This is a genomic window from Brevibacterium sp. FME37, from assembly GCF_014897485.1.
GTDB lineage: Bacteria > Actinomycetota > Actinomycetes > Actinomycetales > Brevibacteriaceae > Brevibacterium.
Map to the genome: position 1 here is coordinate 173,014 of NZ_JABUYE010000001.1, position 230,686 is coordinate 403,699.

208 protein-coding genes, 6 tRNA genes and 1 pseudogene (2 of these 215 running past the window's edge) are annotated in these 230,686 nt (G+C 62.5%); 166 read left to right on the forward strand and 49 right to left on the reverse strand.

Annotated elements, in window-relative coordinates:
• Together INT29_RS00735 and INT29_RS00740 are read right to left on the reverse strand one after the other, a co-directional pair.
• A protein-coding gene (locus tag INT29_RS00735) for a glutathione S-transferase family protein (RefSeq protein WP_193070444.1) crosses the window boundary here: on the reverse strand, positions 1 to 582 show its 5' portion. 456 nt of this gene lie to the left of the window's left edge; only the first 582 of its 1,038 coding nucleotides appear in the window; the start codon lies at positions 580 to 582; its stop codon lies off the left edge, out of view.
• Between the two features lie 72 nt (positions 583 to 654).
• Positions 655 to 2,463, reverse strand: coding sequence for an AMP-dependent synthetase/ligase (locus INT29_RS00740; RefSeq protein WP_180958915.1), 1,809 nt, complete (start codon positions 2,461 to 2,463; stop codon positions 655 to 657).
• A gap of 190 nt (positions 2,464 to 2,653) precedes the next feature.
• Here INT29_RS00740 and leuS point away from each other — a divergent pair, with 190 nt between their 5' ends.
• Positions 2,654 to 5,578, forward strand: a complete 2,925-nt coding sequence (gene leuS, locus INT29_RS00745) for a leucine--tRNA ligase (RefSeq protein WP_101570374.1) — start codon at positions 2,654 to 2,656, stop codon at positions 5,576 to 5,578.
• Between the two features lie 39 nt (positions 5,579 to 5,617).
• The gene (nadE, locus tag INT29_RS00750) at positions 5,618 to 6,445 is read left to right on the forward strand and encodes an ammonia-dependent NAD(+) synthetase (protein ID WP_308298055.1); all 828 of its coding nucleotides are present in this window, start codon (positions 5,618 to 5,620) and stop codon (positions 6,443 to 6,445) included.
• Between the two features lie 114 nt (positions 6,446 to 6,559).
• Here nadE and INT29_RS00755 read toward each other — a convergent pair whose 3' ends face one another.
• Positions 6,560 to 7,255, reverse strand: a complete 696-nt coding sequence (locus INT29_RS00755; RefSeq protein ID WP_257930071.1) for a hypothetical protein — start codon at positions 7,253 to 7,255, stop codon at positions 6,560 to 6,562.
• 94 nt (positions 7,256 to 7,349) lie between these two features.
• On the opposite strand from INT29_RS00755, the gene INT29_RS00760 reads away from it, so the two are divergent.
• The 5 genes from INT29_RS00760 (at position 7,350) to holA (ending at position 13,900) form a co-directional block, all read left to right on the forward strand.
• Entirely contained in the window at positions 7,350 to 8,657 is a 1,308-nt protein-coding gene (locus tag INT29_RS00760) for a UDP-glucose dehydrogenase family protein (RefSeq protein WP_193070445.1), read from the forward strand.
• Positions 8,654 to 9,529 (forward strand): DegV family protein, encoded by an 876-nt coding sequence (locus INT29_RS00765; RefSeq protein ID WP_226830490.1) that lies wholly within the window; start codon positions 8,654 to 8,656, stop codon positions 9,527 to 9,529. The genes INT29_RS00760 and INT29_RS00765 overlap by 4 nt, the downstream gene beginning before the upstream one ends.
• A gap of 146 nt (positions 9,530 to 9,675) precedes the next feature.
• Positions 9,676 to 10,548, forward strand: coding sequence for a helix-hairpin-helix domain-containing protein (locus tag INT29_RS00770; RefSeq protein WP_193070447.1), 873 nt, complete (start codon positions 9,676 to 9,678; stop codon positions 10,546 to 10,548).
• Between the two features lie 73 nt (positions 10,549 to 10,621).
• Positions 10,622 to 12,865 (forward strand): ComEC/Rec2 family competence protein, encoded by a 2,244-nt coding sequence (locus INT29_RS00775; RefSeq protein WP_193070448.1) that lies wholly within the window; start codon positions 10,622 to 10,624, stop codon positions 12,863 to 12,865.
• A gap of 51 nt (positions 12,866 to 12,916) precedes the next feature.
• Positions 12,917 to 13,900 carry a DNA polymerase III subunit delta gene (holA, locus tag INT29_RS00780; RefSeq protein ID WP_101570368.1) on the forward strand — a complete coding sequence of 328 codons (984 nt, stop codon included), beginning with the start codon at positions 12,917 to 12,919 and terminating at the stop codon, positions 13,898 to 13,900.
• 129 nt (positions 13,901 to 14,029) lie between these two features.
• On the opposite strand, the gene rpsT is transcribed toward holA, so the two are convergent.
• The 3 genes from rpsT to INT29_RS00795 form a co-directional block, all read right to left on the reverse strand.
• On the reverse strand, positions 14,030 to 14,290 hold the full coding sequence (gene rpsT, locus INT29_RS00785; protein WP_101570367.1) for a 30S ribosomal protein S20: 261 nt from the start codon (positions 14,288 to 14,290) through the stop codon (positions 14,030 to 14,032).
• 232 nt (positions 14,291 to 14,522) lie between these two features.
• Positions 14,523 to 15,104, reverse strand: coding sequence for a type II toxin-antitoxin system PemK/MazF family toxin (locus tag INT29_RS00790; RefSeq protein WP_193070449.1), 582 nt, complete (start codon positions 15,102 to 15,104; stop codon positions 14,523 to 14,525).
• 11 nt (positions 15,105 to 15,115) lie between these two features.
• Positions 15,116 to 15,883 carry an endonuclease/exonuclease/phosphatase family protein gene (locus INT29_RS00795; RefSeq protein WP_193070450.1) on the reverse strand — a complete coding sequence of 256 codons (768 nt, stop codon included), beginning with the start codon at positions 15,881 to 15,883 and terminating at the stop codon, positions 15,116 to 15,118.
• 191 nt (positions 15,884 to 16,074) lie between these two features.
• Between INT29_RS00795 and lepA the strand changes: the two genes are divergently transcribed.
• Positions 16,075 to 17,946 carry a translation elongation factor 4 gene (lepA, locus tag INT29_RS00800; protein WP_226830491.1) on the forward strand — a complete coding sequence of 624 codons (1,872 nt, stop codon included), beginning with the start codon at positions 16,075 to 16,077 and terminating at the stop codon, positions 17,944 to 17,946.
• A complete protein-coding gene (gene hemW, locus INT29_RS00805; RefSeq protein WP_193070451.1) occupies positions 17,947 to 19,179 on the forward strand; it encodes a radical SAM family heme chaperone HemW in 1,233 nt (410 codons plus the stop codon).
• A 132-nt stretch (positions 19,180 to 19,311) separates the two neighbouring features.
• Here hemW and INT29_RS00810 read toward each other — a convergent pair whose 3' ends face one another.
• Positions 19,312 to 20,073 (reverse strand): DUF4870 domain-containing protein, encoded by a 762-nt coding sequence (locus tag INT29_RS00810; protein ID WP_101570363.1) that lies wholly within the window; start codon positions 20,071 to 20,073, stop codon positions 19,312 to 19,314.
• 107 nt (positions 20,074 to 20,180) lie between these two features.
• Positions 20,181 to 21,044, reverse strand: coding sequence for a DUF3097 domain-containing protein (locus tag INT29_RS00815; protein WP_193070452.1), 864 nt, complete (start codon positions 21,042 to 21,044; stop codon positions 20,181 to 20,183).
• 141 nt (positions 21,045 to 21,185) lie between these two features.
• Between INT29_RS00815 and hrcA the strand changes: the two genes are divergently transcribed.
• The 8 genes from hrcA to zapE all read left to right on the forward strand — a co-directional run bounded on the left by hrcA (position 21,186) and on the right by zapE (position 29,161).
• Entirely contained in the window at positions 21,186 to 22,256 is a 1,071-nt protein-coding gene (hrcA, locus tag INT29_RS00820) for a heat-inducible transcriptional repressor HrcA (protein ID WP_193070453.1), read from the forward strand.
• A gap of 139 nt (positions 22,257 to 22,395) precedes the next feature.
• On the forward strand, positions 22,396 to 23,514 hold the full coding sequence (gene dnaJ / locus INT29_RS00825) for a molecular chaperone DnaJ (RefSeq protein WP_101570360.1): 1,119 nt from the start codon (positions 22,396 to 22,398) through the stop codon (positions 23,512 to 23,514).
• Positions 23,511 to 24,299, forward strand: coding sequence for a 16S rRNA (uracil(1498)-N(3))-methyltransferase (locus tag INT29_RS00830; protein WP_193070454.1), 789 nt, complete (start codon positions 23,511 to 23,513; stop codon positions 24,297 to 24,299). The genes dnaJ and INT29_RS00830 overlap by 4 nt, the downstream gene beginning before the upstream one ends.
• 67 nt (positions 24,300 to 24,366) lie before the next feature.
• Complete coding sequence (locus tag INT29_RS00835) at positions 24,367 to 25,380, forward strand: PhoH family protein (RefSeq protein WP_413463151.1); 1,014 nt, start codon at positions 24,367 to 24,369, stop codon at positions 25,378 to 25,380.
• Positions 25,377 to 25,865, forward strand: coding sequence for an rRNA maturation RNase YbeY (gene ybeY, locus INT29_RS00840; protein WP_101570357.1), 489 nt, complete (start codon positions 25,377 to 25,379; stop codon positions 25,863 to 25,865). Before INT29_RS00835 ends, ybeY begins: the two co-directional genes overlap by 4 nt.
• Before the next feature lie 3 nt (positions 25,866 to 25,868).
• Positions 25,869 to 27,122: a hemolysin family protein gene (locus INT29_RS00845; RefSeq protein ID WP_101570356.1), complete on the forward strand. Its 1,254-nt coding sequence runs from the start codon at positions 25,869 to 25,871 to the stop codon at positions 27,120 to 27,122.
• A gap of 1 nt (position 27,123) precedes the next feature.
• Entirely contained in the window at positions 27,124 to 28,059 is a 936-nt protein-coding gene (gene era / locus INT29_RS00850; RefSeq protein ID WP_101570355.1) for a GTPase Era, read from the forward strand.
• A 91-nt stretch (positions 28,060 to 28,150) separates the two neighbouring features.
• On the forward strand, positions 28,151 to 29,161 hold the full coding sequence (gene zapE, locus INT29_RS00855) for a cell division protein ZapE (RefSeq protein WP_193070455.1): 1,011 nt from the start codon (positions 28,151 to 28,153) through the stop codon (positions 29,159 to 29,161).
• Between the two features lie 55 nt (positions 29,162 to 29,216).
• On the opposite strand, the gene INT29_RS00860 is transcribed toward zapE, so the two are convergent.
• Complete coding sequence (locus INT29_RS00860; RefSeq protein WP_319020809.1) at positions 29,217 to 29,693, reverse strand: PGPGW domain-containing protein; 477 nt, start codon at positions 29,691 to 29,693, stop codon at positions 29,217 to 29,219.
• A 136-nt stretch (positions 29,694 to 29,829) separates the two neighbouring features.
• On the opposite strand from INT29_RS00860, the gene INT29_RS00865 reads away from it, so the two are divergent.
• The 18 genes from INT29_RS00865 (at position 29,830) to INT29_RS00950 (ending at position 49,320) form a co-directional block, all read left to right on the forward strand.
• A tRNA-Gly gene (locus INT29_RS00865) sits at positions 29,830 to 29,902 on the forward strand.
• Between the two features lie 26 nt (positions 29,903 to 29,928).
• Positions 29,929 to 29,999 (forward strand) — tRNA-Cys (locus tag INT29_RS00870).
• A gap of 34 nt (positions 30,000 to 30,033) precedes the next feature.
• Positions 30,034 to 30,105, forward strand: a tRNA-Val gene (locus INT29_RS00875).
• 36 nt (positions 30,106 to 30,141) lie between these two features.
• A tRNA-Val gene (locus INT29_RS00880) sits at positions 30,142 to 30,213 on the forward strand.
• 184 nt (positions 30,214 to 30,397) lie between these two features.
• Positions 30,398 to 31,723 carry a DUF4190 domain-containing protein gene (locus tag INT29_RS00885; protein WP_226841495.1) on the forward strand — a complete coding sequence of 442 codons (1,326 nt, stop codon included), beginning with the start codon at positions 30,398 to 30,400 and terminating at the stop codon, positions 31,721 to 31,723.
• A gap of 185 nt (positions 31,724 to 31,908) precedes the next feature.
• Entirely contained in the window at positions 31,909 to 33,915 is a 2,007-nt protein-coding gene (gene thrS / locus INT29_RS00890) for a threonine--tRNA ligase (RefSeq protein WP_193070457.1), read from the forward strand.
• A complete protein-coding gene (locus INT29_RS00895; protein ID WP_193070458.1) occupies positions 33,912 to 34,511 on the forward strand; it encodes an HIT family protein in 600 nt (199 codons plus the stop codon). Before thrS ends, INT29_RS00895 begins: the two co-directional genes overlap by 4 nt.
• A complete protein-coding gene (locus INT29_RS00900) occupies positions 34,508 to 36,610 on the forward strand; it encodes an alpha/beta hydrolase family protein (RefSeq protein WP_101570351.1) in 2,103 nt (700 codons plus the stop codon). Before INT29_RS00895 ends, INT29_RS00900 begins: the two co-directional genes overlap by 4 nt.
• Before the next feature lie 223 nt (positions 36,611 to 36,833).
• Positions 36,834 to 37,313 carry an NUDIX hydrolase gene (locus INT29_RS00905; RefSeq protein WP_101570349.1) on the forward strand — a complete coding sequence of 160 codons (480 nt, stop codon included), beginning with the start codon at positions 36,834 to 36,836 and terminating at the stop codon, positions 37,311 to 37,313.
• A gap of 103 nt (positions 37,314 to 37,416) precedes the next feature.
• Positions 37,417 to 38,169: a YebC/PmpR family DNA-binding transcriptional regulator gene (locus INT29_RS00910; RefSeq protein WP_193070459.1), complete on the forward strand. Its 753-nt coding sequence runs from the start codon at positions 37,417 to 37,419 to the stop codon at positions 38,167 to 38,169.
• Positions 38,170 to 38,190: 21 nt separating this feature from the next.
• A complete protein-coding gene (gene ruvC, locus INT29_RS00915; protein ID WP_193070460.1) occupies positions 38,191 to 38,787 on the forward strand; it encodes a crossover junction endodeoxyribonuclease RuvC in 597 nt (198 codons plus the stop codon).
• A gap of 419 nt (positions 38,788 to 39,206) precedes the next feature.
• Entirely contained in the window at positions 39,207 to 41,210 is a 2,004-nt protein-coding gene (locus INT29_RS00920; RefSeq protein WP_193070461.1) for an HNH endonuclease signature motif containing protein, read from the forward strand.
• Between the two features lie 131 nt (positions 41,211 to 41,341).
• Complete coding sequence (gene ruvA / locus INT29_RS00925) at positions 41,342 to 41,938, forward strand: Holliday junction branch migration protein RuvA (RefSeq protein WP_257930066.1); 597 nt, start codon at positions 41,342 to 41,344, stop codon at positions 41,936 to 41,938.
• 35 nt (positions 41,939 to 41,973) lie between these two features.
• A complete protein-coding gene (ruvB, locus tag INT29_RS00930; protein ID WP_193070588.1) occupies positions 41,974 to 43,017 on the forward strand; it encodes a Holliday junction branch migration DNA helicase RuvB in 1,044 nt (347 codons plus the stop codon).
• 81 nt (positions 43,018 to 43,098) lie between these two features.
• The gene (locus tag INT29_RS00935) at positions 43,099 to 43,656 is read left to right on the forward strand and encodes a preprotein translocase subunit YajC (RefSeq protein WP_257930065.1); all 558 of its coding nucleotides are present in this window, start codon (positions 43,099 to 43,101) and stop codon (positions 43,654 to 43,656) included.
• Positions 43,657 to 43,689: 33 nt separating this feature from the next.
• Positions 43,690 to 45,993: a protein translocase subunit SecD gene (secD, locus tag INT29_RS00940; RefSeq protein ID WP_319020810.1), complete on the forward strand. Its 2,304-nt coding sequence runs from the start codon at positions 43,690 to 43,692 to the stop codon at positions 45,991 to 45,993.
• Positions 45,990 to 47,006 carry a protein translocase subunit SecF gene (gene secF, locus INT29_RS00945; RefSeq protein ID WP_193070462.1) on the forward strand — a complete coding sequence of 339 codons (1,017 nt, stop codon included), beginning with the start codon at positions 45,990 to 45,992 and terminating at the stop codon, positions 47,004 to 47,006. The genes secD and secF overlap by 4 nt, the downstream gene beginning before the upstream one ends.
• Before the next feature lie 16 nt (positions 47,007 to 47,022).
• Positions 47,023 to 49,320: a RelA/SpoT family protein gene (locus INT29_RS00950; protein ID WP_193070463.1), complete on the forward strand. Its 2,298-nt coding sequence runs from the start codon at positions 47,023 to 47,025 to the stop codon at positions 49,318 to 49,320.
• A gap of 28 nt (positions 49,321 to 49,348) precedes the next feature.
• Here INT29_RS00950 and INT29_RS00955 read toward each other — a convergent pair whose 3' ends face one another.
• Both INT29_RS00955 and INT29_RS00960 read right to left on the reverse strand, forming a co-directional pair.
• Positions 49,349 to 49,909: a hypothetical protein gene (locus INT29_RS00955; protein WP_226830493.1), complete on the reverse strand. Its 561-nt coding sequence runs from the start codon at positions 49,907 to 49,909 to the stop codon at positions 49,349 to 49,351.
• Between the two features lie 96 nt (positions 49,910 to 50,005).
• A complete protein-coding gene (locus tag INT29_RS00960) occupies positions 50,006 to 51,358 on the reverse strand; it encodes a DUF349 domain-containing protein (protein WP_193070464.1) in 1,353 nt (450 codons plus the stop codon).
• Between the two features lie 119 nt (positions 51,359 to 51,477).
• Here INT29_RS00960 and INT29_RS00965 point away from each other — a divergent pair, with 119 nt between their 5' ends.
• Both INT29_RS00965 and hisS read left to right on the forward strand, forming a co-directional pair.
• A complete protein-coding gene (locus tag INT29_RS00965) occupies positions 51,478 to 52,122 on the forward strand; it encodes an MBL fold metallo-hydrolase (protein ID WP_193070465.1) in 645 nt (214 codons plus the stop codon).
• A gap of 85 nt (positions 52,123 to 52,207) precedes the next feature.
• A complete protein-coding gene (gene hisS / locus INT29_RS00970; protein ID WP_193070466.1) occupies positions 52,208 to 53,542 on the forward strand; it encodes a histidine--tRNA ligase in 1,335 nt (444 codons plus the stop codon).
• A gap of 53 nt (positions 53,543 to 53,595) precedes the next feature.
• Here hisS and INT29_RS00975 read toward each other — a convergent pair whose 3' ends face one another.
• Positions 53,596 to 53,970, reverse strand: coding sequence for an ArsR/SmtB family transcription factor (locus INT29_RS00975; protein WP_193070467.1), 375 nt, complete (start codon positions 53,968 to 53,970; stop codon positions 53,596 to 53,598).
• Between the two features lie 119 nt (positions 53,971 to 54,089).
• Here INT29_RS00975 and aspS point away from each other — a divergent pair, with 119 nt between their 5' ends.
• The 3 genes from aspS (at position 54,090) to INT29_RS00990 (ending at position 59,141) form a co-directional block, all read left to right on the forward strand.
• A complete protein-coding gene (gene aspS / locus INT29_RS00980) occupies positions 54,090 to 55,874 on the forward strand; it encodes an aspartate--tRNA ligase (RefSeq protein ID WP_193070468.1) in 1,785 nt (594 codons plus the stop codon).
• Positions 55,874 to 57,409: a replication-associated recombination protein A gene (locus tag INT29_RS00985; protein ID WP_193070469.1), complete on the forward strand. Its 1,536-nt coding sequence runs from the start codon at positions 55,874 to 55,876 to the stop codon at positions 57,407 to 57,409. Before aspS ends, INT29_RS00985 begins: the two co-directional genes overlap by 1 nt.
• A gap of 118 nt (positions 57,410 to 57,527) precedes the next feature.
• Positions 57,528 to 59,141 carry a cation:proton antiporter gene (locus tag INT29_RS00990; RefSeq protein ID WP_193070470.1) on the forward strand — a complete coding sequence of 538 codons (1,614 nt, stop codon included), beginning with the start codon at positions 57,528 to 57,530 and terminating at the stop codon, positions 59,139 to 59,141.
• A gap of 3 nt (positions 59,142 to 59,144) precedes the next feature.
• On the opposite strand, the gene INT29_RS00995 is transcribed toward INT29_RS00990, so the two are convergent.
• On the reverse strand, positions 59,145 to 59,717 hold the full coding sequence (locus INT29_RS00995) for an NUDIX hydrolase (RefSeq protein ID WP_193070471.1): 573 nt from the start codon (positions 59,715 to 59,717) through the stop codon (positions 59,145 to 59,147).
• Between the two features lie 327 nt (positions 59,718 to 60,044).
• Here INT29_RS00995 and rpsD point away from each other — a divergent pair, with 327 nt between their 5' ends.
• The 18 genes from rpsD (at position 60,045) to pyrF (ending at position 79,829) form a co-directional block, all read left to right on the forward strand.
• A complete protein-coding gene (gene rpsD, locus INT29_RS01000; RefSeq protein ID WP_101570332.1) occupies positions 60,045 to 60,686 on the forward strand; it encodes a 30S ribosomal protein S4 in 642 nt (213 codons plus the stop codon).
• A gap of 234 nt (positions 60,687 to 60,920) precedes the next feature.
• Positions 60,921 to 63,575 carry an alanine--tRNA ligase gene (gene alaS / locus INT29_RS01005; RefSeq protein ID WP_193070472.1) on the forward strand — a complete coding sequence of 885 codons (2,655 nt, stop codon included), beginning with the start codon at positions 60,921 to 60,923 and terminating at the stop codon, positions 63,573 to 63,575.
• Complete coding sequence (gene ruvX, locus INT29_RS01010; RefSeq protein WP_101570330.1) at positions 63,572 to 64,048, forward strand: Holliday junction resolvase RuvX; 477 nt, start codon at positions 63,572 to 63,574, stop codon at positions 64,046 to 64,048. Before alaS ends, ruvX begins: the two co-directional genes overlap by 4 nt.
• Positions 64,045 to 65,187, forward strand: a complete 1,143-nt coding sequence (gene mltG, locus INT29_RS01015; protein ID WP_193070473.1) for an endolytic transglycosylase MltG — start codon at positions 64,045 to 64,047, stop codon at positions 65,185 to 65,187. The genes ruvX and mltG overlap by 4 nt, the downstream gene beginning before the upstream one ends.
• Complete coding sequence (locus INT29_RS01020; protein ID WP_193070474.1) at positions 65,184 to 66,209, forward strand: shikimate dehydrogenase; 1,026 nt, start codon at positions 65,184 to 65,186, stop codon at positions 66,207 to 66,209. Before mltG ends, INT29_RS01020 begins: the two co-directional genes overlap by 4 nt.
• Before the next feature lie 27 nt (positions 66,210 to 66,236).
• Positions 66,237 to 66,986 carry a prepilin peptidase gene (locus tag INT29_RS01025; protein ID WP_193070475.1) on the forward strand — a complete coding sequence of 250 codons (750 nt, stop codon included), beginning with the start codon at positions 66,237 to 66,239 and terminating at the stop codon, positions 66,984 to 66,986.
• A gap of 10 nt (positions 66,987 to 66,996) precedes the next feature.
• Positions 66,997 to 68,202: a chorismate synthase gene (gene aroC / locus INT29_RS01030; protein ID WP_101570326.1), complete on the forward strand. Its 1,206-nt coding sequence runs from the start codon at positions 66,997 to 66,999 to the stop codon at positions 68,200 to 68,202.
• A complete protein-coding gene (locus tag INT29_RS01035; protein ID WP_101570325.1) occupies positions 68,199 to 68,822 on the forward strand; it encodes a shikimate kinase in 624 nt (207 codons plus the stop codon). The genes aroC and INT29_RS01035 overlap by 4 nt, the downstream gene beginning before the upstream one ends.
• Before the next feature lie 80 nt (positions 68,823 to 68,902).
• Complete coding sequence (aroB, locus tag INT29_RS01040) at positions 68,903 to 70,018, forward strand: 3-dehydroquinate synthase (RefSeq protein WP_101570324.1); 1,116 nt, start codon at positions 68,903 to 68,905, stop codon at positions 70,016 to 70,018.
• Between the two features lie 123 nt (positions 70,019 to 70,141).
• The gene (efp, locus tag INT29_RS01045; protein ID WP_101570323.1) at positions 70,142 to 70,702 is read left to right on the forward strand and encodes an elongation factor P; all 561 of its coding nucleotides are present in this window, start codon (positions 70,142 to 70,144) and stop codon (positions 70,700 to 70,702) included.
• On the forward strand, positions 70,703 to 71,110 hold the full coding sequence (gene nusB / locus INT29_RS01050; protein WP_101570322.1) for a transcription antitermination factor NusB: 408 nt from the start codon (positions 70,703 to 70,705) through the stop codon (positions 71,108 to 71,110).
• A 110-nt stretch (positions 71,111 to 71,220) separates the two neighbouring features.
• Positions 71,221 to 71,772 (forward strand): bifunctional pyr operon transcriptional regulator/uracil phosphoribosyltransferase PyrR, encoded by a 552-nt coding sequence (pyrR, locus tag INT29_RS01055; protein ID WP_101570321.1) that lies wholly within the window; start codon positions 71,221 to 71,223, stop codon positions 71,770 to 71,772.
• Positions 71,769 to 72,749, forward strand: coding sequence for an aspartate carbamoyltransferase catalytic subunit (locus INT29_RS01060; protein WP_101570320.1), 981 nt, complete (start codon positions 71,769 to 71,771; stop codon positions 72,747 to 72,749). Before pyrR ends, INT29_RS01060 begins: the two co-directional genes overlap by 4 nt.
• Positions 72,742 to 74,061 (forward strand): dihydroorotase, encoded by a 1,320-nt coding sequence (locus INT29_RS01065; RefSeq protein WP_193070476.1) that lies wholly within the window; start codon positions 72,742 to 72,744, stop codon positions 74,059 to 74,061. Before INT29_RS01060 ends, INT29_RS01065 begins: the two co-directional genes overlap by 8 nt.
• Positions 74,046 to 74,540, forward strand: coding sequence for a hypothetical protein (locus tag INT29_RS01070; RefSeq protein WP_101570318.1), 495 nt, complete (start codon positions 74,046 to 74,048; stop codon positions 74,538 to 74,540). The genes INT29_RS01065 and INT29_RS01070 overlap by 16 nt, the downstream gene beginning before the upstream one ends.
• Positions 74,537 to 75,688 carry a glutamine-hydrolyzing carbamoyl-phosphate synthase small subunit gene (gene carA, locus INT29_RS01075; protein WP_193070477.1) on the forward strand — a complete coding sequence of 384 codons (1,152 nt, stop codon included), beginning with the start codon at positions 74,537 to 74,539 and terminating at the stop codon, positions 75,686 to 75,688. Before INT29_RS01070 ends, carA begins: the two co-directional genes overlap by 4 nt.
• Before the next feature lie 8 nt (positions 75,689 to 75,696).
• Positions 75,697 to 78,972: a carbamoyl-phosphate synthase large subunit gene (gene carB / locus INT29_RS01080; RefSeq protein ID WP_193070478.1), complete on the forward strand. Its 3,276-nt coding sequence runs from the start codon at positions 75,697 to 75,699 to the stop codon at positions 78,970 to 78,972.
• Positions 78,972 to 79,829 (forward strand): orotidine-5'-phosphate decarboxylase, encoded by an 858-nt coding sequence (gene pyrF, locus INT29_RS01085; protein ID WP_193070590.1) that lies wholly within the window; start codon positions 78,972 to 78,974, stop codon positions 79,827 to 79,829. Before carB ends, pyrF begins: the two co-directional genes overlap by 1 nt.
• 28 nt (positions 79,830 to 79,857) lie before the next feature.
• Here the strand turns inward: pyrF and INT29_RS20720 are convergent, their stop codons facing one another.
• The gene (locus INT29_RS20720; protein WP_193070479.1) at positions 79,858 to 80,388 is read right to left on the reverse strand and encodes a GNAT family N-acetyltransferase; all 531 of its coding nucleotides are present in this window, start codon (positions 80,386 to 80,388) and stop codon (positions 79,858 to 79,860) included.
• A gap of 166 nt (positions 80,389 to 80,554) precedes the next feature.
• On the opposite strand from INT29_RS20720, the gene mihF reads away from it, so the two are divergent.
• From mihF to INT29_RS01230, 28 genes are all read left to right on the forward strand, one after another.
• Positions 80,555 to 80,866 carry an integration host factor, actinobacterial type gene (gene mihF, locus INT29_RS01095; protein WP_101570313.1) on the forward strand — a complete coding sequence of 104 codons (312 nt, stop codon included), beginning with the start codon at positions 80,555 to 80,557 and terminating at the stop codon, positions 80,864 to 80,866.
• 19 nt (positions 80,867 to 80,885) lie between these two features.
• Entirely contained in the window at positions 80,886 to 81,449 is a 564-nt protein-coding gene (gene gmk, locus INT29_RS01100; RefSeq protein WP_101570312.1) for a guanylate kinase, read from the forward strand.
• Between the two features lie 12 nt (positions 81,450 to 81,461).
• Positions 81,462 to 81,794 (forward strand): DNA-directed RNA polymerase subunit omega, encoded by a 333-nt coding sequence (gene rpoZ / locus INT29_RS01105; protein ID WP_101570311.1) that lies wholly within the window; start codon positions 81,462 to 81,464, stop codon positions 81,792 to 81,794.
• Positions 81,791 to 83,050: a bifunctional phosphopantothenoylcysteine decarboxylase/phosphopantothenate--cysteine ligase CoaBC gene (gene coaBC / locus INT29_RS01110; RefSeq protein ID WP_193070480.1), complete on the forward strand. Its 1,260-nt coding sequence runs from the start codon at positions 81,791 to 81,793 to the stop codon at positions 83,048 to 83,050. Before rpoZ ends, coaBC begins: the two co-directional genes overlap by 4 nt.
• Positions 83,047 to 84,249 carry a methionine adenosyltransferase gene (gene metK / locus INT29_RS01115; RefSeq protein ID WP_319020811.1) on the forward strand — a complete coding sequence of 401 codons (1,203 nt, stop codon included), beginning with the start codon at positions 83,047 to 83,049 and terminating at the stop codon, positions 84,247 to 84,249. Before coaBC ends, metK begins: the two co-directional genes overlap by 4 nt.
• A complete protein-coding gene (locus tag INT29_RS01120) occupies positions 84,249 to 86,339 on the forward strand; it encodes a primosomal protein N' (RefSeq protein WP_193070482.1) in 2,091 nt (696 codons plus the stop codon). Before metK ends, INT29_RS01120 begins: the two co-directional genes overlap by 1 nt.
• 54 nt (positions 86,340 to 86,393) lie before the next feature.
• Complete coding sequence (locus tag INT29_RS20510; protein WP_193070483.1) at positions 86,394 to 87,353, forward strand: methionyl-tRNA formyltransferase; 960 nt, start codon at positions 86,394 to 86,396, stop codon at positions 87,351 to 87,353.
• A 5-nt stretch (positions 87,354 to 87,358) separates the two neighbouring features.
• The gene (locus INT29_RS01130; protein WP_193070484.1) at positions 87,359 to 88,813 is read left to right on the forward strand and encodes an RsmB/NOP family class I SAM-dependent RNA methyltransferase; all 1,455 of its coding nucleotides are present in this window, start codon (positions 87,359 to 87,361) and stop codon (positions 88,811 to 88,813) included.
• Between the two features lies 1 nt (position 88,814).
• Entirely contained in the window at positions 88,815 to 89,477 is a 663-nt protein-coding gene (rpe, locus tag INT29_RS01135; RefSeq protein ID WP_101570305.1) for a ribulose-phosphate 3-epimerase, read from the forward strand.
• Between the two features lie 11 nt (positions 89,478 to 89,488).
• On the forward strand, positions 89,489 to 90,154 hold the full coding sequence (locus tag INT29_RS01140; protein WP_101570304.1) for a nicotinamide mononucleotide transporter family protein: 666 nt from the start codon (positions 89,489 to 89,491) through the stop codon (positions 90,152 to 90,154).
• A gap of 115 nt (positions 90,155 to 90,269) precedes the next feature.
• On the forward strand, positions 90,270 to 90,533 hold the full coding sequence (locus INT29_RS01145) for a phosphoribosyl-ATP diphosphatase (RefSeq protein WP_193070485.1): 264 nt from the start codon (positions 90,270 to 90,272) through the stop codon (positions 90,531 to 90,533).
• 83 nt (positions 90,534 to 90,616) lie between these two features.
• The gene (hisG, locus tag INT29_RS01150) at positions 90,617 to 91,456 is read left to right on the forward strand and encodes an ATP phosphoribosyltransferase (protein ID WP_193070486.1); all 840 of its coding nucleotides are present in this window, start codon (positions 90,617 to 90,619) and stop codon (positions 91,454 to 91,456) included.
• Positions 91,437 to 91,898 (forward strand): PH domain-containing protein, encoded by a 462-nt coding sequence (locus INT29_RS01155; protein WP_101570301.1) that lies wholly within the window; start codon positions 91,437 to 91,439, stop codon positions 91,896 to 91,898. Before hisG ends, INT29_RS01155 begins: the two co-directional genes overlap by 20 nt.
• A gap of 2 nt (positions 91,899 to 91,900) precedes the next feature.
• A complete protein-coding gene (locus tag INT29_RS01160) occupies positions 91,901 to 93,106 on the forward strand; it encodes a CaiB/BaiF CoA transferase family protein (protein ID WP_193070487.1) in 1,206 nt (401 codons plus the stop codon).
• A gap of 93 nt (positions 93,107 to 93,199) precedes the next feature.
• Entirely contained in the window at positions 93,200 to 94,702 is a 1,503-nt protein-coding gene (locus INT29_RS01165; RefSeq protein ID WP_193070488.1) for a carboxyl transferase domain-containing protein, read from the forward strand.
• A 28-nt stretch (positions 94,703 to 94,730) separates the two neighbouring features.
• Positions 94,731 to 95,495 (forward strand): imidazole glycerol phosphate synthase subunit HisF, encoded by a 765-nt coding sequence (gene hisF / locus INT29_RS01170; RefSeq protein ID WP_101570298.1) that lies wholly within the window; start codon positions 94,731 to 94,733, stop codon positions 95,493 to 95,495.
• Entirely contained in the window at positions 95,492 to 95,863 is a 372-nt protein-coding gene (gene hisI / locus INT29_RS01175; RefSeq protein ID WP_193070489.1) for a phosphoribosyl-AMP cyclohydrolase, read from the forward strand. The genes hisF and hisI overlap by 4 nt, the downstream gene beginning before the upstream one ends.
• Positions 95,853 to 97,445, forward strand: a complete 1,593-nt coding sequence (trpE, locus tag INT29_RS01180) for an anthranilate synthase component I (protein ID WP_193070490.1) — start codon at positions 95,853 to 95,855, stop codon at positions 97,443 to 97,445. The genes hisI and trpE overlap by 11 nt, the downstream gene beginning before the upstream one ends.
• 1 nt (position 97,446) lies before the next feature.
• Positions 97,447 to 98,064, forward strand: a complete 618-nt coding sequence (locus tag INT29_RS01185; protein WP_226830494.1) for a Trp biosynthesis-associated membrane protein — start codon at positions 97,447 to 97,449, stop codon at positions 98,062 to 98,064.
• 98 nt (positions 98,065 to 98,162) lie between these two features.
• The gene (locus INT29_RS01190; RefSeq protein ID WP_101570295.1) at positions 98,163 to 98,432 is read left to right on the forward strand and encodes an HGxxPAAW family protein; all 270 of its coding nucleotides are present in this window, start codon (positions 98,163 to 98,165) and stop codon (positions 98,430 to 98,432) included.
• Positions 98,429 to 99,232 (forward strand): indole-3-glycerol phosphate synthase TrpC, encoded by an 804-nt coding sequence (trpC, locus tag INT29_RS01195; protein WP_101570294.1) that lies wholly within the window; start codon positions 98,429 to 98,431, stop codon positions 99,230 to 99,232. The genes INT29_RS01190 and trpC overlap by 4 nt, the downstream gene beginning before the upstream one ends.
• A gap of 37 nt (positions 99,233 to 99,269) precedes the next feature.
• Positions 99,270 to 100,484 (forward strand): tryptophan synthase subunit beta, encoded by a 1,215-nt coding sequence (trpB, locus tag INT29_RS01200; RefSeq protein ID WP_193070491.1) that lies wholly within the window; start codon positions 99,270 to 99,272, stop codon positions 100,482 to 100,484.
• On the forward strand, positions 100,481 to 101,272 hold the full coding sequence (trpA, locus tag INT29_RS01205) for a tryptophan synthase subunit alpha (protein WP_101570292.1): 792 nt from the start codon (positions 100,481 to 100,483) through the stop codon (positions 101,270 to 101,272). Before trpB ends, trpA begins: the two co-directional genes overlap by 4 nt.
• On the forward strand, positions 101,269 to 101,574 hold the full coding sequence (locus tag INT29_RS01210) for a hypothetical protein (RefSeq protein WP_193070492.1): 306 nt from the start codon (positions 101,269 to 101,271) through the stop codon (positions 101,572 to 101,574). Before trpA ends, INT29_RS01210 begins: the two co-directional genes overlap by 4 nt.
• Positions 101,575 to 101,761: 187 nt before the next feature.
• On the forward strand, positions 101,762 to 106,438 hold the full coding sequence (gltB, locus tag INT29_RS01215) for a glutamate synthase large subunit (RefSeq protein WP_193070591.1): 4,677 nt from the start codon (positions 101,762 to 101,764) through the stop codon (positions 106,436 to 106,438).
• Positions 106,431 to 107,915 carry a glutamate synthase subunit beta gene (locus INT29_RS01220; protein WP_101570289.1) on the forward strand — a complete coding sequence of 495 codons (1,485 nt, stop codon included), beginning with the start codon at positions 106,431 to 106,433 and terminating at the stop codon, positions 107,913 to 107,915. Before gltB ends, INT29_RS01220 begins: the two co-directional genes overlap by 8 nt.
• Before the next feature lie 116 nt (positions 107,916 to 108,031).
• A complete protein-coding gene (gene pyk, locus INT29_RS01225; RefSeq protein ID WP_193070493.1) occupies positions 108,032 to 109,579 on the forward strand; it encodes a pyruvate kinase in 1,548 nt (515 codons plus the stop codon).
• Between the two features lie 269 nt (positions 109,580 to 109,848).
• Positions 109,849 to 111,264: a dicarboxylate/amino acid:cation symporter gene (locus INT29_RS01230; RefSeq protein ID WP_101570287.1), complete on the forward strand. Its 1,416-nt coding sequence runs from the start codon at positions 109,849 to 109,851 to the stop codon at positions 111,262 to 111,264.
• Positions 111,265 to 111,406: 142 nt separating this feature from the next.
• Here the strand turns inward: INT29_RS01230 and INT29_RS01235 are convergent.
• Positions 111,407 to 111,488 (reverse strand) — tRNA-Leu (locus tag INT29_RS01235).
• 159 nt (positions 111,489 to 111,647) lie between these two features.
• Here INT29_RS01235 and INT29_RS01240 point away from each other — a divergent pair.
• Complete coding sequence (locus tag INT29_RS01240; RefSeq protein ID WP_374701013.1) at positions 111,648 to 112,268, forward strand: ANTAR domain-containing response regulator; 621 nt, start codon at positions 111,648 to 111,650, stop codon at positions 112,266 to 112,268.
• 129 nt (positions 112,269 to 112,397) lie between these two features.
• Here INT29_RS01240 and INT29_RS01245 read toward each other — a convergent pair whose 3' ends face one another.
• A complete protein-coding gene (locus INT29_RS01245; protein WP_101570285.1) occupies positions 112,398 to 112,856 on the reverse strand; it encodes a PaaI family thioesterase in 459 nt (152 codons plus the stop codon).
• Positions 112,857 to 112,897: 41 nt separating this feature from the next.
• Between INT29_RS01245 and polA the strand changes: the two genes are divergently transcribed.
• On the forward strand, positions 112,898 to 115,564 hold the full coding sequence (gene polA / locus INT29_RS01250) for a DNA polymerase I (RefSeq protein WP_193070494.1): 2,667 nt from the start codon (positions 112,898 to 112,900) through the stop codon (positions 115,562 to 115,564).
• Between the two features lie 36 nt (positions 115,565 to 115,600).
• Here polA and INT29_RS01255 read toward each other — a convergent pair whose 3' ends face one another.
• Positions 115,601 to 116,440 carry a class I SAM-dependent methyltransferase gene (locus tag INT29_RS01255; RefSeq protein ID WP_101570470.1) on the reverse strand — a complete coding sequence of 280 codons (840 nt, stop codon included), beginning with the start codon at positions 116,438 to 116,440 and terminating at the stop codon, positions 115,601 to 115,603.
• 204 nt (positions 116,441 to 116,644) lie between these two features.
• Here INT29_RS01255 and rpsA point away from each other — a divergent pair, with 204 nt between their 5' ends.
• From rpsA to INT29_RS01280, 5 genes are all read left to right on the forward strand, one after another.
• Positions 116,645 to 118,132: a 30S ribosomal protein S1 gene (gene rpsA, locus INT29_RS01260; RefSeq protein WP_101570283.1), complete on the forward strand. Its 1,488-nt coding sequence runs from the start codon at positions 116,645 to 116,647 to the stop codon at positions 118,130 to 118,132.
• 100 nt (positions 118,133 to 118,232) lie between these two features.
• Complete coding sequence (locus tag INT29_RS01265) at positions 118,233 to 119,993, forward strand: hypothetical protein (protein WP_226841499.1); 1,761 nt, start codon at positions 118,233 to 118,235, stop codon at positions 119,991 to 119,993.
• Positions 119,994 to 120,040: 47 nt separating this feature from the next.
• A complete protein-coding gene (gene coaE, locus INT29_RS01270; RefSeq protein WP_101570281.1) occupies positions 120,041 to 121,201 on the forward strand; it encodes a dephospho-CoA kinase in 1,161 nt (386 codons plus the stop codon).
• A 129-nt stretch (positions 121,202 to 121,330) separates the two neighbouring features.
• Positions 121,331 to 123,463 carry an excinuclease ABC subunit UvrB gene (uvrB, locus tag INT29_RS01275; RefSeq protein WP_226830497.1) on the forward strand — a complete coding sequence of 711 codons (2,133 nt, stop codon included), beginning with the start codon at positions 121,331 to 121,333 and terminating at the stop codon, positions 123,461 to 123,463.
• Between the two features lie 203 nt (positions 123,464 to 123,666).
• Positions 123,667 to 124,728, forward strand: a complete 1,062-nt coding sequence (locus INT29_RS01280; RefSeq protein WP_101570279.1) for a TerC family protein — start codon at positions 123,667 to 123,669, stop codon at positions 124,726 to 124,728.
• 103 nt (positions 124,729 to 124,831) lie between these two features.
• Here INT29_RS01280 and INT29_RS01285 read toward each other — a convergent pair whose 3' ends face one another.
• A complete protein-coding gene (locus INT29_RS01285; RefSeq protein WP_101570278.1) occupies positions 124,832 to 125,122 on the reverse strand; it encodes a YciI family protein in 291 nt (96 codons plus the stop codon).
• A 66-nt stretch (positions 125,123 to 125,188) separates the two neighbouring features.
• Between INT29_RS01285 and INT29_RS01290 the strand changes: the two genes are divergently transcribed.
• The 10 genes from INT29_RS01290 (at position 125,189) to secG (ending at position 138,761) form a co-directional block, all read left to right on the forward strand.
• Positions 125,189 to 127,714 (forward strand): DEAD/DEAH box helicase, encoded by a 2,526-nt coding sequence (locus tag INT29_RS01290; protein ID WP_101570277.1) that lies wholly within the window; start codon positions 125,189 to 125,191, stop codon positions 127,712 to 127,714.
• 15 nt (positions 127,715 to 127,729) lie between these two features.
• On the forward strand, positions 127,730 to 130,600 hold the full coding sequence (uvrA, locus tag INT29_RS01295) for an excinuclease ABC subunit UvrA (RefSeq protein WP_101570276.1): 2,871 nt from the start codon (positions 127,730 to 127,732) through the stop codon (positions 130,598 to 130,600).
• Positions 130,593 to 132,452 (forward strand): excinuclease ABC subunit UvrC, encoded by a 1,860-nt coding sequence (uvrC, locus tag INT29_RS01300; protein ID WP_193070496.1) that lies wholly within the window; start codon positions 130,593 to 130,595, stop codon positions 132,450 to 132,452. Before uvrA ends, uvrC begins: the two co-directional genes overlap by 8 nt.
• Before the next feature lie 91 nt (positions 132,453 to 132,543).
• A complete protein-coding gene (gene rapZ / locus INT29_RS01305; protein WP_193070497.1) occupies positions 132,544 to 133,440 on the forward strand; it encodes an RNase adapter RapZ in 897 nt (298 codons plus the stop codon).
• Between the two features lies 1 nt (position 133,441).
• On the forward strand, positions 133,442 to 134,437 hold the full coding sequence (locus INT29_RS01310) for a gluconeogenesis factor YvcK family protein (RefSeq protein ID WP_101570273.1): 996 nt from the start codon (positions 133,442 to 133,444) through the stop codon (positions 134,435 to 134,437).
• Positions 134,438 to 134,463: 26 nt separating this feature from the next.
• A complete protein-coding gene (gene whiA, locus INT29_RS01315) occupies positions 134,464 to 135,447 on the forward strand; it encodes a DNA-binding protein WhiA (RefSeq protein WP_009881375.1) in 984 nt (327 codons plus the stop codon).
• 9 nt (positions 135,448 to 135,456) lie between these two features.
• Positions 135,457 to 136,458 (forward strand): type I glyceraldehyde-3-phosphate dehydrogenase, encoded by a 1,002-nt coding sequence (gap, locus tag INT29_RS01320; RefSeq protein WP_193070498.1) that lies wholly within the window; start codon positions 135,457 to 135,459, stop codon positions 136,456 to 136,458.
• Positions 136,455 to 137,672, forward strand: coding sequence for a phosphoglycerate kinase (locus INT29_RS01325; protein WP_193070499.1), 1,218 nt, complete (start codon positions 136,455 to 136,457; stop codon positions 137,670 to 137,672). Before gap ends, INT29_RS01325 begins: the two co-directional genes overlap by 4 nt.
• Positions 137,673 to 137,686: 14 nt before the next feature.
• Complete coding sequence (gene tpiA / locus INT29_RS01330; protein ID WP_193070500.1) at positions 137,687 to 138,472, forward strand: triose-phosphate isomerase; 786 nt, start codon at positions 137,687 to 137,689, stop codon at positions 138,470 to 138,472.
• Between the two features lie 43 nt (positions 138,473 to 138,515).
• Positions 138,516 to 138,761, forward strand: coding sequence for a preprotein translocase subunit SecG (secG, locus tag INT29_RS01335; protein ID WP_101570269.1), 246 nt, complete (start codon positions 138,516 to 138,518; stop codon positions 138,759 to 138,761).
• A gap of 191 nt (positions 138,762 to 138,952) precedes the next feature.
• Here the strand turns inward: secG and INT29_RS01340 are convergent, their stop codons facing one another.
• The 3 genes from INT29_RS01340 to tkt are packed head-to-tail and all read right to left on the reverse strand — an operon-like array spanning position 138,953 to position 143,753.
• Positions 138,953 to 140,575, reverse strand: a complete 1,623-nt coding sequence (locus INT29_RS01340; protein ID WP_193070501.1) for a glucose-6-phosphate isomerase — start codon at positions 140,573 to 140,575, stop codon at positions 138,953 to 138,955.
• Entirely contained in the window at positions 140,572 to 141,675 is a 1,104-nt protein-coding gene (gene tal, locus INT29_RS01345) for a transaldolase (protein ID WP_101570267.1), read from the reverse strand. Before tal ends, INT29_RS01340 begins: the two co-directional genes overlap by 4 nt.
• Complete coding sequence (gene tkt, locus INT29_RS01350) at positions 141,672 to 143,753, reverse strand: transketolase (protein ID WP_193070502.1); 2,082 nt, start codon at positions 143,751 to 143,753, stop codon at positions 141,672 to 141,674. The genes tal and tkt overlap by 4 nt, the downstream gene beginning before the upstream one ends.
• Before the next feature lie 142 nt (positions 143,754 to 143,895).
• Between tkt and INT29_RS01355 the strand changes: the two genes are divergently transcribed.
• Genes INT29_RS01355 through INT29_RS01365 form a run of 3 tightly spaced genes read left to right on the forward strand, consistent with a single transcriptional unit; the run spans position 143,896 to position 145,242 of the window.
• Positions 143,896 to 144,072 carry a hypothetical protein gene (locus tag INT29_RS01355; protein ID WP_193070503.1) on the forward strand — a complete coding sequence of 59 codons (177 nt, stop codon included), beginning with the start codon at positions 143,896 to 143,898 and terminating at the stop codon, positions 144,070 to 144,072.
• Complete coding sequence (locus INT29_RS01360) at positions 144,033 to 144,254, forward strand: hypothetical protein (protein WP_193070504.1); 222 nt, start codon at positions 144,033 to 144,035, stop codon at positions 144,252 to 144,254. The genes INT29_RS01355 and INT29_RS01360 overlap by 40 nt, the downstream gene beginning before the upstream one ends.
• 10 nt (positions 144,255 to 144,264) lie before the next feature.
• Positions 144,265 to 145,242 carry a heme o synthase gene (locus tag INT29_RS01365; protein ID WP_193070505.1) on the forward strand — a complete coding sequence of 326 codons (978 nt, stop codon included), beginning with the start codon at positions 144,265 to 144,267 and terminating at the stop codon, positions 145,240 to 145,242.
• A 455-nt stretch (positions 145,243 to 145,697) separates the two neighbouring features.
• On the opposite strand, the pseudogene INT29_RS20725 reads toward INT29_RS01365, so the two are convergent.
• The 4 genes and pseudogenes from INT29_RS20725 to INT29_RS01385 all read right to left on the reverse strand — a co-directional run bounded on the left by INT29_RS20725 (position 145,698) and on the right by INT29_RS01385 (position 148,650).
• Positions 145,698 to 146,107, reverse strand: a pseudogene (locus INT29_RS20725) (VOC family protein).
• On the reverse strand, positions 146,070 to 146,969 hold the full coding sequence (locus tag INT29_RS01375) for a COX15/CtaA family protein (protein ID WP_193070506.1): 900 nt from the start codon (positions 146,967 to 146,969) through the stop codon (positions 146,070 to 146,072). Before INT29_RS01375 ends, INT29_RS20725 begins: the two are co-directional and overlap by 38 nt.
• Positions 146,970 to 146,977: 8 nt before the next feature.
• Entirely contained in the window at positions 146,978 to 147,709 is a 732-nt protein-coding gene (locus tag INT29_RS01380; RefSeq protein ID WP_226830499.1) for an ABC transporter permease, read from the reverse strand.
• Positions 147,710 to 147,723: 14 nt separating this feature from the next.
• Complete coding sequence (locus INT29_RS01385) at positions 147,724 to 148,650, reverse strand: ABC transporter ATP-binding protein (protein WP_193070507.1); 927 nt, start codon at positions 148,648 to 148,650, stop codon at positions 147,724 to 147,726.
• A gap of 103 nt (positions 148,651 to 148,753) precedes the next feature.
• Here INT29_RS01385 and INT29_RS01390 point away from each other — a divergent pair, with 103 nt between their 5' ends.
• The 10 genes from INT29_RS01390 to INT29_RS01435 all read left to right on the forward strand — a co-directional run bounded on the left by INT29_RS01390 (position 148,754) and on the right by INT29_RS01435 (position 157,860).
• A complete protein-coding gene (locus tag INT29_RS01390) occupies positions 148,754 to 149,473 on the forward strand; it encodes a helix-turn-helix transcriptional regulator (RefSeq protein WP_193070508.1) in 720 nt (239 codons plus the stop codon).
• Positions 149,470 to 150,900 (forward strand): Fe-S cluster assembly protein SufB, encoded by a 1,431-nt coding sequence (sufB, locus tag INT29_RS01395; protein ID WP_101570259.1) that lies wholly within the window; start codon positions 149,470 to 149,472, stop codon positions 150,898 to 150,900. The genes INT29_RS01390 and sufB overlap by 4 nt, the downstream gene beginning before the upstream one ends.
• Positions 150,901 to 150,936: 36 nt before the next feature.
• Positions 150,937 to 152,112 carry a Fe-S cluster assembly protein SufD gene (sufD, locus tag INT29_RS01400; RefSeq protein WP_101570258.1) on the forward strand — a complete coding sequence of 392 codons (1,176 nt, stop codon included), beginning with the start codon at positions 150,937 to 150,939 and terminating at the stop codon, positions 152,110 to 152,112.
• On the forward strand, positions 152,109 to 152,432 hold the full coding sequence (locus INT29_RS01405; protein ID WP_101570257.1) for a non-heme iron oxygenase ferredoxin subunit: 324 nt from the start codon (positions 152,109 to 152,111) through the stop codon (positions 152,430 to 152,432). The genes sufD and INT29_RS01405 overlap by 4 nt, the downstream gene beginning before the upstream one ends.
• A 51-nt stretch (positions 152,433 to 152,483) precedes the next feature.
• Positions 152,484 to 153,242 carry a Fe-S cluster assembly ATPase SufC gene (gene sufC / locus INT29_RS01410; protein WP_101570256.1) on the forward strand — a complete coding sequence of 253 codons (759 nt, stop codon included), beginning with the start codon at positions 152,484 to 152,486 and terminating at the stop codon, positions 153,240 to 153,242.
• A complete protein-coding gene (locus tag INT29_RS01415; protein ID WP_193070509.1) occupies positions 153,242 to 154,492 on the forward strand; it encodes a SufS family cysteine desulfurase in 1,251 nt (416 codons plus the stop codon). The genes sufC and INT29_RS01415 overlap by 1 nt, the downstream gene beginning before the upstream one ends.
• A gap of 10 nt (positions 154,493 to 154,502) precedes the next feature.
• Positions 154,503 to 154,970: a Fe-S cluster assembly sulfur transfer protein SufU gene (gene sufU / locus INT29_RS01420; RefSeq protein WP_101570254.1), complete on the forward strand. Its 468-nt coding sequence runs from the start codon at positions 154,503 to 154,505 to the stop codon at positions 154,968 to 154,970.
• Between the two features lie 2 nt (positions 154,971 to 154,972).
• A complete protein-coding gene (locus tag INT29_RS01425) occupies positions 154,973 to 155,308 on the forward strand; it encodes a metal-sulfur cluster assembly factor (protein ID WP_101570253.1) in 336 nt (111 codons plus the stop codon).
• A 210-nt stretch (positions 155,309 to 155,518) separates the two neighbouring features.
• A complete protein-coding gene (locus INT29_RS01430; RefSeq protein ID WP_193070510.1) occupies positions 155,519 to 156,265 on the forward strand; it encodes a ribonuclease H family protein in 747 nt (248 codons plus the stop codon).
• Positions 156,262 to 157,860: an ABC-F family ATP-binding cassette domain-containing protein gene (locus tag INT29_RS01435; protein ID WP_101570251.1), complete on the forward strand. Its 1,599-nt coding sequence runs from the start codon at positions 156,262 to 156,264 to the stop codon at positions 157,858 to 157,860. The genes INT29_RS01430 and INT29_RS01435 overlap by 4 nt, the downstream gene beginning before the upstream one ends.
• Before the next feature lie 82 nt (positions 157,861 to 157,942).
• Here the strand turns inward: INT29_RS01435 and INT29_RS01440 are convergent, their stop codons facing one another.
• Genes INT29_RS01440 through INT29_RS01450 form a run of 3 tightly spaced genes read right to left on the reverse strand, consistent with a single transcriptional unit; the run spans position 157,943 to position 159,494 of the window.
• The gene (locus tag INT29_RS01440; protein ID WP_193070511.1) at positions 157,943 to 158,845 is read right to left on the reverse strand and encodes an SURF1 family protein; all 903 of its coding nucleotides are present in this window, start codon (positions 158,843 to 158,845) and stop codon (positions 157,943 to 157,945) included.
• Positions 158,845 to 159,057: a hypothetical protein gene (locus tag INT29_RS01445; protein ID WP_193070512.1), complete on the reverse strand. Its 213-nt coding sequence runs from the start codon at positions 159,055 to 159,057 to the stop codon at positions 158,845 to 158,847. The genes INT29_RS01440 and INT29_RS01445 overlap by 1 nt, the downstream gene beginning before the upstream one ends.
• Positions 159,054 to 159,494 carry a DUF3099 domain-containing protein gene (locus INT29_RS01450; protein ID WP_101570248.1) on the reverse strand — a complete coding sequence of 147 codons (441 nt, stop codon included), beginning with the start codon at positions 159,492 to 159,494 and terminating at the stop codon, positions 159,054 to 159,056. Before INT29_RS01450 ends, INT29_RS01445 begins: the two co-directional genes overlap by 4 nt.
• Before the next feature lie 147 nt (positions 159,495 to 159,641).
• On the opposite strand from INT29_RS01450, the gene INT29_RS01455 reads away from it, so the two are divergent.
• The 3 genes from INT29_RS01455 (at position 159,642) to INT29_RS01465 (ending at position 161,740) form a co-directional block, all read left to right on the forward strand.
• Positions 159,642 to 160,352: a beta-ketoacyl-ACP reductase gene (locus INT29_RS01455; RefSeq protein ID WP_101570247.1), complete on the forward strand. Its 711-nt coding sequence runs from the start codon at positions 159,642 to 159,644 to the stop codon at positions 160,350 to 160,352.
• Between the two features lie 97 nt (positions 160,353 to 160,449).
• Positions 160,450 to 161,208, forward strand: coding sequence for an enoyl-ACP reductase FabI (gene fabI, locus INT29_RS01460; protein WP_101570246.1), 759 nt, complete (start codon positions 160,450 to 160,452; stop codon positions 161,206 to 161,208).
• A gap of 22 nt (positions 161,209 to 161,230) precedes the next feature.
• Complete coding sequence (locus INT29_RS01465) at positions 161,231 to 161,740, forward strand: SixA phosphatase family protein (protein ID WP_226830500.1); 510 nt, start codon at positions 161,231 to 161,233, stop codon at positions 161,738 to 161,740.
• 63 nt (positions 161,741 to 161,803) lie between these two features.
• On the opposite strand, the gene serB is transcribed toward INT29_RS01465, so the two are convergent.
• Complete coding sequence (gene serB, locus INT29_RS01470) at positions 161,804 to 162,484, reverse strand: phosphoserine phosphatase SerB (protein WP_319020812.1); 681 nt, start codon at positions 162,482 to 162,484, stop codon at positions 161,804 to 161,806.
• Positions 162,481 to 163,215, reverse strand: coding sequence for a hypothetical protein (locus INT29_RS01475; RefSeq protein WP_193070513.1), 735 nt, complete (start codon positions 163,213 to 163,215; stop codon positions 162,481 to 162,483). The genes serB and INT29_RS01475 overlap by 4 nt, the downstream gene beginning before the upstream one ends.
• Before the next feature lie 44 nt (positions 163,216 to 163,259).
• Here INT29_RS01475 and INT29_RS01480 point away from each other — a divergent pair, with 44 nt between their 5' ends.
• From INT29_RS01480 to INT29_RS01495, 4 genes are all read left to right on the forward strand, one after another.
• The gene (locus INT29_RS01480; RefSeq protein WP_101570243.1) at positions 163,260 to 164,045 is read left to right on the forward strand and encodes an ABC transporter ATP-binding protein; all 786 of its coding nucleotides are present in this window, start codon (positions 163,260 to 163,262) and stop codon (positions 164,043 to 164,045) included.
• 20 nt (positions 164,046 to 164,065) lie between these two features.
• Entirely contained in the window at positions 164,066 to 164,878 is an 813-nt protein-coding gene (locus tag INT29_RS01485) for a sulfite exporter TauE/SafE family protein (protein WP_193070595.1), read from the forward strand.
• 4 nt (positions 164,879 to 164,882) lie between these two features.
• On the forward strand, positions 164,883 to 165,797 hold the full coding sequence (locus INT29_RS01490; RefSeq protein ID WP_193070514.1) for a TrmH family RNA methyltransferase: 915 nt from the start codon (positions 164,883 to 164,885) through the stop codon (positions 165,795 to 165,797).
• 164 nt (positions 165,798 to 165,961) lie between these two features.
• On the forward strand, positions 165,962 to 166,732 hold the full coding sequence (locus INT29_RS01495; protein WP_193070515.1) for a phosphatase: 771 nt from the start codon (positions 165,962 to 165,964) through the stop codon (positions 166,730 to 166,732).
• A 9-nt stretch (positions 166,733 to 166,741) separates the two neighbouring features.
• Here INT29_RS01495 and INT29_RS01500 read toward each other — a convergent pair whose 3' ends face one another.
• Positions 166,742 to 167,293, reverse strand: coding sequence for a YbaK/EbsC family protein (locus INT29_RS01500; RefSeq protein ID WP_101570240.1), 552 nt, complete (start codon positions 167,291 to 167,293; stop codon positions 166,742 to 166,744).
• Positions 167,294 to 167,469: 176 nt separating this feature from the next.
• Here INT29_RS01500 and INT29_RS01505 point away from each other — a divergent pair, with 176 nt between their 5' ends.
• Complete coding sequence (locus INT29_RS01505) at positions 167,470 to 167,724, forward strand: type B 50S ribosomal protein L31 (RefSeq protein WP_101570239.1); 255 nt, start codon at positions 167,470 to 167,472, stop codon at positions 167,722 to 167,724.
• Between the two features lie 117 nt (positions 167,725 to 167,841).
• On the opposite strand, the gene INT29_RS01510 is transcribed toward INT29_RS01505, so the two are convergent.
• The 3 genes from INT29_RS01510 to INT29_RS01520 are packed head-to-tail and all read right to left on the reverse strand — an operon-like array spanning position 167,842 to position 169,946.
• Positions 167,842 to 168,666, reverse strand: a complete 825-nt coding sequence (locus INT29_RS01510; RefSeq protein WP_193070516.1) for a PfkB family carbohydrate kinase — start codon at positions 168,664 to 168,666, stop codon at positions 167,842 to 167,844.
• Between the two features lie 44 nt (positions 168,667 to 168,710).
• Positions 168,711 to 169,175, reverse strand: coding sequence for a tRNA (cytidine(34)-2'-O)-methyltransferase (locus INT29_RS01515; RefSeq protein ID WP_193070517.1), 465 nt, complete (start codon positions 169,173 to 169,175; stop codon positions 168,711 to 168,713).
• A gap of 15 nt (positions 169,176 to 169,190) precedes the next feature.
• Positions 169,191 to 169,946 (reverse strand): class I SAM-dependent methyltransferase, encoded by a 756-nt coding sequence (locus INT29_RS01520; protein WP_193070518.1) that lies wholly within the window; start codon positions 169,944 to 169,946, stop codon positions 169,191 to 169,193.
• A 284-nt stretch (positions 169,947 to 170,230) separates the two neighbouring features.
• Here INT29_RS01520 and INT29_RS01525 point away from each other — a divergent pair, with 284 nt between their 5' ends.
• The 6 genes from INT29_RS01525 (at position 170,231) to metX (ending at position 180,083) form a co-directional block, all read left to right on the forward strand.
• A complete protein-coding gene (locus INT29_RS01525) occupies positions 170,231 to 171,820 on the forward strand; it encodes an HNH endonuclease signature motif containing protein (RefSeq protein WP_193070519.1) in 1,590 nt (529 codons plus the stop codon).
• Between the two features lie 39 nt (positions 171,821 to 171,859).
• Positions 171,860 to 172,540, forward strand: a complete 681-nt coding sequence (locus INT29_RS01530) for a DNA recombination/repair protein RecA (RefSeq protein ID WP_226841501.1) — start codon at positions 171,860 to 171,862, stop codon at positions 172,538 to 172,540.
• Positions 172,530 to 174,215 (forward strand): Y-family DNA polymerase, encoded by a 1,686-nt coding sequence (locus INT29_RS01535; RefSeq protein ID WP_193070521.1) that lies wholly within the window; start codon positions 172,530 to 172,532, stop codon positions 174,213 to 174,215. Before INT29_RS01530 ends, INT29_RS01535 begins: the two co-directional genes overlap by 11 nt.
• A complete protein-coding gene (locus INT29_RS01540; protein WP_193070522.1) occupies positions 174,215 to 177,523 on the forward strand; it encodes an error-prone DNA polymerase in 3,309 nt (1,102 codons plus the stop codon). The genes INT29_RS01535 and INT29_RS01540 overlap by 1 nt, the downstream gene beginning before the upstream one ends.
• A gap of 201 nt (positions 177,524 to 177,724) precedes the next feature.
• On the forward strand, positions 177,725 to 179,047 hold the full coding sequence (locus tag INT29_RS01545) for an O-acetylhomoserine aminocarboxypropyltransferase/cysteine synthase family protein (RefSeq protein WP_193070523.1): 1,323 nt from the start codon (positions 177,725 to 177,727) through the stop codon (positions 179,045 to 179,047).
• Between the two features lies 1 nt (position 179,048).
• Positions 179,049 to 180,083: a homoserine O-acetyltransferase MetX gene (gene metX, locus INT29_RS01550; protein WP_193070524.1), complete on the forward strand. Its 1,035-nt coding sequence runs from the start codon at positions 179,049 to 179,051 to the stop codon at positions 180,081 to 180,083.
• A 209-nt stretch (positions 180,084 to 180,292) separates the two neighbouring features.
• On the opposite strand, the gene INT29_RS01555 is transcribed toward metX, so the two are convergent.
• Complete coding sequence (locus tag INT29_RS01555; protein ID WP_101574464.1) at positions 180,293 to 182,359, reverse strand: acyl-CoA dehydrogenase family protein; 2,067 nt, start codon at positions 182,357 to 182,359, stop codon at positions 180,293 to 180,295.
• Positions 182,356 to 182,943: a TetR/AcrR family transcriptional regulator gene (locus INT29_RS01560; protein ID WP_101574463.1), complete on the reverse strand. Its 588-nt coding sequence runs from the start codon at positions 182,941 to 182,943 to the stop codon at positions 182,356 to 182,358. Before INT29_RS01560 ends, INT29_RS01555 begins: the two co-directional genes overlap by 4 nt.
• Positions 182,944 to 183,001: 58 nt before the next feature.
• On the opposite strand from INT29_RS01560, the gene INT29_RS01565 reads away from it, so the two are divergent.
• The 5 genes from INT29_RS01565 (at position 183,002) to INT29_RS01585 (ending at position 188,146) form a co-directional block, all read left to right on the forward strand.
• Positions 183,002 to 184,291 carry an acetyl-CoA C-acetyltransferase gene (locus INT29_RS01565; RefSeq protein ID WP_101574462.1) on the forward strand — a complete coding sequence of 430 codons (1,290 nt, stop codon included), beginning with the start codon at positions 183,002 to 183,004 and terminating at the stop codon, positions 184,289 to 184,291.
• Positions 184,288 to 185,640, forward strand: a complete 1,353-nt coding sequence (locus tag INT29_RS01570; protein ID WP_193070525.1) for a 3-oxoacyl-ACP reductase — start codon at positions 184,288 to 184,290, stop codon at positions 185,638 to 185,640. Before INT29_RS01565 ends, INT29_RS01570 begins: the two co-directional genes overlap by 4 nt.
• The gene (locus tag INT29_RS01575) at positions 185,637 to 186,494 is read left to right on the forward strand and encodes a MaoC family dehydratase (protein ID WP_226841503.1); all 858 of its coding nucleotides are present in this window, start codon (positions 185,637 to 185,639) and stop codon (positions 186,492 to 186,494) included. Before INT29_RS01570 ends, INT29_RS01575 begins: the two co-directional genes overlap by 4 nt.
• A 115-nt stretch (positions 186,495 to 186,609) precedes the next feature.
• A tRNA-Leu gene (locus INT29_RS01580) sits at positions 186,610 to 186,697 on the forward strand.
• Between the two features lie 141 nt (positions 186,698 to 186,838).
• On the forward strand, positions 186,839 to 188,146 hold the full coding sequence (locus tag INT29_RS01585; RefSeq protein WP_193070526.1) for a M20/M25/M40 family metallo-hydrolase: 1,308 nt from the start codon (positions 186,839 to 186,841) through the stop codon (positions 188,144 to 188,146).
• Here the strand turns inward: INT29_RS01585 and INT29_RS01590 are convergent.
• Both INT29_RS01590 and INT29_RS01595 read right to left on the reverse strand, forming a co-directional pair.
• Positions 188,100 to 189,077, reverse strand: coding sequence for a DMT family transporter (locus INT29_RS01590; protein ID WP_193070527.1), 978 nt, complete (start codon positions 189,075 to 189,077; stop codon positions 188,100 to 188,102). The genes INT29_RS01585 and INT29_RS01590 overlap by 47 nt on opposite strands.
• Positions 189,078 to 189,087: 10 nt before the next feature.
• Positions 189,088 to 189,291 (reverse strand): DUF5703 family protein, encoded by a 204-nt coding sequence (locus INT29_RS01595; protein ID WP_226830503.1) that lies wholly within the window; start codon positions 189,289 to 189,291, stop codon positions 189,088 to 189,090.
• Between the two features lie 37 nt (positions 189,292 to 189,328).
• On the opposite strand from INT29_RS01595, the gene INT29_RS01600 reads away from it, so the two are divergent.
• Positions 189,329 to 190,030 carry a histidine phosphatase family protein gene (locus INT29_RS01600; RefSeq protein WP_193070528.1) on the forward strand — a complete coding sequence of 234 codons (702 nt, stop codon included), beginning with the start codon at positions 189,329 to 189,331 and terminating at the stop codon, positions 190,028 to 190,030.
• A gap of 67 nt (positions 190,031 to 190,097) precedes the next feature.
• Here the strand turns inward: INT29_RS01600 and INT29_RS01605 are convergent, their stop codons facing one another.
• Positions 190,098 to 190,931, reverse strand: coding sequence for an undecaprenyl-diphosphate phosphatase (locus INT29_RS01605; protein WP_101574456.1), 834 nt, complete (start codon positions 190,929 to 190,931; stop codon positions 190,098 to 190,100).
• 69 nt (positions 190,932 to 191,000) lie between these two features.
• On the opposite strand from INT29_RS01605, the gene INT29_RS01610 reads away from it, so the two are divergent.
• Entirely contained in the window at positions 191,001 to 191,903 is a 903-nt protein-coding gene (locus INT29_RS01610) for an aldo/keto reductase (protein WP_193070529.1), read from the forward strand.
• 38 nt (positions 191,904 to 191,941) lie between these two features.
• On the opposite strand, the gene INT29_RS01615 is transcribed toward INT29_RS01610, so the two are convergent.
• The gene (locus INT29_RS01615; protein ID WP_101574454.1) at positions 191,942 to 192,223 is read right to left on the reverse strand and encodes a hypothetical protein; all 282 of its coding nucleotides are present in this window, start codon (positions 192,221 to 192,223) and stop codon (positions 191,942 to 191,944) included.
• A 57-nt stretch (positions 192,224 to 192,280) separates the two neighbouring features.
• On the opposite strand from INT29_RS01615, the gene INT29_RS01620 reads away from it, so the two are divergent.
• From INT29_RS01620 to mshC, 3 genes are all read left to right on the forward strand, one after another.
• Positions 192,281 to 192,844, forward strand: a complete 564-nt coding sequence (locus tag INT29_RS01620; RefSeq protein WP_101574453.1) for a DUF3090 domain-containing protein — start codon at positions 192,281 to 192,283, stop codon at positions 192,842 to 192,844.
• Positions 192,844 to 193,656 (forward strand): SCO1664 family protein, encoded by an 813-nt coding sequence (locus INT29_RS01625; RefSeq protein WP_193070597.1) that lies wholly within the window; start codon positions 192,844 to 192,846, stop codon positions 193,654 to 193,656. Before INT29_RS01620 ends, INT29_RS01625 begins: the two co-directional genes overlap by 1 nt.
• An 81-nt stretch (positions 193,657 to 193,737) precedes the next feature.
• Entirely contained in the window at positions 193,738 to 194,997 is a 1,260-nt protein-coding gene (mshC, locus tag INT29_RS01630; protein WP_193070530.1) for a cysteine--1-D-myo-inosityl 2-amino-2-deoxy-alpha-D-glucopyranoside ligase, read from the forward strand.
• A gap of 44 nt (positions 194,998 to 195,041) precedes the next feature.
• On the opposite strand, the gene INT29_RS01635 is transcribed toward mshC, so the two are convergent.
• On the reverse strand, positions 195,042 to 195,872 hold the full coding sequence (locus INT29_RS01635) for a proteasome assembly chaperone family protein (RefSeq protein ID WP_101574450.1): 831 nt from the start codon (positions 195,870 to 195,872) through the stop codon (positions 195,042 to 195,044).
• A gap of 22 nt (positions 195,873 to 195,894) precedes the next feature.
• Here INT29_RS01635 and INT29_RS01640 point away from each other — a divergent pair, with 22 nt between their 5' ends.
• Positions 195,895 to 196,554 carry an HAD family hydrolase gene (locus tag INT29_RS01640; RefSeq protein ID WP_226841505.1) on the forward strand — a complete coding sequence of 220 codons (660 nt, stop codon included), beginning with the start codon at positions 195,895 to 195,897 and terminating at the stop codon, positions 196,552 to 196,554.
• Here the strand turns inward: INT29_RS01640 and INT29_RS01645 are convergent.
• Positions 196,532 to 197,341, reverse strand: a complete 810-nt coding sequence (locus tag INT29_RS01645) for a RecB family exonuclease (protein WP_101574448.1) — start codon at positions 197,339 to 197,341, stop codon at positions 196,532 to 196,534. The genes INT29_RS01640 and INT29_RS01645 overlap by 23 nt on opposite strands.
• A 106-nt stretch (positions 197,342 to 197,447) precedes the next feature.
• On the opposite strand from INT29_RS01645, the gene INT29_RS01650 reads away from it, so the two are divergent.
• Genes INT29_RS01650 through arc form a run of 3 tightly spaced genes read left to right on the forward strand, consistent with a single transcriptional unit; the run spans position 197,448 to position 201,386 of the window.
• Positions 197,448 to 198,608 carry a site-2 protease family protein gene (locus INT29_RS01650; RefSeq protein WP_193070532.1) on the forward strand — a complete coding sequence of 387 codons (1,161 nt, stop codon included), beginning with the start codon at positions 197,448 to 197,450 and terminating at the stop codon, positions 198,606 to 198,608.
• Between the two features lie 46 nt (positions 198,609 to 198,654).
• Entirely contained in the window at positions 198,655 to 199,737 is a 1,083-nt protein-coding gene (locus INT29_RS01655; protein ID WP_226841506.1) for a tRNA (adenine-N1)-methyltransferase, read from the forward strand.
• Positions 199,734 to 201,386 carry a proteasome ATPase gene (arc, locus tag INT29_RS01660; RefSeq protein ID WP_193070533.1) on the forward strand — a complete coding sequence of 551 codons (1,653 nt, stop codon included), beginning with the start codon at positions 199,734 to 199,736 and terminating at the stop codon, positions 201,384 to 201,386. Before INT29_RS01655 ends, arc begins: the two co-directional genes overlap by 4 nt.
• Before the next feature lie 78 nt (positions 201,387 to 201,464).
• Here the strand turns inward: arc and INT29_RS01665 are convergent, their stop codons facing one another.
• Positions 201,465 to 201,857, reverse strand: a complete 393-nt coding sequence (locus INT29_RS01665; protein ID WP_101574445.1) for a DUF3054 domain-containing protein — start codon at positions 201,855 to 201,857, stop codon at positions 201,465 to 201,467.
• Between the two features lie 32 nt (positions 201,858 to 201,889).
• Here INT29_RS01665 and dop point away from each other — a divergent pair, with 32 nt between their 5' ends.
• Genes dop through INT29_RS01700 form a run of 7 tightly spaced genes read left to right on the forward strand, consistent with a single transcriptional unit; the run spans position 201,890 to position 207,963 of the window.
• The gene (gene dop, locus INT29_RS01670) at positions 201,890 to 203,431 is read left to right on the forward strand and encodes a depupylase/deamidase Dop (protein WP_101574444.1); all 1,542 of its coding nucleotides are present in this window, start codon (positions 201,890 to 201,892) and stop codon (positions 203,429 to 203,431) included.
• Positions 203,428 to 203,619, forward strand: coding sequence for a ubiquitin-like protein Pup (locus INT29_RS01675; RefSeq protein ID WP_101574443.1), 192 nt, complete (start codon positions 203,428 to 203,430; stop codon positions 203,617 to 203,619). Before dop ends, INT29_RS01675 begins: the two co-directional genes overlap by 4 nt.
• 1 nt (position 203,620) lies before the next feature.
• Positions 203,621 to 204,421, forward strand: coding sequence for a proteasome subunit beta (gene prcB, locus INT29_RS01680; protein WP_101574442.1), 801 nt, complete (start codon positions 203,621 to 203,623; stop codon positions 204,419 to 204,421).
• A gap of 22 nt (positions 204,422 to 204,443) precedes the next feature.
• Positions 204,444 to 205,133, forward strand: a complete 690-nt coding sequence (gene prcA / locus INT29_RS01685; RefSeq protein WP_101574441.1) for a proteasome subunit alpha — start codon at positions 204,444 to 204,446, stop codon at positions 205,131 to 205,133.
• Positions 205,133 to 206,536 (forward strand): Pup--protein ligase, encoded by a 1,404-nt coding sequence (gene pafA / locus INT29_RS01690; RefSeq protein WP_226841508.1) that lies wholly within the window; start codon positions 205,133 to 205,135, stop codon positions 206,534 to 206,536. The genes prcA and pafA overlap by 1 nt, the downstream gene beginning before the upstream one ends.
• A 36-nt stretch (positions 206,537 to 206,572) precedes the next feature.
• Entirely contained in the window at positions 206,573 to 207,529 is a 957-nt protein-coding gene (locus INT29_RS01695) for an FKBP-type peptidyl-prolyl cis-trans isomerase (RefSeq protein ID WP_319020814.1), read from the forward strand.
• A 59-nt stretch (positions 207,530 to 207,588) separates the two neighbouring features.
• Entirely contained in the window at positions 207,589 to 207,963 is a 375-nt protein-coding gene (locus INT29_RS01700; RefSeq protein WP_101574439.1) for an FKBP-type peptidyl-prolyl cis-trans isomerase, read from the forward strand.
• A gap of 50 nt (positions 207,964 to 208,013) precedes the next feature.
• Here the strand turns inward: INT29_RS01700 and INT29_RS01705 are convergent, their stop codons facing one another.
• Positions 208,014 to 209,138, reverse strand: coding sequence for a DUF3866 family protein (locus INT29_RS01705; protein ID WP_101574438.1), 1,125 nt, complete (start codon positions 209,136 to 209,138; stop codon positions 208,014 to 208,016).
• A 40-nt stretch (positions 209,139 to 209,178) separates the two neighbouring features.
• On the opposite strand from INT29_RS01705, the gene INT29_RS01710 reads away from it, so the two are divergent.
• The 5 genes from INT29_RS01710 (at position 209,179) to INT29_RS01730 (ending at position 215,008) form a co-directional block, all read left to right on the forward strand.
• Positions 209,179 to 210,201 (forward strand): helix-turn-helix transcriptional regulator, encoded by a 1,023-nt coding sequence (locus INT29_RS01710; protein ID WP_257930253.1) that lies wholly within the window; start codon positions 209,179 to 209,181, stop codon positions 210,199 to 210,201.
• Positions 210,185 to 211,072, forward strand: a complete 888-nt coding sequence (locus tag INT29_RS01715) for a WYL domain-containing protein (RefSeq protein ID WP_101574436.1) — start codon at positions 210,185 to 210,187, stop codon at positions 211,070 to 211,072. The genes INT29_RS01710 and INT29_RS01715 overlap by 17 nt, the downstream gene beginning before the upstream one ends.
• 99 nt (positions 211,073 to 211,171) lie before the next feature.
• Positions 211,172 to 211,453, forward strand: coding sequence for a Sec-independent protein translocase subunit TatA (gene tatA / locus INT29_RS01720; RefSeq protein ID WP_101574435.1), 282 nt, complete (start codon positions 211,172 to 211,174; stop codon positions 211,451 to 211,453).
• Positions 211,450 to 212,277: a twin-arginine translocase subunit TatC gene (gene tatC, locus INT29_RS01725; RefSeq protein WP_413463150.1), complete on the forward strand. Its 828-nt coding sequence runs from the start codon at positions 211,450 to 211,452 to the stop codon at positions 212,275 to 212,277. Before tatA ends, tatC begins: the two co-directional genes overlap by 4 nt.
• Positions 212,278 to 212,284: 7 nt before the next feature.
• A complete protein-coding gene (locus INT29_RS01730; RefSeq protein WP_193070534.1) occupies positions 212,285 to 215,008 on the forward strand; it encodes a DEAD/DEAH box helicase in 2,724 nt (907 codons plus the stop codon).
• Between the two features lie 100 nt (positions 215,009 to 215,108).
• On the opposite strand, the gene secA2 is transcribed toward INT29_RS01730, so the two are convergent.
• Both secA2 and INT29_RS01740 read right to left on the reverse strand, forming a co-directional pair.
• On the reverse strand, positions 215,109 to 217,370 hold the full coding sequence (gene secA2 / locus INT29_RS01735; RefSeq protein WP_193070535.1) for an accessory Sec system translocase SecA2: 2,262 nt from the start codon (positions 217,368 to 217,370) through the stop codon (positions 215,109 to 215,111).
• 42 nt (positions 217,371 to 217,412) lie between these two features.
• Positions 217,413 to 219,101: a 5'-3' exonuclease H3TH domain-containing protein gene (locus tag INT29_RS01740; RefSeq protein WP_193070536.1), complete on the reverse strand. Its 1,689-nt coding sequence runs from the start codon at positions 219,099 to 219,101 to the stop codon at positions 217,413 to 217,415.
• An 86-nt stretch (positions 219,102 to 219,187) separates the two neighbouring features.
• On the opposite strand from INT29_RS01740, the gene INT29_RS01745 reads away from it, so the two are divergent.
• A complete protein-coding gene (locus INT29_RS01745; protein WP_193070601.1) occupies positions 219,188 to 220,141 on the forward strand; it encodes a metal-dependent hydrolase in 954 nt (317 codons plus the stop codon).
• A 283-nt stretch (positions 220,142 to 220,424) separates the two neighbouring features.
• Positions 220,425 to 221,198: a polyprenol monophosphomannose synthase gene (locus INT29_RS01750; protein ID WP_193070537.1), complete on the forward strand. Its 774-nt coding sequence runs from the start codon at positions 220,425 to 220,427 to the stop codon at positions 221,196 to 221,198.
• 160 nt (positions 221,199 to 221,358) lie between these two features.
• Here INT29_RS01750 and INT29_RS01755 read toward each other — a convergent pair whose 3' ends face one another.
• Entirely contained in the window at positions 221,359 to 221,700 is a 342-nt protein-coding gene (locus INT29_RS01755) for an RNA polymerase-binding protein RbpA (protein ID WP_101574428.1), read from the reverse strand.
• A 77-nt stretch (positions 221,701 to 221,777) separates the two neighbouring features.
• Positions 221,778 to 222,521, reverse strand: a complete 744-nt coding sequence (locus INT29_RS01760; RefSeq protein ID WP_193070538.1) for a glycerophosphodiester phosphodiesterase family protein — start codon at positions 222,519 to 222,521, stop codon at positions 221,778 to 221,780.
• A 55-nt stretch (positions 222,522 to 222,576) separates the two neighbouring features.
• On the opposite strand from INT29_RS01760, the gene INT29_RS01765 reads away from it, so the two are divergent.
• Together INT29_RS01765 and INT29_RS01770 are read left to right on the forward strand one after the other, a co-directional pair.
• Positions 222,577 to 222,900: a hypothetical protein gene (locus INT29_RS01765; RefSeq protein WP_226830508.1), complete on the forward strand. Its 324-nt coding sequence runs from the start codon at positions 222,577 to 222,579 to the stop codon at positions 222,898 to 222,900.
• A gap of 139 nt (positions 222,901 to 223,039) precedes the next feature.
• Positions 223,040 to 223,885: a septal ring lytic transglycosylase RlpA family protein gene (locus INT29_RS01770; RefSeq protein WP_226830509.1), complete on the forward strand. Its 846-nt coding sequence runs from the start codon at positions 223,040 to 223,042 to the stop codon at positions 223,883 to 223,885.
• 16 nt (positions 223,886 to 223,901) lie between these two features.
• Here INT29_RS01770 and INT29_RS01775 read toward each other — a convergent pair whose 3' ends face one another.
• Positions 223,902 to 224,858, reverse strand: coding sequence for a helix-turn-helix transcriptional regulator (locus tag INT29_RS01775; RefSeq protein ID WP_226841511.1), 957 nt, complete (start codon positions 224,856 to 224,858; stop codon positions 223,902 to 223,904).
• A gap of 64 nt (positions 224,859 to 224,922) precedes the next feature.
• On the opposite strand from INT29_RS01775, the gene INT29_RS01780 reads away from it, so the two are divergent.
• The 6 genes from INT29_RS01780 to INT29_RS01805 all read left to right on the forward strand — a co-directional run.
• Positions 224,923 to 225,882 carry an SDR family oxidoreductase gene (locus INT29_RS01780; RefSeq protein WP_193070540.1) on the forward strand — a complete coding sequence of 320 codons (960 nt, stop codon included), beginning with the start codon at positions 224,923 to 224,925 and terminating at the stop codon, positions 225,880 to 225,882.
• 102 nt (positions 225,883 to 225,984) lie between these two features.
• A complete protein-coding gene (locus INT29_RS01785; RefSeq protein WP_193070541.1) occupies positions 225,985 to 227,337 on the forward strand; it encodes a flavin monoamine oxidase family protein in 1,353 nt (450 codons plus the stop codon).
• A gap of 24 nt (positions 227,338 to 227,361) precedes the next feature.
• Positions 227,362 to 228,906: an APC family permease gene (locus INT29_RS01790; RefSeq protein ID WP_101574422.1), complete on the forward strand. Its 1,545-nt coding sequence runs from the start codon at positions 227,362 to 227,364 to the stop codon at positions 228,904 to 228,906.
• Positions 228,903 to 229,346 (forward strand): helix-turn-helix transcriptional regulator, encoded by a 444-nt coding sequence (locus INT29_RS01795; RefSeq protein WP_193070542.1) that lies wholly within the window; start codon positions 228,903 to 228,905, stop codon positions 229,344 to 229,346. Before INT29_RS01790 ends, INT29_RS01795 begins: the two co-directional genes overlap by 4 nt.
• 1 nt (position 229,347) lies before the next feature.
• Positions 229,348 to 229,767: a VOC family protein gene (locus tag INT29_RS01800; protein WP_219618917.1), complete on the forward strand. Its 420-nt coding sequence runs from the start codon at positions 229,348 to 229,350 to the stop codon at positions 229,765 to 229,767.
• A 5-nt stretch (positions 229,768 to 229,772) separates the two neighbouring features.
• Positions 229,773 to 230,686: the start of an ATP-binding cassette domain-containing protein gene (locus INT29_RS01805; protein ID WP_193070543.1), read on the forward strand. Its footprint extends 1,468 nt past the window's final position; only the first 914 of its 2,382 coding nucleotides appear in the window; it begins with the start codon at positions 229,773 to 229,775; its stop codon lies off the right edge, out of view.

Below are 230,686 nucleotides of genomic sequence, written 5' to 3' on the forward strand. Positions count from 1 at the left end.
GTAGGCTTCCTGCGAGCCGGCGAAGCCACAGCGATAGACGCCGTTGTTGATCTCGGTGTAGATCAGGCGCATGACCTTCTCCATCTCCTCCCGAGACTCCTCGGGCCAGAGATCAGGGGCACCATCTCTGTGATACTGCGTCCACTGAGTGGAGAAGTCCTCAGTGATCTGGGGGAAGTCGTTCGTCACGACCATTCCGCTGGCGATGTCGACAATGGCAGGGACGGTGATTCCACGCGGGTAGTCCGGGAACCGTGCGAAGAACGCCTGCTGCAAGCGTTCGATTCCCAGCACCGGGTCTACTCCGCCGGGGTCGAGGTCGAACGTCCAGGACCGTGCATCGTGCGTAGGTCCGGGCATTCCGATGGAGATGACGTCCTCGAGCCCCAGCAGCCGGCGGACGATGATGGTCCGGTTGGCCCATGGACAGGCGCGAGCAGCGATGAGCCTGTAGCGACCGGGCTCGACCGGCCAGTGCGAGTCAGGGTCGGCGAGGATCCGATCTTCGATGTAGTTCGTGTCCCGGTCGAAATCCTCGCCCTTGGCCACGTAGCTGTTCATCTGGCTGGTGTCATCGGACATGGTCTGCTCCTTCGTGAAAGTGCCTCAGTTGTCACGTTGGGCCCCAGCCTACGTCTCGTCGCCGCGCCGTGATCAGTCGGTGTAGAGCCCGTCGATGTCGGCTGCGAAGTCCTTGCTGACGAGGTGACGCTTGACCGATTGCTTGGCCGATAGGTAGCCGTTGTCTTCGGTGAGCTCAACGGGCAGGATGGTGAACTTCTTGATGCCCTCCGCCCGTGACACGGTTCTGTTGACGTTCTCGACGGCCTTTTCGATGGTGGCCCGCACGGTTTCGTCTGCCGATGCCTGGCGCAGGTCCATCTGCGGCAGGTCATGGTTCTTCAGCCATGTCGGCAACATTTCCGAATCGAGGAAGATGAGCGCGGAGATGAACTTCCGGTTGTCACCGACGACGACGGGCTGGCCGATGAGCGGGTGGCGACGCAGGGCATCTTCGAGTGGTGCAGGGGCGATGTTCTTGCCGCTCGAAGTCACGATGAGCTCCTTCTTGCGACCATTGATCGTCAAGTAGCCGTCCTCATCGAGAGAGCCGAGATCACCGGTGGCGAACCATTCGCCGTGGAACTCCTTGTCGGTGGCCTTCGGGTTGTTCCAGTATTCGCGGAAGACAGGGACGCCCTTGGCCAGGATCTCGCCATCGGGGGCGATGGCTACGCTGACACCGGGCAGTGGAACGCCGACGGTGCCGATTTTGGCCTTCTCCGGCACATTCACGGTGATCGGGGCGGTTGTCTCCGTCAGGCCGTAACCTTCGAGGACAACGAGGCCGATTCCCCGGAAGAAGTGGCCGAGATGAGCGCCGAGCGGGCCGCCACCGGAGACCGCGGCACGGACGTTGTTGCCCATGACCGTACGCAGCTTCGAGTACACGAGCTTGTCGAAGAGTGCATGCTGGAGTTTGAGTGAGGTTGGGATCTTCTCTGCATCCATGGCCCTGGAATAGGCGACAGCGACCTGCTCAGCGCGGCGGAAGATCTTCTCCTTGCCGCCGGATTGGGCCTGCGCCAGTGCAGAGTTGAAGACCTTCTCGAAGACGCGGGGGACTCCGAGGATGAACGATGGACGGAAGCTGCCGAGAGCGTCTGTGAGCTTCGTCAGGTCGGACTGGTGGGCCAGCACAGCGCCGGAGCTGATCGAAAGGACCTCGATGAAGCGAGCAAAGACATGTGCCTGTGGCAGGAACAGCAGCGCGCGCATGCCTCCGGTGAAGACCTCCGGGATCTGCTCCTGAGCAGCCTGGACGGTCTGGACGAAGTTCCCATGCGTAAGAACACAGCCCTTTGGCTTGCCTGTGGTGCCGGAGGTGTAGATGAGGGTGGCGGCTGTTTCGCTGGTGACCTGCGAGCGTGCGGCTTCGAGGGCGTCGTCGCTGATCTGTCGCCCGGTGGTTTCGAGTTCGGAGAACGCGCCCTGGTCCCAGACCCACAGCTGTGGTGTGGCGACTCCAGCGGCGGCCGCGGCGGCTTCGACCCGGTCGGCGTGCTCACGAGTGCTGACGAGGCCACGTTCGACGGCCGCGTCCTTGATCATCCAGGCGAGCTGATCTTCTGAGGATGTGTCGTAGAAGGGTACGGAGATTCCGCCCGCGAACCACACGGCGTAATCACTGAGAGTCCATTCGAAGGAGGTGGGTCCGAAGATTGCGATCCGGTCTCCGACCTCGACTCCGGATGCGATGAGCCCCTTGGCCGCTGTTCGGACCTGGGTGAGGAATTCACCGGCGGTGACTTCGTCCCAGCTGTTCTCAACTGGTTTGGCCACCAGCGGCAGATTCGGGTCCTCGGCGACCTTCGCAAGGAAGATATCGGTCGTAGATGATGCCGTGTCGACCTTGAAGTCGACAACCGGGGTTGTGGATTGAGGCATTGTCGCCTGGCTCATGAGCTCTCCTTCGTGGCATAAGTTACTGCCCGGTTATCTTACTGGTCCGGCGTTGTGAGGTGAAATCGCTCACGTTTGGAAGCTCAAACCCTCGTCACACCTCTGTCTCGCAGTCTAGCCAAGTCGAAGCAGGGAATGTTCAGAGTACGATGGTCAAAACCCGCTCACGCCCAGCCAGTGAAGGAAGGTAATGACGACGAATCCTGAGGAGACCGGTTTCCGCTACGATGCGGTGCTGGCCGAGAAAATCGAGAAGTCATGGCAGCACACATGGGAACAGGCGGGAACATTCCACGCCCCGAACCCAACCGGTGATCTGAGCCAGGCTGTTGGAGGTCTCGGTCAACAGGATTCGGACTCTGCATATGGTCCGCCAGAGGCCCTCGGCGAGCGTGAGTCCCTCTACATCATGGACATGTTCCCCTACCCGTCAGGGGCGGGGCTGCACGTCGGTCACCCTCTGGGCTACTTGGGCACGGACGTCTACGGCCGCTATCAGCGGATGCGCGGGCACAATGTCATGCACGCACTGTCCTATGACGCCTTCGGTCTGCCCGCCGACCTATACGCAGTCCAGACGGGCCAGCACCCACGCATCACGACGGATGCGAACATCAAGAACATGACACGACAGCTGCGTCGGCTGGGTCTGGCCCATGACGCTCGCCGCAGCTTCGCGACCACCGACGATGAGTTCGTGCGGTGGACCCAGTGGATCTTCCTGCAGATCTTCAACTCCTGGTATGACCCGGAGGCGAGCACCGAAGGCGAAGACTCTGTCGGCGCCGCTCGGCCGATCACCACGCTGATCGAGAAGTTCGAGCAGGGAGCCAAACAGACCCCTGACTCCCGTCCCTGGTCGGAGCTGAGTCCGTCCGAGCAGGAGGCCATCCTGCAGGACTACCGCTTGGCCTATGTCTCTGAGTCCCCGGTCAATTGGTGTCCGGGGCTGGGCACCGTGCTCGCCAACGAGGAAGTCACGGCCGAAGGCCTCTCCGAGCGGGGCAACTTCCCTGTCTACACCCGCCGCCTGCGGCAGTGGAACATGCGCATCACCGCCTATGCCGATCGCCTCATCGACGATCTGGACGGCCTTGACTGGCCCTCGGCAGTGCGCAGCATGCAGGTCAATTGGATCGGCCGCTCGAAGGGTGCCCTGCTGCGCCTGCCCGTGGCCGCCTCGGATGCGCAGCTCGAGGTCTACACGACTCGTCCCGACACCCTTTTCGGTGCCACCTACCTCGTGCTCAGCCCAGAGCATCCGCAGGTTGCCGCACTCACAGCCGCTGAGTGGGGCGAGCAGACTCCCGAGTCGTGGCGCGGCGGTCAGCCCACCCCCGTCGAGGCGATCGCCGCCTACCAGCGCGAAGCAGCGGCGAAGACCGATGCGGATCGTCAGCAGAGCAAAGACAAGACCGGAATCTTCACCGGGTCCTATGCGATCAATCCCGCGACCGGGAAGCAGATTCCTGTCTTCGTTGCCGACTATGTGCTGATGGGTTACGGAACCGGCGCGATCATGGCCGTTCCGGCCGAAGATACCCGCGACTGGGACTTCGCGAAATCATTCGGACTGCCGTATGTGCGCACCGTTACGCCCCCGGCCGATCACGATGAGGACAAGCCCTACACAGGGACCGGGGTGATGACCAACTCCGCCAACGACGAGATCGACATCAACGGTCTCGAAGTCGACGCGGCGAAGGCGACGATCACCGAATGGCTGGCCCAGAAGGGGCTGGCCACCGAGTCGACTCAGTACCGACTGCGCGACTGGCTGTTCTCCCGCCAGCGCTATTGGGGCGAACCGTTCCCAATCGTCTACAACGAGGCCGGAACGCCGATTGCCCTGCCCGACTCCATGTTGCCGGTAGGGCTGCCCGAGGTCGACGACTTCGCTCCGCGGACGTTTGCCGCCGATGATGCAGACAGCAATCCGGAGCCTGCTTTGGGGCGCAACCGCGACTGGGTCGAGGTCGAACTCGACCTGGGTGATGGTCCGCAGAAGTATTACCGCGAGACGAACACGATGCCCAACTGGGCCGGATCGTCCTGGTACCAGCTGCGCTACGCCGACCCGCACAACAGCGAACGTCTCGTGGACCCGGACAACGAGAAGTACTGGATGGGCCCACGCGAATCCAAGCCGCGCGGCGGTGCCGACCTCTACGTGGGCGGTGCCGAGCACTCGGTTCTGCACTTGCTCTACGCTCGCTTCTGGCACAAGATCCTGTTCGACCTCGGCCATGTCTCATCGTCGGAACCGTTCCACCGTCTGGTCAATCAGGGCTACATCCAGGCCTACGCCTACACCGACTCACGCGGCGTCTATGTCCCCGCCGCCGAGGTGGAGGAGAAGACAGATGGCAACGGTGAGTCGACCTTCTGGTACGAGGGTGCACAGGTCAACCGTGAATACGGCAAGATCGGCAAATCACTGAGGAACTCGGTCTCGCCCGATGAGATGTATGACGAGTACGGTGCTGACACGTTCCGTGTCTATGAGATGTCGATGGGACCGATCGAACAGGCTCGTCCCTGGGAGACGCGTGCCGTCGTCGGTGCGCAGCGGTTCCTGCAGCGTGTGTGGCGTCTGTTCGTGGACGAGACCACCGGCGAGTCGGCGATCAGGGACGGCATGGCCGAACCTGAGACGCTCAAGGTGCTCCACCAGGTCATCGACGGCGTCCGTGACGACATGGACCATCTGCGTTTCAACACCGCGATCTCGAAGCTGATCGTGCTCACGAACCACGCCACGAAGCAGGGCGGAGTCACGGCAGATGTGTTGGAGCCGCTGACCATCATGCTCTCGCCCTTCGCGCCGCACCTGGCCGAGGAGCTGTGGGCCAAACTGGGCCACACCTCAACTCTGACCTATGCGACGTTCCCGGCCGCCGACCCGCAGCATCTGGTCGCCGACCAGGTCACCTGTGTCGTCCAGGTCAAGGGCAAGGTGCGTGCACGACTCGAGGTCGACCCCGAGATCTCGGCCGAGGACCTGGAGGAGCTGGCACTGGAATCGCCGAATGCGCTCAAGGCACTCGACGGGGCCGGGGTGCGCAAGGTCATCGTGCGCGCGCCCAAACTGGTCAATATCGTCCCCGACGCCTGAGACACGGCGTCTGCCCGGAAGGGTTGAATACATATGTCAATGGAAGCCACACGGGACGAAATCCGGCACACCCTGGGTGTGAGGCCGACAATAGATCCGGCAACGGAAGTCGCTCGTCGTGTCGAATTCCTGGCCGAATACATCCTGACTACCGGAGTCAAGGGTCTGACCTTGGGCATCAGTGGTGGGCAGGACTCCACCTTGGCCGGACGACTGTGCCAGTTGGCGGTCGAGGAGCTGCGCAGGAGGGGAGCGAACGCCGAATTCTGGGCGATCCGCTTGCCTCATCATGTGCAGACCGATGAGGATGACGCTCAGAGTGCGCTGGAGTTCATCCGAGCCGACCATGAGGTCGTCATCAACATCGGTTCGGCCACCGACGCTGCGGCGGCCGAATATGCCAGCGCGACCGGAGACGCCATTACCGACTTCGGCAAGGGCAACGTCAAGGCACGGATGCGCATGATCGCGCAGTTCGAGCTGGCAGGGGAGAAGCGTCTCCTCGTCGCGGGCACCGATCATGCGGCAGAGGCCGTGACCGGCTTCTTCACCAAATTCGGTGACGGTGCCGCCGATGTTGTGCCGCTGGCAGGACTGAATAAGCGACAAGGACGAGCGCTGCTTGACCACCTCGGCGCTCCCGAGCACCTGGTTCGCAAAGTTCCCACAGCGGACCTGCTCGATGATGCACCGGGCCAGACCGACGAGTCGTCTTTGGGTCTCAGCTATGACCAGATCGATGACTTCCTCGAGGGCAAGGACATCGATAAGGCTGCTGCTTCGGCACTCGTTGAGAAATACCGTGCCTCCGAACACAAACGTCGCACACCGGTGACACCGACCGATTCGTGGTGGATTCGCCACTGACCCGGTAGCCGCCACTGACCCGGTAGCCGGCACTGACTCGGTAACGCTGCTGACACTGATGGCGACGGACTCGATACGAGTCCGTCGCCATCGTGGTTCTCAGTTCAATTCGCCTTAGGCGACGAGTCCGAGCTCCAGGGCTGTTTGGTTGAATTCCCACCGGGCGGAGACGAACTTGTCGCCCAGGCTCTCGCCGCGGCTGCGAGCCTCCGTGTACTCTCTCCAGCCGCCTTTGCGGGAATCTCCGGGACGGATCTCTCGCTTCGACTTATCGTCGGCAAGCTGGCGAGTCTCCTCATTCACCCAGATCGACAGAGCTTCGGCGGCACGGTAGAGATCCATGAACGCTGTGTGGGAACGCGGGTTGTCGAAGCTGGACTTCGCGAATTCCTTCCGGAACGTGTGCAGCGGCTCGAGTTCGTCAACCTCGAGCGTCCCGTAAGTCGCATCCAGACGCAGCGACTGCACCAGGCCCGCAGAATCCGGGAGCAGGCCCAGGATCCGCCGCGCACGCTCTTCGTCGGGCAGCGCAGTGACGTCTTCGTCGACAGGAGTCAGACCCAGGGTATCGAGACGCCCACGTTCGGTGCTCAACAGCTGGCGCAGAGAATCGATCTGTATCTGTGCCCGCCGCCACTCGCCATGGAACATGAGCAAGGCGATGATGACTCCGAGGCACAGAATCAGGCCGATGATCCAGGCGAAGGGGTGGAGTCCGGGCACAGCGAAGAGGACGATGCCCAGCACGCTGAGCACCGCGAATGTTACCGCCGCCGGTGAGTTGGTCAGGAAATCCAAGAAACGCTTCACAATTCCAAGGGTACTGTTTCAACCTGCAGATATCGTGGAACCTAGTGGCATATAGTGTGGCTGAAATGCCGGGACGAAGCAGGGAGAACACGGATTGAAGATTTCAGTCATCGGGTGCGGATACCTGGGCGCTGTTCACGCGGCGGCTATGGCATCACTGGGACACGAGGTAGTCGGCGTCGATGTCGACGCTGACAAGGTGGCGGCGCTGACCTCTGGTCGGCCGCCCTTCTTCGAGCCGGGGCTGAGTGAATTGCTGGTGAAGGGTCAGAACCTCGGCAGTCTCGAATTCACCACAGACGTCTCGCGTGTCGCGGACTCGCGGATCCATTTCGTGTGTGTCGGAACCCCACAGAAGCCGGGAGAGTTCGCAGCCGATGTCACCTACGTCGATGCGGCAGCGAATTCGCTGATTCCGTATCTGACTTCGACGTCGGTGGTTGTGGGTAAGTCCACCGTTCCTGTCGGTACTGCAGAACGTTTGGCCGCTCTGTTGGCTCCCGCGGGAGCAACCCTGATGTGGAATCCCGAGTTCCTGCGGGAAGGTCATGCTGTGGAGGACACGCTGCACCCCAACCGCCTGGTCTACGGTGTCGCAGATGGGCAGGCCGGTGAACAGGCCACTGCTGGCCTCGACGAGGTGTATGCGACCATGCTGGCCGAAGAGACGCCGCGCATGATCACAGACTTCGCGACCGCCGAGCTGGTCAAGACCGCGGCGAACTCATTCTTGGCCACGAAGATCTCATTTATCAATGCGATGGCGGAGCTGTGCGAGGCCTCGGGGGCCGACGTCACCCAGCTGGCGGATGCGATCGGGATGGATGATCGCATCGGACGGAAGTTCCTCAACGCCGGCCTCGGCTTCGGCGGCGGTTGCCTGCCCAAGGACATCCGTGCCTTCTTGGCCCGTGCCGGTGAACTGGGTGCCGATCAGGCGGTGGCGTTCCTGCGGGAGATCGACTCGATCAACATGCGACGCCGTGTGCGCATGGTCGACATTGCCCGGGATACCTTGGACGGGTCATTCATCGGGAAGAAGGTCACGGTCCTCGGCGCCGCGTTCAAACCCAACAGCGACGATGTCCGGGATTCGCCTGCTCTGGCTGTGGCGCGTCTGATCGCGACCCAGGGCGGTGTGGTGACGGTGACGGATCCGCAGGCGATCGACAATGCGGCCAAGACCTTCCCCGAACTCAACTATGTGGCTGATACCTCGCAGGCTCTGGCCGGCGCCGATGCTGTGCTGCTGCTGACGGAGTGGCAGGAGTACCGGGATCTTGATCCGGTGGCCACAGCGTCGTTGGTGGCAGACAAACTCCTCATCGATGGCAGGAATGTGCTGACACCGCAGGTGTGGCGCGCGGCCGGCTGGACGTATCGGGCGCTGGGCCGACCATGAAGATCGGCCTGGTCACCGACTCGACGGCACAGCTGTCGGACGACGAGGAATCCATGCTGCGCGAGATCACCGGTGACCTCTTCGCCGTCGTTCCCTTGACGGTGCTCGTTGGAGGGGTCGCCTTCGCAGACGGCGAGCTTGAACCGGGGCACCTGTGCCAGAAGATGGACGAAGGCGCCGAGGTGTCGACCTCCATGGCGACTCCCGCTCAGTTCACCAAGGCCTACTCAACCCTGCTCGACCATGGGGCTGAGGCGATCATCGCTGTGACCATGTCGGGGGAGCTCTCCGGGACACGTGACTCGGCCGTCGCCGCCGCTGCGCTCGAGGATTCGCTGATCAACGTTGTGGATTCCAGGACCACCTCGGCGGGACTGGCCGGCGCACTTGCGATCGCTGCCGCCGGAATCACACAGGGACACGATGTGGCGTCGATCGCCGGAACCGTCGCCGACTGGTGCGCCGGCGAGACCCGAACCGCATTCGCTCCAGAGACCTTGGAACACCTGCGCCGAGGCGGTCGCATCGGTGCCGCGTCCTCGCTGCTGGGCCGGGCCCTGCAGATCGTTCCGGTGCTCGGGCTCAACGCCGGTGTCGTGGCCCCTGTCGCCAGGGTCCGCACCCGCACGAAGGCACTCGATCGCATGGTTGCCTTAGCCGGTGAAACCGCAGCCGAGATCGCCTCCGATGAGCAGGACGTGTACGTGGAGATCCAGCACGCGGACGGTGAACCCTCCCACCCAGATGTGGTCACGCTGCGCGAGAAGATCGAAGCGGCCGGCCTACCGACGACATTTCGAACCTTGTCGACCATCATCACCGCCCACGTCGGATCCGGCACCATCGGAATCACGGTCCAAACCAGACCCTGAGCTTCTCACCACCGGTCCACTCATGCTCACCAGACTGTGGACGAGTGGCCCAGTCATGCGTGTTTGACCTGTGGACCCAGAGACGGTTTCCACAAGCGGCAGTTCGGCGCTGGTGCGAGCGAGGCCTGTACCCAAAGCTTGTCGACATGGCCGTCTCTCCCGATGATCGCTTCGCAGGCCTCATCAATTCCAGCGCCGAACGCGGCGGGTGGGTCCCAGGAGATGTGTTCGGAAGCGACACCGAAGGCGAAGAAGAGCCGGTAGAGCAGCGTCGAGTGCGCCTGCCCATCCTGGTGGCATTGGCGGTGGCGACAATTGCTGTGCTCGTCATCGCCTTCCTCATCTTCCGACCCGCCCCACACCATGCCGCCTCTGAAGAACAGGTGGGATCAGCAGAGGGCGGCGGCACAGACGCCGGTGGCAGTGCAGGCGCGACTGCGACCCAGAGCGCCGACGACGGAACCGTCGTCGTCCATGTCACCGGAGCAGTGCACAGACCCTCCGTCGTGACCCTGAGTGCAGGAACTCGAGTCCAGGACGCGGTGGAAGAGGCCGGGGGACTGAAGGAACAAGCCGACGCGGAGGCGATCAACCTTGCCCGGGTCCTTAAAGACGGCGAGCAGATCCACATCCCCGCCCGCGGAGAAGAGCCAGAGACGAGTCGTGCTGATGACGCCGGCACTGCTTCGAACGCAGGCGGGAGCTCAAGTGCCAGTCCAGGCGGAGACCCAGGAGGGGCTGCGAGCTCCAGGGGCGCAGGTTCCGGTGGTGCGGAGGACAACGCAGCAGGTGATCCCGGCAGCGGCTCCGCAGATCCGAATCCGGGGGCAAAAGTCGACCTCAACACCGCTGACCTCACGAGCCTGGAGACACTGCCCGGAGTCGGTCCTGTGACCGCAGAGGCGATCATTGCCCACCGTGAGGAGCAGCCCTTCACCAGCGTCGAGGATCTGCTGCTCGTCCAAGGTATCGGACCCAAGACCTTCGAAAGTCTCAAAGACCTTGTCACCGTCGGGTAGGGCTCAGCGAGCGAGGACTGGTGGGGCGAAATCTGAGCGGGTCAGAGACCGGTGGAAGACGGTTGTCACCTGTGTGAGGACCACTGCCCAGATCTGGCCCGGATCGGTTCGCCTGCTCATCTGCGCGCTGGCACTATGGACCACTGCACTGCTGGACCTCGGACCCTGGGCGCTGCTGGCTGCACCAGCTCTCGTCGGCCTCGGCTTCCTGTGTCTGCGCAGGCACCATCACCTCGGTGTGCTCCTCATCGTCTTCACCTGCCTGTTCACGATCCAGACCACCATGCTCGGCGCCGCTCGAGGAACGGATGATGCCACCTCGGCGGAGGGCATCGTGGTCGGGCACAGCCAGCCGGGGGAATCGGGCTGGTCTCGGCTGACGGTGCTGACCTCGACCGGTATCACCGAGGTGCTCAGTCCCTCGGCGCCACCCGATGGTGCTCGTGTGTCCATGCGCACCGAAGCCCTCGATGACATTCGCATCTCCAACGTTGATGCGAACGTCCTTCGTACACCGAACAGGCTGTGGCAGTGGCGAACGGACCTGCGCATGCAGCTGCGCGAAGACTCACTGGCCTCGGGCCACAGCGGCGGAGCACTCTTGCCAGGACTCGTGGTCGGAGACACCGGGCCGCAGAATGCACGGATGGAAGACGACATGCGTGTGGTGTCCCTGACTCACATTTCGGCCGTCTCAGGCAGCAATGTCACGATCGTCAGCCTCGGCGCCGGACTGTTTGCCGGACTGTGTCGGGCCGGGCCCAGAACACGCGTCGCAGTCGGGGTGCTCACCTGCATCGGGTATGTGTTCGTAGTCGGATTCGAACCCAGTGCCATCCGGGCCGCTGGGATGGCTATCGCGGTGGCCCTCGTGTTCCTACGTGGGGGAGGGATCTCACCGGTGGCGGTGATGAGCACGACCGTGTGCCTTCTGCTCAGCCTGGTCCCCGTGCTGGCCACCTCGGTGGGGTTTGTGCTCTCCGTCGTCTCGACCGCCGCCATCATGTTCATCGTTCCGATCCTTCTGCGGTATCTGAGCCTGCGACTGTCGCTGGTCCCCGCCATCGTCATCAGCGCCCTCCTCGTGCCCCTGGTTGCTCAGTTGGCATGTACCCCGGTGCTAGTGGCGATCGATCCTCGGATCGGGATGTGGTCGGTGGCGGCCAACGCCCTGGCCGCACCCGCAGTGCTGCCGGCCACCATCCTCGGGTTCCTATCGCTGGTGTGCGGGGGTCTCGGGCTCGTCGGCGTCCCGGGACTGCTGTGGGCTGCTCAACTGCCTGCCTGGTTCGGCTCTCTGTGCGCATGGTGGATCGTTGCCGTGGCCAGGGCCTGTGCCGGACTGCCCGGGGCGGCATTGGACTGGCCGCAACCGCCGTGGGGGACGCTGGCCGCAACCGGGCTCCTCGTCGTGTTGGCCGCAGGCACATGGCTGATAGTGCGCCGCAGACTGTGGGGAGTTCCAGTGGTCGTCGTCTGCATCTGCCTGACAGCGCTGATCATCGTGGTCGGCCGGACGAAACCACCGGCAGATGACTGGTTGGTGATGGTCTGCGATGTGGGGCAGGGCTCGGCAACGCTGATCAACCTCGGCGAAGGCCGTGGGCTCGTCGTCGACACGGGGAAGGACCCGAAGCCGGTCGACGTGTGCCTTGACGAGGGTGGGATTGAGGAGTTCGATCTGTTCATCTCCCACTTCGATGCCGATCACAGTGCTGGGTATGCCGGAACCACATGGTCGCGGACCCTGCAGCAGCTGTGGGTGTCTGCCAACGTCAGTGGGGGAGCCGAAGCCCGCAACATCGTTGAAGACACCGGCGCCGAGGTGGTTGCCACAGCACGTGGACGCACGATCGACGCCGGTGGGGCACAGATCGAGGTGCTCTGGCCGCCTACGACGAACACGGAGGAGTCAGGGGGTGCAGAGGAGGCGGCAGGGGCCGAGGAAGCACAAGGGAGCGGGGGCACCGAGGTGCGCAATGAGGATTCTCTGGTGCTGAGGGTCGAGCAGAACGATTTGAGTTACCTGGTCCCCGGAGATATCGGCGAGGACGAACAGTTCATCGTCGCTCAGAACCTCGAACCCGTCGATGTGCTCATTGCACCCCACCATGGCTCTTCCGACCTGTCAGAGGACTTCTTCACGGCCGCAGGCGCTCGCCTCGGAGTGGTCTCGGTGGGAGACAACAGCTACGGCCATCCCACGCCACGAGCCCTGCAGGCCTTCGGACCCGTCACTGTTCTGCGCACCGACCTCTGCGGCACCGTCGCCATCTATGCGGACGCACAGTACAGCACCGGGCGAGGCTGCCCATGACTGCCGGTGACTGCGGCGCGTCGTGTCCATGGCTAACGATAGGCTTGGGCCATGGCAGTGAAGAAGACCCTGATCCCGTGGAGTTCCGCGAAGCCCGCGCCCGTAGTGATGATCTCTGGAAACGAGCCTGTGCTCATCCGAATGGCCAAGGATCGGATCGTCACTGCCGCACGGAAGTCCGACCCGGAGGAGATCGAATTCGACGCCGCCGGATACCAAGGCGGAGAGCTGCTCATGGCGGCCTCGCCCTCATTGTTCTCTTCTTCGAAGCTCATCGTCGTCGACAGCGTCGAGAAGTGCTCGGAAGCATTCTTGGCAGATGCGCTCGCCTACCTCGATGACCCCAATGACGATGCCGTCGTCGTTCTCCTGCACGGGGGAGGAAATCGGGGTGCGAAGCTGGTCAAGAAGATCGAGGCGAACGGATTCCCCCGAGTTGATGCGGCCGCGCTGAAGAACGAGAGTGACCGGGCCAAATTCGCCCAAGGCCGGTTCAAGGCTGCGAAGAGGCAGATCGACGAATCCGGGATGGCAGCACTCATGTCCGCGCTCGGGGCCGACCTGTCCGAGCTCAACGCCGGTGTGGAGCAGCTCGTAGAAGACACGGAAGGAACCATCACCGCTCAGGTTGTCGACCGGTACTACGGCGGTCGGGTGGAAGCCACCGGCTTCAAGGTCGCCGACGCTGCCGTCGGGGGAGATGCGAAGAATGCACTGAGCCTCCTGCGTCACGCACTGTCGACCGGCTCCGACCCGGTGCCACTGGTGGCCGCTGTTGCAATGAAATTGCGGGGGATGGCCAAGGTCCAGGGCTTCTCGGGATCAAGCGGTGAACTCGCGGCGGAGCTGAAGATGGCTCCGTGGCAGGTCGACCGTGCCCGGCGTGAGGTGCGCCGTTGGAACGAAGTGGCGCTGGGACAGTCACTGATTGCGGCGGCCGAAGCCGATGAAGCCGTCAAGGGCGGAGGCCGTGACCCGGTCTACGCGGTCGAATGGTTCGTCTCCGAAGTCTGCCGGCTGGCTCGCCAACGCTGAGCGGCGAACACATCCCAAACGCTGCATAACGCTAAGCGGTGAACACATCGCAAACACTGAGCAGTGAATAGACGAGGGGCCCGATCCAAACGGATCGGGCCCCTCGAAGCTATAGCCTCAGTGATCGACTCAGAGAGCGTTGATCTGCGTGGCCATTCTCGACTTGCGGTTCGCAGCGTTGTTCTTGTGCAGAACACCCTTCGAAACAGCCTTGTCGAGCTTCTGGGCGGCAACAGCATAAGCCTGCTGTGCTTCGTCCTTCTTGCCGGCAGCAATGTTCTCGCGGACGACGCGGACGTGTGACCGAACCTCGGACCGCACAGCCTTGTTGCGCTGGCGAGCCTTTTCGTTGGTTTCAATCCGCTTGATCTGTGACTTGATATTAGCCAATTTCAACACTCTTTCGTGTTAGTGGAACATGGTCGTGAGGGCACACCTGATCGACATATTCGTCTCCGCGGGGAAACACATCGACGATATCGAATCCGGTGGCATCTTCACCCGACCTAGACGAGACACACGCCATTGATGAAGATACTCTCTCTACGATACAGGCTGATCCTGTCAGGCAGAAATTCCCTACGCCTGGTCGCAGGATCTCGGTCTCGGTTCAGGCCCGGGGTCAGCCGGCGTTGACGTTCTTGGCGACCTGTTCGAAGATCTCGCGGGGCATGATCGCACCTTCGCGGCGGATGGACTGCGGATCGAGACGGATCACGCGATCGAGACGAATCTCAGAGGGCCGACCCTGCGAGTCCCAGTCGCCGCTGCCGATATTCATCCACCGAGCGTGACGGTCTTCGCGAACCTCGCCGACGCCACCGGGGATGTGATCCTTGCTGGTGAGCATGAGTGCCAGAACCCAGCGACCATCCTTGCCGACGACCAAGGAGGGGCGGTCCTTGCCCTGGGAGTAGTCTTCTTCGAAGGGGATCCACCCCCACACGACCTCACCCGGATCGGCATCGCCGTCGAGATCGGGTGCATAGGAGACATTGACCGAGCCTTGGTAGTCACCCGGATAGTCACTGTCCTTCGCTGAGGCGGCGCCGGAGGCCCGTGCATCACCTCGCGGGGGGTTGCTCGGGTGGGGTCCTGACCCCTGCGAGCCTGCCTTCTTCTTCGCTTGGGAGTCCCTGAGGAACTTGAAGCCTTCATTGACGCCGATCTTGACGGCGCGATTGACCAGTGTTTTCCAACTCATGTGCGCCAATCCTAATCGACGTAGTCCAGAACCGCTTCGATCGGAAAATGGTCGGACGGGTACTCACCATCAGTGCAGAAGGTATTGATCCGAGTCGACAGGGTCCGCAGGTCAGAAGTTGTGAGGATCCAGTCGATGCGGCCATCACCGACTTTCGGACCTTTGTAACGGTGGAAGGTGCCGATGTCTTGGCTCGGGACGACCGCCCCAGTGTCGGTGAGTCCCAGCTCTGTGCAGAAATAGTCGTAGACGGGGGAGCCGGTGGCGACGTTGAAGTCGCCGGTGACCACGGCCGGACCGTTCGCCTCGGCGATGTGGAGTGCCATGATCTTCCCCGACTCCAGACGGGCCTCCTCCGATTTGTGGTCGAGGTGGGTGTTGAGCAGGCGCAGCGACCGACTTGTCACCAGGTCTCGAAGGTCCACGACGGTCAGGGTTCGGGCGTGGGAGACGCCCCACGATTCGGAGGCGACCGTCTCCGGCTGTTTGGAGAGCCAACTGATGTCGACCTTGTCGACGTCGAAGCGCGACGAGTCGTAGATGACGGCGGTGAACTCACCCGAATTCCCGCCCGAATGCCCCTCACCCAACCAGATGTACTCATCGGGGAGCAGGCTGATGAGTGTCTCGAGCTGATCGAGCTCACCCTCCTGCGTGCCGATGATGTGAGGGTGAGCCTCAATGATGAGATCGGCGGCGATGGGCAGACGCTTGGACACGGGATGCCCGTCCAGCGCCGGATACCTGAGGTTGAAGCTCATGATCGAGAAATCGCTCATGCCCCAATCTTCGCCGATCAGCACCGAAAGTGGGGATCGGCGTCGGGATTCTCAGCCAGTTGAAGTGGCTTCGAACACGTGTTGCCCGCATGTGACCGGACGCCCGGACTGTTCCCAGGTGCTGAGGATTCCAGTCTGGTGCGCAACCCATGGAACAATGGAAGTTCTGGTCTGTCGAAGGAAGGGCGTTCATGTCACCTCAGGTGAAGCCACAAGCACTCGAACGGATTTCTCCGTCCGCTACATCACCCGAGTTGATCCGCAATTTCTGCATCATCGCTCACATCGACCACGGCAAATCGACCCTGGCCGATAGGATGCTCCAGGTCACAGGGGCTGTGCAGCCGCGCGATATGCGTGCTCAGTACCTCGACCGGATGGACATCGAACGCGAACGCGGAATCACGATCAAATCCCAAGCCGTGCGCATGGCCTGGGAGAACGACGACACTCCCTTCGCTCTGAACATGATCGACACACCGGGCCACGTCGACTTCAGCTATGAGGTCTCCCGGTCGCTTGCCGCCTGTGAAGGTGCGCTCCTCCTCGTCGACGCCGCACAGGGCATCGAAGCCCAGACGCTGGCTAACCTCTACATGGCCATGGAGAACGATCTCACGATCATTCCCGTGCTCAACAAGATCGACCTCCCCGCGGCCCAGCCGGAGAAGTACGCGGAAGAACTCGCCAACCTCATCGGCTGCGAACCCGAAGACTGCCTGCTGGTCTCCGGTAAGACAGGCGAAGGCGTCGACGCGGTCCTCGACCGCATCATCTCCGACATTCCCGCTCCAGTCGGCGACGCGGATGCTCCAGCGCGAGCCATGATCTTCGACTCCGTCTACGACACGTACCGGGGCGTCGTGACGTATGTTCGCCTTATCGACGGTGCCCTGCGCCCGCGTGAGAAGCTGACGATGATGTCGACCGGCAGCACCCACGAACTCCTCGAGATCGGTGTCTCCTCACCGGAGCCGAATGCCACGAAGGGGCTCGGGGTCGGCGAGGTCGGATACCTCATCACCGGTGTCAAAGACGTCCGCCTGTCCAAGGTCGGTGACACGGTCACCTCGTCCTCGAAGCCGGCCGAACAGGCACTCGATGGCTACAAGGAACCCAAGCCCATGGTGTACTCCGGGCTCTTCCCGATCGATGGATCGGACTATCCGGTGCTGCGCGATGCGCTCGACAAGCTCAAGCTCAACGACGCCTCGCTGGCCTACGAGCCGGAGACTTCCACGGCACTGGGCTTCGGCTTCCGCTGCGGCTTCCTCGGACTCCTCCACCTTGAAGTTCTGCGCGACCGCCTAGAACGCGAATATGACCTCGACCTCATCTCCACCGCACCCAGCGTGATCTACGACGTCACGATGGAAGACGGATCCGAGATGGAGGTCACGAACCCCAGCGAGTATCCGACGGGCAAGATCAAAGAGGTCCGCGAACCCATGGTCCGGGCGACCATCCTCACGCCGAGTGAGCACATCGGTGCGGTGATGGAGCTGTGCCAGACACGTCGCGGCAGCCTGCTGGGCATGGACTACCTGTCCTCGGACCGGGTAGAGATCCGTTACAGGCTGCCTCTGGCCGAGATCGTGTTCGACTTCTTCGATCAGCTGAAGTCGAAGACCAAGGGCTACGCCACGCTGGATTACTCCGACGACGGCGAAGATGCGGCAGATCTGGTCAAGGTCGACATCCTGCTCCACGGCGACCAGGTCGACGCCTTCTCTGCGATCGTCCACCGCGACAATTCCTACTCCTACGGCGTGCTCATGGCCGGGAAGCTGCGCAAGCTGATTCCCCGCCAGCAGTTCGAGGTGCCTATCCAGGCGGCCATCGGTTCGCGCATCATCGCCCGCGAGACCATCCGCGCCATCCGCAAGGACGTGCTGAGCAAGTGCTACGGCGGCGACATCAGCCGTAAACGCAAACTGCTGGAGAAGCAGAAGGAAGGCAAGAAGCGAATGAAGTTCGTCGGCAATGTCGAAGTTCCACAGGAAGCCTTCATCGCAGCGCTGTCCTCCGATGAGCCGGAGTCCAAGAAGGAACCTAAGAAGTAAGTGCCCGCACAACCGACTGGTGAGACCCCACCGCTCGACGGTTCGCTGCCGGCCTCGGCCGGGATCGGCGCGACAGATCGTGGGCTGAGCCTCTACGTCCACGTCCCGTACTGCCGGGTCCGCTGCGGTTACTGCGACTTCAACACCTATACCGCCGAAGATCTGGGTCCCGGTGCCTCCCGCGACGACTATCGCAGCAATCTTGCCCGGGAGCTCGACCTCTCGACCCGTGTGCTCGCCGAGGCAGGCGCCGGCGATCGTACGGTCACGACGATCTTCTTCGGCGGGGGCACTCCGACGATGCTGGCCGCCGAGGTGCTGGCCGGAGTGATGGACGACATCCGCGACCGCTTCCGGTTGGCACCTGACGTCGAGGTCACGACCGAAGCGAACCCCGACACCTTAGCCCCGTCCTATATCGCCACCTTGGCAGCCGCAGGTTTCACTCGGATCTCCCTGGGCATGCAATCAGCGGTACCCCATGTGCTCGCGACCTTGGATCGCACACACGACCCAAAGAAGATTCCGGATGTGGCCCGGTGGATCAAAGAGGCCGGACTGGAGCTGAGCCTCGACCTCATCTATGGAACCCCGGGGGAGTCCATCGACGATTGGCGCAGATCACTTGAAGTGGCTCTGAGCAACGACGTCGATCATATTTCATCCTATTCGCTGATCGTCGAGCCCGGGACGAAGATGGGGGCCATGGTTCGCCGCGGCGAACTGGCAATGCCCGACGAAGACGACCTGGCCGATAAGTATGAGATCGCCGATGCTGCTATGGAAGCCGCCGGTCTGCACTGGTATGAGGTCAGCAACTGGTCGACGTCAGCGAAGACCCGCTGCGACCACAACATGGCCTACTGGCGCAATGCCGATTGGTGGGGCTTCGGTCCCGGAGCCCATTCGCACATCGGTGGGGTGCGATTCTGGAATGCTAAACATCCCCGTGCCTGGTCCGACCGCCTGCTGGCAGGTGAGTCGCCCGCCATCGGACGCGAGGTGCTGGACACAACGACCCAGGAGGTCGAGCGGATCATGCTCGCGGCTCGAATCGATTCGGAACTGCCGCTGGATTCACTGGGCGCAGGCAGTGAGCGGGCAATCAGAGGGTTCGTCAAACAGGGACTGCTCGATGGTGACGCTGTAGGCGAAGGCCGCTTTGCACCCACGCTGCAGGGCCGGCTGATGGCTGATTACATGGTCCGCATCCTCACGGATTACGTGAACTGAACCGCTGGGTCCCACTAACTGAACCGCTCGACTCTGTGAACTGAGTCGAACGCAGAGAAGCCGCTGTCATCAAATGCGATGACAGCGACTTCTGCGTGCAGATAACACGATCAGATCATCTGATTGGCGTGATCACTTCACGAAGTTGAACACGAGCGGGAACTTATAGCCCTCGCCCTTGCTCCCTGCAACCGCAGCGATGATGTAGAGCACCGTGTAGAAGATCGGGACGATGAACGCCAAGAAATAAATGAAGATGCCCAGGCCGAAGGTGACCAAGGCGAGGAGGAAACCCAAGACCAAGAACACGATGACAGCAGCGAACGTGGCGATGCAGTTCGTGATCATCGCGTTGAGTCCCTGCCGCGAATGTTCGCGTACATAGGGCGATTCGTCCTTCTTCACCAGGAACATGATGAGAGGCAGGAAACCGACGAAGATGGACCCGATATGAGTCCACAGCACCGTGGTTCTTTCGCTCTCGCTGGCCTGCCAGAACATTTCGGAGCCGGGACCATAGGCATTCCCCGGCAGCATCCGCGAGTCGAACATGGCCGGATTGCCGACCGGCTGCGCAGGACCGTTGCCGTAGGCCTGCTGCCCATAGGGCTGCTGCGTGTACTGCTGCTGACCCTGGCCGTAGGCCTGCTGGGAACCGTAGCCGGGCTGAGCGGGCTGGCTCTGACCATAAGGCTGTTGGAAACCGTAGCCGGGCTGTGGGGGCTGGCCCTGCTGGGAACCATAGTTCTGCTGAGCCGGGTTTGGCTGCTGCGAACCGTAGCTTTGGTTCTGCTGGCTGTAGGGCTGGTGGGGTCCAGAGGCCTGAGAATAATTCGGTGGCATGGGACGCGACTGGTCAGAGCCGTTGTTCGGCTGCTGCAGGTTATAAGACATGCGGGTCCTTTCAGAGCTTCTGGTCATTCACACTATCGGAAACGCCATGTCGCCGAACTGGGGAAAGCCCGAATCGTGTACCAGATCGATCACAATCGACCTGGGCCTCAACCGACGGTGACGAAGTCGATGAGTTCTTCGACTCGACCTGAGAGCGTGGGTTCGACGTCGGCGATGGTGCTGACCTTGCCCAAGATACGCACCCAGCCCCGGGCCACGTCCCTGTGGTCGGCGTGAGGCCAACCGATACGCCGCAGGATCCCTGTCTTCCAGTCCTCGCCCCGAGGCACGACTGGCCATTCCCTGATGCCCACGACATGAGGCTTGACGGCCTGCCAGATGTCGACATAAGGATGACCGATGATGTGGACGACGTCGCGATAGCGCGGATCGGCGCGCACCGCCTCGGCGATCTTGGATTCTTTGGTGCCGGACACGAGATGGTCGGCCAGGACCCCGACGCGGTGGTCCTTGTCGGGACCGAACGCCGCGAGCTTGTCGGCGACATCGTCCAGGCCGCCCAGCGGTTCGACGACGACACCTTCGATGCGCAGATCGTCGCCCCAGATCTTCTCGACGAGCTCGGCATCGTGTTTGCCTTCGACCCAGATGCGAGATCCGCGAGCCACTCGGGCCCGAGCATTGCCGACCGCGCGCGACCCCGAGGCTGTGCGACCGGGAGCCGATTTCTTCTTGGCCGGCAGTCTGAGGTCGACGGGTTTGCCTTCGAGAAGGAAGCCAGGCCCCAAGGGGAATGCGCGGACCTTTCCTGCCCGGTCCTCGAGATTGACGACGACTCCGGCGGTGGTCTTCTCGGCGCCGACGACGGCACCGACATATCCGCTCATCGCGTCTTCGAGAACCATGCCGAGACCCAGTTCGACGGGGGTGGACTTCTTGGGTCGGTGTGAGGAGGGCGAGGAGCCGGCCAGCACATCGGGCCCGTAGCGATCAAAGGTATTCACGGACAACCACCCTAATCAAGGACTCGATGGGATGGGTGGTGACCCGCTGAGATGGAGCCGAAAGTGAATTCGGAATATAAGAGGCGTAGAATTGGCACTCAAGACAGATGAGTGCCAAAAACGGTGCCGAGCGAAGGAAGGAGACGAATGAACGACAGCAGGCGAGCACAGGTTCTGCGTGCGATCGTCGAAGACTTCGTCGCCACCAACGAACCCGTCGGATCGAAGGCCATCGTGCAGCGCCACACGCTCGGCGTCTCTCCGGCCACGATCCGCAACGACATGGCCCATCTAGAGCAAGAGGGCTACATTGCGCAGCCCCACACTTCGGCAGGGCGGATTCCGACCGATCTCGGCTACCGCATGTTCGTCGACCGCATCGACGACTTCAAACCGCTGACGCATGCTGAGCGACGTGCGATCTTCCAGCTCATCGACGGCGACGGGGACCTCGATGACATGCTCGACCGCACGGTGCGTGTGCTCTCAGGCCTGACCCATCAGGTGGCACTGATCCAGTACCCGAGCGTCTCCCGCGCCACGATCAAACACATTGAGGTCGTAGGGCTGGGCCCCAACCGCATCCTCGTCGTCCTCATCACCGACGCCGGTCAGGTCGAACAGAAGATTGTGATCACTCCCGGCAGCGTGGATGACGAGGTGCTGCGGGGAATCCGCGATGAGGTCAACACCGAATTCTCCGGCCAGAAGTTATCGCAAGTGATGAGCACGAGTACATCCAGGGCTTCGGTGCAGGGCATGGACCCCGCTGTGACAGAGCCTGTCGTGGCGACCAGCCAACCAGGCGCGGACGTCGCCGCAGCGCTGGCACAGGTCCGGTCCGCGGTCACCGATCTCATCATGGCCACACGCGAAGAACGCATCATCATGGCGGGCACAGCGAATCTGGCTCGCTCCGGGAGGGAGTTCGGTGAGAAGATGGCACCGATCCTCGAAGCTTTCGAAGAACAGGTTGTACTGCTCAAGCTGCTGACATCGATGGCCGAGGATCAAGAGGAGATCAGCGTTCGGATCGGTCGTGAGAATACTCACGAGTCATTCAGCTCGACATCTCTCGTGGCTGCCGAATATGGTCATGACGCGGGGTCCTCCGCTCGATTGGCTGTGCTCGGGCCGACCCGGATGGACTACCCCACGACGATCACAGCTGTGCGGGCCGTAGCGAAATACGTCTCCTCTGTCCTCGATCAGGGCTAGATGCACCGGCACGAGCGCACACAGCACACCATGACCACACAGCACAATAGGACCACACAGCACAGCGCGCACCAACACCACCGCGCGAACAGGCACGAGAACGCGAACAACGCACACCACCAGGGAGAGAGAAGTTTCTGTGGCCGATCACTATGAAACACTCGGAGTGTCCAAAGACGCTTCGGCGGCTGAAATCAAATCGTCGTACCGAAAGCTCGCTCGGAAATATCACCCCGATGTGAACCCCGGACACGAGGACGAATTCAAAGCCATTTCCCTCGCCTACGACGTCCTCTCCGATTCGGAGAAGCGCCGTAACTACGACATGGGAGGCGGCGAGAACGGACAGGGCTTCCCTGCCGGCGGTGGCGGCTTCGGCGGCTTCGGCGATATCTTCGAGACCTTTTTCGGCGGGGGAGCCGGCTCGGCCGGTGGCCCGATGCCGCGCACACAGCGTGGCAAGGACGCACTCGTCGGAGTCAACATCGATCTCGAAACCGCCGCGTTCGGCGGAAACATCGATCTCGATGTCACCACGGCAGTCGTCTGCGACACCTGTTCAGGTGCCGGAACACAGCAGGGCACATCCGTTGAGACCTGCACCCTGTGCCACGGAGCCGGCAGCGTCCAGCGCATGACCCGGACCCTGCTGGGCCAGATGGTGACCAACCAGACGTGCAACTCCTGCCACGGCTACGGCACCGTCATTCCCAGCCCCTGCCTCAACTGCCAGGGTGACGGACGCGTCCGCAAACAGCGGACCATGAAGATCCGAATCCCCGCCGGAGTCTCCGACGGCACACGCATCCAGCTCTCATCCCAGGGCGAAGTGGGCCCCGGCGGCGGACCTGCCGGCGACCTCTTCGTCGAGGTCATGGTGGCCCGCCACGAAGTCTTCCAGCGCGACGGTGACAACCTGCGCGCCTCCGTCTCCGTGCCGATGACGGCAGCCGCACTCGGTGCCTCGATCCCCTTCGACACCTTCGACGGCACGCAGGACCTTTCCATCGAGGCCGGCATCCAGTCGGGCACCGTCGTCAAATTGCCCGGCCTCGGCGCCACCCGACTGCGCTCGGAGACCCGAGGCGACCTGCTCATCACGGTCGACGTGATGACGCCGGACAAGCTCGACGACGCGCAGAAGGACCTGCTTGCGCAGTTGGCAACGCTGCGTGAGGAAGAGACCCCACGCGCCCAGATCACCACCCAGAACCGTGGCGTGTTCTCCCGCATGCGTGAGAAGTTCGCCGGTCGGTGAGTCTTCCCGTCTTCTTCTCGCCCCAGTCCGCCGAGGCGGTCACCGGCCAGGTGCTCACTTTCGGTGAGGACGTGGCCGGGCACGCGGTCCGAGTCCGCCGACTCGGACCGGGGGACGAACTCGAAGTCGTCGACGGATCCGGCACCCGTGTGCGCGGAACCGTTTCGAACGCCTCGACGAACGAACTCGGACTTCACGTCGCATCGGTCACGCACACGAGAGCAGACCAGCCACGGTTGGTTCTCGTGCAGGCTCTGGCCAAGGGCGACCGTGACCTGCAGGCGATCGAAACCGCCACAGAGATCGGCGTCGACGAGGTGGTTCCCTGGGCCGCCGAGCGTTCGATCGCCGATTGGCCGGCGAAGAAGCGTGACAAGCTCGCCGCCAAATGGGACAACGTCATCCGGGCGGCCTCCCTGCAGGCCCGACGCTCCCGCTTCCCGTTGCGCCGCGACCTGGTCCGCGGCACCGGCCTCGCAGCGACTCTGAGCGAGACTGACACCGTCTACGTCCTGCATGAGGCCGCAGAACTCAGACTCTCGCAGGCCCTGAGTGAACCTCGTTCCGCGCGCATCTCGCCTGCTGCCTCTGGAATGGAGAATTCTCCAGATCCCGAACGCATCGTCTTAGTCGTTGGTCCCGAAGGCGGCGTCAGCGACGCAGAGCTTGATGCACTCGCGGCCGTCGGCGCCAAAGCCGTACTTCTCGGTCCTACAGTCCTGCGGTCGTCCTCCGCCGGTGCGGCCGGGCTCGTCATGGCTCAGAATTCATTGGGCCGTTGGTGACTAAGCGGACTACGATGGAAGCACACAATTGCAGTACTCCTAAACGTACGAACAGCCACTAAGGATCATTCTGGACACCTCCACTCAGCCCACGAACTCTGTGAACCCCACTCCAGGCGAAGAAACGCCGTCGGACACAGTGCGTCTCGTGATTCCCGACTCCATCGATCTGGTCGAGTTCTTCGGACCGGGGGAGTCGAACCTGCGCAAGCTCGAGCGAGTCTTCCCCGACCTCGACCTGCATGTGCGGGCCAACCAGGTGCAGGCCACCGGTGAACCGAATCGCGTCGCAGCATTCGTCTCCGTCATCGGGGAACTCAAGAAGCTGCACGCCTCCGGCCACCGCATCAACGAAGAGACGATCGACCGGGTGGCGTCGTTCTCCTCCGAGGGGAAGGCAGCCTCGGCGGTGATGGGAACGAACATCCTCTCCACCCGTGGAAAGTCCATCCGTCCCAAGACGATGGGCCAGCACGATTATGTCAAGGCGATCCGCAACCATACGATCACCTTCGGCATCGGGCCTGCAGGCACGGGCAAGACCTACCTGGCCATGGCCATGGCCATCAACGCACTGCAGCACAAAGAAGTCTCACGCATCATCCTCACCCGTCCCGCGGTTGAGGCCGGAGAGAGCCTGGGCTACCTGCCGGGAACTCTCAACGAGAAGATCGACCCGTACGTGAGGCCCCTCTACGACGCCCTGCACGACATGGTCGATCCCGAATCGATCCCGCTGCTCATCGAAACGGGAACCATCGAGGTCGCACCGCTGGCCTATATGCGCGGGCGCACCCTCAACGACGCGTTCATCATCCTCGACGAGGCGCAGAACACGACCGGTGAGCAGATGAAGATGTTCCTCACCCGCCTGGGCTTCGGCGCTCGGATGGTCGTGACCGGGGACGTCTCCCAGATCGACCTGCCGGGCAAGACTCGCAGCGGTCTCAACGTCGTGCAGGACATCCTGACCGGAATCGAAGACCTGGAATTCTGCCACCTGGGCAGCAAGGACGTCGTCCGCCACTCACTGGTGACGAAGATCGTCGACGCCTACGACCTGTGGGGAAGCAGCGAATGAATACCGAGATCTCCAACGAAACAGATGCAGCGATCGACCTCGACGAGGTTGTAGCTCTGACTGAATACCTGGGCCAGGCTCTGCACATGCACGCCGGTGCAGAACTCGCCGTGACGATGGTCGATGCGAAGGCGATGGAGGAACTCCACGTCACCTGGATGGACCTCGACGGTCCCACCGATGTGATGTCCTTCCCGATGGACCAGCTCACGCAGGGGCAGGCCGGGGCGCCCACCGAGGGCCAGATGGGCGACATCATCATCTGCCCCGAGGTGGCCGCAGCCCAAGCCTCGTCTTCGGGACATTCGACGATGGACGAGGTGCTCCTGCTGACTGTCCACGGCTTCCTGCACCTTCTCGGCTATGACCACAGCGAACCCGAAGAGAAGGAAGAGATGTTCGCGCTGCAGCGGCATCTGCTGCTGACCTTCTTCGCTGCGCGCTACGACGGACGCACCGACATCCCTTCACCCACCGAGGTCTGAGTCGTGCTCTGGCTGTTCCTCGGCGCAGCACTGTGTCTCGTCGTCTCGGCGACGCTTTCGGCCGTTGATGCCGCTCTGCTCAGTGTCTCCCATCAGGCGATCCAGGACGCGAAGGACGAAGGCAAGAAGGCTGCGTTCCGGGCAGAGAAGATCCTGATCGATCTGCCCACCAACATCAACGTCATCATCTTCGTCCGCAACTTCATGGAAGCTCTGGCCACAGTGTTCATCGCTTTGGCCTATGACTCGATCTACTCCGTCGGACCGCTCATGGTCGTCCTCACCGTGCTCACCGCATCGATCGCGGTCTTCGTCGTTGCAGGAGTGTCGCCGCGAACCATCGGACGACGCCGTTCTCTGGCAGTCTGCCTCAATCTCAGCTGGGTTGTGGGCGTCGCCCTCGTGGTACTCAAACCGCTGACGAAGATCCTCGTCCTCCTGGGCAACCTGCTGACTCCGGATCGCGTGTACAAGGACGGCCCCTTCGTCACCTCCGACCAGCTGCGCGACCTGGTTGAGCGGGCCAGCGAATCCGATGTCATCGAAGACGGCGAACGCGAAATGATCCAATCCGTGTTCAACCTCTCGGACACCTCGGCGAACGAGGTCATGGTCCCGCGCACCGACCTCGTGACCGTCAACTCAGGAACCCCGCTGTCCAAAGTCATGAATCTCTTCCTCCGTTCGGGGTTCTCACGGGTCCCCGTCAGCGGCGAGGACCTCGACGACATTCGTGGCGTCGCCTACCTCAAGGACGTGGCCCGACGACTCCATCTCCACCCGGAGGACGCGGAGCGGTCGGTCGACATCCTGGCCAGGGGAGTGCTGTTCGTCCCCGAAACCAAACCCGCCGATGACCTGCTGGAGCAGATGCAGCTTGATTCGACGCATCTGGCGATCCTAGTCGACGAATACGGCGGCACCGCTGGGCTCGTCACGATCGAGGACATCGTGGAAGAGATTGTCGGCGAAATCGAAGACGAATACGACACCAGCGACGAAGAGCTCGTCGAGGCCGAAGACGGCTCATTCGTCATCAGCACCCGCATGTCCATCTCCGACTTCGCCGATCACTTCGATGTGAAGATCGACGAAGACGACGTCAACAGCGTCGGCGGTCTTCTCACGAAGCTCATCGGCCGCGTCCCCATCGACGGTTCGCACGCACAGATCGAAGGCCTCAACATCGAAGCGATGGAGGGCCAGGGCCGCCGCCACCGCATCACCCACGTCAGGGTTACGAAGGAAGAGAACTGAAATGGAATTTCGCACGGACTATCCCGAGAACTACAGGGCCGGCTTCGCCTGCTTCGTCGGCCGGCCGAACACCGGAAAATCAACGCTGACGAATGCTCTGGTGGGGGAGAAGGTGGCGATCACCTCGTCGAAGCCCCAGACCACTCGGCACACGATCCGCGGCATCGTCCACAAGGAAGACCACCAGCTGATCCTCGTCGACACCCCGGGCCTCCACAAACCACGCACCCTGTTGGGCAGCAGGCTCAACGACCTTGTGGCCTCGACCCTGAGCGAGGTCGACGTCATCGGCTTCTGCCTGCCCGCCGACGAACCCATCGGTCCCGGCGACCGGTACATCGCCTCCCAGCTTGAGCTCCTCGACGGGCGCACCCCGATCGTGGCCCTGGTGACGAAGACCGACAAGGTCTCCCAAGACAAGGTCGCCGAGGCGCTGATGGCCGTCGGCGAGCTCGCGAACTTCGCCGACGTGGTCCCGGTCTCCGCCGTGGATGGGTTCCAGATCGACACGGTCGATTCCGTGCTCACCGGTCATCTGCCGAAATCGCCCCCGCTCTACCCGGAAGGGGAGCTGACGGACGAGCCGGAGGAGAAGATGATTGCCGAACTCGTGCGTGAGGCCGCGCTCGAAGGCGTCCGCGACGAACTTCCTCACTCCCTAGCCGCTCAGGTCGAGGAGATGTACCCCCGTGAGGGACGCAGCGAGGACAACCCGCTGTGGAACGTCCACGTCAACCTCTATGTCGAACGTTCCAGCCAGAAGGCGATCATCATCGGCAAGGGCGGCAGCCGACTCAAAGCCATCGGCAGCGAATCCAGGCGCGGCATCGAGGCACTGCTGGGGACCAAGGTGTATCTCGACCTGCATGTGAAGATCGCCAAGGACTGGCAGCGTGACCCGAAGCAGCTGGGACGCCTGGGCTTCGACTTCAGCTGACAGGTCGTCGGCCGATGCAATTTCGGCTGAGAGGACTCTCACGTCAGCGGCAGTTGATTGACGAGGCGCGGCCTGCAATAGACTAGGCCGAGTGAATGCCGAGCAGACTCTGGTCGCACTGAGCGACCGTTCCCCCCAAGTTGCCCCCGACGAACTCATTGCGGGCCTTATCCCGCCACCGCAGTTCCAGGACGTGTCCTTCGCCAGCTACCGCACCGATGACTCGGAGCCCTCGCAGGCTCAAGCACGCAACAAGCTTGAGGAGTTCGTGGCGTCGTCGACATCGAAGGGCTTCCTGGGCAAACTGTTTTCGAAGGGCAAGGACGGACCCAAGGGGGTCTATCTCGACGGCGGCTACGGCGTGGGTAAAACCCACCTCCTGGCCGCGGCATGGCATGCCAATGAGAAGCCTGCGACCTTCGGCACGTTCGTCGAATATACGAACCTCGTCGGCGCGCTCGGTTTCATCCGTGCTCGCGACGATCTCTCACAGATGAAGCTCGTCTGCGTGGACGAGTTCGAACTCGACGATCCCGGTGACACGGTGCTCATGTCGCGACTCATGCGCGAACTCACCGACGCTGGGGTGAAGATCATCGCCACCTCGAACACCCTGCCCGGGTCACTGGGAGAGGGTCGCTTCGCGGCACAGGATTTCCTCCGGGAGATCCAGGCGCTTGCCGACCAGTTCGACATCTACCGGATCGAGGGTAAGGACTACCGCCATCGCGGGCTGAGTGAACCTGCTGATCCGGTTCCGGCTGAGAGCCTTGACGCCGAGACGGCTAAGTTGACCGGCACCGTCGCCCGCGACGACTTCCCGACGCTTCTGCGGCACCTCTCCACGGTCCACCCTTCACGTTACGGACGCATGGTCGACGGTCTCGACGCAGCCGTGTGGGAGGACGTGCAGACGATCGACAACGAGGGTGTAGCCCTGCGCTTCGTCGCGCTCGTCGACCGGCTCTATGACCGCGACGTCACGATCATCAACTCGGGCCAGGCGCTGAACAAGGTCTTCACCGACGAGTCGCTGGCCGGAGGCTACCGCAAGAAGTACATGCGCTGCCTTTCGCGCTTGACGGCACTCTCTGCGCAGTAGCCGGCGCTCTCCCTGCAGCATTCAGCAGCGAGCACTCAGCGCGGAGGCTTCGGCGCTACTGCAACTTGAGATACCTGAGGACCTCGAGTTCGGGGATCCAGTCGGGGAGACCGATGATCCTCAATGCACTCCAGGCGAGGACTGCGACGAACGCTGCTGTGACCGCAGCGATCGTCCAGCGCACCCACAGCGGCTGCGCCATGACCCAATGCGTCCATTTCTCGACGTGGACTCGCACGAAGTGCAGAATCCTCTGCGCCCAGCGGAACTCGCTGGAGATGACGAACAGTCCGATGATGACGATGAGCCACCCGGGGCCCGGCAGTGGCACAAGCAGTAGTCCGATGAGCACGATGAGAGTGCCCACTGCGCCGACGACGATCCGATAGAGCCGTGCCGCGTGCGGGTTGGCTGTGATGTTTCCGCGCCAGCGCAGGAAGCTCAGACGTGTTTTGCGCCAGGGGCGCACGCCTTGCTTGTGATGGCGCGACAGCCACCCTTGCGGGCGCTTGTCCGTGGGGTCATCGTTCACTCTTCCAATATAAGTCGATGAGTCTGAAAGCTAGATTTGCGCGTGTGACCACGATCACGCGGATCTGATTTTGCATGGACCGTCACCTGCGTATAGAGTTGTATCTCGTTGCCAGGGAAACCGGGCAGTGAGAAATGCGGATGTGGCTCAGCTGGTAGAGCATCACCTTGCCAAGGTGAGGGTCGCGGGTTCGAATCCCGTCATCCGCTCGGAGGCGTCATGGCACTGCCTTGGCGGTGGCGTGGCCGAGAGGCGAGGCAGCGGCCTGCAAAGCCGTATACACGGGTTCGAATCCCGTCGCCACCTCAGATTCGTCCGATGGTTCTCCATTGGTGAGTCGGCGCGATTGGCGCAGCGGTAGCGCGCTTCCTTCACACGGAAGAGGTCACTGGTTCGATCCCAGTATCGCGCACAGGGACCTTGTGTTCCGGTGCAATAACTGAATAAGGCGCGATTGGCGCAGCGGTAGCGCGCTTCCCTGACACGGAAGAGGTCACTGGTTCGATCCCAGTATCGCGCACAGAAGAAGCCCCGAGTGACTCACTCGGGGCTTCGTGCATTCATCGCCGAATGATTCCGGCCGGAGGAGCTCGGACCGATGTGTCGGCCGTGTGTCAAGACTGCCACGTGGAAGTCATGGGGAAAGGCACACATTCACTAGTACGCTAGTGAGGGTAACCATCGACGAATACTTCGGAGCACTCATGTCTACTCCTCAGAACCCGTATGAACCGAATGACGGTTCTGGAAATCAGAACCCCAACGGTCAGGGCCCCGACAATCAGCCGCCCAGCGCTCCTAGTTTCTCGGGAGATCAGAACAGCGCGCCTCAGTACGGCTCACAGAACGACCCGAACCAGCAGCCTCAGTACGGCTCACAGAACGACCCGAACCAGCAGCCCCAGTACGGCTCACAGCCCCAGTATGGTTCGCAGCCTCAGTACGGTCAGCCGATTGACACGGGAGCGCCAAGCTACGACCAGAATCAGGGTGGCTACGGCCAAGGCTACGATGCCAACGCGCCGGGCTACGACGCCAACGCACAGGGCTACTACGGTCAAGACCCCTACGGCCAGAACCAGGGCGGCTACGGCCAGGGTTATGACCCCAATGCACAGGGCTATGACGCAAACCAATACGGTCAGCAGCCTGCTTATGCCGGTGCTGACGGTTCTTCGGACCAGTTCATTCCTGCCAACCCCAATGCGAGCTACGGTTCGTATTCTGCTGGCCCGGGCAACAACAAGTCGAAGAACATCTGGGGCATTCTCGCTCTTGTCGGTGGCATCGCCGGTATCGTCCTGTCCATTTTCTTCGGGATCGGATTCCTCTTCGGAGTTGCTGGTGTGATCTTCGCGTTCGTCGGTCTCTCCTCGATCAAGAAGGGGGTGGCCAACAACAAGGGCATGACTATTACCGGCATGATCCTCAGTTTCATTGCCATCCTGTTCTCGATCATCTCTGTCATCGTCACCTTGATCTTCGGTGGCATGTTCATCACCGCGATCGGCGAAGCTGCCGATGCGCAGTCCTCATCCCCAGCACCGGTCCAAGGCCCCTCTGACCCAGCACAGGACCCCAGCGAGGGTGCAGGTTCATCTGACGACAGTGAAGAAGCTGCTCCTCCTGTCGAGGACGGCGGGGTCGAGATCGGCACCGATCTGACCGCGGCCATCGCAGTGAAGCCGGGTACCGTGGACGAATATGCGGCAGGAGCCGAAAGCACCAAGGGTGAGGTCGCAGTCGTGACTGTGACCGTGAAGAACAGCGGGAGCTCAGACGCCGATCTGGGGCTTGCCCGAGTCACGGCCGATAACGGTGCCGGCAAGGAGTATAAGGACGTCTTCGACGGCTCCAAGAATTACTCAGGTGGCTTCGCATTCAGTGAGCCGGTCCCCGCGAATGGAGAGAACACTGTCCAGCTCGCGTTCGCAGTGCCGTCGGCTGAAGTCGACAAGGTTCACCTGAAGCTCTCACTGACCGAAGATCTCGGTAAGGGCAAGGACTTCGAATTCAGCAAGGCCGCGTGATGTGGCTCGGGGCGGTGCGCCGATCCCGAGCCACATAGGCGCGAACCGCGCAGACATCGAAAATTGCATACGATTCATCAGTTGGGTGGCGGTCTCACGACTGCCACCCAACTGATTTCGCACCGCCGATTAGGTATTAGACTCTAGGGGCGAGGCACCCCAACACAGACGAACGGAGAAGATCAGTGGCTGACAGCATTGACTGCGCGGGAGAGACCATTCCTTGGAAACAGGGGTTGACTGGCACGGAGATCTTCTCCACGGACCGCACAGTCGTTGCAATGTGGCTCGACGGACAGCCCGTCGATCTCAGTCGCGAACTCGCCGCTGGTGACCAGATCGCTCCGATCACCATCGATTCTCCAGCCGGACTCGACATTCTTCGCCACTCGACCGCCCACGTCACAGCCCAGGCTGTCCAGGACCTGTTCCCCGACGCGAAGCTCGGCATCGGCCCCTACATCACAGACGGCTATTACTTCGACTTCGACGTGGCCGAGCCCTTCACCCCCGAAGACCTCAAGGCGATCCAGAAGAAGGCCGCCCAGATTGTGAAGTCCGGCCAGAGCTTCAACCGCGTCGTCGTCACCGAGGACGAAGCCAAAGCGCGCATGGCCAACGAGCCCTACAAACTCGAACTGATCTCCGACAAGGGTGCAGGCTCCGACGATTCCGCCTCCGTCGAGGTCGGTGCCGGCGAGCTCACCGTCTATGAGAACCTCGACCGCAAGGGCGAGATCGTATGGCAGGATCTCTGCCGAGGACCGCACCTGCCCACCACCAAACTGATCGGCAACGGATTCGCCGTCACCCGCTCCTCGGCGGCCTACTGGCGCGGAGACCAGGCCAATGCCAGCCTGCAGCGCGTCTACGGCACCGCCTGGGCCTCGAAAGAGGATCTCAAAGCACACCAGGACCGCCTCGCCGAGGCCGAACGCCGTGACCACCGCAAGCTCGGCGCCGAACTCGACCTGTTCTCATTCCCCGAGGAACTCGGTTCCGGCCTGCCCGTCTTCCACCCCAAGGGCGGTGTCATCAAGCGCGAGATGGAGGACTACGTCCGCGCCCGCCACATCGAAGAAGGCTTCGAATACGTCGGCACCCCGCACATCTCGAAGGAAAACCTGTACTACACATCGGGGCACCTGCCGTACTACGGCGAGAACATGTTCCCGTCGATCTCCGTCGACGAGGTCCGCGACGAGTCCGGTGAGATCGTCAAGGAGGGCACTCCCTACCGCCTCAAGGCGATGAACTGCCCCATGCACAACCTCATCTACCGCTCGCGCGGCCGCTCATACCGTGAGCTTCCCCTGCGTCTCTTCGAGTTCGGCACCGTGTACCGCGACGAGGCCTCCGGAGTCGTCCACGGCCTCACCCGCGTGCGCGCACTGACACAGGACGATTCGCACTCCTATGTGGCTCAGGAAGACGCCGCCAAGGAGATCCGCCACCTCCTCGAATTCGTCCTCAGCCTGCTGCGCGATTTCGGACTCGATGACTTCTACCTGGAACTGTCGACTCGCGACGAAGACGGGAAGAAGAAGGACAAATTCATCGGCTCGGATGAGCAGTGGGCAGAAGCCACGCAGGTTCTCGAGGAGGTCGCGTTGGAAACCGGACTCGAACTGGTTCCCGACCCGGGCGGAGCCGCGTTCTACGGCCCCAAGGTCTCCGTCCAGGCCCGCGATGCCATCGGCCGGACCTGGCAGATGTCGACCGTTCAGCTCGACTTCAACCAGCCCGAGCGCTTCGGTCTGGAGTACCAGGCCGCCGACGGCACCCGCAAACAGCCCGTGATGATCCACTCGGCGAAGTTCGGCTCCATCGAACGGTTCATGGGTGTGCTCATCGAACACTATGCGGGTGCGTTCCCCGTCTGGTTGGCACCTGTCCAGGTCACCTGCATTCCCGTGGCCGAGGAATTCAACGACTACCTCGCGGAGGTGGCCTCACAGCTGCGCGCCGCCGGAGTGCGCGTGGAGATCGACGACAGCGACGATCGGTTCCCGAAGAAGATCCGCAACGCCTCGAAGTCGAAGGTGCCCTTCGTGCTCATCGCCGGTGGGGAGGACCGCGACGCAAATGCCGTGTCGTTCCGTTTCCGCAACGGTGAACAGGACAACGGCGTATCCGTCGCCGAGGCGGTCAGCAGGATCGTCGAATCCATCGAAGCCAAGGCCCAGGTATGACGGAGAAACCACACAACCACCTCGGCGAGGGCAGCTCCGATCCTTGTGAGGGCATACCTGAACCAGAGGCGGCTGCAGGCTTTCCCGGCGAACCTGATGGCTTCCAGCGGCTGTGGACACCACATCGGATGGTCTACATCGGCGGACAGGACAAACCCAAGGACTCCGGAGTCTCCGAATGTCCGTTCTGCACGGCACCGACGAAGTCCGATGAAGAGGGCCTGATCGTGGCCCGCGGTGACGAGGTGTACGCGGTGCTCAACCTGTATCCGTACAACCCGGGCCACCTCCTCATCTGCCCCTATCGTCACATCGCGGACTACACGGAGCTGACCGAGTCGGAGACCGCTGAACTCGCTCATTTCTCGCAGAAGGCGATGACCGTCATCCGCGCCGTGTCATCCCCGGACGGCTTCAACCTGGGAATGAACCAAGGTCCCGTGGCAGGTGCCGGAATCGCCGCACACCTCCACCAGCACATTGTGCCCAGATGGGGCGGGGACTCGAACTTCCTGCCCGTCGTGGCACAGACCAAAGCTCTGCCGCAGGTGCACGCTGATGTGCAGGCAGCGCTGTCAAAGGAATGGAACAGATGAACCCCGAAGATCTCGACGCCCTCGCCGAGTACTCATCCCCAGTGATACGCGGCAGCGAAGCCGTCATCACAATCACCCGTCCCGACCTTGAATCCAACAGTTACCTCTCGCAGCTGTTCGCGCTGTCAGGGGAGTCCTCGCGACGGCTGACCCATAACTGGCGAGACTACGCACCCGAGGTCCGCACCAATTGGTCCGGATATCTGAGCGCGGCCAAGAAGGAATCCGGTCAGCTGTTCGTCGGTTCCAGCCTCGAAACTGCTCATCGGATCACGGACAATCACCTCGGCGTCTCCGAATTCGCACTCGATGATGACGGCGCACGAGCTCTCTACGTCGCCCGGGTCGCTGAAACGGGACGCTACGGTCAGGACGAGGACGTTCCCGCCAGCGAGGAAGCGCCACGGCGAATCACCTCGGCGGCCTACCTGAGCAATGGGCTCGGCTACACGAACGACCGTCCGGCGCGAGCATTCCTCGTCGATCTCGTCGAACCGGGGCTGGGCAAGTCCGGCATTGCCGGCGGTGCCGAAGTCCCGTTGTCCACACTCTTAGAGACCCCAGAATCCGACGTCCACGACCCGCAGTTCTCACCGAGTGGCACCAGAGTCAGTGTGGTCTCCTCGCTGGCGCCTGACCACGGCGAGCCTGACCTGCGCTCTACCGTGTGGCTGCTCGGCGGAGAACGCCCCGAAGCGTTGACGCTGCCACGGATGAGTGTGAACCTGCACCGGTGGATCGACGAAGAGACCCTGCTGCTCATCGGCAATGAACTGACCCGAGACGAACTCGACTTCGTCGGGCAGATGCCCGGACTCTTCGTCCACGATCTGACAGCCGGTTCGACACGGCGTCTGACAGACCCTGAGACCGTCTCAGTCGCCTCGATCCGGCCTCAGATCGCCGGTACCGGCCATGGCACCGGCCATGGCACCGGCCATGGCACCGGCCACGGCAGTGGTGTCCGCGGAGATGCGCCTGTCATCGCTGTTGTGGACACGGACGGAGCCTCACGGATCATCTCGATCGAACTGGCGGCGGAGAACCGCACGCTGGACGAGCTGGACTTCCTCACGGACGAAACAGCCGTGGTCAACGGCATCGATGTCGACGGCGACAGCCTCGTCTGGACAGGGGACACGCCCACCAACCCAGCCGTGCTACACCGAGTGCGGCTCTCAGCCGACGGCACGAAAGCCACGGGCACAGGCGGGGACATCACCGCCACGGACGCTGGCTCGACCACGACAGACGACGGCGCGGTCAGGGCACACCCAGCGCCCGCGAATTCCGTCCTCCCACAGCTTCTTCGAGTCGACGGTGAGGGCGGGTCCATCACCGGGTGGCTGGCGAAGCCCAGCGGCCCAGGACCGTTCCCTGTCATTCTCAACATCCACGGTGGACCGTTCGCGCAGTACACCCACGGGTGGTTCGACGAAACCCAGATCCTCACCTCGGCGGGCTATGCCGTGGTCTACGCAAATCCGCGCGGCTCCGGCGGACGCACTCGTACGTGGGGGACAGCGGTTCAGGGGGACATGGCCGCCCCAGCAATGGCCGACGTCCTGGCCGTCCTCGACCACGCATTGGCCGGCGATGCAGAGCTCGACTCCAGCAGCCTCGGCGTCCAAGGCGGTTCCTATGGCGGCTATCTCACCGCGATGATGACCGCCGACGATCACCGCTTCCAGGCGGCGATCGTCGAACGTGGCTATCTCGACCCCGACAGCTTCGTGGGCACCTCCGACATCGGACGCTTCTTCACAGAGGAATACACCACTCGTGATGCGCAGGCCATTGCACGGCAGTCGCCGTTGGCACATGCCTCACAGGTGCGCACACCCAGCCTCGTGATGCATTCGGAACTCGACTTCCGGTGTCCGCTCGAACAGGCACAGCAGTACTATGCCGCACTGCAGCGAGCGGGTGTCGACACGGAGCTGCTCATCTTCCCAGGCGAGAATCACGAACTCTCACGCGCGGGCCAACCTCGGCACCGTCGGCAGCGCTTCGAGGCGATGCTCGACTGGTGGGATCAGCATCTGGGTGGAGACGTCGATGCGAATCTCGACGACGAAACCACCTCGGCGATCCGCTGAACCATGGCTGACCACAGCGCCTCAGAGGCGATCCCCTTACCCCGCCTGCACCTGGTGAGAACACGTCCCAAGTCGGTGATTTCTCACATTGAACGCCACCAGCTTGGTGGAGTGAGCACTACCCGATATCGTTCTGTCGGTTACGATTGCGGTCTTGCTGGTTGCTTGCCGCTTCACTATTCTGCACAGACTGCTTCCGTCCATAGCCAACTCCTGGAGAACCATGAAACCGCGTAAAGCCTCACGGGTCGTATTACTCAATGAGCGCGACGAGGTTCTCCTGATTCGAGCCCAGGACCTGCTCACGCCCACCCACCAATGGTGGATGACCTGCGGTGGAGGGTCCGAGCTGGGTGAATCGGCGGCGCAGACCGCAGCACGTGAACTCGCAGAGGAGACCGGAATCGAATGCGAACCCGGCGAACTCATCGGCCCCTTGGCCACACGCGACGAGGTCTTCGAATTCACGGAGAAGTCGCTGCATCAGCAGGAAACCTACTTTGCATTCCGCACCAGCGAGGACATCGAGCTCGAGGACGCTGTCTGGACGGACATCGAAAAGCGCAGTCTGCTCGAATTCCGGTGGTGGTCCCGCGAGGAGCTGATGGCCACGACGGAGACGATCTACCCGAAGAATCTGCTCAGCCTCATGGATCTCGTCACGGCCGGCTCTGTGCCCGAGGTTCCTCTCGTCATCGACTGAACACCGTGGTGCATGCGTGGTGCTCCCGAGACGGCAGAGCGGGGCACATAACGGGCATTGAGCGTATAGACTCTAGGGGCTATATCTAAAGGAAGGAACACCAGTGTCAGGTCATTCCAAGTGGGCAACGACTAAACACAAAAAAGCCGCCATCGATTCTAAGCGGGCGAAGCTCTTCGCCAAGCTGATCAAGAACATCGAGGTTGCCGCTCGAAACGGTGGGCCTGATCTTGAAGGCAACCCGACGCTGTTCGATGCGGTTCAGAAGGCGAAGAAGAACTCTGTTCCCGCCGACAACATCACCCGTGCGGTCAAGCGCGGCGGCGGCCTCGACGGTTCGGCCGTGAACTACGAGAACATTCTGTACGAAGGCTATGCCGCCGGCGGTGTCGCACTCCTCATCGAATGCCTGACCGACAACCGCAACCGTGCAGCCTCGGAAGTCCGAGTGGCAGTCACGCGCAACGGCGGTACTATGGCAGACCCCGGTTCGGTCACGTACAACTTCGACCGCAAGGGTGTCATCATCGTTCCGGCTGAAGGAACCGACGAAGACTCCATCGTCCTGGCGACCCTCGACGCCGGTGCCGAAGAGGTCAAGGACGAAGGTGAGAACTTCGAGATCATCTGCGAAGCCACTGACCTCGTTGCCGTGCGTACAGCACTTGTCGATGCAGGCATCGATTACGACTCGGCCGAAGCATCGTTCGTGCCCGGAATCGAAGTCAGCCTGGACGCGGAAACAGCCACCAAGGTCTTCAACCTCATCGACGCGCTTGAAGACAGCGACGAGGTACAGAACGTCTACTCCAATGCTGATGTCAGCGACGAGGTTCTTGCCGAACTCGATGCGTGATGGCATCGAACATGGTTACCGATGAGAATCCTCGGCGTTGATCCAGGCCTGACCCGGTGCGGGCTGGGTGTCATTGACACCCTGCCCGCCCGCAAGGTCAAAATGGTGTCAGTCGATGTGCTGCGGACACCATCCACGGATTCCGTGGACCTGCGTTTGGGCGCCCTTGCCGAGGCGTTCGACAGCTGGTTGGACACGTACCGTCCCGATGTCGTCGCCATCGAGCGCGTGTTCGCTCGCAACGATGTCTCCACGATCATGGGCACTGCACAGGTCTCGGGTCTGACGATGGGCCTTGCCGCGAGACGTGGACTGCCTGTGGCCATGCACACGCCTTCCGAGGTCAAAGCCGCCATCACCGGATCGGGACGCGCTGATAAGAAGCAGGTCACGAACATGGTGACCCGGATCCTCGAACTCGACGCGGCACCTAAGCCGGCCGATGCCGCCGACGCTCTCGCGATTGCTATCTGCCACTCATGGCGCGGGGCGCTGAGCGGACAATCGACCCCCGGAGCGAACAAAGACCTCAACGAGCGCAAGAGCGCTGGCCGCCAAGGCGCAGGTATGACGAAGGCACAGGAGCAGTGGGCCAAGGCCCTTCGCAACTCCAAATAGCGTCATAGCGGTTGTGCGTGCTGCTGGTGTTCTGCCGGTGCTCTGCTGTGCCGTGATTTTGGCACTTCGTTTCACCGTCATTCTTTTCTGTTCACCGTCATTTCGTTTCGCAATGCGAGGCAGGTGTGGCGGCTATTTTTGTTTGGAGTGCACGAGCCCGAGAATCCGGGTACCGGGAATCTGCACCCGGCTCTCGATGTAGTGGGTTGGTTGTGTGTCTCTCTGTACTCGTTGTTCTGTGTTCGCAGTTCTATTTGCCCTGGGCAGATACTGATTGGAGGCAGCTGCGATTCGAACATACTAGAAAGGGATAGAAACTATGACCGAAGAATCGAATATAGGTCTGTACAAGTGATGTTGGCGCTATTATAATGAGATTAATCACGCAACAATGTTGTTGACGAACGGACGCACAGGCGATGACTCTCACCCCCGACCAGACGCCAGGAAAGAGCGACAAACGCTCACTTGGTGCTGCTCGGCGGAAACTTGGTGCGAGCCGGCACGGATCTGACGCGGTGGCGGGGGAGTCCGTTGCCGGTCGAAACGAACCATCGGCGGCGCCGGCGACGGGATCAGAGCCGACATCGCTTCGTGAGCAGCTCGAAGCCGCTGGAATGGACCTGACTGGCAACCCCCTGGTGGGGAAGCTCGATTCGATCGCCGCGGTTCCCGTGAGGCCCCTAGAAGACTGTGATGATGAGCAGATTCCTCCCGGCGATTCTGCCGTGGTGGAGGCGCAGCTTGCTTCTCTGGGCGATGCGGAGACATTCGATTCAGATGCTGGCACGCCCACGGACGGCAGCGGCCAATCCACACCTGGAGATGGAAGTGAACCGGCTGCCACGGTTCCTCACCCACTCCTGTCCGAGACCGAATGGCGTGACCTCGACCGACTTGCTCCTGAACTGACCCGCAGCATCAGTGGTCTCACCATTCTCAAAGACGAACTGCTGAGTTTCTCACGCCCTCTGGGGCCCGATCAGGCGATGACAGTTGTCAATGGGATCGAAACCGCCACCCGCATCCTCGAGGCGATGTCGGCCGTTGCACTATCGGTCTACGACCGGTGTGGGACACCCGCCGACTACGGGGCAAAGACGACGAAGGCGCTGGTCCAGAACCGTTTCAACCTGACCGGCTATGAAGCCAACCGACGCACCGAGCTCGCCAAGAATCTTGGCAGCCGCGCATATATGACGGGCCAACCCAGAGAACCCGTCAACCCCATCGTTGCCAAGGCTCTGCACGCTGGAGTGCTTTCGGCAGGTCAGGCGACCACGATCAACGACTGCCTGTCCAAACTGCCGTTCTGGGTATCGGCCGAAACTCGCGACACAGTGGAATCAGACCTCGTGGACAAAGCGCCGCGTGTTCGGGTCTCAGATTTGAAGACGATCTTCGCCGCTATTCTGGACCGTCTCAACCCCGACGGAGAAGAGCCGAAGCTCCCGCCGGATCGTGGGCGCTGCTACGTCAACGTTCGAGCCCGCGATGACGGGACCTGGGTTCTCAGAGGACTGCTGGATCCTGTATCGGGGGGAGTCCTGAGCGGGTTGCTGACTTCGCGCATACTGCCTGGAAGCAGTTCGAAAATCGGGCAGGGTGCGCCGGGACCCGTAGAAGATCTGCAGGAACAAGGCAATGAGCGGGTAACCACGAACGACGAGGATCTCGACGAGCCCGAGTTCGATATCTTCAGAGCAGTTCTGGCCGGAGAAGTCGCGGACGCTCCACTGGCAGATCATCTGCGAAACGAGAAGTCCTCAGTCTTCGGCGTACGCGAAGACGGCACACCGATCGATACGGGTACGGGCCAAGGCACAGTGAGGAACCGAATCTACGAACGCTTCGCAACAATGATCTCCCGCGTCGAAATGGATCGGATAGGCCGTGGTTCACCATTCGCCCTGGTCGTCACAGCGAAAGCCGAAGACATCACGTCCGGAAAAGGACGCGCATCCACCGGCTGCGAAGCCGAATTTCCGCTATCAACGGCAGCCAGCGAAGGCTTGAACGGATCAGTCTTCTTCCACCTGATGTCGGACAAAGCCAAAACGATGGAAATCTCCACCGAAGGCCGATATGCCACGAACAGGCAAGTGGCAATACTGGCGGCCAGAGACCAAGGCTGCACATTCCCCGGATGCGACGCACCGCCGGGATGGTGCGATGCTCACCACATCGTGCCCTGGGCCAATGAAGGCAAAACTGATATAAACAACCTCACATTGGCATGCGGGCTGCACCACCACCTGATCGACAAATCAGACTGGTATGCCCGAATGCTCCACGACGGCCGTCCCGCTTGGATTCCGCCGCCCAGCATCGACGTGGAACGGCGCCCGATCCTGCATTCCAGGTTCGTCGCGCAGGCGATCATCGATGGACTCTCCGGCGGGGAAGGATTCCCGTCCCAATAGTTGGCTGATGATGCCTTCAACGCTGTCTGCAACAGGGCGGTGCCTTGATATCGTCGGTATGTCGAGGCCGGTTCCGGAAGACCAACTGATAGCCTGGATTCGTACAAGTGTTCCCACACGAAAGGCAGGCCGTGATCAGTTTCCTCAGCGGTACGGTCCATCGCATCGCAGCTGACCACCTCGTCATTCTCACCTACGGTGTCGGACGCAAGGTCAACGTCACGCCGGACACCCTTTCAAACACTCGCCATGGTGCGAACATCGAGCTCGTGACCACCCTTGTCGTGCGTGAGGACTCCATGACTCTCTTCGGGTTCGGAACTGAAGACGAGAACCACACCTTCGAAGTGCTGCTGTCGATCTCCGGAATCGGTCCGCGCCTGGCGATGGCGATCCTGTCCGTAATGGGACCGGGAGAACTGGCGGCCGCGATCTCGAACCAGGACGCCAACGCGCTGACTCGAGTCCCAGGCATCGGCAAAAAAGGTGCCTCCCGAATCATCCTCGAGCTCGAAAACAAACTGCCGAAACTCGCCGCATCAGACCCGGGCCCCCAGCTGTCCTTCGGCGGAGCGAACCAGCAGGTCGTGGATGCACTGGTCGGACTTGGCTGGAAAGAGTCCCAAGCCGCTGATGTCGTGCAGGAAGTCGTCAACGATCTTGGCCAGAATGCTGGCACGTCGGAGCTCCTGAAGGCTGCGCTCAAGGTCATGGGTGCCCGGAAGTGACAAGCTCCTACGAGGACGGAAGCACCTCCTATGAAATGGAATTCGGCGATCAGGAGCTGACTGGCGCTGAAGAAGAGCGTTTGGTCTCTGGTCGCGCGGAGACCGCAGAGCGCGATGCAGAAGCTGCGCTTCGTCCCAAGGGACTGCAGGATTTCATCGGCCAACCTCAGGTCCGCGAACAGCTTTCCCTCGTGCTCGATGCCGCGAAAGCACGAAACAGGGCCCCCGACCATGTGCTGCTCTCGGGCCCTCCTGGACTGGGAAAGACCACATTGGCGATGATCATCGCGCATGAGATGCAATCGAGCCTGAGGGTCACCTCAGGGCCGGCAGTTCAGCATGCCGGAGATCTCGCCGCGATCTTGTCGTCTCTGGAAGAAGGCGAAGTTCTATTCATCGACGAAATCCATCGCATGGCTCGTGCCGCAGAAGAGATGCTCTATGTTGCGATGGAGGACTTCCGCGTCGACGTCATCGTCGGCAAGGGCCCCGGCGCCACAGCAATTCCCCTCGACCTGCCGCAATTCACCATGGTCGGAGCCACGACCCGCTCTGGCCTGCTCCCCGCGCCGTTGCGTGACCGGTTCGGATTCACGGGACTCCTGGACTTCTACTCCAGCACCGATCTCCTGACCGTGCTGAAACGATCAGCTCACATGCTCGGAATCGAAGCAGATCTCGCAGGTTTGAAAGAAATCTCAACGCGATCTCGCGGCACACCACGTGTCGCCAATCGACTTCTGCGCCGAGTCAGAGATTGGGCGCAGGTGCGCGGAACCGGCATCATCGACGAAGCTGCGGCACTCACCGCACTCAAGGTCTACGAAGTCGACGAGCTGGGCTTGGATCGACTCGACCGTTCCGTGCTGCAGGTGCTGTGCAAGCGTTTCGGCGGGGGACCGGTTGGCCTCGGCACTATCGCTGTTTCCGTCGGAGAAGAGGCCGATACCGTTGAAACCGTCTCGGAACCTTACCTTGTTCGAGAAGGTCTGATCAGTCGAACTCCGCGCGGTCGCGTCGCGACCGCGGCAGCCTGGAAGCACCTTGGGATGCAGATCCCAGCAAACTATGAGTTCTGATCCCGGCAATTGAGTTCGCCTTGAGTACTTAGTACGAACTAAGGTAGTGGACTGGTTCGTTCTTATGAAAGGTAGATACCTGTGGATTTATTGATCCCTCTCGCGCTTGCTGCGCTGCTTATTTTTTTCCTATTCAATTCTCGGCGTAAGCAGAAGGCGCGTGCAGAGCAGATCAAGACGGGACTCGTCCCCGGAGCTACTGTGATGACAACGTTCGGTGTCTTCGGAACCGTTCTGTCCATCGACGAAGAAAACAACCAGGTCACTCTCGAATCTGGCCCCGGCACCGTCCTGCGCGTGCACCGCCAGGCAATCGGTCAGATCAACAACCCTGAAACCGAAGGCGCCGCTGCAGACGGTGCGGTTGCAGGTTCGGCCGACGTTGCCGACGACGCTGAGAGCAGCGATGCTCCGGCAATCACCGACGCGGAACTCGACGCTATGAATGAGCGCAAGCGTGCAGAGGGAACGACCGGCGAGGCAGAGCTTCCAGCAGACGACGTCGTCGACTCTGACGCCGAAGTGATCTCAGACGCCGATGAGCTTAAAGCCGACGACGGTGCGGATGACCTCGGTGAGGCTGATGCTGATGCATCGGACATCGATCCTTCCGATCCTGAGAACAAAAAGAAGAACTGACTTCGCTCACTGCACTCAATCGAAAGCTGAAACGTGTCCGATATTGAAGAAAAGCCACGTCCTGGTTTGCGCTTCGTGTGGCTGTCGATCATTGCTGCACTGCTCCTGGCCATCATTGCCGGCGGTGTCGTGTGGTCCGATGCCACAACAACTCCGAAGCTCGCTCTCGACCTCGAGGGCGGAACCTCGATCATCCTGGAACCCCAGGTTTCGAAGGACACGGACATCAGCAAGGAACAGCTTGACCAGGCTGTGTCGATCATCCGACAGCGCGTGGACTCGACCGGTGTGTCTGAAGCCGAGATCACGACTCAAGGTGACCGCAACATTGTCGTGAACCTGCCGGGCAACCCCGACGAGGAAACACGCAACCTGGTTCGCTCTTCCGCCCAGCTCGTCTTCCGCCGTGTCGCCCTCGTCGGTGACCCCCGTTCCCAGGAGGAAATCCAAAAGGAACAGGAGAAGAGCGGCGGAGACAAGCAGGAGGACCCGTCCAAGGGTCTGTCCGATGAGGAGAAGAAACGCCTCAAAGATCTCACCGGTGGCAGTGGCGAAGACAAAGGAGACGCACCTGCTGGCGGGGGCGAGGTCTCTAAGGCAAGCGGCGATGACGCCAACGCTGGTGGAAAGATTCCTGGCCCAGCCGGCAAGGATGCTGCGAAATCAGGAGAGAACAGCGGGGACAAGGCGGCCGAGAAGAACGGGTCCGGAGACAGCGAAGATACGAAGGTCACCGACTCGACTCCACGTCCTCTCTTCGACCCTGAGAAGGACACCGACAAGTGGCAGACTGACGCCATCATCAAGAAGTACACAGAGCTCGACTGCACCGATCCGAAGAATCGCACCGGTGGTCAGCAGCAGGCGTCGGATAAACCAGTCGTCGCCTGCGCCAAGGACGGAAAGTCCAAGTACATTCTGGGTCCGGTCGAACTTTCGGGAGACCATCTCGCAGATGCCAGCTTCGGCTACAAGGCGGGTGCCAACGGAACACAGACGAACCAGCCGGCTGTGAACCTCAAGTTCGACTCCACCGGACGGGAGATCTTCAAACAGATCACCTCCGACATCACCGGCAAGCAGCAGCCGTACAACCAGTTCGCCATCGAGCTTGACGGGAACGTGCTTTCGGCACCGTCTTCAGATGCAGCGATCACCGACGGAAACGCAGAGATCTCGGGTAGCTTCACCCTCGACTCGGCACAGACCTTGGCCGACCAGCTCAAGAACGGCTCGCTGCCTTTGAGCTTCCAGGTCCAGAGCGAGGACCAGATCTCGCCGACTCTGGGTTCGAACTACCTGAAGATCGGTCTGTTGACCGGCTTGCTCGGACTCATCCTCGTTGTCGTCTACTCGCTGCTGCAGTACCGGGTCCTCGGGCTCGTGACCGTATCCAGTCTTGTGGTTGTCGGTGTCGTCACCTATCTGCTGTTGTTGTTGGCCTCGTGGCGTTACGGCTATCGCCTGTCATTGGCAGGTCTCGCAGGTATCATCATCGGCATCGGCATGGCAGCCGACTCGTTCATCGTCTACTTCGAACGCGTCAGAGACGAGCTGCGCAGCGGACGAGTCCTTCTGTCCGCTGTCGAGGTCGGCTGGGATCGCGCCAAACGAACGATCTATGCCTCGAAGGCGGTCAACATGTTGGCCGCAGTCATCCTCTACATCCTGGCCGTCGGCTCGGTCCGTGGATTTGCGTTTACCTTCGGTATGGCCGTGATCGTCGATGTGGTTGTTGTCTTCCTGTTCACGCACCCGATGCTCCAGCTGTTGGCGCGCACCAAGTTCTTCGGTGAAGGTCATCCGATGTCAGGTATGGATCCACGCCTGCTCGGCGTCAGTCCTGCTTCGTACCGCGGTGCACTCAACCTGAGTAAAGACAGCGAGATGTCGCCCGAGGCGCGACGTCGGGCGAAGGCTCGAGCACGTAAGGCTGGAATCTCATCGACAGACGAAGCCGATTCGTCGAGGGCGGATTCCGCCACTTCAGCGACGAATGCGAAGAACGAGGTGGGCGCGACGGCTGAATCCAGCACTGTCTCCAAGACGAAAACGTCGACGAAGAAGAAACGCGGAACTTCGCCGAACGACGACGTTGCCGAGACAGTTGCGTCCGAGGACCGCGAGGTCTCCGTTGAGAGGTCCGATCAAGAAGATGTGACCGCAACCGGGTCGTCTTCGAAGTCCGAGAAGCCGACTAAGAAGAACGGGTCGAAGGGCAAAATCTCGACTTCAACGAAGGCGGGCGCAACCGGCGGTTCAATCGCCGAGCGGAAGGCAGCCGCGAAGAAGGCTGCCGAAGAATCTGCCGACAAGGGCGAGGAGGCAGACAAATGAAAAGGTTCTTTGCCTGGGGCAATAGGCTCCACAACGGTGAAACGTCGATTCCCTTCGTAGGGAAGGCCAAGTTGTGGCTGACGATCGCCGGAATCGCAGTCCTCCTGTCTGTGCTGGTCCCGCTCGTCGCTGGGTTCAATTTCGGAATCGCGTTCAAGGGCGGGTCGCAGTTCCAAGTCGATCACGTCACGGATACCTCGGCGCCTAAAGGCGAGGGCATAGTCAACGATGTCGTCTCCGGATCGGAGCCACGCCTGACTCCGACAAGCGACACTGGGGTGCAGATCGAGACGAGTCAGCTCTCCGACCCAGAGATGCAGGAAGTTCGCGATGCCCTCGTAAAGGGCTATGACGTGAAGGTCGAAGACGTCACCTCGACATTCGTCGGCCCTGAATGGGGCAAGGACGTGACAGGAAAGATGGTCCGCGCCCTGGTCATCTTCGTGGCGATCGCGATGATCGTCATGGCTCTGTACTTCCGGACTTGGAAGATGTCGCTGGCGGCGATCGTCGGGCTGGTCGTGGTCATGATCGTGACCATGGGCATCTACTCCGTGACCGGAATCGAGGTCACACCAGAGGCGGTCATCGGCTTCCTCACGGTGCTGAGTTTCTCGCTCTACGACACAGTGGTGGTGTTCGACAAGATCAGGGAGAACACCACACGGTTCAAGGACAAACGAACTCTAAAGTTCTCTGAACTGGTGAATCTTGGTGTCAACCAGACGACTGTGCGCTCGATCAATACGACCGTGGTCTCGGTACTGCCTGTCGCATCGATTCTGTTCATCGGCGTCATCGCGCTGAAGGCTGGAACATTGGTTGACATCTCGCTGTCGCTGTTCATCGGAATGATTGTGGCCGCGACCTCGACGTTGTTCGTCGCCAGCCCTCTTTATGCTCTCCTGCGGGCGAATGAACCCGCGGTCAGGAAGCAGGAAGAGGCCGTGCGTGAACTACGATTGAAGAATGGGACAGAAGATGTTCCACCGGTGATTCACGCCGAGGTTTGATCAGAAAGGGGATGTCATGGCTTCTTCCGCCGATTCGCGCCGTCCGCGAGGCATCTCCCGCTTAGCTTGGTGGGCAGCCAGGGCACAGAACAACCCTGGCTACCCACGAGTTCTGGGCCCGATGATCAGGGCGCTGCAGTCCAACCACCCGAAGGCCGACATCGACCTGGTGGTGCGGGCCTACAAGATCGCCGAACAGGCTCATCGGGGGCAGACCCGCAGGTCCGGCGACGACTACATCACGCACCCCGTGGCCGTGGCCACCATCCTGGCTGAGATCGGCATGTTGCCGGTCACCCTCGCCGCCGCTCTGCTCCATGACACGGTCGAGGACACCTCTTACTCCCTGAAGGAGCTGACAGAGGAGTTCGGTCCCGAAGTCGCAGCAATGGTCGACGGGGTGACCAAACTCGACAAACTCACCTACGGTCAGGCCGCCCAGTCTGAGACCGTGCGCAAGATGATCGTGGCGATGGCCAAGGACATCCGTGTCCTCGTCATCAAACTTGCCGATCGACTCCACAACGCCCGCACCTGGCGTTTCGTGCCTGCTTCCTCGAGTACTAAGAAGGCACGCGAGACGCTTGAGATCTATGCCCCTTTGGCTCACCGCCTGGGTATGAACACGATCAAGTGGGAACTTGAGGACCTGTCCTTCCAGGTTCTGCACCCCAAGGTCTATGACGAAGTGGTGCGTCTCGTTGCTGACAGGGCACCCGAACGTGAGAAATACCTGGCCACGGTCTCCAACGAACTCCAATCGGAGCTCGTGCAATCCAACATCGAAGCAGCGATCACGGGTCGGCCGAAGCACTATTACTCGATCTATCAGAAGATGGTCGTCCGCGGGCACGAATTCGCCGACATCTACGACCTCGTAGGTGTCCGCGTCCTCGTTGAAACGGTCCGCGAATGCTACGCGACGCTGGGCATCGTCCATGCTCGTTGGAATCCTGTTCCCGGGCGGTTCAAGGACTACATCGCGATGCCGAAGTACAACATGTACCAGAGCCTGCACACGACAGTGATCGGTCCCAACGGGAAGCCTGTCGAGATCCAGATTCGCACCCATGAAATGGATCGGCGAGCAGAATTCGGTGTGGCCGCCCACTGGAAGTACAAAGACCGTCGCAATCCCTCTGATGCCGCGACGTCGAATACCGCACGGTCGGTCAAGGTCTCCGATGAAGGCGAAGTCGATGACGCCGCTTGGCTGCGGCAGCTGCTGGAATGGCAGCGCGAGGTCAGCGACCCCGATGAGTTCCTCGACAACCTCCGCTATGAGGTGAATTCCAAGGAGGTCTACGTCTTCACCCCCAAGGGAGATGTGATGAGCCTGCCCGCAGGAGCGACCCCTGTCGACTTCTCATACGCGGTTCACACCGAGGTCGGGCACAAGACAATGGGCGCCCGAGTCAACGGCCGTCTCGTCGCGCTCGACACCGAGCTGAAGAACGGTGACTCGGTCGAGGTCTTCACCTCCAAAGATGAGAACGCGGGCCCCAGCCGCGACTGGCTCGGCTTCGTCAAGAGTCCCCGCGCACGCAGCAAGATCCGTCAGTGGTTCTCGAAAGAACGCCGGGAAGAAGCGATCGAGAACGGTCGCGAACAGCTGGCGCGAGCAATGCGTCGCCACACACTCGCAGCTAAGACGCTGATGAGCCAAGAAGCACTGCAGGTCGTCGCCACAGAACTTCGCCTACCCGACGTCACCGCCCTCTACGCCGCGATCGGCAATGGAGTGAGCTCAGCTGCCCACGTCGTCGACCTGCTGGCAAAGGAGGTCGGAGACGACGCCGATGAAGCCGTTCTGCCGCCTGCGCCGCGTAATCGCACCGGCCAGTCCTCGGGCCACCATTCCTCATCTGGGGGAGTGACCGTCAGAGGCGTCGACGATGTTCTGGTGAAACTGGCCCGTTGCTGCACTCCGGTGCCGGGTGATGAGATCCTTGGCTTCGTCACCCGCGGTTCGGGAGTCTCCGTACACCGGGTGGACTGTCCCAATATCGGGTCCTTGGAACGCGAACCCGAGCGGATGGTCGATGTTTCCTGGGGCGAGAAGACCAGCGGCATCTACCTTGTTCAAATTCAGGTGGAGGCACTTGACCGTTCCGGTCTGCTCTCTGACATCACGAAGGTTCTCACCGAGACCCACGTCAACATCCTGTCTGCCACTGTGGCCACTTCCCGTGCCCGAGTGGCTCAGTCGAAGTTCGTCTTCGAGATGAGCGATGCCAGCCACCTCGACACCGTGCTCTCAGCAGTTCGCAAGGTCGAAGGGGTCTTCGACGTCTACCGCATCGCTGGAGGCTGATCGCATCCGGGCGTGGATGTACACAGGATCAGCGTCTGTCACCATCTGATGCGGCACAGGTCCGCTCGAACACGGTCCGCATGAGGGCGACATAAGGCCTGCGCGACATCTCCGCCAAATACAGTCGGAACCGTTGCCTCGCCCGTCCGGGAAGTTCGTCGATGAGGTTCTTCACGGTCTGAGCCGAGCGGTCATCGGGGCTGCGCAGATGTGGCAGCAGCAGATCGTAGAGCGTCCTATCCTCCGTGGTGATGGGCAGACCGTTGATCAGTTCCCACTCGTCTCGCGCAATCGTAAGCTCGTGGACGACGACGTCGCTGCCATCGACATAACGCCGCCTTGGATAGGTGATGAACGTCAGCGGACGCGGAGCCCGCCCCAGACCACTGTGGACCCACCATGCGATGTCATGGGAGAGGACAAGTCGTGGCGGGATCTGCGCATGCAATGCAGCCATCCGGTCCTCTGAGCTGAGCACAGCACCCTTGCGCACCCAGGTGGACTCGGTCAGTCGAGTCAGCAGACCATCAAGGGTCAGCTCGGTGAGGTGCTCATAGCTGTAATCGCGCAGATGAAACATCGCCTCCATACAGACACTATTGCGCTGTATGGAGGCGTGTTCAAGACCGAAGAGGCGATCTGTGGATAAACTTCGACTCGTGTTCGCCAGGCTGTGGAAGAAGCGTCAGCCCAGCTCGGCAGCTGTCTGAGCCAGCTGATCGCGCCAGGCCCGACGTGCGTCGAGAGCCGACTGTGCCTCAGCGACAGCCTTCTCATCGCCACCGGACTTCGCCTTTTCGTACTTCTGCTCCAACTCAGCGATCGAATCGTCGAGCTGGCTCAGCGCACCGGACGTTCGTGCCTTGGTCTCTGGGTTGCTGCGCTTCCATTCGGCATTCTCTGCGTCGGAGAGGGCACGTTCGACGTCACGCAGTCCGTTCTCCATGCGAGAGACATCGGCTCGCGGCACCTTGCCAGCGGATTCCCACTCGTCCTGGATGACGCGCAGTTCCTTCTTCGCCACACCGATATCGCCGATCGGCAACAGACCCTGCGCCCTGGCCAGGATTGCTTCTTTGACTTCCAGATTGCCCTTGTACTCTTCGTCGACGGCAGCATTCTCTGCGTCGCGAGCGGCGAAGAAGACGTCCTGGGCGGCACGGAAGCGCGCCCACAGGGCGTCATCGTCCTTGCGGGAGGCACGTGGAGCCTTCTTCCACTGGTTCATCAGGTCTTTGTACTTCTGAGATACGTTTCGGAAGTCAGTGGAACCAGACAGTGACTCCGCCTCGACGACAAGCTTTTCCTTGATTCGCTTGCCCTCGGAGTTCTGCTTGTCGAGCTCTGCGAAGAATTCCTTGCGCTTGTGTTCGAACGTGTTCCGAGCCTGTGAGAAACGGCCCCACAGTTCCTGGTCCACAGCACGCGGCAGCCTGGGACCGCTGCGCTGCATGTCCTTCCACTGACCGAAGAGCTCACGCAGACGTGCCCCTGACTGCTTCCACTGGATCTTCGCGGGATCACGCTTGGCCAATGATTCGGCCTCGGCGACGATCTCTTCGCGTTCCTGCGCGGCCTCTAGCTTTGCTGCCTCTGCACGAGCAGCCTGCTTCGACTCGGTGGCCTCAGCATCCGAGACCAGGGTATCCAAGGTGGCAGACAGGCCCTTGAGATCACCGACGACATTGGCCTCTGGCAGTGTCTCCTGCAGGGTCTTCGCGGCAGAGACGACCTCGCGGCCCGGGGCTCCGGCGGACAGGCGGTTGCGGAGAAGCGCTGCGTTCTCCACGAGTTCGACGTACTTCTTAGCGAAGTATTCCAAGGCTTCTTCGGGAGTGGCATCGGGATACTGCCCGACCGCCCGCTCGCCGTCGGCAGTGACGACGAAGACATTGCCCTCCTGGTCAGCGCGACCGTGCTCGATTGCGCGCCGGACTTCGGCATCATGATCAACGGTTGTCCCGGTCACGGTCTGTGCCGCCTGTGGGCGGGGCAGAGAGGACGGGCGCGGGACCGGCTTCGGTGTCGGGGTCGACATGATTCTCACCTTGTTTCCATCGGTCGAACCTGCGGGACTCTGTGCCTGCAGATCACTCGATTTCCTGATTGACGTTATCCCAGCATAACTAAGCCCCAGGCTCTGGATAGACTTTGAGCATGGATGTATTTGTTACCCGTGCCGAATTTCTCGACGTCAACTGCTACGCCGTGCGTGCAGAAGACCGTGACGACTGTATTCTCATCGACTCAGGATTCGACTGCGCACCCGGCCTTGCCGAATTCGTAGACGAGGAGAAACTGGTGCCTCGCGCCATCTTCCTCACCCACGGTCACCCCGACCACATCCTCGGACTGACCAACGTGCTGGCCCGCTGGAATGTGCCCGTCTACCTGGGCGAGACAGACCACTACCGCCTGGACCGGCCCGCCGAAACGCTGAGTCCGCAGTTTGCTCAGATGCTTCAGCCACTTGTCAAGGACTGGTCGGCACCCGAGGTGAACGCTCTCGTCGATGCGCAGACCGTGGAGGTCGCAGGACTGACCATCACCGCTGTGGCAGCACCTGGACACACGGAAGGATCGACTCTCCTGCGAGTGGAAGCCGACGGTGAGGAGATCATCTTCACCGGCGATGTGGTCTTTGCCGGAGCGATCGGCCGGGTCGATCTGCCAGGAGGAGATGCCTCGGCGATGGCAGAATCACTGCAGGCGTTTGCGACACTGCCCGACGTTCCCATCTATCCTGGACACGGTCCAGGATCTCGAGTCGGGCACGAGCTGGCGACGAACCCGTTCTTCTAGGAACGAATCCGTTCAGCTCGGGCAGACCAACCGAGCACAGACAGCACCCGAACCCCATCAGAAGCGACGAGCACCTAGGAGAATAATGGCGAAGTCAGCCCGACTGTCCGGATTCCCGGAACGACTTCCAGCAGAACGCGTCATCGAGAAGTCGATCATCGACGTCCTCGACCACACCTTCGCGCTGCATGGATACTCGGCACTCAACCACCGTGCAGTCGAGCCGATCAGCCAGCTGGCAAAGGACGGAGAGATCGACAAGGAGATCTTCGCCGTGAGCCGGCTGCACTCCGATGGCAGCGAGCGCAATCCACTGGGTCTGCACTTCGACCTCACGGTGCCGTTGGCACGGTACATCGCAGATAACGCGAACGAACTCTCCTTCCCGTTCAAGGCGGCCCGAATCCAGCCGGTATGGCGTGGTGAACGCCCTCAGCAGGGCAGGTACCGCGAGTTCATCCAGGCAGATATCGACGTCATCGCCGAGGCGGAGCTGCCCGGCCACTTCGAAGTCGAGATTCCGCTTGCCGTCGCCGATGCCTTCAGCCGGCTGGCGCCGCTGGGCGTGCCAGGAGTCAAGATCGTCGTCAACGATCGCAGGCTCCTCGAAGGGTTCGCTCGTGGCATCGGTCTGACGAACATCCAGGCTGTCCTGCGCTGCCTCGACAAGTACGACAAGATCGGCCCCGCCGAGGTGGGTAAGCTGTTGGCCGCCGAAGCCGATGCGAACGAGGAACAGCAGCGACTGTGCCTTGAACTGGCTGCGATCGAATCGGACTCGCCGGACTTCGCAGACGACGTGCGTGCCCTCGGAGTCGAGCACCCGCTGCTCGACGAGGGACTCGACTCTCTGACCACCATGCTCCGCGCCGCCCACGACCGAGCGCCCGGTGTCGTTGTGGCGCAGCTGAAGATCGCGCGCGGACTCGACTACTACACGGGGGCCGTCTATGAAACGCAGCTGATCGGACATGAGGAGCTCGGATCGGTGGCCTCGGGCGGTCGCTACGACTCACTCGTGACCGTGGGGAAGAAGAGCTACCCGGGCGTCGGCATGTCGATCGGCGTTTCACGCCTTATGGCCTTCATCCTCGATGCTGAAAGCGGAATCAAAGCCACACGCGGAACACCCTCGGCCGTAGTCGTTGCCGTGACTGAAGAGGACAAGCGCAGCGAAGCCGATGCGGTGGCCACCGCTCTGCGTGCCCGCGACATCGCCTGTGAGGTCTCACCGAGCGCGGCGAAGTTCGGAAAGCAGATTCGCTACGCCGAACGTCGAGGGATCCCCTTCGTCTGGTTCACCGATGGTGAGAGTGGTCACGAAATCAAGGACATCCGCTCCGGCGAGCAGGCCTCGGCAGACCCGGCGACTTGGGAGCCTGTCGACGCTGACCGCAGGCCCCGGGTATATCGGGAATGACGTCTGGCGGGCTGGCGATCACCTGTGCTGACGTGTGCTGAGTCTGCCCTGTTTCAGGAATCGCTCACGGGCGGGTCGGGAGCCAGCGATCCGTCCGGGGCGATGTGATCGAAGATCTCACGCACCATCGAGACCACATGTGGGTCATCGACGGTGTAGAAGATCCGACGTCCGTCTCGACGAGACGAGATCAGGCCCGCCAATCTCATCTTCGCCAGATGCTGACTCACGGTGGGCACGGCCGCACCGATCGCCTCGGCGAGGGAAGAGACATCGAGTTCCTGGTTGACCAGGCTCCACACCAGACGCAATCGCGTCCCGGACGCGAGCATGCGAAACGTCTCGGCTGCGACCTCGACCTGCGCCGAGGTGGGGTCAGTTCCCACGTCCGAGTCGAGTCCCTCCGTGCCTGTACCACCAGTGCTCATGTCATCCTCTTTCTCGTGCCCCTCAGCGGATGGCCTGCAGTGGGCCGTGCCAGCAATCATGCGGCGAGGCACTATCATTGTTCACGCGCTGCCACATAAACATCGTAAAGGAGCCCTAGGTGCTGCGAAGCCATGAAACCGGAAGCCTGCGAGCCTCACACGCAGGACAGACCGTCACCCTCTCCGGGTGGGTCGACCGCCGTCGCGATCACGGAGGTGTCGCCTTCATCGATCTGCGTGACGCATCGGGGATCGTCCAGGTCGTCGTCCGTGAGGACGATGCACACGCACTGCGCAACGAGACCGTCGTCAAGGTCACCGGTACCGTGTCCCTGCGTCCCGAGGGCAACACCAACGCCAACCTGCCTACAGGTGACGTCGAGGTCATCGACACGAACGTCGAGATCCTCAGCCTTGCTGAGGCTCTGCCGTTCCAGGTCTCCGACCACGCCGAAGATGCCGGCATCGTTGGTGAGGAGACTCGCCTGCGCTACCGCTACCTCGACCTGCGCCGGTCCGGTCCAGCCGCCACGATGCGTCTGCGCTCGGCCGCGAACAAGGCAGCCCGCACGGTCCTCGATGAGCAGGACTTCCTCGAGATCGAGACCCCGACCCTGACCCGGTCCACACCTGAGGGCGCGCGTGACTTCCTGGTTCCCGCACGTCTGCAACCCGGCTCCTGGTACGCCCTGCCGCAGTCACCGCAGCTGTTCAAGCAGCTCCTGCAGGTGGCCGGCATGGAACGCTACTACCAGCTGGCTCGCTGCTACCGCGACGAGGACTTCCGTGCCGACCGGCAGCCGGAGTTCACCCAACTCGACATCGAAGCCTCTTTCGTCGAGCAGGAGGACATCATCGCTCTGGCGGAGAAGATCCTCGTTGCTCTGTGGAAGCTCATCGGTCACGAGATCACGACGCCGATCCCACACATCACCTACGCCGATGCGATGGAGAAGTACGGCAGCGACAAGCCCGATCTGCGCTTCGAACTCGAACTGCACAATCTCACGGACTTCTTCTCGGAGACTCCGTTCCGGGTCTTCCAGTCCGAGTACGTCGGCTCCGTCGTCTACCCCGGCGGAGGCACCCTGCCCCGCCGTCAGCTCGACGGCTGGCAGGACTGGGCAAAGCAGCGCGGCGCTAAGGGCCTGGCCTACGTCCTCGTGGGCGAAGACGGAACCCTGACCGGTCCTGTGGCCAAGAACATCTCCGATGAGGAGAAGGCCGGCCTCGTCGAGGCTGCCGGAGCCAACCCCGGTGACGCGATCTTCTTCGCCGCCGGTGACCCTGCGAGCTCGCGTTCACTCCTAGGTGCGGCCCGCAACGAGATCGCCGAACGCACCGGACTCATCAAGGAAGGTGACTGGGCCTTCGTGTGGGTCGTCGACGCACCTCTCTTCGAATCCGCAGCCGCGGCACAGGCAGCAGGCGACGTCGCCGTCGGCGAGGGATCGTGGACCGCAGTCCACCACGCCTTCACCGCTCCGAAGCCCGAATTCCTCGAGACTCTGGAATCCGATCCCGGCGCAGCCCTGGCCTACGCCTATGACATCGTCTGCAACGGCAACGAGATCGGCGGCGGTTCGATCCGTATCCACCGCAAGGATGTTCAGGAACGCGTGTTCAAGATCATGGGCATCTCGGAAGAGGACGCTCAGGAGAAGTTCGGCTTCCTCCTCGAAGCCTTCAAATTCGGCGCACCACCACACGGAGGCATCGCCTTCGGTTGGGACCGCATCGTGTCCCTGCTCGCCGGGGTCGACTCGATCCGTGAAGTCATCGCCTTCCCGAAGACCGGTGCCGGATACGATCCGCTCACCCAGGCTCCCGCGCCGATCACCGACACACAGCGTGCAGAGGCCGGCGTGGACTTCGAAGCGGAAGACGACGACGCTGAGGCCTGATGACCGACGGCCCTGACCTCTTCTCCTCCGACAGCCCGGGCCAGGGATCTCCTGGTCCGGGCGTCGGTGGTTCCTCCGTCGGTTCGGGGCGTGCCCTCGATCCGTTAGCGGTGCGGATGCGTCCGCGCACCATCTCCGAGGTGGTCGGCCAAGATCATCTGACATTCCCCGGCTCGCCTCTCGTCCAGCTCGTCGAAGCCAGCGGGGGAGACCGGGCAGGAGCCTCATCGGTGATCCTGTGGGGTCCTCCCGGCGTCGGCAAAACCACCCTGGCCCACGTCATCTCCCACGCACCGGGCCGCACCTTCGTCGAACTCTCCGCGATCACCGCCGGCGTCAAGGACGTGCGCCAGGTGATCGAGAACGCCAGGCGTGAGCGCGACATGTATCAGCGCACGACTGTGCTGTTCCTCGACGAGATCCACCGGTTCTCAAAGGCGCAGCAAGACGCGCTGCTGCCGGCAGTGGAGAACCGCCTCGTCGTTCTCGTCGCCGCGACGACCGAGAACCCGTCCTTCTCCGTCATCTCCCCGTTGCTGTCCCGCTCGCTGCTGCTGACGTTGCGTCCACTCGACGATGCCGCCGTCGCCGATCTCCTCGACCGGGCCATGACCAGCGAACGTGGTCTGGCCGGGCAGTTCGAACTCGCACCGGCCGCGAAGGACTTCATTGTCCGCATCGCCGGTGCCGATGCCCGACGCTCCCTGACGATCCTCGAAGCCGCTGCCGGAATCGCTGCCGCACAGGCGGAATTCGCCGAGGCGGCTGGCGGAGACTCGGCTGATGCTGATGCTGATGCTGATGCTGATGCTGATGCCGATGCCGATGGAGACGCAGACGATGAGGCAGACTCAGAGGTCGAAGGCGAGGACTCGACTGACTCGGACTCCGAGACTCGAGCAATACTCATCACCGAGGCCGCCTGTGCCGAGGCCAGCTCCGAAACGGTGCTGCGCTACGACAAGAACGGCGACCAGCACTATGACGTCGTCTCCGCATTCATCAAATCCATTCGCGGCTCAGACGTCGACGCCGCGTTGCACTACCTGGCTAGGATGATCGTCGCCGGGGAAGATCCCCGGTTCATCGCCCGACGCGTTGTGATATCGGCTGCCGAGGACATCGGGATGGCCGATCCGCAGGCGCTGCCGATCGCGGTGGCGGCATCAACGGCCGTGCAGAACATCGGGATGCCCGAAGGTCGCATCCCCCTGGCCGAGGCGGTCACCTATCTGGCCATGGCGCCGAAGTCGAACGCCAGCTACCGGGCACTGGACGCAGCGATCGCCGACGTCAAGAACGGTTTCTCGGGACAGGTGCCCACGCATCTGCGCGACGCCCATTATCCCGGAGCCAAGGAACTCGGACACGGCGAAGGCTACAAGTACTCCCACGATCATCCTCATGGGGTCGCCGCCCAGGAATACCTGCCCGAAACCCTGCGTGGAAAGCGCTACTATGAACCGACAGGCAATGGCATGGAACGTTCGCTGGGGGAGAGACTCGAGATGCTTCAGCGACTGCTCCGACCCTGATAGCCACGACGGATGTCGTAGCGCCGAGCCGGCTGACACGGTAGTTTTGTTCACAAGATGAACACGTGCCGCCGCCGCTGTCGGTGAGTTGGTGCCAAAGAGGCCGAGGGGGGTCGACGTGGAGGACATCATCGTCACCATCGCGGCGGCCCTCGCGCTGGGACTGGTGGCGCGTGAACTGCGCATCCCACCATTGGTGGGCTTCCTCGGCGCAGGTTTCCTGCTTCACTTCCTCGGTGTCACAGCATTCGACGGGCTCGAGCAGGTCTCCGACCTAGGCGTGGTCCTGCTCCTCTTCACCATCGGACTCAAATTCGATCTGCGATCTCTCCTGCAGCCCGAGGCCTACGGTACTGCCGCGCTCCACATGATCTCCAGTGTCTTCGTCGGAGCGGGCACGATCGGGCTCGCCGCGGTCGTGGGTGTCGTGTCACTCGATGGCGGGCTGGGCACGATCGGTCTGCTCGGCTTCGCACTGTCGTTCTCCTCAACGGTTCTCGTCGTCAAGGTCCTCGAGGATCGCTCCGACGACGGGTCTTACTACGGTCAGATCGCCATTGCGATTCTCGTCATCCAAGACATCGCTGCGGTCGCCTTCATCACTGTTGCGGGAGAGGAGCCACCGAGCCCGTGGGCCTTCGCCCTCGTCCTTGTCGTTCCCGCCGCTTGGGTTCTGCGTCGCGTCCTCGACCGAGTCGGCCGTGGCGAGCTGCTCGTCCTCTTCGGTGTGGTGATGGCGCTGGGGCCGGGATACGTGGGATTCGTGTCCGTGGGCATCCACGGCGACCTCGGTGCCTTGGTGATGGGTCTGCTCTTTGCCAGCCATCCCAGATCCAGCGAATTGTCGAAGTCTTTGTTCAGCGTCAAGGAACTCTTCCTCGTCGCCTTCTTCGTCGTCATCGGACTGCAGGCGATCCCGACCTGGGCCGACCTGCTCATGGCGCTCATCCTCTGCGTGATCCTCATTCCCTTCAACTTCCTCAGCTTCTTTTTGATGGGGCGCCTCTTCGGCCTGCGGAATCGGACCAGCATCCGCACCAGTCTCGCGTTGAGCAACTTCTCCGAATTCGCCCTCATCGTGGTGGCCGTCGGAGCGGCCAACGGAGTGTTCGAGGACAGTTGGCTGACCGTGACCGCCTTGGCCGTCGCCATCGGCATGATCATCTCCTCCCTCGCCAATGCCTACAGCCTGCAGATCGTCGGCCGACTCGATGAGATCCTGCCTGACGAGAACGAATCGAAACTGCGACTGCCGGATCGTCCGATCGACACCGGGTCCGCCGAGGTGGTGGTGCTGGGGATGGGGCGCATCGGTCGCGGCGCCTACGAACGGCTGGTCGACAACGGAGGACTCTCAGTCATCGGTGTCGACAATGACCACCTCGTGGTCGAGGACCTCATCAGCGCGGAATTCAATGTCCTCGAAGGCGACGCCACCGACCATGAGTTCTGGCACCGTCTCGTGGTCGGCGGAAAGGCTCGCATTGTCATCTTGGCCATGGCGATCCACGATTCCAACACCTTCGCGCTCGAACAGTTGCGGATCGCCGGCTTCGACGGGACGATTGCCGCTGTTGTGCAGCGACAGGACCAGGCTGCTCATCTGACTCGGGCAGGGGTTCACACTGTCGTCAACATCTATGGTGGTGCCGGTGCTGAAGTGGCCGACGCTGCGATGGAGCTGCCGTCGAAGCGACGGCCCGATGACGGAGCAGACCACCTCGGTGGGTGATCTTCACGACGTAGTCGGGAGGTACCCCTTCTGCGCGGCGATGAGACGGCTGATGAGGAGTGCAGGATCGATGATCTCACCAGAGACGATCCGCTCGTCGAGTTCAGGCAACGGCATCTCTACTGTCCGCACGACTTCCTGCGGGTCATCGGTGACAGCAGTGCCAGCAACAACGGAACGGCAGAAGTAGAGATGCACGGGTGCTGAGGAGCGTCCCGGGTTCTGATAGAACGTATGCAGATGGGTGAGATCGACCGGACGCAGTCCAGTCTCCTCCTCATATTCCCGTCGCGCAGCGTCGGCAGGATCTTCATCGATGTCCGCGCCGCCACCGGGCAGATCATAGATCCATCGACCCACGGGGTATCTGAATTCTCGGGCCAAGCGAACATGCCCGGCCCCGGTGAGTCCGAAGACAGCGACCCCGCAGGTATAGGACTCGTCCACCTCATAGAGAGTGACCTCGCCATTGGGGAGTCTGACTTCATGTTCGCTGAGAACAGCGTAGCCTCGATGCACGTCTCGTTTCGACAGAAGTGTCCATGTAGGCTCGTCCTCGAACTCGGGTTCTTCCATGTGCGTCATCATAGGCGTCGCCCATGTAAGAGACAGCCACGGATCGTGGAGGATGCGGCCCGGCATCGTGGATGAAACCGGCCGCACGGCTCGGATGAGCCAGCTGGGCAACGTGGATGGATCAACCGCCCGGCTGATCGCTCATGTCCCTGTTCTGTCGCTTTGCGCAGGGGGAATGGAATCCGCTAAAGTGGGTAGCTGTTGTGCCTGCAAGCTAAAGGCGGTCGGTGCGAGCGTCTCTCGACGCTCAATCCCTCTTTCCCATCCTGGGAAACAACCGTGTCGACTAGGGCGAGAACCTATGGCCGGTCGAGACACACTACATTGATGAAAGGTAATACTGTGCCAGCACCAGCACGTAACCGCCGGATGACGCGCGTCTCGCGCGCCCTCGGCATGCCGCTGACTCCGAAAGCGGAGAAGTACTTCGAGCGTCGCCCGTATCCTCCAGGCGAGCACGGCCGCGCACGTCGTCGCAATGACAGCGACTACTCGGTCCGCCTCAAGGAGAAGCAGCGTCTTCGCGCCCAGTACGGCATCCGCGAAGCTCAGATGCTCAAGATCTACAAGGAGTCCAGCCGCCTCTCCGGTCTGACCGGTGAGACCATGGTCGAGCTCCTCGAAATGCGTCTCGACGCCCTGGTTCTGCGTTCGGGCTTCGCCCGCACCATTGCCCAGGCGCGTCAGTTCGTCGTGCACCGTCACATCACCGTTGACGGCCAGCGCGTCGATCGTCCTTCATTCCGCGTGAAGGAAGGACAGACCATCCAGGTTCACGAACGCAGCGCATCGATGGATCCGTTCCAGGTCGCCGCAGCCGGTGGACACAAGGATGTTCTCCCTGCAGTTCCGGGTTACCTCAACGTCAACCTCGAGGGTCTGCAGACCACTCTGGTTCGTCGCCCCAAGCGCGAAGAGGTCCCTGTGACCGTCGACGTTCAGCTGGTCGTCGAGCACTACTCGCGCTGATCACCCCAGAGGGATCGCACGGCATCAACTGCCCGGAACGTCGAGTTCCGGGCAGTTGTGCATTCACCCCCAGATCAGCACGCCGGTCAATCACCGACCGGAACTGAAAGCTGACCTGGAGGTGACCCGCGGGTCGGCGGCGCGCAGCGTCGACACCTCGCATAATGTGGATGAGCCACTAAACTAATCACTGATGAGTGCAAGAGTGCACACGCAAGATGTGAAAGGCCATGGATGAAGACGGCAGAGATCAAACAGCGCTGGTTGGACTACTTCGAAGCGAACGGGCACGCAGTCGTCCCCTCAGCGTCGGTGATCAGCTCCGATCCATCGATCCTGTTCAACATCGCGGGAATGGTGCAGTTCATCCCGTATCTCACCGGTCGGGAGCCCGCCCCGTTCAATCGCGCTACGAGCGTCCAGAAGTGCGTGCGCACCGGTGACATCGAAGAAGTCGGCAAGACCACCCGACACGGCACCTTCTTCCAGATGAATGGCAACTTCTCCTTCGGCGACTACTTCAAGCGCGAAGCCATTCGCTTCGCCTGGGGTCTGCTGACGAATTCCGTTGACGACGGCGGGTTCGGCTTCGATAAGAACCGTCTGTGGGCAACTGTCCATGAAGACGACATTGAGACCATCGATCTTTGGCTCGAAGAGACCTCGATTCCGCGCGAGCGCATCCAGCCGCGCGACAATGAGGACAACTTCTGGCACACCGGACAGCCTGGCCCTGGTGGCTACTGCTCCGAGATCTACTTCGACCGTGGCCCGGACTACGGTGTCGAAGGCGGCCCCGTGGCCGATGAGGACCGCTACATCGAGATCTGGAACCTCGTGTTCATGGAGTTCGAACTCAGCGAGGTTCGCTCCAAAGTCGACTTCGATATCGCCGGCGACCTCCCCGCTAAGAACATCGACACCGGTATGGGGCTCGAACGCGTCGCCTTCCTGCTCCAGGGTGTCGAGAACATGTACGAGATCGACGAGGTGTTCCCCGTCATCGAGGCCGCCAGCCGCCTCTCCGGCCACCGCTACGGTAACGATCATGAGGCCGATGTGCAGATGCGCGTCGTGGCCGACCATGTGCGTTCGTCTCTCGTCATCATCGGCGACGGTGTGCGTCCCGGAAACGAAGGTCGCGGCTACATCCTGCGCCGTCTCCTGCGCCGCGCTGTGCGTGCGATGCGTCTCCTCGGCGTGACCAGTGAGGTTCTGCCGGAACTGCTGCCGGTGTCCATGCAGTCGATGAAACTCTCCTACCCCGAGCTGGAGACCGACTTCGATCGCATCTCCCGTATCGCCTATGCCGAAGAGAAGGCCTTCCTGCGGACCCTGGAATCGGGCACTCAGCTGTTCCAGAACGCTGCGGCCTCGCTTCCGGAGTCGAACAAGACACTGAGCGGCGACGTCGCATTCGCCCTCCACGACACCCACGGATTCCCCATCGACCTGACCCTGGAGATGGCTTCCGAACAGGGTGTGAACGTCGACGAAGAGGGCTTCCGCGCCCTCATGAGCGAACAGCGGACACGTGCGAAGGCCGATGCGAAGTCGAAGAAGGGCGGGGGGCACGCCGACCTCTCCGCGTACTCCGCACTGCTCGAAGACGGTGCCTCCGAGTTCGTCGGCTACGACCGGCTCGAAGCTGACTCCCGGGTGCGCGGAATCGTCGTCGACGGACTCGCTCAGGAAGTCCTGACTACGGGACAGACCGCAGACCTCATCCTCGACCTGACTCCGTTCTACGCCGAAGCCGGCGGTCAGCGCGCAGACATCGGCCAGATCAAGGGCCATGGCTTCACCGCAAGCGTCCTCGACGTGCAGAATCCCATCAAGGGGCTGCCCGCACACAGGGTCGAAGTCATCGACGGTGAGATCCACGTCGGTGCCGAAGTCCTGGCCGTCGTCGACCACGACCACCGGTTCCAGGGCTCGCAGGCTCACACCGCCACCCACCTCGTCCACGCTGCCCTGCGCGAGATTCTCGGCACCCATGCTGTCCAGGCTGGTTCGATGAACCAGCCTGGCTACATGCGCTTCGACTACTCCTTCCCTGAAGCTCCGAGTCAGCAGATGCGGGCAGAGATCGAAGACGTCGCGAACCTCGCGGTGCGTTCCAACTATGAGGTCGGCACGGAGTTCCTGCCGTTCGAGGACGCCAGGAAATCCGGTGCGATGGCACTCTTCGGCGAAAAGTACCCGAACATCGTGCGCGTCGTCGACATCGGCGGGCCCTTCTCCCGTGAACTCTGCGGTGGTACCCATGTCGGTGCCTCGTCCGAGGTCGGTCCGATCTCCGTGCTGTCCGAAGCTTCCGTAGGCTCCGGTGTACGCCGCATCGAAGCTGCTGTCGGCATGGACGCATTCCGTTCACTGGCCGCCGAACGCAGCATCGTCTCCTCGCTCTCCGACATGCTCAAGGTGCCCGGAACCGATGTGCGCGAACGCGTCGGGGATCTGATGAGCAAGCTCAAGGACGCGGAGAAGGAGATCGCGCGCCTGAACTCCCAGCAGCTCCTGGCTTCGGCCGGGAAGTTCCTCGACAACGCTGAAACCGTGGGATCGACGTTGTTCATCGTCGCCGAACTCGGCGAGGTCTCAAACGCCGGAGACATCCGCACCGTCGTCACTGACCTGCGCAGCCGCGTCTCCGAACGCTCCGCCGTGGTTCTTGGCATAGGGACCAGCAATGGAAAGCCCGTCGTCGTGGTCGCCACGACTCCCGCCTCACGAGAGGAAGGTCACCAGGCCGGCAAACTCGTCTCCCTGGCCTGCGGTGAACTCGGCGGCGGTGGAGGCGGAAAACCCGATCTCGCCCAGGGCGGCGGCAGCGATGTCGCCGCGATCCCAGCATCCATTGCAGCGGTCAAGGCAGCCCTCCAGTGAGTTTCCGCCGAGGCCGACGTGTGGGCCTCGACATCGGTTCGGTGCGCATCGGGGTGGCCAGCAGCGACCCTGATGGCATCCTCGCCACACCACTGACCGTGGTGCGGCGGACCGACGAACCCGCTGCGCTGCGCGCGCTGCGGGACATCATCGACGAATACGAGCCGATCGAACTGCTCATCGGGGACCCGAAATCCCTCGATGGAGCGGCCCGGGCGGCGGCAGCCACTGCTCTCGAGTTCGCCAGACGGATCAGCGTCGCCACGTCGACACCCATCCGTCTCGTCGATGAGCGCTTCACCACGGTCGAAGCTCATCACGCCCTCGCAGCTGCAGGGAAGAACTCGCGGCAGCGCCGTGAGATCGTCGACGCCCAAGCTGCTGTGATCATCTTGCAGAATGCCCTCGAATTCGAACACAACACCGGTGAGCCAGCCGGTCGAGCAATGCCCGACGAGGAGAGTGAGCAATGAGCCCGTTCCCAGGCGAGTTCTCGGAAGACGAAGGGCTGTCCAGGTCCGATCTCAAAGCAAAGAAACACCGCCGGATGCTGCGCAGGCGGCGGACGACGGCCATCGTCGTCATCTGTGTGCTGGTCTTCGGCATCGGCGGATTCTTCGGCATCAGAGCCGCAGGCGGAGTCTTCGACGACCTGTTCGGACCGAAGGGCGATTACGAGGGCGCCGGCACCAGCGAAGTCTCGATTGACATTCCACCGGGGTCCTCAGCGCGCTCGGTGGCCAACCAGCTTGTCGAAGCCGGAGTGATCATGAACTCCGAACCGTTCCTCGATGAGGTCGAACGTCGCGACATCACGATCCAAGCCGGCCCGATCATCATGCGCGAGAAGATGAGCTCCAAGGCAGCGGTCGAGGCGATCGTCAATCCGATCAAACCTCCCAAGATCACGATCGCCGAGGGGCGCAAGATCGACCAGATCAAATCTACGATGGTCGAATCGGGAATGAAGGCCGAAGCGGTCGACAAAGCCATCGACGACAAGACCCCGAAGGACTACGGCCTCGACGTCGATGCCCCCAGCCTCGAAGGGTATCTGTACCCGGCGACCTACGATCTCAACAAAGACAAGACCGCCGAGGACATCGTGTCCGACATGGTCGACAAGACGAAGACGGAGATCGAGAACGCTGACATCGACCTCGACGATGCGAATCGGATCATGACCCTGGCCAGCCTCGTCGAAATCGAATCACCCGGCGATGAAGAGGTCCGGAAGAAGGTCGCGCGCGTCTTCCTCAACCGAATCTCGGATGACTCGAAGACCGGCAAACTGCTCCAGTCCGATGCGACCGTCGCATATATCCACGGTGCCCGCAGTGACCTGACGACGACGAAGAAGGAGCGCAAGTCCAACAGTCCGTACAACACGTACAAGAAGAAGGGTCTGCCTCCGGGGCCGATCAATTCGCCCAGCTCCGGCGCAGTCGACGCCGCCCTCAACCCGACTAAGGGGGACTGGCAGTTCTTCGTAGCCACGAACCCGGACACCGGGGAGACCAAGTTCGCCGACACCTTCGACGAGCACCGGAAGAACGTTGAGATCTACCGGAAGTGGCTCAAGGAGCACGGAGAGGACAAGGGCGACAAATGACGATCTCGGCAGCGGTGCTCGGTCGCCCGATCGCCCACTCCAAATCGCCGCTGCTGCATCGTGCGGCGTTCCACGCTCTTGGTCTTCACGGCAGCGAATACACCAGCTTCGACCTCGGCGCCGATGAACTGGAAACCTTTCTGGCCGCTCATCCAAGCCAGGTCGGGTTCTCTGTCACGATGCCTCTGAAGGAACGGCTTGTCGAACTTGCGCTCACCCACGGGTGGGGCCTCGATGACACGGCGACGCTGACCGGAGTGGCGAACACCTTGGTTCGCCGGCACGGGGTGACATCGGTGGCCAACACCGATGTGCAGGGAATCGTGCGCGCGTTGACCCCGGGCCTGACCACCTGCCGGGGAGGCGCTGTCACCGCTGCGATATCGGCCGCGGTCGTCGTCCTCGGCGCGACAGCAGGTGTGAGCACCGCCGAACATGACGGTGCCGACAGGGCGACGATTCTCGGTGCCGGGGCCACCGCAGCCTCGGCGCTGATGGCCTGCCACGAACTGGGCATCACCACGGTCGAATTCCTCGTCAGAAACCCTGACCGGGCCCGCCGAGTCCTGGAACTCAGCGCACGGCTCGGGATGTCGGCGAACACCGCACCGCTGAAACTGATCGAACCCTCTGCAGTGGTCATTTCGACTCTGCCCGCCGAGGCTGTCCCGCAGCTGGAATGGTCACCGGGCTTCCGTGGTGGAGTGGCCCTAGACGTCGCCTATGCCGCCGAGTCCGGGTTCCTTAATGCAGCGAAATCACACGGACTCATCTGTGTCGAAGGCACTGTGATGCTCGTTGAACAGGCCGTCGCACAGTCGGAGATGTTCATCGCCGCCACCGAAGCAACGGAGGTCGCAACAGCGGAAGCAGCGGATGCTCCTGCCAACCCGACCCGGGACGCAGACCGTCGCGCTGTGATCACAGCAGCCATGTATCGCGCGCTCGAACACCAAACCGGACCGTCAGACGAGCGACCGTCAGATGACCTCCCGGCGGACGACCGACCAGCAGGCGACTGACCACAAGGACGGGAAGGGCGGGCGAGGGTGGACAGCGGAGTTCTCCACGGGTGGCCGATCGTTGCCACAGCAGTCTTCAGCGCCGTCCTCGGCGTTCTCCTGGCCTGCGCCCGATCATGGTGGCTGGCCGATGACAAACACTTCGCCGTCCTTTCCAGAACTCGCCTCTTCCGCCCCCTGCCCCTGACAATCTTCGGCACGGTCCTCGCTGTTGCCGCGGCTCTGTTCTTTCCCGGCACGGACACCACACTCGATTCCGGCCTCACACGTCCCGGAGCCGATTTCGGGACCTTCGACCGGCTGCTCCTGGCGTTGAGCCTGGGCGCAGCCGCTGCAGCCACGCCGTTCCTCGTCATCGTCGACATCGTCGTCCACCGGCTGCCTGACCGGATCGTGTATCCGCTCATCGGCACCGAACTGCTCGTCCTCGTTCTCGGGCAGCTGCTGGGGGAGTCTCCGATCTGGGCCCTCGGCCTCATCGCCGGTGCTGCTGGAGTTCTGTTCTTCGGTTCCCTCTACCTGATCGGACGGGTGCTGCACGCACGCACAATGGGCCTCGGCGACGTCAAACTCGTCTTCATCGTGTTCTGCGTGCCCACCCTTTTCTCCGCCTGGGCACCGGCGCTTGTCTTCATCATCATGATGCTCATCGCGGGCATCGTGGCCCTCATAACCGCCGCTGCAAAGCGCAGTCTGAGGGCGACGACGATCGCATTCGGGCCCGCGATGTTATCCGGAATGTGGTTCGGGGCGGTACTTGCGCCAAACATTTTGTAGAATCGGTTGAATGTTGAGATGGCTGACTGCAGGCGAATCCCACGGCGAAGCGCTGACTGGGATCATTGAGGGGCTTCCTGCCCACGTTCCTATCACCAGGGAAGATATTCGCGCGAGCTTGGCGAGGCGCCGCTTGGGCTACGGCCGTGGAGCACGGATGAAGTTCGAAGCCGACGAGGTTCGACTCCTCGGCGGAGTCCGGCACGGTCAAACACTGGGTTCACCGGTGGCTGTTGAAGTCGGGAACACGGAATGGCCCAAATGGGAGTCCGTGATGAGTCCTGACCCGATCGACGAGGACGAGCTCGCCGGGCAGGCGCGCAACGCCCCGCTGACCCGACCGCGGCCGGGTCACGCCGATATCGTCGGTATGCAGAAATACGGATTCGACGAAGCACGACCGATCCTCGAACGCGCCTCCGCACGGGAAACCGCAATGCGCGTGGCGCTGGGCACCATCGCCTCGAACTTCCTGGGCGAGCTCGGCATCACCCTGGTCGCCCACACCGTGGCCATCGGGACCGCCGAGAATGCCGTGGATTCCGCCACGGAACCTTCCTTGCCCCTGGCCTCCGATGTGGATGCCCTCGACGCCGATCCTGTGCGCTGCTTCGATCCCGATCTCTCGGCCCGCATGGTCACCGAAATCGATGCGGCGAAGAAGGCCGGTGACACGTTGGGCGGAGCCGTCGAGGTCCTCGCCTACAATCTCCCGCCCGGGCTGGGGTCGCATGTCCACTGGGACCGTCGCCTCGACTCCCGACTCGCCGGGGCCCTGATGGGCATTCAGGCGATCAAGGGCGTTGAAATCGGCGATGGCTTCGAGACCACGAAGCGCCCCGGATCGGCCGCCCATGACGAGCTCGAGGTGGGCGAGGACGGGATCCGACGCGTGAGCAACCGTGCCGGCGGCACCGAGGGCGGAATGTCGACGGGCGGCCCGCTGCGCGTCCGGGCAGGCATGAAGCCCATCGCCACGGTGCCCCGCGCTCTGGCAACCGTCGACGTCGTCACCGGTGAACCTGCGAAGGCCAACCATCAGCGCTCCGACGTCTGCGCGGTTCCGGCCTCCGGCGTCGTCGCCGAAGCGATGGTTGCCCTGGTGCTCGCCGAGGCAGTGGTGGAGAAGTTCGGCGGAGACTCCGTGGCCGAGACCAAACGGAACCTGGATGCCTACGTGGCCGCCATTCCGGAGAACCTTCACATCGGCCAATGACACAGCGCCCGCACCCGAAACCGGTTCCTCCGCTGGAACCGGTCCCGGCATCGCAATCACGCATCGTCCTGACCGGGCCGCCCGCAGCCGGCAAGTCCACGATCGGTCGGCTATTGGCGGATCGGCTCGATCTGCCGCTCATCGACACGGATGCCAACATCGTCGACAAATACGGTGTCATCGCAGAGATCTTCGTCGACCGCGGTGAGGACTATTTCCGGCGGATCGAACGCGAGGTCGTCCGGCGTGCCCTGCGTAGGCTGCTCGACCGTCCAGGCATCGTGTCCCTGGGCGGGGGAGCGATCCTCAATCCGGGCACCCGAGCCCAGCTGGGGCATCCCGCGATCAAGGTCGTGCACATCGATATCGACGTCGACACCGTCATGACGAGGCTGAATTCCCCGCACCGGCCGCTGCTGCGCGGGGCAGGAACTCCGGTGGAGAACTGGCTGTCGCTGGTCAACGAGCGTGAGCCCCTCTACGATCAGGTCGCCACGTTCCGTGTCCATGCGTCGAATTCCCATCCCTCGACCATCGTCAACCGCGTCGTCGACGTCCTCACCGGCCTGCAGCGAGCCGAGGAGTATGCCAAGTACTCGGGCCGCGAGTCGGAGAGTTAGGCTTGGGGTCGCAACAGGTTCGTAAGTTCAGCCAACGCGGCCATGACATGCCCGGAGGCAGCAAAGGGGAAAGTGCACGAATGAGTCTCACACGCATCAACGTCGAAGCCGGCGGAAACTATCCGGTTCTCGTGGGGCAGGGTCTCCTGGGCGAACTTCCCGAGCTCCTCGGCCCCCGGGTCGAGAAGGTGCTCGTTATCCATCCGCGGGCTCTGCGTGCCACCGGAGAGACGGTTCGTGACGATCTGCGTGCAACCGGTCTCGATGCGATCGTGGCTGAGATCCCCGACGCCGAAGAAGCCAAGCACGTGCAGGTCGCCTCGTTCTGCTGGCAGGTGCTGGGGCAGAGCGACTTCACCCGCAGCGATGCCATCATCACCGTGGGCGGGGGAGCCGTGTCCGACCTCGGCGGCTTCGTCGCAGCAACCTGGCTGCGCGGAATCTCCGTCATCCACATTCCCACCACGGTGCTGGGAATGGTCGACGCGGCCATCGGCGGTAAGACCGGGATCAACACCGCCGAAGGCAAGAACCTCGTCGGTTCCTTCCACGCGCCCTCCGGTGTCCTCGTCGACCTCGACACCTTGCAGACCCTGCCGGAGAACGAACTCTTCACCGGTCTCGCCGAGGTGGTCAAGACCGGTTTCATCGCCGATCCCGCGATCCTCGATCTGGTGAGCAACCATTCGAAGGCTGAGATCGCCGAGGTGGAAGGCCCCGTCCTGCGCGAGCTCATCGAACGTGCGATCGCAGTCAAGGCCGAGGTCGTCGCCGATGACTTCAAGGAATCCGGGCGCCGAGAGATCCTCAACTACGGACACACCCTGGCCCACGCCATCGAGCACAAAGAGCGCTACCAGTGGCGCCACGGCGCCGCGGTCTCCGTGGGCATGGTCTTCGCCGCCGAGGTGGCCGCGATGGTCAAGAGCCTTCCCCCTGAGACCGTCGACCTCCACCGTGAGCTGCTGACCAAGCTGGGCCTGCCCGTGGCCTACCGTGCCGATGTCTGGCCGCAGCTGTTGGAGACGATGAAACGAGATAAGAAGGCACGTGGCTCCATGCTGCGCATGGTGCTTCTGAGCGAAGTGGGCGCGCCCGCCACAGTGGAGATCCCGGACGTCTCGATCCTCCACACGGCCTACCAGGAGATCGGGGAGGACTCTCCCCGCGTCATGCTCGGAACCGACCTGGGCTGAGGCCCGAGATGGCAGGCCCTGCAGGAGCTTGCTAGAATTGCTGTTTGGCGAAACTGCCCGTTGTCGCCAGACACACCAAATCACCTCGCGGTGGCCAAGACTGACACGAAGAAGGACGGATTAGTGGCTTCAACCAACGACCTGAAGAACGGCCTTGTGCTCAATATCGACAAGCAGCTGTGGCAGGTGCTGGAGTTCCAGCACGTCAAGCCCGGCAAGGGTCCGGCATTCGTCCGCACCAAGCTCAAGAACGTCATGTCCGGCAAGATCATCGACAAGACCTTCAACGCCGGAACCAAGGTCGAGACAGCCAATGTCGACCGTCGCGATATGCAGTACCTCTACCATGACGGCACCGACTACGTGTTCATGGATGCCGAGGACTACGACCAGGTCAGCATCCCGCCAGACCTCGTCGGCGATGCCGCCAACTACATGCTCGAGAACCAGAATCTGCAGATCTCCTTCCACGAGGGCACTGCCCTGTCTGTGGAGCTGCCGCCTTCGGTTGAGCTGTTGATCACCCACACCGAACCAGGCCTGCAGGGTGACCGGTCGACTGGTGGATCCAAGCCTGCAACGCTGGAGACCGGCTACGACATCCAGGTGCCGCTGTTCCTCGAAGAGGGCACCAAGGTCAAGGTCGACACCCGCAACGGCGACTACCTGGGTCGCGTCAAGTAAGTGTCAGCGCGTACGCGGGCCCGACGTCGGGCCCTGGAACTGATGTTCGAGGCAGGACAACGTCGCCTCGACACCGAGCAGGTCGTGACCATGCGGTCCAACGACCCCGATTATCCGATGAAGGCCTACGCGGTCGAGATCGTCGAAGGAATCACGAGTCATCGTGAGGAGATCGACGAGATCATCGCCACCTACGCTGAGGGCTGGACCCTGGAGCGGATGCCGGCCGTGGATCTGGCGCTGCTCCAGATCGGGACCTGGGAGATCCTCTTCAACGATGAGGTGCCCGACAAGGCGGCAATCGACGAAGCCGTGTCCCTGGCCAAGCAGTTCTCAACGGATGACTCACCAGGCTTCATCTCAGGACTGCTCTCACGCGTCCTGGACGTCAAGCCGACCCTGATCTGAGTCCGCGGGTCCGGAATCCGGACCCGCGAACCGAGCCGAATCGGCTGAGGTCTACAATCGAATCGAACCACTCCTTTAACCACCGTCCGGAGAGGCGGAGAAGGGGAAGCATGACACAGCGAACAGTGCTCGATGCCCCAGATATGAAACGGGCAATGACCCGTATCGCCCACGAGATCATCGAGTCCAACAAGGGCAGCGACGACCTCGTTCTTCTCGGAATTCCGCGCCGCGGCGTTCCTCTGGCCACTCGTCTGGCAGAGCAGATCGCCTCGATCTCGGCACGACCTGAGATGGCCGGCGAGCTCGTCGGCAGCCTCGATATCACGATGTACCGTGACGACCTGCGCAGCGGTGCCTACCGTGCACCTGAACCCACCACTATCCCCGCCGACGGCATCGATGCCAAGACCGTGGTCCTCGTCGACGATGTGCTCTTCTCCGGGCGGACGATCAGAGCAGCCCTCGACGCGCTCTCCGATCTGGGTCGTCCGTCCAAGGTCCGCCTCGCCGTCCTCGTCGATCGGGGCCACCGGGATCTGCCGATCCGCGCCGATCACGTCGGAAAGAACCTTCCCACCTCCAACAGTGAACGCGTCAACGTCTCCCTGCTCGAGATCGACGGAGAAGACGGCGTCACCATCTCGGGAGGTCGCGAATGAAACACCTCCTCGACACCATCTCCTTAAGCCGTGAAGAAGCTATCTCGATCCTCGACATCGCAGAGGAGATGACTCAGGTCTCCGAACGTGAGGTCAAGAAGCTTCCCGTCCTGCGCGGACGCACCGTCGTCAATCTCTTCTTCGAAGACTCGACCCGGACCCGGCTGTCCTTCGAAGCCGCGGCCAAGAGGCTCTCAGCAGACGTCCTCAACTTCTCTGCCAAGGGCTCTTCAGTGTCCAAGGGCGAGAGCCTGCAGGACACCATCCAGACGATCTCGGCAATGGGAGCCGACGCTCTCGTCGTTAGGCACCCCGGCTCGGGCACTCCGCATCGCCTGGCCCACACTGGCTGGATCGACGTTCCCGTCGTCAACGCCGGCGATGGCACCCACGAACATCCGACACAGGCGCTGCTCGACGCCTTCACCCTGCGTCGTGCCCTCGGCGGGTTCTCCGCCTCAGGCGCTGTCAAAGAGGGCCCTCGCGGACGCGGACTCGACGGGGCGAAAGTCGCCATCGTCGGTGACGTTCTCCATTCCCGGGTAGCCCGCTCGAATGTCCACCTGCTGGCCCGCCTCGGCGCCGAAGTCCACCTCGTGGCACCGCCGACTCTGCTCCCGTGGGGTGTCGAGAATTGGCCCGTGACACTCCACTACGACCTCGACGAGGCCCTGCACAGCGAAGACTTTGCGGCCGTGATGATGCTGCGTGTCCAGAACGAGCGCATGCACGAATCGTTCTTCCCCAACGAACGCGAATACGCACGACTGTGGGGACTTTCGGCAGCCCGGCTGGCCGGACTGCCGAAGGAGACTTTCATCATGCACCCGGGGCCGATGAACCGCGGCTTCGAAATCTCAGCGGCAGCAGCCGACTCACCGCGTGCCCTCATTCTCGACCAGGTCGAGAACGGAGTGAGCGTGCGAATGGCGGTCCTGTACCGCCTCTTGACGGGCCAGGAGGGAACCAATGAATGATTATCTGATCCGCGGTGCGAATGTGCTGGGCCAGGGAATCGCCGATATTGCGGTCAGGGAATCGACGATCGTCGACCCCGAACTGCTCGATCCCACGAGCCGCGATGTGGAGGTCGTGAGCGCTGAGGGGCTGATCGCCCTGCCCGGGCTCGTCGACATGCATACGCATCTGCGCGAGCCCGGAAAAGAGGACGCGGAGACGATCCTGAGCGGATCACGCTCGGCCGCCTCGGGCGGGTTCACCTGTGTTCATGCGATGGCGAACACGGCCCCGGTGGCCGATACTGCAGGCGTCGTCGAGCAGGTCCACCGGCTCGGCCGGACCGCCGGCTACACCGAAGTCGTGCCCATCGGAGCTGTGACCATCGGCCTGGAGGGGAAGAATCTCGCAGAAATCGGAGCCATGGCCCGTTCGGCGGCTCGAGTCAGGATCTTCTCCGACGACGGCATCTGCGTCTCAGACCCGCTGCTCATGCGCCGGGCCCTCGAATACGTCAAGACATTCGACGGAGTCATCGCCCAGCACGCCCAGGAACCGCGCCTGACCGAAGGCGCGCAGATGAACGAGGGAGTCGTCTCGGCTGAACTGGGACTGCCCGGCTGGCCGGCCGTGGCCGAGGAATCGATCATCGCCCGCGATGTGCTCTTGGCCGAACATGTGGGCTCACGCCTGCACATCTGCCACGTATCGACCAAGGGCAGCGTCGACATCATCCGGTGGGCGAAGTCCCGCGGAGTCGAGATCACCGCCGAGGTCACCCCGCACCACCTGATGCTCACCGACGAACTCGTCCGCAGCTTCGACCCCGTCTACAAGGTCAACCCACCGCTGCGCACGGAAGCCGACGTGACCGCCCTGCGCGAAGCGCTGGCCGACGGCACGATCGATGTCATCGGCACCGATCACGCCCCGCACACCGCCGAGCACAAATGCAGCGAGTGGACGGCTGCGGCCATGGGAATGGTCGGCATGGAGACCGCGCTGCCCATCGTCGTCGAGGCGATGCGCAACTACGACTTCGACTACGGAGACCTTGCCCGCGTCATGTCCGCAACACCGGCACGGATCACAGGGGCCACCGGTCACGGCAGCCTCGAGATCGGTGCGAGCGCGAACATCGTCCTCATCGACCCGGCCTCCACACACACGATCGTGCCCGAGGACCATGCCACGAAGGGCCGCAACAATCCCTTCGCCGGACTCGAGGTCTCCACCTCGATCACCGACACCTTCTTCTACGGCCACCGGGTGCTCTCCGGCGGCGAACTCAGCACACCCCACCCGGCAGGAGCATCATGGACAGACCAGTAAGCGTCATCATAATCGCAGTCGTCTTCCTCCTCCTGATCCTTGCGATCACCTGGGGCTGGAGCCGACGAAAGAAGAGCCAGACCGAAATGCCGCAGCCTGCGAAACCGCACATGGGAATCAAGGCCGTCTCCGATCCCGTCGAAGGATCCTACGTATCGACGACCTTGGCCGGGCACCCACTCGAACGAGTCGCCGTCCACGGCCTCGGCATCCGCACCACCGGAGAGATCGTCATCACCGATGGGGGAGTCGTCATGGACCTCGCCGGACGTGAGGACTTCCTGATCCCCAGGCGCGATATCGTCTCCGTCGACACCACCGCCGGGATGATCGGCAAGTTCGTCGAACGCGGCGGAATCGTGCGCATCACCTGGCGGCTGGGGGAGACCCTCGTCGACACAGGCTTCCGCGCCCGCTACTCCGCCAGCACCACACCCACCGTCGCCCGCATCCGCGAAATGATCGAAGAGGCACAATGAGACTGTCCACCACACCCGCTGTCCTCGTCCTCGAAGACGGACGCACCTTCCGCGGCTCCGCATACGGGGCCGTCGGCGAGACCCTGGGCGAAGCGGTCTTCGTCACCGCAATGTCGGGCTATCAGGAGACCCTGACCGACCCGTCCTACCACCGTCAGATCGTGATCCAGACGGCTCCGCACATCGGCAACACGGGAATCACCGATGACGACGACGAATCAGCCAAGATCTGGGTGGCCGGCTACGTCGTCCGCGACGCCTCCCGTGTGTCCTCGAACTGGCGCTCCATCGGAGACCTGTCCACGCGCCTCGAAGAATCAGAGATCGTGGGCATCAGCGACGTCGACACCCGCGCCCTGACCCTGCACCTGCGTGAAGCGGGAGCCATGCGCATGGGCATCTTCTCCGGCCCTGCCGCCGAGGTTGAGGACAAAGAGCTGCTGGCCAAGGTTCAGGCCTCACCACACATGGCTGGAGCGAAACTGGCCGAAGAGGTCTCGATCACCGAGCCCAAACTTGTCCCCGCAGTCGGCGAGAAGAAATTCAGCGTCGCAGCCCTGGACCTGGGCATCAAGTCGATGACCCCCGAACGGCTGAGCGAACGTGGCATCGAGGTCCACCTGCTGCCCGCCACGACAAGTTTCGCGGAGATCCAGGCACTCGGCGTCGACGGGGTCTTCTTCTCCAACGGCCCCGGTGACCCCGCGACCGCCGATACCCAGGTCGAACTCCTCCGCGAGGTCCTCGGCGCGCAGATCCCGTTCTTCGGAATCTGCTTCGGCAACCAGCTGTTGGGCAGGGCATTGGGCTTCGGCACATACAAACTGCCCTTCGGCCACCGCGGCATCAACGTCCCCGTCATGGATCGCACTACCGACAAGGTCGAGATCACCTCGCAGAACCACGGCTTCGCCGTCGACGCACCCCTAGACGGCGAGACACAGGCCCCGCACGACGCGAGCTTCGGTCGCGTGCGCGTCTCCCACGTATGCCTCAACGATGACGTGGTCGAAGGGCTCGAATGCCTCGACATCCCCGCGTTCTCCGTCCAGTTCCATCCGGAGGCTGCAGCCGGACCCCACGACTCGAGCTACCTGTTCGATCGATTCATCGACCTCATGTCCGCTTCCCCGGTCGCACAGGCCTAAGGAGAACCATGCCACTCAGACAAGATCTCACATCCGTCCTCGTCATCGGCTCCGGTCCCATCGTCATCGGCCAGGCGTGTGAATTCGACTACTCGGGCACCCAGGCCTGCCGTGTGCTGCGCGAAGAGGGCCTGCGCGTCATCCTCATCAACTCGAACCCCGCGACGATCATGACCGATCCCGACGTCGCCGACGCCACCTATGTCGAACCGATCGACCCCGACATCATCGAATCGATCATCGACAAGGAGCGCCCCGACGCGATCCTGCCGACCCTGGGCGGACAGACTGCGCTCAACGCAGCGATCGCGCTGCACGATGCGGGCACCCTCGAGAAGTACGGGGTCGAACTCATCGGCGCCGACGTCGACGCCATCCAGCGCGGCGAGGACCGGCAGAAGTTCAAGACCATCGTCGAGGAATGCGGCGCGGAATCGGCCAAGTCCATCATCTGCCACACCATCGACGAGGCACTGGCCGGGGCCGAAGAACTCAACTATCCCGTCGTCGTGCGTCCCTCGTTCACAATGGGTGGACTGGGATCGGGCATGGCCTATGACGAGAACGACCTGCGGCGAATCGCCGGCGCCGGTCTGGGCGACTCCATCACACACGAGGTGCTCCTCGAGGAGTCGATCCTCGGCTGGAAGGAATACGAACTCGAACTCATGCGCGACCACAAAGACAACGTGGTCGTCATCTGTTCGATCGAGAACGTCGATCCTGTCGGAGTACACACCGGTGACTCCATCACAGTCGCCCCGTCACTGACTCTGACCGACCGCGAATACCAGAAGATGCGCGACATCGGCATCGACGTCATCCGTGCAGTCGGAGTCGCCACAGGCGGCTGCAACATCCAATACGCCGTGGACCCGAAGACCGGACGCATCGTCGTCATCGAAATGAACCCCCGGGTCTCGAGGTCCTCGGCACTGGCCTCGAAGGCCACAGGCTTCCCGATCGCCAAGATGGCTGCCAAACTGGCCGTGGGGTATTCGCTCGACGAGATCCCCAACGACATCACACGGGTCACGCCTGCCAGCTTCGAACCGACACTTGACTACGTCGTCGTCAAGATCCCGCGATTCACCTTCGAAAAGTTCCCTGCTGCGGACCCGACGCTGACCACGACCATGAAATCCGTGGGCGAGGTTATGGCACTGGGCCGCAACTTCACCACCGCTCTGCAGAAGGCCATGCGGTCGATGGAGCAGCGCGACGCCTCATTCTCATGGTCCGATCTGCCCGACATCAGCGATGAGGATGTCAGAGAATCCGTCCTCGAAGCGATCTCGCATGCGACAGCCGACCGCATCCATTCTGTTCAGCGCGGACTGGCCGCCGGCCTGAGCAACGAGGAGGTCTTCGAAGCCTGCGAGATCGATCCCTGGTTCCTTGACCAGATCGAACTCATCAATGAGGTCGCCGAGTACATCTCCACAGCAGACGAACTCGACGCCCAGGTGTTCAAGGTCGCGAAGAACCACGGCTTCTCCGACGAGCAGATCGCGAGTCTGCGCACACTCGACACCGGCGTCGTCACCGGAGTCCGCCACGCGCTGCGTGTCCGTCCCGTGTTCAAGACTGTGGACACCTGCGCAGGCGAGTTCGCCGCACATACTCCGTACCACTACTCGAGCTATGACGAGGAGACCGAGGTCGCACCTCGCGAGAAGCCTGCCGTGATCATCCTCGGTTCGGGACCCAACAGAATCGGTCAGGGCATCGAGTTCGACTACTCATGCGTGCACGCGACCATGGCTATCTCCGAAGCCGGGTACGAGACGATCATGGTCAACTGCAACCCGGAGACCGTGTCCACGGACTACGACACCGCTGATCGCCTCTACTTCGAGCCGCTGACCTTCGAAGACGTGATGGAGGTCTACCACGCCGAGGTGGCCGCCGGTCCCGTACTCGGCGTCGTCTGCACCCTGGGTGGTCAGACCCCGCTGGGCTTGGCCGACGATCTCAAGGCCGCAGGAGTCCCGGTCCTCGGCACGCAGCCCGAAGCGATCGACCTGGCCGAAGACCGCGGCGAATTCGGCGCCGTCCTCGACCGTGCCGGTCTCACCGCACCGAAGCACGGCACCGCAGTGACGTACTCAGAGGCCGAGAAGATCGCCGAAGAAATCGGCTACCCGGTCCTCGTCCGCCCCTCGTACGTGCTCGGCGGCCGCGGCATGCAGATCGTCTACGACCGCACTCAGCTCGTGGACTACATGGCCACTGCCACGGAGATCTCTGTGGACCGTCCCGTCCTCGTCGACCGGTTCCTCGAGGACGCCATCGAAATCGATGTCGATGCCCTCTACGACGGCACCGACATCTTCATCGGCGGCATCATGGAGCACATCGAGGAAGCAGGAATCCATTCCGGCGACTCAGCCTGCGTGCTGCCGTCGCTGACCCTGGGCGAAGATGTGCTTGAGCGGGTCCGCACGGCCACATTGGCGATCGCCGAAGGCACCAACGTGCGCGGGCTGCTCAACATCCAGTTCGCGATCACCGCTGACGTGCTCCATGTCATCGAAGCCAATCCGCGTGCCTCCCGGACCGTGCCGTTCGTCTCGAAGGCCACATCCACACAGCTGGCGAAGGCCGCCGCACTCATCGCGGTCGGACGCACGATCGCCGATATGCGCGGAGGCTTGCTCCCGGAGACCTGCGACGGTTCGCGACTTCCACTGGATCATCCGATCGCGGTCAAAGAAGCGGTCCTGCCGTTCCGTCGGTTCCGGACTGTCGAAGGCAAGGTCGTCGATTCGATCCTTGGACCGGAGATGCGTTCGACCGGTGAGGTCATGGGCATCGACCACGACTTCCCGACAGCATTTGCGAAGGGGCTGCTGGGAGCATCGATCAAGCTGCCGACCTCCGGCACCGTGTTCGTATCCGTCGCAGACCGGGACAAACGTGCCATGGTCCTGCCGGTCAAGGAACTCGTCGACTTGGGCTTCGACGTGGTCGCCACAACCGGAACGGCAGCAGTCCTGTCCCGGTACGGCATCAAGACCACACAGGTGCACAAACACTTCGAGGCCGACGCCGAGGATCGCACGATCCTCGACTACCTGGCCGCCGGCACGATCGACATGGTCATCAACGTCCCATCCGGCCGTCAGGAAAGGGCAGACGGCTACGAGATCCGTGCCTCGGCGACCGCGCACTCCGTGCCGTTGATCACGACGCTCGCCGAGTTCGCTGCCGCAGTCACCTCACTCGAGGTCGTCCGTGACAAGACCTTCAAGGTCCGCAGCCTGCAGGACTGGAACTCGTGATGTTCGGTGCCCGCCTGCAGGCGGCCATGGACGAGCACGGGCCGCTGTGCGTGGGCATCGACCCCCATGACCATCTCCTCGAAGCCTGGGGCTTGCCGTGCACAGCGGAAGGGCTGCGTGAATTCTCTCTGCGCACGGTGACCGAGCTGGCGGGGAATGTGGCCGCGGTCAAACCGCAGTCAGCCTTCTTCGAGCAGTACGGATCGGCCGGAGTCGCTGTCCTCGAAGAGACCTTGGCGGCCTGCCGGGAACACGATCTCATCAGCGTCCTCGACATCAAACGCGGGGATATCGGGTCGACCATGGGAGCCTACGCACGCGCGTACCTGGACCCCGCCTCGGCGCTGGCAGCCGATTCGATCACGGCATCTCCGTATCTGGGATTCGGGGCGCTGGAGCCTGCCTTCGAGCTCGCGCAGACCCATGATCGGGGAGTCTTCGTCCTCGCACTGACATCGAACCCGGAAGGGGCAGAGGTCCAGCATGCCAGGCGCGGCGAGGCCGTCGAAGGCTTCGGAGACACCGTAGCCGGGTCGATCGTCGGCCAGGTCGCGCAGCGCAACTTGGCTGCCTCCCCACAGGGTCTCGGGCGCTTCGGTCTGGTCGTTGGTGCAACGATCGGATCCGCGGCCCGCGAACTCGGATTCGACCCGTCTGCATGTGGTGGGCCGATCCTGGCGCCGGGAGTCGGCGCCCAGGGAGCGGGCATCAGTGAACTCATCGGCGTCTTCGGAGCAGATGCGATCACTGCTAACCAGGTTCTGGCCACAACCTCACGCGCTGTGCTCGGTGCGGGGCCCGACGGGCTGCAGGCCGCAGCGAAAGCACTGAACCTATCCCTGAAACAGGTGGGCTGAGCCCAGATACCGACGAGATCTCCCGGCTTCAGACAGTGCTTCTGCCCAGCAGTCCAGAGTACTGTTTGAAGCCGGCTCTCTCGTACATTCTCACGGCACCTTCGGACGAGTGGACCGTGATGTAATCAAGTCCACGTCGGTGAGCATATTCGACGACTTCGGCGACGAGCCGATGACCAATACCGCACCCGCGTAGCTTCGGGGCGACAAAGCACGATTGGACATCACCGCTTGCTCGATTTGGATTCAGAGGCGCCAGCACCCGCGGCAGTATCGCCAACCACGCCATGCCGACCGTTTCGTCTCTGAGGACAGCCACGAAGGGGACGTGTGAGTCCGAGTGACGTTGCGACCAATCAGCGGCTGCTACTGTAAATTCCTCGAGTGGGAGAAGTTCGCTGCGGTCATGCTGTTCCAGGGCCCACCGCCAACGCAGCTCGGCTAAGCCGGGCAGGTCCTGCTCGGTGGCCAAACGGACACTGACATTGGGGGCCGCCTGTTCTGGGGCACAACCGCCTTCGTGAGCTGCGCCCTGAGATATTGCTGTGCCTCGCGCCATGCGCCTATCCAACCACTGGTGATATCCCGGGTCAACGGGGTGCTGAAAACGACGGTTTCTGCAGACACTTGAGTTTTCTTTCTCGCTTTATGCCTCTCACGAGGGTTTTTGTTTTAGACTGAAGCAACTTCCCTACCTGCCCGTTCATGGTGACAGAGGAGATAATGTGGCACTCGAACCTTTGACCCCGCAACAGCGTTCAGCTGCTCTTGACAAGGCTTTCAAAGCGCGTCAGGCGCGAGCCGAGGTCAAAACCGCGCTGAAGAATGGTCAAACCGATCTCACTTCCGTGCTGAAGAAGGCCGATGCAGATGAAGCACTCGCGAAGATGCGCGTCGTCGATCTGCTGAGATCACTGCCCGGAGTCGGCGATCGACGCGCGGAAGCGGCCATGGAAGATGTGGGCATCGCATCGTCACGTCGAATCAAGGGCCTGGGTGTGCACCAGAAGAACGCCCTGTTGGAGAAATACTCCTGAATGTGTGAACAATAGTTCTGTGAATAATCGACTGACCGTCCTCGCGGGACCTACCGCGGTCGGAAAAGGCACCATCAGCGCGTACATCAGAGATCATCATCCCGAAGTCTGGTTCTCCGTCTCCGCCACCACGCGGCCGCGGCGACCCGGGGAAACCGATGGTGTTCATTATCACTTCATCAGCGATGACGAATTCGACTCACTCATCGCTGCCGGTGAGCTGCTCGAGTACGCCGTCGTCCACGGACGCCACCGCTACGGCACCCCATCGGCTCAGGTTCAGGAGAAGCTGACCCAGGGGATACCGTCCCTGTTGGAGATCGATCTCCAGGGAGCGCGCCAGGTCAAGGACAAGATGCCCGACGCACTGTTCGTCTTCCTGGCTCCGCCCAGCTGGGAGGAACTCGTGTCGCGACTCACCGGTCGCGGAACGGAAACGGCAGCAGAACAAGAGCGTCGTCTGACCACGGCCAAGCGGGAATTGCAGGCCGAATCCGAGTTCGATGTCACCATCATCAATGACCACGTTCGCACTGCGGCCGAAGAACTCATATCATTGATGGGTATATCCACTACCGATTAGATTGGACATTCATTGCCTGCACAACCTGAAGGCATCACCAATCCACCGATTGATGATCTGCTGGCCGTGACCAGCTCGAAGTACGAACTGGTCTCGATTGCGGCTCAGCGAGCACGCCAGATCAACTCCTACTACGCCCAGCTCCAAGAGGGACTGCTTGAGAACGTCGGTCCGCTGGTGACCCCGGGCACGCACGAGAAGCCGCTGTCGATTGCGCTCCGCGAGATCAACGAAGGCAAGATCGTGGCTCGCGAAGTCACCGAAGCCGACTTCGGTGCTCTCGCCCCAGAACCTGCGCAGCCCGCTGCCAGCAACGACGGCGCACTGGACTTCAGCGACCAGTGAGAACCGTACTCGGCGTCGCCGGTGGAATCGCCGCCTACAAGGCGTGCCATGTCATTCGGCGACTCCGGGAACTCGGGCACAGCGTCAAAGTCGTGCCCACCGCCAGTGCGTTGAATTTCGTCGGTGCCGCCACCTTTGAGGCACTGTCCTCACAGACCGTGACCACCGATGTCTTCGACGAGATTGATTCGGTCAACCATGTCCGCATCGGGCAGGAAGCCGAACTCGTCATCATCGCCCCCGCCACGGCCAACACTCTGGCCAAGTTGGCCGCAGGCATCGCCGATGACCTGCTCACCGCCACGGTCCTGACAACGACCGCCGAGGTGGTCGTTGCCCCAGCTATGCACACCGAAATGTGGCAGAACGCCGCCACCGTCGCCAACATCGCGACCTTGAAACAGCGCGGCATCCACGTCCTCGAACCCGCTGTGGGACGTCTCACCGGGCCCGATTCGGGCCCCGGCCGGCTCCCTGAACCCGACACGATAGTCGACTTCTCCCTGGCCGCCGCCGCGAACGCACACACGTCCGCTGTCGCCTCGGCAGGGACAGGACGGCTGCACGGAAAGCACCTCGTCATCAGCGCCGGCGGAACCAGAGAACCACTCGATCCCGTGCGCTACCTCGGGAATCGTTCCTCAGGCAAGCAGGGCGTTGCCCTGGCACGTGCCGCTGCCCGTGTCGGAGCCCACGTTGACCTGGTTGCGGCCAACATCGATTCGGGACTGCTGTCCGATCTGCCCGACAGTGTCCGAATCACCACGGTCGAGTCCACGCTTGAACTCCAGACTCAGATGCACGCCTCTCAGGCCGACGCCGATGCCGTCATCATGGCCGCCGCCGTTGCTGATTACCGGCCGGCTGAGCGCACCGACTCGAAGATGAAGAAGTCGGGCGACGAGGGAATGACTCTGCAGCTGATCCAGAACCCTGATGTGCTCGTGGGGCTGGTCGAATCACGTCGTCAGCCTCAGATCATCATCGGTTTCGCCGCCGAGACCGGAGATTCTCATCACAGTGCACTCGACTACGCGAAGGCGAAGTTCCGCCGCAAGGGTGTGGACCTCCTCGTCTTCAACAACGTCTCCGGCGACAGGGCCTTCGGCCAGGACGACAATGCCGTGCAGATTCTCACCGCCGACGGTGACGACGTCGTCGCCGGCACGGAAATCCACGGCAGCAAAGACGATGTTTCGGAAAAGGTCATCGAGGCTCTCGCCGATCGTGTGGAATGCGTAGAATCGACGCCGTGAGTCAATCAAATCTGCGCTTCTTCTCGTCCGAATCCGTCACCGAGGGCCACCCCGACAAGATCTGTGACCAGATCAGCGACGCCGTCCTCGACGATCTGCTGAGTCAGGACCCGAACGCCAAAGTCGCCGTCGAGACGATGGTCACCACCGGACTCGTCCACGTGGCCGGCGAGGTCAACACCGCGGCCTACGCCGACGTGGCAGGCATCGTCCGTCAGCTCATCACCGGCATCGGCTACGACTCCTCCGACACTGGATTCGATGGCCATTCCTGCGGTGTGTCCGTCTCCATCGGCAGCCAGTCCACCGACATCCATTCCGGTGTGACCAACCCGCTGGACTTCCGCGAAGCCGTGGATTCCGATCACGGTTCCAGCCTGGGCGCCGGCGACCAGGGCCTCATGTTCGGCTACGCCGACAACGCCACCGACGTCCTCATGCCCATGCCGATCCATCTCGCCTCACGCATGGCGGAGAAACTCTCCGAAGTGCGCAAGACCGGAGCATTGGACTATCTGCGTCCTGACGGCAAGACCCAGCTGACACTCGGCTACGACGGAAACGAAGCCGTGTCGATCGAGAACATCGTGGTCTCGACCCAGCACGCCGCGCACGTCGACCAGGCCCAGCTGCATTCGGAGATCAAGGACTTCGTCATCGACCCGGTCATCGCCGGCTCCAACCTCGACGTCAGCCATGCCAACATCCACATCAACCCCGCCGGGCCCTTCGTCACCGGCGGACCGATGGGAGATGCCGGACTGACCGGCCGCAAGATCATCGTCGACACCTACGGCGGATACTCCCGCCACGGCGGCGGCGCCTTCTCCGGCAAGGACCCTTCGAAGGTCGACCGCTCCGCCGCCTATGCCATGCGCTGGGTCGCGAAGAACGTCGTCGCCGCCGGGCTCGCCGACCGCGCCGAGGTGCAGGTCTCCTATGCGATCGGCCGCGTCGACCCGATGGGCCTCTACGTCGAAACCTTCGGCACCGAGAAGGTGGACCCCCACGCGATCTCGAAGGCGATTCGGGAGGTCTTCGACCTGCGACCAGCCATGATCATCCAGGAACTCGACCTCCTGCGCCCGATCTACTCTCAGACTTCGACCTACGGCCACTTCGGCCGCGAGCTCTCCGACTTCACTTGGGAGGTCACGGACCGTGCCGACGATCTGCTGCGCGCAGTCTCCTCGGCTTGATGGACGAACCTCTTCCCATCGACACCGGCACCTCCGCCATCGGGCAGGTGCCGGTGGCATCGGAAGACCCCGTGGCTCACGTGCTCATCGATCACCCGGTGCCGCACCTGGCCCGGACCTTCGACTATGCCGTGCCGGAGAAATTCGCCGACACAGCCTGCCCCGGTGTGCGAGTCAGGGTCAAATTCGCCGGGAAGCTGCGTGACGGATTCCTCCTCGAACGGGTTGAGAAATCCGAACACATCGGACCACTCGCCACGATCGAGCGCATCACCAGCCCCGTCGTCGTGCTCACACCAGAACTGCTGCGCCTAGCCACTGCCACGGCCCGCCGCTACGCGGGAACCCTCTCCGATGTGCTGCGTCTGGCGATCCCGCCCCGCCACGCACGTGCCGAAAAGGCGGTGCTCAAGGCGGAGAAGGCCGCGCAACAGCAGCAGAGCGACTCCGCAGCGCCGACGGCAGGCGAGGCCGCGAACTCAACGTCCGAGGACCCGACTTCAACTTCCAACACCCCGACTTCGACGACAACGGACACGATCGGCCGCCTCGGCGAATGGGTGGTCAACGAATCCGCCCACGACAGAGAAGACAAGTTCCCAGCCGCCGAACATCCGCGGATCGCCATGACCTGCGTCCCCGGACCCACCCCAGGACTGAGTTGGATCACCGCCGGCCTGGAAGCTGCCCGAGCAACGCTGTCGGCGGGGGAGTCGGTGCTGTGGCTGGTGCCCGATCATCGTGAACTTGCCGTGCTCGCGGCCGCACTCGACTCCAGCGAGGACATCGGCTCGTACTCCGTGCTCAGCGCCGATCAATCACCCGAGCAACGCTGGAAAGCCTGGCTGCGTGGCCTGCTGGGACACACACGTGTGACGATCGGCACCAGAGCAGCCGCCTTCGCCCCGGTCGAAGGGTTGGGCCTCATCATCTGCTTCGACGACTCGAACTCGAACTACCTCGACCAGCACGCACCATACCCACACGCCAGGGAAGTGTGCCTGCTGAGGTCGACCATCGACTCCACCGGGCTGCTGTTCGTCTCCACCGATCGCAGCGCAGAGATCCAACGCCTGGTTGAGGTCGGATGGCTGCACGACGCCACACCCACCGGCCCGGAACGCCGTGAGGGCGCACCGCGGGTATACGTCCCCGACGAGGAGCGAGACCCCTTCGCCTGGCAGCGCATCCCCTCACGCGCCTGGCAGCTGATGCGCGGTGCCCTGCGCCCAGGAACCAAGGACACGAACGCGGTTGGACCCGTCCTCGTCCAGGTCCCGCGGGCCGGATACTATCCGGTGTTCGCCTGCGCGAGATGCCAAGAGGTCGCACGCTGCCCACAGTGTTCGGCAACCCTGACCACACAGTCCGAGGTCGGCCCCTTCGCCTGTCGCTCATGCGGGTTCCATTCCGATACGTTCTCCTGCGGACGCTGCCGCTCGAACCAGGTCCGCTCGATCGTGCGCGGCAGAGGTCGGACCGTCGAAGAGCTGCGCAAGGCCATGCCGGGCATCGAAATCCTCGAGTCCGGCGGGGACGACATCCCCGTCGCCATCGACGACTCTCCACGCATCGTCGTCGCCACCACCGGAGCAGAGCCCTACGTCCTCGGCGGCTACGCCTGCGCAATCCTGCTCGACTCGCTGTGGCCGGGGCCATGGATGCGCTCAACCGATGAGGGGGTCAGCCGGAGGCTGCGTGCGGCCGTCCTCGTGAGATCACGCACAGCCGGGGGAGTCGTCTACCTCGGCGACACCGATGAGACGATCCGGAACACGGTGACCACCTTCGACCCGGTCACCACCATGTCCCGGGCGCTCAACGATCGGATGGAGCTCGGCTTTCCGCCCTACCGGCGCATCGTTGAACTCACCGGCGCCGGCGCCGATATCGACGCCATGATCACCGCCGTACCCGAGCTGACCGAACTCATCCGCGACTCCGACGACGATGGCCAGAAGGCCGTCGCCGCCTACCCGATCGCTGCAGGCGACACGGTCGGCGAGGCATTGGCTCATCTGATCGCCTCCCGGTCTGCGAAGAAGCTCCCCCAGGTGCGTGTGCGCATCGACGATCCGCGGTCTCTGTGAGCATCCCGATGCCCGGACTCCGCGTCCGCGAAGCGAACAAGTAGAATTCCTCAAGTGGATATCGTCTTTGCCGGAACTCCGGATGCCGCAGTGCCAGCCCTCGAGGCTCTCGTCGAATCTCGGCACCGCATCCGTGCCGTCCTCACCCGACCCGATGCCCCGGTGGGACGCAAACGTGTCCTCACCCCCTCACCCGTGAAAGCCCGTGCCCTCGAACTCGGTCTCGACGTCATCGAGGCGAGCCGACTCCGCGGCGAGGTCATCACAGAACTCAGAGCCCTCAAGGTCGACGCCGTAGCCGTCGTCGCCTATGGGGCCATCGCCGGACCGGCAGCACTGGCGACTGCCGAACTCGGCTGGTTCAACCTCCATTTCTCGCTTCTCCCAGAACATCGCGGAGCCGCTCCGGTCCAACGTGCCCTCATCGCAGGCCAGAGCCACAGTGGAGTCAGCGTGTTCAAGATCGACGAGGGCATGGACTCCGGGCCCGTCCTGCGCCGCCTCGAACTCCCGTTGGACCATCCCGATGTCGCCACCGCACTCGACGACTATGCCCATAGGGGTGCGGCCGAACTGGTCGCGGCCTTCGACGACCTGGCCGACGGCACCGCGGTCATGAGCCCGCAGTCAGGGGAAGCGAGCCACGCGGACAAGATCGGTATCGCCGACGCCCATCTCGACTTCTCCGAGCCCGCACGGGCGATCATTGACCGTGCCCGGGGAGTCAGCCCGAGTCCCGGACCATGGGCCAACATCGATGGGAAGCGGGCCAAACTCTTCGGACTCGCACCCGCTCCCGACGTCGCCGCGGCCACCGATGTCGGGCTGCTGACCTCTTGGCAGAAGACAGCTGTGCTCGGCTGCGGCGACGGCTGGGTCCAGGTCGAGGAGATCCAACCCTTCGGCAAGCCTCGGATGGCTGCCGTGGACTTCCTGCGTGGCCGTGGCGACATCCGATTCGACCCCAGCGAAGCTAGTGCCGAGCCGACGGCAGACCCCGAGCAAGGAGCATGAGACCGATGCCAGCAGATGAGCGCATGCCGAGGAAGAGACCAGCGGGGAATAAGCCCCCAACAGGCGGCAAGTCCTCCGGCAACGGATCCTCGGGTGGGCGAGAGCCGCGACAGGCCAAGAACTTGCCTCGGCGCATCGCCTGGGAGGTCCTCGTCGATGTGGAGACGAAGGACTCGTACGCGAACCTGCTCCTGCCCGCCAAGCTCGCCCGCACGCATATGGATCCCCAAGATGCGGCGTTCACGACCGAACTCACCTATGGCGCGCTGCGCCAACAGGAGTTCTACGATGCGATCATCGCCAAGGCCGCGAACCGCCCCATCGACAGCATCGACCCTGAACCGCTGGCCGGAATGCGCCTCGGCGCCCACCAGATCCTGTCCATGCGCGTGCCCGACCATGCAGCACTGTCGGAGACCGTGGCCGTCATCAAGTCCTATGCTCCGAAGACGGCCGGGTTCGTCAACGCCGTACTCCGCCGGGTCTCCGAGGTCGACCGGGACGAATGGCTGCGCCGTGTCACCGCCGGAGCCAGCGCAGTGAGCGAGCAGGCCATCGAATACTCCCATCCGGAATGGATCGTCCGGGCCATGACACAGGCCCTTAAGGGCCACGGCCGGCAGGCGTCTGAACTGCAGGCCCTGCTCGAAGCCGACAATGCGGCAGCGAAGGTCAGCGTCTCCGCTCTGCCGGGACTCATCGACCGCAGCGAACTGCCCGGGAAGCCGACCGAATTCTCACCCATCGGCGTCACCCTCGACACAGCGGTGCCCAAGAACGTCGATGCCGTCGCCAGCGGCCGGGCCCGAGTGCAGGACGAAGGGTCCGCGCTGGTGGCTCTGGCCCTGGCGCAGGTTGAGGCACCGGCAGGCACCTGGGCGGACCTGTGTGCAGGACCCGGCGGCAAGGCCGCAGTCCTCGCAGCGATTGCGAAGGCGTCGGGAACCTTTCTCGATGCCTTCGACTCCAGCGAGCACAGGGTCGAACTTGTGCGATCCTCCACCCAGGCCCTCGATAACGTCAAGACCCGCGTCCAAGACGCCCGCGAGGCCACAGGCCCCTACGCGAAGGTGCTCGTCGACGTTCCCTGCTCGGGACTCGGCGCCCTGCGTCGTCGCCCCGAGGCCCGCTACCGTCGTCGCCCTGAGGACATCAACGCGCTGGCAGGACTGCAGCGAGAACTGTTGCGGGCAGCCTTGGACGCATGCGCTGCCGGGGGAGTCGTCGCCTACTCGACCTGCTCTCCCCACTACGCGGAGACAGTGCTCGTCGTCGACGATGTCCTGCGCGGGTCCGACATTGAAATCCTCGATGCCCCAGCTGTCCTCGCAGAGGTCACGGGCACCGATGCCGAAGGGTTCACCTCGGTGAGCCGGGGAGCGGGACGGTACGCTCAGCTGTGGCCCCATGTCCACAACACCGATGGAATGTTCTTGGCTCTGATACGGAAGGCGCACTGAAATGGCGATCGAGATCAACCCCAGCATCCTCAGCTCCGACTTCTCGGACCTGCGAGGCGAACTGGCAAAAATCAGCACCGCCGATATGGCGCACATCGACGTGATGGACAACCATTTCGTTCCGAACCTCACCTTCGGCCCGCCCGTGGTCGAACGGATCCAGGCGATCAGTCCGATCCCGCTCGACGCACACCTGATGATCGCCGACGCGGACCGGAACGCACCGGTCTACGCCGAGCTCGGCTGCGCCTCGGTGACCTTCCACGCCGAGGCGGCCGCCGCACCTGTGCGCCTGGCTCGGGAGATCCGAAAGCTGGGAGCCAAAGCCAGCCTCGCACTCAAGCCGGCGACCCCCATCGAGCCCTACATCGACCTCCTCGGCGAGTTCGACCAGATCCTCATCATGACCGTCGAACCCGGTTTCGGCGGACAGAAGTTCCTGGATGTGTGCCTGCCGAAGATCCGTCGCACCCGTGAGGCGATTTCAGCCTCCGGGCTGGAGATCAAGCTGCAGGTCGACGGGGGAGTCTCGACGTCGACGATCGAACGCGTCGTCGACGCCGGCGCCGATGTGCTCGTGGCCGGCTCCGCCGTCTACGGACCCGACGATGCAGCCACCGCGATCTCGGAGCTGCGTGAACTCGCAGCATCACACGTGCACTGAAGAAGGCGGAAATGGAACTGCTCGACTGGCTGAACACCCCAGCATTCGAACTGCTGGGCAAACCAGTGCCGTATTCCGACCTGTTCGGCAATATCTGCGCCTTGGCCACCGTGGTCCTGGCGCTGCGGCGCAACATTCTGTCCTGGCCGGTCCAGATCCTGGGTTCCATCCTTCTCTTCGCCGCCAGCATCTCCGCCGGACTCGGCGGCAACGCCTCCCGCCAGGTCGTCATCATCGTGGCCGCAGTGTGGGGCTGGACGCAGTGGAAGAAATCCCGGGAAGCCGCCGGCGAAGTCCTCGTCCGCTGGGCGACCTGGAAGGAGCGACTGCTCCTGATCGGCGGGCTCCTCGTGGGCACCGGAGTCTTCGGCTACGTCCTGGCACTGGGCGGATGGTCCTGGAACCCCTATCCCGACGCCTACATCTTCGTCGGCTCAATCGTGGCGATGTACGCCCAGGGTCGTGCGATCGTCGAATTCTGGTTCGTGTGGCTGGCCGTCGACCTCGTAGGGATACCCCTGGCCGTCGCCGGAGGCCTCGTGTTCTCCGGTGCCGTATACCTCATCTTCCTCGTCATGGTCGTCCTCGGCTTCATCGACTGGTCGAAGAGATCGAAGCAGACGATCTCGGCGCCTCATCGAGGCGCCACGGACATCAACCGAGGCAGCGAGGAATGAGACCTCCCAGTCGAGGGTGAGCGTCCCGTCGAGTGGATCGTTCCGTAGTGGGGTAGCGTCCCGATGGCCGAGACCCCGTGTGAGCGTGTTGAGATCGATGTATTAGGCTGGTTTCGTGAAGACTTTTGACTCGCTGTACGCCGAACTCCTGCAGAAATCCCTCGATCGTCCTGAAGGCTCGAAGACCGTGGCCGAACTCGACGCAGGTGTCCATGCGATCGGGAAGAAGGTCGTCGAAGAAGCCGCAGAGGTCTGGATGGCGGCCGAATATGAGACTAAGGATGAGCTCGCCGAGGAGATCTCCCAGCTGCTCTACCACCTGCAGGTGCTCATGGTCGCTAAGGATCTCAGCCTCGACGACGTCAACTCGTATCTCTAGAGGTCAACCCGCATCAGTCGAGACGCACGGAGCTGCAGATCGACTCCACAATAACCGTTGACGATGAAACACAAAAGGACACCATGCTGCGTGTAGCCGTGCCGAACAAGGGCGCACTGTCCGAAGCCGCCTCCGAGATGCTCAGCGAGGCCGGATACTCCACTCGCCGGGGGAGTAAGACCTTGGTCCATCAGGACGAAGTCAACGGCGTCGAGTTCTTCTACCTGCGCCCCCGCGATATTGCCGTCTACGTCGGATCGGGCATCCTCGACGCCGGCATCACCGGTCGTGACCTGCTGTTGGAGTCGAAGGCCGAAGCGCAGGAAGTCATCGGTCTCGGCTTCGGTGCCTCCCGCTTCTTCTACGCCGGAGTCACCGGTTCCTACACCTCGCCCACCCAGCTGGAAGGCGCACGCATCGCCACCAGCTTCCCGAACCTCGTCGAAGCCGACCTGCAGGCCCGGGGCATCAACGCAAAAACCGTCCAACTCGACGGTGCCATCGAAGTTTCCATCCAGCTCGGCGTCGCCGAGGCCATCGCCGATGTGGTCGAGACCGGCAGCACGCTGCGCGCTGCAGGGCTCGAGACATTCGGGGAGCCACTGCTGGATTCCGAAGCCGTCCTCGTCCAGCGCGACGGAGCAGCCGAGACCATCGAGGTGCTGCGACGCCGTCTCGAATCCGTGATGGTGGCCCGGCAGTACGTGCTCGTCGACTACAACATCGAAGAGCGGCTGCTCCCCGAAGCACTCGGACTCACCCCCGGTCTCGAATCACCCACCATCTCCCCACTGCAGGAGACCGGCTGGGTGGCGGCCCGCGTCATGGTCGAATCCAAAGAGGTCAACAACGTCATGGACCGTCTCTACGCGGTCGGTGCCCGTGCGATTCTGGTGACGAACATTGGCGCCTGCCGAATCTGAATTCCGCGTCTTCCGACCCCGCCAGGTGCGCATCATCAGCACCGTCGGCGCAGTGATGGTGTTCATCGGCTTCGCGGTGCTGTCCATCGCACTGCTCGTCGTGGACTGGGATCCCTGGACCCCGCTCGACGTGGTCTGGATGAACCTGCTCGGTATCATCTTCGCTGCGGCACTGCTGCGCGTCGCCGACATCCAGGCCCGACCCAGTGAATCCGGTCTGGTCGTGAAGAACATGGTCAGGACGCGCACCTTCGCCTGGGGGCAGATCCTCGGCGTCGCCTTCTCACCGGAAGGGGACGATCCGTGGCCCACTCTTGATCTGACCGACGGAACCACATATGCCGTGATGGCGATCCAGCACGCAGATGGACCCCGAGCCCACGAGGAATGTCAGCGGTTGCGTATGCTCATCGCTAGATGGACCCACTTCAAGGAGGAATAGGAATGTCGAAGGACACAATCACAGGGGTCGAAGGCCCACTGACCGGATACACGGTCGTCGACCTCTCACGCGCATTGGCCGGCCCACACGCGGGAATGATGTTCGGCGACCTCGGCGCTCGTGTGATCAAAGTCGAAAGCCCGGGCAAAGGCGATGACTCACGGTCCTGGGGCCCTCCATTCGTCGGTCCCGAAGACGACCCGCAGGCCACATACTTCTTCTCCTGCAACCGCAACAAGGAATCCATCGCCCTCGACCTCAAATCGGACACCGGCAAGGAGACGTTGCGGGAACTGATCTCCCGCGCCGATGTGCTGATCGAGAACTTCCGCTCCGGAGTCCTCGACCGCCTCGGGTTCTCCACCGCCGTGTGCATGGAGATCAACCCCCGCCTGGTGCTGCTCTCGATCACCGGTTTCGGCCACGACGGCCCCGAGTCCTCCCGGGCAGGCTACGACCAGATCGCCCAGGGCGAGGCCGGACTCATGTCGCTGACCGGGTCCGGGCCCGATGACATGCAGCGTGTGGGTGTGCCCATCGCCGATCTCCTGGCCGGCATCTACGGCTCCTACGGTGTGCTCGCCGCCCTCCTCGAACGCGAACGCACGGGCAAGGGCAAGGTCGTGCGCACCTCCCTCATCGCCGGCATGGTCGGAGTCCACGCCTTCCAGGGCACACGCGCCACAGTGGCCGGACAGACCCCTGAGCCAGGCGGCAACCACCACCCTTCGCTCTCGCCCTACGGACTGTTCAGGTGCGACGACGGTGCCGTGCAGATCTCCGTGGGCAACGAGAACCTGTGGCAGAAGTTCTGCGCAGCCTTCGACATCGATCCGGCCACCGAGGGCATGGGCGACAACGCCTCACGCGTCGCGAACCGTCCGGCCGTGATCGAACTCATCGAAAGCAAGTTCGCCGCCTACGGACCGGACGATCTCCTCGCCAAGCTCGGCGCCGCCGGAATTCCATCCGGCACCGTCCGCACCCTGCAGGAGGTCTACTCCTGGGATCAGGCACTGAGCCAAGGACTCAAGGTCTCGGTCGACCACCCGGTTCTCGGTGACATCGACCTGCCCGGACCACCCCTGCGGTTCTTCGACGCAGATGGTGAGGCCGAGGTCGAAACCACGCGGACAGCCCACGATGCGCCGCCGCTGCTGAATGAGGATGCCGAGGCGATCGTGTCCTGGCTCGATTCGGACAGCTGAGGCCCTGACCGCAGCGCCACCGTCTGATCTGCACCCGGTGGTCCAACTTCGCTTTACCGTTCGTCAGACACATCTGAAACAGGAGATAAGCACGTGGCACGGTTGAATGCACATGAACTCGTCGACATCGTCGTGGATGACGGATCATTCGTGTCCTGGGATACGGCTCCGGTCATGCCCGCAGGAGGCATCTCCGAGGAGTACGCGGCCGAACTCGCCGCTGCCCGGGAGAAGTCTGGGGTCGATGAGGCCATCATCACCGGCGAAGGCATGATCGAGGGGCGCCGCGTCGCCATCGTGGCCGGAGAATTCCGGTTCCTCGCCGGTTCGATCGGAGTCTCAGCGGCCCAACGGCTCGTCGAGGCGATCGAACGAGCCACGCTCGAGGGGCTGCCGCTTCTGGCAGGACCGGCCTCGGGCGGAACCAGGATGCAGGAAGGCACCATCGCATTCCTGTCGATGGTCAAGATCACCAATGCCGTGATGGCTCACCGCCGGGCCGCCCTGCCCTACCTGGTGTATTTGCGGCATCCCACCACCGGCGGCGTCTTCGCCTCCTGGGGGTCGATGGGCCACGTCACCGTCGCCGAGGCGGGGTCCCTCATCGGCTTCCTCGGCCCACGTGTCTACGAAGCCATCTATGGGGAGAAGTTTCCCGAGAATGTGCAGACCGGTGAGAACCTGCACAAGCACGGCATCATCGACGCGGTGATCGGTCCCGAGCGGATTCAGACCACTGTGGCTCGCGTCCTCGACGTGCTCATGGGCGCCAAAGAGATTCCGCTGCGCGTCGCCGATCCTGACACCCGCCCCGAGGTGGTGGACCCGAACTCCGATGCCTGGGAGGCGATCACCCGGTCGCGTAACCCGGAGCGTCCTGGAGTCCGTGACCTCCTGCGCACCGCAGCCAACACCGTGTTGCCACTCAACGGCACCGGACAGGGGGAGAAGGATCCCGGCCTGCTGCTCGCACTGGCGAAATTCGGCTCCGCCCCGTGCATCATCCTCGGCCAGGACCGGTTCCGTCAGGACTCCCGGGCACCTCTGGGGCCTGCAGCACTGCGCGAGGCTAGGCGCGGCATGCGGTTGGCGGCCGAACTCAATCTTCCTCTCGTGACCGTCATCGACACCCCTGGCGCTGCACTGTCGAAATCCGCCGAAGAAGGGGGAATCGCCGGAGAGATCGCCCGCAGCCTCGCCGACCTCGCGAACCTCGACGCACCCTCGGTGTCCCTCATCCTCGGTGAAGGATCCGGTGGGGGAGCCCTCGCACTGATTCCCGCCGATCGAGTCCTCAGCGCCGAGAACGGCTGGCTCTCACCGCTGCCACCGGAAGGCGCCTCAGCGATCGTGCACCGAACAACCGAGCGCGCACCGGAGATGGCCCAAAGCCAGGGCGTGCATGCACCCATGCTCAAGGAGACGGGTGTCGTCGACCGCATCATCGCCGAACATCCGGACGCTAGCCAGGAGCCGTTGGACTTCGTGTCCCGGGTGGGTGCGACACTGGAGTACGAACTCATCGAACTCATGCGCGAACCCTCCGATCGTCGCCTGGCGCGGCGGATGGAACGGTATCGCACACTTGGAATCTGAACGTCGATTGGGAATCTAGGAGAATCACATGGTTGCCATCAGAGTCATACCCTGCCTCGACGTCGACGAAGGACGTGTCGTCAAGGGCGTGAAGTTCGCTGACCTCAAGGATGCCGGCGACCCGGTCGAACTGGCGCGACGCTACGGGGAGTCCGGAGCAGACGAGCTGACGTTTCTCGATGTCACCGCCAGCAGCGGTGATCGGGAGACCGTCCACGACATCGTCCGTGCCTGCGCGGAAGAGGTCTTCATCCCGCTGACCGTCGGCGGCGGCATCCGCAGCGTCAACGACGTCGACCGGCTTCTGCGCGATGGGGCCGACAAGGTCTCCGTCAACACCTCCGCGGTGGCAGATCCGACGCTCATCAGCGATATCGCCCACCATTTCGGCAATCAGGTCCTCGTCCTCTCCCTCGACGCCCGTCGTACTCAGGGGACGCAGACTCCGTCTGGCTTCGAAGTCACCACCCGCGGTGGCCGTGAGGGGACCGGTCGCTGTGCGATTGAGTGGATCACCGAGGCGGCCGGACGCGGCGTCGGTGAGATCCTGCTCAACTCCATCGACGCAGACGGGACCCGTGACGGCTTCGATCTCGAGCTCATTGCCGCGGCTCGCGCAGCCGTCGACGTTCCGCTGATCGCGTCCGGGGGAGCCGGACGGGTCGAACACTTCGCTCCGGCCGTGGCTGCCGGAGCCGACGCGCTGCTGGCCGCAAGTGTCTTCCACTTCGGGACACTGAGCATCGCCGAGGTCAAAGACGCACTGCGCAAGGAAGGAATCGAGGTCCGATGAGCACACACGATTCAACCACCCAGGTCGATGCCGATCCGGACAATTGGCGCGAACTGATCACTGTCAACGCCGACGGGCTCATTCCCGTCATCGTCCAGGAAGTCACGACCCGAGAAGTCCTCATGATGGCGTGGATGGACACCGAAGCCATCGAACGCTCCCTGAGCACCGGTGCCGCTGTGTACTGGTCGCGGTCCCGGCAGGAATACTGGGTCAAGGGTGAGACTTCGGGGCACACACAGAAGGTGATCTCCCTGAGCCTCGACTGCGATGCCGACGCTCTGCTCATGGAGGTCGAGCAGACCGGTCCGGCCTGCCACACCCAGACCCCGACCTGCTTCACCGGAAGGACCATCAGTGCCAACTGACACAGGGACCACCGACACAGGATCCAGCGACACCGGATCCACAGACACAGCGCTGGCGATTCGCCCCAGCCTTGAGGAATTCCGCGCTTCGGGCGCCGACCATCGCCTGGTGCCGGTCCACGCGGAGGTACTCGCCGACACCGAGACCCCGCTGAGCCTGTACCGCAAGCTCACGGACGGTGGCCCCGGCAGCTTCCTTTTCGAATCGGCCGTGTCCGGAGCCTGGGCGCGCTACTCGTTCATCGGCTCCGCGCCGGTGGCCACCCTGATCTCCGAGGGAGAGAGCTTTCGTTGGGAAGGCACACCGCCGGTGGGGATCCCGACCGAAGGCAGCGTTCTCGATGCCGTCACCGCGACCCTCGAGCTCCTTGCTGTGGACGGGACCGATTCGCTTCTGCCACCGATGGTCTCGAGCTTCGTCGGGTACTTCGGATGGGACATTGTGCGTGAGTTCGAGCGCCTCGGCCCCGCCCTCGCCAATGAGCACCATCTGCCGACTGTGCAGCTGATGATCCCCGGAGACATCGCGGTCTACGACCATTACTCGGGAACCCTCACGCTTGTCGCCAACGTATTCAACGTCAATGGAGCCGATACCGGCATCGACGAGGCCTACCACGCTGGTGTGCATCGGATCGAAGCGATGCTGGCCCGAATCAGCAGGCCCAGCGAAGCCGAGATCTCGAGCACGCACTTCGTCAAACCCGAGGTCACGACCCGCACCGACCCGCAGGTCTATCTCGACAACGTCGAACGCGCCAAACTCGAGATCGTCGACGGAGAGATCTTCCAGGTCGTCCTCGGGCAACGCTTCGACACCGCCTGCGAAGCCGATCCGCTGACCGTCTATCGGATGCTGCGTCATTCGAACCCCAGCCCGTTCATGTACCTGCTTAACCTCCATGACGACCAAGAACAGCCCGCCAGCATCATCGGCTCATCCCCGGAGGCTCTTGTCACGGTCCGCTCCGGCGACGTCGTGACCCACCCGATTGCGGGTTCACGCCCTCGCGGCGCCACGACCGAAGAGGACTCGGCGCTGGCCAGAGACCTCATCAGCGACGAGAAGGAACGTGCCGAGCACCTCATGCTCGTCGACCTCGCCCGCAATGACCTGGCCAAGGTGTGTGTGGCCGGCACCGTCGATGTCAGCGAATTCATGGACATCGTGCGCTACAGCCACATCATGCACATCTCCTCGACCGTGCGCGGACAACTCGCACCCGGCCACGGCGCCGTGGACGTTCTGCGGGCCACGTTCCCGGCGGGCACACTCTCCGGAGCGCCGAAGCCGCGGGCTCTGCAGATCATCGACGAACTCGAACCCATCGGCCGCGGAATCTACGGGGGAGTCGTGGGCTATATGTCGTTCACCGGCGACCTCGATCTGGCGATCGCCATCCGTACCGGAGTTCTTCGCAATAAGGTCATGAGCGTGTACGCCGGCGGCGGACTCGTCGCCGATTCCGTGCCCGAAACCGAATATGAGGAATCGCAGAACAAGGCGGCAGCAGTCCTCGGAGCGGCGGCAGCAGCCAGCGCCGTGGAAAAGCTTGGAACTTCGACCAGGGAACGAGGCTGAGATGACGAAATCACGTGGTGTTCTCCTCGTGCTCATCCTCGCCGGTGCCCTGTGGGCCATCAGCATTGCGTCTTGGCAGGCCGGCGTCGCCGGTGACACGCTCGGGCCTGCAGGCGTAGCCGATGTCACAGAGGACGCGAGTTCTCAGGCATCGCCGGTCGCGACCGCCTGCGTCGCAATCATCGCCGTCACCGGACTGCTCTCGGCCATGCTCGGCAAGATCGGACGCTTCGTCGTCCTCGGTTTCGCTGCATTGGCCGCGATCGGCTACGGCATGACGGCGCTGCAGTCCTTGTCGGCCCCCGGTGCCACCGCCTGGCCGATCGGGGGACTGTGCGCGGCAGCCATCGCCCTCCTCGTCATCGTCTACGTGGCCTTCGCCTCGGCAAGTTGGGCCAATTCGAACCGGTATGCCAGGACGGCGGAAGCCGGGGGCGAAGAATTCGACTCGGCCGCGACCTGGGACGCACTCTCCCGCGGAGACGACCCCGAACCGGGCCCGGAAACGTCGGAGCCTGAGGCCAGCGAAACATCGGTCCCTGAGTCCGATGACGGCCACGAGCCGACAGCCGATGGCACCGATCCCAACGCTGGTGGGGCCGAAGATGAATCGAAATGACCTCGTGACCGGGTCGGTGTCTCGACCCAACTCGAAGCGTGTCACAATGGATGCAACAAGTTTTCACGCGTGCCACGCCTGCATCTCTAAGGAGCACCATGTCGCAAACCGTCGCTCGTAACGGCGCAACCGATCTCGACAAATCGACGATCGACTATGCAGCCATCGCCGACCCAGGACACGGGAATTCCGTGGCCGGTTGGACCGGCGTCATCATCATGCTCATCGGCGTCACCATCGGCTGCGTCGGGTTCACGATCCACACCGCGACCATCACCTACGTGGGCGTCGGCGTCGTCGTACTCGGCTTCATCGTCGGCGTCATCCTGCGTGCTGTCGGTCTGGGAAACAAGCCGAAGAAGAAATGACAGTTCTCGACGACATCGTCGCCGGAGTACGCGAAGATCTCGCCGAACGCCGGAGGCAGACACCACTGGCAGACGTCATCGACCGCGCGCGTGAGGCTCAGCCTGCGCGTGCGTTCGATCTTGATGCCGAATTCGGGGTCATCGCCGAGGTGAAACGACGTTCTCCTTCCCGCGGAGACCTTGCCCACATCCCGGATCCAGGAACCTTGGCCGGCCTCTACGCCGCCGGGGGAGCACAGGCGATCAGCGTCCTCACGGAAGGACGTCGCTTCTCCGGCAGCCTGGATGATCTCGACTCCGTCCGGGCAGCCGTCGACGTTCCTGTCCTGCGCAAGGATTTCATGGTCGATGAGTACCAGTTCCATGAGGCGCGAGCCCATGGCGCCGATCTCGTCCTCCTCATCGTTGCGGCACTCGATGTCGCCCAACTCCACGAGTTCCACGCCCTCGCCCACGAATTGGGGATGACGGCCCTCGTAGAGACGCACAACGCCGAAGAGCTGGCGATTGCGGCTGAACTCGATGCCCCACTGATCGGCATCAACACCCGCAACCTCAAAGATCTCAGCGTCGACACGAACCGCTTCGCGCCGCTGTCCGATCTGGCGCCGGCAGAATGCACGCTCGTGGCAGAGTCCGGAGTCGCAGGCCCCGCAGATGTCGAGACCTACGCCGATGCCGGCGCCGATCTCGTGCTCGTCGGCGAGGCGCTGGTGACCGGCGGCGACGCGAAGTCCGCTGTGGCCGAGTTCACCTCGATCGGGCAGAAACGCCGGGCGGCGACCAGTCGTCAGTCTTGATCCACCCGAACACCAATTTGCACCACGAAGGACGGCAATGACCGATTTGAGCCAGGAGAACGGACCCTATTTCGGTTCGTACGGAGGCAGGTTCTTCCCAGAAGCGCTGATCCCCGCACTCGACGAGATCGAGGAGACATGGCGCAAATCCCAAGTTGATCCGCAGTTCACGGAACAGCTGCTGGACCTGCAGAAGAACTACATCGGCCGTCCCAGCCTGCTCACCGAGGCCACCCGTTTCGCCGAGCACTGCGGCGGAGCCCGGGTCTTCCTTAAGCGTGAGGACCTCAATCACACCGGCAGCCACAAGATCAACAACGCCTTGGGTCAGGCTCTCCTAGCCAAACGCATGGGTAAGACTCGCGTCATCGCCGAGACCGGTGCCGGACAGCATGGTGTCGCCACAGCCACAGCAGCCGCTCTCCTCGACATGGAGTGCGAGGTCTACATGGGCGAAGAGGACACTCAGCGACAGGCACTCAACGTTGCCCGGATGCGTCTGCTCGGAGCCAAGGTCAACTCCGTGTCCAACGGCACCAAGACACTCAAAGACGCGATGAACGAAGCGATGCGTGACTGGGTCGCCAACGTGGATCGCACCCACTACATCATCGGCACCGTCGCTGGCCCCCACCCCTTCCCAGCCATGGTGCGGTCATTCCAAGACATCATCGGCATCGAATCCCGCGAACAGATCCAGAACGCTGTCGGCCGTCTGCCCGATGCGGTCTGCGCCTGTGTCGGCGGCGGGTCGAATGCCATGGGCATCTTCGCCGCGTTCCTCGCCGATACCGAGGTGAAGATCTACGGCTTCGAAGCCGGAGGAGAAGGCGTCGACAGCGGCCATCACGCCGCCCGATTCTCCGGCGGACGCCCCGGAGTCCTTCACGGTTCCGCTACCTACATCCTGCAGGACGAAGACGGCCAGACACGAGGCTCCCACTCGATCTCCGCCGGACTCGACTACCCATCGGTCGGCCCCGAGCATTCCCATCTCCACGACACGGAGCGTGTGACCTACGAACCCGTCGTCGACGAAGAGGCGATGGAAGCCATGCAGCTCCTGTCACGGACCGAAGGCATCATCCCCGCAATCGAATCCGCTCACGCACTGGCTGGCGCGATGCGCATCGGCCAGGAACTCGGCAGCGATGCTGTCTTGCTCGTGAACCTCTCGGGGCGCGGTGACAAGGACATGACGACCGCCGCCAAATGGTTCAACTACTTCGACGAAGGAGCTGTGCAGGTATGACGAGCTCAGGATTCCGAACAGGTACCACTCTCGACGCGGTCGCCCAAGCGGGTCGCAAGGCCGCACTCATCGGCTACCTGCCCGTCGGATTCCCTTCCGTCGAGGGGTCCATCGAGGCCATGGTCGAACTCGTGAAGTCCGGCGTCGACATCGTCGAGGTCGGCATGCCCTACTCCGATCCTGGAATGGATGGCCCTGTCATCCAGCGGGCCGCAGAACAGGGACTCGCTGCCGGGGTGCGGACCTCCGACATCTTCACCGCTGTCTCAGCTGTCGCCGAGGCCGGCGGAACTGCCGTAGTGATGAGCTACTGGAACATCGTCCTGCAATACGGTGTCTCCGCCTTCGCCCGCGACCTGGATTCGGCCGGCGGCGGCGGCATCATCACCCCGGACCTGATCCCCGATGAGGCCCCCGAATGGGTGAGCGCCTCAGACGAGTACGATCTGGACCGCATCTTCCTCGCCGCACCCTCATCGACCCCCGAACGTCTTGCCGCCATCGTGAATGCGAGCCGTGGATTCGTCTATGCCTCCTCGACGATGGGCGTGACAGGAGTTCGCTCCGAGGTCGACAACCACGCTCGCGACCTGGTGAGCCGCCTCAAAGAGGCCGGAGCACCGCACGCCTGCGTCGGGCTCGGAGTCTCAACCCGCGAACAGGCCGCAGAAGTCGCCGACTACGCCGACGGTGTGATCGTCGGCTCTGCCCTGGTGCGTGCTCTTGACAGCGACGGAGTCAGCGGAATCTCAGCCTTGGCCACTGAACTCGCCGAGGGCTGTGCATGAGCCGGGCCGATTTGCTCAGCGCCGACAACGGCCTTCAGCTCGGCTCGGTCTTGATCCCATTCTGGGTCCTGGGGGCCCTTGCGCTCCTTGTCGTCCTCCTCATCGTCGGCATAGTCGTCTATCGCCTGGCTCGGCGTGCGCGGAAGCTGGCACGTGCCACGGATGATGCCGCGAAGGGCGCCGGCGAGGACTTCGGAGGGCACGGCTTCGGATACTTCGGAGCGGTCACCTCGGCGATCTCGATCACGCCGGATGTGAGGCCGCGATCTCACGACACCAACGGTTCGAACTCCGACGACTGAGACGTTCTGGTTCTTTTTACGGTCCTTTTTCGCTGCCTACCTGAGCTGCCCAGGGGTGTAGGTTAGGTATCCGACCGTGAGAACCACGTCACACCTTTGTCTGAGGACGATCTTCTTAAGACACCGCACCAACAGCTAGAGACAGCGCCGTCTTTAACGTAGATACCTACACCCCGTGAAGGCAGCGATGTACAGTGATGACTCTTCGAACCCGAAAACTTTGCGCCACCCAGTGCGCGCAGGACTCTACGATCCCGCCCTCGAGCATGATGCCTGCGGACTCGCACTCATCGTTCGCTACCGCGGACCGGCCGACCACAAGGTTGTCGAGCAGGCTCTGAGCGCTCTGCGCAAACTTGAGCATCGCGGCGGAATCGGCTCCGATGAGGGCACCGGCGACGGTGCTGGCATCACCCTGCAGATGCCTCACGACTACTTCGCCGAGGTGCTGCGTGAGCAGGGCGTCGAGCTTCCCGATCCCGGCGCCTACGCCGCGGGAATCGGTTTCTTCGCTCAGGACTACCGAGCTGACCTGACCAGAGCGTCTGAGCCCGAGCCCGCAGTCTCGTTCCCCTCGGCCCACAACGAGGAGTCTCTCCTCGAACGCATCGCCGCCGAAGAGGGGCTGTGTGTTCTGGCCTACCGCGACGTTCCCCACGATGCCAGCGTGCTCGGCGCCACCGCCCGCGCCACGATGCCCGTCATGTTGCAGGTCTTCTTCGGCATCGACGAACGCTACCCCTCACGCGACGACCATGACCTCACCCGCCGGGCCTACATTGTGAGGAAACGTCTCGACCACGCCGGAATCTACTTCCCCTCGCTCTCACCCGCGACGATCACGTACAAGGGCATGCTCTCGACAGGACAGCTCTCCGCCTTCTACACCGAATTGCTTGACGATCGTGTGACCTCACGGATCGCGCTCGTGCATTCACGATTCTCGACGAATACGTTCCCGTCCTGGCAGCTGGCACAGCCCTTCGGCACGATCGCCCACAATGGTGAGATCAACACGGTGCGCGGTAACCGCAACTGGATGAAGGCCAGAGAATCGACTCTGGCCTCTGTTCTCCTCACCTCTCCTGTGCCCGGGACCTCGTCGAGTCTCGAGAGATTGTGCCCGATCGTGCCCCCGGGTGCCTCCGACTCGGCCTCATTCAATTCCGTGCTCGAGCTCATAGTCGCCTCGGGACGATCCCTGCCGCAGGCGATGCTGATGATGATCCCCGAAGCCTGGGAGAACACCCCCGGCATGGGGGAGTCCCGCAGAGCCTTCTACGAATACCACTCCCTGCTGATGGAGCCGTGGGACGGACCGGCCTGTGTGGCCTTCACCGATGGCAAGCTTGCCGGTGCTGTCCTCGACCGCAACGGGCTGCGACCAGCGCGCTACGTCATGACATCTGACACTGTCGTGCTGGCCAGCGAGATCGGCGTCGTCGACTTACCGGAGACCGACATCGTTGCCCGTGGGCGTCTGACCCCGGGCCGCATGTTCCTCGTCGACACCGAATCCGAGCGCATCATCTCCGACACAGAGATCAAAAACCAGCTGGCCTCCGAACACCCGTATGAGGACTGGGTCAAGGGGTGCTCCCGACGACTGGCCGACCTGCCTACCCGAATCCACGTCACCCACCCGCAGGCTTCCGTCCGGAGACGCCAACGCACCTTCGGCTACACCGAGGAGGAGCTGCGGATCCTGATCTCACCCATGGCGGAGACCGGGGCCGAGCCGCTCGGAGCCATGGGCACGGACACCGCGATCGCGGCGCTGAGCACACGGCCCAGACTCCTCTTCGACTACTTCCATCAGAACTTCGCACAGGTGACGAACCCGCCGCTGGACTCCATCCGCGAGGACATCGTCACGAGCATGTCCTCGAGCATCGGCCGGGAAGGCAACCTGCTCCAGTCCACGCGACCTGACTCTGCGCACATCCTGCTCGACCGGCCCGTCATCGACAACGACGAGCTCACGGCGATCTCCCACGTCCAGGGCCACCACCTCGGCGTCGACGATGGCCGACCCAGCGTGACCCTGTCGGGCCTGTATTCGGTGAATGCCGGACCCGAAGCCATGGCGGCACGGCTCGAGGTGTTGTGCCAGGAGGCGAGCGCCGCGGTCGAGGCCGGAGCCGTGTTCATCATCCTCAGCGACAGGGACTCCACGGTCGATCTCGCTCCGATCCCGTCCCTGCTTCTGACCTCAGCGCTCCATCACCACCTGGTGCGAGCCCGATCCCGCACTCGTGTGTCGATCATCGTCGAAGCCGGTGACGTGCGGGAAGTCCATCATGTGGCCACTCTTGTGGCCTTCGGAGCGTCTGCGGTCAACCCGTATCTCGTCATGGAGTCGGCGGAGGCGCTCGTGCGCTCGGATCGCATCCGCGGTGTCAGTGAGGCAGCTGCCGTGGCCAATGTGCTCACGGCTCTGAACAAGGGCCTGCTGAAGATCATGTCGAAGATGGGGATCTCGACGGTGCAGTCCTATCACGGTGCGCAGACCTTCGAAGCCCTCGGACTCTCCGCTGACTTCATCGACGAGTACTTCACCTCCACCCCGCATCAGCTGAGTGGGAAGGGAATCATCGAGATCACTGGGGAGTCCAATGCCCGGCACGCCGATGCCCATCGCGACGATCATCCCGCACCCGCGCACCGGAATCTGCGTATCGGTGGTGAGTACCAATGGAGACGGGAGGGACCGGGCCACCTGTTCAATCCGGAGACGATCTTCAAGCTTCAGCACTCCACCGCCACCGGACGATTCGACATCTTCGGCGAATACACTCGGGCGGTCAACGAACAGTCCCGTGAGCTGATGACGCTGCGTGGCCTGTTCGAGCTCGTCCCCGCAGACACCGGACCCATCGACATCGCCGAGGTGGAACCCGCCTCGGCGATCATGAAGCGATTCTCGACCGGCGCGATGAGCTATGGGTCGCTGTCGCAGGAGGCCCACGAGACCCTGGCGATCGCGATGAACCGCATCGGCGGCAAGTCGAACACCGGTGAGGGCGGTGAAGACACCGAACGCCTGACCGATCCCGAACGCCGATCGGCGATCAAGCAGATCGCCAGCGGTCGCTTCGGTGTGACGAGTCATTATCTGAGCGAGGCCGATGACCTGCAGATCAAGATGGCGCAGGGAGCGAAACCCGGAGAGGGCGGGCAGCTGCCCGGGGCCAAGGTCTACCCGTGGATCGCAAAGACCCGGCACTCCACTCCCGGAGTCGGACTCATCTCCCCACCACCGCATCATGACATCTACTCCATCGAAGACCTTGCCCAGCTCATCCACGATCTCGGTCGGGCCAACGCCCGGGCCCGTGTGCACGTCAAGCTCGTCTCCGGGATCGGGGTCGGCACGGTTGCCGCCGGGGTGGCCAAGGCCGGTGCCGACGTCGTGCTCATCTCCGGCCATGACGGAGGCACGGGGGCCAGCCCGTTGAACTCGCTCAAGCACGCCGGCACACCGTGGGAGCTGGGCTTGGCCGAAGCCCAGCAGACGCTGGTGCTCAATGGTCTGCGGGACAAGGTCAGCGTTCAGGTCGACGGTCAGCTGAAGACCGGACGGGATGTCATCATCGCCGCTCTGCTCGGCGGTGAGGAGTTCGGGTTCGCGACCGCGGCTCTCGTCGTTTCCGGCTGCATCATGATGCGCGTGTGCCACAAAGACACCTGCCCCGTCGGTGTGGCGACGCAGAACCCGAAGCTGCGCGAACGCTTCCACGGTCAGGCCGACCATGTGGTGAACTTCTTCACTTTCATCGCCGAGGAGGTCCGCGGCTATCTTGCACAACTGGGACTGCGGACGCTCGATGAGGCCATCGGCGCGGTCGAGCGGCTGCGCATCGATGAAGCCCAAGAGCGTGCCTCCGGCCTGCACCTCGACCTGGCATCCATCCTGAAGGTGCCCGAAGATGTTCACGGCAACACCACGGTGGCGCGCAGGTGCACGAGCGCGGTCGACCGGGACTTCGCGGACGAACTCGACCTGCGTCTGTTGGCGCAGGCGCAGGCGTCGATCCGGTCCGGGACGAAGGTCACGATCACCTCGGCGATTGCGAACACGGACCGCAGCGTCGGCACACTGCTGGGCCACCACGTCACCCGCACCCATGCAGATCGGGGGCTGCGTGAGGACACGATCAGACTGTCGCTGCACGGAACCGCAGGACAGTCACTCGGGGCGTTCCTGCCTCACGGTGTCACCATCGACCTGCACGGAGATGCCAACGACTACGTCGGCAAGGGACTCTCCGGGGGAACGATCAGCGTGCATCCCCAGCCTGAGAACCCGACCCGTCCCGAACACAACGTGATCGCCGGAAATGTGCTGGGCTACGGTGCGACGGCCGGCAAGCTGTTCGTGTCCGGTCAGGTGGGGGAGCGCTTCATGGTGCGCAATTCCGGCGCCGAGGCGGTCGCCGAGGGCATCGGCGATCACGGCCTTGAGTACATGACAGGAGGAATCGCCGTGATCCTCGGCAGCACCGGACGCAACTTCGCCGCCGGAATGTCCGGTGGCACGGCGTACGTCCTCGACTTCAACCCGGCCCGGCTCAACCCCAAGGAACGCGCCGCCGGGGTGTTCCGCTTCACCGGGGTCGGAATCGCCGATACGGACGTGCTGCAGCGACTGCTATCTGAACATGTTCAGTGGACGAATTCACCCCTGGCCACGCAGCTGCTCGAGGGACTGCGCAGGGGAGAAGACGTCCTCTCCCGATTCACGAAGATCATCCCCGTCGCCTATGCGTTGGTCAAAGACGTTCAGGACGAGCTCACCGCGTCTGGAGAGCCCCTGGATTCCGAAGCCGCCTGGCACACAATTCTGGAGGTTGCCAATGGCTGATCCACACGGATTCCTAAGCGTCGATCAGAGGGAGACGCCCCGGCGTCGACCGGTCCCCATCCGCCTGATGGACTATCGCGAGGTCTACGAGGCGGGGGACCCCGAACAGCTGCGCAGACAGGCCTCACGGTGCATGGACTGCGGCGTCCCCTTCTGCCATCAGGGCTGCCCCTTGGGCAATCTGATTCCCGAGTTCAATGATGCAATGTATCGCGGAGAGCTGCCCCGGGCGGTCGAACTGCTGCATGCGACGAACAATTTCCCTGAATTCACCGGCAGGGCATGCCCGGCACCATGTGAGAACGCCTGCGTCCTCGGCATCAACCAACCGGCCGTGACGATCAAACAGGTCGAGGTGACCATAGTCGACCAGGGCTTCGAAGCCGGCCTCATCCAGCCGGTGATCCCGGAGCGGATCACCGGGCACACGGTGGCCGTCATCGGCTCCGGGCCCGCCGGCCTGTCAGCAGCCCAACAGCTGACGAGAGCCGGTCACACGGTCGTCGTCTACGAACGCGACGCCCGCCTCGGCGGCCTGCTGCGCTATGGGATTCCCGACTTCAAACTCGAGAAGCACCACATCGACCGCCGACTCGACCAAATGCGTGCTGAGGGCACACGCTTCAAGACGTCAATGGAGATCGGAGTCGACATCAGCCTCGAGGAGCTGCAGTCGAGCTTCGACGCGGTCATCGTATGTACGGGAGCCACGGTTCCCCGAGACATGGGCATCGCCGGCCGGGACCTCGACGGCATCGAATTCGCGATGGACTATCTGGTGCCCTCGAACAGGGTGCAGGCAGGGGAACAATCTGGGGTGCAGGACACCGATCAGTCGGGGCGCGGGAAGTCCGGAGGCTTCATCGATGCCCGCGGCAAACACGTGATCATCATCGGCGGCGGCGATACGGGTGCCGACTGCTTGGGCACGGCACTGCGGCAGGCCGCTGCCTCGGTGACGACACTGGCGATCGGAACGCAGCCTCCCGCCGAGCGCAGCGAGTCCGATCCCTGGCCGACGGTTCCGCGGATCTTCGAAGTCCAGTCCTCTCATGAGGAGGGCGGAACACGGCGCTACCTCGCGTCGACGACTGGATTCGTCGGCGACGACGGGGGCAGCGTCATGGGCATCGACGTCGCCGAGACCCGCTTCGTCGATGGCGCACGAGTTCCAACTCCTGGTACCGAGCACCGTCTCGACGCTGACCTCGTCCTCTTGGCATTGGGGTTCTCAGGTCCCGAGTCTGAAGCGTTGGGCCTTGACGTTGCAGAAGGAGGCGCCTTCGCCCGCGATGACTCCTATGTGGGTTCGGCGCCGGGTGTCTTCATCGCCGGTGACGCAGGTCGGGGCCAGTCGCTGATCGTGTGGGCCATCGCTGAGGGGCGCTCGGCGGCGGCCGAGGTGGATCGCTTCCTCACCGGCTCATCACGGCTCCCAGAACCGGTCAGACCACACGAAAAGAGTTTTAAATGTTAAGATAGTCCGTGTCATTTAATGAGAAGTCCGCACGTAGGTGTGTGTGATTCTCCTCCGACGAACAGACGTGGCAGGCGGTTCGTATCGCCTGCCACGCTACAGGTAGGGTGGTGTGCATGAGGCGTGCAAAGATAGTCGCAACATTAGGTCCGAACCAGAACTCCTATGAAGAGATCCGCGCTCTTGTCGACGAAGGCGTCGATGTGGCCAGATTCAATCTCAGCCACGGCAAGCGGGAAGAGCACGAAGAGAAATTCGCCTGGGTTCGCCAGGCTGCACTCGATACAGGTCGCGCAGTCGCATTGCTGTTGGACCTGCAGGGCCCCAAGATCAGGGTCGGCAATTTTGCCAACGGCAAGGAAGAGCTCGTCGAAGGCGCAACATTCACGATCACCAACCGTGACATCGCGGGCACAGCGGAGGTCGTAAGCACCACGCTCTCGACCCTGCCGGGCGATGTCTCCGTCGGAGATCCGCTGCTCATCGACGATGGGCGCCTGCGTCTGCGTGCCACCGAGGTCACCGACACCGATGTCGTCACCGAGGTGGAGATCGGCGGAACGATCTCGAACCACAAAGGCATCAACCTTCCCGGTGTTCCGGTCTCCGTGCCGGCACTGTCGGAGAAGGACATAGAGGACCTCAAATGGGGCCTCAACCTCGGCTTCGACTGGGTGGCTCTGTCCTTCGTCCGCAGCCCCGAGGACATGGATGACGTCAGGGCGGTGATGGACGAAGTCGGCATCCACGCCCCCGTCATCGCCAAGCTGGAGAAGCCGCAGGCCGTGGAGCAGCTCGACGCGGTCATCGACGCCTTCGACGGAATCATGGTCGCCCGCGGCGACCTCGGCGTGGAACTGCCGCTTGAGCAGGTCCCGATCGTCCAGAAGCGTGCGGTCGAGATCGCTCGACAGCAGGCCAAGCCCGTCATCGTGGCCACTCAGATGCTCGAGACCATGATCGATGCCACCAGGCCCACCCGCGCCGAGGCGAGCGACTGCGCCAACGCCGTCCTTGACGGTGCCGATGCCCTCATGCTCTCCGGTGAGACCTCGGTCGGCGAATACTGGGTCGAAGCGATCCGGACCATGAGCCGCATCATCGAGTCCACCGAAGAGCACGGCATGGAGCGCATCCCGCAGCTGGGCACAGTTCCCCACACCAAGGGAGGGGCCGTCACGGCCGCCGCTGTCCAGATTGCTGAACAGCTCGACATCGATCTGCTCTGCACCTTCTCTCAGACAGGTGACTCCGTGCGCCGGATGTCGCGTCTGCGTCCCGCCTGGCCGATCCTCGGGTTCACCCCTGATGCGCAGGTTCGCCACCAGCTGGCTCTGACCTGGGGCGTTCGCCCCTACCTGGTCAAGACAGTGCGACACACGGACCAGATGGCCAGACAGGTCGATGCCGTGCTGCTAGCCGACGGAACAGCACACGAAGGCGATCAGTCCATCCTCGTAGCCGGTTCCCCTCCCGGCATCCCCGGGTCGACCAATGCCCTGCGCATCCACACCATGGGTGATGCAGCCAAGGGTGTTGCCGCAGCCTACGAAGACTCCTCGGACGATGAGGAAGATCCTTTGGCCGGGTACGGCATCGTCTCCGAAACGCCGGTCACTCATGAGGTGCCGATCGTCAAGGAGAACGGCACACCGAGGCACTGAGTGCCACAACAGCGCCCATGCGCTGAGTCTGTCGATAACGGCGGTCGCCCCATCTGGGGTGGCCGCCGTTTGCCATGTGCGGGTGGTGACCGGAGTGGCTTGGGGAGGTGGTGGCCGGTGCGGCTTTGGTGAGTGAGACCCACTTCACTTGGACTTGCGGAATTTCATAGATTGCTCAACAGTTGTGTCTTGAGTTGAGCAATGCTTGAGTCAAGCATCGCTTGCGTTGAGCATTGTTTCGAAACTGACAGGCAAAGAAGAGGAATCGCATGAGATTGCCCAAGTGGAGCAGATCCTTCGGGGTGCAGGTCACCATAGCCCTGATTGCGGGCGTGGTGCTCGGGCTGATCGCCCGGTCCTGGGGTCCGGTCAGTGAGGGTCAGGACAACTGGCTCGGTCAGACCTTGGACACCATCGGGTCCTCGTATGTGACACTCCTCAAGGCGGCCGTCGTGCCGCTTGTGATCACCGCGATCATCGCCAGCATCGGCAACCTGCGCAAGGTCACCAACGCTGCCAGTCTTGCAGTCTCGACACTCCTATGGTTCGCGCTCACGGCCCTCATTGCTGTCCTCATCGGCCTCATCCTCGGCGTTGTGATCCAGCCGGGCATGCACGCTGATGCCTCATCGTTGAGCGAATCTGCACCGGATTCGAACGGCAGCTGGATCGGATTCCTCACTGGTCTCGTGCCTGTGAACTTCCTCGGCCTCGAGGTCGGCACCTCCGCCGATGAATCCGGCGCTATGGTCTCCGAGGTCAACTTCAACATCCTTCAGCTCATCATCGTCTCCGGCGCGATCGGCATTGCCGCAGTCAAGGTCGGAAAGGCCGCCGAGCCATTCCTCCAGTTCGTGGAGGCGGCCCTGGCCGTCGTCCAGAAGGTGGTGTGGTGGATCGTGCGCATCGCCCCGATCGGCACCCTCGGGCTCATCGGCAATGCCGTGAACTCCTACGGCTGGTCGACCATGGGTTCCCTGCTGTGGTTCGTCGTGGCCGTCTACATCGGCCTGGCAATCGTCTTCTTCGGCGTGTACCCGACCCTGGCGAAGCTCAATGGCCTCTCCGTGCGTCAGTACTTCTCCGGAGTCTGGCCCGCAGCTCAGATGGGCTTCGTCTCCCGGTCATCGATCGGTACCATGCCGGTCACCCAGAAGGTCGCCACCGACAACTTCGGAGTTCCCCAGAGCTACGCCGCATTCGCGGTTCCCTTCGGCGCGACCACGAAGATGGACGGCTGCGCCGCGATCTACCCGGCGATCGCTGCGGTCTTCGTGGCCCAGTTCTTCGGAATCGACCTCACAATCGTCCAGTACTTCCTCATCGTGTTCGTCTCAGTCATCGGCTCGGCGGCAACAGCAGGGACAACTGGTGCCACCGTCATGCTGACACTGACGCTGTCCACGCTCGGACTTCCACTTGAAGGTGTGGGACTGCTGCTGGCGATTGAGCCGATCGTCGACATGGGGCGCACCGCGCTCAACGTCTCCGGCCAGGCCCTCGTGCCTGCCATCGTGGCCAAGCGCCACGGAATCCTCGACGAAGCACGCTATGACTCGGACCGCATCAACGGCTATGTCCCGATGGGCGAGGACGTGGATGCAGGTGAGAACGGCGCAGGCACGATCGAAGCCGAACTCGAAGAGTCCTCACTCGAAGGCTCCTCGGGTGGGACCCGAGCCTGAGTCCACGATCTGAGCGGTGTCGAATCGGCTGAGGCGGAGTTCGCCGGTGGAACACCGCCTCAGCCGAAATGCAGAGAACCCCCGAGCAATCATGCTCAGGGGTTCTCTGCTGTCAGAACTCTGCCGCCTCTGGGGCGAAAAGTACCGGATGTGGGACTCGAACCCACACGTCTCTCGACAATGCATTTTGAGTGCACCGCGTCTACCGATTCCGCCAATCCGGCTGAGCACGGATTGAATCCGCGCCACGCTAGAGTTTACGACAGCTTTTGCGCGATTGCACAATCGACTGCGGTGGCGGCGATCACACGGGTGGCTACCATCACAGAAGAAACTTGGGTACCGAGGTCGGTCCACGCGTGGGCCTGGTTTAGACTGGTGCCGTGCTTTCAAACAGCGAACAACCAACTTCAGATGAGTCCGTGCCGGTTCGCCGCGTCGTAGTGGCGGAAGACGAGGCCGTGATTCGTCTCGACATCGTCGAGATGCTGCGCGAGGTCGGATACGACGTCGTCGGCGAAGCCGCAGACGGTGAATCCGCAATCCGCCTGGCCGAAGAGCTGCGCCCCGATCTCGTCGTGATGGACATCAAGATGCCCATCCTCGACGGAATCTCCGCAGCGGAGAGGATTGCCAAGGCGCGCATCGCTCCGGTGGTCCTGCTCACGGCGTTCTCGCAGAAGGAGCTCGTTGAGCGAGCCCGTGATGCGGGAGCAATGGCCTACGTGGTCAAGCCCTTCACCGCAGCGGACCTCATCCCAGCCCTCGAGATCGCCCTGTCGCGTCATGCGGAGATCAGCTCCCTCGAGAGCGAGATCTCGGATCTGACCGAACGCTTCGAGACCCGCAAGGTCGTCGAACGTGCGAAGAGCCTGCTCCAGACCTCGATGGGTCTGAGCGAGCCAGAGGCCTTCCGTTGGATCCAGAAGACCTCGATGGACCGCCGCCTGACAATGCGTGAGGTCGCGGACACCGTTCTCAAACAGATCGGCTCCGACAAGTAGTCAGCACCCACCCGAACACACACTGAGGCCGGCGAATCCGAAGATGATTCGCCGGCCTCCTGCGTTGCCGCGAAGCAGTGACAGCGCATTGGCCATCATTGCCTGTCATCGGCTGTTACTGCCCGGGCATCATTTCGGGTCGGTCTTGAGGATCATGTTCGTGATCCGCACGATCGAGAGAAGCCGACCGGCTTCATCGGTCATCTTCACCTCATGGGACACGATCGTGCGTCCCTGATGGAGCACCTCGGCGCGGCCGGTCACCGTTCCATCTCGCGCGGCGCGCAGATGCGTGGCATTGAGGTCGACACCGACGACGTTCTTACCCCCGGAGATGAGGAACGAATGCATGGATGCCAGCGATTCGGCGAGCACCACATGACCGCCACCGTGGAAGAGGCCCATGGGCTGAGTGTTGCTTTTCACCGGCACGTGGCCGGTGACATGTTCGTGAGTCAGCTCTGTGAACTCGATCCCCATTTTCGCCGCCAGATCACCGATTGCTTCGGGAGCATTGAGCTGGCCGAGCAGCTCCCTGCTCTGTCCCTCAGTGGTCTGCGCGGTCAGTGATGCCTCTGGTCTGAACATCGTTCTCCTTCATGTCAGTTTTGAACGATAGGCTATGCCATGTGACTCAAGTAAACGAATCTCTCCTGCTCATCGATGGACACTCTCTGGCGTACCGGGCATTCCACGCCCTGCCGGTGGAGAACTTCGCCACCAGCACCGGCCAGCCGACGAACGCCATCTACGGCTTCATCTCGATGCTCATCAATGTCCTCAGGGACGAGTCACCGAGCCACGTGGCCGTCGCCTTCGACCTGGGGCGACAGACATTCCGTCTGGAGGAGTACCCAGAGTACAAAGCCGGACGTGCCAAGACCCCACCGGAGTTCCATCCCCAGATCGACCTGATCAAGGACATCGTGGTCGCAATGGGACTCACCGTGGTGACCAAAGAGGGTTTCGAGGCCGATGATGCGCTGGCGACCATGGCTCGCATGGGCACCGAGGCGGGCGCCGCTGTCGAGGTGATGAGCGGGGACAAGGACTCGTTCCAGCTTTCGAGCGATTCCGTGACGATCCTCTACCCCAAGCGCGGAGTCAGCGATCTCAACCGCATGACCCCGGACGCGATCGAAGAGAAGTACGCGGTCACTCCCGCAAACTACCGTGGACTCGCAGCCCTTGTGGGGGAGAAGGCGGACAACCTTCCCGGAGTACCCGGTGTCGGTGACAAGACTGCGGCGAAGTGGCTGGCATCCTACGGTGACCTGCCCGGCGTGCTTGAGAATGCGGAGTCGATCAAGGGCAAGGTCGGTGAGAAGCTGCGGGACCACATTCCTGATGTCGAACGCAATTTCCGGCTCAACCGCCTGCTCGACGATGTGGACCTGGGTCTGACCTATGCCGATTTGAAATGGGAAGAGGGTGATCCGGCCGAGCTCTCGAGCCTGTTCGACCAGCTCGAATTCCAGGCGCTCGGCAAGCGACTCAGTGCGATCTTCGGCGAGGAGGCCGTGCCGGAAGCAGCTGCCGGTCCGGCTCGGGAAGTCTCCATTGAAACTCTCGAGGTTCCCGGTCTGCTTGAGAAGTTGGCAGATTCCGATGTGCTCGCCCTCGATTCCGATGCGCGTTTCGAGCTCGGACGCGGTGATGTTCGGATCCTCGCCGTATCCGGTGCACCTGAGGAAGCTTGGGTCGTCGACCTCGCCGAGGCGGGGGAAGCCGCCGTCTCCAAGCTGAGCTCGGCGCTGCGGACGAAGACCCTGATTCTGCACAGCTCGAAGACGCAGCTCAAGGCCTGGCGTTCGCTGGGCCTGGACGTCGACGATGTCGCCGGTGACACGGCGTTGGCCGCCTATCTCCTGGTGCCCGATCAGCGCAGCTACGAACTGCCGCAGATCGCGCTCGAGCGCACCGGCATCGAACTCAGCGACTCCACTGGCGACAGCGGTCAGCTGGCCCTCGACCTCGACTCCGACCAGACCGCTCAGACTCACGGGCACAGAGCCGCCGCGCTGCTCGAAGTCCACGACAAACTGGCCACGGCGATCGACGAGGCGAACATGAGCCAGGTCTATCGCGACATCGAACTGCCGCTTGTTCCTGTGCTGGCCGAGATGGAGCTCGCTGGCATCGCTGTCGACGAGGCTGGCCTGTCCGGTCTCATCGAGGAATTCACGAAGCAGGCGAACGCCAGCGCCGAACTCGCCTACGAGGCAATCGGCCATGAGGTCAATCTCGGGTCGCCGAAACAGCTGCAGGCCGTGCTCTTCGACGAGCTCGACATGCCCAAGACCAAGCGCACGAAGACCGGGTACACCACCGATGCCGAGGCGCTGGCAGAGCTGTTCATCAAGACCGAGCACCCTTTCCTGCAGCACCTGCTGGCTTACCGGGATTCGACGAAGCTCAAACAGACCGTCGTCGGGCTCCTCAAAACCGTGGCCGAGGACGGTCGCATCCACACGACCTATCAGCAGACCGTTGCTGCGACAGGTCGACTTTCCTCACTGGATCCGAACCTGCAGAACATTCCGGTCCGCACCGAATCAGGGCGGCGGATCCGTGAGATCTTCATCGCCGACCCGCAGGTCACCGACTCTCGGCTCCTGACGGCGGACTACTCGCAGATCGAAATGCGCATCATGGCCCATCTCTCGGGCGATGCGGCACTCATCCAGGCTTTCAAGGACGGTGAAGACCTGCACTCCTACGTCGGGTCGAAGGTCTTCGGCGTCGGCATCGACGAGGTCGACTCCGCGATGCGCTCGAAGGTCAAGGCCATGTCCTATGGGCTGGTCTACGGACTCTCCGCCTATGGGCTCTCCCGTCAGCTGGCGATCGGTGTGGACGAGGCGAAGAACCTTATGGAGCAGTACTTCGAACGCTTCGGTGCGGTCAAGGACTACCTCGACGAGATCGTCGAGCAGGCCAGGACCAACGGCTATACGGAGACCATCATGGGGCGCCGTCGCTACCTGCCCGCTCTGCACAGTGACCGGAGGCAGCTGCGGGACATGGCCGAACGCGCCGCCCTCAACGCCCCGATCCAGGGTTCGGCCGCCGACATCATGAAGATTGCGATGCTCAAGGTCAGCGACCGCCTCGGCGATCTGAAGTCGACGGTCCTGTTGCAGGTCCATGACGAGATCATCGTCGACGTCCACCCTGATGAGGTCGATTCGGTGACATCGATCGTGACCGAGGAGATGGGATCAGCCTTCGAGCTGGACGTGCCCCTCGACGTCAACGTCGGAACCGGCGTCTCCTGGCACGACGCCGCCCACTGAGGGCAGTGGGCAGTGCAGAGACAGTCTGCTGTTGAGTCAATCCTTGCTGAGTGTGGTGGAGAAGATGACGGTGCCGGGCATCAGGGTCCCACGCAGCGGAGACCAGCCGCCCCAAGCGGTCTGGTTGGACTCCGGCCATTCAGGTTCGGTCACCGAATCGATCGTGAAGCCGGCTGTCACCAGTAGGTTCACCCAATCACCCATGGTGCGGTGGTGTTCAGCATAGACCGGCTGGCCGTCTGCGGAGATCTCCACATAGGGGGTCCGGTCGAAGTAGGAGTACTCAACGGTCAGGCCAGATTCGCCGGGCACGTCGGGGAACATCCAGCGCATCGGATGCGTCGTCGAGAACGCCCACCGTCCGCCCGGACGGACCACACGGGCGACCTCGGCGAGAACCACCTCGGCGTCCTTCACGAAGGGCAGCGCCCCATAGGAGGAGAACGCAACGTCGAAGCTGTTCGAGGCGAAGGGAAGCTGACGGGCATCGGCGTGCAGGAACGTCGGGGGAGTGGCGTCGTCGCTGAGCGGGTGCTCACGCTGCAGGCGCGAGGCCTGCTCGAGCATGCCGGCGGAGACATCGACTCCGGTGGCGATTGCACCCTCTTCGGCCAACCAGCGTGAGCACTGACCCGCGCCGCAGCCGACCTCGAGGATCTGGCGTCTGCTCACATCTCCGAGCAGACGGACATCCGATTCATGAATTCCCTCGGGACACCACATGAACTCGGAGGCACCGAGGAAACTGCCGTGCTCGGCGAGATATTCCTCAGCTGAATTGTCCCAATAGCCTCTGTTGGCGCGGACAGATGCCTCTTCATCGATGGGCAGATAGCCACCGCTGATGACCTCGGCCCGATAACTTCCGTCGCTCATCATTCCTCCGTGGCGATTGCCATGTTCTGTTTCCGACTGCGGCGTGCATTCACGCCATGGATGATGCTAGTATTGACAACCGTATGCGCGTATGCATGCATGTCCAAAATCGTAATCGAGACCGGATCCAGTTCTCGGGCTGTTTCACAGCATCGCCTCAGAGTATCGGATCTGGACCATAATTCCATCGGAGTCCCAACCTATATGACCACCACCACGCCGGAATCGGTGCAGCCGAAGCAGATCGCTGTCAACGACATCGGAACCGCTGAGGATTTTCTCGCCGCCGTCGATGAGACGATCAAGTACTTCAACGATGGCGACATCGTCGAAGGAACCGTCGTCAAGGTCGATCGCGACGAAGTCCTCGTCGACATCGGATACAAGACGGAAGGCGTCGTCCTTTCGCGAGAACTCTCCATCAAGCATGATGTCGATCCCGGCGAAGTCGTCGAGGTCGGGGACGAAATCGAAGCCCTCGTTCTTCAGAAGGAAGACAAAGAAGGCCGACTCATGTTGTCCAAGAAGCGCGCTCAGTACGAGCGCGCCTGGGGTGACATCGAAAAGATCAAGGAAGACGACGGTGTCGTCACCGGTACCGTCATCGAGGTTGTCAAGGGCGGCCTGATCGTCGACATCGGTCTGCGCGGCTTCCTGCCTGCCTCCCTCGTTGAGATGCGTCGCGTCCGCGATCTTGCTCCTTACATCGGCCAGCAGGTCGAAGCCAAGATCATCGAACTGGACAAGAACCGCAACAACGTCGTTCTGTCCCGTCGCGCATGGCTCGAGCAGACCCAGTCCGCGGTTCGCCACGACTTCCTGCAGACCCTGCAGAAGGGCCAGGTCCGTCCCGGCGTCGTCTCCTCCATCGTCAACTTCGGTGCATTCGTCGACCTTGGTGGTGTCGACGGACTCGTTCACGTCTCCGAGCTGTCCTGGAAGCACATCGATCACCCAGGCGAGGTTGTCACCGTTGGTGACGAGGTCACCGTTGAGGTGCTCGACGTCGATATGGACCGCGAACGTGTCTCCCTGTCGCTCAAGGCGACTCAGGAAGACCCATGGCAGCACTTCGCTCGCACTCACGTCATCGGTCAGATCGTTCCCGGCAAGGTCACCAAGCTGGTTCCGTTCGGTGCATTCGTGCGCGTCGAAGACGGCATCGAAGGCCTCGTCCACATCTCCGAACTCGCAGTTCGCCACGTGGACCTGCCAGAACAGGTCGTCTCCGTTGACGAGACCATCTACGTCAAGGTCATCGACATCGACCTCGAACGTCGTCGCATCTCGCTGTCGCTGAAGCAGGCGAACGAAGGCGTCGACCCCGAGGCCGACGAATTCCTCGACCCTGCCCTCTACGGCATGCCGCAGGAATACGACGAAGACGGGAACTACAAGTACCCAGAAGGCTTCGATCCAGAGACCAACGAGTGGATGGAAGGCTTCGACTCACAGCGCGAGGTCTGGGAGCAGCAGTACGCTGCCGCTCAGGAACGCTGGGAAGAGCACAAGAAGCAGGTCGCCAAGGCCATCGCTGCGGATGCCGAAGCAGGCTCCGAAGAGGCCGGCAGCGCTCCTGCCGAAGCTGCACCAGCCACCGGATCGTTCTCCTCGGAAGAGGCAGCCGACGAAGGAACACTGGCCAGCGACGAAGCTCTCGCAGCTCTGCGTGAGAAGCTTGCAGGCAGCTGATAACAGCACTCACAAGGGCTCCCGGTCGATTGGCCGGGAGCCCTTTGTGTATGCATCCACCCTGCGACAGCGAGCCCGACCGTGGCTGTGGTATGCGCTTATGCTCACTGTCATCAGCATCTGCGTGTTCGGACAGGTCGCCGCCGATCCCGGAGGGCAAGTTGTCGCCGGCAACGACGACTCCTCCCTCTTCATCTGGTGGCTCGGACACGCCGCGGACATCTTCGCCTCGCAGCTCGGCTTCGGCACCCCTCAGGCAGGATCGGCAGACGGCCTCCTCTACACGGAGGCGATGAACACACTCAACGGCGGTGTCAACGGAGCCTGGAACACGTCCCTGGCCGGCCTGGCCCTGATCCTGGCCCCCGTCACCTGGGCGGCAGGACCCATCGTCAGCTACAACCTGCTCATCATCTCCATCCCGGTGCTGGTCAGCCTCGCGGCTGCGGCTCTCTTCACCCGGTTCCTCACCCGAATTCCTGCCTTCATCGCGGCCGGCGGAGTGGGGTTCTCCAGCTACGTGATCGCCCAGACCTCCGGCCATCCCAACCTCGCCTTCGCCGTCGCACCACCACTGGTGGCATTGATCCTCCTCAAACTCCTGCTGCGGGCTCCTCGGGTGGGAATCGGCAGCCGTGAGTTCTGGACCTTGAGCCTCGGACTGGGAGCTGTGCTGGGGTTCCAGTTCTACGTCTCCACCGAGGTCCTCGCCGGTACCTTCATCGCCGCACTGTGCCTGCTGGTCAGCATCGCCGTCTTCGGCAGGAAGGTCTGGAACCTCGCCGGCTGGCTGAGATTGGGCCTCGGCGGTGTGCTCGGATCCGCGCTGGCGCTGTTCATCGCCCTGCCCCTCCTGTTCACGATGCGCGGACCCAACGCGCCCGGCAGTGCGATTCGACCCCACGGAGTATGGAACACGGATCTGCTCGATCCCATCATCCCCGCCGGTCCGACTCTTCTCGGGTCAGGTGCCTCACCCATTCCGCGCATCATGGACATCGATGCCGCCGAACTCGGCGCCTACGTCGGAGTGCCCGCCCTCATCGTCGCTGCCCTCATCGTCATCTGCCTGGTCCGCAAGCCGAGGTATGGAACGATCCTGACCATCGCCTCGGCGACGGGGCTCTTGGTCTTCGTCCTCTCGCTGGGCTCACCGGTACTTCTCGATGGGAAGAGCATCCTTGGGACCGGTCCCTTCGCATTGGTCGAAGCGATACCGGTGCTCAACAACGTCCTGCCCATGCGCCTGGTCCTGCATTCGACGATCGCACTGTTCGCGATCCTCGGCTGCGGACTGCAATGGGTGCTTGAGAATATCCGGCTCCGCGTCGGCCAAGCTCTGCTGGGGCTGCTGGCAGTTGCCGCGGTCACAGTGATTCCTGGTGTGCAGACGTCACGCGAGGTCTACGTGCCCGAGTTCTACACCGAATCCATCGCCGAGGTGATTCCCGCAGGATCGGTCGTGAAGACTGTTCCCCGCCCGCTGGCCTGGGCCGAACCCCATGCCGACGAAGCCATGGTGTGGCAGTCGGTGAGCGGTTTCCACTACCGGGAGTCCGGCGGCTATTTCATCGGCTCGAGCCCGGATGCGGGTGTCACCTATGCAGCCCCGGAGGATGCTCTGGACACGCTGCTGCACGAGGTGGTGTACTCCGGTGCGCCCTTCCCAGATCCTGAGAGCAGTGAGATGAGCGCGGCCGTCGATGAGCTGCGCGATTCGGGTGTCGACTTTGTCGTCCTTGCCCCGGACGCGCCGCTTCTGCCCGGTGGTCCCGGAGAATACGAGAACTTCCTCAACACCAGCCTGGGCGAACCGGTGTTCGCCGAGGAAGGAGTTTTGGTCTACTCGCTCGATCGCTAGGTGCACCTGATCTCGCTAGGTGCACCTGAAATGGCTAGGCTGAGGTCATGCTGAAAATAGGTCTCACCGGTGGAATCGGTGCCGGGAAGTCAACCGTCTCCGAGATCCTCGCCGCCCACGGTGCCGCGATCATCGATGCCGACAAGATCGCACGGGAGGTCGTCGCACCGGGGGAGCCCCTGCTCGATGACCTTGCTGAGAGATTCGGTGAGGCCATCATCGGTGACTACGGTGGACTCGACCGGGCGCAGCTGGCAGCCGCGGCATTTGTCGACGAGCAGTCCACCGCGGCTTTGAACGCGCTCATGCATCCCGCGATCCGTGACCGCACCCTCGAGCACTTCGCCAGGCATTCCGACGCCGAGGTGGTCGTCCACGATGTGCCGTTGCTCGTCGAGAACGCGATGACCCCCGCCTACCACCTCAATCTTCTCGTCGACGTCCCGGCCGAACTGCGCCTGGAACGGCTGATGAGGGCCAGGGGTATGACCCGCGACGACGCAGAATCGCGCATCGCCCGACAAGCCAGCGATGAGGACCGGTATGCCGTCTGCGACGTGATCATCGACAACGCGGGCACGGTCACTGCAACGCAGGACCGCGTTGCCGACCTCGTCCACGACCGGATCCTTCCCTTCGCAGAGAATCTGACAGCGCAGCGGCGTGCAGAACGAGGCCCGGCCGTACTCGTTGACCCCGATGGCCAGGACTGGGAGCTGCAGGCACAGCGGATCATCGCCAAACTCCACCACGGCCTCGGCGATCAGTTCCACATCGACCACATCGGGTCGACAGCAGTACCGGACCTCGCTGCGAAGGACGTCATCGACCTGCAGATGCTCGTACCCGATCTCGATACTGCACATGAACTCTCTGACCGGCTGGCAGAGCTGGGATATCCGGGCAAAGAGGCCGTCGACAACCTCGGCGAGGGGCAGCTGGAGACCAAACGATTTCACGCGAACACGGACCCGGGGCGGGCCGTCAACCTCCATGTCCGAACGACGGATTCCGTGGGTGCCATCTTCGCGCGGGAATTCGTTGAACTGCTGCGTACGGACACCGTCGAACGCGACCGATACGCACAGCTGAAGTCCACTTTGGCCCTTGACTATGCCGGCGATGATCACTCCCACGGATATGCGGAGGCGAAGGAACCCTACTTCCTGACGATTCGCCGACGACTCGTCCCCGGCAGCTTCGACTGAGCGGCGCGCGCCCCAGTCCTATCCCGACGACAGTCCCACCCCCGAGAATTCCCTGTGGCAGGTCCCAATAGTTCCCTGTGCCAGGTCCCGATCATTCACTGCGTCAGTGCCGAGGGCTAGTGTGGGACCATGAGCTCAGAACGTCCCCTGCCAGCCATCGGCCACAGGCCGGATGTCACGCGCACAGTCGCCCCCTTCGAAGTCGTCTCCGAATACTCCCCATCCGGTGATCAGCCCACCGCAATCACCGAAATATCGGAACGTCTCGACCGGGGTGAGCGCGACATCGTCCTGCTCGGCGCCACCGGTACAGGTAAGTCCGCAACCACGGCCTGGCTGATCGAACAGGTTCAGCGCCCGACCCTGATCATGGCACCGAACAAGACCTTGGCCGCACAGCTTGCCAATGAGTTCCGTCAGCTGCTGCCCAACAACGCCGTCGAGTACTTCGTCTCCTACTATGACTACTACCAGCCGGAAGCATACGTTCCCCAGACCGACACCTTCATCGAGAAGGACTCCTCAGTCAACGACGAGGTCGAACGTCTGCGCCACTCGGCAACGAACTCCCTGCTCACCCGCCGTGATGTCGTGGTCGTCTCGACGGTGTCCTGCATCTACGGTCTGGGCACACCCGAGGAATACGTCGACCGGATGGTGACGCTGAAGCGCGGCGAACAGTGCGACCGCGATGAACTCCTCAAGCGCTTCGTGTCGATGCAGTATGCCCGCAACGACATGGCATTCACCCGCGGCACCTTCCGTGTCAGGGGCGACACTGTCGAGATCATCCCGCAGTATGAGGAACTGGCCCTGCGGATCGAGTTCTTCGGCGATGAGATCGAAACTCTCCAGACGCTGCACCCGCTGACAGGTGAGATCGTGCGTGAAGAAGAGACGATCCATGTCTTCCCCGCTTCCCACTACGTCGCCGGTGAGAACCGTATGGGTCGAGCCGTCAGCGAGATCGAGAACGAACTGCAGACACGGTTGAGCGAGTTCGAATCGCAGAACAAGCTCCTCGAGGCTCAGCGCCTGAAGATGCGCACGACCTACGATCTCGAAATGATGGAGTCGATGGGCTTCACCTCCGGCATCGAGAACTACTCCCGGCACATCGACGGACGTCCCGCCGGGTCGGCACCGAACTGTCTGCTCGACTACTTCCCTGAGGACTTCCTTCTCGTCGTCGACGAATCCCACGTCACCGTGCCGCAGATCGGCGGCATGTACGAAGGCGACATGTCGCGCAAGCGCACACTGGTCGAACACGGATTCCGTCTGCCCAGTGCGATGGACAACAGGCCGCTGAAGTTCGATGAGTTCCGTGAACGCATCGGGCAGGCCGTGTACCTGTCGGCGACTCCCGGCAACTTCGAGCTGGGCAACGCGAACGGATACGTCCAGCAGATCATCCGACCCACCGGTCTCGTCGACCCGGAGATCGTCGTCAAACCGACCAAGGGACAGATCGACGATCTGCTCGACGAGATCAGAACCCGCGTCGACGCCCAAGAGCGGGTCCTGGTCACAACACTGACGAAGAAGATGGCCGAGGACCTCACGGACTACCTCCTCGAACACGAGGTGCGAGTCGAGTACCTCCACTCCGACGTCGACACTCTGCGGCGAGTCGAACTCCTGACAGAGCTGAGAGCCGGCTCATTCGACGTCCTCGTCGGAATCAACCTTCTTCGTGAGGGCCTTGACTTGCCCGAGGTCTCCCTGGTGGCCATCCTCGACGCCGACAAGGAGGGTTTCCTCCGTTCGGCCACCTCTCTGATCCAGACGATCGGTCGTGCAGCGCGTAACATCAACGGCCAGGTTCACATGTACGCCGACACCATCACACGGTCCATGCGGGAGGCCATCGACGAGACCGACCGTCGACGCGAGATCCAGGTCGCCCACAACAAGGAACATGGAATCGATCCCATGCCGTTGGTGAAGAAGATCGCCGACATCACCGAACGGCTGCAACGGGAGGACGCGGACACACGTGAGCTGCTGACCGAATTCGACTACGGCAAGGGCAAACGCGGGTACAACTCGACACTCACCGACGAACAGCGTCAGGCTGCCGGCAAGGCCGGTTCCCTGCGTCCACCGGCAGCGGACCTGACCGAGCTCATCGAATCCCTGACATCGCAGATGCACACGGCAGCGGCGGAGCTGCAGTTCGAACTCGCCGCCCGCCTCAGAGATGAACTCTCGGACCTGAAGAAGGAATTGCGGCAGATGAAGCAAGCCGGGCACGCCTGAATCGGTGCGCATGTGCGTGGCCCAGGATCCGCCCGACTATACTGGTGAGGCTGGCGAAAGGGAGTATCCCGTCCATCCGTGCTCGTCATCACGATCCTTCGAAGGGTCCGGGCGCGGAGCGCACGCCGCCACTGCCGCAGTGGTCATAGCGTGGGAGAGACTTTCGGCACGGGTACATCACCGACTCCTTTTGAAAGGCATCCATGGATATCCTGTCCTCCACTCTCGCAGCAGGCGGTCAAGCCGCAGCTGGCAGCGAGTCCGCCATTCCTCCGTGGTTCATGATCACCTCGGGCATCGTCGTCGTCGCGATCCTCATCTTCGATCTTCTGCTCGTCGTCAAGCGTCCCCATACCCCGTCGATGAAGGAAGCGGGCATCTGGGTCGCGTTCTACGTCGGCCTCGCCATTGTGTTCGCCGGTGCGCTCTTCGCCATCGGCGACGCAACGCACGGCAGTGAGTTCCTCACCGGTTGGCTGCTCGAATACTCGCTCAGCATCGACAACCTGTTCGTATTCATCATCATCATGGGCAGCTTCTCAGTGCCACGGAAATACCAGCAGGAAGTTCTCATGGTGGGCATCATCATCGCCATCGTCTTCCGCGGTATCTTCATCCTGGCCGGTTCTGCGATCATCACCGCGTTCGTCGAGGTCTTCTTCATCTTCGGCATCTTCCTCCTCATCGTCGCGTACCGGCAGGCATTCAGCGATGAGGATGAGGGCGATGGAGAAAACGGACTCATCCGTCTTCTGCGCAAACGAATCAATGTCGTCGACGAGTACCACGGCAACAGTCTGCGCGTCACTCTCGAAGGCAAGAAGTACTGGACACCAATGTTCATCGTCTTCATTGCGATCGGTTCCACGGACGTCATGTTCGCGCTCGACTCGATTCCGGCGATCTTCGGTGTCACCCAGAATACGTTCCTCGTCTTCACCGCCAACGTCTTCGCGCTCATGGGTCTGCGCCAGCTCTACTTCCTGCTCGGAGGTCTCGTCGACAAGCTCGTCTACCTCCATTACGGAATCGCAGCGATCCTCGCCTTCATCGGCGTCAAGCTCTTCGTCCACGCTCTCCACGAATCGGACTGGGACTTCCTGTCCTGGGGCGCGTCAATCCCAGAGATCCCGACGTGGCTGTCGCTGAGCTTCATCGTCGTTGCCATGGCGGTGGCAACGATCGCTTCCTTGGTGAAGATGAAGAAGGACGGCATTCCCATCCGCAGCACCGACGCCGAGGAGTCAGACGACTCCCAGGACTGAGCGAAGGGCCCGCTGGCCACCGGTATGACTGTGCGCGGGTATCCTCCCGAATGGGGAGACCCGCGCACAGCGGCCATGCGGCCTCACTCCTGAGGGAATAGGCTCAGGCTGGGGAGAACGGACCGAAGACTGGGGTCCACTCCCGAACGACCGTTTCGTCGATGACACCGATCGAGGCGTAGGGATCGTTGGCCAGATGGGCATCGAGTTCCTTGCGGTCGGCGGCCTGCATCAGCAGCAGGCCACCGGGCACCGGCTCATTGTCCAGCGGACCCGAGGCCAGTACAGTTCCGGCTTCATACAGATCGGACTGCCACGCACGATGAGCGGGGCGCGCATCCATGCGAGTATCTGTATCGGGACCATAAACATAGTTGACGGCGAAAACCGGCATCTGAAACTCCTGAGGTTCGATCAATAGGATGGACATCAGTCTAAACGGAAAGGTCTGTGCATAGTTGTGGTGCGATTGCAGGAGATCCCAGCGGAATTCGCTGATGAAGACGCGGTGTACGAGGCCTTCGGCCACTACTGCGACGAGCTGGGAATCGAACCGTACCCCGCTCAGGACGAAGCCATCCTCAACATTCTGGCCGGCGACAACACGATCGTCGCCACGCCCACAGGTTCGGGCAAGTCACTGGTGGCGCTGTTCGCCCTCTACCAATCATTCACCCGGGGGATCAGGGCCTATTACACGGCCCCGCTCAAGGCTCTGGTGAGCGAGAAGTTCTTCTCCCTCATCGACGCCTTCGGTGCTGAGAACGTCGGTATGATCACCGGCGATTCCACCGTCAACGGAGATGCGCCCGTGATCTGTGCGACGGCTGAGATCCTGGCGAACCAGGCTCTGCGTGAAGGCGGTCTGGTCGATGCAGGCATGGTCGTCATGGACGAATTCCACTACGTGGCCGATCCTTCACGCGGCTGGGCATGGCAGGTTCCGCTGCTCGAAATGCCGCAGGCGCAGTTCGTGCTCATGTCGGCCACCCTCGGCGACACGAGTGAAATCTGCCGCACCATGGAAGACACCACCGGCCGTGACAGCTCCGTAGTCACCTCGGCGACCCGACCGGTGCCTCTGGAATACGAATACTCCACCGAACCCCTCTCCGACACGCTGCGCTCCCTGGTGCGCAATGACAAGGCCCCCGTCTACGTCGTGTCCTACTCACAGGCGGGCGCCATCGACCTGGCCACAGGTCTCCTCTCCGTCGACCTCGCGTCGAAGGAGCAGAAGGCCGCAGTCGCGGCAGCCATCAAGGGCTTCACCTTCGCGAAGGGATTCGGGCAGAGTCTGCGCAAACTGCTCCTACACGGAGTCGGCGTCCACCATGCCGGAATGCTGCCCAAATACCGCAGGCTGGTCGAACAGCTCGCGCTCAAAGGCCTGCTGTTGGTCATCTCCGGAACCGATACCCTCGGCGTCGGCATCAACGTTCCCATCCGCTCCGTGCTGCTGACAGGGCTGACGAAGTTCGACGGCCGGAAGATGCGCAAACTCAGCGTCCGCGAATTTCAGCAGCTGGCGGGCCGTGCTGGTCGCGCCGGTTTCGATACCCGCGGCTACGTCATCGCGCAGGCACCAGAACATGTCATCGAGAACATGCGGGCAGAAGCCAAAGCGGCCAATGCGGACAAGAAAAAGAAGAAGGTCAAGAAGAAGTCCGCCCCCGCCGGGTTCGTCGGCTGGTCGGAGGAGACCTTCACAAAACTCATCGAATCCCAGGCCGAATCTCTGCGCTCACGCATGAAGATCGACCATTCGACGATCCTCAACCTGGTCGCCCGCCCAGGCTCGAACGTGGCGATGATCAGCCGCTTCATCGACAAGACCCACGAAAGCCGGGAACGCCACCTCGATCTCAAACTCACGGCACTGAACATCGGGCGCTCACTGATCGACGCCGGTCTCATCGAAGCCGAGGACGGAGAGCTGGTGCCGACCACGGACCTGGGACCCCAGTTCGCTCTCAACCAGCCGCTGGCACCCTTCGTGCTCGCCGGACTCGAACTGCTCGACCCTGATTCAGAGACCTTTGCCCTCGATGTGGTCTCATTGGTCGAATCCACCACACCGGTGCCGTTCCCCGTCCTCAAAGGCCAACTCGATCGGATCAAGAAGGACACCTTGGCCGAGCTCAAGGCCGAAGGCCTCGAGTACCCCGAGCGGATGGCCATCCTCGACGAGATCGAAGGACCGAAGCCGCTGGCGGAGGTCCTCGAACCCGCCTTCGAACACTTCATCGAGGTGCACCCGTGGTTGCGCTCCGGCAACTTCGAACCGAAGTCGATCGTGCGCGACATGGTCGAGCAGGCGATGGGCTTCACCCAGTTCGTCAGCTACTACGCTCTCACCCGGGTCGAGGGCAGCCTCCTGCGCTACCTCACCGACGTCTTCCGGGCACTGACACACAATGTCCCCGCCGATGACAGGACCGATGAACTCTCGACCATCATCGAATGGCTGGGGGAGACGATCGCCCGAACCGACTCATCCCTGCTCGATGAATGGCGCACCCTGCAGGGACTGTCCCCGACGGACTTCGCGGACGAAGAGCTGCCCGACCTCGATCGGAAGTTCTCCGACAACGTGCGGGTCTTCACCGCCGAGGTGCGCAATGCTCTGTTCCACCGGGTGCTCCTGGCCGAACGCGCCGACTACGCGGAACTGGGCCGTCTCGATGCCGACAGCGGCTTCGACGCCACAGCCTGGGAAGACGCGATCGAAGACTTCTACGAAGAGTACGGTGACCTCCTCACCGACGGGAAGGCCAGAGGCAAGGAATATATCTCGATCGAACCTGGTTCCCAGACATGGACCGTCCGTCAGACCTTGGCCGATCCCGATGACAACCGGGACTGGGCCATCGACGCCGAGGTGGACGTGCGCGCCAGTGATGAAACCGGAGACATCGTGCTCCGTGTCCTCGCAGTCGGAGAGATCAGTGCCCGTCCCCATTCAAGCAATGTCAGTGCCGAGTAATACAGTGGACAGGTGATGAAAACTAACAGTGGTGAGCAGTCGGCAGGCGTGTCACATCTCGACACTCTGTGGGTCAAGGGCGCGCGCGCCCATAACCTCAAGAACGTGGAGGTCGCCCTGCCCCGCGATTCCATGATCGTCTTCACCGGTCTGTCGGGGTCAGGGAAGTCATCTTTGGCGTTCGACACGATCTTCGCCGAGGGGCAGCGCCGCTACGTCGAGTCCCTGTCCGCCTATGCCCGAATGTTCCTGGGCCAGATGGACAAACCCGATGTCGATTTCATCGAGGGTCTGTCACCGGCGGTGTCGATCGATCAGAAATCGACGTCGCGTAACCCCCGATCCACGGTCGGCACCATCACCGAGGTGTACGACTTCCTGCGTCTGCTGTGGGCTCGGATCGGAGTACCGCATTGTCCTGTGTGCGGTGAGATCATCACGAAGCAGACCCCACAGCAGATCGTCGATCAGCTGCTCGAACTCGAGGAGAGGACGAAGTTCCTCGTCCTCGCACCGATCGTCCGCTCCCGTAAGGGCGAGTTCGTCGATCTCTTCACCGAGCTGCAGGCCAAGGGCTTCGCCCGCGCCATCGTTGATGGCGAGCAGATCAGCCTGAGCGAACCACCAACCCTGGAGAAGCAGTACAAGCACACGATCTCCGTCGTCGTCGACCGGCTGGTGTCGAAGTCCGGCCTGCGCCCCCGGCTGACCGACTCCGTCGAGACGGCCCTCGGCCTCGCCGATGGACGCATCGACGTCGAGATGGTCGACGAGGGCGTGACCCGGACCTTCTCGGAGCACATGTCGTGCCCGAACGAGCACCCATTGGCCATCGACGAGATCGAACCCCGCACATTCTCGTTCAACTCACCCTTCGGCGCGTGCTCCACCTGCGACGGCATCGGCACTCGTCTCCAGGTCGACGAGACTCTCGTCGTCCCCGATGAGGACCTCAGCCTCGGAGAGGGAGCCATCGCCCCGTGGGCCGGCGGAAAGCAGGTGACGAAGTACTTCAACCGTCTCCTCAAGGGCCTCGGGGACGAACTCGGTTTCGACATGAAGACCGCGTGGAAGGATCTGCGCAAGTCAGACAAGACAGCGATCCTGACCGGCAAGGATTACAAGGTCCACGTCAAATACAAGAACCGGTTCGGGCGCGAACGCACCTACTCAACCGGTTTCGAAGGCGTCTACCAGTACATTCAGCGCAAGCACGAGGAGACCGAGTCCGAGTGGTCGCGGGAACGCTACGAGTCCTATATGCGCGAAATCCCCTGCGCGAGCTGCAACGGTGCCCGGCTCAAGCCGGAGATCCTCGCCGTCAAGGTCGGCGGCAAGTCGATCGCCGAGGTGTCCGAGCTCGCTCTCGACGAATCCGCGGAATTCCTGTCGCAGTTGGAACTGGATCCCCGCGACGCAGCCGTGGCAGCGCAGGTGATGAAGGAGATCAACGCACGTCTGGGCTTCCTCCTCGACGTCGGGCTCGACTACCTCAGTCTCGACCGTCCCGCTGGCTCCCTGTCCGGCGGTGAGGCTCAGCGCATTCGCCTGGCCACGCAGATCGGTTCGGGCCTCGTCGGGGTCCTCTACGTCCTCGACGAACCCTCGATCGGCCTCCACCAGCGTGACAACAGGCGCCTCATCGAGACCCTGAACAAGCTCAAAGAACTCGGCAACACACTCATCGTCGTCGAACACGATGAGGACACCATCGCATCGGCCGACTGGATCGTCGACATCGGCCCCGGCGCGGGCGAACACGGGGGAGAGGTCATCTACTCCGGCCCGGTCCCCGGGCTCAAAGACGCGGACCGGTCCATCACCGGTGACTATCTGGCCGGGCGCCGAGCAATCCAGGTCCCCACGACCCGTCGGCCAGTGGACAAAGAACGAGTCGTCACAGTGGAGAAGGCCGTGGAGAACAACCTCCGCGACGTCTCAGTCTCCTTCCCGCTGGGTGTGCTCACCGCCGTCACCGGCGTCTCCGGATCAGGCAAATCGACCTTGGTCAACGAGATCCTCTACACTCAGATGGCCAACGTCCTCAACGGCGCCTCACGGGTACCCGGTCGACACAAGCGAGTCACCGGTCTGGACAACCTCGACAAGGTCGTCCATGTCGACCAATCGCCGATTGGTCGCACCCCGCGGTCGAACCCGGCGACCTACACCGGTGTCTTCGACCGCATCCGTCGCCTGTTTGCAGAGACCGAATCGGCGAAGGTCCGCGGTTACCAGCCGGGACGCTTCTCCTTCAACGTCAAGGGCGGACGCTGCGAGAACTGCAGCGGCGACGGCACGATCAAGATCGAGATGAACTTCCTGCCCGACGTCTACGTCACCTGCGAGGTCTGCGGGGGAGCCCGCTACAACCGCGAGACGCTGGAAGTGACCTTCAAGGGCAAATCCATCGCCGAGGTGCTCGAGATGCCGATCGAACAGGGCGCGGAATTCTTCGCCGCGATCCCCGCCATCGCACGGCACCTCAACACCCTCGTCGAGGTGGGCCTGGGCTATGTTCGCCTGGGACAGCCCGCGACCACACTCTCCGGTGGTGAAGCTCAACGCGTCAAGCTCGCGGCTGAACTCCAGAAGCGTTCCCGCGGCCGCACCGCCTACGTGCTCGACGAACCGACCACCGGACTGCACTTCGAAGACATCTCGAAGTTGCTGCATGTGCTGCAGGGACTCGTAGAAAAGGGCAATACGGTCATCGTCATCGAACACAACCTCGACGTCATCGGAAACGCCGACCACGTCATCGATCTGGGACCCGAAGGCGGACGCGGCGGTGGCAAGATCATCGCCCAGGGCACACCAGAAGAGGTAGCGGTCAACAAGAAGAGCCACACCGGACGGTTCCTCAAAGCGATGCTCGATGGCTGATCCAGCGTCCTATCGCCCGGCCACGGGCAGTATTCCGACTTCGGCCGGGGTCTACAAATTCCGTGACCCCGACCGGCGGGTGATCTATGTCGGGAAGGCGAAGAACCTCCGCAATCGACTGAACTCGTACTTCTCGAACCCTGCGCAGCTGCATCCGCGCACCTCGACGATGGTCCACACCGCCTCCTCGGTGGAATGGACAGTCGTCGACACCGAGGTCGAGGCGCTGCAGCTGGAGTGGACGTGGATCAACGAATTCAACCCGCGGTTCAACGTCATGTTCCGCGACGACAAGTCCTACCCCTACCTCGCGATCACGATGAATGAGAAGGTGCCGCGGGCCTTCATCACCCGTGGCAAACGTCGCAAGGGCGTGAAGTACTTCGGCCCCTTCGCTCAGGTGTGGGCGATCAAGGACACACTCGACCTGCTGCTGCGGGCCTTCCCGATGCGTACCTGCACCGCAGGAGTGTACCGACGAGCCGAACGCAGCGGTCGTCCCTGCCTGCTGGGCTACATCGACAAGTGCGCCGCCCCCTGTGTGGGACAGATCAGTGTGGAGGGCCACAAGGACCTTGCCCGCAGCATCTCCGACTTCATGTCGGGCAACACCGGCCGCTTCATCAGCTACCGGCAGAAGGAGATGGCCTCGGCGGCGAAGGAACTCGACTACGAACGGGCGGCGCGCCTGCGCGATGAGATCGCTGCCCTACAGAAGGTGCTCGACAAATCGGCGGTCGTCCTCTCCGTCAACGCCGACTGTGATGTGTTCGCACTCGTCACTGAGGAACTCGAAGCCTCGGTGCAGGTCTTCCACGTCCGGCAGGGACGCATTCGGGGACAGCGAGGCTGGATCATCGAACGCTCCGACGATCACAGCCCAGCCGAACTCACCACCGATTATCTGCGGCAGGCATACACAGGTCTCGACGCGGATGCCATTCCCCGCGAGATCCTCGTCGACACGGTCCCCGCCGATCTTGCCTCACTCGAGATGTGGCTGAGTGAACAGCGCGGATCCCGAGTCACAGTTCGGGTTCCGGAACGAGGAGAGAAGAAGGCAGCTCTCGAAACCGTCGCGAAGAACGCGAAGGAAGCGCTGCTTCAGCACAAACTCAAACGGTCCTCCGATCTGACCACCCGCAGCACGGCGCTCAAAGAGATCCAGGAATACCTGTCGCTGCCTGAGGCGCCGCTGCGAATCGAATGCATCGACATCTCCCACACCCAGGGATCCAATGTCGTGGCTTCACTCGTCGTGTTCGAAGACGGGCTCGTGAAGAAGCGCGACTATCGTCATTTCGCCATCCACGGTGAAGCCGCAACCGATGACACGGCATCGATGTACGACGTCGTCTCACGTCGATTCAGTCGGTACCTCGAGCAGATGAGCTCCGATGATCCCGATGAGCGGTTCGGCTACCGCCCCAGCCTCCTCGTCGTCGACGGCGCTGGTCCCCAGGTGGCGGCGGCGACCAGGGCACTGCATGATCTGGGCATCGTCGACATCTCGGTGGTGGGATTGGCCAAGCGTCTCGAAGAGGTGTGGATCCCAGACGATCCGTTCCCTGTCATCCTGCCCCGGAACTCCGAGGGACTGTTCCTCATGCAGCGCCTGCGCGATGAGGCTCACCGCTTCGCCATCAGCTACCACCGTTCGAAACGGGCCAAGGCGATGACCAGCTCCGTCCTCGATGACATCTCCGGTCTGGGCGAGTCCAAACGGACCGCGCTGCTGCGCCATTTCGGCTCGGTGAAGAAGGTTCGCGCGGCGAGCATCGAAGAACTGTGTGAGGTCCAGGGCATCGGCCAAGCTCTCGCAGAGAAGGTCGCCGCCGCACTCGCAGACTGACGTCGCAGCCGGCGCTGAGGCCACTGGCGGACAACTGCTCTAGAGTAGTCTTCGACAGCTGTCTTCAACCGTGCAGCCCCAAGGAGGACGTGTGAGTACGCAGGCCGAATCGAACGGCGCCGACCATCCCATCGAGGTTGTCCTCGTGACAGGAATGTCCGGAGCAGGTCGGACCACCGTGGCCAATGTGCTCGAGGACATGGACTGGTACGTCGTCGACAATCTGCCTCCGCAGATGATGCGTCCCCTCGTGGAACTCGTGGCCCGCGCCGACGGTGCACTGCCGAAGATCGCCATCGTCACCGACTCTAAGGGGCGAGCGAAATACGAAGAACTCGAAGACACGATCAGTGACTTCGTCGATCAGGGGCTCTCCCTGCGCATCCTCTACCTCGAAGCCGCAGACGAGGTCCTCGTCAGACGCTTCGAATCCACCCGCCGTCCCCACCCGCTGCAAGGCGACGGGACGCTGCTGGATGGAATCGAAGGCGAACGCTCGGCTCTCGATTCGCTCAAACGCCGTGCCGACATCATCATCGACACCTCGGACCTCAACGTCCATCAGCTCTCCACCCAGGTGCGCAAACGCTTCAGCACCGGAGACACCCCGCTGCTGCGTCTGACCGTGATGAGTTTCGGCTTCAAATACGGTCTGCCGAAGGACGCTGACCACATCGCCGACGTCCGCTTCCTGCCCAACCCGTACTGGATTCCGCATCTGCGTGGACATAACGGGCTCGACTCAGATGTCGCTGACTTCGTGTTGAACCAGAATGGGGCCGAAGAGTTCATCGAGCGTTACACCGCGACCTTGGAGACGGTCTCGCAGGGCTACCTTCACGAAGGTCGCGGCTATGCCATGATCGGTATCGGCTGCACCGGCGGAAAGCACCGTTCGGTGGCGATCAGTGAACGCGTGGCCAAGAGCCTCGCCGCGCTGACCGGTATTCCGGTCACCGTGCGTCACCGTGATCTGGGGAGAGAGTGAGATGGAGACCGAAGATCTCCCGCAGATCATCCCCGCGGTCAAGGACAAGGGTCCCAAGATCGTCTCCTTCGGGGGAGGCCACGGCCTCTACTCCGCTCTGCGTGCCTTCCGCCTGCTGACCGAGTCCCTCACTGCCGTCGTTACGGTAGCCGATGACGGAGGTTCCTCCGGTCGGCTGCGCGACGAACTCGGCGGACTCCCGCCCGGGGACCTGAGGATGGCCCTGGCGGCCCTCTGCGACGACGGGAACTGGGGCAAGACCTGGCGCGACGTGATCCAGCACCGGTTCGACTCCGACGGCGAGCTCAGCGGACATTCCGTGGGCAATCTGCTCATCTCCGCTCTGTGGCAGATCCACGGTGATCATGTCGCCGGGCTCGACTGGATGGCCAAGCTGCTGCGTGCCCACGGTCGCGTCCTGCCCATGTCTTCGATCCCGCTGACGATCGAGGCAGATGTGAAGTTCCCGGGCTCCTTCCAGGTCGTGCGCGGTCAGTCCGTGCTCGCCTCCACCCTCGGACATGTCGAGACCGTCCGGCTCGATCCGCCTGTCCCGCCGGCACGGCATGAAACGATCGACGCCGTCGCCGAGGCCGATGTGCTCAACCTCGGACCCGGATCCTGGTACACCTCGGTGATGCCGCACCTCCTCGTGCCCTCTCTCGCGGAAGCGATCGGACGATCTTCTGCGGTGAAGTCCCTCACGTTGAACCTCAGCTCCAGCGACGCCGAAACAAGAGATCTCAGTCTCAGTCAGCACCTCGTATCACTGCACAAGCACGCGCCCTCCCTCGAGCTGAACTATGTGCTCGTCGACGAGGCTTCAACACTGGCAGAGCCTGATCTGGAACGGTGTGCACATGAGATGTTCAATGCCAAGCTGTGGGCCCGTCCCCTGCAGTCACGACGGGCAGGACAGCATGACACCCTCAAGCTCGCCGCGTGTTACCGTGACATGTTGGTGGACGCTGGCATCGGCGTGGACGAGCAGTGGTAGCAAATTCAGTTGCAGGAGGACGAACAATGGCACTGACCGCTCAGGTCAAGGACGAGTTGGCACGGGTGAAGATCACCCGTACTTCTGCTCGCAAAGCCGAAGTGTCTGCGATTTTCCGCTTCTCTTCTGCACTTCACCTCGTCAATGGTTCGATCGTGCTCGAAGCCGAACTCGACACCGCCCAGGCCGCCAAACGTCTCCGCAGCGAGATCAAGGATCTCTACGGTCAATACGCTGACATCGTCGTCATCAACGCTGCCGGAATCCGCCGATCCAATCGCTACCTCCTCCGAGTCACCCGTGACGGCGGAGCCCTGGCTCGCCAGACCGGTCTCGTCGACAATCGTGGACGGCCCGTGCGCGGACTGCCTTCTGCCATCGTCAACGGTTCTGTCGCCGATGCCGAAGCTGCCTGGCGAGGAGCGTTCCTCGCCCACGGATCGCTGACCGAGCCAGGTCGTTCCTCTGCGCTCGAAGTTACGTGCCCGGGACCAGAAGCGGCACTGGCCCTGGTCGGTGCTGCCAGGCGACTGGGACTGAGCGCGAAGGCACGCGAAGTTCGCGGCGTCGACCGCGTCGTCATCCGCGACGGTGACGACATTGCGGCCCTGCTCACCCGCATGGGATCTCACAGTGCTGTCCTCGTGTGGGAGGAGCGTCGAATGCGGCGGGAGGTGCGTGCCACGGCGAACCGTCTGGCCAACTTCGACGATGCGAACCTGCGCCGCTCCGCCAGAGCCGCAGTGGCCGCCGGTGCCCGAGTGGAACGCGCCCTGGAGATCCTCGGCGACGAGGTTCCCGAACACCTGCGCTACGCCGGACAGCTGCGCGTGACACACAAACAGGCATCGCTGGAGGAATTGGGCCAACTGGCCGATCCGCCGATGACCAAAGACGCCGTCGCCGGTCGCATCCGTCGTCTCCTGTCCACGGCCGACAAACATGCCGAAGATCTGGGAATTCCGGGCACGGAGGCCAGTCTCACCCCGGAAATGCTCGAAGATCGCTAAGATCGAGGCATGAGACGAATCGCCATCAACGGCTTCGGCCGTATCGGTCGTGCCCTGTATCGCCTATCCCTCGAACCCTCATCCGACTTCGAGGTCGTCGCCATCAACGATCTCACCGACACACAGACACTGGCCCATCTGCTGGCCTATGACTCGGTGTGGCCGCGCTTCGAGCACACTGTCGAAGCCGGTGACGATTCGCTGACCGTGGACGGGAATACCATCTCGGTGCTCAGCCAGGCCGATCCGAACGAAATCGACTGGTCCGCACACGAGGCTGAACTCGTCGTCGAATCCACCGGCCGCTTCACCCGACGTGACCAAGCCGAGGCCCACCTCGGCGGGACCGTGAAGACAGTGGTGTTGTCGGCTCCGGGCAAGGATGTCGATGGAACGTTCGTCATGGGCGTCAACGAAGCCGACTTCGACCCCTCCCAGCACACCGTCGTCTCAAACGCCTCCTGCACAACCAACTGCATGGCCACCATCGTCAAAGCCGTCGATGACGCCATCGGAGTCGAATCGGGACTGCTCAACACCGTCCACGCCTACACCGGCGATCAGATGCTCGTCGACGGTCCGCACCGCGATCTGCGTAGGGCCCGTGCCGCGGCCGTCAACATCGTCCCGACCACCACAGGCGCCGCCCGCACCGTCGGCAGAGTGATGCCCCACCTGGCAGGCAAACTCGACGGACTCGCGATCCGCGTTCCCGTCCCTGCCGGGTCGATCATCGACTTCACCTTCACCCCGAAACAGGGGGCCACCACCGAAGAGGTCAACGAGACCCTGGCGAAGGCCGCGGAATCCTCGCCGTACCTCGAATACAGCACAGCACCACTGGTGTCGACCGACATCGTCGGCACCACCGCCTCGGCGATCGTGGACTCTCAGCTCACGATGACACTTGGCAATCAGATCAAGATTGTGGCCTGGTACGACAACGAATGGGGCTACACCAACCGCCTCAAAGACATGGTCAGCTACATCCTCGGTGAAAGGAACAAATGAGGACTTACGACGACCCGCAGATCTTCTCCCACCGCACGGTACTCGTCCGCAGTGACCTGAACGTGCCGATGGATGAGGGCACGATCACCGACCGCGGTCGCATCTTGGCCTCGGCCGGCACGATCAAGGCTCTCGCCGAGGCTGGGGCGCGGGTGATCGTGATGTCCCACCTGGGACGGCCCAAGGGTTCACCCGATCCGCAGTATTCGCTGCATCCGCTGGCTCCTGAACTCGCCGAGGCGATCGGCCGTGATGTCGCATTCGCCGCCGACACCGTCGGTGAGGAAGCGAAGACCAAAGCGGCAGCATTGGCCGACGGTGAGGTTCTCCTGTTGGAAAATCTGCGCTTCAACCCGGGGGAGACCTCGAAGGATGACAGCGAGCGGGCAGCCTTCGCCGCGCAGCTGGCCGAGCTGGCAGACGATTTCGTCTCCGACGGCTTCGGAGTCGTCCACCGCAAACAGGCCTCCGTCTTCGACATCGCCAGCCTGCTGCCGCACTACGCAGGATCACTCGTGCGAGCAGAAGTCGAAGTCAGCGATCGCCTGCTCAACGATCCGCAGACACCTTTCTCCGTCGTCCTGGGGGGCTCGAAGGTCTCCGACAAGCTCGGAGTCATCGACAACCTCATCGACCGTGCAGACAATCTGCTCATCGGCGGCGGGATGGTCTTCACCTTCCTCGCCGCACTGGGCCACGACATCGGATCCAGCCTCGTGGAGAAGGACCGAGTCGAGGACGTCAAGGGCTACCTCAAACGTGCCGAGGCTGGGGGAGCGAACATCATCCTGCCCACGGACATCGTGATGGCAGCCTCCTTCGCTGCCGACGCGGAGAACTGGGTGCGCCCAGTTGCAGAACTCGAGTCGACCCCCGCCGGCGCGCAGGGTCTGGGACTCGACATCGGACCCGACTCGGCCGCAGCCTATGCTGATGTGATCTCCGAATCGACCACCGTGTTCTGGAACGGCCCCATGGGCGTCTTCGAATTCCCCGCGTTCGCGGCAGGAACCAAGGCCGTGGCAGCGGCACTGACCGATGAACCCGGCGCCGATTCGTCACGACTGACCGTCGTCGGCGGAGGAGATTCGGCCGCAGCCGTGCGCACGCTCGGCTTCGCCGACGACGAGTTCGGCCACATCTCCACAGGTGGCGGTGCCAGCCTCGAATACCTCGAAGGCAAGACGCTGCCCGGACTCGAAGCACTCGCGTGAGAAAGAAGGCGACAATGAGCGACCGCACCCTGCTTCTGGCCGGCAACTGGAAGATGAACCACGATCACCTCGAAGCGATCTCGAGCGTCCAGAAACTCGCCTGGGCACTCGAGGACGCCAAACTCGACGAAACCAAATGCGATGTCGTCGTCATCCCGCCCTTCACCGATATCCGGTCCGTGCAGACCCTCATTCAGGGCGACAAACTGTGGTTGACCTACGGTGCGCAGGATGTTTCACAGTACGAACCCGGAGCCCACACCGGAGAGATCGCAGCATCGTTCCTGTCCCGTCTCGGCTGCACCTATGTCGTCGTCGGTCACAGCGAACGGCGAGCGAACAACCACGAGACCAACGACGTCGTCGCAGCCAAGGTCAAGGCTGCTCTCGCGCAGGACATCACACCGATCCTGTGTATCGGTGAGTCGCTGGAGCAGCGACAGGAGAAGATCCACGTGGACTTCACACTGACTCAGCTGGAGGAGTCGCTGGCCGGCCTGGACGCCGCCGCACTCGAGGGACTCGTCATCGCATATGAACCTGTCTGGGCCATCGGCACGGGAGAGACGGCAACCGCCGAGGATGCAGCTGAGATGGCTGCGGCCATCCGCGCCCACTTGGTCGAGAAGTACGGCTCCGCATTGGCGTCGAGCACCCGGATCCTCTACGGCGGTTCGGTCAAGACCGACAATGTCGCGCAAATTCTGGCCTCCGATGACGTTGACGGCGCACTCGTCGGGGGAGCCAGCCTCAACGGGCCCGACTTCGCCGCTTTGTGCAAGGCCGCAGTGGCGAAGTAGACTGACCAACACATCCTCTGACGAAATATAGGTAGTTCTCGACGTGGAAATCCTCAACATCATTCTCATTGCGCTGCTCGTGCTCACGAGCATCTTTCTGATCCTCCTCATCCTCATGCACAAGGGCAAGGGTGGAGGCATGTCAGACATGTTCGGCGGCGGCATGTCCTCATCGCTGGGATCCTCTGGCGTGGCCGAGCGCAACCTGAACCGGTTCACGACGCTGATGGCGATCATCTGGGGTGCATGCATCATCCTGCTGGGGCTCATCACCCGCTTCAACGCCTGACATTGCCGTCGGCTCTCCCTGACACTGCAGCCGACTCTCGTGGGCACAGGCAGTGTATCTGCATGGCCCCTGGCCGGTGCAGTCTCTGGTACAGACCCTGAACGTTACGACATGTGCGCTTTCCACGTTCGATGAAGAAGGACCCTGACCGATCGGTCAGGGTCCTTCTTCATGCTCAGAGCCGGGAAGTGTCAGTCGACTCCATAATGATGCCTGAGCTCCACCTCTGCAATCGCACGGCGCAGCTGCTCAAGGCCCTGCGCACGGTCGAGCAGGTGAACCCTGAGGAGAGGGCGGCCCTTCTCACCCAGTGCAGCGGCATCGCCGAGGGCCTGCGCACGCTGCAGCTCGGTGAAGCCGTAGCGACGCCCAGGTACCAGCAAGTCCGTCCGAGGTTCGGCTGTGATCTGCAGGAACACCCCATTAGGGTGCCCACCCTTGTGGTACTGGCCGGTCGAGTGCAGATACCGGGGTCCGAAACCGAAGGTGGTCTGCACACCGGAATGCTGTGAGACCAAGGCACGGAGGTTTTCAGCTTCGGCATCCGCGATGCGGTCGAGGAACGCCTGCACACCGACGTAGCCGTACTCGTCGACCTGCGCGAAAAGTTCTGCGATGGCGTCGACGAGATCGGTGGCCTGTTCGAACTCACCGTAGACTTCGATCTGCTCCTCACGGATCGCCGGCTCTGCCGGTGCCGTGGACGAGCCGTGTGATAGTGCCTGCCGGGCGTGTTCCTTCGCCGACTCCACATCCGGTTGGTCGAAGGGATCGACTCCGATGCTGTAGCCGGCGATCGCAGTGGCGAACTCCCACAACACGAACAGTTCGCCCAGGTCACCGTCGAGTTCGGAGTCGAATCCGGATGGAGCCTCGACCTCGGTGATGGGACCCAAGGTGCACAGCATCGCATCGGCGCGGGCATCGGAGAAGCCGATGTCAGCGCAACCGTTGACGACGACCGGCAGGATACCCTGACCGTCCTTGCCCAAAGACTCCGCCACGAGCTGTTCGACCCATTTGCTCAGACCCGACAGAGCCGGGGTGGTCTCGGCGAGGACGAGCTTCTCCGTGGCCCTGGCATGACCTATGCCCAGCCACGTGCCGAACTGCAGCGCGGGATTATCAGGAGTATCGGCTCCCAATCCTTCCACGGTCTCGGCCGCCGACGCCGCAATCGCACGGACGTCGACACCGGCAAGTCCGGCAGGGACGAGACCGAAGGCCGACAGGGCACTGTAGCGTCCCCCGACCGTGGCATCGGCATGGAAGGTGGCCAGGAACCCCTGCTCAGTGGCCAAAGTGTCGAGCTCGGTGCCGGGATCGGTGATGGCGATCAGGCGAGACGCAGGATCGATGCCCACCGATTCGAAGGCTGCCGAGAACGCACGCCGAATCGCATCGGTCTCGATCGTCGTGCCGGACTTGGACGCGACGATGAGCACAGTGTGTGAGAGATCGGTCCCGATCGCCTCGGCGACCTGATTGGGGTCGGTGGAATCCACGACCTCAAGCCTGACTCCGGCAGCTTCGGCCATGACCTCTGGGGCCAGGGACGAACCGCCCATCCCCGTCAGACTGATCGAGCGCAGGCCCTGGGCCTCCAGCCGAGACCGCAGAGCCTCGATCTCAGCGACGAGCTGTTCAGCCCTCTGTGGCAGATCTACCCAACCCATGCGCGGCACAGGCTGCTCATCAGCGGTGAACAAGGACGCATCCTTGGCCGCCAGACGAGAGGGAACACACGCTTCGAGGAGACGGCCTAATTCGGCCTCATAGTCCTCAGAGACCGGAACACTGTACTGGAGTCTCATGCGCGGTCCAAAGCAGTGCGAATCGTCTCCTGGAGCTCTGCCCAGCTGACGTCGAATTTCTCGAGTCCTTGAGTCTCGAGCACGGTCATCACCTCCGCGTAGTCGATTCCCAGTCGTGCCAATCGGTCGAAGACCTCGTCAGCGGCCCGGTAGTTCTCCGGAGCGATCTTCGCAGTCACTTCACCGTGATCGGCGAAGGCCTGCATCGTGGGCTCAGGCATCGTGTTCACGGTGTTCTGGGCCACGAGTCCCGACACGTACATGGTGTCGGGGTAATCAGGGTTCTTGACTCCGGTCGACGCCCACAGCAGTCGCTGCGGAGTGGCGCCGGCGAGTTCGAGTACCCGGAAGCGCTCGGAGGTGAACAGCTGCGAGTGGATCTCATGAGCGAGGACGCAGTTCGCGATTCCCGCCTGCCCCTTGAGTTCTGCTGCAGCTTGGTCATCGATGCTGTCGAGGCGCGCATCGATCTCCGCATCCACACGAGAGACGAAGATCGAGGCCACCGATTTGATCTGGCTGAGGTCATGCCCAGCAGCACGTGCCTTCTCTAGGCCCTGGAGGAAGGCCTCCACAACATGTCGGTAGCGAGTCAGTGAGAACACCAGGGTGACGTTGACGCTGATGCCTGCCGCGATGGTCTCGGAAATTGCGCGCAATCCGGCTTCGGTCGCGGGGATCTTGATCATCGCATTAGGTTCGCCGACGCGTTCCCACAAGGCCTTCGCCGCTGCGACGGTGCCCTCGGCATCGTGTGCCAGTGGGGGAGCGACCTCGATCGACACACGCCCGTCCTCGCCGTTCGTGGCGTCGTAGACGGGCCGGAAGAGTCTGGCCGCTGCTGCCACGTCCGAGGTGGTCAGAGATTCAATCGCCTCATCGGCGGAGACCTTGTCCGTGCCGAGTTCGGCAACGGCGGAGTCGTAGCTGTCGGACCCGGCGATGGCATTGGCGAAGATCGTCGGATTCGTGGTTACTCCGGTGACATTCGAGTCCTCGATGAGCCGCGCCAAGTCGCCGGATTCCAGGCGGGTCCGTGACAGGTCGTCGAGCCAGATGGAGACTCCGTGTTCGCTCAGCTGTGCCAGATTGCTGCTCATGCGTCCGCCTTCGTCGCTGCGATCGACTCTTCGGCGGCGGTGACGACTGCCGCCGAGGTGATTCCGAACTTCTCGTACAGTGTGGCGTAATCGGCCGAAGCGCCGAAGTGCTCGATCGACACAGCACGGCCTGCATCGCCGAGGTATTTGTGCCAGCTCATGGCCGATGCGGCTTCGATGCTCACGCGGGCCTTGAGGCCGCGAGGGAGAACCGCCCGGCGGTAGTCCTCGGGCTGCGCGTCGAACCACTCCTGGCACGGCATCGAGATGACACGTACGGCGGTGCCCGCCGCCTGCAGCTCTTCGGCAGCGGTGATCGCGATGGCGACCTCAGAACCGCTGGCGAGGATGGCCACCTCGGGCTCTACGGCGGTGTCGAAGAGTACGTAGCCGCCACGAGCCGCCTCGGAGGCCGGAGCGTACTTCTCCCGGTCGAGGACGGGAACGGCCTGACGCGTGAGCACGAGTCCGCTGGGTCCATCGGTGCGATCGAGGATCTTGCGCCACACGACCGAGGTCTCGTTCGCGTCGGCAGGGCGGACCAGATCGAGACCGGGAATCGCACGCAGTGCGGAGAGGTGCTCGATCGGCTGGTGGGTGGGACCGTCTTCGCCGAGACCGATCGAATCGTGGGTCCACACGAACACGTTCGGCAGCTGCTGCAGAGCGGCCAAGCGGATGGCAGGGCGCTGGTAGTCGCTGAAGACGAGGAAGGTGCCGCTGTAGGGGCGAGTGCCGCCGTGCAGCGCGATGCCGTTGCCGATGAGTCCGGCAGAGAACTCACGGACGCCGAAGTGGATGTTGCGCCCGTACTCGTGGCCGGAGAATGCACCTGTCGAACGATGCTCAGGCAGGAAGCTCGCATCGCCCTTGATCAGTGTGTTGTTCGAACCGGCGAGGTCCGCGGATCCGCCCCACAGCTCGGGCATGGTGGCGGCAATGGCGTTGAGGACCTGTCCGGAGGCGGCCCGAGTCGCGATGCCCTTGTCGCTGGCTTCGAAGACAGGGAACTGGTCGTCGAGTCCTGCTGGAAGTTCGCGCTTGGACAGACGGTCGAAGAGTTCGGCGCTGGCCGGGTTCGCCTCGCGCCATGCCTTGTAGGACTCGTCCCATTCGATGTGGGCGCTGCGGCCGCGGTCCAGTGCCGAACGGGTGTGATTGAGCACCTCGGCGGGGACATCGAAGGTCGCCTCGGGATCGAAGCCGAGGATCTCCTTGGTGGCCTTGATCTCATCATCACCGAGTGCCGAACCGTGTGATCCGCCGGTGTTCTGCGCATTCGGGGCGGGCCAGGCGATGATCGTCGAGAGACGAATGAAGGAGGGACGTGAGTCCGCCTTCGCCGCTTCCATGGCTGTGTGGAAGGCATCGAGGTCTTCCTTGTACTCGGCGCCGGCTCTGAAGTCCACGTGCTGCACGTGCCAGCCATAGGCGGCGTAGCGTGCGGCGGTGTCCTCGCTGAACGCGATCGCCGTGTCATCCTCGATGGAGATCCGGTTGTCGTCCCAGATCACGATCAGGTTCGACAGTTCCTGGGTTCCGGCCAGGGATGAGGCTTCACCTGAAACGCCTTCCTCGAGGTCGCCATCGGAGGCCAGGACCACGACGGAATGGTCGAAGGGAGAGGTTCCCGGGGCGGCACCTGGGTCGAAGAGTCCGCGTTCACGGCGTGAGGCCATGGCCATCCCCACCGCCGAGGCGAGGCCGGATCCCAGCGGGCCTGTGGTGATCTCGACGCCTGCAGTGTGACCGACCTCCGGGTGGCCGGGCGTCAGGGAACCCCAGGTGCGCAGTGCCTTCAGATCGTCGAGCTCAAGTCCGAAGCCGGAGAGGTAGAGCTGGACGTACTGAGTCAGTGAGCTGTGTCCGCACGAGAGAACGAAGCGATCGCGGCCGGCCCAGCTTGGGTCGGCGGGATCATGCTTGAGCCCGTACTGGTAGAGGTAATGGGCAACAGGTGCCAGACTCATCGCGGTTCCGGGGTGACCATGTCCAGCCTTCTGCACAGCATCTGCGGCAAGGAGGCGGGCGGTGTCGACTGCGCGGTTGTCGAGTTCTGTCCAGGACAGGGAGTTCATGTCTTCGAGCGATCCTTCGTTCGTCTTAGAGGCGTGCACTCAAACTCTACCGCGCCGGGTCGCAAACGCGAGGGCTGAGATAGGGTGTCATCGCCCGCACCCGTTCCAGGCAGGTAGCACCGTGGCCGAAGACAAGAGCACAGTGACTAAATCGACAGCCTGCCTCGGTGCGTGGTCGGCACCGGTTGTGCCTGCAGCATTCATCGTCATCACGTTCGTCGTGGGATGGATCCTGGGCCGACCGCTGACTGGTGAGACTGACGCTTCGGCACTGGTCTCATGGCTCCTGTTCGTGGTGATTCTGGCCTCGCCGTGCTGAGCGACGAGTCGTCGACCGCAGCTCTGGGGCTGCTCTCCGTCATCGTCGTGCAACTGGCCATGTTGGCACCGCTGACCTTTGTGGTGGCCTTCATCATCTGGACCGTGCGACGCAGATCTGGCCCGAGAACAGACTCCGAAACACAGCATCCGCCGACTGGCAAAAAATTCGACAGAGGGTAGAATCGACGACGTGAGTGAACTTCGTCAGAACCAGGACACGCAGAGTGAACGTCCTCTGCAGAGGGCAATCGACGAGGAACGACTTTCAAAAAGTCCTCGCTCGATCATCAGTGCCTACATTGCGCTGACCAAACCTCGCGTGATCGAACTCCTGCTGGTGACCACCGCGCCGGTGATGTTCCTCGCCGCGCAGGGAATGCCGAATATCTGGCTGGTCATCAACACTCTGATCGGCGGCGCAGCGGCCGCAGCCTCTGCTTCGGTCTTCAACTGCTATGTCGATCGTGACATCGACGCCAAGATGGAGCGCACCAAGTACCGCCCGCTGGTGACCGGTGAGATCACACCACGAGCCGCACTCATCTTCGCCTTCGCCCTGGGCCTGGGGTCGATCTTCTGGCTGGGCGGCTTCACGAACTGGGTGACCGCCGGTCTCACCGCCTGCGCCATCCTGCTCTACGCGGTCTTCTACACCCTGATCCTCAAGCGCCGCACGACGCAGAACATCGTCTGGGGCGGCGCAGCAGGCTGCATGCCTGTGCTCATCGGCTGGTCCGCCGTCACCGGCGGGCTGTCCTGGGAAGCTCTCCTGCTCTTCCTCGTCGTCTTCTTCTGGACACCTCCGCACTACTGGCCGCTGGCAATCAAATACAAGGCTGACTACGACGCCGCAGAGGTTCCGATGCTGCCCTCAAAGGTGCCGCCGACGAATGTCGGGCGTCAGATGATCGCCTACACCTGGGCGATGGTCGCGTGCTCGTTGGCGCTCATTCCACTTGCCCCGATGGGCCCCGTCTACACAGCAGTCGCGGTCCTCGCCGGTGCCTGGTTCCTGTTCTCCTGCTACGCTCTCGTCTCCCGGGCGAAGAAGGGCAAGAGCGGAACGCAGCTGCGGGCGATGAAGGTCTTCCACGGCTCGATCACCTACTTGTCGCTGCTCTTCCTCGCAGTCGCGATCGACCCGTTCGTCCTCCCCGGCTTCTGGTAGACCTCAAACGCCCTCTGACGGGCTCTCTCCGACAGACTCCGGCATCCATGAATTTGCTCATTGTCACTGTGCGCCGAGAATGGTTGGCACAATCAGCAAACTGATCCCGCTTTCTGCCTCGACATATCGAGTTGACGCTGGCCGAACCAGGGTGTGTTTGCTTTGCCGTGGAGCAGAGTGACAATCCGTTGGTGTGGGAGGTCTCCGAATGTTTCAAGGACGTTCGTTCCTTCGAATTCCATCAAGAGCGTCAAAGCGAGCGAATGGGGTCGTGCGACGGCCATTATCAAGCGCAGCTACAAAGTGTCGGGTAGGTAGCGCACGATCGTAGACCGACCTGTCCGTACTGGGACGTGAGCGCCGGACGCAAGGAGCGGGCAAGTGTGTAGGGGTCGGGCCGCTCAGCCGGCGTTGACGAGCTCTTCGATGACGGTGTTCTTCATCCCCATCAGCGCCTACAGCTGAGCATCTCCGTTCATCAGCTCGCCGAGGTTGGCCGGAATGATCTGCCAACTGATCCCATACTTGTCCTTGAGCCAGCCGCACTGCTCGCTGGAGTGAATAGCCGATAGCGACGACCATAATGGTCGATCTCGGCCTGGTCACCGCGTTCGACGGTCAGTGTGATCGCTTCATTGAAGGTGAAAGCAGGGCCACCGTCGAGGCAGATGAATCGATTGCCGTCGAGTTCGAAGATCCCTTTGATGACCTTGCCGCTCATTCCCGCGTAATGCGGGTCGAGGGACTCATCCGGGTAACGGTCGATGGAGACGATGTGCGAGTTGGGGAAGACGGAGCAGGAGAACTCCATCGCCTCCAAGGCGTGGTCAGTGAACCACGGGCGCGGCCTGATCGGTGTTGGCATGAGTGCCCCTCGGGTATGCGCTGTCGAGGACGACAACGCTTGCCGCGATCGTGGCCGAGAGGCCGATCATATGGAATGCCACGAGCACTATCGGCACCCCGGTGAAGTACTGGACGTAGCCGATGATCCCCTGAGCGACCTCGACGATGAGAAGCACAACCAGGGGCTTGACCATGACGGTATGCCGTTTCACCGCGAAGACGAGTGTGGTGATGGTCGCGATGACGAGCAACCAGACTGGGAATCCGTGGGCGCGGGTGATCCAGATGTTGTCCAGACCGTTTCGCGTCGACATCGTCGAGCCCGAGTGTGGTCCCGCACCTGTGGTGAGGACACCGAAGACGACGATGATCGCTGTCAGGGCAAGGATGATCCAGCCCAGGGCAGGCAACGGGGACGGTGCCTTTTGGCCGGTGCGCACACCAGTGTCGTAGGTGCGGCGAACGAAGTAGGCGGCGACGCCGACGGCGATGGCCGAGGGGACGAAGTGACCGGCAACGATCCACGGATTGAGCTTCGTCCAGACCGTGATCCCGCCGAGGACTGCCTGAAACGGCACGATGGCGAGGAGACCGAGATTGAGCCAGAACAGGTCAGGGCGCTGTTTGCGGCTCTTCCACAGCATGAGCAAGATGATGACGCCGAGAATGGCCAGGAGCACCGCGAGGGTGCGGTTGCCGAATTCGATGAGGCCGTGGATCCCCATCTCAGGCGTCGTCACGAGGGAGTCGTCCGTGCATTTCGGCCAATTCGTGCAGCCGAGCCCCGAACCGGTGAGGCGGACGATGCCGCCGCTCAGGATGATTCCGGCCTGCGCAATGAGCATGGCCCAGGCGGCGACGCGGATCCTCTTTGTGACCATTTCTCTCCTCATTCGAATCGGAACCACCTGCGTGCCGCAAGCGTTCCCACCAGCCCCCACACGAGGAGCACGATCAATGCTTTGATATCCATTCCCGCACCGCCGACGGCAGCGCGCATCGCATCGCCGAGGGCACCGGAAGGCAGATAGCCGACCACGGTGCCCCATTCTCCCGGGTGCGCGATGACGAGCCCGCCGACACCGGCCATAAGCACCCAGATCAGGTTCGCGCCTGCCAGAGTGGCCTCGGCGCGCACGGTTCCTGCCATGAGCAAGCCTAGAGACAGGAGTGCTGCGGTGCCAAGAACCGTGGCCAGGATCAGTGCGAGGACGTTCATGGGGCCGTCGAAGCCGAGGCCCAGAGCGATAGCGAAGGCAAGTATGAATTGGATGATGACAACGGCGATCACCGCTCCCAGCTTGCCCAGGATGAGACCGTTCGTGCCCAGCGGCGTCGTCGCCAGCTGGCGCAGGACCCCATAGCGGCGGTCGAAGGCAGTGGCGATCGCCTGACCGGTGAACGCGGTCGACGCCAGACACAGACTCAGTGCGCCGGGCAGTGCCACGGTCAGCGGGTCCGTTCCCTCTGCTACGATGCCCAGGCCGCGGAGCAGAGGAGTCTTCGCCAGGAATATGAGCATTCCCAGCGGCAGGATGAGTGAGAGCAGCAGCTGTTCGCCATTACGGAGGACGGAGATCGTCTCGAACTGCACCTGCGACATGACGCGTCTGGAACTCATTGCGTAATCCTGGCTCATCGCAGCGGCCTGCCAGTGAGTTCGAAGAACACATCAGCCAAGGACTGCGAATGCATGTCGATGTCCGTGATCGCCAGTCCCGCATCGGCAACTGCCGTACACAGGCCCGCGATCTGTGCACTGTTGAGGTCGCCGTCGGCGACGAAGGCCGGTCCCACCGCCGAGGTGGGGGCGATCGTGTTCATGGATGCGAGAAGTTCTCGTGGTGCCGGCTCCAGGAGCTGGCTGACGGTGATGACAAGTCGGCGACCGGCGGGGGAGGCATTGCGCAGCTCCTCGGGTGCACCCTGGGCGATGATGCGACCGCGATCGATGACGACGACCTCATCGGCGAGCTCTTCCGCCTCGGCGAGGTCATGGGTGGTCAGGACCACAGCCACCGAGGCGGCCGCGAGCTCCCGGATGAAATCGTGGACGACCGCCCTAGCCTGGGGATCAAGCCCCGCGCAGGGCTCATCGAGGAAGACGAGCCGGGGCCGACCGATCAGTGCGGCCGCCAGTGCCACGCGCTGCTTCTGGCCGCCGGAGAGGCGACGAATCGTGCGGGAGGAGAATTCGTGGATGCCCAACGGCTCGGCGAGTTCGTCGATGGTCAGCGGGTTGGGATAGAGCGAGGCGAGATGTCGCAGCACCTGGAGTGGTTTCGCGCTCATCGGCAGCCCGCCGTCTTGGAGCATGACACCGGCGAGCAGCGATGTGCGTCCATGTTCACGGTAGGGATCGTGGCCGAAGATCTCGACCTGGCCGGCATCGGGAGGCCTTGTGCCCACCGCCAGGGAGATCGTCGTCGACTTGCCAGCACCATTGGGGCCGAGCACACCGAGGATGGATCCGGTGGTGGCATCGAGGTCGATCCCGTCGACGACGTGGTGTGCGCCGTACGAGTAATGGAGACCACGGATAGTGAGGGCCGATTCTGACACCACACCATTCTACGACGCGTCGAATCGGCCTGTAGTTAGGCTCACCTAGTTTTACGAAACAAATTACGCAACAATAGTGTTGTGTTAGTCAAGGAGGTGGAGAATGGCTGCGAACGACACAGAAGATCGCCGTACCCGAGAGAAGGTATTTCGATCGGTGCTCGATGAAGGGCCGATCACTGCCTCGGCGTTGGCGAAAGGGCTTGACCTGACTCCGGCGGCGATTCGTCGTCATATGGATGCGCTGGCGGACGAGGGCTTCATCGAAGTCCGAGAGCTCGCTGGCAAGCAGGCAGGCCGTGGCAGACCGGCCAGACATTATGTGGTCACCTCGCGTGGTCACGGGTCGGTCAGTCACTCCTATGACCAGCTGGCAGTCGACATCCTGCGGTTTATGAAGGACCGAGTCGGTCCTGAAGCCGTTGAGGGTTTCACCGAGGACCTGGTTGCGAAACTCCGCGACCGCCTCGGCCCGGAGCTGGACCGACGGGGAGGCACCACCGTGGCTTCCCGCTCCCGGGGACTGGCTGCCGCATTGACCAAGGAAGGGTACGCCGCCTCAGCGACACCGGTGGCGGCCGGAACCCCTCTCGAAGCGATGCAGCTGTGTCAAGGGCATTGTCCGATCCAGGCAGTCGCCTCCGAGTTCCCCGAGATCTGCGAAGCAGAGCTCGCGATGTTCTCGGACTATCTGGGCGTCGATGTTCGTCGGCTGTCCTCACTGGCTCACGGCGACCATGTCTGCACCACCCACATTCCGACCTCGGAACTCACCAGACCACTCATCCACAGCAATGATCGACCTCAAGGAGGTTCACGATGACTGACACAGGCAATCGGATCATCGATGCTAACCCCGAGCTCAAAGACCTCGGGCAGTACGCATACGGTTGGCACGACAGCAACGACGCAGGCGAGTTCGCTGCGCGCGGTCTCTCGGAAGACGTCGTCCGCAACATCTCGAAGCTCAAGGACGAACCGGACTGGATGCTCCAGCGCCGCCTCAAGGCGCTGAAGCTGTTCGAGAAGAAGCCGATGCCCAGCTGGGGTGCTGACCTCACCGGCATCCACTTCGACGACATCAAGTACTTCGTCCGCTCGACAGAGGGCCAGGCTACGTCCTGGGAAGATCTGCCAGAGGACATCCGCAACACCTACGATCGCCTCGGCATCCCCGAAGCAGAGAAGCAGCGTCTCGTTGCCGGTGTGGCCGCCCAGTACGAGTCTGAGGTCGTCTACCACCAGATCAACGAAGAGCTCGAGAAGCAGGGCGTCATCTTCATGGACACCGACACCGGTCTCCGTGAGTACCCCGAGATCTTCGAAGAGTACTTCGGGTCGATCATCCCCTCCGGTGACAACAAGTTCTCGGCACTGAACACGGCAGTCTGGTCCGGCGGCTCCTTCGTTTACGTCCCCAAGGGCGTCCACGTCGAGATCCCCCTGCAGGCCTACTTCCGGATCAACACCGAGAACATGGGTCAGTTCGAGCGCACCCTCATCATCGCCGACGAAGGCTCGTCCGTGCACTACGTCGAGGGCTGCACCGCACCGATCTACAAGACCGACTCGCTGCACTCGGCGGTCGTCGAGATCGTGGCCAAGAAGGATGCGAAGGTCCGTTACACGACCATCCAGAACTGGTCGAACAACGTCTACAACCTCGTCACCAAGCGTGCCATCGCCGAAGAGGGCGCTTCCATGGAATGGGTCGATGGCAACATCGGCTCCAAGGTCACCATGAAATACCCGGCGATCTGGCTCACCGGTGAGCATGCACGCGGAGAGACCCTGTCCGTGGCATTCGCCGGCGAGGGCCAGCACCAGGACACCGGTGCCAAGATGGTCCACTCGGCTCCGAACACGCACTCCTCGATCGTGGCGAAGTCCGTGGCTCGCGGCGGCGGACGCTCCGGCTACCGTGGACTCGTCCACGTGCACCCTGGAGCCAAGGGCTCGTCGAACAATGTGCTCTGTGACGCGCTCCTGGTTGACAACATCTCCCGGTCGGACACCTACCCATACATCGACATCCGTGAGGACGACGTGACCCTCGGTCACGAGGCCACCGTGTCGAAGGTGAGTGAGGATCAGCTCTTCTACCTCATGAGCCGCGGCATGGAAGAGACCGAGGCCATGGCGATGATCGTGCGCGGGTTCGTCGAACCCATCGCACGTGAGCTGCCGATGGAATATGCCCTCGAGCTCAACCGCCTCATCGAAATCCAGATGGAAGGTGGCGTGGGCTGATCCAGCCTGCCACCGACTGCTTAAGGAGTTTTCTAAGTGACTGATACCACCAATCCGTTGGGCCTCGATGAGCACTCTCATGGCGCCGACGTTCATGTCCCCGATTCCAAGCGGGACGCACGCACACGCAGCTTCGATGTCGACGACTTTTCCGTCCCGAACGGACGCGAAGAGGAATGGCGCTTCTCACCGGTGCGCAAGCTCAGCGATTTCTTCACCGATGCTGCTTCCGGGGCGAAGCTGACCACGAAGGGCGAACTGCCAGAGGGGATCTCCGTTGAGGAGATCTCGCTGGAGGCCGCACAGGAGCTGGGCATCCTCGAGCCCGAGGACCGGGCCGCCGTAGTGGCAGCCAACCGTGCTCCCGCCGTGACCCACTACTCGGTTCCCGCCGGAACTGAGATCGATGGCGCTGTGATCATCCACGCCGACGGCACCGGCAACGACATCTCGCACGGGCATACCGTCGTCTCCGTCGGAGCGAACGCGAAGGCGACCATCGTCGTCGAACACGAAGGATCGGCTCGGTTCTCCGAGCTCGTGTCCCTCGTCATCGGTGATGGTGCAAACGTGACCTTTGTGTCCCTGCAGCTCTGGGATGACGAATCCCAGCACCTGGGCCAGCACGACGCGATCGTGGGCAAGGATGCGAAGTTCAAGCACATCGTCATCACCCTCGGCGGTGACATCGTGCGCCTGAACACGAACGTGCGCTACTCGGCAGCCGGGGGAGAGGCCGAACTGCTCGGACTCTACTTCGCCGATGCCGGTCAGCACCTCGAGCACCGCACCTACGTCGACCACAACACGCCTAAAGCAACGTCGAACGTCCACTACAAGGGCGCTCTTCAGGGCAAGGACGCACGCAGCGTCTGGATCGGCGATGTGCTCATCCGCCCCGAGGCCCTCGACATCGACACCTACGAGCTCAACCGCAACCTCATCCTCTCCGATGGGGCACGTGCTGACTCGGTGCCGAACCTGGAGATCGAGACCGGCGACATCGCCGGTGCCGGACACGCCTCCTCGACCGGCCGTTTCGACGAAGAGCACCTGTTCTACCTGATGAGTCGCGGCATCCCCGAGGAAGTCGCCCGTCAGCTCGTGGTCCGCGGATTCTTCAACGAAGTGATCCAGAAGATCCAGGTGCCCGAGATCGAAGAAGTCCTCAATGAGCGAATCGAGGAAGAACTCTCCCGGAGCGTTCTGTGACCATGATCGACGTTGCGGCCGCCTCCGAGGTGGCCGCGGGCGCGACGATGCGAATCGAAGTGGACAACTACGAGATCTGCATCGCCCGCGACTCCGACGGCACGATCCATGCCATCGACGATGTCTGCACCCACGGCGAAGTGTCGCTGGCCGAGGGCGAAGTGGAGGGCTGCGCCATCGAATGTTGGCTCCACGGCTCCCAGTTCGACCTCACCACCGGCCGACCACTGAGCCCACCGGCCTTCGAGCCCGTCGCAGTCTATGACTGCAAGGAGATCGCAGGCCGCATCCTGCTTGACCCGAGCACAGTGCTCAATTGACCAGCACGCTCAACTGATCACCACGCTTACCCTGAACTGAAAAGGATTGACATGTCCATTCTGAAGATCACCGACCTGCACGTCAGCGTCGAAACCGAAACCGGTCCCAAGCCGATCCTCAACGGCATCAACTTGGAGATCAACTCCAACGAGACCCACGCCATCATGGGCCCCAACGGCTCCGGCAAGTCGACTCTGGCCTACTCCCTGGCCGGTCACCCGAAGTACAAGGTGACCTCCGGCGAGGTCACCCTCGACGGAGAAGACGTCCTCGCGATGTCCGTCGACGAGCGCGCTAAGCACGGACTCTTCCTCGCCATGCAGTACCCCGTCGAGGTCCCCGGCGTGACCGTGACGAATTTCCTGCGCTCGGCCAAGACCGCCATCGACGGTGAAGCTCCGAAGCTGCGTCACTGGACGAAGGACCTCAAGTCCGCGATGGAGAAGCTGCGCGTGGATCCCGAGTTCGCCAGCCGCAACGTCAACGAAGGATTCTCCGGCGGCGAGAAGAAGCGCCACGAGATCTTGCAGATGGAGATGCTCAAGCCCAAGTTCTCCGTTCTCGACGAGACCGACTCCGGTCTCGACGTCGATGCCCTGCGCATCGTCTCCGAGGGCATCAACCGGGTGCGCGAAACGACGGATGTCGGCGTTCTCCTCATCACCCACTACACCCGCATTCTCAGCTACGTCAAGCCCGATCACGTCCACGTGATCATCAAGGGCAAGGTTGCTGAAGAAGGCGGACCAGAGCTGGCCGAGCGCCTCGAGAACGAAGGCTACGACCGCTTCCTGCAGGCCCCAGCCTGATGTTCTCTCGCCTGCGGAACGACTTCCCGATCCTGGACACCAGGATCGGGAAGTCGTCCCTGAGCTATCTCGACTCGGGCGCGACTTCCCAGAAGCCGCAGTGCGTCATCGACACGTTCACCGAGTACTACTCGCAGCGCAATGCCGCCGTCCACCGTGGAGCTCATTCGCTCGCGGTGATGGCCACCGACGCATTCGAGGCAGGCCGGGAAGCAGTGGCGAACCTCGTCGGCGGAACACCGGAACAGGTGATCTGGACGAAGAACGCCACCGAGGCACTCAATGTGGTCGCGCTGGGCATCGACCGAGCCAGCCATGGCTTCGGGGGACAGGCCGCACAGCGTTTCGCAGTGGGACCCGGTGACTCCATCGTCGTGACCGAGATGGAACACCACGCGAACCTCGTCCCCTGGCAGCAGCTGGCACAGTCCACTGGCGCCCAACTCCGTTGGCTTCCGGTCACGGATTCCGGGGAACTCGACCTCAGCAACCTGGATTCCATCGTCGACGAGACCACCAAGGTCTTCGCCTTCACCCACGTGTCGAATGTGCTCGGCACCATCAACCCGGTCGACACGCTCGTCGCTCGGGCCCGGCAGGTCGGAGCGCTCGTCGTTCTCGACGCCTGCCAATCCGTCCCGCACATGCCCGTGAACTTCGTCGACCTCGACGTCGACTTCGCCGCCTTCTCCGCACACAAGGCGCTGGGACCCACCGGTCTCGGCACCCTGTGGGGCAGATCGGAGCTGCTGAATTCACTGCCGCCCGTGCTGACCGGCGGTTCCATGATCACCACGGTGACCATGGAAGGGTCAGAATTCATGGATGCTCCGCAGCGTTTCGAGGCGGGCACACAACCTGTGGCCGAGGTCGCGGCATTTACCACCGCGGTCAATTACCTTGCCGAGGTGGGCCTGCAGAATATCTTCGATCATGAGCGCGAACTCGCCACCGTACTGCTCGATGGAATCGCCGAGATCCCCGGTATCACGGTTCTCGGGTCCGCCGAGAACAGGATCGGGACTGTGGCCTTCGACGTCGACGGAGTCCACGCCCACGATGTGGGTCAGTACCTCGACTCCCAAGGAGTCGCAGTGCGGGTCGGGCATCATTGCGCGCAGCCTCTGCACCGACGCTTCGGCGTCACTGCCACGACACGGGCGAGCACCTACCTGTACAACAACACCGAGGACTGCGAACAGTTTCTGCACGCCCTGGGCGAAGTCCGCGGCTTCTTCGGAGTCGAGTGAGGGACGTTTCATGAGCACTCAGATGCAACAGCTCTACCAACAGGTCATCCTCGATCATTCCCGGGAGCGTGCTGGCAACTCCGACTTACTCGGCGACAGTGCTGCTGGGGCACACGGCTCCTCGCACCAGATCAACCCCACCTGTGGCGACGAGATCGAACTCGAGACCGAGATCGGCGAAGACGGCGGAATCGCCGTGCGCTGGACCGGTGACGGATGCTCGATCTCCATGGCCTCGGCCTCTGTTCTGACAGAGCTTGCTGCGGAGAACAGTGTCGAGGGCATGCTCGACATCGAAGCGAAATTCCACGAACTCATGCACTCTCGTGGAACAATGGCGGGAGATGAGGAAATACTCGGCGACGCTGCGGTGTTTTCCGGAGTGTCCAAGTTTCCGGCCAGGATCAAGTGCGCGCTCCTGTCCTGGGTCGCGTTCAAGGACGCACTCAACCAAGCCCAAACGTCTCTGAAGGAGTAAGAATGCCCGAAGTGATAGACGCACCGCAGAATGCCAGCATCGACGAGGTGCGCGAAGCGATGATGGACGTCATGGATCCTGAGCTCGGCGTCAACATCGTCGACCTCGGACTCGTCTACGGACTCTCCGTCGAAGACGACGGCACCGCCGTTGTCGAAATGACACTGACGTCTGCGGCCTGCCCGCTGACCGATGTAATCGAAGACCAGACCGCTCAGTGCCTCGAGGGCATCGTGCCGGCCTACCGGATCAACTGGGTCTGGATGCCGCCGTGGGGTCCCGACAAGATCACCGAGGACGGACGCGAACAGATGCGTGCCCTGGGCTTCAACATCTGAGCTTCTGATTGCTGCCGACGTCCCCGCGGGGACGTCACACCCTCACCTCGCCGAGGTGGGAGCGCCGATTCCGGTGCCCCCACCTCGGCGATGTTCATGACGGGGTCCCTCGCCTGCGGGACCGTAGGGGGTTGTGGAGATCACCTGCCCTGAATGCAGGGGCTCACGCTCGGCATGAAAGAATGAAAGCCGACTTTCCTAGGAGAACCATTGACGATCATCGCGGCCGCAGACGGGTCAGCCCTCGGCAACCCCGGACCCGCAGGCTGGGCCTGGTACGTCAACGACGACTGTTGGCACGCCGGCGGGTGGAAAGAGTCGACGAACAACCGTGGTGAACTCATGGCCGTCCTCGACCTCCTGAACTCCACAGCGGAAGCGGATGAGGACCTCAAAGTCTTCTGCGACTCCAAGTACGTCATCAATGCACTCACGAAGTGGATGCCCGGCTGGAAGCGCAAGGGGTGGAAGAAGGCTGACGGCAAGGATGTGCTGAACAAGGACCTCCTCGAACAGCTCGACTCCGCGCTCAAGGGCCGCGAGGTCGAATTCGAATGGGTCAAGGGCCACTCCAACCACGCCATGAACGAAGCGGCAGACGACCGCGCGCGGGCCGCAGCCACCTCGTATCAGAAGAACACCTCGGTGCCGGCCGGACCCGGATACGTCCCCGTGGGGACGTCGGAGTCGATCACCGCGCCCTCCGCACCAGTGTGTTCCGCACCCGCGGCACTGATCGCGGAAGACGACCGGAACGGCGTAAAGGACCGGGCCGCCGAAGGGAGCCGAGACGCCGAGGCTCCGTCAGCCGAGGGTTCGGCGGCGGCGACCACGCTCGTCTCCTGTCGAGTACCCACCTACATTGCAGACGAACTCGTCAAGCGGGCACAGTCTCAGGGAATCCACCCGCAAGAATTCTTGGCCGATATCATCGGTCGCAGTTTGGAGAATGAATGATTCAGGCATCCGACCTCGAAGTCAACGTCGGCGCCCGTACGCTGATGTCCGAGGTCTCCTTCCGCGTTGATAAGGGCGACCGGGTCGGCCTCGTCGGACGCAACGGGGCGGGCAAGACCACCCTGACGAAGGTGATCATGGGTGGCCACAGCGCCGCGAAGGGCAGCGTGTCCGTGTCCGGGTCGGTGGGCTACCTGCCTCAGGATCCCCGCAGCGGTGACCCACAAGCCACCGGCATGGAGCGGATCCTCTCTGCTCGCGAGCTCGACGTTCTCGTCAAGCGTCTGCGCAAGGCAGAGAACCAGATGGCCTCTCCTGACGAGAATGTTTCGACGAAGGCTCTCGATCGCTACCCGCGCATCGAAGCCGCATTCATGGCTGCCGGCGGCTACTCGGCGGAGTCTGAGGCCTACGCGATCGCTGCCAACCTCGGCCTCGACGAAGATCTCATCAACCAGGAGATCGGCACCCTCTCGGGTGGTCAGAGGCGCCGTGTGGAACTTGCCCGCATCCTCTTCTCGGCCCCGGACACGATGATCCTCGATGAGCCGACGAACCACCTCGACGCGGAATCCGTGTTGTGGCTGCGCGACTACCTCAAGGGCTACTCCGGCGGGCTCATCATCATCAGTCACGACCTCGACCTCATCGACGAAGTCGTCAACAAGGTGTTCTTCCTCGACGCGACCCGGCAGACGATCGACATCTACTCGATGGGCTACCGCCTCTACCTCAAGCAGCGCGAAGACGACGAACGTCGACGCCGTCGTGAGCGCGCCAATGCCGAGAAGAAGGCGTCTGCCCTGCACGCCCAGGCGAACAAGATGATGGCGAAGGCGACGAAGACCGTGGCCGCCCAGCAGATGGCCAAGCGCGCCGACCGTCTGCTGTCGGGACTCGATGCCGAACGCAGTTCAGAGAAGGTCGCAAACCTGCGGTTCCCAGCCCCAGCCGACTGTGGACGGGTGCCACTGACGGCGGAGGGACTATCTCGCAGCTTCGGGTCTACAGAGGTCTTCACCGGCGTCGACCTGGCTATCGACAAAGGCTCACGTGTGGTCATCCTCGGCTACAACGGTGCAGGTAAGACAACGCTGCTGCGCCTGCTGGCCGGTCTCGACGAACCCGACTCGGGTGAGGTCGTCCCCGGCTTCGGTCTTAAGCTCGGCTACTACGCGCAGGAACATGAGACGCTCGACCTGGACCGCAGCGTGCTGGAGAACATGAAGCGCAATTCTCCGCACCTCGATGACACCGCTGTGCGCAATGTGCTCGGTTCGTTCCTGTTCTCCGGCGATGACGTGCACAAGCCTTCGAAGGTGCTCTCCGGTGGTGAGAAGACTCGTCTGGCGCTTGCCACTCTCGTGGTCTCCAGCGCCAACGTCCTCCTCCTCGATGAGCCGACGAACAACCTTGACCCGGCCTCTCGTGAGGAGATCCTCTCGGCGATTCGCCGCTATGAGGGCGCCATCATCCTCGTCACACACGATGAGGGCGCGGTCTCCGCGCTCGACCCCGATCGTGTGCTGCTGCTTCCAGATGGCGACGAAGATCTGTGGAACGACACCTACCTGGACCTCGTCACGCTGGCCTGACACGGAATCAACTGGCCTGACGTTGAATGTCGCGGCCCCCTGACCATTGCGCTCAGGGGGCCGTTTTCATGTGATTCCTCGCTCAGCTGTGCCTGAACCGGTCCTCGATGAACGCGTCTTCTTCAGCCTCATCGTGACCGTAGATCTTCGCCGATCCCAAGCGGTTGCGCCCGTAGCGGTTGCCGGGTTGGGAGATCTTCGCACCCGCACCCAGAGCCGCCTTGTCGACCACGACGTACTCGACGTCGCCGGTGAATTTCTGGGCCGCCTCGGCGTCGGCTCGTCGTTCTCTCCTGGCGGAGATCGACACGGCGATGATTATCATGATGCCGAAGGTGAACCACTGGAGCATGTAGGACAGGTGGTTGCCCGGATCGAGGTCGGGTGCGGGCAGAGGCATCAGGCCGTTCTCGTCGGGCTGGCCGCTCCCGGTGTGCACGGCCTCCGCATAGATGTTCTCGTACGCTGAGTCCATGCCCGGGATGCGGGCGGGATCGATCGCCTTGATCAGCCCGTCCGGATTGTTGTCCTTGGATCCGTCTTGAGCAGGTTGCAGGCGGGCTTTGATGGTCTGTTCTCCGGTGGGGGCCGGCGGGGCATCTTCGGGTTCGGAGACCCAGCCCCGCACGATTGCGATCGTTTCTCCGGTTGTGAGTTCGAAGGGAACGACGGCGTAGAAGCCCACCTTGTCATTGACCGTGCGGTTGCGAGCGAAGACGGTATCGGATTCCAGATAGTGGCCGGTCAGGGACACCTGACGCCACTCATCGTCCTCATCGAGGTGCGCCGAGGTGGAGCCCAGGATGCTCGTGATGTCGACTGGTGCGGACGAATAGTTCGCATTGACCGTGGCGATCTCGTGTTGCCTCTGGTCCTGACGGTCCTTCTGCCACAGGGCCAGGAAGACGCAGGCGATGACGACGATGATCGTCATGGCGATGTACTTCAGCCAGCGTGCGCTGAAGAGGAAGGAATAGCGAGACATCAACCGGCATCCTCCGGGATGTCGTTGATGTCAACGTCGCTGATGTAGAAGCTGCGCAGGGTGAGGAACTCACGCAGATAGTCGAGATGTTCATCACACGCCAGCCAGGTCTTGCGGCGTTTGGGCATGTGCAGGCTGGGATTGTTCCACAGGATTGCGCGGGTGGCATCTGCCCGGCATGCCTTCGCCGAGCACTGGAGCTTCTCGGTCAAGTCTCATCACCTCGAGTCGGGTCTGCATGTGGTGTTTCATCGGCTGACCCGGTCTCTTTGGCTGACGCAGCGTCATCGGCCTCACCGGGAATCGTGTCCCCAGGGATCGTCTCCCCGGAGATCGTGTCACTGGAGATGGTCTCTCCGGTTGCCGGCGGCAGCTCGGGCATCGGTGCCCCGTCAAGCAGTGCGGCGGCGTCATCGTTGGTACGTTCCCGGCCGGCGTTGGCGAAGATCACGGCAGGGTAGGGGAGGATGACAGCACCGCCGACGCAGATCCACATCAGCACCGTCAGATCCGCCCGGAACATGAAATAGGCGGCCACGAAGCAGAACGTTCGAATCCCCATGGTGATCGAATATTTGATGATCCGCGACTTCATGTCGTCATCAAGGGCGGTGTCTGCCGTGGTGATCTGCTGCGGGTGCTTAGACATAACCTTCTTCGCTCGATTACTCCTACAAAATCATACTCTTCGTTTGTGTGAGTCGTATCGACACCCGTCGGTTCACGATAGGTTAGTGACGGTAAGTTTGATCTCAAGAGTCGATCAATCTGTATTGTCCACCAACAGGAGAGATTCGTGTCAGAACCACGCATAGTCCTCGTGACCGGAGGAAACCGCGGAATCGGCCGCACCATCGCCGAGGAATTCCTCGCTCAGGGCGACAAAGTCGCCGTAACCTCCCGCAACGGAGACGCACCCGAAGGTGCTCTGGCCGTGTCCGCAGACGTCACCGATACAGCTTCCCTCGATGCGGCCTTCGCAGAGATCGAAGAGAAGCTGGGCCCTGTCGAGGTGGTCGTGGCCAACGCCGGCATCACCCGCGACAATCTGCTCATGCGCATGAGCGATGAGGAGTTCGAAGCGGTCGTCGACACCAACCTCACCGGAACCTTCCGCACCATCAAGCGTGCCATCACCGGAATGATCCGGGCGAAGAAGGGCCGCATCGTGCTCATCTCCTCCGTGTCCGGACTCTACGGAGTCCCCGGTCAGGCGAACTATTCGGCGTCTAAGGCCGGACTTGTCGGTCTGGCCCGCTCGGTCACCCGTGAGCTGGGATCGCGCGGCATCACCGCCAATGTCGTTGCCCCGGGCTTCATCCGCACAGACATGACGGATGAGCTGCCGGAGAAGCAGCAGAAGGAATACCTCGCGACGATTCCCGCGAAGCGATTCGCCGAGGCGAGCGAGGTCGCGAAGGTCGTGCGCTGGGTGTCCTCGGACGAGGCCGCATACATCTCCGGTGCCGTCATTCCCGTCGACGGCGGACTGGGGATGGGGCACTGAGCCCCGTCAACATCTAGACTTCACACCAAGGACGGCGCCTCCAAAGGCGTCGACGACAACGATTTCACCCACGTTTGAACAGTTTGAAAGGACCACAATGGGAATTCTTGACGGAAAGCGCATCCTCGTCACCGGCGTTCTGACCGAGGCATCCATCGCCTTCGCAGCCGCCCGCATCGCTCAGGAGCAGGGTGCCGAAGTCATCCTCTCCAGCTTCGGCCGCCAGATGAAGATCACCCAGGTGATATCCGAACGTCTGCCCGAGCCCACCAAGGTCATCGAACTCGATGCCACCAACGAAGAGGACCTCGCGGCACTGCCCGAGCGCCTCGAAGGCAACATCGACGGCATCGTCCACGCCATCGCCTTCGCCCCTAAGGACGCGCTCGGCGGCGTGTTCCTCGACACCCCCTGGGACTCCGTGTCCGCAGCGATCCAGGTCTCCGCGTTCTCGCTCAAGGCCATCACGGTCGCCGCGAAGCCCGTGCTCAACGAGGGAGCCGGTGTTGTCGGACTGACCTTCGACGCGACCATCTCCTGGCCGGTCTACGACTGGATGGGTGTGGCCAAGGCCGCCTTCGAGTCAACTGCCCGTTACCTCGCGAAGTACGTCGGCGAGGACGGAATCCGCGTCAATCTCGTCTCGGCCGGACCGCTGAAGACCACCGCCGCCACCTCGATCCCCGGCTTCGGAACGCTTGAAGACATGTGGGGCGACCGCGCACCGCTGGGCTGGGACCAGAAGGACACCACCCCTGCGGGCAAGGCGATCGTCGCCCTGCTCTCCGACTGGTTCCCCGCCACCACCGGCGAAATGGTCCACGTCGACGGCGGATTCCACTCCACCGGCGCCTGAGCCACCCACCGAACCGGAGACGATGACGATGCCTGTGCTCATTCTCGCCCGCCATGCGAAGGCCGAGGCCGAGGGCCCGACGGACTTCGAACGCTCGTTGAGTGCCAACGGTCTGGCTCAAGCTGTCGAAGCCGGAGCCGAGATCGCCGAGCGCTGGTCACCAGACGTGGCCATCGCCTCGGCGGCCAGGCGCACCGTCCAGACGGGACAGGCCGTGGTCGAAGCCGTCAACCGGCACAACGGGGAACCCGAAACGGGTGTCGGCCTCGAACTGCGCCAGGACGAGTCCCTCTACAACGGAGGAGTCGATGACTGGGTCGACGCGATCAACTCGATCCCGGCCGATTCTCAGTGCGCCTATATCGTGGGCCATCAGCCCACCGTCGCCGAGGTGCTCGGCCACCTGAGCCCCGCCACCGGGGTTCCGGATGCGTTCCGTCCCTCCTCGCTCGCGATCTTCGACCTCGAGAGCTGGGACGTCGAGCCTGGGAACTACCCCGCACCCGAACTGCGGGTCTTCCTCGGCGTGTGAACGCCTACACAGGCGAAGAACCAGGTGCCCCAACGAGATTCAGGCACCTGGTTCTTTTTCACATCACACCTGAGCGCGTTCCTCGATGAGGGTCAGCACCTCACGCAGATCACGCTTGTTCACCGCAGCGTCGGCGGCGGCCACGAGGGCCGGCTTCGCACAGAAGGCCACACCCAGACCCGCCGCCTGGATCATTCCGATGTCGTTGGCGCCGTCGCCGATGGCCACGGTTCGTCTCGGATCGCAGTCATATTTTTGTGCGAGCTGTCCGAAGATCTCGGCCTTCGCACTCGGATCGATGACCCGACCGCTTGTGGCTCCGGTCAACCGGCCGTCCTCGGACTCGAGTCCGTTGGCAAACACCTCGGTGATGCCCAGGCTCTTGGCAACAGGGGCGATGATCTGAGTGAAGCCGCCGGAGACCAAGGCGACGACGCCACCGTCGGACTGGACGGCGGCCACCACTTCCCGAGCGCCCTGGGTCAGCGTGATCTGTGCGCGCACCTCGTCGAGAACGGTCACCGGCAGGCCGTTGAGCAGGGCCACTCTCTCGGCCAGGGAAGCGGCGAAGTCCAACTGGCCGGCCATGGCACGTTCCGTGATGTCGGCCACCTGGTCGCCGACATTCGCGTGGACGGCGATGAGGTCGATGACCTCCTCGTTGATGAACGTCGAATCGACGTCCATGACCAGCAGCTGGATTGAGTTCTCTGGCATCGGGGTTGCGGAGTCTGAGTCATTCACCCCTTCATCGTAGCGACAGCCATGATGTAGTCGGCGGCCGCGGGGTGAAGGCGTGAGAGCAGATCGCCGAAGGCTGGTGGCGCCACTGTGGCCGGAGCCAGCACAGTGCGCATCCTCTGGTGGATGTCGAGGGCGGCATAGATGGCGCGAGCGTCGGCGACGGACGGAATGAGCCTCGAGATCGGGTGGTGCATGCTCAGCTCCTCCTGCCAATCCCGCCACGGCCCCTCCCTCCAGTCGGCCGGAACCTCGATCGTTTCGATGAGGTTCAGACCCTCCATGACGAGCAGCCGCAGGCGGCGCAGCGCCTCGGCGGGTGTTCCTACCGTGACCGGGCGAAAGACCGTGTTCCGGCAGGCGATGATTTCAACGTTCGCCTCGGCGCCGAGGAGGGCCACCGCAACCTGGTGGGAGCCGGAATGGAGGACGATCGGGGCACTGTGGCGACCGACCCTGAGCCGGTCGACCTTGTCCACGGGAGGCGTCGTATGCGGCAGTGAAGGATGGTGCAGGGCCAGCCGGGCATGCGTGATCCCGGCCGCCGCAGCCTCGGCGGTGAAGAGCAGCAGTCCGGTCGGTGGCGAGGTGCCGAAAACTTCGTCGGCGACGATGAGAGGGACATCACGATCGTCGTCGAGAAAGGCGGCACTGACCTCGTCTGGGGCGAGGCTGGAGTGCAGGCGATGGTTCATCGCCAGGGTCAGCAGCAGTGAGTCGGTAGTCAAGTCCATGTCGAACCAGAATAGACGCCGAGCCTGCGATAGAGTTGGCTGATATGAGTGATGTCCTGACTTTGGATTCTGTTTCCGTGCGCCGAGGAGCCAATTTCCTCCTCCAAGATTTTTCCCTGACCGTCTCCGAAGGTGAGCATTGGGCCGTCCTCGGACCCAACGGCGCCGGGAAGACGACGCTGCTGGAATTGGCCGCAGGACGAATGCACCCGACGACCGGTTCCGTCGGAATCCTCGAGGAGCGCCTCGGGCGCGTCGACGTCTTCGAGCTGCGTCCGCGCATCGGCTATGCTTCGACGGCCCTGGCCAACCGCATTCCTCTGTCCGAGGCTGTCCTCGACACGGTCCTGACCGCCGCCTACGGCGTCACCGGTCGTTGGGTCGAGGAATACGAAACCGATGACATCGAACGGGCCAAGGACCTCCTCGGAGCGTTCAACATCAGCCACCTGGCAGATCGCACCTTCGGCACCCTGTCAGAGGGCGAGCGCAAGCGTGTGCAGATCGCACGTGCGCTGATGACGGACCCTGAGCTGCTGCTCCTCGACGAGCCCGCTTCTGGGCTCGACCTAGGCGGACGTGAAGAGCTCTTGGCAGCACTGACGGAGATTCTGTCCTCGAAATGGGCCCCGGCGACGATCATGGTCACCCACCACGTCGAGGAGATCCCTGTCGGCATCACGCACGTGCTGCTGCTGGCCGAGGGCACTGATATGGCTGCCGGGCCCATCGATGAGACCCTGACGGCCGACAACCTCTCTGCGACCTTCGGTATCGACGTCAAGCTCACCCGCGACGGGCAGCGTTTCCACGCCCGATCCCAGTACTGAGCATGGACCCAGTTCTCGGAATGGAACTGTGGCAGATTGCGCTGATCGTCCTCGCCGGAATCGCCGCGGGCGGAATCAACGCCGTCGTCGGCTCCGGCACTCTCATCACCTTCCCGGTACTCGTGGCTTTCGGTGTGCCACCGGTCGTGTCGACGATGAGCAACGCGGTCGGACTTATCCCCGGCAATATTGCCTCGTCCTTCGGCTATCGGGAAGAGCTGAAGGGCCAATGGCGGCGGATCCTAGGCTTCGTGCCTGCTTCCATCCTGGGCTCGCTGACCGGTGCTTATCTGCTGCTCCACCTGCCCGAAGACGCCTTCGAGACGATCGTCCCGGTCCTCCTCGTCGTGGCCCTCATCATGGTCGTGGGTCAGCCTGCACTCTCCCGCCACCTCAAAAACCGTTCCGTGCGCCGCGCCGAAAAGGCGGGCAAGGAGCATGTGCCGGCCTCGGTCGGTGACACGCTGACCACCGGCCGCTATATCCTCGTCCTGGTCGTCGTCTTCCTCACCGCGATCTACGGGGGCTACTTCGCCGCCGCCCAGGGGATCATCCTGATCGCTCTGCTCGGCCTCCTCCTCCCCGATGACCTGCAGCGTCTCAACGGACTGAAGAACGTCTTGGTCCTCGTCGTCAACACGGTCTCGGCCAGCACCTACATCATCGTCGGCCACGACCGGATCAACTGGATCGCCGTCATCTGCATCGCCATCGGCTCCCTCATCGGCGGCTACTTCGGTGCCAGGGTGGGACGGAAATTCTCGCCCGTCCTGCTGCGCTCCGTCATCGTCATCCTCGGACTCGTCGCCATCTGGCGCATCCTCACCCTGTGATCGTATGAATACACCGGCCAAGGCACCACTGACACAGCAACAGGTCATCGACCGTGCCGCCGAACTCGGCATCACTGCCGAGCGTCTACGGTTCTTCGATGAGGGAACGGTGGCCACCGACAATGCCACAGGCGCTGGGGCCTCTCCGGCCGACCTCCACGACTACACTCAGCTGACCGATGTCGGCCTGCGCAGTGTTCGCGAACCGGCCGAGGGCCTGTTCATCGCCGAATCCTCGAAGATCATCCGCCGTGCCCACGCCGCAGGCATGGTTCCCCGGTCGTACCTGACCAGCCCCAAATGGCTCTTCGACCTAGCCGACCTCATCGCCGCCAATGATGCTCCGATCTTCATCGGCACCGATGCCGCAGTCGAATCCCTCACCGGCTTCCACCTTCACCGAGGTGCTCTGGCCGCGATGCACCGACCGCAGCTTCCCAGCGTCGCCGAGCTCGTGACCGATGCTCAGCGCATCGTCGTCATCGAGGACGTCGTCGACCACACGAACATCGGCGCCATCTTTCGGTCAGCCGCAGCCTTCGGCGTCGATGCCGTCCTGGTGACGCCCAGGTGCGCCGACCCGCTCTACCGTCGTTCGATTCGTGTCTCCATGGGCACCGTGTTCCAGGTCCCATGGACTCGGATCGAGTCCTGGCCGGCAGGGGTTGATGCCCTGCGTGAGCTCGGTTTCCACGTCGCTGCGCTGGCTCTCGAACAGGATTCTGTGGCCATCCGCGATTTCGCCGCCGACGCTCCCGAACGCACCGCGATCGTCTTCGGCACCGAGGGTGACGGTCTGCGCCGATCGACGATTGCCGCCTGCGATTCGACTGTCATGATCCCGATGTCTGGGGGAGTCGACTCACTCAACGTCGCAGCCGCCTCGGCGGTGGCCTGCTTCGCCCTGCAGGAAGACTGACCTCGTGTCAGAGGTCCACAAGGCAGCAACTTGCCACGCTGTAGGGCAGAGACGTGAAGACTATCGGCAAGCACGCAGCCAATGCATTACGCGAAGAGTTTGCCGATGCATCAGTTGTCGCAAAATCTGCGACAACTGCAGCACCTGAGACTGAGAGGACCACAGTGGATCGCACCACACTCGCCCACACCCTGGAAGCAGCTCGCATCACCGGTGAGGTGGGGACACCCCGAGAGAACAACCTCTCACACATCCATCGTTTCCTGGCACAGGAGAAGCAGTTCGACTTCGGCGTCGATCTGACCCGAGACTGGGACTATGACTCCGTGTTCTCGCTTATGGTCGACCGGTGCGGGCTGCGCCCGGAACCCGATTTCGTCGAGGGCATCGACACGATTTCGACGCAACGCTGCATCGACGCACTCGAACAGTTAGCCACCGCCATCGGCGCGGTCACCCGAGCTGGGGGAGAGATCCTCTTCGCCACCGGCCACCCGGCCGGGCTGCTTCCTGTGCACATGGCGATGGCCGCCGCAGCCGAGTCCCACGGTGCGCGGATCACGCACCAGGCCAACGCCGTTGACGTCCCGGGCATCGGCGGCGACTGCCGACAGATCAACCGTGTGTGGACCTGGCATCAGCATGGCGGGACCCCGCACACACACCTCGCCGAACCCATGCATGCACTGCTTGACGACATCACCCGCCGAGGCGGCCAGACCCCAGATCTGATCGTGGCCGATCATGGGTGGGCCGGTGCGGCCTCGAGCCGTGGGCTGCGCACGTTGGGCTATGCCGACTGCAACGATCCGGCACTCTTCGTCGCTGAGGCTCAAGGAGCCATCGAGGTCACCGTTCCCCTCGATGACGACGTCGTGCCCTACCTCTACGAACCGCTCATCTCCTATGTCCTCGACAAGGCAGGACTGAGCTGACCGAGGACCTCAGTCGATCTCGTTTGCGAGCCCCTCGACCACCTCGGCAGTGGGAAGCGATGCCAGCGCCGCGCCGGAGAGCATGAGTTTGGAACCACGGATCCCCGAACCGATGATGAGCTCGTCGGCCTCGGCCACACGTGAGTCGATGAGGATCCGGTAGTCGGCAGGCAGACCGATGGGTCCGATGCCGCCGTACTCCATCCCCGATTCGCCGACCGCGCGATCCATGGGCAGGAACGAGGCCTTGCGCACGTCGAGGAGCTTCTTCACCCGCTTGTTCACATCGGCACGGGTATTGGCGAGGACCATGCAGGCAGCGATTCGTTCCTCACCGGAGCGCGCACCGGCCACGAGAACACAGTTAGCCGAGGTTTCGGGTCCGAGACCGGTGGCATCGAGCAGGGCCGCTGTGTCTGCGATCTGCGGATCGATGGCGAACGCATCGACGTCGCCGGTGATCGAAGAGATCGCCTCGGCGGTGGATGCGGCCATGAGTTCGGGAGCAGATGCTGCGGGCGTGAGGTCGAATTGCGCGGAAATGCGTTCCTTGGTGTTCATGGCCACAGTTTAGGAGACAGTGCGGGAATCGCTTTGAGCCAGTCCATCAGATAGACTGAGCTGTCGCTTCGTGTCCGGTTCCTACGGTTCGAGGCGTGTCCAGCAGACGAATTCGGGCACTGGCGGATGGGTCGACCCATACCAGGCGCCTGAGCGGATTCAGCAAAGGTAAGAATATGAAAAAGGACATCCACCCGGAATACGCACCGATCGTGTTCAACGATCTGTCGTCGGGAACCAAGATCTTGACCCGTTCGACCGCGAAGAGCGACAAGACGATCGAATTCGAAGACGGCAACACCTACCCCGTCATCGACGTTGAGATCTCGAGCGCATCGCACCCGTTCTACACCGGAAAGCAGCGCATCCTCGACTCCGCAGGCCGCGTCGAGAAGTTCAAGGATCGCTACAAGGGCTTCGGCAAGCGCTGAACCCCAGTCGGTTTCGGCCGACCCGACGGTTCCGACCGTCATGCATGACTTATGCGAACTGCCCCGCACGCCTGAGATGGTGTGCGGGGCAGTTCCTTTTCTATCTGCTTTGGAGCCTCAGTCCACGCTGACGCGGATATCGGGCGAGGGCTGGGTGCGAGCCGCCGGATGGAACAGCGAGGCCACGCCGGTGGCATTGTCGAGGCAGTTCGCGATGCCGTGGGCGACTTTCTCCTTCGCTGAGACGACCGCGTCCTCGATGCTGAGACCGGTGGCGATGCCAGCGGCGATGGAGGAGGCGAATGAACAGCCTGCACCGTTGACGAGTTTCTCATTGACCTTGCGTGAGCGCAGCGTCGTGACCTTCTGACCGTCGAAGAGGATGTCGATCGCGTCGTCACCGGCCAGGCGCGCACCGCCCTTGACGACGACGTTATTAGCACCCTGACCGTGGATGATCTTCGCGGCCTCGATCATGCCCTCAACCGAATCGATCGGATCGAGGCCGGCCAACGTTGCGGCCTCCTCGAGGTTCGGGGTGATGACGGTGGCCAAGGGCACGAGGTTGTCGACGAAGAGATCCTTGAGATCGACCATGGTGCCCGCGCCCTTGCACACGAGGACAGGGTCGAAGACATAGGGCAGCTCGTTCGTCTTGAGCTTTTCGGCCAGCACGAATGCCGAGTCCACGGACCCGAGCATGCCCGACTTGATCGCGTCGAACTTGTGCACCGCCAAGGTCGATTCGAGCTGCCTGGTCACCACCTCGGGGTCGATGAATTCGACGACGTGGCTGAAGCCATCGGCCGGATCGAAGGTGACGATGCAGGTCACGGCGGCGGTGCCGAATGCGCCGTATTCTTCGAACATCTTCAGGTCGGCTTCGAGCCCAGCTCCGCCTGAGACATCGGAACCGGCGATTGTGAGCACTTTGGAAGTCATGGTGGTCCTTTCGAAATTACTGTCGGGCAGAAGTCTACGCGCGTTCAGGCCCCCGCGTATCCCTGTTGCCGCCAGGCCTCATAGATTGCAATCGATGCGGAATTGGCGAGGTTGAGCGAACGCCTGGAAGGCAGCATCGGGATGCGCACGGACAGATCCACATGCTCATCCTCGACGACGGAATCGGGCAGACCCGTCGACTCCTGACCGAAGAGGAGGACATCACCATCACGGTAGCCCACCTCGGCGAAGGACTGATCCGTATGGGTGGTGAACGCGATGACCCGACGCTCGCCGAGGTGGTTCCACAGATCCGTCAAAGACGTATGGACCGTGACGTGGGCAAGATCGTGATAATCCAGTCCCGCACGACGCAGCTTCGCATCGGAGAGGTCGAAGCCAAGAGGTTCGACGAGATGGAGGTGGGCACCCGTGACCGCGGCCAGGCGAATGGCATTGCCGGTGTTGCCGGGGATCTCGGGCGTGTGGAAGACGATGTCGATGTTCATATGACACCTATTTTGTCACTGTTCGGCCGTTGCCCGTTCCCCGGGTGCAGTCGTGGTGGTTGTGGTGGCCTCCAGGCGGACGAGCAGATAGCCCTGCCGTGTCCTCTCCGGAAACTGGCCGGCCAGGTCCGGCTCGCGTTCGAGCCGAGTCGCGGGTGCGAACCCATGTTTGTGAAGAAACGTGAGAACCTGATCGATCGAGCGGCGGTGGAAGTCGAGATCGACGTCGAAGCCGGCCGCCTCGGACTGGTGGTCGATACGGTCGCCGAGCTGGAAGGCCAGCTGGAACCATCCACCCGGCCGCAGCACTCGAGCAGCCTCGGAGAAGACGGTGTCCAGGGACGCATCGGGAACATGGATGATGGAGTACCACGCGACGAGTCCGGAAAAGCTGTTGTCCTCATAGGGCAGTGCCGTCATCGATCCGGTGGTGAAATCGAGATTCGGGTAGAGACGAGATGCCAGGGCAATCATGGCGGGAGAGAGGTCGAGGCCGGAGGGGGCCAGACCCGAGGCGGCAAGGAAAGCTGTGATCCGCCCTGGGCCGCACCCGATCTCAAGGGCCTTGGGTTTCCCGGTGGAGAGCACGAGTTCGGAGAAGGCTGCGAGGACGGCACGATCGTGTGGCTTGGCTGTGAGCTCGGCGGCGATCCAGTCCGTATAGGTCTCAGCGATCGCATCGTAGGAGGCCCGAGTGGCTGCCTCTCTGGCTGATTCCCGCGCCCCTTCCACGGGGAGTTCTGCCGCGTCATCGGTCGTCCCATCGTTCATGAACTCAGCCTACGGTGTGAGGTTCGGATTCAGCGTCGGCGTCCCCGCGGGGACGCTTTGGTGATGGTGCGATTCCACGTGTATAGAACAAAGAGAGCTCCGTATAGTACACATGGATCTTTACGGCGAATCCGATTCGAAAGCAGATCATTCATTCACTCGACTGGATCATTACGATTCCGATCTTATGTCAGTGGCGCCTCGTATGGTGAAAGCACGGTTCGAGGTCATGGGGACTCACGAACCGAACGGCCGCAGAGGTCGAAAGGGGAAAGGTGGGAACCATGGTCGAGAACACGGCTGCAGATCCGTTTGCGGACTATCCGGATCCATTCGCAAGGTCGGAGCTGCTCACAGCGATGAGTGTCGATCCTGATGACTACGGCGGAGATTCGAAGGCGCAGTCGGATACCGCCGAGTCTCTGCAGACCGAGTCAAGTGCCGACGTGGGCGCTGGCGCGAGGCTGGGTGATCTCACGTCCGAAGAGCTGGTTGCCGACATCCAGCGCAACATCTCGTGCATCGCGTTCTGCCATGCCCGTGTCATTGCGCTCATCGACGAGGTCGAGCGCAGAGGCTTGTGGGCGCAGTGGGTGGGCGTGACGTCGCTGCCCCAGTGGGTCATGCACATTGCGGCGGTGAGCGCACACACTGCACGGGAATACGTCCGAGTGATGATGGCGCTGCGCGAAATGCCGAAGGTGAAGAAGAGCCTGGGGGAGGGCAACGTCAGCTTTTCCAAGGTGCGTGAGGTCACCAGGCTGGTGGGGAGGATCCCCGATGAAGAGGCGCTGCGACTGGCCGATGTCTCCACCGGAAGCCAGATCGGAGTGATCGCTCGCAACTACCTCCAACTGTCCGGCGGGAACGAGGACGGGGAAGCTCCCTGCGCCCTTCCGAGCGACAGCGTGAGTATGCGGACCATCGGGCCTGGACGGACTCGCATCACGATCGATCTGGGCGAGGATGAGGCCGCGGAGTTCTCCTCGATGCTCGACGCCGCTCGGCATGTTCTCGAACAGCCGTCCTCTGCGGATGACGCCGGCGGCGAAGGGCAGGAGGATGAGTCATCGTATGAGCCGATCTCGCAGGTCATGTGCCTGATGGAGATCGTGCATGCGTTTCCGCAGGCAGCGTCGCCTGGAACCGTTGACGTTGACCGCGCCCGCATGCTCGTCCATGCCTCCGCCGAGGTGGTGACCCGATCCGGCTCCCGTGCCGAAGCCCTCGACGACGTCCCCGCGGGGACGTCTGCGGATCAAAAGACAGACCTGACCTGTCGAATCGATGGCTTCGGCGGCATCACCTCGGCGACGGCGGAACGGCTGAGCTGCGAAGCTCTGATCAGCGGAACGATCAAGGACGCCGATGGAGACGTACTCATGCTCGGACGGTCGAAGAGGCTGGTGAGCAGGCGCCAACGCCTGGCGTTGAGCGCACGGGACATGGGATGCCAGTTCCCCGGCTGCCGTGCCCGCCGAAGGTGCGACGCACACCACATCCGCCCCTGGTCACAGGGCGGAGCGACGGACCTGGACAATCTCATCCTGCTCTGCCGCACCCACCACACGGCGGTGCACAGATATGAGTTGAATATCTCACGGACCTCAGCTCCCTTCGCCGGAACTCTGGGCGGGCAGGCGGCATTCGCCTTCTTCCTGCCCGGCGGTTCGCAGCTGCTTCCGCTTGAAGAGGGGAAGCGCGGGCGCATCGTCTTCGACACGGCACGGCTGGTCAAGGTCGCCGAGGAGGCGGTCGCGGAAGCGGATCCGAGGACCGTCGGCGGCGGGTACGGCTTCAGCCTGGACTATTGCATTGCGTGGATGTTCGAGGCGGAATGGAGACACGCCCGGGCGAACAATGTCGCTGCGTAAATCTTGCCTATTTAGAACACTAGTTCGATAATGGATGTCATGTCTGCAGTGCCACTCGTTGAACAGCTCAGCCGGGAGATGGGTATCTCCACGGCCGCCGCTCTGTTCGATGGGCTTGCCCCTCGCACAGTGGATCAGGTGTTGGCACCGATGTTTCGCCGAGGCGGCCTTCCCCGAGGGGAGATCGTGACACTGACCGGGGGCCAATCGTTGAGCTGTGCCCTCGCCACGATCGCCGTCGCAACCCGGGAGCAGAAATGGTGTGCCGGTATCGGACTCGGCGAACCTGCCGTGTCATCCATTGCCGATCTGGGTGTTGACCTCGACCACTTCGTCAACCTCGTCACCCCGGCCGAGGACTGGCTGCGTGTGGTCTCAATCCTCATCGAATCTTTCGACGTCCTCGTCGTCGACCCGGGGTTTCTGCCCAGTGCTGGGGAGCGCGCTCGGCTGCTGGCGAAGGTGCGCGAACGCAAGATCAGCTTCATCAGCCTGACATCGATGCCCGGAAGCACGGAGCAGATCGAGATCACCGACACGCAGTGGTCGGGCACAGAACGCGGTCATGGACGTCTTCGCTCCTGCCTCGTGCAGGCCCGATCACAGACCGGCGTCCACCGGTTCCTGCTGCCGGGACCGGAAGGGACTCCTGCCGAAGCACCAGCGCCCACCCCGGCGGAGGGCATATTCGAACGGCCGGTGATCCGCAGTGTCAGCTGACGTCGCTGCCGAATCCACCGCTGTGCGCATCGATGACCATCGCACACTCGTTCTCAGCGTTCCCGACTGGTCCGCGGTGGCTGCTGCGACCGAACATGATCTCAGTCCTCGTACTCCGGTGGCGGTGCTCAGCGGAGGCCAGGTGGTCGCGGCCAATGCTCCTGCTCGCGCGGCCGGAATCGCTCTGGGCAACAACAAGCGGGCGGTCGGATACCGCTGCCCCGAAGCACATGTGGTCGCTTGGGACGAGGAGGCAGACAACAGACACTTTTCTGCCGGAGTCGGAGCGCTCGAGGAACTCGTGGCACGGTTCACTCTGCTCAGTCCCGGCACGCTCGCCATTCCCCTGGACTCGCTCAAACACGGCTATGCCGATGAGCCCAGCGCCGTTGAGGCTCTGATCTCAGCACTCGTATCGGCGACCGGGTGGGAGTTCTTCCCCGGCATTGCCGGCACCGTGTTCGCAGCAGTCCTTGCCGCGGGGCAGGCACGCCGGGTCGAACCAGGCGAGACTGCGGAGTTCCTAGCTGTGCAGCCGGTCAGCACCCTCGAATATGCCGGGGCAGGTGCGACCGAACTCATCGATACCTTCACCCAGTTGGGCCTGCGAACCTTGGGGGATCTGGCCGCGCTCGACGCACGGGACGTGAACTCACGATTCGGGGCGCTGGGCAAGCGTGCGCACGACCTGGCCACGGGAGTCGAGTGGGCGCCTCTGAGCGATCATGTCCGGGAAGAACGACTCAATGTCGAACTCGGTCTGGACACGCCGACGACTCGCAGTGACACTTTGGGATTCCTGACCCGCCAGCTTGCCGCCGAGCTCCTGACCGCCGTGCGCAGCCGAGGACTCGTGTGCACACAGATCACGATCGAGCTCATCGCCGTCTCGGGACAGTCCTCGAAGCGGACCTGGCGGATCGAAGACATGAACGAGAACACCATCGCCGACCGTCTGCGGTGGCAGGCAGAGGGGTGGTTGGCCGGAGCCACTCGACAGGGACCAACCGCTGCCAGAACCGGACCACAGACCGGATCCGGACCACAGGCCCAGGCCGGGTCGGCTCCTCAGATCGGAACGGCTCCCGACGATCTTGGCCCCGATCCGGAGGACTTCTCCGAGGAGGGCATCATCGCTGTGGGCCTTGTGGCCGCGGAGCTGACCACTCCCATCGGCGCGACGAGGAGTCTGTTCGATGAGAACACCGGGCAGGTCACTCACACGCTGGAGCGGCTGCAGGGACTGTTCGGCCCCGACTCGGTCCTGGTCCCGGGTCTGCAGGGCGGATGGGATCCGGCCGAGACCAACCTGTGGACACCGTGGCAGCAGGCGGCATCGCCTGTGCGCAGCCCCGGAGCTCCCTGGCCCGGGGCACTGCACGCACCCCGACCCACGACGGTCGAACATCTGCCCGTCGATGTGCTCGCCGCAGGAGGGCGACCAGTGGGGGCTCGTCCCGCAGGTCTGGAATCGGCACCGTATGCGATCCGCTTTCCCACCGGGACCACCGAGGAGATCGTTGACTATTCAGGTTCCTGGCCCGTGGAATCCGGTTGGTGGGATCCGGCGAAAGCCATCTATCGGACCCGCCTGCAGGTCGTCACCGGCTCGGGGCAGGCGCTGCTGCTGAGCAAAGAGAACGGCCAGTGGTACATAACCGGACGGTACCGCTGATGGGCTTTTCGAATCCGCGCACCCCCTGGTCCCAGCTGGCCCAGCGGTTGGAAGGCAAACACGCCGATGGGTCCGATGCTCCTGCCTTCTCCCGACCCGATCGTCATCAGGTGTCGGTGGGTCCCGGCGGCTCCGATGGCACCGGTCGGTATTCGGGTCCCGGGCAGGGGCCCCTTCTGCGGACCTCCACGGTCGAGTGGGCCGAGCTGCATGTGCACTCCCAGTTCAGTTTCCTCGATGGGGCCTCCGACCCGGAGGAACTCGTGACCGCAGGCGCCGCAGCAGGGCTGACGTCCTTGGCGCTGACCGATCACAACGGTCTCTACGGTGCGGTGCGGTTCGCCCATGCCGCCGCCGAGGTGGGTCTGCCCACCGTCTTCGGCGCGGAGCTGTCCGTGGGGTTGGAGGAGAAGATCCCCGGCCAGACCGACCCCGATGCCACCCACCTTCTGGTCCTCGCCCGCGGGGTCGAGGGCTACCACAGACTGTCGATGGCCATCACCGAGGCCAACCTGGCCGGGGAGAAGAACCGACCGGTCTTCGGTCTCGAAGAGCTGGCCGCGATGAGCGGGGACTGGACGATCCTCACCGGCTGCCGCAAAGGTCCCCTGCGTCGAGCCCTGAACGACCCAGATGGTGGACTCGGCGCCCTGCAGAACCTCATCGCGCTCTTCGGAGCCGAACGGATCGCGGTGGAACTCAGCCGGGATGGGACTCCAGACGATGATGAACGGCTGCGCCACCTCGGCGAGCTTGCACAGCGAACGAATCTGCCGGTCGTAGCCAGCAACAGTGTGCACTTCGCTACCCGGGCGCAGTGGAAGTCAGCGCAGGTGAGAGCCTCGGTGAGGTCTCGGCTGTCCCTCGACGAATTGGCCGGGTGGCTGCCTGCGACGGCGAATGCCCGGATCCACACAGGGGAGGAGATGGCCGCACGCTTCCCTCGTCAGGCTCTGGAGAACGCCGTGGCCATCGGCAAAGAGTGCTCCTTCGTTCTGAACTCGGCGCGTCCGGATCTGCCGCGTGCCCCGATGCCCGATGCCAGGGGCGCCGAGGAATATCTGCGTGAGCTCATCGAAGATCGCGGCGCCAAGCGCTACGGATCCCGGAGCGTGAATCCGAAGGCCTGGGCACAGCTGGATCGGGAGATGAACATGATCGCGGAACTGGGGTTCTGCGGATACTTCCTCATCGTCTACGACATCACCGAGTTCTGCCATCGGGTGTCCATCTTCTGCCAGGGGAGAGGCTCGGCGGCGAACTCCGCAGTCTGCTATGTCCTCGACATCACCGCCGTCGACGCGGTCAAGCACGAACTCCTCTTCGACCGCTTCCTCTCACCCGATCGCAAGGGCTACCCGGACATCGACATCGACATCGAATCGGGCAGGCGCGAAGAGGTCATCCAATATGTCTATGATCATTTCGGCCGTGAACGGGCCGCCCAGGTCGCCAATGTCATCACCTACCGGGCGAAGTCAGCGATCCGCGACGCGGCCTTCAGCCTGGGCTACGAACCGGGTCAGCAGGATGCGTTCTCAAAAGCCAGCAACCGCTGGTCAACCCTGCCCGAAGCGGAGGACTCCCCAGTTCCGGCCCCGGTGCTCAGCATCGCAGATGACCTTCTCGGCTCACCCCGGCACCTGGGCATCCACTCCGGCGGCATGATCCTCGCCGATCGTCCCATCGGTGAGGTCGTGCCGATCGAGAAGGCCACAATGGGTCATCGCACCGTTGTCCAATGGGATAAGGATGACTGTGCGGCCATGGACCTGGTGAAATTCGATCTGCTGGGACTGGGCATGCTCACCGCACTCCACGAGATGGTCGACCTGGTCCACCGGCACACGGGCGAACTCATCGAACGCGCCCACATCGACGACGAGGACGAGGCGGTCTATAAGATGCTGCAGAAGGCCGATGCGGTGGGAGTCTTCCAGGTCGAGTCCCGGGCTCAGCTGGCGACCCTGCCGCGCCTCAAACCCGAGAAATTCTACGACCTCGCCGTTCAGGTCGCCCTGATCAGGCCCGGCCCCATCCAGGGCGGATCTGTCCACCCCTACATCCGCAGACGGCAAGGACTTGACGACGTGGAATACCTCCACCCTCTGCTGCGCAAGTCCCTGGCCAAGACCTACGGGGTGCCGCTGTTCCAAGAGCAGCTCATGCAGATGGCCATCGACGTCGGCGGTTTCACCGGTGCCGATGCCGATCAGCTGCGGCAGGCGATGGGATCGCGACGGTCAGAGAAGCGGATGACCGAACTGGCGCAGAAATTCCAGACCGGTTCGGCCGCCAAAGGAGTCGACGAGGAGACCGCGGAGTCCATCTTCTCCACGATTGCCGCGTTCGCCAACTACGGGTTCCCCGAATCTCACGCGATCAGCTTCGCGAATCTCGTCTACCAGTCGGCCTGGTTCAAATACCACCACCATGCGGCCTTCACAGTGGGCCTGCTGCGCAGTCAGCCGATGGGCTTCTACTCACCGCAGTCGCTCGTCGCCGACGCCCGCCGCCACGGTGTGAGAATCCTGCCTGTGGACATTCGCCATTCGATGTCCGGCAGCGACCTGGAGCGCCTCGAGACCGATGACACCGGAGTCTCGGGCGAGTTCGGGATCCGGTTGGGCCTGGATTCGGTGGCCCATGTGGGGTCCTTCGCCGAGGTGATCGTGACCGAACGTGAGAACGCACCATTCACCTCGGTGGCGGACCTAGCTGAAAGGACAGGGATCGGGAAGCAGGCACTCGAAGGACTCGCTACCGCGGGGGCGCTGAGCTGCTTCGATCTTGACCGCAGACAGGCACTGTGGCTGGCCGGCGGGGTCGCGGGAGCACACCCGGGAGTGCTGCCGGGAACCGCCACGATCTCCTCGGCGCCGACCCTGCCGACCATGGACGCCTTCGACACGACCTTGGCCGAACTCTTCTCCACCGGGATCACCGTCGACGGGTACCCGACCGAGATCCTGCGAGCGTCCCTGATCGAACGCGGTTACGCTTCGACGGCGGATGCCGCGGCGGCTGCCGACGGGACCCGGATGACGGTGGCCGCCATCGTCACGCACCGACAGCGCCCGGCCACCGCCTCGGGAATCACATTTATCAACCTCGAGGACGAATTCGGGATGCTCAACGTCGTGGCCACGGCCGGGCTGATGAAACGGTTCCGGCCGATCGCAACCTCGCGCAACGCCCTCGTGGTCACCGGGCTGATCCAACGCGGGGGAGAGGTCGTGAGTCTCTACGCCCACAAGCTCATTCCGCTCGAGGTGCAGCTGCCGACCAAGGCCCGCAATTTCCGCTGAGACCACGACTGCGAACGCCGACATGAGTGCGCGTCGATATAGACCCGGACGGTGCAAGTGGTGTGACGAAACATGACGCCAGGTGACATAAACATGACGAGATCGCATGCTTGCGGCCTGAGAGTCGATGACAGTAGTGACATCACCAATTCACTCGCGCGGACCACCACGGGCGAATCAACCGTACTCGAAGGAGACATCATGACGCAGTCATTTGAAACGCGACAGATCCATGCCGGCCAGACACCGGACCCGACCACCGGCTCCAGGGCACTGCCCATCCACCAGACCACCTCATTCGTCTTCGACAGCAATGAGACCGCGGCCAACCGCTTCGCACTCACCGAACTCGGCCCCATCTACACCCGCATCACCAACCCGACCACAGAGGTCGTGGAGAACCGCATCGCCGACCTCGAAGGCGGAGTCCACGCTGTGCTCACGGCATCGGGACAGTCAGCAGCCCTGCTGGCCATCACGAACATCGCCGAAGCCGGTGATCACATCGTCGCCAGCTCCAGCCTCTACGGCGGAACCTACAACCTGCTCCACGTGACCCTGCGCAAGCTAGGCATCGAGACCACGTTCGTCGACGTCGATGACCTCGATGCGTGGAAGAACGCGGCGCAGGAGAATACGAAGCTCTTCTTCGCCGAGGTTGTGTCCAATCCTCGCTCCGATGTCCTCGACATCTCGGCAGTGGCCGACATCGCCCACGAGGCCGGTGTTCCGCTCTTCACCGACAACACCCTGGCCACCCCCTACTTGGTGCGCCCGATCGAACACGGTGCCGACGTCGTTCTCCATTCAGCCACCAAATACCTCGGCGGACACGGCACCTCGATCGCCGGAGTCGTCGTCGACAGCGGAAACTTCGACTACGGCACACAGCCGGAGAAGTTCCCCGGCTTCAACACCCCGGACGAGTCCTACAACGGTCTGGTCTATGCCCGCGACCTCGGCGCGGATTCGCCGTTCGGTGCCAACGTCTCCTTCGGCCTCAAGGCCCGTGTGCAGGGTCTGCGTGATCTCGGACCGGCCGCCAGCCCGTTCAATGCCTTCCTCATCGCCCAGGGACTTGAGACTCTGAGCCTGCGCATCGACCGCCATGTCGAGAATGCGAACACAGTTGCCTCCTACCTCGAAAACCACGAGCAGGTCAGCCGCGTCGCCTTCGCCGGACTCGAGTCCAGCCCATGGCACGACAAGGCGAAGAAGTACCTGCCCAACGGTGTCGGCTCGGTCCTGTCCTTCGACATCAACGGCGGCTTCGACGCCGCTGTGGCCTTTGTCGATGCGCTCGAACTGCACTCACACGTGGCCAACATCGGCGACGTCCGCTCCTTGGTCATCCACCCGGCATCGACGACTCACTCGCAGCTCGGCGAAGAGGCGCAGGCTGCTGCCGGTGTGAATCCGGCCCTCGTGCGTCTGTCCGTGGGGCTCGAAGGCAGCGAGGACATCATCGCCGACATCGACAAGGGCTTCGCCGCTGCCGCAGCGATTGCATCGGCCGCCGCCTGACATGACTACCCAGAGCACTTCCGTCGAGCGAATTCTGGGCTTCGTCACAGAATCCGGACACACGTTCGGAACTGTCGAGGTCGCCTACGAAACCTTTGGCACACTCAACTCGGACCGCAGCAACGCGGTTCTGATCGAACACGCACTGACCGGCGACACCAGCGTCACCGAATGGTGGGCGGGCGTCGTCGGCCCGGGCGAGGCGATCGACACGAACGAATACTTCGTGGTGTGTGCGAATTCTCTCGGCGGGTGCTCGGGTACCACTGGACCCCAGTCCGTCTATGACGACGGATTACCCTATGGGTCCAGATTTCCTACGGTCACGATCCGCGATATGGCCCGCTTGGAACACAATCTCGCACAGATCCTCGGAATCGACTCCTGGCATGCCGTCATCGGCGGGTCGATGGGTGGAGCCAGAGCCCTCGAATTCTCTCTCCTCGACAAACGCAAGGTGAAGAAATGCGCGATCATCGCCGCACCAGCCTTCTCCGAAGCCGACCAGATCGCCTGGGCGATGATGCAGGAACGCGCCATCGAACTCGACCCCGGCTACTACTCCGGTGACTACACCGCGGTCGGCGCTTTCCCTGCCCAGGGCCTGGGACTTGCCCGGCAGATCGCGCACCTGACCTATCGCAATGATGCGGAGCTCAACCACCGGTTCTCCCGACGGCGCAGATCACCTGATTACTACGAGGTCACCTCGTATCTCGATCACCAGGCGAAGAAGCTCACCGCCCGGTTCGACCCACACAGCTACGTCGTGCTCACCCGTGCCCTGCGCGACCACGATGTGCGCATCGGTCGTTCACACGACCTGGCGACATCATTGGCCGACAGCTGCACCGACAACCTCGTCGTCTCGGTCTCCTCGGATCGGCTGTTTCCGCCCGCACAGGTCGAATTGCTCGCCCAGAGTCTGCCCGGAGCCGTGACCCATCACGTCATCGAATCCGACGTCGGGCATGACGGCTTCCTCACAGAGACTGCCGCGATTTCGGCGGCGTTGAAGGACTTCCTCAACGCCTGAGCGCAGGCAGACGTCTGCGATCAGGCAAACAAACACCTGAGTCCATGCAGCTGGCCTGCGACCGGCGCACACGAGCCAGTCTGCGGCCGATGCTAGTCAGACAGTCACAGACGAGACAATCACAGACGAGACGAACGTGGGAGGGGCCGTGCAGCAATCAAGCTGCACGGCCCCTCCCACATCTTCTGGGCTATCTATCTAGCTATCAGTTATTTGCTGGCTTTCGCCTTACGTCCGCCCTTGTTGGCCGCCTTCTGCGCAGCTTTCGCGGCCTTGCGCAGCTGTTTCTCCTCCACAGGGTAGTTCTCCTGTGCGCGGGAGTGACGGAAGTAGTCGGCGGCTTCGGTCTGACGCTCGGCCTCGATGCCGGTCGCGATCGTTGCGCGGCGGTGATCATCGCCGTAGCCGAAGGCGTCCACGAGGTCCAAGGCGTTGGCGGACAGCTTCGCACACAGACGGTTGAGCGTCTCGTTGAGCTGGCGGGCACGCAGCATCGGGAGACGACCGTACATGAGGTGCCAGCCGACGTGCTTCTCGATGAGAGTCAGGCCGTAAGTATCGCGCAGACGGCGGAAGAGCTTGCTCTGGTCCGGGTCTGTCTGTTCCCTCATCGTTTCGTCGAGGGCCTTCCACTTCTCCAGCTCGACGTAGGCGCGCGCCATCTCGATGAACTCGTGCTGGTTGTCGTTGAAGACTCCAGCCGCATCGGCCTGCGACATCTTAGCGGCAGGACGCAGTGCTTGGGCGAGGTTCGAGAGCATGACCTCGAGCCTGGTCTCCAGCAGCGAACGCTGCAGCTTCCCGGAACGGATCCGCTTCTCGTTCAGGTTCAGTGTGAAGACGTCGGAGATCGCGAGGCCCGCATTGGCGATGCCGGTTCGGTAGAGCGTGTGCTCGGCGGCCTGGGTGCCGATGAAGCGGGCGGCCCCACCGACATCGATATGTGCGAGTTCTTTGGCATAGTCGCCGAGGAGGCGCTTGCCTGCCAGCTGCAGGAGCACAGTGTTGTCACCTTCGAACGTGGCGTAGACGTCGAGGTCTGCGCGCAGTCCCACAAGACGGTTCTCGGCCATGAACCCGGCACCGCCGCAGGCTTCGCGGCTTTCCTGGATGACGTCGAGGGCCATCCAGGTGGTGTCGGCCTTGAACGCTGCGGCCCGAGTCTCGAGCAGCGCGCGATTCTCATCGCTCTCATCGGCGCCGGAGAACACCTCTTCGAATGAGGTGAGCAGCTTCTCGTGTGCGAAGGCCGAGGCGTAGACGGAGGCGATGGCCGGCATCAGGCGACGCTGGTGCTGCTGGTAATCCAAGAGTGTGGTCTCGTTGATGTCATCGACCGAGGTGAACTGCTTGCGCTCGAGACCGTAGCGAACGGCGATGTCGAGTGCCAGCTTCGATGCGACGATGGCGGCGCCGTCGAGGGAGACACGTCCCTGGACCAGGGTGCCGAGCATCGTGAAGAAGCGGCGTCCCGGGGAGTCGATGGGGGAGGAATACGTGCCATCGGCGGTCACCGCACCATAGCGGTCGAGGAGGTTGAATCGTGGAATGCGGATCTCGTCGAAGATGATCCGTCCGTTGTCGACGCCTTTGAGTCCGCCCTTGAAAGCGTCGTCTTCGATGGTGATACCCGGCAGCACTTCACCGTCTTCATCACGGATCGGGACGAAGAACGCGTGCACACCATGGTTGACTCCAGCGGTGATGAGCTGGGCGAAGACCACGGCAGCGCGTGCATCACGCGCTGCGTTGCCGATGTATTCCTTGGTTGCGGCGCGGAAGGGCGTGTTGATGACGAATTCCTCGTCCTCAGCCGAATACGTCGCGGTGGTTCCGACCGCGGCGACATCGGATCCGTGGCCGATCTCCGTCATCGCGAATGAGCCCAGAAGTTTGCCCTTCTGAGCATCCAGCAGCCAGGCCTGGTGCTGTTCGGAGTTGCCCAGGTGAAGGATCGCTCCGCCGAAGAGCCCGAACTGGACCCCGGCCTTGATCTGGAGGCTGGGGGAGGCAGTGACGGTCTCCTCGAAGCCGGCGACGTTAGTCGCGTGTTGGTTGAGGCCGCCCAGTGATGTGGGCAGGCTCGTCATGGTCAGACCGGTGTCGGCCATGATGCCCACACCGGTCAGCGTCTTTGCCCGTGTGGTTTCAAGGTCATCGGCAGGATCCTCATGAGTGATCTCGTCGAGTGCCAGGGTGCGCCCCTGGCGTCGTGCCTCGGCCCACCGGCCGTCGAGGGCGTCGTTGATCGCCTGTGGATCAAGGGAAAGCTTCATTCGTCTACTCCTAGTTTTGCGGGCAACGAGGCCCAGAGCCATTGACTGATTGCGGTGGCGAATTCATCGGGACGGCTGGGATCGGCCAGCCAGTTTTCGGTCGCGGCACGCACGAAACCGATTGCGCCTGCTGCCCACAGCTGTCCCTGAGTACCCTCAAGGACAAGCCGATCGGCGAGGAGGCTGGCGATTGAATTGAAGAATCCGCCGGTCTCCGTCGGTGCGAAGCGGTTGACTGCCGTATCGCAGAATCGGTAGATGTTCGGTGATTCTGCGGCGAGCGCGACGAACGCACGGATCATTTTGGTCAGTGCGTCCTGTGCCGAGGTTGCTGTTGCGTCATCGAGTGACTTGGAGATGACATTCATCGCCCATTCGCCCATGGCCGCCTGCAGACCCGCGCGATCCGTGAAATATCTGTAGAGCACGGACTTGGTGGTGCCCGAATGCTCGGAGATCTGCTCCATCGACAGCTCGTCTCCGTGCTCATCAACGACGTGCCGGACGGCGCGCAGCAGCTCGTGGCGCCTGAGGTCGCGATGCTGCTGCCACCGAGTGGACCGACCATCTGTGAGCGATTTCATGTGACAGACGGTATCAGGTACTGTCGGTAACAGTTAAATCCACATACCGGAGGTGCAAATGTCCACTCCCAATCAGCGTGCCGTCATCCTTGGCGGTAACCGTATTCCGTTCGCTCGTTCGAACAAGCAATATTCCAAGGCGAGCAATCTCGATATGCTCACGAGCGCCCTCGACGGACTCGTGGCCCGCTTCGGCTTGGCCGGTGAGAGCATCGGCGAAGTCGCCGGCGGCGCAGTCCTCAAACATTCGAAGGATTTCAACCTCACTCGTGAGGCGGTTCTCGGTTCCGCCCTGTCGCCGACGACTCCCGCGTTTGATGTCGGGCAGGCCTGTGCCACCGGTCTCGAGACCGTGGTCAGCCTCAACAACAAGATCAATGCCGGTCAGCTCGAGTCCGGCATCGCGTCTGGCGTGGACTCCGCGTCGGATGCGCCGATCGTCATCAACGACTCGATGCGTGAGATTCTGCTCGAACTCACGCGAGCCAAGACCATTGCTCAGCGGGCGAAGATCGCCGCACAGATCCGTCCGGCCTACCTGGCGCCTCAGGCTCCGTCGACGGGTGAGCCACGTACTGGCATGAGCATGGGTGAGCACCAGGCGATCACCACCGCCGAGTGGAAGATCACCCGCGAGGCGCAGGACGCACTAGCCCTGGCCTCTCACCACAATCTCGCCCGTGCCTGGGACGAGGGATTCTTCGATGACCTCTCGACCCCGTACCTTGGAGTCAGCCGCGACACCAACATGCGGGCGGATTCCTCCGCCGAATCCCTGGCTAAGCTGTCGCCCGTGTTTGGCAAGAACCTGAATACTCCGGCATCGATGACTGCCGGCAACTCGACTCCGCTGACAGACGGAGCGTCCTCCGTCCTGCTCGGCAGCGAAGATTGGGCGGCCGAACACGGCTTCACACCCCTGGCTCGCCTCGTCGATGCCGAAGCAGCAGCGGTCGACTTCGTCGACGGTGCCGAGGGTCTGCTCATGGCTCCGGCCTACGCAGTCCCACGCCTTCTAGCCCGCAACGGCCTCACCTTCGAAGACTTCGATGCCTTTGAGATCCATGAGGCATTCGCGTCGACCGTGCTCAGCCACCTGGCGGCATGGGAATCAGAGAAGTTCTGCCGTGAGAAGGCCGGCCTCGACGGAGCACTTGGCTCCATCGATCGGGCCAAGCTGAACCCACTGGGGTCAAGCCTCGCCGCCGGACACCCGTTCGCAGCGACCGGTGGACGCATCATCGCCTCCACCGCGAAGTACCTCAAGCTCACTGGCAAGAAGAGGTCACTGGTCTCGATCTGCGCAGCAGGCGGCCAGGGACTCACAGCGATTGTGGAGGCAGCATGAAAGACACCTACCTGGGCTTGGTCAACGGCCCACTGAAGCAGGTCGCAAAGACACTCGGCCTGCCCCAGCCCGTCGAACTGCACCGTTTCGACTCGACCCCAGCTGACTATCGCCGCAAACCGGTCCTCGTCCTCGGGTCCGGACCGGAAGCACAGAAGCTGGCCGACCTGCTGTTGGGCAACGGCCTCGAAGTGCGCCGCCATGCCAACGCGGGGGAGTCCCTGCGCGCGATCATCGCAGTCTTCGACGAAGTCACAGCGCCCGGCGACTTGTCGGAGACAGTGCTCGAGATCGGAACGGCTCTGCGCTCACTGGCCCGCTGCGGTCGCGTCATTACAGTTTCACCGTCCCCCAACCCGTCGCAGCAGGGTCCCGAGCTCGCTGCAGCCGCTCAGGGAATCACCGGCCTGACACGGTCCATGGCTCACGAGATGCGCCGAGGAGCAACCGCTAACGGCATACTCCTCGACGGCGTCGACATGCAGGCTCCCTCTGTGGCCACCGCGCTGTGGTTCCTGCTCTCAGGCAAATCAGCCTATGTTTCGGGACAGTTCATCACCGTCTCCACTCAGGCCGGCACTCCGATCGGGATGAAGGAGTTCCTGTCCACTGGTGAGGCTGGCCCGCTGGCCGGACGAACCGCAGTCGTGACCGGTGCCGCCCGCGGGATCGGAGCGGCGATTGCGCGCAACCTGGCCCGTGACGGCGCAGACCTCATCGGCGTCGACATGCCGCAGGCCGGACAGGCCCTAGCCGAGGTGATGAATGAGGTCGGCGGTCGATCCCTCCAACTCGACATCACCACGAACACGGCGGCTGAGAAGATCGCCGAGGCGGTCGGTGGTCCCGTGGATATCCTCGTCCACAATGCGGGAATCACCCGAGACAAGATGCTGGCGAATATGGATGCCTCCCGATGGGACTCTGTCATTGCCGTCAACATCGCCTCCCAGGCTAGGATCAACGCTTACTTGAAGGCTCAGGATCTGCTCGCCGAAGGTGCACAGGTGGTCTCACTGGCCTCGACCTCGGGCATCGCAGGCAACCGCGGCCAGACGAACTACGCGACCTCGAAGGCCGGAGTCGTCGGACTCACCGCTGCCTCGGCGTCGGACTTCGCCAAACGCGGAGGAACGATCAATGCTGTGGCTCCCGGGTTCATCGAAACCGATATGACGGCCAAGATGCCGACCCTGACCCGGCAGGTCGCCCGCAGGCTCTCCAGCCTCCAGCAGGGGGGACAGCCGGTCGACGTGGCCGAGACCATCGGATTCCTCGCCTCGGCGGGAGCCCGAGGGATCAACGGGCTGACGCTGCGCGTGTGCGGCCAGAACATGGTCGGTGCATGATGGCCAAGGATTCAATGCTGCCGCTCTACGCCAAGGCTGTGCTCAAGGCTCTGCCGTTGGGCACACGCACAAGCCCTGACCTTCCCAACCGAGCACTGGACCGCAGCATGCCCATCGAGGCCGCTGCCTACGCCGGTTTCACCGGTGTCATCGAAGCCGGGTTGGGCAATATCGTCCATCCGGGCTACCTGCACGTCCTCGCCTTCCCGCTGAGCATGCAGCTGCTCAGCGATCCCGAGGTGCCGTTGCCGATGATGGGCATGGTCCACATCCACAACAGGATTGACACACTCGGTCGCGTGTATGTCGGTGACAGTGTCGATTTCCATGTGGAGCTGGCTGGTCCGTTCCAACATTCGGCAGGGACCACGATCGAGGTCATCGTCGAGGCGAAGGTTGACGGTTCCCTGCGCATGCGCGAGACCACGACCTACCTGGCCAAGGGCAAGAAGCTGCCCAATGCTGAAGCGAAGCCGCAACCGCAACGGGAGGAGTTCACAGCTCCGACCCCGACTGCCCTGTGGCGACTCGATCCGATCATCGGCCAGCGCTATGCCCATGCTTCGGGAGATTACAACCCGATCCACCTCAATGGCTTGGCGGCCAAGGGCTTCGGCTTCCCGCGTCTCATCGCACACGGTATGTACGGCGCCTCGCGTTCCCTGTCCGCGGTCGACACGAGGCTCGATGCCTATCGCTGGGATGTGGCGTTCGCGAAACCTGTGCTGCTGCCGTCGACCGTTGGCTTCGCCATCACCGAGGGGCGTCGGCATGAGGCCGCGAAGTTCGCCGTCTTCGACCTCAAGTCCGGCAAACCGCACATCCTCTCCGAGGTGTCTGAGCTGGCCGAATGAGCCTGCGCGCGGTGATGCGCGGAGCTACAGAGAATTCTGTAAGTGCCGTGTGTCACAATCGGCCGATCTGATTTTGCACGGCCGAAAGTCGCGTGTAAAGTAATCTCTGTTGCCAGCGCGAGTGGCGGAATTGGTAGACGCGCTAGCTTGAGGTGCTAGTGCCCAACTTATCGGGCGTGGGGGTTCAAGTCCCCCTTCGCGCACAACAGAGGAAATGGCCTCCGGATCTGATCCGGAGGCCATTTCTCATTCACCCCTGAATTCGGACATCGCAGGTCGCGGCGACACAGTTGCTATAACGTAGATCACGTCAGCATCTTCGCACCTATCCGACGGGAGACACCGTGTACGATTTCAGCGCCGCCGAGGCCGAGGTCACTTCGCTGTGCCAGCAGCTCATCCGCATCGACACCCAGAACTGGGGCGGCAACAAGGTCAACCCCGAACGGCCGGCAGCGGACCTCATCGCCTCCTGGTTCGACGAGGTGGGGCTGACGTCGACCATCATCGAATCCGCACCGGGACGGGCCTCCCTGGTCGCTCGCATCAAGGGAACCGATCCCGAAGCCGATGCGCTCGTCGTCCACGGCCACACCGACGTGGTCCCCGCAGCGGCCGAGGACTGGAGCGTCGACCCCTTTGCCGGCGTGATCAAGGACGGGTTGCTCTGGGGCCGCGGAGCCGTTGACATGAAGGATATGGACGCGATGATCATCGCCGCGGTCCGGGACATGCTCCGTCAGGGTCTGAGTCCGCGCCGAGACCTCATCATCGCCTTCTTCGCCGATGAAGAGGCCGGCGGCAACTACGGTGCCCGCTACATGGTGCGCAACCACCCAGAACTCTTCGCCGGAGCCACCGAGGCGATCTCCGAGGTCGGCGGGTATTCCGTCGACGTCCGTGGCCAGCGCGTGTACCTCGTTCAGACCGCTGAGAAGGGCCTCGCCTGGCTCAACCTCATCGCCCACGGCACCGCGGGCCATGGCTCCCAGCGCAACGACGACAACCCCGTCACGCGCCTGGCCGCCGCCATCGCCCGCATCGGCGAATATCCCTGGCCACAGGAGATCCCAGTCGCGACCCGGCAGCTCCTCGAAGGAGTCGCGGACATCACTGGCATCGAATTCCGGGCCGATACGATCGGAGAGCTGCTGGCTGAACTCGGGTCGGTTGAGAAGTTCGTGGCACCGACCCTGCAGAACACCTCGAATCCGTCATTCCTCAACGCCGGCTACAAACATAACGTCATCCCGGGAACGGCCACCGCATACGTCGACTGCCGCACCCTGCCGGGTCAGCACGAGGACGTGATGCTCAAGATCAAGGAACTCGCGGGCGAAGGCATCGACATCGAGGCCAATGACGAGGGCGATGCCCTGGAGGCGCCCTTCGACACCCCACTTGTCGCGCAGATGCAGAAGAGTCTGCTCGATGACGATCCCACCGCGAAGGTGCTGCCGTACACGCTCTCGGGGGGCACTGACAACAAGTCCATGGCTGAGCTGGGCATCACCGGCTACGGATTCGCACCGCTGCAGCTGACCGGAGACCTCGACTTTCCGGCCATGTTCCACGGCGTCGACGAGAGGGTTCCGATCTCGGCTCTCAAGTTCGGGGCGAGGGTCCTGGGCGATTTCCTGATGAAGGCATAATCGTAATCGCGATCCCGAGGAGCACCAGGGCGGCGCTGATGACCGTCGTGGTGCTCACCAGGGATCCGGGCATGGGCAGCAGGAGGTCAAGCAGGAGCGCCCCGAGTAGATTTCCGAACAGGGAGAACAGGCTGAGCAGCAGCACGCCGAGCTTCGCCACGGTCAGCGCCGTCAGTCCGATGAAGACGACGCCGAAGGCCCCACCGAGCAGCATCCACCACTGAGTGGGCTCAGTCGGAAATCCTGTCCAGGTCACCCCGGATGCCATGATGACCCCAGCAGCCGCGAGCAGGGCGAGGAAGCCGACGGCGAAGTTCACAGTGGTGGCGACGATGACCGAGCCTGTGGCGGCTTTGATCCGCCCATTGAACGCCTGCTGGACGGAGGTCAGGGCACCAGAGGCGAAGGGCAGCAGCAGCGCCCAGAGCGGGACGCCCAGATTGAGTCTCTCCGAGGCTCCGTAGACGAGGGCGGCGATGACGATGAGGACACCGAAGACTCGGAGGACCGTCAGACGCTGCCTGCCTCCCGGTGGTAGGCGTGTGGAGTCGACGGCGAGGCCACCGGTGACCTGGCCGGAGACGAATGCCATGGTGAACATCGCCACGCCCATGATCGGCACGGTCGACGCCTGAGCGATGACGACGAGACCACCGCTGAGCCCGCCGAGGAGCATCCACCATGGCATCGCGTGAGTCCGGACCATCCGGATCAGAGCCAGGGCACCGGTCCGAGAGCGCGAGGAGCACAGCAGGGTCGTGCCCACGAGGATGAGACCGATGAAGAACGAAACGAGCGCGGCGAAGACAGAATGACCCAGGATCGGACCGAGCAGGCCGTTGGCACGTCCCTGGAGGGACATGGCACCGCCGGCCGCGATGGTGACGAGACCGGCGAAGAGGACAGGCAGAAGTGCGGCAGGGGATTTCACAGGGTCGGTGTCAGCTGCTCAATGTCAGGGGCATGATCTTCCGACGCAGCCAGACGGTCTTGGTGCCGCCAACAGAGATTCGAGTCCGGGCGAGTTCCCATTTGCCGTACTCCGCCTCATCATTGAGTTCCTGCAGACTCATAGATCGCGGAGTTTCTCTGGAGAACGAGACCTTGCGAAACTCATAGGCCATGCTGGGACGCTGACGCTTCATAGGCCCACTGTAAACGATCTGGGCTAGTGTTGATCACATGCCCGTCATCGTTCTCCTCCGACACGGCGTCTCCAGCGCGAACACGGCAGGGATCCTCGCCGGACGCGCTCCCGGCGTGTCGCTGACCGACCAAGGTGTCAGTGCCCTGCGCGACACCCTGCGGATGCTTCCGCAGCAGCATTTCGCGCGCCTGCTGCATTCGCCGCTGCTGCGATGTGAACAGACCGCACAGATCGCAGCCTCAGCGATTTCCGCCGACTCCGCTGCCGCCGTCGATGACCTCATCGAACTCGACTATGGCGACTGGACCGGACGCAGCCTGAAGGACCTCGGCAGCGAAGAGCTGTGGAAGACCGTCATCGACGAGGCGTCTCAGGCGCGTTTCCCTGGTGGGGAATCCATCGCCGAGGCGGCCGACCGTGCCGTGTCGCGCGTGAGGACCGTAGTCGACGAGCTCCGCACAGAAGAACGCATGGAAGCGGACCAGCGCACGCAGAAGAGCGACGATACGGGCCCGGTCAGCCGGTGGGCGATGCTCGTCTCCCACGGCGACATCATCAAGGCGATCATCGCCGATGCGCTGGCCATGCCGCTCGATGATTTCCAGCGCCTCAGCGTTGCTCCGGGCTCGTTCACCGTCATCGACTTCTCGGGGCCGCGGCCGGTGATGACCGCGATGTCGGTCACCGCAGCCGGACTGTCCGAGGGCGGCGTTCCCGGCGGTGGCAACCTGCGCTGAGACAGGCTGCGCTGAGACCGGGCTGGTCCCGGCAGTGCCGAGAACCAGCCGCGTCAGCCAGCGTCGATCAGGTTGCTGCGAGGACTCCGGTGCCCAGCAGGACGTAGAGCACGATGCCCAAGGCCACGCGGTACCAGACGAAGATCGCAAACGATTTGGTCTTCACATAGCCGAGGAACCAGTGGATGACGAGGAGACCGAGTCCGAAGGCGATGATGGTGGCCAGGATCGTCGGTCCCCAGCCGATGACCATGTCCGCGCTGCCCAACGTCTGGAAGACAGAGTAGAAGCCCGATCCCAAGACCGCAGGAATGGCGAGCAGGAACGAGTAGCGGGCGGCAGCAGGACGGTCGAAGCCCATGAAACGCCCGGCCATAATGGTGCCACCGGAGCGTGAGACGCCGGGGATGAGGGCCAGGGCCTGAGCGAAGCCGTAGATGATGCCCTGCCCCCACGTCATGTCCTCAAGTGTGCGTTCGCGTTTTCCGACCCAGTCTGCGAGGCCGATGATGAGACCGAAGACGATGAGCATGGTGGCGGTGATCCACAGGCTGCGCAGGGCACCCTCAATGGCGTCTTGAAACAGCAGGCCGAGGATGACGATCGGAATCGAACCGACGATGATCAGCCAGCCGAGACGGACTTCAGGGTCCTTCCGATCGTGTTTGCCGGCCAGGGCCTTGAACCATTTGGAGATGATGGAGACGATGTCGCGCCAGAAGTAGACGACGACGGCGGCTTCGGTGCCGATCTGAATGATCGCGGTGAAGAATGCGCCCGGATCGTCACCCGGCAAGAGGAACTCACCGACGATGCGCACGTGCGCCGAGGATGAGATCGGCAGAAATTCTGTCAGTGCCTGAACGATGCCCAGCACAGCTGCGACCAACCATTCGTACATGCGTCTCCTTGAGAAAGTGGGGTGGGAACGAAACCACGGTAGTCGCCGAATCAGGTAACCTCAACAATCATGAAGCAACAACGCCTCGCCAGCACCGGTCTTGAAGTCAGCGCTGTGGGTCTCGGCACATTTGAGTGGGGACACCGGGTCGACGCAGCGGTCGCGCAGCGACTCGTCGATGAATACGTCGGCGCTGGTGGGAACCTCATAGAGCTTCCCAGCTCAGGGGTGCACGCGGCCCAGGTGCTGTCTCAGCTGAAACTTCCTGAACAGATCGTGTTGATTGCCCGCGTGGGCGTGTCCATGAGTGAGTCATCCCACATTGAGGTGGGTCTGGGGCGAGCTCGGATTCTCAACCAGGTGGATGCGCTGTTGAGCGCCACCGGACGCTCCCACATCGACATGCTCATTCTCGACGTCTTCGACGCCGATGTGGACCGGGCAGAGACCGCCTCAGCGATCAATACATTGTTGATGTTGGGCAAGATCCGCTACGTCGGTGTGTCGCACCATGCCGGTTGGGAGCTGGCAGAGATGCGTGGAGCAGGCGTACCCATCTCCTGTGCCATCGCCGAATACTCGCTGCTCAACAGGGAGGCAGAGAACGACCTGCTGCCAGCCGCGAACTACGCAGGTGTGGGACTCATCGCCGGGGCCGGCCTGGGCAGGGGAGTGCTGAGCGACAAATATCGGCGCGGAACCCCACAGGATTCACGCTTTGCCGCGGGAGAACTCACCGACTATGTCGGTGCCTACCTCGACGAACGATCGACACGTGTGCTGGCGGGAGTGCGCAAGGCGGCGGCCGCGCTGGGAGTGACGACGACGGACATCGCACTGGCGTTCAACAGACACCGGGGAGTCGCCTCGTCCTTGGTCTCCGCCCGCACTACTGAGCAGCTGGCTCAGGTGATCAGCAGCGAAGTCGAACTCGAACCCGAGATCGCCGAGGTGCTCGACCAGATCTCCTGAGGGCTCGGCGGACGTGATTCAGCAGTCGTGAAGGAGGCTCAGTCGTCTTCGTCGTCCTCGTCGACGGTGAAGTCACCGTCGAGTTCGTTGTCGTCGTCGTCTTCCTTGGCGTCTTCGACATCGTCGAAGAGCTCGAACGGAGTGACCTCGTCAAACGCGGTGTAGATCGCGTCTTCGTAGATTTCGAAGGCATCGGCTAGGGCCATGTATGCGGCTTCGACACGGGGGTCTTGGTCTCCATTGCGGTGTGCGGATGCAGCGAAGTGCTCACCCACTGCTTCGAGGAATGCGTCCAGGGCCTCACGAGGATCAGTGCTCATGACTCAAATGTATCCCAGTGAAGACGGACATGTAAGTCTTTGAACTAGGCTGAAGGTATGGCAGCTTTGTACGACCACCCCACCCCAGAACGATTCGTTGTCGGCACGATCGGTCTGCCCGGCGAGCGAACGTTCCTCCTCCAAGCGAAATCTGGAACCGCGCTGACCACAGTGGTGGTGGAGAAGGAGCAGGTGGAGATCCTCTCTGATCGCATCACCGAGCTCCTCGACATGGTCATGGTCAAAGACCCCGCGGCGCGAGTGCCCCAGTCTGCGATCGACGAACGCATCGACAACGCGGGGCTCAACGTTCCGATCGAACCCGAATTCCGGGTGGGGACCATGAGCTTGGGCTGGGACACCGTCGCCCACGAGCTGGTTGTCGAATGCTTCGAACTCACCGAGGAGGATGCTCAGACAGGCACCTCCGCTGAGCCCGATGACGACGAAGTCGAGCGGGAGGTGCTGCGCATCGTCCTCGACGCCGCCGGCTCTCGCGAGTTCGCTCGCAGAGCTGACCAGGTCGTCTCCGCCGGTCGTGGCGACTGCCCATTCTGTTCGCTGCCGCTGGAGCCCGAAGGGCACCTGTGCCCCCGTGCCAACGGCATCGCGCGCATGTGATGCACTCAGCGTTCACCGAAGAGGCCCTGGAACTGGGCTCCTGCACCGTCATGGGAGCGATCCCGCGGGCCAGCAACGACACCCGCCTCGTGGTCGTCGATCACGCCGACACGCATCTCAAGGCCGTGTACAAACCTATTTCGGGAGAACGACCTCTTGCGGATTTTCCAACGCACACTCTGTCGTTGCGTGAGGTCGCGTCCTATAGGCTCAGCGCCCACCTTGACCTCAACGTGGTTCCACCGACAGTTCTCCGTGGTGACCTGGGAGCGGGGCTTGGATCCTTACAGGCCTATGTCGAAGATTCCGGGGACGATGACGCTGTGGCTCTGACCGGTGTCGATGCCATTCCCGCTGATCACACCCCGATGTTCGCGCTGCGCACCGAGGACGGCACAGATCTGGTGCTGTCCCACGACACCAGGGAAGGCCTGCGGGCAATCGCCTTCTTCGACCTCCTCGCGAACAACGCCGACCGGAAGGCGGGCCACATCATCACCGGCAGCTACCTGCCCGGCGCCGGCCCCAGCAGCATCGGCACCTTCGGCATCGACAACGGACTGACATTCCACGCCGAAGAGAAGGTCCGCACCGTGCTGTGGGGTTTCTCTCACCTCTCATTCCGGGTCGAAGAGCTTGACGCTCTCGACGAGGTGGCCCGAATGCCTGCAGACCTGCGAGCCGCATTGGATGAGTGTTTGGACGAGGCAGAGATCGAGAGCCTGCGTGCCCGGGCCGATGAACTGGGAGAGGCCGGTACCTTCCCCGACCCGCCCCAGGACCGGACCGTCATACCTTGGCCTCCGATCTAGCACACGGCGGGTGCAGCCCGGGAACAGACCCGCCGGAGGCATGAGGTGCCGTTCTGCTATGACTCGGTTAGGCTGGTCTGCGTGAAGTCATGGTCCGAACCTCAGCTACCCCGCCTCACCAGCTCCGGAAAGGTGCCGACAGTCTTCGACACCGGCACTCGGAGCCCACGCAATCTCAAAGGGCGTGACCAGGCGGCCGGTCTCTATGTATGTGGAATCACCCCGTACGACGCCACCCATCTTGGTCACGCGGCAACTTATGTTGCCTTCGACCTGCTCAATCGGGTGTGGCGAGATGCGGGGCTCGATGTCACCTATGTGCAGAACACGACCGATGTCGACGACCCTCTGCTGGAGAGAGCCAACGCCACGGGCGTGGATTGGCGTGAGCTTGCCGAATCTCAGATCGAACTGTTCCGCGAGGACATGAGCGCATTGCGCGTGATTCCGCCGCAGGACTATATCGGCGTCGTTGAGACAGTCGATCAAATCGTCGAAGCGGTGGAGGCCCTCGTGGACTCGCGAGCCGCCTACACCCTCGACAACGGCGACGTGTACTACCGGGTCTCAACCCCGATCCACCCGCCCTTCGGCAGCGTCAGCCACGATGACCGGGCCACGATGGCCAAACTCTCCGCCGAACGCGGCGGTGACCCGGAGACACCGGGCAAGGACAATGAGATCGACCCACTGCTGTGGAAGGCCGCACGCGAGGGCGAACCGTCCTGGGAAGGCGGGAAGCTCGGGCCAGGCCGCCCCGGCTGGCACATCGAATGCACCGTCATCGCCAACAACTATGCAGGACTGCCGGTCGACGTTCAGGGCGGTGGCAGCGATCTGGTGTTCCCACACCACGAAATGAGCGCGGCTCACGCTGCGGCATGGAAGCAGACTCCCTTTGCCCGGACCTATATGCACACGGGTATGGTCGGTTACCAGGGTGAGAAGATGAGCAAGTCCAAGGGCAACCTCGTCTTGGTCTCCAAGCTGCGCGAACAGGGCGTGGACCCGATGGTAATTCGCACAGTGCTCCTGTCCAACCACTACCGCAGCGACTGGGTCTTCACTGACGACCTGCTCGAAACCGCCTCGGCGCGCTTGCAGGCCTGGAAACATGCAGCAATGTGCGAGGCCGAATGTCGGGAAGGACTGCGCGGACACATCATCGGTCTGCTGCGTGAGTCTCTGGCCGATGACCTCGACAGCCCGCGCGCCCTGGGCATCCTCGATGAATGGGCCGAACACTACGCGGACTCAGCCGCAGCCGAGACAGCTCCGGTGTGCGGAGATCGGGTCGCAGACGCCGTTGATGCCCTGTTGGGCATCAACCTTCACGCCTGACGCCTATGTTCCTGAGCGACTGACGTCCTGATCGCCGACTGAGGCTATTTGTCTCGGCCGCGCTTGCGCAGATACCGCTCGAACTCAGCGGCGATCGCATCGCCGCTGGCTTCGGGCAGTTCCGTTGAGTCATTGAGCTCCTCGAGTCCCTTGAGCAGCTCAACGAGATGTGGGTTGAGCGCGACCAGCTCATCGGCACCAAGCTCCCAGGCTCGGCTCTCCTCTTCGAGGATGGGGATGTCGATCTCGAGTCCCGTGTGCTTCTCCACCGCTGAGGCCAGGGCCAGTTCGGCCTTTGGCGAAGGCGAATCGGTGAGATAGTCGGGTACTCCGACCCACAGGTTGATCGTCTGCAGTCCTCGCCTGTGGCATGCGACGCCGAGGAGGCCGAGGATGCCGATCGGACCCGCATAGCCGTTGACGTCGATATTGAGATCCGCGGCCAGCGCCGTATTCTCTGTGTTCGCTACGACCGGCAACGGGCGTGTGTGAGGGACCTCAGCATGCAGACCACCGAGGAGGACCACACTGTCGTCGGAGCTGATCTGGGACAGGATGAGCGAGAGGAACTCGCGCCATTTCAGTCCCGGCTCGTGTCCCTGGATGATGGTGACCGGAGTGCTCAGGCGTTGCCCCCGATGGACCTCGATTCCCGGCCAAGCAATCGTGGCTCGACCAGTTTCGTCTCGGACGATCTCAGGTTCTGAGAATCTGAATTCGTAGAAACCGTCGGTGTCCAAAATCTCACTGTCGTTGAGTCCCCATGACTCGATGAGATCCTTGACCAGTGAACTGGCGGCTTCGGAGGCATCCGCGTCCTGTCCCTCGAAGGCAATGAACACGAGTGCCCCGGACCCTGATGGAAGAAAAGTCATGCTTCAAGATTACGCTGGAATCATGAAGAATCCTGCCGCAGTCCTCTGGGACATGGACGGAACACTGGTTGATACGGAACCGTATTGGATCAGGGCCGAGACCGAACTGATGAACGCGCACGGCATTGCCTGGAGCGAAGAGCAGGGTTTGGAGTTCGTGGGCAACGACCTTCTCACCTCAGCCGCGATGATGCAGGATGCCGGACTCGACCTTCCTGCCGCTGTCATCGTCGACACACTTCTCGACGAGGTTGTGGCGAAGATCGAGGAATCAGTGCCGTTTCGCCCTGGAGCTCTCGAGTTCCTCGACGCGATCGTTACCGCCGGCATCCCGTGCGTGATGGTCACGATGTCCTACCGGCGACTCGCCGAGGCGGTCATTGCGGCCTGTCCCGAGAACAGCTTCGTCGGTCTCATCTCCGGTGACGAGGTCAGCGCCGGAAAACCTGACCCCGAGCCCTACCTCAAAGGTGCGGCGCTGCTGGGCCTCGAACCGAGAGCCTGCGTGGCGCTCGAGGATTCGAAGCCCGGCCTTGCCAGCGCAGAGGCAGCGGGAACGTTTGCGATCGGCGTTCCTCACCTGGTTCAGCTCGAGGAACGTCCCGGACGGATCCTGTGGTCGAGCCTCGAAGGGCGAACCGTGGCTGACCTGAGAGAACTCACGTCCCGACTATCCGTGTGATCTCGGGGGTCGGCGGGGGAGTGTTGCCCCAGGCCGGACACAGCGGTTTGAAGGTGCACCAGTTGCACAGGGGCGATTTCTTCGGACGCCAACGATCCGCCTCGGCGGAGGCGATGATGTCTTTCCAAATCGATTCGATCTCGAACTGAGTGCGTTCGATGTCACTCATCGTGGGATGTGACTTCAGAATGCTCTGCGAGCCGAGGTACATGAGCTGGAGCGTATGCACGAGCTCACCCGTGAGGCGGTACTCGACGAGGGCGTAGAAGCCCATCTGGAAGTTCGCCTCGCGCCCGTACTGGGGCTTGGGCTGTTTGCCGGTCTTGTAATCGACCAGACGCTTCTCACCACCTGGTGCGACATCGACGCGGTCGATGAAGCCGCGCAGCTCCAGGCCATTGTCGAGTTGAGTCCGGACATACTTCTCCGTCTCATCCGGTTCGAGGTGCTCGGGGAATTCGAGCGTGAAGTAGGAGCGCAGCAGATTGCCGGCCGTTGTGAAGAATGTCTCCTTCTCACTCTCCTCGTCGAAGATCGCGAGCACTTCCGGGTCTTTGTCGACGAGTTCGTCCCAGCTGGGACGCAGCAGTGACTCGGCGACATCCTGAGTCCGCTGGGCAGCGGGTAGGGCGAAGAGCTTCTCGAGTACAGAATGGACGACGGTCCCTCGGAAGGCGGCCTGCGAAGGCGGTTCCGGAAGCTTGTCGATACTGCGGAATCTAAATTTCAAGGGACATTGTACGAAGTCGTTGGCCCGCGAGGGCGACAGACTGATCAGCTCGGCCATATCACCACTGTAACGACTTGGTCTGACACGACGCGTCAGAACGCGTCGATGACCGTGTCGCTGTTAGGCTGAAGTCACCCGACCCCAAGCAAGAGGAACTCCTTCGATGGCCGTGAAAAATCACCAGACTGGTGCCTCTTCGGGCTTACGCCTGGGGAAAGTTCTCGGCGCCCCGGTGATCCTGGCATGGTCATGGTTCCTCGCCGCCATCGTCATCACGATCCTGTTCGCTCCCTGGGTGAACACGGTTCGGCCCGATCTCGGCATCTGGGCCTGGTTCGTCGCGTTCGCGTACGCGGTGCTGCTATTCGGATCCGTCTTCCTCCACGAACTGGCGCACGGCGTCGCCGGACAGTTCTATGGACTCAAGGTTGCCGCGATCGAGCTCAATATCTGGGGTGGATTCACCCGTTTCGAACCTCAGGTCGAGAATCCGCGGGACAAAGCCGCTCTCACCAGCTTCGTCATCTCCATCGTCGGTCCCATCGTCAACATCGTTTTGGCGTTGCTGGGCTGGTGGTGCCTGAGCGCAGTCTCCCCAGCCTCGGTGCCGTGGCTCCTGCTCATTGCGGTCACCTTCGCCAACGTCGCACTCGGTGCCATCAACCTGCTGCCGGGCATTCCGCTTGACGGCGGGTGGGCGCTGCAAGCCCTGATGTGGCGATTGACCGGTTCGCAGTACCTGGGAACTATCGTCGCCAGCTGGGTCGGTCGCGTCATCGCAGTCGGCTTCATCGGCTGGTCGGTCATCACCCCGCTGCTGGCAGGCGATCGTCCCGACCCGCTGCAGGTCGCTTGGATGTCCCTCATCGCCATCATGCTCTGGTTCTCTGCCGGGGATGCCGCGACCCACGCGAAGCGGGCGCGGAAGATGGAGACCTACGACCTCTCACAGGTCATCCAGCCGGCCATCGCCGCGACCTGGGATGCAGATCTTGCCGACACTCTCGACTACGCGAACAGACTGGGCAACGCGAAGGAACGCACCCTTATCGTCGTCCTCGACCAGAAGGGCCTGCCCTACGGTCTCGTCGACAGGCATGCAGCGGCTGGGCGTCTCGCCGAGTCACTGGACCAGGTCCCGGCAGGCGAGGTCGCCAGGCCTCTGGCCGGATGGATCGGAGTCCCGAGGGACATCACCGCCCCGCACCTGCTCGAGTCACTGACCCACCGGCCCAAAGCGCAGTTCAGCCTGGTCATGGACGAGAACACTCTTGTCGGCGTGATCGATCTGCAGGAATTCTTCGACGAGCTTCTCGCAGCGTGAACCAGGTGTGCTGAGGCACTTCTCATCAGCGTAGAGTGGACGCATCATGACTGAGGCAAGCCATACCGAACCCGACCGGGTACTGAAATCCGGCGAGAAGATTCAGCTCACAGACCCCAAGGGCCGAATGCACACGATTGTGCTGGCTGCGGGGGAGCTGTTCCACACGCATAAGGGACTCATCGAACACGATGCCATCATCGGTCGCACCGAGGGAATCATCGTGTCGAACACAGGAGGCATCGACTTCCAGGTCTTCCGCCCGCGGTACGAGGACTTCGTTCTGTCTATGCCTCGCGGGGCTGCGGTCGTCTATCCCAAGGATTCCGGTCTGATCGTCACCCTCGGTGATATCTTCCCCGGTGCAACCGTCGTCGAAGCCGGAGTCGGCTCCGGGGCCCTGTCCATGGCTCTGCTGCGGGCAGTCGGCCCCACCGGCACCCTGCATTCCTTCGAGCTCCGCGAGGAATTCGCTACCATCGCGGCCGGCAACATCGCAGACTTCTTCAACGGTCGACCGGACAACTGGTCAGTCAGCGTTGGCGATCTCTCCGACGAACTGCCTCAGGCCCATGCCCCCGGCAGCGTCGACCGGGTCGTCCTCGACATGCTCACACCATGGAACACGTTGGACGCCGTCAGCCGGGCGCTGGCACCCGGCGGCGTCGTGATCGCATACGTCGCCACCGTTCCCCAGCTCTCCCGCTTCGTCGAAGCCCTGCGCGCCACGGAGAACTTCAGCGAACCCGAGTCGATGGAGGCCATGGTCAGAGGGTGGCACGTCGATGGGCTCGCAGTCCGTCCCGACCACCGGATGATCGCCCACACCGGATTCCTTGTCATGTCTCGACGTATGGCTCCCGGAGTGGCCCCGTTGGAGAAGAAGAAACGCCCTCAGGGCGCTCCGGCATCGACTGAAGACGTTGATGCCTGGACGAAGCCTGAAGTCACCGATGAAGCGGTCGGTGCCAGAGTGGCGCAGGGAAAGAAGCTGCGCCGCGTCATGCGCGAGGCGGGAAAACGCTTGAATCAAGAACTGCCGACCTCAGAGTCGAACACTCAAGAGTCGAACACAGAAGTGTCGGACACACAGGAGTCGGACACCACAGGGTCGAAGGAGGACCAATGACCGAGACCACGCCCGAAGCACAGCGTCAGCGCGAGGACACAGCGTCATTGCGCCAACAGCTCTTCAGCGCCGGGAAACGCAATGAAGCTCTGTCGAAGACCCTGCGCACAGCTCGCGACGAGCTGAACAGGATCAAAGAAGAAGCCCATCGGCTGACGGAGCCGCCCAACAACTGGGGCACCCTCATCGCGGTGGAAGAGTCGGGGCTGAGCGCCGACGTCATCGTCGGCGGCCGCCGCATGCGCGTAGCCGTCGGACCCGAGGTGGAGCCGAAACAGCTGCGTGCCGGTACCGACGTGCTTCTCTCCGAGGGTCTCGTCATCATCGGAACCGGTTCCTTCGCCCCGGTCGGCTCGGTCGTCAACGTGCGCGAGTTCGTCGACGACACCCGGATCCTCGTCGGCGCACCCGGCGATGACGAGCAGGTGTTCATCCTCGGCGAGGACCTCGTCGATGCCGGTCTGCGCGTCGGTGACGCCGTGGTCGTCGATACCCGCACGCACTATGCGCTCCAGGTCGTCGAGAAGCCCGAGGTCTCTTCGCTGCTGCTCGAAGAGGTCCCCGACATCACCTACTCCGACATCGGTGGGCTGGCCGATCAGATCGGTCAGATCAAGGACGCAGTGGAGCTGCCCTTCGAACATCCGCAGCTCTACACCGAACACGGACTCAAACCGCCGAAGGGCATCCTGCTCTACGGCCCTCCCGGCTGCGGCAAGACTCTGATCGCGAAAGCCGTGGCCAACTCCCTGGCCGACCGGACCGGCGCAGGTCAGTCCCGCAAAACCTACTTCCTCAACATCAAGGGACCGGAGCTGCTGGACAAGTACGTCGGCGAGACCGAACGTCAGCTCCGCCTCATCTTCGCCCGTGCGAGGGAGAAAGCCTCAGCAGGGTTCCCCGTCGTCGTCTTCTTCGATGAGATGGAATCTCTGTTCCGCACCCGCGGTACCGGCAAATCCTCGGACGTGGAGACGACCATCGTGCCGCAGCTGCTGACCGAGATCGACGGCGTCGAGCAGCTCGACAACGTCATCGTCATCGGCGCTTCGAACCGCGAAGACCTCATCGACCCCGCAATTCTGCGTCCCGGTCGTCTCGATGTGAAGATCCGCATCGAACGTCCTGATGCTGATGCGGCACGTGACATCTTCGAGAAGTACCTCACCGCCGAACTGCCTCTGCACCCGAGTGTGCTGACCGGTCATGAAACCCCCGCCGAGGCGGTGTCATCTCTGATCTCATTCTGTGTCGACCGCATGTATGCGCTGTCACCGGAGAACGAGTTCGTCGAGGTCACCTATGCCGACGGAGCGAAGGAAGTACTCCACTTCGCAGACTTCGCCTCCGGTGCCATGATTCATAACATCGTGGACCGGGCCAAGAAGAGTGCGATCAAGTCGCTGCTGGAAACCGGCGAACGCGGACTCCAGCCCCAGCACTTCGAAGAGGCCATCGCCGAAGAGTTCAGCGAGCACGAGGACCTGCCCAATACGACGAACCCTGACGAGTGGGCACGGATCTCCGGGCGCAAGGGGGAGCGAGTGACGCATCTGCGGATGATGCACCTGGACACGACGCGAGGTGCCCCAGCGGTTCCGTTGGAATCGGACATCGCCGAGGTGTACCCCAATTCAGACCTGGTCTGATTCGCCCCGTACGCGGTCGGCTTCAGGAGCTACGATCAGCGGAGTAAGACAGTAATCATCCTGAGTCAGAGATGGTGCTCAGCGGCGGCGTCGACGAGCAGTGCTGCCGCCGCCGGTCACTGCTGTGGCGATGATGCGCCAACCGACCAAGGTGATGAGGTTGAGGCTCGCGGCGACGATGACGAATGGTCCAGCGGTGCCCTCACCTGTCAGAGCGCGAATCACGAGTCCGAGCAGGACGGTGATCGCCCACACCGCGGTCCCCGTGGCCAAAGGAGAGATCGGGCGGTCCCAGACCGCCGAGAGAAGCCAAGCGATGCCGAGCCCGGCCAGGAACGGCCACGCTGTGGTCATGAGACCCTGGAGTTCGAAATTATGAGAATGTGTGTAATGACCGATGATGGTGAATAGGACGACCAGGACGAGGTCGACGGTCAACGCGATCGGGAGATGAGATTTCTTTGCAGCCACGTCCCCGAGTCTAAACGTTAGAGGGAGTACAGATGCTCAGTGTCCACCGTGTCATGGGTTCAGAAACCGAGTTCGGACTGAGCCAGCCCGGCAATCCGGGAGCGAACCCGATGCGTGACTCGGCGCGCGTCGTCGACGCCTATGCAGGACCACGCGGACTAAAGTCGTCACAGAACTTCTGGGACTTCGCTACCGAATCACCCCTGGCCGATGCACGCGGCTTCTTCATGAACGTCGCCGACGCCGACATCTCCCAGCTCACCCACATGCCCCAGGAATCCGTGGAAGCACAGTACCTGGCCAACGTCGTGACCGAGAACGGTGCCCGCTACTACGTCGATCATGCCCACCCCGAGTACTCATCACCGGAAGTGCTGACTCCGCGCGATCTCGTCACCTACGACAGGGCTGGAGATCTGGTGGCCTTGGCCTCGGTGCGCAGTCTGGAAACAACGGATGAACCCGTCAACCTCTACAAGAACAACACCGATTCGAAGGGATCGTCCTACGGCACCCACGAGAACTATCTCGTCGACCGCGGTGTTGCTTTCGATGACCTCGTCGCCGGTCTGATCCCCTTCTTCGTCAGCAGACAGATCCTCTGTGGATCCGGACGAGTGGGCATCGGACGCGAAGGCGAGACCGCCGGCTTCCAGATCTCCTCGCGTGCTGACTTCTTCGAAGCAGAGGTCGGGCTCGAGACCACTCTGCGCCGACCGATCGTCAACACCCGAGACGAACCCCACGCCGATCCTGCCAAATATCGTCGACTGCACGTCATCATCGGCGATGCCACCATGGCCGAACCGGCCACCCTCGTCCGATTCGGCTCCACCTCTCTGGTGCTCGGACTCATCGAGGCGGGTATCGTGCCCACACTCGAACTCGCCGACCCGATGCAGGCACTGTGGGATGTCAGCCACGACCTGAGCTTGAGCACGAAACTGCCCATGTCCGACGGCACCACGATGACCGCACTCGAGATCCAGAACACGTACTACGCGGCCTGCCTCGAACATGCCGGAGACGACGCGGACACCACCGAGGTTCTGCGCGAATGGAAAAGACTCCTCGACGGTTTGGCCACCGACCCACGCAGCCTCTCGGACTCCATCGACTGGATCGCTAAATGGGTCCTGCTCGAAGGCTACCGGCAGAAGGAGAACCTTGACTGGGATCACCCGAAGCTTGCGCTCATCGACGTCCAATATCACGATGTCCGCCCCGAGAAGGGCCTGTTCTACAAGCTTGAGAAGGCCGGACGGATTCGCCGGATGACCACCGAAGCTGAGGTGGAGAACGCGGTCGTGTCTGCGCCCGACGGAACCCGGGCCTACCTCAGATCCTTGGCGGTGACCCGGTTCTCGGACTCACTGGTCGCAGCCAGCTGGGACTCGCTAGTCCTCGACGCCGGCGAATACGGAATCGTGCGACTTCCGATGAGTGAACCGCTCAAGGGCAACCGTGAACTCCTCGCAGACAGACTGGCCCAAGTGCACGACGCACAGGGACTGCTGCAGGCGCTGGGAGTGGATAGACTGAAAAAGACGAACGATGAAAGAGGTGCGCAATGAGTTCGCAGGAACAGGTTCAGAAAGACCATTCGGCTGGCGGGGGAGAACCACCCGTTGAACCGCCGGAGGCTGTGCAAGGACAGATCAACACCCAGAACGTGGATTCGATCCTCGATGAGATCGACGGAGTCCTCGAATCCAACGCAGAGGAGTTCGTGCGCAACTTCGTCCAGAAGGGCGGCCAATGAGATGTCAGGATTCTCTCCTGCATTTCTGAGTTCGACGAGCAACTCGTTCGTCGAACTCGCCCGCGCCGTGGCTCCAGAGTCGCTGCCGACAACGGTCGGGCATGACCTGGGGAATCACGTTCCGGAGGGGACGACGATCATCTGTTTCCGCACTGCCGCGGGCATCCTCATGGCAGGGGACCGGCGTGCCACGATCGGGAGCATGATCGCCTCCCACTCCATGGAGAAGGTGCGATCTGCCGACGATTTCTCGGTCATCGGCATTGCCGGCACCGCTGGGCTCGCGCTCGATCTCATCCGCCTCTACCAACTCGAACTCGAACACTACGAGAAGATCGAGGGCGCCCGCCTGTCTCTGGGCGGCAAGGCCAACCGTTTGGCGTCGATGCTGCGCGGAAACCTGAACCTGGCCATGCAGGGCCTCTCGGTCGTTCCGCTCTTCGCGGGTGTCGACGAGGCGACCCCGGCCGGGCAGATCTTCAGTTTCGATGTCACCGGCGGAAAATATGAGGAGCACCGATTCCATTCGATCGGATCCGGGTCCGGCTACGCCCGTGGGGCGCTGAAGAAGCTATGGCAGCCCGACCTCGACTCCGACGCCGCGGTGTCGGTAGCCGTTGAAGCACTCTTCGATGCCTCCGATGATGATTCGGCCACTGGCGGCCCCGATTTCGTTCGGCAGATCGCACCGACGATCTTCACCGTCGACCTGGAACACGGCGTCGTCGAGATCCCCTCCGCTTCCGTGATGTCGGTGGCCACCGCAGTAGTCGACCGGCGGAGAAGGAAAGCACAGGCATGACCGTCATGAATGAGGCACTCACATGAGCCAGGCACCGTTCTACGTCTCACCCGAACAGCTGATGAAGGACCGCGCCGACTTCGCCCGCAAAGGCATCGCCCGGGGCCGGTCGGTCGTGGTTCTGCGCTACGACGAAGGCATCCTCATGCTGGCGGAGAACCCGTCACCGACGCTGCATAAGATCGCCGAGATCTACGACCGCATCGGCTTCGCCGCAGTCGGGAAATACAACGAATTCGAGACGATGCGCCAAGCCGGTGTGAGGTATGCGGACCTGCGCGGGTACTCCTATCACCGCAGTGATGTCACGGCACGGGGGCTGACGAACGCCTACGCGCAGACACTGGCCGGGGTCTTCACCACCGAGGCGAAACCCTTCGAAGTCGAACTCGTCATCGCCGAACTCGGGCTCACCGCCGATGCCGATCAGCTCTATCGGCTCAGCTATGACGGTTCTGTCATGGATGAGACCGAACATGTGGCAATCGGGGGACAGGCTGATGACATCACCGCAGCATTGCAGGACCTGTCGACCTCGGTGCTGCCGCTGTCAGAGGTCTTTGACCATGGTGTGCGCGCTCTTGCCACCGCAACAGCCGCGACACTGCCGACGAAAGACCTCGAAGCGGCCGTGCTCGACAGGAACGCCAGCGGTCACCGCACTTTCAAACGACTCAGCGACGCTATGATGGCGCAGCTGCGGGAGGACTGATGGCCAGAATCTACGGCCTCGAAACCGAATACGGGCTCGCGCATTCCGCCGGGGAGCACGACCGTCGCATCGGCCCGGAAGAGATCGCACGCTATCTGTTCCGACCCATCGTCGAGTGGGGACGCTCCTCCAACGTGTTCCTGCCCAACGGGTCAAGGCTCTACCTCGACGTGGGTTCACACCCCGAATACGCCACCGCGGAATGCGACAATTTGACCGACCTGCTCACCCAAGATCGGGCGGGGGAGTCCCTGATGATCGATCTGCTGGGACAGGCCCAGACAAGCATCGAAGCCGATGGACTCGGTGGACGAATCCATATGGTCAAGAACAACACCGACGCGGCCGGGAACTCCTACGGCTCCCACGAGAATTTCCTCATCCGCCGCAATCTCGACTTCAATCGCCTGACCACGGTTCTGCTGCCGTTCCTCGTCTCACGCCAGCTGATGGTGGGCGCGGGCGCCATCATCCCCGCACAGTCCTCATTCAAACCGGATGACGAAGCGAATCGCTCAGACATGATGTTCGGCCTCTCGGCACGATCAGATGTGATGTGGGAAGGACTCTCATCGGCCACGACACGGTCGCGTCCGATCATCAACGCCAGGGACGAACCTCACGCCGATGCGGAGAAGTACCGCCGTCTCCACGTCATCGTCGGTGATTCCTCGATGTCGACAGCCACCTCGGCGCTCAAGATCGGATCGGCCGTGCTCATGCTCGACCTCATCGAACAGGGCGCACGAATCCCCGAACACGGTCTGCGCCACCCAGTGCGCGACATCCGCCTCGTCGCCAGGGACCTCACCGGTTCGGTGCCGCTCGAGCGCACGGACGGGACGACGATCACACCGCTGAACCTGCTCGCCGACTACCGTGACCGCGCGCAGGTCCTCGTGCAGAAGGGCGACCACAGCCTCGGCGACGACGGGATGGCCGACTACGTCATCGACCTGTGGACCCGGATGCTCGACGCGGTGGCCGCCCAGGATTTCTCCGCAGTCGAGCAGGAGATCGACTGGGTGATGAAGAAGGCCCTCATCGATCGGGCGTTGGCGCGTGGCATCGATGACCTCACGGACCCCCGGATCTCTCGCCTCGACATCGCCTATCACGACATCACACCTGACACCGGCCTGTTCCCCAAGCTGGAACGGACCGGAATGGCGAAGAACCTGGTCTCGTCGGAAGCACGGGAGAAGGCCAAAGACGTGCCACCGGCGAGCACTCGGGCAGCCATCCGCGGCGAATTCGTCCGGGCCGCCCATGCCGCACGCCGGGACTACACCGTCGACTGGGTGCATCTGAGACTCAACGATGAATCCGGTCGCGCCGTGGCGCTGAAGAATCCCTTCGAGCCCACGCACCCACAGGCCGAAGCTCTCATTGCAGGCCTGTAAGATCTCACTGATCTGGTCTTGAACGAAAGGAACCACGTGCGCACCAAAGTGCTCGCCGTCATCGCGGCCGCCACACTGCTGCTGTCCGCCTGCGGACAGGGCGAGGAGGCCAAGGACACGAACAGTGCCCCACCTTCCGTCTCGGCCAAGGACGCGAAGTCGACCAGCCTCGACGACGTCACAGTCGAAGGCAAGAACGGACAGAAACCGAAAGTCAGCTTCGAGGCGCCCCTGGTCGTGGACAAGACCGGGAAGTCCGTCATCAAAGAGGGCAAAGGCGACAAGGTCGCCGACGGTGAGCAGGTCACCGCGCAGATGACTTTGGTCTCAGGCACAACCGGCAAACAGATCGAATCGAGCTACGATTCGAAGTCACCGGCCGGGTTCCCGATGGACAAGAGCCAGATCTCGGAGCAGCTCTACGATGCGCTCCTGGACACGAAGGTCGGATCACGTGTGCTCATGTCGCTCAACGGCAGCGCACAAGAGGGGCAGCCCGCGCAGACCCTCGTCTACGTCATCGACATTGAGAAGACCACGAAGCCCTTGGCCCACGCCGAGGGCAAGAAGGTCGACCAGTCGAAGAACCCCGTGACGGTCAAATGGGCGGACAACGGTGAACCTTCGATCTCGAAGCCCAAGGGCAAGGCCCCGAAGGAACTCGAAACGTATACGACGATCGAGGGTGACGGGCCGAAGGTCAAGGAAGGCCAGAGCGTGGCCGTGCACTACTCCGGTTGGCTCTGGGACGACAATTCGAAGTACTTCGACTCAAGCTGGCAGGATGATCGCGGACCCTTCGCCGTTGACCCAGTCGGTGAGGCTGGAGTCATCGAAGGGTGGAACGAAGGTCTTGTCGGGGCAAAGGTCGGCAGCCAGATCGTGCTCGTCGTGCCACCGGACAAGGGATACGGAGAACAGGGCAGCCCTCCGAGCATTCCCGGCAACGCCACCCTCGTCTTCGTCATCGACGTCCTCTCAGCCCAGGGTTGAGGAAGTCTTTGCCGGTGGCTGAAGACACACACCATAGAACTACGACATAAGGAGACACCATGAGCAAGCAGAAACCAGTCGTCGACTTCCCCGGAACCGAGGCTCCGACCGAGCTCGTCATCGTTGATGACATCATCGGTGACGGCGTCGAGGCGGGCCCCGGCCATACCGTGAGCGTGAACTACGTGGGCATCGCCCACTCAACCGGTGAAGAGTTCGACGCCTCCTACAACCGTGGCACCCCGCTCGAATTCCGCCTCGGCTCCGGCATGGTCATCTCCGGCTGGGACCAGGGCATCCAGGGCATGAAGGTCGGTGGCCGGCGCACCCTGCAGATCCCACCTCACCTGGCCTACGGTGACCAGGGAGCCGGCGGCGTCATCAAACCCGGCGAGTCCCTGATCTTCGTCTGCGATCTGGAGGATGTGCGCTGAGACGCAGTCACACTGCGCTGACACGCAAACTGTGAATCGGCTGCCGAGACTCAGATCTCGGCAGCCATTCTGCCCGCCGCGGCGGCAGCGAGAAACGCTGCCGCATCGGCGGGCAGTTTTCGTCCCATCGTCGACAGACCCACCGGTGAGGACTTCAAACCGGCCCATAGGCCCTCGAGGCTGACGTCGACCTGATCGTGCATGTGCAGCAGCGACATCTGCGCGGCAGCGACCTCAACCACCACGGAAGGGTCGGGTTCCATCTCACGACGGTCCGCCTCGGCGAGGGTGGAGAAGTCTGGGACCGGGATCGTCATTCCGGGACGGGCGATCTCGGTCAGAGACGTCAGAGAATGATGCGAGATGCCGAAATGCCTGCCACGGGCATCGGCATTGGACATGCGCAGGACACCCATCGGGGTGCCACCCAGCAGAGCGGCCGCATTGAGGTGCTCACCGGTGACGAGGCCCGAATAGCCATATTTGGTTCCAGTCCCCAGATTTCCCGGACCCTGCGCGACGATGGCGATATCGGCACCGAGGACATGTCTGGCGGCGAGCAGACCCGTGTGAATCGTCACAGCCTCAAGATCGGCGCCCCAGGATTGACCGGTGCTGATGGTGCCGTGCAGCCAGCCTGCGTCCTTGAGTCCAGCTGCTGCCTGAGAGAAGCTGGCCGGCAGAGCTGCACCGTCGCTGAGGACATAGGCGATGTGCAGCTCGGGGTTGACCGCACGGACGCCGGCGATGATGGCTGGCAGAGCCGAATGCAGATCCGCCGCCAGCACAGGCATCCCACCCAGAGACTCTTCCCGAGCGAGGGTCTCATGGTGTTCCGACTCCTGATCGTCGACACCGAGGACCATCGTCTGCAGAGGGGAGTAACGGTCCTTGACCAGATGCCCTGGCCCCTCTGGGGGGTCGGCCGGCAGCGCATCGGGCAGAGCCACCACGAGACCGAATCCGCCTGTGCCAAGACGTTTGGCCAGCGCCGAAACGTTGAGCAGGACGATATCTCCGATCTGCGGGTCTCCGACCGCCTCCGTATAGGCGACGGCCTTGATATGTGTGATCGTCGTGCCCGGCAATGCCTGGTCAATATCGGCCTCGACCTCTGTGTATCCTGGCCGGGTGGAGCGAATCGTGGTCACGGTTCCTCTGCGCCAATGAATCATGGTCCTAAGACTATCGCCCGCATTAGGTTACGGTGGAATTGTGAATACACCCCGCCCCAGCAGACAGAGGCAGCAGACCGAGCGTCTGATGAACTTGCTGATCGCTCTCAGAGCCGCCCGCGGATGGGTCTCCCGGAAGACTCTGATGAGCGCCATCGACGGTTATGCGGGCCTCGACGACATCGCCTTCGACCGCAAATTCTCCCGCGACAAGGAGCTCCTGCGGCATATGGGGATCACGATCGCCACCCGCGCTGAACATGACGCCTACTCGGATGTCGGCGAGACGGGCTACCGGATCTCCGCCGACGACTACGCGATGGACGATGTTGAGCTCACCCCATCCGAGGCCGCAGCGGTAGCCGTGGCCGCTCAGTTCTGGTCCGACACCGAACTCGGCGAGTCCAGCGCACAGGCGCTGACGAAGCTGCGGGCATTGGGCATCGATCTCACCGAGGCGGGCCCAGGGCATGTCGAAGAGAATCAGGGACCTGCGGCACGCAAGCTCGGCAGTGCGAACTTCGCCACTGCGCTCCACCACATCAACGCTCGCGAGGCGATCAGCTTCAAGTACCACAAGCCCGGACAGAACCCTCGCAAGGTCAAGCTGGAACCCTATGCGCTGCTCAGCCGTGGAGACCGGGTCTACCTGCTGGGACACGACATCGACCGCGAAGCCGAACGCACCTTCAGACTCTCTCGCGTCGAGGGTAAGATCACGAAGCTCGGCGGGCGGGACCCCGGGGACTATGACATTCCCACCGACTTCGCACCGCATGTGGCGCTGAACTCGAGTACGGAGATGGCTGTCGTCGCCGAGGCGAAGCTGCGCATCCGTGCCCACCGCGCGGACCCGCTGCGCAGACGTCAGGTCCGCACAGAAGATGACTGCGTGGTCATCGAGTTCACCGATACGGCGTCTTTGGCAGCGGAGATCGTGAGCTTCGGCACCGCCGTCGAGGTGCTTGCCCCAGCAGAACTGGCACAGGCCGTCGAGGACCGACGTGAGACGGTCCGAGTCTCCCTCGAACGACTTGGAGGCCGCAATGTCCTCAGCGCGTGAACGACTCACCAGGCTGCTCAGCCTGGTGCCCTACCTCGACGCCCATCCAGGTGCTGACCTCGAAGAGACAGCCTCCTATTTCAACATCGATTCGGACACGCTCATCGATGACCTGCAGCTCCTCTTCGTGACAGGTCGCCCCGGACACATGCCCGATGACCTCATCGACGCCACCTGGGAGGGTGGCAAGATCTACATTTCCAACGCCGAGGAGGTCTCCGTCCCGGTCCGTCTCAGCGCGGAGGAAGCAGGCGTCCTTGTCCTGGCCCTTGAGCTCATCGACACCCTGCCGGGGCTCGACACCGAGGCTGTGCGGACGGCGGCACAGAAACTGCGACTAGCTGCGGGGGAGAACCTCCACACACCGGTCGAGGTCAGCCCCATTCCCGCGGACGAAGACCTCATGACGTTCCTCAAGCACGCGATCGACACGGAAGCAGCGATCGAGATCGACTACTACGTCGGTTCCCGAGATGAACTGACACGGCGGACCATTGCCCCCAGCAAGCTGGTTCCGGGGGCCGACTGGTACCTGGACGCCTGGTGCTACGGCGCGCAGGCTCCACGCCGATTCGCGCTGAGCAGCATCCGCTCTTGGTCACCGGCCGCACATCCGCCGCTGGCCGTGAGCAACAAGCAGTCGAACACCCACGAAGTCACCATGACTCTGTCCGCGGCCGGTGCATGGCTCGCGGATGAACTGGAGCTGAGCGAGCGTGAATACCTCACCAACGGGGAACCAAATGTGCGAATCAGATTCCTTGTGCACTCCGTGGACTGGCTGAGTCGGTTCCTGCTGTGCCACGCCGACGTCATCACCGACATCGACGACAGCGAAGCGGTCGAAGCCGCGCTGACACGGCTGGGCTGAGTCTGGACTTCGCACAGGGCTCTGGCCGTGGCGCGAGGATGAAAGGCACAGCCACACAGCGTAGAATCTTTCAGAGCAGACAATAGTCAAGGAGTCCCCATGAAACCGAGTTTCGTGCAGATCGCGATCGTCATCCTCATCATCGTGATCATTTTCGGCGCACCCAAGCTGCCGGCGTTGGCCAGAAGCCTTGGTCAGTCGATGAAGATCTTCAAAGCAGAGGTCAAGGATCTCCGTGATGACGATGAGCCCAAGAAGACGGAACCGGGCGAGCTCAATCGCGAAGCCACCGAAAACAACACCTCGTCGACCGCCGAGGCTACCCGAAAGCCTGAGCAGCCTGCGCAGGAAAAGCAGGATCCGCAGTCTCACGAGAAGTGAAAGAGCAAAACGACCGGCAGTCGTCTTCGGCACGGAGGAAGAACCCCGAACGGAAGATGCCCGTCGTCGGGCACCTCATCGAACTCCGGAATCGTGCCCTTGTCGCGGCGATCGCGATCGCCCTCGGCGCCGTCGCCGGATGGTTCCTCTATGATCCGGTCCTCGACATCCTGCAGGAACCGATCCGCAGCATCCGTGCCTCCGGCGACCGAACCGCTGAGATCAATTTCGCCGGAGTCGCCTCACCGTTTGATCTGAAGATCAAACTGTCGTTCTTCATCGGCATCTTTCTGTCCTGCCCGATCTGGCTCTATGAAGTCTGGGCATTCATAGTGCCTGGACTGACGAAGAAGGAGAAACTGTACTCCGTCGGTTTCCTCGGTGCAGCCATTCCGCTGTTCCTCGCGGGTTCGACGATGGCCTTCTTCGCCCTTCCCAACGCTGTCAAAGCACTGACGTCATTCACCCCAGCTGGCGGCACGAACATCATCCCTGCCCAGGACTACCTGAGCTTCGTGATGGTCATCATCGTGGTCTTCGGTCTGGCATTCGTCCTTCCGGTGCTCATGGTCGGGCTCAACATGATGGGAATCCTCTCAGCGGTCAGGATCCAGAAGTCCTGGCGGATCATCGTGATGCTCGTTTTCCTGTTTGCCGCCATTGCCACCCCCACTCCCGACGCGATGTCGATGTTCTTCCTTGTGATCCCGATGATGACGCTCTTCTGTTTGGCGTGGGTGATCTGCGTATTCAACGATAGGAGACGCAAGAAGCGCCTCATCGCACAAGGCCTGTGGGTCGACCCCGACGAACCGATTGACTGAGAGAAGCATGACTGAATCCTCGAGCCCGACCGAACCTTCGGCAGATGCGAAGCCGCTGAGCCCTTCGGCCGCCTATGCCGACTATCGGGACAGGACGAAGAAGGCCCAGACTCCCTTGGGCCGATTCTCAGCCAGAACAGACTTCGAGCTCGACGACTTCCAGCTCGAAGCCTGCACACAGCTGCAGGAAGGCAAAGACGTCCTCGTCACGGCGCCCACAGGTGCTGGCAAGACCCTGATCGCGGAATTCGCCGTTGAACTGGCCAGGGACGAAGGCAAGCGAGTCTTCTACACCACGCCGATCAAGGCACTGAGCAACCAGAAGTTCAATGACCTCATGGATGTTCACGGTGTGGAGAACGTCGGGCTGCTCACGGGTGACACCTCGATCCGTCGCGATGCGCCGATCATCGTGATGACGACAGAAGTCCTGCGCAACATGCTCTACAACGACCTGTCAGGACTCGCCGACCTCGGGTTCGTCGTCCTTGACGAGGTGCACTATCTGGCCGACCGTTTCCGCGGACCCGTCTGGGAAGAAGTGATCATCCACCTGCCGGATCGGGTGCAGATGGTGTCCCTGTCTGCGACCGTATCCAACGTCGAGGAGTTCGGTGCCTGGCTGCGCGAGGTGCGCGGACCCACAACCGTCATCTCCACCACTCATCGCCCGGTGCCGCTGGTCAACCATGTCCTCGTCGGCCACCGCATGTACGATCTCTTCACCCATCACGACTCCGAACGGATCGATCCAGCCCTCAACCACGCGACCCGGACCCATGGTGGTCCCCGCTCGCGGCGTGAGCGAGCCACCCGAGCGCGCTTCCGCAGGCCCAGTCGCACTCAGGTCGTGTCCTCCCTGGCAGAGACCGGCATGCTGCCGGCGATCATGTTCATCTTCTCCCGCAATGCCTGCGACGAGGCGGTGGAACAGTATCTGGCCTCCGGCTATGACCTGAACTCCCGCGAAGAGAAGGTCATCATCAATGCAGCACTCGAGAGGCTGCGCGATGAGCTCGCCAGCGAGGACCTCGGCATTCTCGGATTCCATTCGTTCCGGGAAGGTCTGCTGCTGGGAGTCGCCGCCCACCACGCCGGAATGATCCCGCAGTTCAAACAGCTCGTCGAGGAACTCTTCTCCCAGGGGATCATCAAGGTCGTCTTCGCCACGGAGACTCTGGCCTTGGGCATCAATATGCCTGCCCGCACGGTCGTCCTGGAGAAGCTGGTGAAGTTCAACGGTGAGGCCCACGTATCGATCACGCCGGGGGAGTACACCCAGCTGACGGGCCGAGCCGGGCGCCGCGGCATCGACAAGATCGGGCATTCCGTGGTCGTCTGGCACCCCAGCCTCGAGGTCAATGAGATCGCGGGGCTGGCCTCCAACCGTTCGTATGCGCTCAACTCCGCGTTCGGACCCACCTACAACATGACGGCGAATCTGCTGTCGAGAATGAGTTCTGCCGAGGCCGCGAAGGTCCTCGAGACCTCTTTTGCACAGTTCCAGGCCGACAAGGCCGTCGTGGGGCTGGCGAAGAAGGTGCGGAAGAACGAAACAACGATCGCAGCCTATGAGAAGTCGATGCAGTGCGAGCTCGGCGACTTCGCCGAATACGCGCGTCTGCGGCAGGCCATCAGCGACGCCGAGAAGCAGGAGACACGCACCAAGTCGAAGAACCGGCAGCGCGAGATCGTCGAGTCGCTGAGCGCACTCAAGGTCGGCAATGTCGTCACCCTGCCTGCGAAACGCGTTGAGGGCACTGCCGTCATCATTGCACCCATGAGCTCCCGCGATGGAGAATCACGCCTGCCGACGGTGCTCACCGAGCAGGGGAAGGTCTGGCATCTGCGCCCCCATGAGGTGACAGAGCCGCTGGCAGCACAGGGCCGGGTGCGTGTGCCGAAGAAATTCAATCACAGGCAGGCAGGGGACCGCAGGCAGCTGCTGGGCATCCTCAACGACGCCAAACACGACGGCAAGGTCGATTCGCAGGCGCAGTGGCAATCCTCATCCGGTGCCTCCGGTATCAGCTCGAGCGTGTCCGAGATGACCGCGCAGCTGCGCGCTCATCCCTGTCACGACTGCCCGGACCGCGAGATGCACGCCAGGTGGGCCAACCGAGCGGCCAAACTGGTCAAGGAGAACGATTCGCTCATCGCCCGGATCGAAGGACGAACCACGTCGATCGCTCTCGTGTTCGAACGTGTTCAAGACGTGCTGCGCACACTCGGCTTCGATCCCGAGCAGTCGGACATGCTGCGTCGCATCTATGGCGAACGGGACCTGCTCGTAGCGTTGACCATTCGGGCCGGGCTGTGGGACAACCTCGTCGAACCTGAGCTCGCGGGATTCGCCTCATGCTTCGTCTTCCAGTCCCGACGCGGTGACACCCTGCATCCTGAACGGGCCCCAAGCCGCGACCTCAAGGTCAACGGTGATGAGGCAGTGACGATCTGGCGCAAACTGTTCCAACTTGAGGAGCAGCACGCCCTGTCAACGACGCAGGAACCCGACCGGGGGCTGTTCAAACCGATGTATCGGTGGACCGAAGGCAAGAACCTCGCAGACTCCCTTCGCGGCACAGACATCGCTGCCGGAGACTTCGTACGGTGGGCCAAACAGAGCCTTGACCTACTCGGTCAGGTTGCCGAGGTCGCCGAACTGGAGACCGCTGTGCGTATCCGTCGCACCATCGAAGCTATCCGCCGCGGAGTCGTCGCAGACTCCTGAGCAGCAGTTCGCCTACGGTGCTGGGCAATCGAGCAACCGGGCATTGGGCAACCGAGAATCTGGGCCCGCCTTCGGAGATGGAGGCGGGCCCAGGAACTTCTCAGCGCTTGACCTTCTTGACGATGTTCTCGATGTCGGAGCCGAATGCGCTCTCCGTGGTCAGATAGGTCCACGTCGACGACGGCCGCTTGAGGCCGTGGGATTCCAGGTCGATTCCGGTATCCGTGAACTCCGCCTCTTCGACCGTCGACGCCGAATCTTCGATGACGTCTGACCAGAACGAGGAGAAGACGCGGATCGACTCCGTATTGAACGCCTCGTGGGGTTTTTCACGTGCGAAGGTGCGCAGATGGATACCCTCACGCAGATCGTTGAGGAAGGCGAGATGATCGACCCAGCGGGCGTCGAGATGGAAGAGCATGACTTCGCGCAGCGTGGCGTCGACAAGTTCCTGTGAGTGCTCGGCCGACAGGTCCGTCGCCACATCGCCCAGGCGTTCCTTTAGCTCGTTGATGGCCTCGTCATCGTCGCGCAGCTCCTTGCGTCGGGACAGGACGAGGTCACGCTGCTTGGCCATGAGTTCGTTGAACTTCCAGGTGTCGCGGTGCAGAGCTGTGTTCTGGCCTTCGGCCACGCGCTGAGCGTGTTCGACGAGGCCCAGTGCACGCTTCGATTCGATCCACCCGGTCTCGTCACCTTCGGAGACGAAGCGTTGGATCTCCGGCACACGAGTCAAGAGCTCGTCTTCGAGGCTGGTGAAGAACACAGAGGTCCCAGGGTCACCCTGACGTCCGGCGCGCCCACGCAGCTGGTCATCAAGGCGTGAGGACAGGTAACGTCCGGCGCCGATGACCAGCAGGCCGCCGGACTCGGCGACGCTGTCGTCGGCCAGGCGGATATCGGTGCCGCGTCCAGCCATCTGGGTCGAGACTGTGACGGCTCCGGGGGCGCCGGCGGCAGCGATGACGTCGGCTTCAAGAGAGTCGTCTTTGGCGTTGAGGACCGTGACGTCGATGCCGCGTTCGATGAGCCGTGCCGCCAGTGACTCACTCTCTGCCACCGAGGAAGTCCCGATGAGCACGGGACGATCATTGGCGTGGTTCTCGGCGACCTCGTCGACGATCGCGCGTTCCTTGGACTCCTGATAGGTGTAGAGCCGGTCGGGTTCGTCGACTCGGATGACAGGTAGGTGCGTGTCGACTGGCACGATCTCAAGGTTGTAGAACTCACGTAGGTCATCGCCGACAGCCAGCGCGGTGCCGGTCATTCCGCAGACGGTCTCGTAGCCGTGGATGAGTTCTTCGACGGTCATCTGGTCAAGGATTTCACCGCTCTCGGTGGTGCCCACACCCTCTTTCGCCTCAACCGCAGCTTGCAGTCCGTCAGGCCAACGCTGGAGTTCGGCCACACGCCCACGGGAGGCTGAGATGAGCTTGACCCGTCCATCGACGACAAGATAGTCGACATCACGATTGACCAAGGACTTCGCATACAGGGCCAGGTTGACTGCGGCGAGATTGGACGCGTCTTCACCGAAGAGCTCGACTTCGAGTTCGGCCTCGACGTGATTGATTCCTTCGTCGGTCAGCGAGACGGCCTGATGATCCTGGCTGACTTCGTAATCGACACCAGGCTCCAGCGTCTCGACAAGTGCCGCGATCGCAGCATTGGCGTCTTCGACGCTGGCAGATCCAGCGAGGACGAGTGGGACACGGGCCTCGTCGATGAGTACCGAGTCAGCCTCGTCGACGATGACGACATCACGCTCAGGGACGCGGATCTGGGCGTCATCAGTGACGAAACGATCGCGCAGCACGTCGAAGCCGACTTCCGTCACGGAAGCATAGAGCACCTCAGCGCCATAGGCTTCGCGGCGCTCGGTCTCACTCTGAGTTCCGGAGATCGATGCTGACTTCACACCCAGGAGATCGAAGAGAGGCTTCATCCACGTGCGGTCGCGGACAGCCAGATAGTCGTTGACGCTGACGACGTGGACTCGGCGACCCTGCAGAGCGTAACCGGCGGCGGCGAGAGCACCGACGAGGGTCTTACCCTCACCCGTGGCCATCTGCACGACATTCGCCTGCAGGAGCCCGACGAGGCCCTTGATCTGCGTGTCATAGGCACGCTCGTCAAGCGCCCGTTCGGCAGCTTCTCGGGCCAGCGCACAGTAGCGCACGAGGTTGTCCTGTGCAGAGCCTGAGGTGAAGATATCGGCAGCGGCCTCCGTCAGTTCGCTGTCATCCAACTCCGCATACTCACGACTCGCAGCCGCCAGATCGTCGGCGGCCTTATCGAACCACCCCGTGGCTTTGTCGGCCTGAGCACCAGGTCGGTTGAGCAGTCGTGAAAAGAAACCCATTATCGTCCTTCGTCGAGTGATGGTCGCAGTTGATTCTATCGTTCAGGCCATGGGCCAGGAACCATCGACGATGGCATCGGCGTTGCCCTTTCGGCGTAACCACGACTGCAGGTCAGCGGCCTGGGCGCGTTTCCAATCGCCTTGGGCGGCCATGATTTCGTCCTGAGTCAGGCTCGCGATCTCCTTCGAGTTCTCGGCCAACGCTCGGGAAATGTCCAGGGCGGCAAGAGCGTCCGCAGCCGCATCGTGGGCGTCGAACAGCGTCACCTTCCACCGTTTGGCCGTCTCAGTCAGAGTCCTTTTGCCGCGACGGAACTGCTCGACGCGTTTGTCCAGAACAAAGGTATCGACGATCGTCGGCAGCAGGCCCGCAAGATCGATGTGGGGCTGATGACGCTTGACCTCGGCCGCCATGACACTGAGGTCATAGACGATGTTGTGGCCGACGACCACCGCACCATCGGCCTTGAGATCGGCCAGGACAGTGCAGAGTTCTGCGACCACGTCTGCCACGGGAGCACCATTGGCCTGGGCGAATTCGGTGGTGATTCCGTGAACTGCCCGGGCAGGTTCGGGTATCTCGACTCCTGGATCGGCCAGCCAGGTGCGTGAGTTCTCAGCGGATTCGACGAATGCAGCGGTCACGATTCTGGCAGTCGCAGGGTCGACTCCCGTCGTCTCCAGATCGAATCCGACCAGACGAGACTGCGACCACGAATCGGCAGAGACCGGTCCCGGAGGCGGCGCGGTCGGCGAATCTGCACCAGATGTCTGAGCTGAAGCGGGTGCGCTGGTGCCAGTGGGGTGACTGTCGGCACCGGACTCCGTGTCGGCACTGCCGAGAGCAGCAATGAGATTGTCGACCGAGCGACGGATGTTCTGGCCGCGAGCAGCCGCCTCGACCGCAATGCGATCGAGCTCGCCCGGAACGGATTCGAGGTCGAGTCCATGAGCGACATCGGTCAGACAGCGCATGACCTCGATGGTCTTGTGCAGATTCTCTTCTTCTTCGATCAGAGTGGTGGCTCGCTTGGGGCTGAGACCACCCGTCTTCACTCCCGCCTTCGCAGCTTTGATGATCGACTCGAAGGAACCGAAGTTCGATAGTAACGTTGCAGCGGTCTTCTCGCCGATCCCAGGGGCACCAGGCAACCCGTCCGAGGGATCACCGCGCATCGCGGCGAGCTCACGGTACCGGGTTCCATCCGGCACACCGTAGGCTTCGGGCAGATCGGCCTGCGTGATGGCCTCCCACTCGCCGCCCTTGCGCGGGCGGAGCACGCTGACGTCCGTGGTGGTGTCGATGAGGGCGAGAAGGTCACGGTCCGGGGAGACGATGACCACCGGGGTACGGGACTGGGCGGCCATGGTCGCGATCACATCGTCGGCCTCGGTGCCATCCACCTCGGCGATGGGGATTCCGGCAGCACGAAGGACGCGAGTCATGATCGGCAGCTGCACAGCCAGTTCGGGTGGGATCTCAGTGCCTGCTTCGGCGTCCTTGACCCGGGCTGCTTTGTATTCGGGCATGATCGCGGTGCGGAAGGCCGGCCGCCAATCGGCGTCCATAGTCGCCACGACTCGTGGGGAGTCGAAGCGGCGGATCATCTGCGCGATCGCATCGAGGACGCCGCGCACGGCGTTGACCGGCTGACCTTCGTCGTTGACGATCGAATCGGGAACCGAATAGAAGGCACGGTAGTACAGGGCGGGCGTGTCGATCAGAACCAAGGGCTTCACACTCGATGACGATACCCGACACCACTGACTCGAGTGCAAAGACAGTCTGAGAGAGGTGTAGCCTGTCGGCTGTGACTATGTACTTTGGTGGAGATGTATACAGCAGTGTCGACCCCTTTGCGACTGCCTTGGGCACGAAGGACGGAAAGGTCTCGTTCATCGGCTCCGATGAAGCCGCATTGGCTGCAGAACCCGACGCGATCAACCTTGACGGTGACTTCCTCACCCCCGGTTTCGTCCACGGGGGATTGACTCTTGGGGACAGCGCCCCCGGCGGGGACCGTCTTCTCGAGTCCGGTTTCACCCACGTCCACGTCCTCGGTGGCGCCGAGGCAGTGGCAGACTTCCGTGCCCGCGCACCGCAGGGGCTGAGGGTCATCGGGTATCCCGAGTTCAGTTCCGAAGCCGGTCCCGCGTCGGATACGGACGCCGAGCGAGCAAGTATCGCCGCCGCGGATTTCCTGGCCCTCGATACGATGCCGGAAACGTCCCTGTACATCCAGGTCGAGTCGAACCGCCGCCTCGGCGGGGTCCTCGACCGGGTGCGCGAACATGCAGCACTTGCACAGCGCAATGGATATCGTCTGCTGTTGAATTTCAGCGTCGACGATGATTTCGTCACACCGTTGGGTTACTCCGGCATTGCGATCACCCTCGACCCCGCACAGCCGCAGCCTCTGGCGCAGCTGCTGTCGGCAGGGGCCCAGGTGTCGTGGACCGACTCCCAGGAATCTCCGTGGGCCGCCGTGCGTTCTGCCGTCGTCGGTGAGAACGGAATCGGAGCGCGCGCGGCGTTCAACGCAGGCACCCGGTTCGCTCATCGGGCCGCCGGCAACCCAGATGGGGGAGTCCTCGCGCCCGGAGCTGAGGCGGACCTCGTGCGGTGGCAGGTCGATCGACTCGTGGTTCAGGTCGCAGATGAACGCGTAGCCGCGTGGAGCACCGATCCGCGCTCGGGCACCCCCGGCCTGCCGGAACTTTCACCCGAGGTTGCACTGCCGACACGGATCGCAACCGTCGGGGATGCTTAGAACCCATATGCACGGCACCTCTCGATGACGTTCGAAGGAGTCAAGGCGACACGCCGAAAGCTAAGTATTTTCAACATTCTGCCTTGCGTCTGACCTGGAGATTTGAGCATAACCCCAGGTCAGAGCGATTTTGCAAAGACCGCGGCAGGTACTAGATTCGTGGTTGGCATTCCACAGCAGCTGGGATGGAGCCGGCACTCTCGTCATTAGATAACTCGTTTCCCAACGTGGTCCGAAGGCGTGAGTGTCGGCTCATATATTTCACACCGCGCGGCGTATCGTAGTGGCCGTGGTTTCTAAGACTCTGGTGGTCATCCCGACCTACAACGAACGACTCGCTCTGCCCGTGACGCTGTCCGGGCTGTTTGAGAATCAGCCTGACGTCGACGTTCTCGTCGTCGATGACAACTCGCCCGATGGCACCGGTGACTGGGTTGCTGAGCAGGCACGCACAGATCCACGTCTGCATGTTTTGCACCGCAGCGAGAAATCCGGTCTGGGCATGGCCTACATCGCTGGATTCGAATGGGCTCTGGAGCGCGACTACGACATCATCTGCGAATTCGATGCTGACGGATCCCACCGCCCAATGGACCTCGGGCAGCTCTTGGCAGTCGCCCAGGCGGGGCATGCCGATCTCGTCATCGGTTCACGATGGGTCAGGGGCGGGGCGATCGTCGATTGGCCTCGTTCACGATTCTTCCTCTCCCGCGGTGCCAACATCTACGTCAACGCAATGATGGGTCTCGGAGTCAAGGATGCGACGGCCGGATTCCGTGCGTATTCGCGCGAGGTACTGAAGAACCTGGACCTCTCGGGCGTGCAGTCTCAGGGATACTGTTTTCAGATCGACATGACCTACCGCACCGTCGAAGCCGGATTCCGGGTGGCAGAGGTTCCCATCGTCTTCGTCGAACGTGAACTGGGGGAGTCGAAGATGAGTGGGTCGATCATCTCCGAGGCCTTCACCAAAGTGGCCAGCTGGGGCCTGGCGCGCCGCGGACGACAGGCTCGAGGCGTGCTCGAACGCCTCACCGCGCGCAGACCGGCCGCCTGAGGGCTGATTCACCTTCGGGCGCTGTTGGCAGGTCGAACAGGCTGAAGGAGCCCAGCAGCAGACACGACACAGGGGCAGACATGAAGGCGGGATGCAGGTCATCGGACCTGCACCCCGCCTTCATGCTCAGGTGCGCTGTTGTGATTGAGTGCAGAGGCTCTCACACCTGTGCAGGTACCTCACCACGGCGAACAGCGAGTCGCTCGTCGAGCAGGACCTGAAGTTCGTCGAAGGACCGGCGCTCGAGCAGCATGTCCCAGTGGGACCGCACGTGCTTGCCTGGCTCACCATCGGGTTCGTTCACGCCGACACGAGTGCCGACGCCGTGGATGCCCGAATCCCAGGTGGAGGGCACGTCGGCTTCGATCGAGAAAGGAACCTTGAACCTGGTTCCGTCTTCGCACTCGAATTCGACCATTTGGCGAGGTGCCGGTTCGACTCCCTCTTCCGTTTCCAGGCTGCGTGAGCCCAACTGTGTTCCGCGGAGACTGCGTTCGCTCATATCTCTCTCACCTTCCGACTCGACTGCAGACGTCTCATACGAAGGAACAGTCTACCGTCTGTGCCTATTCCCGACACTCAGGTCCATGCCGCGAGCTCATCCAGGCCCTTTGGGACGTCATCTGTGACGATGCCATCGACTCCGAGGCTCAGGAGTAGGCGCATAGAAGCGGCATCATTGATTGTCCATACGTGCACCAGCAGTCCAACCTCGTGGGCGCGGGAGACGAACCCTACCGTTACGACGGGCAGGCCCTTGAATGACATCGGCACCTGCAGAGCATCGAGGCCCACAGGCAGAGGGCACGGTCCGGCAGGGGCCACACCCGGTAGGCTGCCGGCAGCAAACAGTGCGGATTCCTGCACTCCGGTCGATGTGCGAACGCCGGGCAGCGCCTCTCGCAGTCTGCGCAGAGTCGAAGACGAGAATGAGGCGAGCCGGAGTCGGTCCTCGGAGTGGGTGCTGCGGATAGTGCGGATCATCGGTGCGATACTGTGGGGCGCCTTGACATCGATGTTCCACGCCGCCTCGGGAAGTGACTCGAAGAGAGTCGTCAGTCGAGGCAGATGGCCTCCTGCAAGGAGTTCGATCGAGTCGAGTTCAGCTGCCTTGAGATCGCGGATGCTGTGCGGACGGCCGGCGATGCGGTCGAGATCGGCATCATGTGCTGCGAACAGGATGCCGTCGGCGGAGGCGTGGACGTCGGTCTCCATCCAGTGCACCCCTGCCCGATGGGCGGAAGTGAATGCTTCGAGCGTGTTCTCACTCATGCCGGGCCATTGCCCGCCTCTGTGGGCGATGATTTCTGGCTGAGAATTCATGATCCAATCCTATGTTGCTGTTGACCTTGCGGTCGGGGTCGACAACTATGGAGATATGAGCCGAACACAAGATCCGATCGAACCTGATTACGTCATCGATTCCACGAAGAGGACACCAACGGAGAAGGTGCGATCGGCTGCCACCAGGGCCTACGGTGCTGCCAGCAGCGGGGTGAAGAACGCCCGCGAGGCGACGAAGGGGTCGCGCCTCATCGAGGCAACCGAGACAAACGTGAAGAAGGCGCTGGGCAATGTCTCCCACGCGATCGACGATGCCGTGCGCAGCGGGAAAGTCGAACGGGCTTTCGACAAGGCCCAGGAGTCTGTGACCACTGGCGCCGATGGCATGCGCAGACTGGTCACACGCAAGTCCAAGTGACCTGATACTCACCGATGCGGCACGCTCATTGAGCGTGCCGCATTGCTTTTGTAACAGTTTCTTAACTAGACTGTGGTCAGGTAACGATCCGATAACTTGGAGTCGGTGTTGAGGTGGCCTCAACCTTAGAGACTCTTGGTTGCCGATAACACCGGCCAATGACTACGAGGACTTCACTGTGGGAAAACACTCTTCACCCCGTTCGGCAACGACGGGTTCGCTCTTCTCTGCGCTCAAACCGGCGAAGAAGAAGCCCGGACGGCATTCGCCGCAACGAGTCCATGCCGCTGCGAACACCGCCGGGGGAGTGTTGGCATCGGTACGCTCACGCCCGGTCCTCTCTGCGTTCATCGTTCCCACGGCCGCGACCTTCGCAGTCGTCGCTTCCAGCATGGCGATGGTCCCCGACAACACAGGCGGTGACCAACTGGTCGTTGCTGAAACCCCAATAGTCGCGGATGCCGAAGTGACGCAGGCCCCGGACGACTTCCTGGCGAAAGCGAAGAAGCAGGCCAAGGAGAAGCCGGCCGAGATCTCTCTCGAGTCCAAAACCGAGACCCCAAGCCCGACGCCATCAGAAACCGCGTCGAAGGACTCGGCGACTAAGGAATCTGCCAGCGGTGACTCAGGGTCGAAGAAGTCGACGCCCGATGCCAACGACGAACCGTCGAAGTCCGGCGAGTCTGCCGGTGAGTCCGGTTCCTGCCCCATGTCGTACTACGGCGGTGGAGACGGATTCGATGGCGAGCAGACCGCAAACGGCGAGCGCTTCGACACCAACAAGCTGACCGCAGCGCATAAGACACTGCCTTTCGGCTCGAAGGTCAAGATCACCAACACCGCCAACGGAAAATCCGTGACCGTGCGCATCAATGACCGTGGGCCCTACCATGGCAGCCGTTGCATCGACCTGTCCAAGGCAGCCATGGAGGCTGTCGGCGGAGTCGGAGCCGGACAGATCAACGGCAAATACGAGGTTCAGTAAACGTCGTTCTGATTCCTCAGAGGCCGTTGCACACAGCTGTGTGACGTGCCTGCTCGCGCAGCGCCGTACGGATTTCCAGAGGTGATATCACCTCGACCTCGCGAATGGTGATCAGCTGCGATACGGCGACATCCAATGGCTCCATCGGCAGGTCGACGACAATTTCTTCCTCTGCTGAGGAGACACCATCTGCGATTGAGGCGGCCTCGATCGCCTCGTCCGTGATTCGACCGGGAATCGCACGTCGCAGATCGCCGAGGCTGTCGCTGGACACCCGCAGCTTTACCGTCACAGAACGGATCGAACGGTCGAAGTCGATCTGAGACCTCGCCCAGTAGTCGCCGAGGTGGAAGCCCGGCGGGCGTGAGACTGAGACGTAGTGCAGTCTGATCTCAGTGATGCGCGAGACCCGGTAGGTCCGTGGCCTGCCACCAGGTGGCTGCGCGGCCAGATACCACCGCCCTGCCTTGACGACGAGTCCCAATGGTATGACGGTGCGAATCAGGCAATCACTGCCGCTTGCGTAGTCGAATCGCAGACCCCGGTGCGAACGCAGCGCCGCCACGATGACCGAAAGCTCCTCCGGACGCTCGTGTGTCATGAACCAATCGGGCCCGTCGATGAGCACATCCGATGAGAAGACTGAATCCGTCTCGGAGAGGATCTTCTCCCGTGCGGTCGCCAGCTCCCCGGAGTAGCCGAGATCAGCCGCAGCGAAACCTCCGATGAGCACGGAATCCAGCTCATCACGGGTCATCCCCGACAGGGGAGAGGTCCAGGACCCGAGCAGACTGATGCCACCGCCAGGTCCGGACTCCGTCACGACGGGGACACCTATACGAGACAGATCACCGAGATCGCGATAGACGGTGCGCTGCGTGACCTCGAGGCGAGCCGCCAGACGTGCAGCAGTGATGGGCACCGACCGCGCACTGAGGATGACGATCTCCGAGACCAAGCGTGCTGCCTTCATGACCACCAAGAATAATCATGGACACTGACATAGCATGTCAGTGATTGCACGAGACGGTGTCACCATGACTTCTCGCAACGCATCGACAGCATCCCAGTTCGCTCCTCTCAACCAGCAGTCACTCACTGACCGAGTCGCTCTCGTCGCCGGCGCCACACGTGCCATCGCCCGGGATCTCGCCCAAGCCGGTGCCTTCGTGTACTGCACTGGTCGGTCAACCTCGAGGCGGCCCTCCGACTACGGCCGGAGCGAAACCATCGAGGGCACTGCCGAACTGATACGCGCAGAGGGCGGCCGCGCTGAGGCGATCGTCTGCGATCACCTGCAACTGCCGATGATCGACGAGGTGATCCGGCGGATCGATGAGCAGCACGGACGACTCGACATTCTGCTCAACGACATCGGGGGAGAGGCCTATGTCTCCTGGGGCGAGAAATTCTGGAACACCGACTTCGAATCCGGAATGCGGCTGGTGAATGCAGGACTGATCACGCATCTGAACACGGCGCACGCCGCCTTGCCGCTGCTCACTCGCAGACCCGGAGGTCTGCACATCGAGATCACCGATGGAACGGACGAGTTCAATGCTTCGCACTACCGGGAGAGCATCTATCTCGATCTGACGAAGACCGGAGTCAGCCGACTGGCATTCGGGCTCGGCCACGAACTGGCGGAATCTGGGTGCACAGCTGTAGCGATCACCCCCGGCTGGTTGAGATCGGAGATGATGCTCGAGCTCTTCGACACGACCGAGCAGAGCTGGCTCGAGGATTCCCTCGACCCGACACGTGAGCTGCCGCCTGCAGATTTCGCGATCTCTGAGACTCCGCAATTTCTGGGACGAACGCTCGTGGCACTCGCATCCGATCCAGACCGACACCGCTTCAATACGAGAACCCTCAACAGCTGCGAATTGGGCGATCTCTATGACATCGACGATATCGATGGTTCCCGGCCGGATTCTTGGGCGTTCATGGCAGCCAAGGAGGCCGACTCGGGCGCGGACGCACGTGACTACCGCTGAAACCGATTTCGCACCGCCGCAGGCGATCCTGAACCCGCCTTGGCAGGCTGATGTTCCCTGGCTACTCTGAGCACATAAGCGGAACTTTCGAAGGAGAGCAGAATGTCGGATCGAACATGCGATGTGGTCATCGTTGGAGCTGGGCCGACCGGCCTGAGCGCGGCCCGAACGCTGCAGGCTGCAGGCAAAGACGTTGTGGTCCTCGAGGCCAGGGACCGTGTCGGGGGTCGGACATGGACCAACCACATCGACGGTCAGATGTACGAAATCGGTGGTCAGTGGATCTCACCTGACCAAACGGCACTCCTCGAACTCGTCGCTGATATGGGCAAAGAGACTTATCAGCGCTACCGGGAGGGCGAGAGCGTCTACATTGCTCCCGACGGCACACGCTCCGTCTACACCGGCGATATGTTCCCGGTGGCCGAGTCCACACAGGCAGAGATGGAACGTCTGATCACCCAATTAGACGAGCTCGCAGCCCGCATCGGACCCACCGCACCCTGGGCAGCCGAAGACGCCGGTGAGCTTGATTCTGTGTCGTTCCACCATTGGCTGCGAACCCAATCGGATGATGAGGTCGCGTGTGCGAACATCGGCATGTTCATCGCTGGAGGAATGCTGACGAAGCCGGCCACCGCATTCTCCGCACTGCAGGCCATCCTCATGGCCGCCTCGGCAGGATCGTTCAGCAATCTCGTGGACGACCATTTCATCCTCGATCGCCGAGTCGTAGGAGGAATGCAGTCGGTGTCCGAGCAGATGGCGGCCGATCTCGGCGAAGGCGTTGTTCACCTCGAAAGCCCGGTGCGCACCATCGAATGGAGCGAAGATTCCGTCACGGTGGGCACCGATTCGATGCAGGTGTCAGCGAACCGTGTGATCGTGGCCGTCCCACCGAATCTGTACTCGCGCATCAGCTACACTCCGCACCTGCCGCGCCTGCAACAGGTCTTCCATCAACACCAGTCGATGGGCCTCGTGATCAAGGTCCACGCCACATACAAGACACCGTTCTGGCGCGAAGACGGCTTGAGCGGAACCGGTTTCGGTGCAGGGCAACTGGTGCAGGAGGTCTACGACAACACCAACTACGGTGAAAGCCAGGGGACTCTCGTTGGCTTCATCTCCGACGTCAACGCCGATGCCATGTTCGCCCTCGACGAGGACTCACGCAGACAGCGTATCCTCGAATCACTCGCCGACTTCCTGGGCCCACAGGCACTGGTACCCGAGGTGTTCTATCTGTCCGACTTCGGTTCCGAGGAATGGACTCGAGGCGCCTATGCGACAAGCTATGACCTCGGGGGACTGCACCGATGGGGACAGTTCCAAAACGATCCAGTCGGTCCCATTCATTTCGCGAGCTCGGACATCGCAGCTCACGGATACCAGCACGTCGACGGTGCGATCAGGATCGGGCAGGACACTGCCGAAAAGATCTTGAGCACCTGAAATCGCGTCTGAAAGGTTGAGCTGATGACCTCGGCGACTCCACCTCCCAGCCCGGCCGGAAGCCAGCCTGGAGACTCCGGCTCGGGCCTGAGCTCCAAGGGACTGTCCGCAGGCAAGATCGGGGCGATCGGCGGTGCCATCATCGGCATCTCCTGCATTGCTCCTGCTTACACGCTCACCTCGGGTCTGGGACCCACGATCTCCCAGGTCGGAGTCCACACTCCGGCGATCCTGCTGATCGGTTTCGTTCCGATGCTGCTCGTCGTCTTCGGTTACCGCGAACTCAACACGGCTATGCCCGATTCCGGCACCACGTTCACGTGGGCGACCCGTGCTTTCGGGCCCTGGCTGGGTTGGATGGGAGGCTGGGGTCTGATTTCGGCCACGGTCCTTGTGCTGTCCAACCTGGCCGCCGTGGCCGTGGACTTCCTGTTCCTGCTGCTGGCTCAGGTCTTCGGCGAGCCCGGCATCGCCGATCTGACCCGAGTGCTGTGGATCAACATTCCTGTCACCATCATCCTCACCGCGGCTGCTGCCTGGATCTCCTATCGCGGAGTCGAAGCCACCCAGAAGATTCAGGTCTGGCTTGTCGCGTTCCAAGTCCTCGCCCTCGGTTGGTTCGTCATCGCGGCATTCGTCCACGTGTCCAACGGCACCGCCTTCGACCCGACACCGATCGAGCTCGGCTGGTTCAACCCTGCCGAAGCCGGAGACTTCTCCACGGTTGCTGCGGCTGTGTCTTTGTCGATCTTCCTCTTCTGGGGCTGGGACACCGTCATCACCATGAACGAAGAGGCGAAGGATCCACAGAAGACTCCCGGCCGTGCCGCAATTCTCACGATCGTTGCCATCGTCATCATCTACCTCGCCTGCACCGTTGCCGTCATCTCCTTCGCCGGAGTCGGCACAGACGGATTGGGCGCAGGGAATCCGGAGAACCAGGAATCCATCTTCGCGGCTCTCGCCGGCCCTGTCATGGGGCCGTTCGCGGTCCTCGTGTCGATTGCCGTCCTCTCCAGTTCTCTGGCCTCGCTGCAGTCGACGATGGTCTCACCCTCACGCACGATCCTGGCCATGGGCCACTACGGCGCGCTGCCGAAGAAATACGGAAACATCTCGCCCCGGTACAAGTCGCCATCGGTGGCCACCGTCACCTCGGCGGCGGCCGCGATCATCTTCTACGTCGTCATGCGGCTGCTGTCGGAGAACGCACTGTGGGACACGATCACCGCGCTGGGTCTCATGGTCTGCTTCTACTACGGGGTCACCGGTCTGGCTTGTATCTGGTACTTCCGCCGGTCACTGTTCACGGGTGCCAAGCACTTCTTCTTCAGGTTCCTCTTCCCACTCGTCGGCGGAGTGACACTGTTGGTGATCTTCGTGACCACCGCGATCGACTCCCTCGACCCCAACTACGGATCTGGATCCTCGGTCTTCGGCATCGGACTGGTCTTCGTGCTGGGCATCGGAGTTCTGCTCCTGGGCGTGGTCATCATGATCATCCAATCGCGTATGCATCCGAGCTACTTCCGCGGTGAGACCCTGACCCAGGGAGTCCACACAGAGTGAACGCGTCCGGGAACGACCATGTGCCCAGGCACCAACTGGTCCTCCTGCGACGCGTACGGGACAGAATCGACAGGGAGTTCGACCGACCGCTCAATGTGGAGGAGCTCGCAGCCGGGGTGCACATGTCAGCCGGTCACCTCAGTCGCCAGTTCAGAGCCGCCTACGGTGAGTCGCCCTATTCCTATCTCATGACCCGTCGCATCGAACGATCAATGTCGCTGATCCGCAGGGGTGACCTCTCGATCACGGATGTCTGCTTCTCGGTCGGTTTCTCATCGTTGGGAACATTCAGCACCCGATTTAGCGAACTCGTGGGACTCTCACCCTCGCGGTACCGTGCCGGTGTTGTCGAAGGCGATCATGACCTGCCCACTCTCATCGTGAAGAATGTGCTCAGACCGGTCAGGAATCGAGAAGTTCCACCCGTTGACCCGCACTAGGATGACGATCATGAACATTTCAATCAACGCCAGCTTCTTGCCCCACACCGATGCCGAGGCCTCGTTGTCCTTTTACCGCGACATTCTCGGTTTCGAGGTTCGTCTCGATGTCGGATCCGGGCAGATGCGCTGGCTGACCGTTGGCCCTGCTGGCCAACCTGACACCTCGATCGTGCTCACCCCCGCAATCACCGACCCGACCATCAGCGACGCCGAGCGTGAGGTCATTGAGTCCCTCATGGCCAAGGGCAGCTATGCCGCCATAGTTCTGGCCAGCACGAATGTCGATGACGCCTTCGCCGAGGTGGAGGCCAGGGGAGCGGAGATCGTGCAGGAGCCGATGGACCAGCCCTACGGTTTGCGTGACTTTGCACTGCGTGACCCGGCCGGAAACATGATCCGTGTCCAGCAGCGCGGCTGATCGCCGTGGTGCATCCAGCCGATCATCATGAGCTGATCCGCGTTCAGGGAGCTCGCGAGAACAATCTCCAGGACGTCTCCGTCGACATCCCCAAACGACGACTCACCATATTCACCGGCGTCTCCGGCTCAGGTAAGTCATCCTTGGTCTTTTCTACGATCGCCGCAGAATCCCAACGCCTGATCAACGAGACCTACAGTGCCTTCGTCCAGGGCTTCATGCCCGCGATGGTACGGCCAGAGTTCGACGTGTTGGAGGGTCTGACGACGGCCATCATCGTCGACCAGGAACGCATCGGAGCGAATCCACGCTCAACAGTGGGCACCGTCAGCGACATCAATGCGAAGCTGCGAACTCTCTTCTCCCGGCTGGCACAGCCGAATCTCGGGTCGACCAACGCCTACTCGTTCAACGTGGCATCGATCAGCGGCAAAGGCGCCGTGACGATCGACAAAGGTGCCGACAAGCAAATCGAGCGACGGACATTCACCGTCAACGGAGGAATGTGCCCGCACTGTGAGGGGATAGGCACAGCCACCGACATCGACATCGCCGAGGTGGTCGACGAATCGAAATCAATCAACGAGGGTGCGATCACGATACCCGGCTACAAACCCGGGGGCTGGAGTGTGCGCTTCTACTCGGAATCGGGCTATTTCGACCCGGACAAAGCGATCGCTGACTATACAGAGGACGAGCGGCACTATCTCCTCTACGCCAAAAGCGAGAAGATCGTCATCAACGGCACCAACATGACCTTCGACGGCCTCATCCCACGGATTCGGCGCTCGTTCCTGTCCAAGGACCGCGACGCGATGCAGAAGCATGTGCGAGAATTCGTCGACCGTGCGGTCATCTACACCCAATGCCCCGAGTGCGCCGGCACAAGACTGAACCCGGCAGCACGGGGATCGTTGCT

What these genes read in the sequence shown, in the direction of transcription:
- INT29_RS01465 (WP_226830500.1), top strand. Translation starts at nt 161,231, where the DNA reads ATGACGATGCCTGTGCTCATTCTCGCCCGCCATGCGAAGGCCGAGGCC.
- INT29_RS01575 (WP_226841503.1), top strand. Translation starts at nt 185,637, where the DNA reads ATGATGGCCAAGGATTCAATGCTGCCGCTCTACGCCAAGGCTGTGCTC.
- secF (WP_193070462.1), top strand. Translation starts at nt 45,990, where the DNA reads ATGAAAAGGTTCTTTGCCTGGGGCAATAGGCTCCACAACGGTGAAACG.
- trpC (WP_101570294.1), top strand. Translation starts at nt 98,429, where the DNA reads ATGACAGTTCTCGACGACATCGTCGCCGGAGTACGCGAAGATCTCGCC.
- rpe (WP_101570305.1), top strand. Translation starts at nt 88,815, where the DNA reads ATGGCGATCGAGATCAACCCCAGCATCCTCAGCTCCGACTTCTCGGAC.
- INT29_RS00950 (WP_193070463.1), top strand. Translation starts at nt 47,023, where the DNA reads ATGGCTTCTTCCGCCGATTCGCGCCGTCCGCGAGGCATCTCCCGCTTA.
- INT29_RS01675 (WP_101574443.1), top strand. Translation starts at nt 203,428, where the DNA reads ATGAGTTCGCAGGAACAGGTTCAGAAAGACCATTCGGCTGGCGGGGGA.
- INT29_RS01500 (WP_101570240.1), bottom strand. Translation starts at nt 167,293, where the DNA reads ATGAACACCAAGGAACGCATTTCCGCGCAATTCGACCTCACGCCCGCA.
- INT29_RS01265 (WP_226841499.1), top strand. Translation starts at nt 118,233, where the DNA reads ATGCTCACTGTCATCAGCATCTGCGTGTTCGGACAGGTCGCCGCCGAT.
- uvrC (WP_193070496.1), top strand. Translation starts at nt 130,593, where the DNA reads ATGGCTGATCCAGCGTCCTATCGCCCGGCCACGGGCAGTATTCCGACT.
- INT29_RS01625 (WP_193070597.1), top strand. Translation starts at nt 192,844, where the DNA reads ATGCACTCAGCGTTCACCGAAGAGGCCCTGGAACTGGGCTCCTGCACC.
- INT29_RS01450 (WP_101570248.1), bottom strand. Translation starts at nt 159,494, where the DNA reads ATGTCTAAGCACCCGCAGCAGATCACCACGGCAGACACCGCCCTTGAT.
- gap (WP_193070498.1), top strand. Translation starts at nt 135,457, where the DNA reads ATGAGACGAATCGCCATCAACGGCTTCGGCCGTATCGGTCGTGCCCTG.
- INT29_RS01530 (WP_226841501.1), top strand. Translation starts at nt 171,860, where the DNA reads ATGTCTGCAGTGCCACTCGTTGAACAGCTCAGCCGGGAGATGGGTATC.
- dop (WP_101574444.1), top strand. Translation starts at nt 201,890, where the DNA reads ATGCTCAGTGTCCACCGTGTCATGGGTTCAGAAACCGAGTTCGGACTG.
- aroC (WP_101570326.1), top strand. Translation starts at nt 66,997, where the DNA reads ATGTTGAGATGGCTGACTGCAGGCGAATCCCACGGCGAAGCGCTGACT.
- ruvB (WP_193070588.1), top strand. Translation starts at nt 41,974, where the DNA reads ATGGAATTCGGCGATCAGGAGCTGACTGGCGCTGAAGAAGAGCGTTTG.
- INT29_RS01780 (WP_193070540.1), top strand. Translation starts at nt 224,923, where the DNA reads ATGACTTCTCGCAACGCATCGACAGCATCCCAGTTCGCTCCTCTCAAC.
- INT29_RS01730 (WP_193070534.1), top strand. Translation starts at nt 212,285, where the DNA reads ATGACTGAATCCTCGAGCCCGACCGAACCTTCGGCAGATGCGAAGCCG.
- INT29_RS01605 (WP_101574456.1), bottom strand. Translation starts at nt 190,931, where the DNA reads ATGTACGAATGGTTGGTCGCAGCTGTGCTGGGCATCGTTCAGGCACTG.
- INT29_RS00895 (WP_193070458.1), top strand. Translation starts at nt 33,912, where the DNA reads ATGACGGAGAAACCACACAACCACCTCGGCGAGGGCAGCTCCGATCCT.
- INT29_RS01340 (WP_193070501.1), bottom strand. Translation starts at nt 140,575, where the DNA reads ATGAGACTCCAGTACAGTGTTCCGGTCTCTGAGGACTATGAGGCCGAA.
- INT29_RS01020 (WP_193070474.1), top strand. Translation starts at nt 65,184, where the DNA reads ATGACGATCTCGGCAGCGGTGCTCGGTCGCCCGATCGCCCACTCCAAA.
- INT29_RS01600 (WP_193070528.1), top strand. Translation starts at nt 189,329, where the DNA reads ATGCCCGTCATCGTTCTCCTCCGACACGGCGTCTCCAGCGCGAACACG.
- INT29_RS01570 (WP_193070525.1), top strand. Translation starts at nt 184,288, where the DNA reads ATGAAAGACACCTACCTGGGCTTGGTCAACGGCCCACTGAAGCAGGTC.
- INT29_RS01380 (WP_226830499.1), bottom strand. Translation starts at nt 147,709, where the DNA reads ATGAGTTCCAGACGCGTCATGTCGCAGGTGCAGTTCGAGACGATCTCC.
- INT29_RS01705 (WP_101574438.1), bottom strand. Translation starts at nt 209,138, where the DNA reads ATGATTCATTGGCGCAGAGGAACCGTGACCACGATTCGCTCCACCCGG.
- INT29_RS00920 (WP_193070461.1), top strand. Translation starts at nt 39,207, where the DNA reads ATGACTCTCACCCCCGACCAGACGCCAGGAAAGAGCGACAAACGCTCA.
- INT29_RS01745 (WP_193070601.1), top strand. Translation starts at nt 219,188, where the DNA reads ATGTACTTTGGTGGAGATGTATACAGCAGTGTCGACCCCTTTGCGACT.
- INT29_RS01510 (WP_193070516.1), bottom strand. Translation starts at nt 168,666, where the DNA reads ATGACTTCCAAAGTGCTCACAATCGCCGGTTCCGATGTCTCAGGCGGA.
- INT29_RS01560 (WP_101574463.1), bottom strand. Translation starts at nt 182,943, where the DNA reads ATGAAATCGCTCACAGATGGTCGGTCCACTCGGTGGCAGCAGCATCGC.
- nadE (WP_308298055.1), top strand. Translation starts at nt 5,618, where the DNA reads ATGGAAGCCACACGGGACGAAATCCGGCACACCCTGGGTGTGAGGCCG.
- INT29_RS20720 (WP_193070479.1), bottom strand. Translation starts at nt 80,388, where the DNA reads ATGGCGCGAGGCACAGCAATATCTCAGGGCGCAGCTCACGAAGGCGGT.
- INT29_RS01130 (WP_193070484.1), top strand. Translation starts at nt 87,359, where the DNA reads ATGCCAGCAGATGAGCGCATGCCGAGGAAGAGACCAGCGGGGAATAAG.
- INT29_RS01555 (WP_101574464.1), bottom strand. Translation starts at nt 182,359, where the DNA reads ATGAAGCTTTCCCTTGATCCACAGGCGATCAACGACGCCCTCGACGGC.
- INT29_RS01285 (WP_101570278.1), bottom strand. Translation starts at nt 125,122, where the DNA reads ATGCCGGTTTTCGCCGTCAACTATGTTTATGGTCCCGATACAGATACT.
- secA2 (WP_193070535.1), bottom strand. Translation starts at nt 217,370, where the DNA reads ATGGGTTTCTTTTCACGACTGCTCAACCGACCTGGTGCTCAGGCCGAC.
- metX (WP_193070524.1), top strand. Translation starts at nt 179,049, where the DNA reads ATGACTACCCAGAGCACTTCCGTCGAGCGAATTCTGGGCTTCGTCACA.
- lepA (WP_226830491.1), top strand. Translation starts at nt 16,075, where the DNA reads ATGTCACCTCAGGTGAAGCCACAAGCACTCGAACGGATTTCTCCGTCC.
- INT29_RS01635 (WP_101574450.1), bottom strand. Translation starts at nt 195,872, where the DNA reads ATGACTTTTCTTCCATCAGGGTCCGGGGCACTCGTGTTCATTGCCTTC.
- INT29_RS00810 (WP_101570363.1), bottom strand. Translation starts at nt 20,073, where the DNA reads ATGTCTTATAACCTGCAGCAGCCGAACAACGGCTCTGACCAGTCGCGT.
- INT29_RS01610 (WP_193070529.1), top strand. Translation starts at nt 191,001, where the DNA reads ATGAAGCAACAACGCCTCGCCAGCACCGGTCTTGAAGTCAGCGCTGTG.
- INT29_RS01480 (WP_101570243.1), top strand. Translation starts at nt 163,260, where the DNA reads ATGAGTGATGTCCTGACTTTGGATTCTGTTTCCGTGCGCCGAGGAGCC.
- INT29_RS01120 (WP_193070482.1), top strand. Translation starts at nt 84,249, where the DNA reads ATGGACGAACCTCTTCCCATCGACACCGGCACCTCCGCCATCGGGCAG.
- INT29_RS00900 (WP_101570351.1), top strand. Translation starts at nt 34,508, where the DNA reads ATGAACCCCGAAGATCTCGACGCCCTCGCCGAGTACTCATCCCCAGTG.
- mltG (WP_193070473.1), top strand. Translation starts at nt 64,045, where the DNA reads ATGAGCCCGTTCCCAGGCGAGTTCTCGGAAGACGAAGGGCTGTCCAGG.
- INT29_RS01415 (WP_193070509.1), top strand. Translation starts at nt 153,242, where the DNA reads ATGTTCTCTCGCCTGCGGAACGACTTCCCGATCCTGGACACCAGGATC.
- holA (WP_101570368.1), top strand. Translation starts at nt 12,917, where the DNA reads ATGGCAGTGAAGAAGACCCTGATCCCGTGGAGTTCCGCGAAGCCCGCG.
- INT29_RS00905 (WP_101570349.1), top strand. Translation starts at nt 36,834, where the DNA reads ATGAAACCGCGTAAAGCCTCACGGGTCGTATTACTCAATGAGCGCGAC.
- INT29_RS00965 (WP_193070465.1), top strand. Translation starts at nt 51,478, where the DNA reads ATGGATGTATTTGTTACCCGTGCCGAATTTCTCGACGTCAACTGCTAC.
- INT29_RS01375 (WP_193070506.1), bottom strand. Translation starts at nt 146,969, where the DNA reads ATGGTCACAAAGAGGATCCGCGTCGCCGCCTGGGCCATGCTCATTGCG.
- INT29_RS01435 (WP_101570251.1), top strand. Translation starts at nt 156,262, where the DNA reads ATGATTCAGGCATCCGACCTCGAAGTCAACGTCGGCGCCCGTACGCTG.
- INT29_RS01190 (WP_101570295.1), top strand. Translation starts at nt 98,163, where the DNA reads ATGTCGCAAACCGTCGCTCGTAACGGCGCAACCGATCTCGACAAATCG.
- ruvC (WP_193070460.1), top strand. Translation starts at nt 38,191, where the DNA reads ATGAGAATCCTCGGCGTTGATCCAGGCCTGACCCGGTGCGGGCTGGGT.
- INT29_RS00960 (WP_193070464.1), bottom strand. Translation starts at nt 51,358, where the DNA reads ATGTCGACCCCGACACCGAAGCCGGTCCCGCGCCCGTCCTCTCTGCCC.
- hisS (WP_193070466.1), top strand. Translation starts at nt 52,208, where the DNA reads ATGGCGAAGTCAGCCCGACTGTCCGGATTCCCGGAACGACTTCCAGCA.
- hisF (WP_101570298.1), top strand. Translation starts at nt 94,731, where the DNA reads ATGGTTGCCATCAGAGTCATACCCTGCCTCGACGTCGACGAAGGACGT.
- uvrA (WP_101570276.1), top strand. Translation starts at nt 127,730, where the DNA reads ATGAAAACTAACAGTGGTGAGCAGTCGGCAGGCGTGTCACATCTCGAC.
- INT29_RS01525 (WP_193070519.1), top strand. Translation starts at nt 170,231, where the DNA reads ATGGTCGAGAACACGGCTGCAGATCCGTTTGCGGACTATCCGGATCCA.
- tpiA (WP_193070500.1), top strand. Translation starts at nt 137,687, where the DNA reads ATGAGCGACCGCACCCTGCTTCTGGCCGGCAACTGGAAGATGAACCAC.
- INT29_RS01360 (WP_193070504.1), top strand. Translation starts at nt 144,033, where the DNA reads ATGGCTCCTGTTCGTGGTGATTCTGGCCTCGCCGTGCTGAGCGACGAG.
- coaE (WP_101570281.1), top strand. Translation starts at nt 120,041, where the DNA reads ATGCTGAAAATAGGTCTCACCGGTGGAATCGGTGCCGGGAAGTCAACC.
- tal (WP_101570267.1), bottom strand. Translation starts at nt 141,675, where the DNA reads ATGAGCAGCAATCTGGCACAGCTGAGCGAACACGGAGTCTCCATCTGG.
- INT29_RS01325 (WP_193070499.1), top strand. Translation starts at nt 136,455, where the DNA reads ATGAGGACTTACGACGACCCGCAGATCTTCTCCCACCGCACGGTACTC.
- hisI (WP_193070489.1), top strand. Translation starts at nt 95,492, where the DNA reads ATGAGCACACACGATTCAACCACCCAGGTCGATGCCGATCCGGACAAT.
- INT29_RS01655 (WP_226841506.1), top strand. Translation starts at nt 198,655, where the DNA reads ATGACTGAGGCAAGCCATACCGAACCCGACCGGGTACTGAAATCCGGC.
- ybeY (WP_101570357.1), top strand. Translation starts at nt 25,377, where the DNA reads ATGAATACCGAGATCTCCAACGAAACAGATGCAGCGATCGACCTCGAC.
- tkt (WP_193070502.1), bottom strand. Translation starts at nt 143,753, where the DNA reads ATGAACTCCCTGTCCTGGACAGAACTCGACAACCGCGCAGTCGACACC.
- hisG (WP_193070486.1), top strand. Translation starts at nt 90,617, where the DNA reads ATGCTGCGTGTAGCCGTGCCGAACAAGGGCGCACTGTCCGAAGCCGCC.
- INT29_RS01620 (WP_101574453.1), top strand. Translation starts at nt 192,281, where the DNA reads ATGGCAGCTTTGTACGACCACCCCACCCCAGAACGATTCGTTGTCGGC.
- trpA (WP_101570292.1), top strand. Translation starts at nt 100,481, where the DNA reads ATGACGAGCTCAGGATTCCGAACAGGTACCACTCTCGACGCGGTCGCC.
- INT29_RS00995 (WP_193070471.1), bottom strand. Translation starts at nt 59,717, where the DNA reads ATGGAAGAACCCGAGTTCGAGGACGAGCCTACATGGACACTTCTGTCG.
- INT29_RS01520 (WP_193070518.1), bottom strand. Translation starts at nt 169,946, where the DNA reads ATGAACGATGGGACGACCGATGACGCGGCAGAACTCCCCGTGGAAGGG.
- INT29_RS01065 (WP_193070476.1), top strand. Translation starts at nt 72,742, where the DNA reads ATGAATGATTATCTGATCCGCGGTGCGAATGTGCTGGGCCAGGGAATC.
- INT29_RS01185 (WP_226830494.1), top strand. Translation starts at nt 97,447, where the DNA reads ATGACGAAATCACGTGGTGTTCTCCTCGTGCTCATCCTCGCCGGTGCC.
- hrcA (WP_193070453.1), top strand. Translation starts at nt 21,186, where the DNA reads ATGAACGACAGCAGGCGAGCACAGGTTCTGCGTGCGATCGTCGAAGAC.
- INT29_RS01645 (WP_101574448.1), bottom strand. Translation starts at nt 197,341, where the DNA reads ATGGCCGAGCTGATCAGTCTGTCGCCCTCGCGGGCCAACGACTTCGTA.
- INT29_RS01255 (WP_101570470.1), bottom strand. Translation starts at nt 116,440, where the DNA reads ATGAGCGACGGAAGTTATCGGGCCGAGGTCATCAGCGGTGGCTATCTG.
- INT29_RS01035 (WP_101570325.1), top strand. Translation starts at nt 68,199, where the DNA reads ATGACACAGCGCCCGCACCCGAAACCGGTTCCTCCGCTGGAACCGGTC.
- alaS (WP_193070472.1), top strand. Translation starts at nt 60,921, where the DNA reads ATGAAGACGGCAGAGATCAAACAGCGCTGGTTGGACTACTTCGAAGCG.
- leuS (WP_101570374.1), top strand. Translation starts at nt 2,654, where the DNA reads ATGACGACGAATCCTGAGGAGACCGGTTTCCGCTACGATGCGGTGCTG.
- INT29_RS01800 (WP_219618917.1), top strand. Translation starts at nt 229,348, where the DNA reads ATGACGATCATGAACATTTCAATCAACGCCAGCTTCTTGCCCCACACC.
- INT29_RS01060 (WP_101570320.1), top strand. Translation starts at nt 71,769, where the DNA reads ATGAAACACCTCCTCGACACCATCTCCTTAAGCCGTGAAGAAGCTATC.
- INT29_RS00795 (WP_193070450.1), bottom strand. Translation starts at nt 15,883, where the DNA reads ATGAGCGATTTCTCGATCATGAGCTTCAACCTCAGGTATCCGGCGCTG.
- prcB (WP_101574442.1), top strand. Translation starts at nt 203,621, where the DNA reads ATGTCAGGATTCTCTCCTGCATTTCTGAGTTCGACGAGCAACTCGTTC.
- INT29_RS01565 (WP_101574462.1), top strand. Translation starts at nt 183,002, where the DNA reads ATGTCCACTCCCAATCAGCGTGCCGTCATCCTTGGCGGTAACCGTATT.
- INT29_RS01785 (WP_193070541.1), top strand. Translation starts at nt 225,985, where the DNA reads ATGTCGGATCGAACATGCGATGTGGTCATCGTTGGAGCTGGGCCGACC.
- INT29_RS00770 (WP_193070447.1), top strand. Translation starts at nt 9,676, where the DNA reads ATGGCCGTCTCTCCCGATGATCGCTTCGCAGGCCTCATCAATTCCAGC.
- INT29_RS01425 (WP_101570253.1), top strand. Translation starts at nt 154,973, where the DNA reads ATGCCCGAAGTGATAGACGCACCGCAGAATGCCAGCATCGACGAGGTG.
- INT29_RS01485 (WP_193070595.1), top strand. Translation starts at nt 164,066, where the DNA reads ATGGAACTGTGGCAGATTGCGCTGATCGTCCTCGCCGGAATCGCCGCG.
- INT29_RS00765 (WP_226830490.1), top strand. Translation starts at nt 8,654, where the DNA reads ATGAAGATCGGCCTGGTCACCGACTCGACGGCACAGCTGTCGGACGAC.
- INT29_RS01615 (WP_101574454.1), bottom strand. Translation starts at nt 192,223, where the DNA reads ATGAGCACTGATCCTCGTGAGGCCCTGGACGCATTCCTCGAAGCAGTG.
- INT29_RS01545 (WP_193070523.1), top strand. Translation starts at nt 177,725, where the DNA reads ATGACGCAGTCATTTGAAACGCGACAGATCCATGCCGGCCAGACACCG.
- fabI (WP_101570246.1), top strand. Translation starts at nt 160,450, where the DNA reads ATGGGAATTCTTGACGGAAAGCGCATCCTCGTCACCGGCGTTCTGACC.
- trpB (WP_193070491.1), top strand. Translation starts at nt 99,270, where the DNA reads ATGACCGATTTGAGCCAGGAGAACGGACCCTATTTCGGTTCGTACGGA.
- INT29_RS01390 (WP_193070508.1), top strand. Translation starts at nt 148,754, where the DNA reads ATGGCTGCGAACGACACAGAAGATCGCCGTACCCGAGAGAAGGTATTT.
- INT29_RS01640 (WP_226841505.1), top strand. Translation starts at nt 195,895, where the DNA reads ATGAAGAATCCTGCCGCAGTCCTCTGGGACATGGACGGAACACTGGTT.
- INT29_RS01650 (WP_193070532.1), top strand. Translation starts at nt 197,448, where the DNA reads ATGGCCGTGAAAAATCACCAGACTGGTGCCTCTTCGGGCTTACGCCTG.
- sufU (WP_101570254.1), top strand. Translation starts at nt 154,503, where the DNA reads ATGAGCACTCAGATGCAACAGCTCTACCAACAGGTCATCCTCGATCAT.
- tatA (WP_101574435.1), top strand. Translation starts at nt 211,172, where the DNA reads ATGAAACCGAGTTTCGTGCAGATCGCGATCGTCATCCTCATCATCGTG.
- prcA (WP_101574441.1), top strand. Translation starts at nt 204,444, where the DNA reads ATGAGCCAGGCACCGTTCTACGTCTCACCCGAACAGCTGATGAAGGAC.
- INT29_RS00955 (WP_226830493.1), bottom strand. Translation starts at nt 49,909, where the DNA reads ATGGAGGCGATGTTTCATCTGCGCGATTACAGCTATGAGCACCTCACC.
- pafA (WP_226841508.1), top strand. Translation starts at nt 205,133, where the DNA reads ATGGCCAGAATCTACGGCCTCGAAACCGAATACGGGCTCGCGCATTCC.
- pyrF (WP_193070590.1), top strand. Translation starts at nt 78,972, where the DNA reads ATGTTCGGTGCCCGCCTGCAGGCGGCCATGGACGAGCACGGGCCGCTG.
- INT29_RS01475 (WP_193070513.1), bottom strand. Translation starts at nt 163,215, where the DNA reads ATGGACTTGACTACCGACTCACTGCTGCTGACCCTGGCGATGAACCAT.
- INT29_RS00885 (WP_226841495.1), top strand. Translation starts at nt 30,398, where the DNA reads ATGTCTACTCCTCAGAACCCGTATGAACCGAATGACGGTTCTGGAAAT.
- INT29_RS01540 (WP_193070522.1), top strand. Translation starts at nt 174,215, where the DNA reads ATGGGCTTTTCGAATCCGCGCACCCCCTGGTCCCAGCTGGCCCAGCGG.
- uvrB (WP_226830497.1), top strand. Translation starts at nt 121,331, where the DNA reads ATGAGCTCAGAACGTCCCCTGCCAGCCATCGGCCACAGGCCGGATGTC.
- era (WP_101570355.1), top strand. Translation starts at nt 27,124, where the DNA reads ATGGAATTTCGCACGGACTATCCCGAGAACTACAGGGCCGGCTTCGCC.
- INT29_RS00975 (WP_193070467.1), bottom strand. Translation starts at nt 53,970, where the DNA reads ATGAGCACTGGTGGTACAGGCACGGAGGGACTCGACTCGGACGTGGGA.
- INT29_RS01765 (WP_226830508.1), top strand. Translation starts at nt 222,577, where the DNA reads ATGAGCCGAACACAAGATCCGATCGAACCTGATTACGTCATCGATTCC.
- INT29_RS01070 (WP_101570318.1), top strand. Translation starts at nt 74,046, where the DNA reads ATGGACAGACCAGTAAGCGTCATCATAATCGCAGTCGTCTTCCTCCTC.
- INT29_RS01760 (WP_193070538.1), bottom strand. Translation starts at nt 222,521, where the DNA reads ATGAATTCTCAGCCAGAAATCATCGCCCACAGAGGCGGGCAATGGCCC.
- INT29_RS01775 (WP_226841511.1), bottom strand. Translation starts at nt 224,858, where the DNA reads ATGAAGGCAGCACGCTTGGTCTCGGAGATCGTCATCCTCAGTGCGCGG.
- gltB (WP_193070591.1), top strand. Translation starts at nt 101,762, where the DNA reads ATGTACAGTGATGACTCTTCGAACCCGAAAACTTTGCGCCACCCAGTG.
- INT29_RS01595 (WP_226830503.1), bottom strand. Translation starts at nt 189,291, where the DNA reads ATGAAGCGTCAGCGTCCCAGCATGGCCTATGAGTTTCGCAAGGTCTCG.
- INT29_RS01700 (WP_101574439.1), top strand. Translation starts at nt 207,589, where the DNA reads ATGAGCAAGCAGAAACCAGTCGTCGACTTCCCCGGAACCGAGGCTCCG.
- INT29_RS01210 (WP_193070492.1), top strand. Translation starts at nt 101,269, where the DNA reads ATGAGCCGGGCCGATTTGCTCAGCGCCGACAACGGCCTTCAGCTCGGC.
- INT29_RS01790 (WP_101574422.1), top strand. Translation starts at nt 227,362, where the DNA reads ATGACCTCGGCGACTCCACCTCCCAGCCCGGCCGGAAGCCAGCCTGGA.
- sufB (WP_101570259.1), top strand. Translation starts at nt 149,470, where the DNA reads ATGACTGACACAGGCAATCGGATCATCGATGCTAACCCCGAGCTCAAA.
- aroB (WP_101570324.1), top strand. Translation starts at nt 68,903, where the DNA reads ATGAGTCTCACACGCATCAACGTCGAAGCCGGCGGAAACTATCCGGTT.
- INT29_RS01245 (WP_101570285.1), bottom strand. Translation starts at nt 112,856, where the DNA reads ATGTTCAGACCAGAGGCATCACTGACCGCGCAGACCACTGAGGGACAG.
- arc (WP_193070533.1), top strand. Translation starts at nt 199,734, where the DNA reads ATGACCGAGACCACGCCCGAAGCACAGCGTCAGCGCGAGGACACAGCG.
- INT29_RS00740 (WP_180958915.1), bottom strand. Translation starts at nt 2,463, where the DNA reads ATGAGCCAGGCGACAATGCCTCAATCCACAACCCCGGTTGTCGACTTC.
- rpsD (WP_101570332.1), top strand. Translation starts at nt 60,045, where the DNA reads ATGAAAGGTAATACTGTGCCAGCACCAGCACGTAACCGCCGGATGACG.
- INT29_RS01505 (WP_101570239.1), top strand. Translation starts at nt 167,470, where the DNA reads ATGAAAAAGGACATCCACCCGGAATACGCACCGATCGTGTTCAACGAT.
- whiA (WP_009881375.1), top strand. Translation starts at nt 134,464, where the DNA reads ATGGCACTGACCGCTCAGGTCAAGGACGAGTTGGCACGGGTGAAGATC.
- INT29_RS01230 (WP_101570287.1), top strand. Translation starts at nt 109,849, where the DNA reads ATGAGATTGCCCAAGTGGAGCAGATCCTTCGGGGTGCAGGTCACCATA.
- INT29_RS01140 (WP_101570304.1), top strand. Translation starts at nt 89,489, where the DNA reads ATGGAACTGCTCGACTGGCTGAACACCCCAGCATTCGAACTGCTGGGC.
- rpsA (WP_101570283.1), top strand. Translation starts at nt 116,645, where the DNA reads ATGACCACCACCACGCCGGAATCGGTGCAGCCGAAGCAGATCGCTGTC.
- pyrR (WP_101570321.1), top strand. Translation starts at nt 71,221, where the DNA reads ATGACACAGCGAACAGTGCTCGATGCCCCAGATATGAAACGGGCAATG.
- INT29_RS01715 (WP_101574436.1), top strand. Translation starts at nt 210,185, where the DNA reads ATGTCCTCAGCGCGTGAACGACTCACCAGGCTGCTCAGCCTGGTGCCC.
- INT29_RS01490 (WP_193070514.1), top strand. Translation starts at nt 164,883, where the DNA reads ATGAATACACCGGCCAAGGCACCACTGACACAGCAACAGGTCATCGAC.
- INT29_RS01440 (WP_193070511.1), bottom strand. Translation starts at nt 158,845, where the DNA reads ATGTCTCGCTATTCCTTCCTCTTCAGCGCACGCTGGCTGAAGTACATC.
- INT29_RS01310 (WP_101570273.1), top strand. Translation starts at nt 133,442, where the DNA reads ATGGAGACCGAAGATCTCCCGCAGATCATCCCCGCGGTCAAGGACAAG.
- carA (WP_193070477.1), top strand. Translation starts at nt 74,537, where the DNA reads ATGAGACTGTCCACCACACCCGCTGTCCTCGTCCTCGAAGACGGACGC.
- sufC (WP_101570256.1), top strand. Translation starts at nt 152,484, where the DNA reads ATGTCCATTCTGAAGATCACCGACCTGCACGTCAGCGTCGAAACCGAA.
- INT29_RS01220 (WP_101570289.1), top strand. Translation starts at nt 106,431, where the DNA reads ATGGCTGATCCACACGGATTCCTAAGCGTCGATCAGAGGGAGACGCCC.
- carB (WP_193070478.1), top strand. Translation starts at nt 75,697, where the DNA reads ATGCCACTCAGACAAGATCTCACATCCGTCCTCGTCATCGGCTCCGGT.
- INT29_RS01755 (WP_101574428.1), bottom strand. Translation starts at nt 221,700, where the DNA reads ATGAGCGAACGCAGTCTCCGCGGAACACAGTTGGGCTCACGCAGCCTG.
- INT29_RS01160 (WP_193070487.1), top strand. Translation starts at nt 91,901, where the DNA reads ATGTCGAAGGACACAATCACAGGGGTCGAAGGCCCACTGACCGGATAC.
- pyk (WP_193070493.1), top strand. Translation starts at nt 108,032, where the DNA reads ATGAGGCGTGCAAAGATAGTCGCAACATTAGGTCCGAACCAGAACTCC.
- INT29_RS01515 (WP_193070517.1), bottom strand. Translation starts at nt 169,175, where the DNA reads ATGAACATCGACATCGTCTTCCACACGCCCGAGATCCCCGGCAACACC.
- INT29_RS00985 (WP_193070469.1), top strand. Translation starts at nt 55,874, where the DNA reads ATGACCGACGGCCCTGACCTCTTCTCCTCCGACAGCCCGGGCCAGGGA.
- INT29_RS00790 (WP_193070449.1), bottom strand. Translation starts at nt 15,104, where the DNA reads ATGAGTTGGAAAACACTGGTCAATCGCGCCGTCAAGATCGGCGTCAAT.
- INT29_RS01280 (WP_101570279.1), top strand. Translation starts at nt 123,667, where the DNA reads ATGGATATCCTGTCCTCCACTCTCGCAGCAGGCGGTCAAGCCGCAGCT.